The 230,686-nt window shown below is 57.0% G+C and carries 195 protein-coding genes, 2 tRNA genes and 1 pseudogene (1 of these 198 cut by a window edge); 98 read left to right on the top strand and 100 right to left on the bottom strand.

The annotated features are described in order from the left end of the window. Positions 1–5,378 carry the 3' portion of a non-ribosomal peptide synthetase gene (locus VO84_RS20130; protein WP_058189575.1) on the top strand. The gene continues 586 nt to the left of window position 1, outside the view, so 5,378 of the gene's 5,964 nt are visible here — the last part of the coding sequence; the start codon falls outside the window, past its left edge; the stop codon is at positions 5,376–5,378. Between the two features lie 461 nt (positions 5,379–5,839). Here the strand turns inward: VO84_RS20130 and VO84_RS20125 are convergent. Beyond that, positions 5,840–5,916 (bottom strand) — tRNA-Val (locus VO84_RS20125). Between the two features lie 83 nt (positions 5,917–5,999). On the opposite strand from VO84_RS20125, the gene VO84_RS20120 reads away from it, so the two are divergent. After that, a complete protein-coding gene (locus VO84_RS20120) occupies positions 6,000–6,860 on the top strand; it encodes a ChbG/HpnK family deacetylase (RefSeq protein WP_058189574.1) in 861 nt (286 codons plus the stop codon). Positions 6,861–6,929: 69 nt separating this feature from the next. Further along, complete coding sequence (bshA, locus tag VO84_RS20115; protein ID WP_058189573.1) at positions 6,930–8,075, top strand: N-acetyl-alpha-D-glucosaminyl L-malate synthase BshA; 1,146 nt, start codon at positions 6,930–6,932, stop codon at positions 8,073–8,075. 3 nt (positions 8,076–8,078) lie between these two features. Here the strand turns inward: bshA and VO84_RS20110 are convergent, their stop codons facing one another. Both VO84_RS20110 and VO84_RS20105 read right to left on the bottom strand, forming a co-directional pair. Beyond that, the gene (locus tag VO84_RS20110) at positions 8,079–8,609 is read right to left on the bottom strand and encodes a 3-hydroxyacyl-CoA dehydrogenase NAD-binding domain-containing protein (RefSeq protein WP_058189572.1); all 531 of its coding nucleotides are present in this window, start codon (positions 8,607–8,609) and stop codon (positions 8,079–8,081) included. Beyond that, positions 8,610–8,792, bottom strand: coding sequence for a hypothetical protein (locus VO84_RS20105; RefSeq protein ID WP_058189571.1), 183 nt, complete (start codon positions 8,790–8,792; stop codon positions 8,610–8,612). Between the two features lie 83 nt (positions 8,793–8,875). On the opposite strand from VO84_RS20105, the gene VO84_RS20100 reads away from it, so the two are divergent. Both VO84_RS20100 and VO84_RS20095 read left to right on the top strand, forming a co-directional pair. Further along, the gene (locus tag VO84_RS20100) at positions 8,876–9,274 is read left to right on the top strand and encodes a nuclear transport factor 2 family protein (RefSeq protein WP_058189570.1); all 399 of its coding nucleotides are present in this window, start codon (positions 8,876–8,878) and stop codon (positions 9,272–9,274) included. A 68-nt stretch (positions 9,275–9,342) separates the two neighbouring features. Continuing rightward, positions 9,343–10,092, top strand: a complete 750-nt coding sequence (locus VO84_RS20095; RefSeq protein WP_058189569.1) for a class I SAM-dependent methyltransferase — start codon at positions 9,343–9,345, stop codon at positions 10,090–10,092. On the opposite strand, the gene VO84_RS20090 is transcribed toward VO84_RS20095, so the two are convergent. Further along, positions 10,089–10,445 (bottom strand): sulfite exporter TauE/SafE family protein, encoded by a 357-nt coding sequence (locus VO84_RS20090; protein ID WP_231738108.1) that lies wholly within the window; start codon positions 10,443–10,445, stop codon positions 10,089–10,091. The two genes, VO84_RS20095 and VO84_RS20090, sit on opposite strands and share 4 nt — an antisense overlap. A 577-nt stretch (positions 10,446–11,022) precedes the next feature. Between VO84_RS20090 and VO84_RS22670 the strand changes: the two genes are divergently transcribed. The 3 genes from VO84_RS22670 (at position 11,023) to VO84_RS20080 (ending at position 13,045) form a co-directional block, all read left to right on the top strand. Further along, positions 11,023–11,086, top strand: a tRNA-OTHER gene (locus tag VO84_RS22670). 97 nt (positions 11,087–11,183) lie between these two features. Further along, on the top strand, positions 11,184–11,528 hold the full coding sequence (locus VO84_RS22665; protein ID WP_157440026.1) for a hypothetical protein: 345 nt from the start codon (positions 11,184–11,186) through the stop codon (positions 11,526–11,528). Positions 11,529–11,689: 161 nt separating this feature from the next. After that, entirely contained in the window at positions 11,690–13,045 is a 1,356-nt protein-coding gene (locus tag VO84_RS20080; RefSeq protein ID WP_058189567.1) for a TROVE domain-containing protein, read from the top strand. Between the two features lie 87 nt (positions 13,046–13,132). Here the strand turns inward: VO84_RS20080 and VO84_RS20075 are convergent, their stop codons facing one another. Continuing rightward, positions 13,133–13,879 carry an aquaporin gene (locus tag VO84_RS20075; RefSeq protein ID WP_082662226.1) on the bottom strand — a complete coding sequence of 249 codons (747 nt, stop codon included), beginning with the start codon at positions 13,877–13,879 and terminating at the stop codon, positions 13,133–13,135. A 267-nt stretch (positions 13,880–14,146) separates the two neighbouring features. On the opposite strand from VO84_RS20075, the gene opgC reads away from it, so the two are divergent. The 4 genes from opgC to pstS all read left to right on the top strand — a co-directional run bounded on the left by opgC (position 14,147) and on the right by pstS (position 18,757). Then, entirely contained in the window at positions 14,147–15,340 is a 1,194-nt protein-coding gene (gene opgC, locus VO84_RS20070) for an OpgC domain-containing protein (RefSeq protein ID WP_058189566.1), read from the top strand. A gap of 147 nt (positions 15,341–15,487) precedes the next feature. Next, a complete protein-coding gene (locus VO84_RS20065) occupies positions 15,488–16,183 on the top strand; it encodes a winged helix-turn-helix domain-containing protein (protein ID WP_058189565.1) in 696 nt (231 codons plus the stop codon). A 35-nt stretch (positions 16,184–16,218) separates the two neighbouring features. Next, positions 16,219–17,631, top strand: coding sequence for a HAMP domain-containing sensor histidine kinase (locus VO84_RS20060; RefSeq protein ID WP_058189564.1), 1,413 nt, complete (start codon positions 16,219–16,221; stop codon positions 17,629–17,631). A gap of 124 nt (positions 17,632–17,755) precedes the next feature. After that, on the top strand, positions 17,756–18,757 hold the full coding sequence (gene pstS, locus VO84_RS20055) for a phosphate ABC transporter substrate-binding protein PstS (RefSeq protein WP_058189563.1): 1,002 nt from the start codon (positions 17,756–17,758) through the stop codon (positions 18,755–18,757). A 49-nt stretch (positions 18,758–18,806) separates the two neighbouring features. On the opposite strand, the gene VO84_RS20050 is transcribed toward pstS, so the two are convergent. The 3 genes from VO84_RS20050 to cyaY form a co-directional block, all read right to left on the bottom strand. Next, positions 18,807–19,514, bottom strand: coding sequence for a hypothetical protein (locus VO84_RS20050; RefSeq protein WP_058189562.1), 708 nt, complete (start codon positions 19,512–19,514; stop codon positions 18,807–18,809). Between the two features lie 10 nt (positions 19,515–19,524). After that, positions 19,525–20,316, bottom strand: a complete 792-nt coding sequence (locus VO84_RS20045) for a hypothetical protein (protein ID WP_058189561.1) — start codon at positions 20,314–20,316, stop codon at positions 19,525–19,527. Between the two features lie 139 nt (positions 20,317–20,455). Beyond that, positions 20,456–20,779: an iron donor protein CyaY gene (gene cyaY, locus VO84_RS20040; protein WP_058189560.1), complete on the bottom strand. Its 324-nt coding sequence runs from the start codon at positions 20,777–20,779 to the stop codon at positions 20,456–20,458. A 191-nt stretch (positions 20,780–20,970) separates the two neighbouring features. On the opposite strand from cyaY, the gene VO84_RS20035 reads away from it, so the two are divergent. Then, a complete protein-coding gene (locus VO84_RS20035) occupies positions 20,971–21,864 on the top strand; it encodes a hypothetical protein (RefSeq protein ID WP_058189559.1) in 894 nt (297 codons plus the stop codon). 25 nt (positions 21,865–21,889) lie between these two features. Here VO84_RS20035 and VO84_RS20030 read toward each other — a convergent pair whose 3' ends face one another. Next, on the bottom strand, positions 21,890–22,111 hold the full coding sequence (locus VO84_RS20030; RefSeq protein WP_058189558.1) for an exodeoxyribonuclease VII small subunit: 222 nt from the start codon (positions 22,109–22,111) through the stop codon (positions 21,890–21,892). Positions 22,112–22,180: 69 nt separating this feature from the next. Continuing rightward, positions 22,181–22,693 (bottom strand): GNAT family N-acetyltransferase, encoded by a 513-nt coding sequence (locus VO84_RS20025; protein ID WP_058189910.1) that lies wholly within the window; start codon positions 22,691–22,693, stop codon positions 22,181–22,183. Between the two features lie 68 nt (positions 22,694–22,761). Between VO84_RS20025 and VO84_RS20020 the strand changes: the two genes are divergently transcribed. Further along, positions 22,762–24,180: a Gfo/Idh/MocA family protein gene (locus VO84_RS20020; RefSeq protein WP_058189557.1), complete on the top strand. Its 1,419-nt coding sequence runs from the start codon at positions 22,762–22,764 to the stop codon at positions 24,178–24,180. A gap of 1 nt (position 24,181) precedes the next feature. On the opposite strand, the gene VO84_RS20015 is transcribed toward VO84_RS20020, so the two are convergent. The 3 genes from VO84_RS20015 to VO84_RS20005 all read right to left on the bottom strand — a co-directional run bounded on the left by VO84_RS20015 (position 24,182) and on the right by VO84_RS20005 (position 26,513). Beyond that, a complete protein-coding gene (locus VO84_RS20015) occupies positions 24,182–24,901 on the bottom strand; it encodes a hypothetical protein (protein WP_058189556.1) in 720 nt (239 codons plus the stop codon). A 285-nt stretch (positions 24,902–25,186) separates the two neighbouring features. After that, positions 25,187–25,621 (bottom strand): hypothetical protein, encoded by a 435-nt coding sequence (locus VO84_RS20010; protein WP_157440025.1) that lies wholly within the window; start codon positions 25,619–25,621, stop codon positions 25,187–25,189. Positions 25,622–25,949: 328 nt separating this feature from the next. Continuing rightward, positions 25,950–26,513 carry a TetR/AcrR family transcriptional regulator gene (locus tag VO84_RS20005; protein ID WP_058189554.1) on the bottom strand — a complete coding sequence of 188 codons (564 nt, stop codon included), beginning with the start codon at positions 26,511–26,513 and terminating at the stop codon, positions 25,950–25,952. Positions 26,514–26,689: 176 nt separating this feature from the next. On the opposite strand from VO84_RS20005, the gene VO84_RS20000 reads away from it, so the two are divergent. Further along, positions 26,690–27,589 carry an alpha/beta fold hydrolase gene (locus VO84_RS20000; protein ID WP_058189553.1) on the top strand — a complete coding sequence of 300 codons (900 nt, stop codon included), beginning with the start codon at positions 26,690–26,692 and terminating at the stop codon, positions 27,587–27,589. A 53-nt stretch (positions 27,590–27,642) separates the two neighbouring features. Next, positions 27,643–28,248, top strand: a complete 606-nt coding sequence (locus VO84_RS19995) for a pyridoxamine 5'-phosphate oxidase family protein (RefSeq protein WP_058189552.1) — start codon at positions 27,643–27,645, stop codon at positions 28,246–28,248. Positions 28,249–28,415: 167 nt separating this feature from the next. On the opposite strand, the gene VO84_RS19990 is transcribed toward VO84_RS19995, so the two are convergent. After that, positions 28,416–28,853, bottom strand: coding sequence for a MarR family winged helix-turn-helix transcriptional regulator (locus tag VO84_RS19990; RefSeq protein WP_058189551.1), 438 nt, complete (start codon positions 28,851–28,853; stop codon positions 28,416–28,418). 63 nt (positions 28,854–28,916) lie between these two features. Here VO84_RS19990 and VO84_RS19985 point away from each other — a divergent pair, with 63 nt between their 5' ends. After that, positions 28,917–29,831: a class I SAM-dependent methyltransferase gene (locus tag VO84_RS19985; RefSeq protein WP_058189550.1), complete on the top strand. Its 915-nt coding sequence runs from the start codon at positions 28,917–28,919 to the stop codon at positions 29,829–29,831. Positions 29,832–29,852: 21 nt separating this feature from the next. On the opposite strand, the gene VO84_RS19980 is transcribed toward VO84_RS19985, so the two are convergent. Further along, positions 29,853–31,532 (bottom strand): tetratricopeptide repeat protein, encoded by a 1,680-nt coding sequence (locus VO84_RS19980; protein ID WP_058189549.1) that lies wholly within the window; start codon positions 31,530–31,532, stop codon positions 29,853–29,855. A gap of 266 nt (positions 31,533–31,798) precedes the next feature. Here VO84_RS19980 and VO84_RS19975 point away from each other — a divergent pair, with 266 nt between their 5' ends. After that, positions 31,799–32,059: a hypothetical protein gene (locus tag VO84_RS19975; RefSeq protein ID WP_058189548.1), complete on the top strand. Its 261-nt coding sequence runs from the start codon at positions 31,799–31,801 to the stop codon at positions 32,057–32,059. On the opposite strand, the gene VO84_RS19970 is transcribed toward VO84_RS19975, so the two are convergent. From VO84_RS19970 to VO84_RS19950, 5 genes are all read right to left on the bottom strand, one after another. Continuing rightward, positions 32,032–33,555, bottom strand: a complete 1,524-nt coding sequence (locus VO84_RS19970; protein ID WP_058189547.1) for a ricin-type beta-trefoil lectin domain protein — start codon at positions 33,553–33,555, stop codon at positions 32,032–32,034. The genes VO84_RS19975 and VO84_RS19970 overlap by 28 nt on opposite strands. Positions 33,556–33,963: 408 nt before the next feature. Continuing rightward, entirely contained in the window at positions 33,964–35,760 is a 1,797-nt protein-coding gene (locus VO84_RS19965) for a tetratricopeptide repeat protein (RefSeq protein ID WP_197414138.1), read from the bottom strand. A gap of 195 nt (positions 35,761–35,955) precedes the next feature. Beyond that, entirely contained in the window at positions 35,956–37,830 is a 1,875-nt protein-coding gene (locus VO84_RS19960) for a bifunctional homocysteine S-methyltransferase/methylenetetrahydrofolate reductase (RefSeq protein ID WP_058189545.1), read from the bottom strand. A 178-nt stretch (positions 37,831–38,008) separates the two neighbouring features. Continuing rightward, a complete protein-coding gene (locus VO84_RS19955; protein WP_157440024.1) occupies positions 38,009–40,075 on the bottom strand; it encodes an SEL1-like repeat protein in 2,067 nt (688 codons plus the stop codon). A gap of 459 nt (positions 40,076–40,534) precedes the next feature. Further along, on the bottom strand, positions 40,535–41,752 hold the full coding sequence (locus VO84_RS19950) for a potassium channel family protein (protein ID WP_058189543.1): 1,218 nt from the start codon (positions 41,750–41,752) through the stop codon (positions 40,535–40,537). Between the two features lie 342 nt (positions 41,753–42,094). On the opposite strand from VO84_RS19950, the gene VO84_RS19945 reads away from it, so the two are divergent. Beyond that, complete coding sequence (locus tag VO84_RS19945; protein WP_058189542.1) at positions 42,095–43,648, top strand: hypothetical protein; 1,554 nt, start codon at positions 42,095–42,097, stop codon at positions 43,646–43,648. Positions 43,649–43,751: 103 nt separating this feature from the next. Further along, positions 43,752–44,474 carry a bacillithiol biosynthesis deacetylase BshB1 gene (gene bshB1, locus VO84_RS19940; protein ID WP_231738106.1) on the top strand — a complete coding sequence of 241 codons (723 nt, stop codon included), beginning with the start codon at positions 43,752–43,754 and terminating at the stop codon, positions 44,472–44,474. A gap of 282 nt (positions 44,475–44,756) precedes the next feature. Here bshB1 and VO84_RS19935 read toward each other — a convergent pair whose 3' ends face one another. From VO84_RS19935 to VO84_RS19895, 9 genes are all read right to left on the bottom strand, one after another. After that, positions 44,757–45,869 carry an ABC transporter permease gene (locus VO84_RS19935; protein WP_058189541.1) on the bottom strand — a complete coding sequence of 371 codons (1,113 nt, stop codon included), beginning with the start codon at positions 45,867–45,869 and terminating at the stop codon, positions 44,757–44,759. A gap of 2 nt (positions 45,870–45,871) precedes the next feature. Continuing rightward, on the bottom strand, positions 45,872–46,915 hold the full coding sequence (locus tag VO84_RS19930; RefSeq protein ID WP_058189540.1) for an ATP-binding cassette domain-containing protein: 1,044 nt from the start codon (positions 46,913–46,915) through the stop codon (positions 45,872–45,874). Further along, positions 46,915–47,982, bottom strand: a complete 1,068-nt coding sequence (locus VO84_RS19925) for an HlyD family secretion protein (RefSeq protein ID WP_157440023.1) — start codon at positions 47,980–47,982, stop codon at positions 46,915–46,917. Before VO84_RS19925 ends, VO84_RS19930 begins: the two co-directional genes overlap by 1 nt. A 12-nt stretch (positions 47,983–47,994) precedes the next feature. Then, positions 47,995–48,729, bottom strand: a complete 735-nt coding sequence (locus VO84_RS19920) for a TetR/AcrR family transcriptional regulator (RefSeq protein ID WP_058189538.1) — start codon at positions 48,727–48,729, stop codon at positions 47,995–47,997. Between the two features lie 132 nt (positions 48,730–48,861). Continuing rightward, positions 48,862–49,149, bottom strand: coding sequence for a hypothetical protein (locus VO84_RS19915; RefSeq protein ID WP_058189537.1), 288 nt, complete (start codon positions 49,147–49,149; stop codon positions 48,862–48,864). A gap of 139 nt (positions 49,150–49,288) precedes the next feature. Further along, positions 49,289–50,251: a UDP-3-O-(3-hydroxymyristoyl)glucosamine N-acyltransferase gene (lpxD, locus tag VO84_RS19910; RefSeq protein WP_058189536.1), complete on the bottom strand. Its 963-nt coding sequence runs from the start codon at positions 50,249–50,251 to the stop codon at positions 49,289–49,291. Between the two features lie 22 nt (positions 50,252–50,273). Continuing rightward, positions 50,274–50,687: a PIN domain-containing protein gene (locus tag VO84_RS19905; protein ID WP_058189535.1), complete on the bottom strand. Its 414-nt coding sequence runs from the start codon at positions 50,685–50,687 to the stop codon at positions 50,274–50,276. Positions 50,688–50,689: 2 nt separating this feature from the next. Next, on the bottom strand, positions 50,690–50,965 hold the full coding sequence (locus VO84_RS19900; protein ID WP_058189534.1) for a hypothetical protein: 276 nt from the start codon (positions 50,963–50,965) through the stop codon (positions 50,690–50,692). A gap of 32 nt (positions 50,966–50,997) precedes the next feature. Beyond that, a complete protein-coding gene (locus VO84_RS19895; protein ID WP_058189533.1) occupies positions 50,998–51,897 on the bottom strand; it encodes a lysophospholipid acyltransferase family protein in 900 nt (299 codons plus the stop codon). A 94-nt stretch (positions 51,898–51,991) separates the two neighbouring features. Between VO84_RS19895 and VO84_RS19890 the strand changes: the two genes are divergently transcribed. Then, on the top strand, positions 51,992–52,900 hold the full coding sequence (locus VO84_RS19890) for an NADP-dependent oxidoreductase (protein WP_058189532.1): 909 nt from the start codon (positions 51,992–51,994) through the stop codon (positions 52,898–52,900). 94 nt (positions 52,901–52,994) lie between these two features. Beyond that, positions 52,995–54,362 carry a DUF3863 domain-containing protein gene (locus tag VO84_RS19885; RefSeq protein ID WP_058189531.1) on the top strand — a complete coding sequence of 456 codons (1,368 nt, stop codon included), beginning with the start codon at positions 52,995–52,997 and terminating at the stop codon, positions 54,360–54,362. A gap of 29 nt (positions 54,363–54,391) precedes the next feature. On the opposite strand, the gene VO84_RS19880 is transcribed toward VO84_RS19885, so the two are convergent. From VO84_RS19880 to dcd, 4 genes are all read right to left on the bottom strand, one after another. Continuing rightward, complete coding sequence (locus VO84_RS19880; protein ID WP_058189530.1) at positions 54,392–54,922, bottom strand: DUF1003 domain-containing protein; 531 nt, start codon at positions 54,920–54,922, stop codon at positions 54,392–54,394. 154 nt (positions 54,923–55,076) lie between these two features. Then, positions 55,077–55,766 carry a lipid-binding SYLF domain-containing protein gene (locus VO84_RS19875; RefSeq protein ID WP_058189529.1) on the bottom strand — a complete coding sequence of 230 codons (690 nt, stop codon included), beginning with the start codon at positions 55,764–55,766 and terminating at the stop codon, positions 55,077–55,079. 499 nt (positions 55,767–56,265) lie between these two features. Next, a complete protein-coding gene (locus tag VO84_RS19870) occupies positions 56,266–56,982 on the bottom strand; it encodes a response regulator transcription factor (protein WP_058189528.1) in 717 nt (238 codons plus the stop codon). A gap of 117 nt (positions 56,983–57,099) precedes the next feature. Further along, positions 57,100–57,654, bottom strand: coding sequence for a dCTP deaminase (dcd, locus tag VO84_RS19865; RefSeq protein ID WP_058189527.1), 555 nt, complete (start codon positions 57,652–57,654; stop codon positions 57,100–57,102). Positions 57,655–57,970: 316 nt separating this feature from the next. Between dcd and VO84_RS19860 the strand changes: the two genes are divergently transcribed. From VO84_RS19860 to VO84_RS19850, 3 genes are all read left to right on the top strand, one after another. Continuing rightward, positions 57,971–58,303 carry a DMT family protein gene (locus VO84_RS19860; protein ID WP_058189526.1) on the top strand — a complete coding sequence of 111 codons (333 nt, stop codon included), beginning with the start codon at positions 57,971–57,973 and terminating at the stop codon, positions 58,301–58,303. 126 nt (positions 58,304–58,429) lie between these two features. Then, positions 58,430–58,723 carry an HU family DNA-binding protein gene (locus VO84_RS19855; RefSeq protein ID WP_058189525.1) on the top strand — a complete coding sequence of 98 codons (294 nt, stop codon included), beginning with the start codon at positions 58,430–58,432 and terminating at the stop codon, positions 58,721–58,723. 97 nt (positions 58,724–58,820) lie between these two features. Beyond that, complete coding sequence (locus VO84_RS19850; protein WP_058189524.1) at positions 58,821–59,099, top strand: ribbon-helix-helix domain-containing protein; 279 nt, start codon at positions 58,821–58,823, stop codon at positions 59,097–59,099. Positions 59,100–59,204: 105 nt separating this feature from the next. On the opposite strand, the gene priA is transcribed toward VO84_RS19850, so the two are convergent. Next, positions 59,205–61,724 carry a replication restart helicase PriA gene (gene priA / locus VO84_RS19845; protein WP_058189523.1) on the bottom strand — a complete coding sequence of 840 codons (2,520 nt, stop codon included), beginning with the start codon at positions 61,722–61,724 and terminating at the stop codon, positions 59,205–59,207. An 84-nt stretch (positions 61,725–61,808) separates the two neighbouring features. Here priA and VO84_RS19840 point away from each other — a divergent pair, with 84 nt between their 5' ends. The 7 genes from VO84_RS19840 to VO84_RS19815 all read left to right on the top strand — a co-directional run bounded on the left by VO84_RS19840 (position 61,809) and on the right by VO84_RS19815 (position 67,294). Then, positions 61,809–62,558 carry an ROK family protein gene (locus tag VO84_RS19840; protein ID WP_058189522.1) on the top strand — a complete coding sequence of 250 codons (750 nt, stop codon included), beginning with the start codon at positions 61,809–61,811 and terminating at the stop codon, positions 62,556–62,558. A gap of 94 nt (positions 62,559–62,652) precedes the next feature. Continuing rightward, positions 62,653–63,942 carry an energy transducer TonB gene (locus tag VO84_RS19835; RefSeq protein ID WP_058189521.1) on the top strand — a complete coding sequence of 430 codons (1,290 nt, stop codon included), beginning with the start codon at positions 62,653–62,655 and terminating at the stop codon, positions 63,940–63,942. Between the two features lie 19 nt (positions 63,943–63,961). Beyond that, on the top strand, positions 63,962–64,855 hold the full coding sequence (locus VO84_RS19830) for an HAD-IIB family hydrolase (RefSeq protein ID WP_058189520.1): 894 nt from the start codon (positions 63,962–63,964) through the stop codon (positions 64,853–64,855). Next, a complete protein-coding gene (locus VO84_RS19825; RefSeq protein ID WP_058189519.1) occupies positions 64,852–65,532 on the top strand; it encodes a lytic transglycosylase domain-containing protein in 681 nt (226 codons plus the stop codon). The genes VO84_RS19830 and VO84_RS19825 overlap by 4 nt, the downstream gene beginning before the upstream one ends. A gap of 50 nt (positions 65,533–65,582) precedes the next feature. Further along, a complete protein-coding gene (locus VO84_RS19820; protein ID WP_058189518.1) occupies positions 65,583–65,855 on the top strand; it encodes a CopG family ribbon-helix-helix protein in 273 nt (90 codons plus the stop codon). Continuing rightward, entirely contained in the window at positions 65,852–66,127 is a 276-nt protein-coding gene (locus VO84_RS23415) for a type II toxin-antitoxin system RelE/ParE family toxin (protein ID WP_082662224.1), read from the top strand. Before VO84_RS19820 ends, VO84_RS23415 begins: the two co-directional genes overlap by 4 nt. A gap of 18 nt (positions 66,128–66,145) precedes the next feature. Further along, a complete protein-coding gene (locus VO84_RS19815; protein ID WP_058189517.1) occupies positions 66,146–67,294 on the top strand; it encodes a CPBP family intramembrane glutamic endopeptidase in 1,149 nt (382 codons plus the stop codon). 3 nt (positions 67,295–67,297) lie between these two features. Here VO84_RS19815 and VO84_RS19810 read toward each other — a convergent pair whose 3' ends face one another. From VO84_RS19810 to VO84_RS19795, 4 genes are all read right to left on the bottom strand, one after another. Next, positions 67,298–68,215, bottom strand: a complete 918-nt coding sequence (locus VO84_RS19810) for a DUF5996 family protein (RefSeq protein WP_058189516.1) — start codon at positions 68,213–68,215, stop codon at positions 67,298–67,300. A gap of 201 nt (positions 68,216–68,416) precedes the next feature. Continuing rightward, complete coding sequence (gene murC / locus VO84_RS19805) at positions 68,417–69,784, bottom strand: UDP-N-acetylmuramate--L-alanine ligase (protein WP_058189515.1); 1,368 nt, start codon at positions 69,782–69,784, stop codon at positions 68,417–68,419. Between the two features lie 33 nt (positions 69,785–69,817). After that, positions 69,818–70,546 carry an RES family NAD+ phosphorylase gene (locus tag VO84_RS19800; RefSeq protein WP_082662223.1) on the bottom strand — a complete coding sequence of 243 codons (729 nt, stop codon included), beginning with the start codon at positions 70,544–70,546 and terminating at the stop codon, positions 69,818–69,820. Beyond that, positions 70,547–70,981 (bottom strand): Y4oB family protein, encoded by a 435-nt coding sequence (locus VO84_RS19795; RefSeq protein WP_058189514.1) that lies wholly within the window; start codon positions 70,979–70,981, stop codon positions 70,547–70,549. A 218-nt stretch (positions 70,982–71,199) separates the two neighbouring features. Between VO84_RS19795 and VO84_RS19790 the strand changes: the two genes are divergently transcribed. Both VO84_RS19790 and VO84_RS19785 read left to right on the top strand, forming a co-directional pair. Then, positions 71,200–71,451, top strand: a complete 252-nt coding sequence (locus VO84_RS19790; RefSeq protein ID WP_058189513.1) for a hypothetical protein — start codon at positions 71,200–71,202, stop codon at positions 71,449–71,451. Between the two features lie 241 nt (positions 71,452–71,692). Continuing rightward, a complete protein-coding gene (locus tag VO84_RS19785; protein ID WP_058189512.1) occupies positions 71,693–72,250 on the top strand; it encodes a hypothetical protein in 558 nt (185 codons plus the stop codon). A 70-nt stretch (positions 72,251–72,320) separates the two neighbouring features. Here VO84_RS19785 and murG read toward each other — a convergent pair whose 3' ends face one another. From murG to VO84_RS23205, 14 genes are all read right to left on the bottom strand, one after another. Further along, positions 72,321–73,418: an undecaprenyldiphospho-muramoylpentapeptide beta-N-acetylglucosaminyltransferase gene (murG, locus tag VO84_RS19780; protein WP_331458455.1), complete on the bottom strand. Its 1,098-nt coding sequence runs from the start codon at positions 73,416–73,418 to the stop codon at positions 72,321–72,323. Between the two features lie 41 nt (positions 73,419–73,459). Then, positions 73,460–74,554, bottom strand: a complete 1,095-nt coding sequence (gene ftsW / locus VO84_RS19775; protein WP_058189511.1) for a putative lipid II flippase FtsW — start codon at positions 74,552–74,554, stop codon at positions 73,460–73,462. A 24-nt stretch (positions 74,555–74,578) separates the two neighbouring features. Further along, positions 74,579–75,973 (bottom strand): UDP-N-acetylmuramoyl-L-alanine--D-glutamate ligase, encoded by a 1,395-nt coding sequence (murD, locus tag VO84_RS19770; protein WP_058189510.1) that lies wholly within the window; start codon positions 75,971–75,973, stop codon positions 74,579–74,581. A gap of 83 nt (positions 75,974–76,056) precedes the next feature. Continuing rightward, entirely contained in the window at positions 76,057–77,190 is a 1,134-nt protein-coding gene (mraY, locus tag VO84_RS19765; protein ID WP_058189509.1) for a phospho-N-acetylmuramoyl-pentapeptide-transferase, read from the bottom strand. 42 nt (positions 77,191–77,232) lie between these two features. Then, positions 77,233–78,153, bottom strand: a complete 921-nt coding sequence (gene bla / locus VO84_RS19760) for a subclass B3 metallo-beta-lactamase (protein ID WP_058189508.1) — start codon at positions 78,151–78,153, stop codon at positions 77,233–77,235. Between the two features lie 7 nt (positions 78,154–78,160). Further along, positions 78,161–79,576, bottom strand: coding sequence for a UDP-N-acetylmuramoyl-tripeptide--D-alanyl-D-alanine ligase (locus VO84_RS19755; RefSeq protein WP_058189507.1), 1,416 nt, complete (start codon positions 79,574–79,576; stop codon positions 78,161–78,163). Beyond that, positions 79,573–81,093 (bottom strand): UDP-N-acetylmuramoyl-L-alanyl-D-glutamate--2,6-diaminopimelate ligase, encoded by a 1,521-nt coding sequence (locus VO84_RS19750; RefSeq protein ID WP_058189506.1) that lies wholly within the window; start codon positions 81,091–81,093, stop codon positions 79,573–79,575. Before VO84_RS19750 ends, VO84_RS19755 begins: the two co-directional genes overlap by 4 nt. Before the next feature lie 21 nt (positions 81,094–81,114). Next, entirely contained in the window at positions 81,115–83,415 is a 2,301-nt protein-coding gene (locus tag VO84_RS19745; protein WP_331458454.1) for a penicillin-binding protein, read from the bottom strand. Positions 83,416–83,445: 30 nt separating this feature from the next. Further along, a complete protein-coding gene (locus VO84_RS19740) occupies positions 83,446–83,970 on the bottom strand; it encodes an FtsB/FtsL family cell division protein (RefSeq protein ID WP_058189505.1) in 525 nt (174 codons plus the stop codon). Positions 83,971–83,973: 3 nt separating this feature from the next. Continuing rightward, entirely contained in the window at positions 83,974–84,900 is a 927-nt protein-coding gene (gene rsmH / locus VO84_RS19735) for a 16S rRNA (cytosine(1402)-N(4))-methyltransferase RsmH (protein WP_058189906.1), read from the bottom strand. A gap of 27 nt (positions 84,901–84,927) precedes the next feature. Next, positions 84,928–85,380 (bottom strand): division/cell wall cluster transcriptional repressor MraZ, encoded by a 453-nt coding sequence (locus VO84_RS19730; RefSeq protein ID WP_082662222.1) that lies wholly within the window; start codon positions 85,378–85,380, stop codon positions 84,928–84,930. 398 nt (positions 85,381–85,778) lie between these two features. Further along, positions 85,779–86,297, bottom strand: a complete 519-nt coding sequence (locus VO84_RS19725; protein WP_082662221.1) for a DUF2127 domain-containing protein — start codon at positions 86,295–86,297, stop codon at positions 85,779–85,781. A gap of 46 nt (positions 86,298–86,343) precedes the next feature. Then, positions 86,344–87,789 carry an amidohydrolase family protein gene (locus tag VO84_RS19720; RefSeq protein ID WP_058189503.1) on the bottom strand — a complete coding sequence of 482 codons (1,446 nt, stop codon included), beginning with the start codon at positions 87,787–87,789 and terminating at the stop codon, positions 86,344–86,346. Further along, positions 87,779–89,197, bottom strand: coding sequence for an ArnT family glycosyltransferase (locus VO84_RS23205; protein ID WP_058189502.1), 1,419 nt, complete (start codon positions 89,195–89,197; stop codon positions 87,779–87,781). The genes VO84_RS19720 and VO84_RS23205 overlap by 11 nt, the downstream gene beginning before the upstream one ends. Before the next feature lie 1,036 nt (positions 89,198–90,233). On the opposite strand from VO84_RS23205, the gene VO84_RS19710 reads away from it, so the two are divergent. Together VO84_RS19710 and VO84_RS19705 are read left to right on the top strand one after the other, a co-directional pair. Continuing rightward, positions 90,234–92,570: a hypothetical protein gene (locus tag VO84_RS19710; RefSeq protein ID WP_058189501.1), complete on the top strand. Its 2,337-nt coding sequence runs from the start codon at positions 90,234–90,236 to the stop codon at positions 92,568–92,570. A 350-nt stretch (positions 92,571–92,920) separates the two neighbouring features. Then, positions 92,921–93,373, top strand: a complete 453-nt coding sequence (locus VO84_RS19705) for a hypothetical protein (protein ID WP_058189500.1) — start codon at positions 92,921–92,923, stop codon at positions 93,371–93,373. Positions 93,374–93,433: 60 nt separating this feature from the next. Here the strand turns inward: VO84_RS19705 and VO84_RS19700 are convergent, their stop codons facing one another. Beyond that, positions 93,434–95,365, bottom strand: coding sequence for a GGDEF domain-containing protein (locus VO84_RS19700; protein ID WP_058189499.1), 1,932 nt, complete (start codon positions 95,363–95,365; stop codon positions 93,434–93,436). Between the two features lie 163 nt (positions 95,366–95,528). Further along, positions 95,529–97,463, bottom strand: a complete 1,935-nt coding sequence (gene dxs, locus VO84_RS19695) for a 1-deoxy-D-xylulose-5-phosphate synthase (protein WP_058189498.1) — start codon at positions 97,461–97,463, stop codon at positions 95,529–95,531. 250 nt (positions 97,464–97,713) lie between these two features. Here dxs and VO84_RS19690 point away from each other — a divergent pair, with 250 nt between their 5' ends. The 3 genes from VO84_RS19690 to VO84_RS19680 all read left to right on the top strand — a co-directional run bounded on the left by VO84_RS19690 (position 97,714) and on the right by VO84_RS19680 (position 101,458). Further along, entirely contained in the window at positions 97,714–98,256 is a 543-nt protein-coding gene (locus tag VO84_RS19690) for a YybH family protein (RefSeq protein WP_197414137.1), read from the top strand. A 419-nt stretch (positions 98,257–98,675) separates the two neighbouring features. Next, a complete protein-coding gene (locus tag VO84_RS19685) occupies positions 98,676–100,574 on the top strand; it encodes an APC family permease (RefSeq protein WP_058189496.1) in 1,899 nt (632 codons plus the stop codon). 290 nt (positions 100,575–100,864) lie between these two features. After that, the gene (locus VO84_RS19680) at positions 100,865–101,458 is read left to right on the top strand and encodes a hypothetical protein (RefSeq protein ID WP_058189495.1); all 594 of its coding nucleotides are present in this window, start codon (positions 100,865–100,867) and stop codon (positions 101,456–101,458) included. A gap of 102 nt (positions 101,459–101,560) precedes the next feature. On the opposite strand, the gene VO84_RS19675 is transcribed toward VO84_RS19680, so the two are convergent. Then, positions 101,561–103,444, bottom strand: a complete 1,884-nt coding sequence (locus VO84_RS19675; protein WP_058189494.1) for a tetratricopeptide repeat protein — start codon at positions 103,442–103,444, stop codon at positions 101,561–101,563. 100 nt (positions 103,445–103,544) lie between these two features. Beyond that, a complete protein-coding gene (locus VO84_RS19670) occupies positions 103,545–104,066 on the bottom strand; it encodes a dihydrofolate reductase family protein (protein WP_058189493.1) in 522 nt (173 codons plus the stop codon). A 134-nt stretch (positions 104,067–104,200) separates the two neighbouring features. On the opposite strand from VO84_RS19670, the gene VO84_RS19665 reads away from it, so the two are divergent. Beyond that, positions 104,201–104,671 carry a hypothetical protein gene (locus tag VO84_RS19665; RefSeq protein ID WP_058189492.1) on the top strand — a complete coding sequence of 157 codons (471 nt, stop codon included), beginning with the start codon at positions 104,201–104,203 and terminating at the stop codon, positions 104,669–104,671. A 68-nt stretch (positions 104,672–104,739) separates the two neighbouring features. On the opposite strand, the gene acs is transcribed toward VO84_RS19665, so the two are convergent. Continuing rightward, complete coding sequence (gene acs, locus VO84_RS19660; protein WP_058189491.1) at positions 104,740–106,725, bottom strand: acetate--CoA ligase; 1,986 nt, start codon at positions 106,723–106,725, stop codon at positions 104,740–104,742. A gap of 272 nt (positions 106,726–106,997) precedes the next feature. On the opposite strand from acs, the gene VO84_RS19650 reads away from it, so the two are divergent. The 3 genes from VO84_RS19650 to VO84_RS19640 all read left to right on the top strand — a co-directional run bounded on the left by VO84_RS19650 (position 106,998) and on the right by VO84_RS19640 (position 109,513). Further along, positions 106,998–108,602 carry an esterase/lipase family protein gene (locus tag VO84_RS19650; RefSeq protein WP_058189489.1) on the top strand — a complete coding sequence of 535 codons (1,605 nt, stop codon included), beginning with the start codon at positions 106,998–107,000 and terminating at the stop codon, positions 108,600–108,602. Positions 108,603–108,679: 77 nt separating this feature from the next. Beyond that, positions 108,680–109,021, top strand: coding sequence for a VOC family protein (locus VO84_RS19645; RefSeq protein ID WP_058189905.1), 342 nt, complete (start codon positions 108,680–108,682; stop codon positions 109,019–109,021). Between the two features lie 54 nt (positions 109,022–109,075). Further along, the gene (locus tag VO84_RS19640) at positions 109,076–109,513 is read left to right on the top strand and encodes a phage tail protein (RefSeq protein WP_058189488.1); all 438 of its coding nucleotides are present in this window, start codon (positions 109,076–109,078) and stop codon (positions 109,511–109,513) included. Between the two features lie 32 nt (positions 109,514–109,545). Here the strand turns inward: VO84_RS19640 and VO84_RS19635 are convergent, their stop codons facing one another. From VO84_RS19635 to galE, 3 genes are all read right to left on the bottom strand, one after another. Then, positions 109,546–111,036 (bottom strand): MFS transporter, encoded by a 1,491-nt coding sequence (locus tag VO84_RS19635; protein WP_231738103.1) that lies wholly within the window; start codon positions 111,034–111,036, stop codon positions 109,546–109,548. 150 nt (positions 111,037–111,186) lie between these two features. Continuing rightward, on the bottom strand, positions 111,187–111,537 hold the full coding sequence (locus tag VO84_RS19630) for a type II toxin-antitoxin system HicB family antitoxin (RefSeq protein ID WP_058189487.1): 351 nt from the start codon (positions 111,535–111,537) through the stop codon (positions 111,187–111,189). An 84-nt stretch (positions 111,538–111,621) separates the two neighbouring features. Further along, on the bottom strand, positions 111,622–112,632 hold the full coding sequence (gene galE, locus VO84_RS19625; RefSeq protein WP_058189486.1) for a UDP-glucose 4-epimerase GalE: 1,011 nt from the start codon (positions 112,630–112,632) through the stop codon (positions 111,622–111,624). Positions 112,633–113,285: 653 nt separating this feature from the next. Between galE and VO84_RS19620 the strand changes: the two genes are divergently transcribed. The 3 genes from VO84_RS19620 (at position 113,286) to VO84_RS19610 (ending at position 116,997) form a co-directional block, all read left to right on the top strand. Beyond that, positions 113,286–114,341, top strand: a complete 1,056-nt coding sequence (locus VO84_RS19620; protein WP_058189485.1) for an energy transducer TonB — start codon at positions 113,286–113,288, stop codon at positions 114,339–114,341. A gap of 87 nt (positions 114,342–114,428) precedes the next feature. After that, complete coding sequence (locus VO84_RS19615; RefSeq protein WP_058189484.1) at positions 114,429–116,267, top strand: M48 family metalloprotease; 1,839 nt, start codon at positions 114,429–114,431, stop codon at positions 116,265–116,267. A gap of 130 nt (positions 116,268–116,397) precedes the next feature. Further along, on the top strand, positions 116,398–116,997 hold the full coding sequence (locus VO84_RS19610) for an outer membrane beta-barrel protein (RefSeq protein WP_058189483.1): 600 nt from the start codon (positions 116,398–116,400) through the stop codon (positions 116,995–116,997). Between the two features lie 70 nt (positions 116,998–117,067). Here VO84_RS19610 and VO84_RS19605 read toward each other — a convergent pair whose 3' ends face one another. After that, positions 117,068–118,102 (bottom strand): metallophosphoesterase, encoded by a 1,035-nt coding sequence (locus VO84_RS19605; RefSeq protein WP_058189482.1) that lies wholly within the window; start codon positions 118,100–118,102, stop codon positions 117,068–117,070. A gap of 85 nt (positions 118,103–118,187) precedes the next feature. Here VO84_RS19605 and VO84_RS19600 point away from each other — a divergent pair, with 85 nt between their 5' ends. Continuing rightward, entirely contained in the window at positions 118,188–118,592 is a 405-nt protein-coding gene (locus tag VO84_RS19600) for a DUF1801 domain-containing protein (protein WP_231738102.1), read from the top strand. A gap of 38 nt (positions 118,593–118,630) precedes the next feature. Here VO84_RS19600 and VO84_RS19595 read toward each other — a convergent pair whose 3' ends face one another. From VO84_RS19595 to tilS, 4 genes are all read right to left on the bottom strand, one after another. Beyond that, on the bottom strand, positions 118,631–119,245 hold the full coding sequence (locus tag VO84_RS19595; RefSeq protein ID WP_157440021.1) for a hypothetical protein: 615 nt from the start codon (positions 119,243–119,245) through the stop codon (positions 118,631–118,633). A gap of 264 nt (positions 119,246–119,509) precedes the next feature. Then, on the bottom strand, positions 119,510–123,292 hold the full coding sequence (locus VO84_RS19590; RefSeq protein WP_058189480.1) for a TonB-dependent receptor: 3,783 nt from the start codon (positions 123,290–123,292) through the stop codon (positions 119,510–119,512). A gap of 216 nt (positions 123,293–123,508) precedes the next feature. Continuing rightward, positions 123,509–125,431 carry an ATP-dependent zinc metalloprotease FtsH gene (ftsH, locus tag VO84_RS19585; protein WP_058189479.1) on the bottom strand — a complete coding sequence of 641 codons (1,923 nt, stop codon included), beginning with the start codon at positions 125,429–125,431 and terminating at the stop codon, positions 123,509–123,511. Positions 125,432–125,637: 206 nt separating this feature from the next. Beyond that, positions 125,638–127,029, bottom strand: a complete 1,392-nt coding sequence (gene tilS, locus VO84_RS19580; protein ID WP_058189478.1) for a tRNA lysidine(34) synthetase TilS — start codon at positions 127,027–127,029, stop codon at positions 125,638–125,640. Between the two features lie 47 nt (positions 127,030–127,076). On the opposite strand from tilS, the gene VO84_RS19575 reads away from it, so the two are divergent. The 6 genes from VO84_RS19575 to VO84_RS19550 all read left to right on the top strand — a co-directional run bounded on the left by VO84_RS19575 (position 127,077) and on the right by VO84_RS19550 (position 132,537). After that, positions 127,077–127,541: a GNAT family N-acetyltransferase gene (locus tag VO84_RS19575; protein ID WP_058189477.1), complete on the top strand. Its 465-nt coding sequence runs from the start codon at positions 127,077–127,079 to the stop codon at positions 127,539–127,541. A gap of 62 nt (positions 127,542–127,603) precedes the next feature. Next, complete coding sequence (gene ispD / locus VO84_RS19570) at positions 127,604–128,323, top strand: 2-C-methyl-D-erythritol 4-phosphate cytidylyltransferase (RefSeq protein ID WP_058189476.1); 720 nt, start codon at positions 127,604–127,606, stop codon at positions 128,321–128,323. A 61-nt stretch (positions 128,324–128,384) separates the two neighbouring features. After that, complete coding sequence (gene ispF, locus VO84_RS19565; protein WP_058189475.1) at positions 128,385–129,002, top strand: 2-C-methyl-D-erythritol 2,4-cyclodiphosphate synthase; 618 nt, start codon at positions 128,385–128,387, stop codon at positions 129,000–129,002. Positions 129,003–129,044: 42 nt separating this feature from the next. Continuing rightward, on the top strand, positions 129,045–129,290 hold the full coding sequence (locus tag VO84_RS19560; RefSeq protein ID WP_058189474.1) for a hypothetical protein: 246 nt from the start codon (positions 129,045–129,047) through the stop codon (positions 129,288–129,290). A gap of 31 nt (positions 129,291–129,321) precedes the next feature. Continuing rightward, positions 129,322–130,779 (top strand): glutamate--tRNA ligase, encoded by a 1,458-nt coding sequence (gene gltX / locus VO84_RS19555; RefSeq protein ID WP_058189473.1) that lies wholly within the window; start codon positions 129,322–129,324, stop codon positions 130,777–130,779. 96 nt (positions 130,780–130,875) lie between these two features. Then, complete coding sequence (locus VO84_RS19550) at positions 130,876–132,537, top strand: glycoside hydrolase family 32 protein (protein WP_197414136.1); 1,662 nt, start codon at positions 130,876–130,878, stop codon at positions 132,535–132,537. Between the two features lie 27 nt (positions 132,538–132,564). On the opposite strand, the gene VO84_RS19545 is transcribed toward VO84_RS19550, so the two are convergent. Next, complete coding sequence (locus VO84_RS19545) at positions 132,565–133,080, bottom strand: protein-disulfide reductase DsbD domain-containing protein (RefSeq protein WP_058189471.1); 516 nt, start codon at positions 133,078–133,080, stop codon at positions 132,565–132,567. After that, positions 133,080–133,727, bottom strand: coding sequence for a TlpA disulfide reductase family protein (locus VO84_RS19540; protein WP_058189470.1), 648 nt, complete (start codon positions 133,725–133,727; stop codon positions 133,080–133,082). The genes VO84_RS19545 and VO84_RS19540 overlap by 1 nt, the downstream gene beginning before the upstream one ends. A gap of 78 nt (positions 133,728–133,805) precedes the next feature. Between VO84_RS19540 and VO84_RS19535 the strand changes: the two genes are divergently transcribed. Then, positions 133,806–134,813: a KpsF/GutQ family sugar-phosphate isomerase gene (locus VO84_RS19535; RefSeq protein WP_157440020.1), complete on the top strand. Its 1,008-nt coding sequence runs from the start codon at positions 133,806–133,808 to the stop codon at positions 134,811–134,813. A 9-nt stretch (positions 134,814–134,822) separates the two neighbouring features. Here VO84_RS19535 and VO84_RS19530 read toward each other — a convergent pair whose 3' ends face one another. Then, on the bottom strand, positions 134,823–135,248 hold the full coding sequence (locus VO84_RS19530; protein ID WP_058189469.1) for a DUF3592 domain-containing protein: 426 nt from the start codon (positions 135,246–135,248) through the stop codon (positions 134,823–134,825). 229 nt (positions 135,249–135,477) lie between these two features. Between VO84_RS19530 and VO84_RS19525 the strand changes: the two genes are divergently transcribed. After that, entirely contained in the window at positions 135,478–137,283 is a 1,806-nt protein-coding gene (locus VO84_RS19525) for a proline--tRNA ligase (RefSeq protein ID WP_058189468.1), read from the top strand. Positions 137,284–137,366: 83 nt separating this feature from the next. Then, complete coding sequence (locus tag VO84_RS19520) at positions 137,367–139,748, top strand: transglycosylase domain-containing protein (RefSeq protein ID WP_058189467.1); 2,382 nt, start codon at positions 137,367–137,369, stop codon at positions 139,746–139,748. Between the two features lie 20 nt (positions 139,749–139,768). On the opposite strand, the gene VO84_RS19515 is transcribed toward VO84_RS19520, so the two are convergent. The 3 genes from VO84_RS19515 to VO84_RS19505 form a co-directional block, all read right to left on the bottom strand. Further along, positions 139,769–144,454 (bottom strand): DNA glycosylase AlkZ-like family protein, encoded by a 4,686-nt coding sequence (locus VO84_RS19515; protein ID WP_058189466.1) that lies wholly within the window; start codon positions 144,452–144,454, stop codon positions 139,769–139,771. Positions 144,455–144,523: 69 nt separating this feature from the next. Continuing rightward, positions 144,524–145,072, bottom strand: coding sequence for an adenine phosphoribosyltransferase (locus VO84_RS19510; protein WP_058189465.1), 549 nt, complete (start codon positions 145,070–145,072; stop codon positions 144,524–144,526). A gap of 89 nt (positions 145,073–145,161) precedes the next feature. Continuing rightward, positions 145,162–145,443, bottom strand: coding sequence for an acylphosphatase (locus VO84_RS19505; protein WP_058189464.1), 282 nt, complete (start codon positions 145,441–145,443; stop codon positions 145,162–145,164). 113 nt (positions 145,444–145,556) lie between these two features. Between VO84_RS19505 and VO84_RS19500 the strand changes: the two genes are divergently transcribed. The 5 genes from VO84_RS19500 to VO84_RS19480 are packed head-to-tail and all read left to right on the top strand — an operon-like array spanning position 145,557 to position 148,899. After that, the gene (locus tag VO84_RS19500; protein ID WP_058189463.1) at positions 145,557–146,171 is read left to right on the top strand and encodes a hypothetical protein; all 615 of its coding nucleotides are present in this window, start codon (positions 145,557–145,559) and stop codon (positions 146,169–146,171) included. Continuing rightward, positions 146,161–146,559 carry a transcriptional regulator gene (locus VO84_RS19495; protein WP_157440019.1) on the top strand — a complete coding sequence of 133 codons (399 nt, stop codon included), beginning with the start codon at positions 146,161–146,163 and terminating at the stop codon, positions 146,557–146,559. Before VO84_RS19500 ends, VO84_RS19495 begins: the two co-directional genes overlap by 11 nt. 51 nt (positions 146,560–146,610) lie before the next feature. After that, positions 146,611–147,306 carry an inner membrane CreD family protein gene (locus VO84_RS19490; RefSeq protein WP_082662219.1) on the top strand — a complete coding sequence of 232 codons (696 nt, stop codon included), beginning with the start codon at positions 146,611–146,613 and terminating at the stop codon, positions 147,304–147,306. 26 nt (positions 147,307–147,332) lie between these two features. Next, positions 147,333–147,911: an anthranilate synthase component II gene (locus tag VO84_RS19485; RefSeq protein WP_058189462.1), complete on the top strand. Its 579-nt coding sequence runs from the start codon at positions 147,333–147,335 to the stop codon at positions 147,909–147,911. 7 nt (positions 147,912–147,918) lie between these two features. Next, on the top strand, positions 147,919–148,899 hold the full coding sequence (locus VO84_RS19480) for a hypothetical protein (RefSeq protein WP_197414135.1): 981 nt from the start codon (positions 147,919–147,921) through the stop codon (positions 148,897–148,899). Positions 148,900–148,921: 22 nt separating this feature from the next. Here VO84_RS19480 and VO84_RS19475 read toward each other — a convergent pair whose 3' ends face one another. Continuing rightward, the gene (locus VO84_RS19475) at positions 148,922–149,320 is read right to left on the bottom strand and encodes a hypothetical protein (RefSeq protein WP_058189460.1); all 399 of its coding nucleotides are present in this window, start codon (positions 149,318–149,320) and stop codon (positions 148,922–148,924) included. 678 nt (positions 149,321–149,998) lie between these two features. On the opposite strand from VO84_RS19475, the gene greB reads away from it, so the two are divergent. The 4 genes from greB (at position 149,999) to VO84_RS19455 (ending at position 157,558) form a co-directional block, all read left to right on the top strand. Then, a complete protein-coding gene (greB, locus tag VO84_RS19470; protein ID WP_231738099.1) occupies positions 149,999–150,556 on the top strand; it encodes a transcription elongation factor GreB in 558 nt (185 codons plus the stop codon). 296 nt (positions 150,557–150,852) lie between these two features. Beyond that, the gene (locus VO84_RS19465; protein ID WP_058189458.1) at positions 150,853–152,214 is read left to right on the top strand and encodes a diguanylate cyclase; all 1,362 of its coding nucleotides are present in this window, start codon (positions 150,853–150,855) and stop codon (positions 152,212–152,214) included. 512 nt (positions 152,215–152,726) lie between these two features. Continuing rightward, on the top strand, positions 152,727–155,765 hold the full coding sequence (locus VO84_RS19460) for a glycosyl hydrolase 115 family protein (RefSeq protein ID WP_058189457.1): 3,039 nt from the start codon (positions 152,727–152,729) through the stop codon (positions 155,763–155,765). Positions 155,766–156,010: 245 nt separating this feature from the next. Further along, positions 156,011–157,558, top strand: a complete 1,548-nt coding sequence (locus tag VO84_RS19455; protein ID WP_231738097.1) for a Gfo/Idh/MocA family protein — start codon at positions 156,011–156,013, stop codon at positions 157,556–157,558. 60 nt (positions 157,559–157,618) lie between these two features. Here the strand turns inward: VO84_RS19455 and VO84_RS19450 are convergent, their stop codons facing one another. Continuing rightward, the gene (locus tag VO84_RS19450) at positions 157,619–158,644 is read right to left on the bottom strand and encodes a sugar phosphate isomerase/epimerase family protein (protein ID WP_058189455.1); all 1,026 of its coding nucleotides are present in this window, start codon (positions 158,642–158,644) and stop codon (positions 157,619–157,621) included. A 115-nt stretch (positions 158,645–158,759) separates the two neighbouring features. Next, entirely contained in the window at positions 158,760–160,259 is a 1,500-nt protein-coding gene (gene trpE, locus VO84_RS19445; RefSeq protein WP_058189454.1) for an anthranilate synthase component I, read from the bottom strand. 496 nt (positions 160,260–160,755) lie between these two features. On the opposite strand from trpE, the gene VO84_RS19440 reads away from it, so the two are divergent. Both VO84_RS19440 and pgsA read left to right on the top strand, forming a co-directional pair. Further along, on the top strand, positions 160,756–162,033 hold the full coding sequence (locus VO84_RS19440; RefSeq protein ID WP_058189453.1) for a Glu/Leu/Phe/Val family dehydrogenase: 1,278 nt from the start codon (positions 160,756–160,758) through the stop codon (positions 162,031–162,033). 149 nt (positions 162,034–162,182) lie between these two features. Beyond that, the gene (gene pgsA, locus VO84_RS19435; protein ID WP_058189452.1) at positions 162,183–162,830 is read left to right on the top strand and encodes a CDP-diacylglycerol--glycerol-3-phosphate 3-phosphatidyltransferase; all 648 of its coding nucleotides are present in this window, start codon (positions 162,183–162,185) and stop codon (positions 162,828–162,830) included. A gap of 98 nt (positions 162,831–162,928) precedes the next feature. On the opposite strand, the gene VO84_RS19430 is transcribed toward pgsA, so the two are convergent. Next, positions 162,929–163,792 carry a GvpL/GvpF family gas vesicle protein gene (locus VO84_RS19430; protein WP_331458453.1) on the bottom strand — a complete coding sequence of 288 codons (864 nt, stop codon included), beginning with the start codon at positions 163,790–163,792 and terminating at the stop codon, positions 162,929–162,931. Between the two features lie 470 nt (positions 163,793–164,262). Here VO84_RS19430 and VO84_RS19425 point away from each other — a divergent pair, with 470 nt between their 5' ends. After that, positions 164,263–165,186, top strand: coding sequence for a S1/P1 nuclease (locus tag VO84_RS19425; protein WP_058189451.1), 924 nt, complete (start codon positions 164,263–164,265; stop codon positions 165,184–165,186). Positions 165,187–165,222: 36 nt separating this feature from the next. Continuing rightward, a complete protein-coding gene (locus VO84_RS19420; RefSeq protein WP_058189450.1) occupies positions 165,223–166,167 on the top strand; it encodes an aldo/keto reductase in 945 nt (314 codons plus the stop codon). A gap of 57 nt (positions 166,168–166,224) precedes the next feature. Here the strand turns inward: VO84_RS19420 and VO84_RS19415 are convergent, their stop codons facing one another. The 4 genes from VO84_RS19415 to VO84_RS19400 form a co-directional block, all read right to left on the bottom strand. Further along, positions 166,225–166,737: a DUF2062 domain-containing protein gene (locus VO84_RS19415; protein ID WP_082662217.1), complete on the bottom strand. Its 513-nt coding sequence runs from the start codon at positions 166,735–166,737 to the stop codon at positions 166,225–166,227. A 101-nt stretch (positions 166,738–166,838) separates the two neighbouring features. Continuing rightward, entirely contained in the window at positions 166,839–167,510 is a 672-nt protein-coding gene (locus VO84_RS19410) for a uridine kinase family protein (RefSeq protein WP_058189448.1), read from the bottom strand. Next, entirely contained in the window at positions 167,507–168,388 is an 882-nt protein-coding gene (locus VO84_RS19405; protein ID WP_058189447.1) for a purine-nucleoside phosphorylase, read from the bottom strand. Before VO84_RS19405 ends, VO84_RS19410 begins: the two co-directional genes overlap by 4 nt. Positions 168,389–168,477: 89 nt before the next feature. Continuing rightward, complete coding sequence (locus tag VO84_RS19400; protein ID WP_197414134.1) at positions 168,478–169,386, bottom strand: hypothetical protein; 909 nt, start codon at positions 169,384–169,386, stop codon at positions 168,478–168,480. Between the two features lie 55 nt (positions 169,387–169,441). Here VO84_RS19400 and VO84_RS19395 point away from each other — a divergent pair, with 55 nt between their 5' ends. Both VO84_RS19395 and VO84_RS19390 read left to right on the top strand, forming a co-directional pair. Next, a complete protein-coding gene (locus tag VO84_RS19395; RefSeq protein ID WP_058189445.1) occupies positions 169,442–169,729 on the top strand; it encodes a PQ-loop domain-containing transporter in 288 nt (95 codons plus the stop codon). A 3-nt stretch (positions 169,730–169,732) separates the two neighbouring features. Further along, positions 169,733–169,999 carry a DUF2277 domain-containing protein gene (locus VO84_RS19390; RefSeq protein WP_058189444.1) on the top strand — a complete coding sequence of 89 codons (267 nt, stop codon included), beginning with the start codon at positions 169,733–169,735 and terminating at the stop codon, positions 169,997–169,999. Between the two features lie 35 nt (positions 170,000–170,034). Here VO84_RS19390 and VO84_RS23410 read toward each other — a convergent pair whose 3' ends face one another. The 3 genes and pseudogenes from VO84_RS23410 to VO84_RS19380 form a co-directional block, all read right to left on the bottom strand. Continuing rightward, a complete protein-coding gene (locus VO84_RS23410; RefSeq protein WP_157440018.1) occupies positions 170,035–170,433 on the bottom strand; it encodes a DUF4238 domain-containing protein in 399 nt (132 codons plus the stop codon). Positions 170,434–170,684: 251 nt separating this feature from the next. Continuing rightward, positions 170,685–171,041: pseudogene (locus VO84_RS23405) on the bottom strand (DUF4238 domain-containing protein); the annotation flags it as partial. 36 nt (positions 171,042–171,077) lie between these two features. Further along, entirely contained in the window at positions 171,078–172,331 is a 1,254-nt protein-coding gene (locus VO84_RS19380) for a NupC/NupG family nucleoside CNT transporter (RefSeq protein WP_058189899.1), read from the bottom strand. Positions 172,332–172,489: 158 nt separating this feature from the next. Here VO84_RS19380 and VO84_RS19375 point away from each other — a divergent pair, with 158 nt between their 5' ends. Then, positions 172,490–172,930, top strand: coding sequence for a pyridoxamine 5'-phosphate oxidase family protein (locus VO84_RS19375; protein ID WP_197414133.1), 441 nt, complete (start codon positions 172,490–172,492; stop codon positions 172,928–172,930). A 1-nt stretch (position 172,931) separates the two neighbouring features. On the opposite strand, the gene VO84_RS19370 is transcribed toward VO84_RS19375, so the two are convergent. Together VO84_RS19370 and cdd are read right to left on the bottom strand one after the other, a co-directional pair. Continuing rightward, positions 172,932–174,317, bottom strand: coding sequence for a thymidine phosphorylase (locus VO84_RS19370; RefSeq protein WP_058189441.1), 1,386 nt, complete (start codon positions 174,315–174,317; stop codon positions 172,932–172,934). A gap of 12 nt (positions 174,318–174,329) precedes the next feature. Continuing rightward, positions 174,330–174,758 carry a cytidine deaminase gene (cdd, locus tag VO84_RS19365; protein ID WP_058189440.1) on the bottom strand — a complete coding sequence of 143 codons (429 nt, stop codon included), beginning with the start codon at positions 174,756–174,758 and terminating at the stop codon, positions 174,330–174,332. Positions 174,759–175,045: 287 nt separating this feature from the next. On the opposite strand from cdd, the gene VO84_RS19360 reads away from it, so the two are divergent. Genes VO84_RS19360 through VO84_RS19340 form a run of 5 tightly spaced genes read left to right on the top strand, consistent with a single transcriptional unit; the run spans position 175,046 to position 180,144 of the window. Then, entirely contained in the window at positions 175,046–177,298 is a 2,253-nt protein-coding gene (locus tag VO84_RS19360; protein ID WP_058189439.1) for a chemotaxis protein CheA, read from the top strand. Then, entirely contained in the window at positions 177,295–177,780 is a 486-nt protein-coding gene (locus VO84_RS19355; RefSeq protein ID WP_058189438.1) for a chemotaxis protein CheW, read from the top strand. The genes VO84_RS19360 and VO84_RS19355 overlap by 4 nt, the downstream gene beginning before the upstream one ends. A gap of 25 nt (positions 177,781–177,805) precedes the next feature. After that, complete coding sequence (locus tag VO84_RS19350) at positions 177,806–178,174, top strand: response regulator (protein ID WP_058189437.1); 369 nt, start codon at positions 177,806–177,808, stop codon at positions 178,172–178,174. 3 nt (positions 178,175–178,177) lie between these two features. Continuing rightward, positions 178,178–179,317 (top strand): protein-glutamate methylesterase/protein-glutamine glutaminase, encoded by a 1,140-nt coding sequence (locus VO84_RS19345; protein WP_058189436.1) that lies wholly within the window; start codon positions 178,178–178,180, stop codon positions 179,315–179,317. Positions 179,318–179,319: 2 nt separating this feature from the next. Beyond that, positions 179,320–180,144: a CheR family methyltransferase gene (locus tag VO84_RS19340; RefSeq protein WP_058189435.1), complete on the top strand. Its 825-nt coding sequence runs from the start codon at positions 179,320–179,322 to the stop codon at positions 180,142–180,144. 10 nt (positions 180,145–180,154) lie between these two features. Here VO84_RS19340 and VO84_RS19335 read toward each other — a convergent pair whose 3' ends face one another. The 4 genes from VO84_RS19335 to VO84_RS19320 form a co-directional block, all read right to left on the bottom strand. After that, on the bottom strand, positions 180,155–180,484 hold the full coding sequence (locus tag VO84_RS19335) for a TfoX/Sxy family protein (RefSeq protein ID WP_058189434.1): 330 nt from the start codon (positions 180,482–180,484) through the stop codon (positions 180,155–180,157). A gap of 12 nt (positions 180,485–180,496) precedes the next feature. Further along, positions 180,497–183,148: an AMP-binding protein gene (locus VO84_RS19330; protein ID WP_058189433.1), complete on the bottom strand. Its 2,652-nt coding sequence runs from the start codon at positions 183,146–183,148 to the stop codon at positions 180,497–180,499. 72 nt (positions 183,149–183,220) lie between these two features. Beyond that, positions 183,221–184,003, bottom strand: coding sequence for a response regulator transcription factor (locus VO84_RS19325; RefSeq protein ID WP_082662216.1), 783 nt, complete (start codon positions 184,001–184,003; stop codon positions 183,221–183,223). Beyond that, positions 184,000–185,238, bottom strand: coding sequence for a sensor histidine kinase (locus VO84_RS19320; RefSeq protein WP_197414131.1), 1,239 nt, complete (start codon positions 185,236–185,238; stop codon positions 184,000–184,002). The genes VO84_RS19325 and VO84_RS19320 overlap by 4 nt, the downstream gene beginning before the upstream one ends. Positions 185,239–185,748: 510 nt before the next feature. On the opposite strand from VO84_RS19320, the gene VO84_RS19315 reads away from it, so the two are divergent. After that, on the top strand, positions 185,749–187,179 hold the full coding sequence (locus VO84_RS19315; protein WP_058189431.1) for a glutamine synthetase family protein: 1,431 nt from the start codon (positions 185,749–185,751) through the stop codon (positions 187,177–187,179). 71 nt (positions 187,180–187,250) lie between these two features. Here the strand turns inward: VO84_RS19315 and VO84_RS19310 are convergent, their stop codons facing one another. Both VO84_RS19310 and VO84_RS19305 read right to left on the bottom strand, forming a co-directional pair. After that, on the bottom strand, positions 187,251–189,074 hold the full coding sequence (locus VO84_RS19310; protein ID WP_058189430.1) for a hypothetical protein: 1,824 nt from the start codon (positions 189,072–189,074) through the stop codon (positions 187,251–187,253). Between the two features lie 469 nt (positions 189,075–189,543). Further along, positions 189,544–190,956 carry a glutamate decarboxylase gene (locus tag VO84_RS19305; RefSeq protein ID WP_082662214.1) on the bottom strand — a complete coding sequence of 471 codons (1,413 nt, stop codon included), beginning with the start codon at positions 190,954–190,956 and terminating at the stop codon, positions 189,544–189,546. Positions 190,957–191,189: 233 nt separating this feature from the next. Here VO84_RS19305 and VO84_RS19300 point away from each other — a divergent pair, with 233 nt between their 5' ends. From VO84_RS19300 to VO84_RS19285, 4 genes are all read left to right on the top strand, one after another. Continuing rightward, the gene (locus VO84_RS19300; protein ID WP_058189429.1) at positions 191,190–192,560 is read left to right on the top strand and encodes a DUF3300 domain-containing protein; all 1,371 of its coding nucleotides are present in this window, start codon (positions 191,190–191,192) and stop codon (positions 192,558–192,560) included. Positions 192,561–192,640: 80 nt separating this feature from the next. Continuing rightward, a complete protein-coding gene (locus VO84_RS19295) occupies positions 192,641–193,606 on the top strand; it encodes a DUF2950 family protein (RefSeq protein ID WP_058189428.1) in 966 nt (321 codons plus the stop codon). A gap of 41 nt (positions 193,607–193,647) precedes the next feature. Further along, positions 193,648–194,826 (top strand): serine hydrolase domain-containing protein, encoded by a 1,179-nt coding sequence (locus VO84_RS19290; RefSeq protein ID WP_058189427.1) that lies wholly within the window; start codon positions 193,648–193,650, stop codon positions 194,824–194,826. 48 nt (positions 194,827–194,874) lie between these two features. After that, the gene (locus tag VO84_RS19285) at positions 194,875–195,258 is read left to right on the top strand and encodes a hypothetical protein (protein ID WP_058189426.1); all 384 of its coding nucleotides are present in this window, start codon (positions 194,875–194,877) and stop codon (positions 195,256–195,258) included. 159 nt (positions 195,259–195,417) lie between these two features. On the opposite strand, the gene VO84_RS19280 is transcribed toward VO84_RS19285, so the two are convergent. Further along, positions 195,418–195,798 (bottom strand): response regulator transcription factor, encoded by a 381-nt coding sequence (locus VO84_RS19280; RefSeq protein WP_058189425.1) that lies wholly within the window; start codon positions 195,796–195,798, stop codon positions 195,418–195,420. A 385-nt stretch (positions 195,799–196,183) separates the two neighbouring features. Here VO84_RS19280 and VO84_RS19275 point away from each other — a divergent pair, with 385 nt between their 5' ends. The 8 genes from VO84_RS19275 to VO84_RS19240 all read left to right on the top strand — a co-directional run bounded on the left by VO84_RS19275 (position 196,184) and on the right by VO84_RS19240 (position 207,827). Further along, positions 196,184–199,033, top strand: coding sequence for a sensor histidine kinase (locus VO84_RS19275; RefSeq protein ID WP_197414130.1), 2,850 nt, complete (start codon positions 196,184–196,186; stop codon positions 199,031–199,033). Between the two features lie 66 nt (positions 199,034–199,099). Beyond that, the gene (locus VO84_RS19270; RefSeq protein WP_231738096.1) at positions 199,100–200,179 is read left to right on the top strand and encodes a hypothetical protein; all 1,080 of its coding nucleotides are present in this window, start codon (positions 199,100–199,102) and stop codon (positions 200,177–200,179) included. 71 nt (positions 200,180–200,250) lie between these two features. Continuing rightward, the gene (locus VO84_RS19265) at positions 200,251–200,907 is read left to right on the top strand and encodes a response regulator (RefSeq protein WP_058189423.1); all 657 of its coding nucleotides are present in this window, start codon (positions 200,251–200,253) and stop codon (positions 200,905–200,907) included. A gap of 242 nt (positions 200,908–201,149) precedes the next feature. After that, on the top strand, positions 201,150–201,653 hold the full coding sequence (locus VO84_RS19260) for a hypothetical protein (RefSeq protein ID WP_157440015.1): 504 nt from the start codon (positions 201,150–201,152) through the stop codon (positions 201,651–201,653). Beyond that, on the top strand, positions 201,650–203,785 hold the full coding sequence (locus tag VO84_RS19255; protein WP_058189421.1) for a beta strand repeat-containing protein: 2,136 nt from the start codon (positions 201,650–201,652) through the stop codon (positions 203,783–203,785). The genes VO84_RS19260 and VO84_RS19255 overlap by 4 nt, the downstream gene beginning before the upstream one ends. Positions 203,786–203,923: 138 nt before the next feature. Continuing rightward, entirely contained in the window at positions 203,924–204,190 is a 267-nt protein-coding gene (locus VO84_RS19250; RefSeq protein WP_082662212.1) for a helix-turn-helix domain-containing protein, read from the top strand. 45 nt (positions 204,191–204,235) lie between these two features. Next, positions 204,236–205,975 (top strand): S1 RNA-binding domain-containing protein, encoded by a 1,740-nt coding sequence (locus tag VO84_RS19245; RefSeq protein WP_058189419.1) that lies wholly within the window; start codon positions 204,236–204,238, stop codon positions 205,973–205,975. Between the two features lie 466 nt (positions 205,976–206,441). Then, the gene (locus VO84_RS19240; protein WP_197414129.1) at positions 206,442–207,827 is read left to right on the top strand and encodes a sugar porter family MFS transporter; all 1,386 of its coding nucleotides are present in this window, start codon (positions 206,442–206,444) and stop codon (positions 207,825–207,827) included. Positions 207,828–207,840: 13 nt separating this feature from the next. Here the strand turns inward: VO84_RS19240 and VO84_RS19235 are convergent, their stop codons facing one another. Continuing rightward, positions 207,841–208,674, bottom strand: a complete 834-nt coding sequence (locus VO84_RS19235) for a hypothetical protein (protein ID WP_157440014.1) — start codon at positions 208,672–208,674, stop codon at positions 207,841–207,843. A gap of 258 nt (positions 208,675–208,932) precedes the next feature. Here VO84_RS19235 and VO84_RS19230 point away from each other — a divergent pair, with 258 nt between their 5' ends. After that, entirely contained in the window at positions 208,933–211,059 is a 2,127-nt protein-coding gene (locus VO84_RS19230) for a LamG-like jellyroll fold domain-containing protein (RefSeq protein WP_197414128.1), read from the top strand. Here VO84_RS19230 and VO84_RS19225 read toward each other — a convergent pair. Both VO84_RS19225 and VO84_RS19220 read right to left on the bottom strand, forming a co-directional pair. Further along, complete coding sequence (locus VO84_RS19225; protein ID WP_082662210.1) at positions 211,056–212,543, bottom strand: family 43 glycosylhydrolase; 1,488 nt, start codon at positions 212,541–212,543, stop codon at positions 211,056–211,058. The two genes, VO84_RS19230 and VO84_RS19225, sit on opposite strands and share 4 nt — an antisense overlap. Before the next feature lie 45 nt (positions 212,544–212,588). Continuing rightward, positions 212,589–213,461 (bottom strand): amidohydrolase family protein, encoded by an 873-nt coding sequence (locus tag VO84_RS19220; protein WP_058189415.1) that lies wholly within the window; start codon positions 213,459–213,461, stop codon positions 212,589–212,591. Between the two features lie 207 nt (positions 213,462–213,668). Between VO84_RS19220 and xylA the strand changes: the two genes are divergently transcribed. Further along, positions 213,669–214,997 (top strand): xylose isomerase, encoded by a 1,329-nt coding sequence (gene xylA, locus VO84_RS19215; protein WP_058189414.1) that lies wholly within the window; start codon positions 213,669–213,671, stop codon positions 214,995–214,997. A gap of 51 nt (positions 214,998–215,048) precedes the next feature. Here xylA and VO84_RS19210 read toward each other — a convergent pair whose 3' ends face one another. The 5 genes from VO84_RS19210 to VO84_RS19190 all read right to left on the bottom strand — a co-directional run bounded on the left by VO84_RS19210 (position 215,049) and on the right by VO84_RS19190 (position 221,197). Next, positions 215,049–215,909 (bottom strand): inositol oxygenase, encoded by an 861-nt coding sequence (locus tag VO84_RS19210; protein WP_231738094.1) that lies wholly within the window; start codon positions 215,907–215,909, stop codon positions 215,049–215,051. A 118-nt stretch (positions 215,910–216,027) separates the two neighbouring features. Continuing rightward, positions 216,028–217,311 carry a DMT family transporter gene (locus VO84_RS19205; RefSeq protein WP_058189413.1) on the bottom strand — a complete coding sequence of 428 codons (1,284 nt, stop codon included), beginning with the start codon at positions 217,309–217,311 and terminating at the stop codon, positions 216,028–216,030. 326 nt (positions 217,312–217,637) lie between these two features. Next, positions 217,638–218,570, bottom strand: a complete 933-nt coding sequence (locus tag VO84_RS19200; protein WP_058189412.1) for an aldo/keto reductase — start codon at positions 218,568–218,570, stop codon at positions 217,638–217,640. 6 nt (positions 218,571–218,576) lie between these two features. Continuing rightward, positions 218,577–220,205: a sodium:solute symporter gene (locus tag VO84_RS19195; protein WP_058189411.1), complete on the bottom strand. Its 1,629-nt coding sequence runs from the start codon at positions 220,203–220,205 to the stop codon at positions 218,577–218,579. Then, positions 220,202–221,197 (bottom strand): zinc-binding alcohol dehydrogenase family protein, encoded by a 996-nt coding sequence (locus VO84_RS19190; protein WP_082662209.1) that lies wholly within the window; start codon positions 221,195–221,197, stop codon positions 220,202–220,204. The genes VO84_RS19195 and VO84_RS19190 overlap by 4 nt, the downstream gene beginning before the upstream one ends. 186 nt (positions 221,198–221,383) lie before the next feature. Between VO84_RS19190 and VO84_RS19175 the strand changes: the two genes are divergently transcribed. Beyond that, positions 221,384–222,106, top strand: coding sequence for a FadR/GntR family transcriptional regulator (locus tag VO84_RS19175; RefSeq protein ID WP_082662208.1), 723 nt, complete (start codon positions 221,384–221,386; stop codon positions 222,104–222,106). 3 nt (positions 222,107–222,109) lie between these two features. Here the strand turns inward: VO84_RS19175 and VO84_RS19170 are convergent, their stop codons facing one another. Beyond that, entirely contained in the window at positions 222,110–222,988 is an 879-nt protein-coding gene (locus VO84_RS19170; protein ID WP_058189406.1) for a helix-turn-helix transcriptional regulator, read from the bottom strand. Positions 222,989–223,108: 120 nt separating this feature from the next. Here VO84_RS19170 and VO84_RS19165 point away from each other — a divergent pair, with 120 nt between their 5' ends. The 5 genes from VO84_RS19165 to alsS all read left to right on the top strand — a co-directional run. After that, entirely contained in the window at positions 223,109–224,485 is a 1,377-nt protein-coding gene (locus VO84_RS19165; RefSeq protein ID WP_058189405.1) for a sugar porter family MFS transporter, read from the top strand. 144 nt (positions 224,486–224,629) lie between these two features. Next, complete coding sequence (nqrF, locus tag VO84_RS19160; RefSeq protein ID WP_058189404.1) at positions 224,630–226,909, top strand: NADH:ubiquinone reductase (Na(+)-transporting) subunit F; 2,280 nt, start codon at positions 224,630–224,632, stop codon at positions 226,907–226,909. Between the two features lie 390 nt (positions 226,910–227,299). Then, positions 227,300–228,100, top strand: a complete 801-nt coding sequence (locus tag VO84_RS19155) for an acetoacetate decarboxylase family protein (protein ID WP_058189403.1) — start codon at positions 227,300–227,302, stop codon at positions 228,098–228,100. A 206-nt stretch (positions 228,101–228,306) separates the two neighbouring features. Beyond that, on the top strand, positions 228,307–229,086 hold the full coding sequence (budA, locus tag VO84_RS19150; protein WP_058189402.1) for an acetolactate decarboxylase: 780 nt from the start codon (positions 228,307–228,309) through the stop codon (positions 229,084–229,086). Then, positions 228,989–230,686, top strand: a 1,698-nt coding sequence (gene alsS, locus VO84_RS19145) for an acetolactate synthase AlsS (protein WP_331458452.1), incomplete at its 3' end; no start/stop codon positions are given. The genes budA and alsS, both read left to right, overlap by 98 nt.

Here is a 230,686-nt window from a genome sequence, read left to right as displayed (position 1 = left end):
ACTCGATCATGGGGCACCAACTTTCTGCGGCTGACCGCTCTCTCCTTGTTCTGCCGCTTTATCACATCAATGCGGAATGTGTGACTCTGGTTCCAACTCTTCTGAGTGGCGGCTCCGTCGTGATTGCTCATCGGTTTGCAGTCAACCGCTTCTGGGACTGGATCGATGATTTCCGCATCACATGGTCTGCCCTGGTTCCCACCATTATTTCCGAATTAGTCAATTGGGACGACCCCGGGAAGGACCGCCGCCAGGCCGCATTTCAACGCATCCGGTTTTTTCGCTCCTCTTCTGCGCCTCTGTCTCCGTCACTGCAACAGCAGTTTCTCGATAAGTTCAATCTGCCACTGATCCAGGCAATGGGGTCCACCGAAGGTGGCAATGTTTTTTCGAATCCAGTACCTCCTGCTAAGAACAAGCTCGGATCACCCGGCCTGCCCTGGGGTTTTGAGACTCGCATCATCGATCGTGAGGGCATCGACGTGCCCCAGGGCGACCCCGGTGAAGTGCTCCTTCGCAGTCCGGCCCTGATGAAGTGCTATTACAAAGATCCTGAGGGCACAGCTGCCGTAGTCGACAGCGAAGGATGGTTGCATACAGGCGATCTCGCTCGGCAGGATGAAGACGGCTATTTCTTTGTTGTTGGTCGATCCAAGGAACTCATCATCAAAGGCGGCGTCAACATTGCACCCCGGCAGATTGACGAAGTTCTTGAATCCCACCCGGCAATCCTTGAGGCTGCGGCGGTCGGCATCCCAGACCGGTACTTTGGGGAGGAAGCTGTCGCATTTGCGGTTCTCCGCGATGGATCAACCGCTGATGAGCGCGAGTTGCTCACATTCTGTGAAACTCGTCTCGGACACTTCAAGACTCCCGCACGAATCTACTTTCTGAAGGAATTGCCGAAAGGACCCTCAGGAAAAGTACAGCGCCTTCGTCTTCTCGATCCGGAAATTCTGGCCACTGTCGCAGTCGCCACCTCAGCTGAAACAACCTCGCTTAATGACAGCAGCCTACCTGGAGATGAATCAAATGCATCCGCTGCGGCAGCCGTTGAGCAGATCATCGCAGCCGCGTGGGCTGAAGTTCTCAACGTGCCGACGGTCGACACAGAAGCAAACTTTTTCGCTCTGGGCGGCCACTCCCTGCTTGCCATTCAATGCATCTCGAAGCTCCGCACAAAGTTGCCCGTCGTCCTGACGCTCGCTGATTTCTTTGAAAACTGCACGGTGGCGGAGCAGGCTCGCCTCGTTCGGCAAAAGCTTCATGGTGCAAATGTCAAATCGGATGAGCCGGGAGCCGAGTCGTCGAACTGGGAAGAAAGTTTTCTCAGGCAATATGTTCCGCCGGCTCAGGAGTCCATCCCACATCTCAATTCCACGCTTCCTCATCCGCTCAGTCCTCTTCAGCAGCGACTCTGGTTTATGGAGAAGCTCAACCCGGATGTACCGGTTTACAACGAGTCAGAGGCTGTTCTCCTCACGGGAAACCTGAATGTCATCGCTCTGAAAAATGCCTTCAATGTCATCGTTGCGCGGCATGAGGCACTCCGCTCTACGATCGATGCAGTCGACGGAGTGCCCCACGCCGTCATTCATCAGAGCTGGCCGCCGCAATTCAGAGAATTTGACCTGAGCGAGCTTGCTCCCGCCAAACGCCAGTCTGAGCTTGATCGTCTGCTTATCGACGAACCGCGCATACCCTATAGCCTGGAAACCGTACCCGGCATTCGCGTCGCTCTTGTCCGCCTCAGTGAACACGAGCACGCTCTCATCCTGTGCATGCACCACATCATCTGCGACTGGGCCTCTGAAGGCATCCTCTGGCGCGAGTTGTCAGTGCTGTATCGCTCGTACATCAATGGAGAACAGGCAGACCTTCCAGCGCTTCCCATCACGCACCGGGATTATTCAGTCTGGAACGAGAAGCGCTTCGAGGAAACGGACTTTTCTGAAGACCTGGCCTTTTGGGAAGAGAACCTCAAAGGCGTTCCCGCACTCCTTGAGGTACCTGCTGACCGGCCTCGTCCAGCAATGGCGTCTTATCAAGGCAAGCGTGTGCGCAGAAAGCTCAGCCCGGAGCTGACAGAAGCACTGCGCGGAATCAGCCGGCGTGAAAAGACAAGCCTCTTCACGATTTTTACGGCAGCGCTCGATACGGTGCTGTATCGCTACACGGGCACCGACGATATTCTGATCGGCCTTCCTATCGGTGACCGGGATCTGCCCGAGCTGCAATCTATTATCGGGTTTCTGTTACACACTCACGTGCTGCGCACAACGCTCTCAGGAGATATCCCCTTCCGGGATCTTCTCAGCCGTGTGCAAAAAGGAGTGCTGGATCTCTACGCGCACCGCGCCGTTCCATTCGATCATGTCGTGCGCAAACTTCAGCCGGAGCGCAATCAGAGCTACTCGCCTCTCTTTCAGGTCATGCTGAACTGGCGCGACCGCGATCAGCAGCTTACCTTTATCGGCCTTGAAGGGCTGGCCATCGAATCTTTGATGGCGACTGCCGATACATGCAAGTTCGATCTCTACTTTTTCGTTACCGATGGCGGTGAGGAAGTCTGGCTGGAACTGGAATACAACACCGACATCTTCGATCAGGACCGGATCTCCCGCCTGTTGGGTCACTATCAGACTGTCCTTGAATCGGTCGTCATTGATCCCGGTATAACGGTCGGAAAGATTCCTTTGCTCACCGCCGGAGAATACGAACAAACCGTCGTCGACTGGAACCGTACTCAGATTGACTTTCACGAAGAAGAATCTCTGGATCGGCTCATCGATCAGCAAATCAGGCGTGTGCCTGAAAAAATCGCGGTTTCCTATGGAGACGAACAGCTTTCATATCGTAAGCTCGATAACCGCATTAATCAGCTCGCAAGCCACCTTCAACAGCTTGGCGTGAAACGAAATGATCTTGTAGCGATCAGCGTGGAGCGTTCGATCGACATGATCGTCGGCCTGCTCGGAATCATGCGTGCCGGCGCCGCATATCTGCCTCTCGATCCCACCTTTCCGCCGGAACGCCTCGCATTCATGCTGCAGGATGCGCAACCATCCGTCTTGCTGACGCAGGAAAAACTGCGCACGCTGCTTCCCCGTTCTCAAGCTCAAGTGGTTGCGCTCGACGCATTGTCGCTATCTGCAGATACCGTACCCAGCGTTGCCGCCGAGCACGGGCCTGAAGACTTGGCCTATGTGCTGTATACCTCCGGTTCCACTGGTACTCCCAAGGGAGTGCAGATCCAGCATCGCGCCCTCGTAAATTTCATGCTTTCCATGCAGCGCGAGCCTGGAATCACAGCCGACGATACTCTCCTGGCGATTACCACCTTGTCCTTTGACATCGCGGGCCTCGAGCTCTACCTGCCTCTCACAGTCGGCGCGCATCTGGTCATCGCACCAAATGAAGTCACACGCGATGGACAACAACTTTTGGCGCTCATGGAAAGCACGGAAACAACCATGATGCAGGCTACGCCGGCCACCTGGCGTATGCTCCTCAATACCGAATGGTACGGCGCCCCGAATCTAACAATCCTCTGCGGCGGCGAGTCCTGGAGTTCTGAGCTTGCCAGCCAGTTGCTGCCGCGGTGCAAGTCGCTGTGGAACATGTACGGGCCCACGGAGACAACAATCTGGTCGGCAACATCTCAAGTACAGGCATTAGGGGTTGTTCGTATAGGACAGCCTATCGCGAACACGTCCCTCTATGTTCTCGACCATTGCAATCAACCGGCTGCTGTCGGCGTCCCCGGAGAACTTCACATCGGCGGCCGCGGACTAGCCCTCGGATATCTTGGTCGTGCTGAACTGACCAGCCAGCGCTTCATCCCGAACAGCTTTTCTAAGCAGGACGAAAAGATATACAAGACCGGCGATCTTGTTCGCCGCTTTTCAGACGGTTCAATCGAATTCCTGGGCCGCCTCGATCACCAGATCAAACTTCGAGGCTTCAGAATTGAGCTTGGAGAGATTGAAGCCGTGCTCGGTGCCCAGCCCGGCATTAGTCAATGCGTTATCACCCTTCAGGAACTCGATTCTGGCGAGCAGCGCCTCGTTGCCCACATCGTGCCTGACGACCCCGGCAATCTTCCAAGCCTGGATGAGCTGTCGAACACGCTCAAGCTGCAGTTGCCCGCCTACATGATCCCCAGCACATTCTCCATTCTGGAGAGGATGCCGCTGACTGCGAACGGCAAAGTCGATCGCAAGGCGTTGTTAGCTCCTGTGGTAGAGACTCTTGCCGCGGAAGGCTACGAAGCTCCGCAAGGCGAAATGGAGATGGCGATAGCTTCCATCCTGGCTGAGGTGCTTCAACTGGAGCGGGTTGGACGAAAGGATAACTTCTTCAGTCTGGGCGGCCATTCCCTGCTTGTTCTCAAGGTGGTTCAGAAGATCAATAAACGGTTTGAGGTCGATCTGCGGGTCGCCGAATTCTTTCAGAACCCAACAATTCCAGGCGTGATGGAAGCGCTCAAGACGCGGGTCAAGCAAAAATCCCGGCTGATCAACCTGCGCCCGGCTCATTCCACAGGGCAGATATTCTTTATGGACGCTGCTGTTGGACTATGCCGGCTTGCGGAAGCATTCGACCCTGGGCCGGCAGTGTTTGCAACGGATATCCAGCTGGATCAGGCTATCGTCAATGCTTCGGTCGAAAATCGCGTAAAGGATCTTCCGAGCATGGAAGAATTTGCGCAGCCATGTGTAAATCTCATTCTTCAGGAACAACCCAGCGGCCCCTGTGTCCTGGTCGGACATTCATTCGGCGGCCTTCTCGCTTTTGAGGTTGCACGGCAACTTCGCTTAGCCGGAAGAAAGGTCGATGCAGTTGTAATCCTCGATACAACGGCCCCATTGTCCATTGCATATCGCCTGAAGAATCTGACTTTTTCACGGGTTAAGTCAGCAATTAAGTGGCGTATCACAAGCGCGGTGAGCCTGGTCTCCTCGAAGCTTGGAAGTGGTTCAAATGCCAATGCACCGGAACTTCCGGATGCTGTTAAAGAGGAGATTGGACATTATCAAGGCGCGCTAGTCGATTTGCCGTGGGATGTTCGTCAAAAAATTAACTGGACCGCCCGTGACCGGTATCAATGCCGCCCCGGTGCAGGAAGAGGAATTCTGGTTCGTGCCAGGGAATTGCGTCCAACTCTGCATTTCCAGAATATGGGATGGGATGGGATGTTCAGAGATGGGCTGCAGGTCGTTGACGCTGACGGAGATCACATGTCCTTGCTGGCGGAAGAAAACGTCCATGGTCTTGCAAAGGCCATTCAGAATTACCTTTCCCCGCTCATGACATTCAAGGCAATGGAAACAGCCGCTCGAGTTGAGCAAAAGGTTCCATCGCTGCGCCCTCAATGAAGCATGTCAAGTCCCTTTCAGGAAAATATTTTCTAATCCGCTGATTCTAAAGGCTAAAAAACTTCGCGCAATTTGCACATTATTTCGCGGAATCTGCCATACTCATAATCAGCAGAGGAATGTGACGGCCAGAATCCACCTTGGATTCTGGCCGTCGTGTTTATGGGAGGGGAGGGGACCCCTCCCCCACCCCTTTTCACTGGCACAGTGAACCTGATTGCCGAGGATACCCATGGCTTCTAAGCTTAGTATCTATAAACGCTGATCCTGGTCTCTAGTTCCTGGCCTCTAAGCTTCTCGGCAACTGTACAAGCTGCACAGTTGCCAAATGAAGATCGTATAAAGATTTCAATAGAAACTGTATAGATGTCCACAAACGCCACAAAATAAATAACTTCAATTTCGCCTCTGCACAGGATAACTCGCAGCAATATGCGCAACTACTGCAAAAATGGAGGGATTGGTGGGCGGTCAGGGATTCGAACCCCGGACCCCTTGCTTGTAAGGCAAGTGCTCTAACCGGCTGAGCTAACCGCCCATGAGCGGGTGGAAAGGCCGTCAGATTGCATCCAAACAGCCTTCAACCATGATACCAGCGATCACCTTGGTAGACTCACACAGATGAGTAAGTTGATCGTGAACGCGGATGACTTCGGTCTGACAAGCGGCGTCAACCGCGCTATTCTTGAGTTGCACCAGGCGGGCGTACTGACCAGCACGACGCTTATGGCGAAAGCAATGGCAACAGATGAAGCTGTCGCAATCGCAAACAGCACTCCAACGCTGGGCGTAGGATGCCATGTAGTGCTGGTGGATGGCGATCCCGTGCTACCCGCAGCGCAATTGCCCACGCTAACCGATCCGCGAACAGGGAGATTTTACCCTACCCTGGGCACGTTTCTGCGCGGGGTGGCGACGCGCAGAATCTATATGGACGAAGTCAAGGCCGAGGCGACTGCGCAGATTGCGTTGCTGCAGGAACGCGGGGTGCAGCTCACCCATGTGGACACGCACAAGCATACGCACATGATTCCCCGCGTACTGTGCCCTGTAATCCATGCGGCAAAAGCGTGCGGGATTCTCAAGGTGCGGAATCCATTTGAGCTGGCGTGGTCGATCAATGCCACTCCGAATGCGCCTTTTATCAGGCGTGCGCAGGTGCAGTTGCTGAAGCTGTTTGCCTCCCACTTTCATCGATTTGTTGCAGAGTCGGGCTTTACCACAACAGCGGGCGCGCTGGGAGTCCTGGCAACGGGTACGCTCGATGCTGCAACAGTTCGCTCGTTTGCAGCGGCGATTCCAGCAGCGAACGATGCAATATACGAACTCGTTACGCATCCGGGCTATAACGATTCCGATCTGGCGCGAGCCAACACGAGATTGCTGGCCTCGCGCGAAACAGAGCGTGAAGCTCTGGCCGCACTGAACGAATTGGCGCAACTCGAATTGATCTCATTTGCGGCACTCGCGCACAATGTATAGGGCTTCTGCATCTTTGCGCGGACCGATCGCGTCCAATCTCTTGTCAGCTTTCAAAGAAAGTTAAACCGAATGCGCATCGGCATTACCTGCTATCCCACGTATGGCGGCTCAGGAGTTGTGGCCACAGAGCTCGGCATTGAGCTGGCAGCAATGGGCCATGAAATTCACTTCATCTCTTACTCGCAACCCTTTCGGCTCACAGGGCGTAACAGCGGCATTTTTTACCATGAGGTGCCGGTTTCAAACTATCCGCTCTTTGAGTTTCCGCCCTACGATCTTGCGCTGGCCTCGCGCATGGCAGAAGTAGCAGAGTATTACGCGTTGGATCTGTTGCATGTGCACTATGCGATTCCGCACTCTGTAAGTGCTCTGCTGGCGCGACAAATGCTCAACAGCCGTGGACGCAGGCTGCCATTTGTGACCACCTTGCATGGCACGGATATCACGCTGGTAGGGCTGGATCGCGGTTATCTGCCGATTACACGCTACGCAATTGACGAGAGCGATGGCGTGACCAGCATTTCCGCATATCTGAAAGAAAAAACACTTGCAGATTTTGGCGTGAAGCGCCCGATTTCAGTAATCCCGAATTTTGTGAACTGCAATTTGTATGTCCCTATCACTGACCTCGACCAAAGAACAAAAGCGCGAAGCGCATTTGCAGAGCCGAATGAATTTCTGTTGATGCACCTGTCTAATTTCCGACCTGTCAAGCGCGTAGTAGATGTGGTGAAGGTTTTTGCGGATGTAGCACGCGAGTTTCCTGCACGGCTAATGCTTGTTGGCGATGGGCCGGACCGCTCTGCCGCGGAATGGCTGGCGCACGACCTCAAGATCCAGAACAAAATTCACTTTCTGGGCAAGCAGGAACGCGTACACGCACTGCTGCCACTAGCCGATCTGATGCTGATGCCAAGCGAAATGGAGTCATTTGGGCTGGCTGCGCTGGAAGCAATGGCGTGTAAGGTGCCGGCCATTGCCACGCGTGTGGGCGGCGTAACGGAGCTGGTTGAAGATGGCGTGAACGGGATGCTCTTCGATGTGGGCGATGTGGATGGGATGGCGGCAGGTGCAATTGCGCTGCTGAGCGATCCGGAGCGACATCAAGCCATGCGCGATGCGGCCCGGCGCACTGCACAGACGGGTTTCTGCTCGACGCTGGTGGTCCCGCAGTATGTGAAGTTTTACGAAGAAATTCTTGCAGGGACGAAGTAGCTTCTAGGAGGAAGTTACCTCCACCTGCGGAGTGAAGCCAAGGTGCTGCCAGAACTCAGCGACTAACGTAGAGACTTCCGGAAGTGTTGTTGGCGTTGTGCGAATCGTAATTACAGCGCTCCCGTTTTCGGAGCCAGGCCCGGATAGCGTACGAGGATCCACTGCTATCGCCACACATCGCTCAGGGCGATAGGTGCAAGACGCCAGGTCGACAATCGATTGGTGCAAAGTGGGCGTGGCAATGATCATCTTTGGCGGAGCCATGCGATCGAGGAGCCACAAGATTTCAAGCTTCGATTCCAGCTCGTCAGGCACGCAATCAATGGCCAGATCAGCATCACGCACGGCATCTTCGACAGCAGAGACGAGCTCGACCGAAAGCTGGTCTGTACTCATCTCAGCTGCGGCCTTTGAGGCGATAGCCAGCTTAGCTGGCATCACGTCCTCCAGCAATACGCGATAGCCGGCACGGGCGGCTGAAAGAGCGAGCCATCGCCCCAGCGGCCCGGCTCCAATAATGGCGACGGTGATCAATTATTCGGCTTCGAGTGCCTGGGCCACATCGTTCGCACTGGGCTTAGACGCACGCAGGTGGCTGTAAACGCGAGCCCGCTCTTCCGGCGAGAGCGTCGGAATGAAGGCGAGCACGCGGCGCAGCGTAACGGAAACATCGTCAATATAGTTCATCAACCGAATAGCTTCTCCGGAAAGCGGCATGGAAATATCCTCTCAATAAAAACTTTTCTTGCCTTATTGTAGGCGGCCCAGCTGGGTGGCACAAAGGGGGATACAATCGCCTCATGAATGTGTCACTCGTTGCCGTCGCCACCTCGTTTGTACGCGCAATCGGACGCCAGGATGCGGACGCGCTGGCGGAGTTGATGACGGCGGACCATCGTTTCATCGATTCGCTGGGCAACATGGTAGAAGGCCGCGAGAAGATGCGCGCTGGATGGATCAGCTATTTTCGCATGGTTCCTGATTACACCCTGGCAGTCGACGAAACCTACTCAGAAGGACCAGTAGTTCTGCTACTGGGCATGGCACAGGGAACCTATGCATCAGATGGAACGCTAAAACAGCGGGACCGCTGGCAGACTCCCGTTGTAATTCGCGCTTTTGTACAGGACGGTAAAGTGGCCGAGTGGCGGGTGTATGCGGACAACGAGCCTCTTCGCCAGCTCATGAGCAAGTCATAAGACTGCCTTATAGAAGTGCAAAACAGAATCACTTTGCCGAATGAACAGGCAAGCGCGAAACTCTAACCATGACACAGAACTGGAATGCAGAGCAGTACGGAAAAGTCGGCGCGTTTGTGCATCAGCTTGCGGGTGGAGTGGTGGAGTGGCTCGCCCCGCAGCCGGGCGAACAGATTCTGGATCTTGGCTGCGGCGATGGACAGCTGACGGCACGTCTGGCAGCTACAGGAGCAATTGTCACCGGAGTAGACGCCTCAGCAGATATGGTAGCTGCCGCAAAATCGCGTGGAATCGACGCGGTTACAGGTAGCGCTGACCATCTCCCGTTCCGGGATGCAAATTTCGATGCTGTTTTCTCAAACGCTGTGCTGCATTGGGTGCGCAATCATGAAGCGATGCTGACTGAGGTACGCCGTGTGCTGCGGCCCGGAGGACGTTTTGTTGCAGAGATGGGCGGCCACGGGAATGTCGCGGCTATCCTTACGGCGTTGGTGGCCACGCTGGCGCGGCATGATTATGCCGATGTGGAAGATGGCGTGAACTACTACCCGACGCCGGAAAGTTATCGACGGCGACTCGAACGGCATGGATTTAAGGTAGAGCGCATTGAGCTGATTCCGCGCCCTACGCTGCTAGGTGAAGGCGGCATGCAGGCGTGGCTGCGAACCTTCCGCTCCGGAGTATTAACCGCACTGCCGGAAAATCTGCGGGAGACTGTTGTTGCGGAAACCTGCGCTTTGCTCACGCCCGCTCTGCGCGATGAAGACGACAACTGGACGGCGGATTACGTGCGGCTGCGATTTATTGCTCAGGCTTAGCGTGTAAACCACATTCGCGCGCCAACCAGCACCAGCGTAACGGCAAAGATGCGACGCAGCCAAAGATCGGAAATGTGCTGTGCTCCTAGTGCGCCGAAGTATCCGCCCACTACAAATCCGAGCGCCAAGAGCAACGCAATGCGAAGATCGGCATTTCCCTTACGGTAGTACTCATAGAACGCAAGAACGCCAACAGGGGCTAACAGCGCGCCGAGCGAGGTGCCCTGTGCACGAATCTGGCTCATGCCGAAAAATGCGATAAGCGCGGGGACAAAAAGAATTCCGCCGCCGATGCCGACCACGCCGGAGACCGCTCCGACTATTACGCCTATTACGATTGCAAGCCAGGCCACGCTGCAGTCCTCCTTTGTAAAACTCGATATCAGCATACAGGCTAGTGACGGAGCTGGCTTCGGCGATGAGTGAGAGTGCATTCAGACTTAGAAAGCTATCCGGGAAGTTATATGGACTTAAGAAATAAACAACTAAAATCAGCACGAATGGACTTGCATCTTTTCTCAACCTATGGCAAAGTTATTTCTGCGTAGGAGAAAGCCCGATGATTCAAGTCACGAACAATTCGTTGGACTGGCTGGCACAGCTTGAAACAGGCTGCGTCGGTTTCCGGGCTTCGTTTGGATCCTTCCTCTAAGCCGCAAGCATTCTGATTTCTACGCAACTTGCTTGCATTTTCTCTGAGTTTGAACCAAATGTGTCAGTGCAATCGCTGAGTAGCGTGCGCTTATGGCGTTCAGCCCGAGTGGCGTAGAAGTCAGGTACATCGACTCGACAATCGACCAAAGCCCTGTCTTCGGTTGTTCCCTCGGACGACTTTTTTGTGGTCCAGATAACATTCCGGCGATGCGAAACATAGCTTCGCATCGCACAGGATTACTTTGTTTTCACTGACAACTAACTTACCGGCCGGTGGCGCAGGTTACGGATACTTCGCATGACAAGCGGGTGGTCGCAGGTTCGAATCCTGCCTTGTGTGCAAGCACAAGTAGCTCAGTGGTAGAGCACCTCATGTTCCGCAACCGACAATTCCCCGGCCGAGGCATTCCGGTTCATCCGGATTAGAAAGCATTGCCATGAGCAACACGAGTGTTAAGAACGGCACACCGGTGGGCAACGCACATCTCTGTAAGGGATGCGAGCATGGCCAGTACACCACCGGTTACCGGGAGTCGGATGTATTGGTCATTTGCACCAATTCGAGCCCTTCGCGTGTGGTCCCCTTCGTCGTCCATGAGTGCACAGATTATTGGGACAAGCACAGGCCGAGTTGGGAACAGATGGACAAGTTGGCATTGAGCTTCAGTGAAGATGCGCGCCGCAAGCCGACGCCCGGCTTCAGAGGAAGTGGATTTGCGCGTGTCATCGTAACTCCTGCAGAGGAGCCAGAGGACGAACTTGAAGAGGTTGCACGCAAATAGCTGCCGGTGGCGCAGGGTACGGATACTTCAGTCGGTAGAGCGCCGCTTATCAGCGGAAGTCGCAGGTTCGAATCCTGCCGCTGGGCTTCGGTCCAGCGTAGCTTGCCGCACCCGATTTTCCCCGGCAGATGTTTTGAATTTCATGAAAGGAGGCAGGAACAATGCGATTGAATATTTTGAAATTGGGGCACGTTTCTGCACCTCACACGTATGAGGGCGCACCTGCCCGACTGGTGACGGCGGAGCAGGCGCTACGGCGTTCGGTGCTCTCTTGCATGCTGTGGGAGGATGAGTTCTACGAGGATGGCGTGCAGATTGCAGGCCGCATTCGCGAGCTTGTGCCTCGTGTGCAGGCTCAGCAGGTCGCCGCGCTAGCAGTGGAAGCACGCGAGCAGATGAAGCTGCGCCACGTGCCGCTGTTGCTGGTGCGCGAGATGGCTCGCCATACCTCGCATCGCGCACTTGTTGCGGAGACCCTGGAGCGGGTAATTCAGCGGGCCGACGAGCTGGCCGAATTCACGGCCATTTATTGGTCTGGTGGAAAGCAGCCGCTTTCCGCGCAGGTCAAGAAGGGGCTCGCTCGCGCCTTCGGCAAGTTCGACGAGTACGCGCTGGCAAAGTATGATCGCGCTGGAGCGGTTCGTCTGCGGGATGTGCTCTTTCTCTGCCACGCGCGGCCTGCGAATGCAGAGCAGGAGTCGCTGTGGAAGCGGCTCGCCGCAAATGCGCTTACTGCGCCCAACACGTGGGAGGTTGCGCTCTCTGCAGCAGGACGCGGCGAGGGCGATAGCAAGCGTGAGACCTGGGAGCGGCTGCTCACCGGGCGCAAGCTTGGCGCGCTCGCTCTTCTGCGGAATCTCCGCAACATGCGCGAGGCTGGAGTGGATGAGGCTCTGGTGCTTGCAGCGCTGGCAGGGATGAGGGCGGAACGGGTTCTGCCCTTTCGCTTTCTATCTGCTGCGCGTCACGCTCCACAGTGGGAAGACGGGCTGGAGAATGCCATGTTCCGCTCTCTGGAGGATCGTGGCGGAGGGCTTGCGGGGCATACCTTGCTGCTGGTGGACGTATCCGGTTCGATGGATGCTGGCCTTTCCAGGCAGTCGGAGATGCGCCGTGCCGATGCTGCGTACGGGCTGGCGATTCTGCTGCGCGAGATCGCGGAGAAGATTACGATCTACACCTTCTCCGAGGACGCGAAGCTGATTCCCTCACGGCGCGGAATGGCCTTGCGGGATGCGCTCGACGGAAGCCAGCCGCATATGGGCACGTATCTCGGACGCGCGCTGAACAAGGCGATGGACGAGAGCCGTACCAGCTATGACCGTGTGGTGGTCATCACGGATGAGCAGACGCACGATCATGTGCCCGGTCCCAGCGGCAGAGGGTACGTGATCAATGTGGCCAGCTACCGGAATGGCGTTGGCTATGGCGAGTGGACACATATCGACGGCTGGAGTGAGGCAGTACTGGACTACATTGCCGCGCTTGAATCCGGCGAAACTGCCGTCATGCACTGAGTGAGAACGAAAACAACAAACAAGAACCCCGGCAGGCATAACGCTTGCCGGGGTTTGTTGTGTGACACATATGCATGCGAAGGATGCTTATGCTTCTGCCTGAAACGGGGAGGGTGCAGAGGTCGTAACTGAACTCAGAACCGGAATCTCAGTCTCAGCATCAAGCAACCTTATACGAAAGAGCAAACCGGCGAGGAGCGCGCCGAGGAATGGCGCTGCAAAGAAAAGCCAGACCTGGTTGAGCGCCTGTCCTCCAACAAAGAGCGCGGGGCCTAAGCTGCGCGCGGGGTTCACGCTGACGCCGGTAATGCGAATACCGAAGATGTGGATGACGACAAGGGTGATGCCGATGACCAGGCCTGCGAATCCTGCCGGAGCAGCCTTTTGCGTGGAACCGAGAATGGTAATGAGAAAGATAAAGGTAGCCACAAACTCAAACACGAAGGCCGCGCCTACACCATAGCCGGCCTGATAGCCAGGGCCCCAACCATCCTGCCCCAGGCCGCTTGTTGCAATGCTGTAACCGCTGAGCAGCCCGGTAGCGATAATCGAAACCACCCACGCTCCCAGGATGCCACCGAGGAATTGGCCGACCCAGTAACCCAGTAAATCCTTCAATCCCATGCGCCCGGCGGTAAAGACGCCGAGGCTTACGGCAGGGTTAATATGGCAGCCCGAGACGGGTCCAATACCATATGCTGCCGCGATCAGCCCAAAGCCAAAGGCGAATGCGATTCCTAAGACTCCTACCTTATCGCCTGCCACAACGGCCGTTCCGCAGCCAAAAAGCACCAGAATGAACGTACCTATCAGCTCTGCAAGATACTTTTTCACAATAACTCCTCCTCTTTTGTTGTGTTCATAAGGGCCATACAGACCTGACTGGCTGGTCCAACTTCGTGCGAGGCATTGCCAGTGAGATCAGAGGGCTGGCAACCGGTAAGCGTGGTATGGAGACGCAGTGTTGCAGAGCAAACGGCGCAAGTCAACAAAAAAGTAAAGCTACAGTTTCTATCTGTCGGTTTACATGTGCTGTGGAGACAACTCGTGCTTCGCGCGGACGTCTAAACAGATGAAGGACTTTACCTTGCAGGATGAGTGATGCAGCTACCTAAGCTCGAACGCCGTCCTGAACTCGATGCGTTACGCGGGCTGTTTCTTGTCTGGATGACGGTGACGCATCTGCCTACGCGATACAGCGATTTCGTCAACCAGCCGATTGGGTTTATCTCCTCTGCGGAGGGGTTTGTTTTCATCTCCGCTCTTCTGGTAGGGCGGTTATACATGCGGGATTTGCAGCTGAATCCCGCCAACGTGCGCACGCGGCTGTGGAAACGTTCGCTGAAAATCTATGGCTATCACTTATTAATGTTGGCATTTGCCTTCACGGTGATCGCGGAGATTGCGATTCACACTCACAAGGCGGCTTTGCTCAACCTGCTGGACTTCTACCTGGCCCATCCTCTGGTTGCCATCGCCGGCTCCGTGTTGCTGTTGTACTGCCCGCCGCTGCTGGACATTTTGCCAATGTATGTGACCTTCCTGTTTGTTACACCGCTGGCGTTGAGCGCGGCGGCACGGATTGGTTGGAGGTGGGTTCTCGCCGGTAGCGCAGCAGTGTGGATACTGGCTCAGTTCGGTCTACGCGACCTGGTCCATAACTGGATCGTATACGTGACGCACCTGCAGATTCCGCTGCAAGAGACTGGCGCATTCAACCTCTTTGCCTGGCAAGCGGTGTGGATTGTCGGTCTGTGGCTTGGCGCGCAATCCGCTATGAAAACGACTCCGCTCTTCAAGATTCCCGGCTGGGCGGCCACGATGGCCGGTGCGGTTTGTCTCTTCTTTATTGGAGTTCGTTTCCAGTGGCTGGGGCCGCATCTGACGTCCCAGGCGCTGGGCGTGAAACTGGACAAGTGGCAGATTGGCCCTCTACGCGTATTGAACCTGGTCGCATTTACGGTGCTGGTCTACTGGGCGCGAAAATTTCTATTGAAAATAGTATCGATCGAACCATTTCTAACGCTCGGCAAGGCTTCTCTGCGCGTCTTCTGCGCGCATATTGTTTTTGTCTTTGCGGGGTTGACCATGCTCTACGGCGACTTGAATGCCGATGGCCTCGATCAACTCCACGGCACCCCGGCAATATTGCTGCTTACGGCAACCTTCGTTTCTCTTATCTGGCTGGCTTCGAAGGAAGTACAGAACAAGCGCGCGGAGAAGCAGAGAGTGGCCAAGGAAGCCAAGGCGCTGGAAATAGAAAAACAGCTGGATCTGGCAAAAACCGGGACTTAAGCCAGATTTAGTGCCTCAGCGAAACCCGCCTTCCAGGCCAAATTCATCATACGTTTGCAATTTATTTGCCTCAATGCAGTAACCTGTTCACAATTCCGTGCGGTCTCGGCACCCAAATTGAACGGCCGCCGGCTGAGGATAATCCGGTTGAGTCAATCCGTATTTGTGCTGGAAGACGATGCAGATATTTCCCGCCTGGTGCAGCATCACCTTGAAACAGCGGGATTTGCCGTACGCCCCTATCTGACCCCCACCAACTTAATCCCTGACGCGGAGCGGCAGCCGCCCGCGCTATTTCTTCTGGACATTATGGTGCCCGGCGGCGATGGACTGGACGTGTGCCGGCGGCTGCGCAGCAACCAGGCGCTCTCCACCATTCCCATCATCTTTCTGACGGCGCGCGCGGCGGAAAACGATCGCGTGCTCGGGCTTGAACTGGGCGCGGATGACTACATTACCAAGCCGTTTGCAACGCGTGAGCTGGTGGCCCGAGTGAAAGCGGTTCTGCGGCGCTTTGAGCGGCCCACTTCTCCGTCGGTCATTCAGTTTGAGGAGGTCGTGATCGACGCCAATGCGATGCAGTTGACGGTTCGCGGCCAACTCACCACAACCACGGCCACTGAATTCCGTCTGCTCGACTACCTAGCGCGGCATCCAGGCCGTGTGTACAGCCGCGATCACCTGCTGGATGCGGTATGGGGTGATGCGCGTTTTGTGACTCCGCGGTCGGTGGATGTGTACGTGCGCCGCATTCGTGAAAAAATCGAAGTAGATCCGGAGAATCCGCGCTATTTGAAAACTGTGCGCGGAGCCGGATACCGCTTCGAGATCCCGAAAGAGTAGAGCATCTCGACCAAGAGCGACAGGAGCCGAGCCGATTGACCCGCAAAGTCTTTACCAAACTGCTGGGACTCTTTGCCCTGTTGCTGATCTTCCATACAGCGGTCATGGAGCTTGTCTTTCGGCAGATGCTTCCTGCGGGGCCGGTGGATACGTTCCATCGGCTTACCCGCGAAGCGCTTTGGAGCGGCCTGATTGCGCTGGCTGCTGCATTGCCGGTGGCGGCATGGGTAGCCTTTGGCATCACCGGGCGGTTGCGGCAGGTGGTGGAATTCGCTCATAGGATTGCCGCAGGCGACCTGACTGCGCGCCTGCGGACAGAGGATGATGAGCTTTCCTCCATGGAAGCTGCGCTGAACCAGACCGCGGAACAGCTCGGACAGAGCTTTGCAGAGATTGAAGACCGGCGCCAGGAGCTGGCGACCATGCTGAATTCCATGCAAGAAGCCGTGGTCGCAGTAACGACGGAGGGCCAGGTTCGCTGGTCGAATTCCGTAATGCAGCGCATTGCCGGCACCCAGATTCGCGTGGGCCGCTCGCTGGTGCACTCTGTACGCGACCCCGATCTGCTGGCCTGCGTGAAAGGCGCGCTTGAAACCGGCGAGGTCATGAGCGGACGGTCCAGCTCACTCAAACCCGGACGCATCTTTGAGATTAACGCCGCTCCGCTGCCCTCCGGTGGCGCGATTGCCGTGCTGCATGATGTGACGCGCGTTGAAGCAGCCGAGCGTTCGCGTCGCGATTTTATTGCCAATGTGAGCCATGAACTGCGGACGCCACTCACCTCCATTCAGGGTTACGTTGAGACACTGATCGAGGCTCCGATGGCTAGTCCGGAGACGGCGCGTGAGTTTCTCTCCGTGATTCAAAAGAATGCACGCCGCATGAGCCGACTGACGGAAGACCTTTTGGCGTTGGCCGGCGTAGAAAGTCCGGACTATAAGCTGACCCGTCAGCCGATGCGCGCGAATGCACTCGTGGCGGATGCCTTGGAGTCTCTAGGCGGTCTGATTGTGGACTCAGGCGTAGAACTGGAGAGCGCCGGCGCACCAAATGATCTGGTTCAGGTGGATCCTGACGCGATGAATCAGGTCTTTGGCAACCTAATTGAGAATGCGCTTAAGTATGGTGGGACGGGCCAGAAGATCCGTGTTGGCGCAAAGAAGATGGACACGGATGTTGAATTTTTCGTGCAGGATTTCGGACCCGGCATTGCCTCGGAACACCTGGACCGAATCTTTGAGCGCTTTTACCGGGTAGATAAAGCACGCTCGCGAGAATCGGGCGGCACGGGGCTTGGCCTGGCGATTGTGGCGCAGATTGTGCGAGCGCACGGCGGGCGCATCTGGGCGGAGAGCGAACTGGGGTCGGGTGCGACGTTCTGGTTTGCACTCCCCGTTGTCAGCTCGGCGGCATCCCTGGATACGGCATCCAAGGCAGCAAGCGCTTGATTAAGTACCTATTTTTCGAATGGCATTCAACTCCCCGTAACAATATCCTTAGAAAATCTATATGAAGTTGAGAGCGTTTCAGGAAGAATCTACTTTGAACGCTGGATCTGCAAGGGAGAGCAAGATGAAGAAGACTGGTATTGCCGTTGGTTTGTTGATGTTGGCGATGGGCGCAGCCCACGCGCAGAAGGTTACGGGAGCGGGCGCATCCTTCCCTCTACCCATTTATTCCAAATGGTTTTCTGAGTACAGCACGGCGCATCCCGGCGTGGAAGTGAACTACCAGTCGATCGGTTCCGGCGGCGGCATCACGCAGGTTACGCAGGGCAAGGTAGACTTTGGCGCTTCTGACATGCCGATGACCGATGCGCAGCTTTCCTCCTCGTCGATCAAGCTGGTGCACATTCCCACGGTGCTGGGTGCCGTGGTGCCTGTCTTCAACGTGCCGGGCGTGACTAACCTCAAGTTCTCCGGTGATGTGCTGGCCGACATTTACCTGAATAAGATCACCAACTGGAACGATTCGCGGATCGCCAAGGACAATCCGGGCGTATCACTGCCGGACAAGAAGATCATCGTGGTGCACCGCTCAGACGGCTCCGGCACGAGCTTCATTTTCACCGACTACCTGAGCAAGGTAAGCAGCGATTGGAAGGGCGGCCCGGGCTCCGGAACGTCTCCCAACTGGCCCACCGGAGTGGGTGGCAAGGGCAATGAGGGCGTGGCCGGGTTGGTGCGCCAGATGGGCGGAGCCATCGGCTACGTGGAACTGATTTACGCTCTGCAGAACAAGATCAGCTTTGGCGAAGTGAAAAACGCCTCGGGCAATTTTGTGCGCGGCTCAATTGAAGGCGTGACGGCCGCGGCTGCCAGTGTGAAGGCCATGCCGGCCGACTACCGCGTGTCCATCACCAACGCTCCAGGCGCGGATGCCTACCCGATCTCGAGCTTCACTTATCTGCTTATTCCTGTGAAATCAGTGGATCCAGCCAAGGGCAAGGTACTCAAGGATATGTTGAGCTGGATCGTGAAGTCCGGTGAGAGCGAGGCTTCGGGACTCTCCTACGCTCCGCTGCCTTCGAGCGTTGCAGAAAAGGTACTCCAGACGATCTATTCGCTCCAGTAGGACTGAGCGAAGTGGAAAGGATGAGGCCCTGCATTGCGCCGGGCCTCGTTTATTTCAGCATGGGCTTGATCAACGCGTCCCGGTCTGCAACAGAAACGGGCAGGGTAAAGTTCGCGTCGCCCTGCATTCTCTTCAGATAGAACAAGGCATAATCGCACAGCCGGAACTGGTAGCGCATGTACACCATGTAGGCCTTGCTTCCGTAAACAGGCGCGGGACGAGTTTCTGAAAGCATCCGCCGGAGATTGGGATAGGCGCTCTGGCCGGATTCAAGCAGAGCGTTTGACGCATCTTCGAGATAGAAGTTCGGTATGCCCCACATGTTGAATGTCTTCGATTGCTCAAGAGCATCGGTGAGGACGTTCGATCGCACTGCTGCCGGTATCTGCATGTAGGACTTCTCATCCAGCTTTTTCAGAAGCAGGAGCGGCAGAATGGCGTCGCCGTTTTTCTTCTCGTTGACAATGGAGGCAAGCGCCTTTGAATCGACATCCTTTCGCGTGACCAGTTCGCGATAGGCAAGGGAGTTGAATGGCTCCCGTTTGCGCGCGCTTTGCTCCTGGAGTTTACCGATGAGCGCAGCATTATCCATTGCATGGTAGGTCTGCGCGGTCTGGGCAGCCTGCTTTTCCTGTTGATCGAGCTGTGTCTTCAACTGCGTCTGCTCAGGAGTTTCCTCGCGCTTTGCCTTACTGCATCCCGCAGCGCAGAGACAGGCAAGGATCGAAATCATTCCGATTGCTGTTTGCGGTTTCACGAGTACCTCCTTATAGATCCGATAATGTGGGGAACGGGAAGGCGTGGGGTTCCGATATCTGACCGGTGGAACCTCCGCCGACAGGACCGGAGGTCGGCGCCCATTTGTTCCAGGCTGCCACAGCGCTTTGGAATTCAGTGTCCAGATCCTTCCAAGCAGGCGCGATAATGAACTTCTGGCCGACGCCATTGCTGTCGACGACCCAGCTCCAGAAGTAATAGCCGAGGATGCGGTTATCGCAGCCGCCCTGCCTGTCGCTATTGACGCAAACAGCGACATCTACGGCATAAAAGATTGTGCTCGGCCCCCATCCTCCAGGAGCGTCGTTTAAGGTGTTGGGTGTGCCGTTGCTGCCGACGACGTTATAGGTAGGGTCGAAGGTCCCGTCATTGTTCTGGCCATAGTAGCCTGATGCCCAGCCGATCAGAGGCTGCTGATCGATCATCCATCCATTCGCATCGGACCACTCGGTCGACTCGCCTTCACCCGCGAGGAACATCTGCTCGTCTACGTCATAGACGCGCACCATCTGGATCATGGCGTCAGTGGTGCATTGGCACTGCTTTCCGCAGTTTGCCGGGTTAAAGACAAACGAACTGCTCAAGGGGAAAGAATCTTTGGGCGATGCCGAAGTGTTGGGCGTGCCGGTAAATGTCCAGTTCCCGCACTCCAGAGTCGGCTGGCAGGCGGTGAGACAACCGGAGACGAGGCAGGCAAGCACTGCGAGACCGGCGAGCTTTAAAAGAAGCGGCCGGGGAGTCGATGTGGTCGCCAAGGTTCGATGCCGAATATTCGCTGGCATATCAACCCTCCAATTCGTTGGTCCATGTTTGTGTATGGACTAACTTCTGGATGGTGGCTGCGGATTCAGAATCGTTTCAGGAAGGTTACGAGCACGCGCGAGATGCGGACACGACTTAGTCAAGCGTGGCCAGACCTGCTCAGCCTGCGTGATACTCCCCAATCAGGCGATCGAGCAGAGGGATCAGCAGCTCACCTGTGCGAGGCAGAACGAATGCGGCGGAATCCGGGTTCCAGTCGAGCTTGAAGCTGGTGGAGAGCGCCGAAATCCACACCTGGCGCACCGGGGTGTTCGGTGTGATCACAAACTTGCCGCTTGCCTCTTCAAAGACGACATTTAGTACGCCGTTCTGCTCTTCGACCTCAAAGCCAGCAGCGTCGTCTTCTTCCTTTACGATCAAATGCTTTTTGAGAGCATCAATGGCGGTCTCGGCTGCGCGGCGAAATTCCTGTTCGTCCATCATGGAGCCAGTGTACAGGGCGAAAGGCAGGTGTTGATTAATCTGGTTCGCGTTTCTTCGGGAATTGCGGGGTTTGCGGGAGGTTTCATGGAAATTTCACTCGCCCCTTGTCAACCCTTTATCTGCATCCGCCGATACTGGCGCTGTAGACGAAATCCTCATCTAACCAATCTGACGGAGCCAGAGGAGGCCAGATGCAAGCCCAGATGCGCCAGTTCCCCACACGCGTGTTCTGCATCCTGACCGTAGCTCTCACCGCTGCAACGGGTGCAGCGCAGCAACCTCAATCCCCGGCACAATCTGAACCGCCAGTCACGCTGGTGCGCGAAGTGGTTTACAACGAGATGCACGATCATGAGCGGCACGGCTGGTGGCGCTACTGGATTGAAAAGCATGCGCCGAAGGAGACCTTACTGGAGGAGCAGGTGGAGACCTCCGACGGTCCGTTGACACGCGTGCAGCAGTTGAACGGACATCCGCTGGATGCGAAGGACCAGCAGCGGGAGGAGGCACGGCTGCAAACGCTGCTGAACTCCCCCTCGGAGCAGGCCAGCCTGAAACAAGCTTATATCGACGACGAAAAGCGGATTGGGCGCATTGTGGCGCTGCTTCCGGATGCGTTTCTCTATGAGGATAAAGGCGAGGAGAATGGCCTGCGGCATCTGCACTTCCGGCCTAACCCGAATTATCCGGCGCACTCGATTGAAGCGCGTATTTTTCATGCCATGAGCGGCGATCTTTGGATAGATGCGCGGATGAAGCGGATGGCAGGACTCAATGGACAGCTGATGGAGAATGTCGACTTTGGCTTTGGCATTCTGGGGCGGCTCTACAAGGGCGGATCGTTTGAACTACGGCGAACCCAGGTGAGCCAGACAGACTGGAAAACGGAGCACCTGGAAGTGCATATGAACGGACGCGCCATGCTGTTTAAAACTATTGCGCGAGAGACCAGCGAGGTGCGGGGCGGCTTCATCGCAGTGCCTGCTGCGATGAACCTGTCGCAGGGAATGCACCTGTTGAACGAAACCAACAGCGCAACATCGGCCAGCCGTTCGATAGCTGCGGCGGTTTTTGTGAAGCCCTGAAGGATTCGGAAGTGCTGGCCGGAAGCTACTTGTCCGTGGGAAAAGGCTCGGTTTTCAGCGAGCCGTCGCGCTGCCTGGTAAGCGTTTGTACCTTGCTTTCGGCCTCATCCAATTCCTTCTTGCATGTTGCGGAGAGGTCGACCCCCTGCTCGAAGAGTTTCAGCGAGTCTTCGAGCGGAAGGTCGCCTTTTTCCAGTTGTTCGACGATGGTTTCGAGCTTCTTGAGCGACTCTTCAAAGGTGGGCATGAGGGCTTGCTCCGCAATCGGTTCTCTTTATTGTAGGTCAGGCATTAAGCGTGCTCGTGACTCCTGCTTTTACTTTGCATCCAGTCTTCTGCGATAGCGAAAGTCCTGCACCATAACACCAAACATGGTTTCGCTTTTGTGCTTGCCATCCGCTGCCCATCCATCGATCTCGTAGAAGCGCGCGGCGCGCGTGTTCCCTTTGAGAAGCCAGAGGCAGGCATATTGAAATCCACGCTGCACAAGACGGTCTCGCGCAGCGACGATTAACGCTGCGCCAGTTCCGTGGCCCCATTGTTCGGGATCGACATGTAAAGCGCATAGTTCACCGTGGTCCGGAAGATCCTCATCGCGGGACGGCATCGTTGTGGCGAAGCCAAGGATCAGCGGGCCCTCGACAGCCACAATCGTGTAGGGCTTGCCCGGGTCCTGGTGTGTGAAATCGTAACTGTGCGCGCGGTCTTCCGGACGGAGTTGATCCAGATAATCCTGCGGCAGCAACGACCTGTAAGCGGCCTGCCAGGAGCGGACATGCACGCAGGCGATAGCCATTGCATCCGCGGGTTCTGCGGGGCGAAGAAGCATGACAGAGTATGGCATAAGGACGGGGCAAAATGTAGCGTGCTAGACTTGCGTCGACTTCGGAGATACTGATGCGAACCCCTCATACTGATTCCCTGTTTTCCCGTCGCAGCTTTGTGAAATCGGCCGGTGCCGCGGCAATGATCGCTTCCAGTCCGCTTGCGCGCGCGAGTCGCGTAGCGGCATCAGACCGCATTACCGTTGGAGTGATTGGCTGGGGAATGCAAGGGCCGAACAATACCAAGGGCTTTCTGGCGCAGGCTGACTGCCAGGTTGTGGCGGCGTGTGAGATTGATCCGAAGAAGATGGATGCCGCCGTGGGCACCATCAACGAGCACTACGGCAATACGGATTGCAAGCGATACCGCGATTTTAGAGAGATGATTGCGCGCGATGATATTGACGCGATCATGATTGCCATTCCGGACCAGTGGCACGCGTTTGTGGCTACGGAAGCAGCGAAGCGGAAGAAGGACATCTATGGCGAAAAGCCTCTGGCGAAGACGATCGCGGAGCAGCAGGCGATTGTTCGCGCGGTGCAGCAGAACAAGGTCATCTGGCAGACGGGGTCGTGGCAACGCTCGGTGCCGAGCTTTCACAGGGCGGCGGAGATTGTTCGCAATGGGCTGATTGGAAATGTGACGCACGTGGAGGTTGGTCTGCCGGGTGGGCATCATGATTTTCCGGGAACGCTGCCTGTGCTGGACAAGCGCCTTGCGAGCCTTGGGCCGAAGCCGCCTGCTCCGACAGAAATTGTGCCGGGGACGCCGGCGTGGGATCTGGCGGTTACGCCGCCGCCTGAGGGATTTGATTACGAGACGTGGATTGGCCCATCGAAGATGGAGCCGTATATCGATGTGCGCGTGTATCAGAACTGGCGGTGGAACTACAACACCGGCGGCGGGCAGCTAATGGACTGGATTGGACATCATGGTGACATTGCGCACTGGGGGCTTGGGTTCGATGTGACCGGGCCATCAGAGGTGCAGGCTTTTGGCGAGGCTCCGCCGGTGAATGCTGTCTGGAATACGGCTACGAAGTACACGGTGAATTGCCTGTATCGCAAGGACGTGACGGGTTATGCGAATGACGTGCATCTGACGATTGCAGGAGGCTCGGGCGCGATTCCGATGGGGACCAAGTGGATTGGTCCTGATGGTTGGGTATGGGTGGATCGCAGCGGGATCGATGCATCGAATCCTGAGTGGCTTAAGGGTGATTCCCTTCCCGACAATTTGCGCAAGGTGCGGCTGTATGAATCGACGCAGCACCAGCGGAACTTTCTGGACTGCGTGAAGTCGCGCAAGCCGACGATTACGCCGGTGGAGGTGGGACATCATTCGACGATTCCCGGCCATCTGGGACTGATCTCGATGCTGGTGGGCCGCAAGCTGCAATGGAATGTGACCCAAGAGCAGATTCTCAACGATCCTGAGGCGACTGCGCTGCTTTCACGGCCTTATCGCGGGCCCTGGAAGCTGAACGCATAATTCAGTTGTGGAAGATCTTCCAGACGGTGAGGATGTCTGTACCCTGCCCGAGCCCGAGCCTGGTATGCCTCTGTGCGTAGACGCGCCAATGTGTTCCAGTGCGGACACCCACGATGGTCACATCATTCGCATTCGCGGTATATCCGCTATGCGCGCCAAAAACTGTGCCCAGCCCGTGATGCAAAGCTCCATTGGCTCCTTGAAAATCTCCCTGAACGCTTTCATACAGCCCTGTACCGATAATGTCCTGCTCAAGCTGATCGCCTGTGTTTCCGCCGGTCGGCATCAGATGTGCCATTAAGACACTGTTCTGAAACGTATCGCAGAAGAACGAACATCCGTTGAGCATCGTGGTGACCATGATGTCAGCTCCCATTGAGGTGCTGACCTGCAAAGGCACCACGGCGCCCATATTGAACGGTATTGCCATCTGCGTCACTGCTATATGCCACACGGGAACCTGAATACTGTTCCCTATCAGAGATGGTTGATTGGGTGTAAACAGAAAGTTTTTTCTCTGGTGCATCCTGAACGTGCCTTGAACGGGAGAGCGGTCGTGCACAGTCTGTTGATTCTGATCCGTGAATCCGGTTCCGCCAAACCAGAATGTATGCTGGCTTGAGTTGATCGCGCCCATCGTTTCGCACTTCAGATAGTAGGTTCGGAGGAAATCTCTCGGATCTGAGCGGAGCTTGATCAGTGCCTCTTGAGGAGTCGGCATATTCACCCTCTCGGTTCACAAAAATCTGATCTCCTACAGTATCTCTGCAATCTTCGCGAGTCCAGATTACAAAGGTCCAATCTCTAACCTGTGCCCGCCAGCAATCTCTGTAACGGAGAGCCTCCCATTTTCCTCGGCAGCCTGGAAACCAAGAGGTTACCGCGCCTGGCGTTATCATTTTTTAAATGTGCTACTTGCAGTGAATTCTGCTATTTACCTTTTAAATAACAGAACAGGGTTACCAAATAAATAAAAAAATATGCACATTTGGCTGCAAGTGATTGATCAGGCAGCGGGTTGCGACGGAATTTGGGGGTGCCCCGATGTGTTCGCCTTTTCTGCGCCTTTGCCCCGACGGCCCCGATGCGCGGCGAGTGCGATTCTGGCTCCGGCGAGTAGCCTGGCACCATCTTTGTGGTTGATAGCATCGACGGTCATACCGTGAAGGACGCAAGCGATGTAGTCCTTGATGCCCTGGCGGGTGCTGATGTCGGGCATGGCATAGCGGTAGGCGGCAGATGCGGCGTTTCGCGTGTCGTAGTCTTCGCCGGCTTTGGCGAGTAGATCGGCCAGCCTATTGGCGTCCATGGCCGGGTTGTCGGGCGAGGGCAGGCGGAGCGATTTTGCGATATCGAGGAAGATGCGGTTGCGGGCGTCGCAGCAGCGCTGCACGACGGCAGACAGAGGCTCGTGCATGCACGGAGTCTTGTACATACTCATGGTGGTTTTCCTTGTTTATGAAGTTGTGTTGGGAGGCTTGGCGCGACTTTCCGGTTCGCAGAAAAACCGCTCTATATCTATTGTCCACAAATGGGGATAATTCTACGCAAAACGCGCGAGGTTTTTTGTTCTTTAGAATCAGCTATTTATAAGATATTTTTCGGGAAAGGGCTTGACAAGATTTCCACAGGGGGTGCAGCTGCCCTTCATGAATCGCTCAATGAGATCCGGTTTCCGGGTTGGTGATCAACCGACATTATTCAACTCAAGCGCGTTTCCCGGTACCTATTCACTTACTCTCAATCGCTTCTTCCATTGCTCCTCAGCATTATGCAACGGTCAGGAAGTCTGGCAATTGCTTCAGTGTTCTTTCGAAGGAGGCGCTTTCTCCAAGTACTCGAGAGATAACGAGAGCCCCTTCAATTCTCGCGATTGCTTCTTCGGCACGTATACGAGCATGTGCAACTGTCAGACCACCCTCCCTCGCGACCGCCGTAAAGGCGTCAAGCCACGCGTGGAGTGTTCCGCGCAATACCTCCTTCACCTCTTTGGAGGCTCCTGGGATCGACATCACGTCCAAGGTGCAGGATTTTTTGCCGCCAGCATAAAACTCACGCAACTGCTCGCACGCAAGCTGCACGCGTCTACGTGGAGACGTGCCAGCCGCACAGAGTGGCTTGAAGACGTGCTCGCGGATTATGGAGTCGACAGCACGCACCGTAGCCAGTGCGATCTCATCCTTCCCTCCCGGGAAACGATAGTACAGGCTCGCCTTTTCCAGTCCCATGGAATCCGCCAGCTGCTTCAGGCTCACACCATCGAAGCCGTATGTGCGAAAGAGGTCGAGCGCCCTCGTCATCATCTCTTCATCGCTAATCGTCTTGTGCGCCATGGTGCTCCTAGCTTTTTATACATGCCGAACCTTCGGTAGGGATACTTTTTCATAACAGAAAATGGAATCCATGAATCCTTACCGTTCGTTCGGTATCTATCTAACCAGAGGCGTTCGGTTTCAGTTATCGCTGACGGCCAAACGATTCACAAATCGCATCAGAGGGAGATTTGAACATGCCAACCATATTGGAAGTTCCCAAGGACTACCCTGTTCACTACTCAACTGCAAAGATCGGCAACCTGGACGTCTTCTATCGTGACGCAGGCCCGAAGGACGCTCCGGTCCTTCTCCTGCTGCATGGATTCCCGACTTCCTCCAACATGTTTCGCAACCTGATTTCTCGGCTCGCTGGTGCGTTTCGTGTTGTTGCGCCCGACTACCCTGGCTTTGGACTAACAACGATGCCTGATCACAAAGAGTTCTCGTACACCTTTGAGAACCTGATGAACGTTGTGGATGGTCTGGTCCAACATCTCGACCTGAAGCAGTATTCGATGTATGTGATGGACTATGGTGCGCCGATTGGGTATCGTCTTGCTCTCCGTCACCCCGAACGCGTTCAGGCTCTCATCATTCAGAACGGCAACGCGTATGACGAGGGGCTTCTGGAGTTCTGGGACCCTATCAAGAAATATTGGAACGAACCAACTCCCGAGAATCGTGAAGCAATTCGATTCCTGGTGGACCCTAAGTCTACGAGATGGCAGTACGAGAATGGTGCGAACGATACCAGCCTTCTGGATCCGACCACATGGATGTTGGACCAACTCGGCCTGGATCGACCCGGCAATGACGAGATTCAGCTCGATTTGTTTTATGACTACCGCACCAATGTGCCTCTCTATCCGGCTTTTCAGGAGTTCTTCCGCAAGTTGCAACCTCCCACACTCATTGTCTGGGGGAAGAATGATTTCATTTTCCCGGCTGCGGGTGCTCCACCGTACAGCCGCGATTTGAAGAATATCGAGACACACATGCTCGATACAGGGCATTTTGCCCTGGAGACACACTGTGACGAAATCGCAAGCCGTATTCACGGATTTCTGAACAAGAACGGCATCGCTCGCGACTAATTCACGCAACGGTGGGGCGGGACTCCAGAGTACCCGCCTCACAGGAGAAAGATATGGCTCATACTTTTGGCTCGCTCGCGTTCACTACGGTAGTGAAGGAGCTACAAGAGCGCTATGGAAGCAGGCGGCAATATGAACGGCTTGCGGCACAGGGCGCGTCGTATCAGGGACTGGGTCCTGACGAACGAGAATTCATAGGCGAACGTGACAGCTTTTATATGGCAAGCATCGGTAGTACTGGTTGGCCGTATGTGCAGCATCGAGGCGGACCGAAAGGATTTCTGAAGGTTCTGGACAACCAGACAATCGCGTTCGGAGATTATCGTGGGAATAAGCAGTACATCAGTACGGGAAATCTCCTGACGGACGACCGTGTCGCACTGATTCTCGTTGACTATCCACGCCAGGCACGCCTGAAGATACTAGGGCACGCAAAGATCACGGAGAGGGCTGAGGCCAGAAATCTTCTTGAGGTGGTTCGGGATGAGGAGAATATCTTCGTGGAACGCGTATACGTGATCCATGTCGATGCGTTTGACTGGAATTGTCAGCAACACATTACTCCACGATTTACCGTGGATGAGATTCGCACGATCCTGGCCCCGTTCGAGGAACGTCTTCAAACCTTAGAAGCTGAGAATGCTCGTCTCCGCACGTAGCTAGTATCGAAACGTTCGAAGACGGAGCGTCTCGTCAGTGATTGGCCAGATGACGGGAAGCTGTTACTTGGAGCTAATCTCGCTTGTATTCAGGCTCGATGAGTAATAGTGGTTGGAAAGCGTGGCTGAAACATTGGGACCCGTTGGTTGCGAAACGGACGGCGCTCCTACTCCTCTACTTCGCCAAGAAGATTGCTTACACGGACGATGGTATCTATCTGTTGCTGCGTGAGTCGCGACAAGAGGTTTCGTCGAACTGAGTCCGCGTGTATGGGGCGGGCAGCGTCCAGCTTTTCTCTACCGACTTTGGTAAGGACGATGAGGACCGTTTTTCCGTCTATACGGCGGCGCTCAATCAGCGAGCGTTCCTGCATTCGCGTGAGCTGATGCGAGAGGCGACTCTTATCCCAGTTCAACATGCCGGCCAGTGCTTGTTGCCGCATCTCACCCTTGCCTGCGAGGCGAAACAGGACACCGAATTCAGGACCAGAGAGCCCGGTGGCCTGGGTGATGTCGCGCCCGACGCGGCCGAGCACATCTTCATGCATGAGCCTGAAGGCATGCCAGATGCGAAACTCCTGCGGGGATAACTGTTTTGCCGTCATGTCTGTGCCAAGACTATCAATCTCAGGTTGACATGACAACTATTCCTGTTTAAGGTGGTTGATATGTCAACCATGGCCGCCTGCATTCCGCATGAGGATGAAGTCCAATGCTGCAACGATCTGCACGCGTTGCTGTGCGCTCTGGAGGCTGATTCTTCCCTGTTTTTGCCCACCCGACTGCGAGAGCGCCTGGTTGCGCTGGACGACGTTGATGCCGGATTTGGAGGCTTCGATTCCGAGGATTCCGCTGGATGTACGGATTCACGAGTGCATCAGCGCGCGAAGGCGCTCAGGATACGGCTCGAAGCCGCAAACATGGAACTCTACCAGTCGGTGCGCTCCGATATTGTTCGCGGCGATCAACCGCGCGCGCTTCTTCCGTGGCTCGGGGGTTCGGCGAGCGGTAGCGAACCGGGAAGCCCGTTGCCCGGCCTGGGCTTTGACTACAGGGACGAACTGGTGAGCGGAGTTCTTCAACTGCCTGAACCAGATGAGACAGACCGGCAAACGTCAGCGGAGATGGTTCCCTACCAGCCAACGCCGGTGCGCCATATCCTCGACCTGATTGCAGCGGTTGCGGAAGAGGATGTCTTTGTCGATCTCGGCTCGGGACTGGGGCATGTGCCGATCCTGGTGTCGATGATGACCGGAGCGCAGAGCCTTGGTGTTGAGGTGCAGGCGGCTTATGTCGCCAGTGCTCAAAAGTGCGCTGAAAGCCTTCGCCTGAGCCGCGTGCAATTCATTGCGCAGGACGCGCGCGATGCTGATCTTTCGCGCGGCACCATCTTTTATCTGTATTCGCCTTTCAAAGGCTCGATATTGGCTGATGTATTGAGCGCGCTGCGAAGGGAGAGTATGAGCAGGCCTATCAAGATTTGCTCACTCGGTCCATGCACCCGGAGAGTTTCAAACGAGAGATGGCTGAAGGCGAGCGCGTTGTCTGATGCGGGGCGCATTCGCGTCTTTGAGTCTCTGTGAGCATATTGTGTGCCAGTGCGCTTATCGAAGATACATGGCTGCGGAGCGTGCTTCGAGTGCTTCTGCTTCTGCTTCTGCCGGGCGATTCAGCTTGCGCAACAGGGCGGCATAGTTCATCAGAGTTTGGGCCGCTTGAGGATTCCGGGAACGGTTGGTCTTTTCCCATGCGTTGAGGGAGCGGATGTAAAGCGCTTCGGACTGATCGTACTTTTCCTCGTCTCGAAGCATGGTGGCGTAGTTGTTTAGCAGCTCAGCGATTTTGGGATTCCCGGGAGGCATCTTCAAATCGCTGACTGCCTGCAGGGACTGCTCAAAGACGGGCGCGGCCGCTGTTGTATCACCCTTTTCGCGATAGATTTCCGCGAGCTCGATCTGGCTGAGCCAGGGAAAGATGGATGGGCTGCCCGAAGTCGCGTTCTGCTTTTCAAACTTTGAATCTGCGATCTGCCGGCCGACGGTTTCCGATTGGCGAATGGTGGCCAGCGCATCGTCGTAGCGATGATCGTTGCGATAGATGCGGGCAAACTCGATGAGGTCTTGGTCCAGATTCATGTTTGCGAGTTCAGACTTTTGCGTTGAGGCGGCTTTCTTTTCTTCCGCAGTGATGATCTGTTTGTACATGGCCTCAGCCTCAGGGTATTTGCCTGCGCCAGCGTAGGCTCTTGCCAGATCTTTATAGCAACGGAAGACTTCTGCCTGGTCTGGCCGACGGACCGGGATGCCGGTCGACGGCATCATTCCCTGCGTAAGAATCAAGAGGGGAAGTTGTGGAACCATGATCGCGTAGTTCACGCCTGTCTCCAGATTTTTGCGCCTGCGGACCGAGGGTGAATCGGGAGCATTGATCTTTTCGGTGATCTCAAGCCTGCGCTGCAGGAGCGGCAATGCAGCTTCGTACTTCCCTTCACTGGCATAGAGGCCGGAGAGCTGGTCGAGGTCAATGGCGACGACGAAACTCTCAGGGCCGGAGTTTTTTTCGTCCATCTTGATGATGCGGGTCAGCAGCGGCTCAGCTTGCAGGGATCGATCGGTGCGCTGATAGAGAGATGCCATATCTCTGAGTGCGAATTTCAAATCCTGATCGGATGCGCCGAGAGATTCTCTGAGCTCCAGAATTGCGCTGCGGATATGTTCCTGGCCTGTGATGTTGGACTCGTGCACGCGCAGGCTGCTCGCCGTTTCGTCCATGTCTTTCAGAACTGAGGGGTCGATTGGTTTGGCGGCCTTCTTCAGAATGGCTAACGAACGACTCCAGAGCGGGGCGGCTTGATCGGGTTGATTGCGGAGTTCATAGCTGAGGGACTGGCTGATTAACGCGTAGGCCAGGCGGGGGTCTTCGGGGCCTACTGCTGCTTCCGTTAAAACGGCTTGTTGCTGCAAGGCGTCTTCTGCTTGGGCAGACTTCGATTCCCTGCTGTATACCTCTGCGAGTTTGCCGAGGGTTTGTGCCGTGCGCAGATCAGGCGCTGGAAATGACTGAGCTTGAACGACGGCGGCTTGAAATTCCTTTTCTGCCTTTGCGTTGTTGAGGGATTGCAGGGCCTTCTCGCCGGCCTTCATGTGGGCGTCCCAGTCAGCTGCTTGAGGCCATACGCTGATCGGCGTGAGAGCCAGGAAGAGGATGAAAGCGAGTTTGAAGGGGAGTTTCGAGGCTGAGGTGCGAGTCGTCCAAATTCGAGTCGTCAGAATGCGAGTCTTCAAGGGGATACTTCCTCTCCGCAATGAGACATTTGCAATGAATTGATCCGGAGCGCGAGCCTACAGCACACCATCCAGAAATTCGGCCTAAGGCTAACCCCTTGACTGAAGAGGCTAGCCCTCTTGTATGTGCGTGTCAAAGGCAAATCGCTTCCGGCGCTACTGAATGCGCCGTGTTGCGGGGTGTTGTTGTGAATGAAGTACAGAAGTGATATTTTTCCGGGCGTTGGTTCATACCGAAAATTTCACGGCATAGACGGAGTAGCGAAATGTCTCAGACTTACACTTATGGGAATACAGTGCTGTCACTGTGGCAGGCTTCTGTTGCGGAAGTGCAGCGGCGGCATGTGAGCGTTCAGAGCCGGATGGCTCCGGCGACCAGCCAGAGAGTGGCTATTGCGGCACAGCCTGCGCCGGCTGATCTGATGGCGCCGGTCGGCGGGAGTGCTGTCCCACCCATGCGCGATAAGGTCGCGCATGGGTGGGGCACCCGGCAAACGCTTTATCGCGTGGAGTACCAGCGAACGTAGTCGACCCGCATCGGCCCGGGGTTGGTTAGATTGGCGGTCGATCCACCGAGGGTACCGCCGATGGCTTCATTCAAGAGGATGAAAATCGGTTGATTGAATGCCCACACATCTCCTGAGGGAAGGCTGGCGGGAGTGGTGGTGAAGAATGGCTTGGTTGGGTCGTCCACATAGAACTGGATCTTGTCTGGCGACCAGATGATTCCATAGACGTGGAAGGCTGTGTTGACTGCCTCTCCGGTGGGAAACAGGAAGCGGTTCGAAAGTCCGTCTCCGCCGGTAAGTTCTGTGTGGATTGTGGAGTTTTCGCCTGTGTCTCCGGCTCCGTTGAAGACCTGCGGCGACCAGTCTTCCAGAATGTCTATTTCTCCGGTAGTTGGCCAGGGAACACCACTGTTACTGTTGTTGCCGAGCGCCCAGAAGGCGGGCCATATTCCCTGATTGGTGAGATCAGGCAGTTCGATTCTGGCCTCAAGAATGCCGTATTGGAAGGTCTGCCCTCCATCGGTATTCAGGCGAGCGGATATCCACGTTCCATTTACATTTCTGGGCTGGATGACGAGATGGCCGTTGCCATCGATGTAGACCGGAGCGGTGGAAGTACTGAACTTTGTGGGACACTGGCTCGGATTTCCTTCGACTCCTGGAGGTCCGCAATACACCTCAGCTTCGTTGTTTCCCCAGCCGTTGTTGTTTCCGAGGTCGAAGTTCCAGGCATCCGTGGATGGCGGACGTGCCGGACCCTCGAACTCCTGGCACCAGGTGGGTCTGTAGCTGACTCCTGCAACCGTCATGTCGCCAATCCCGTTGCAGGGGCTGGCGGCAAGGCCGCCTTTGCCGGTGTTGCTGCTGTTGGTTTCCACAGCCAGCGACCATAGCTGGCTGCTGGAGCCGGTGCATGTATCCACCACGACAGCGCTGCCTACGGCTCTTCCGCTCGCGGTAAGGCAAAGATTGGTGCTGTTGGCGACCTGGAATTCGTAGAATTTCCCGATGAGTATCGGATCCCAAGCCTGTTCGGGAGTGCCCGCGCAGGCATCCAGACCCACTGGCGCACCGCTGGTGCTTCCCGAGACGGTCATGCAATTGGGACCAAGTGCAGCGAAGTTATAAAAACCGGACGGCGACACACCGGTATTGTTCAATGACCACATCTGCGCGCCGGTACTGTTCGAAGTGTAGATATCGAGCGGATTCCCTGCTCCGGTGCCTGCGCCTGAGTCATCGAGGACCAAGGTTGGTGCGTTCTGCGGGCTCAGAGTGAAGCCGCCAATGCTGATGGGGGCGCTGCCGGCCTCACCGGTTCGGTCGACGTTGGCGCAATCGGCAGTTACGGAACATATTTGACGGTGAATTGCTGCGCCTGGGAAGCCGTCGTGGTTTCCCAAAGCTGAGTTTTGCGCCAGAAGCGAGCAGCTACCTGAAAAAAGCGCTCCGGCCATCAGACAATACCCAAGCCTGCCCTTGAGCGCGGCTTGTGCTTTGCGTTTCAAAATCATAGTGATTTCCTTCCTTGGGGATGTGTTTAACGCAATCTGAGCAGGCGAGCTTTGAAAAAGTCGATTTCAAGAATGTTTGATTTTGGGGTGCGATTTGTTTTGCCAGAATTCTTCGCAGCCTCGCGGATCGGTTGAAGAAGGGCCGCTCTCTTCCGGTCAGAACCTCAACTGCTTCGTCGAGGTTGATCACTCGGTGGAGTTGCTGCGGTCGCGTAACGGCATATGCAGCATGAATGGGCCACGCCATAACTGGCCGCCTTTCTAACATGGCCTTGAAATGGTTGGCAAATGAAATTTTGGGGCGATGATTTTGGAACCAAGAGCATCTACGAAAATCCCACTGGTCGCTGTTCACCGTCGTAAAATCTGTGTCTCCGAAAATCTGTGTCTCCGAGATGGCTGACTTTTCTAAAAAGAAGGTGCGGGGAGGCCAAGTTCAGCAAATTCGTTTGCGACGTCAGGATCGATTGCCTTTGCTGCGCCAATATCTCGCTGTGATGCGGCTCGATCGCCATTTTTGAATTCAGCGAGTCCGCGGCCGTACAAGGAGCTTTCGATTCTGGGATTGATGGCTAGGGCTGCGTTGTAGTCCGCGATGGCAGCGTCCATCTTATTCATCTTCAGATACACGGTTCCTCGATCATCCAGCGCCAGAGGGTTATTTTTTTGCATCTGAAGAGCGAGGTTGCAATCGTCCAATGCGCCTTCCAAATCTCCAAGTACAACGCGCAGTGCACAGCGGCTGATTCGAGGTGCGATTTTATCCGGCCTGAGTGCAAGCGCACGATCAAAATCAGGCGCAGCGCTTTGGTACTGCTTTTGGAACACGTATGCCATGCCTCGATTGTTGTAGGCGAGCTCATCCTTCGGCCTCAACTTGATTGCTTCATCAAAATCCTGAACGGCGCGGTGATAATTTTCCTGATGGGCGTATGTGATGCCTCGGTTGTTGAGTGAGCAAGTGTTTGCTTCCTTCAGGCGGATGGCCTCATCGAAGTCCTGAATGGCCTGATCGAATTTATGTTTGCGATCATAAGCAAGGCCGCGATTGTTGAATGCAGGCTCATACTCCGGCTTCAAACTGATCGCCTGACTGTAGTCCTGAATCGCCAGATCATACTGACGCTTTTCGCGGTATGCGTTTCCGCGGTCGTAAAATGCGAATGCATCGTCGGGCTTGATACGGAGTGCGAGATCAAACTTCTGGATTGCGCGATCATAGGCTCCGCTATCACTGTATGTGTTACCGAGATTGACGAGAGCGTTTTCGTAGGTTGGGTCAATTTTGACTGCGTCCTCATAATCCTGCTCAGCCAGTTCGTTTTCGCCCTTCATTTCATACGCGATTCCGCGATCAAAATGCGCGAGCTGAGAATCCGGCTGCAACTCCAGCGCATTGCTGTAGTCCTGAATGGCCAAGTCATACTGACTTTTGGATTGATACGCGCGACCGCGGTTAATCAGAGGAAGCTCGCTCTTAGGTGCGAGTCGGATGGCTTCTTTGAAATCCTTGACGGCGCGGTCGTAGTCGCCGCTTGCTGCGAATGTAAAGCCGCGATTGTTCCAAGCCGACGCAAACCCGGGATTAAGGCGGATGGCTTCATCGAAGTCCTGGATTGCGGAGTCGAGCTCACTGCTGGATGGGTCCAAGTCTGTGCCTGAGGAAGGCGGTGGCTCGTGTTTCTGATCCGAGGCTGCGTCTTCGATGCCAGCCTCTCGAATGGCGGGCGCAGCCGCACCTTTTGCGTTGTAGGCGATTCCATGCTCGCTCACGGCATCTTCATCCGATTTGAGCTGCACGGATTGATTGAGGCTTTGCTTTGCATGACTGTGCCGGGCGAGGCACAGTTTGGCTACGCCACGGTCATAGAATGCGACTGCGTTGCCCGGCTCAAGCCGAATTGCTTCGTTGTAATCCTGGATCGCGCGGCTGCAATCATCCTTTAGTTGATATTCGATACCGCGGTTTACAAAGACTGTGGCCAGTCGCGCTCCGCTCTCGTGGCCGGACTCAATAACTTCAGTACAGGTTTGGATCGCCTGCTCGCCTTTCGCCTCCTGACAATCCTTCCAGGCATCATTTGCCGTTTGTGCTGCAAGTGCGGATGTGAGGAAAGTGATGGCTGCAAATATCTGGAGAAGCCGCGCATTGACGTGTTTCAACGAAATTGAGTCCGGGGCAAGAAGGGGCTTGGGTCGATCCACGGGCATTCCTCCATCGGCAATCTTAATCTTGTAGTGGGTAAGTGAGAACGATGCTACACGAACGGGGTTACCCCATGATCTGCGGCTTTTAGAGCCGGGAAAATAATAGCAAGGCGGCCGCAGATCCTTCACTTCGCCTGCAGAAGACGGCTACGTTCAGGATGACAACACTTGTGGGAGATTGGGCGGGAGAGACTAGGCCTGGGCAACCTGAGCGGGGACGCCTGTGCCGGTGAGGACTTCGGCGGCGGCGGCGTAGCGGCCTTCGGGGACGGTGACTTGCACGCCCTGCACGTATGGGCGGACTGCGGCGAGCATCTCCTGCGCGATGAGGATGCCTTCTTTGCCGGCGGCTTCCGGTGTGTCGGCCTGGGCCATGCGGAGCATCATCTCTTCCGGCATGGAGACGCGGAGATCGTTCTTGAGGAACTCGGCGTTGCGGAGGCTGGTGAGCGGAAGAATGCCGGCGATGACGGGAATGCGATAGCCCTCGATGCTGGCGAGAAAATCTTCAAGCAGGCGGAGGTCGAAGACCGGCTGGGTGATGACGAACTCCGCGCCTGCTTCGACTTTGTATTTGAAGCGGCGGAGCTCGTGCTCCATGTCCGGCGCGCCGGGATGGGCGGAGACGCCGATGGCGAAGTTGGTGCTTGCACCGATAGCGTTCGATCCGACGTCGAGGCCGTGGTTGAGACGGCGGGCCATGTTGACGAGGCCGATGGAATCGACGTCGTAGACGGCGGTGGCGTCCTGATATGTGCCCTGACGCGGCGGGTCGCCGGTGAGGCAGAGGATGTTGCGCAGGCCGATGGAAGATGCGCCGAGCAGATCGGACTGAATGCGAAGGACGTTGCGGTCGCGGCAGGTGTAGTGCAGTACGGTTTCAGTGGCGGTGTGCTGCTGAATCTGGATGCAGAGGGTCTGGGCGCTGATGCGGGCTGAGGCGCTGGGCGAATCCGGCACATTGATGGCGTGAACGCCGTGGAGCGCGAGCATCCGTGCACCATCGATTTCCTTGGAGCAATCAATGCCGCGCGGCGGAACAATCTCCGCCATGTTGACGAAGGTTCCCTGTGCGAGCAGAGCGCCTATGCGGGAACGCTCGGCGAGTGGAACGGGCGGCGTTTCACGCACGATCTCTACGACTGCATCGCCGTGCGCTATCTGCTCCTGCGCGTCGAGCGCGCGGACAGCGGTACGCATAATGCGGATGTGGTGCGGAGTGGTGCCACAGCAGCCGCCTACGATTTGCGCTCCGGCAATGATGGCCTTGCGGGCGAAGCTGGCCATGTATTCCGGCGAAATGAGGTAGATGTTGCGGCCTTCAATGGCGCGCGGCATACCGGCGTTGGGCATGGCGGCAAGCGGCAGCGTTGTGGCGGCACGCATTTTTTCAATTGCGGTAAGGACGCTGGCCGGGCCGGTGGAGCAGTTGACGCCGACGGCGTCTGCGCCCCATTCGGTGAGCAATGCTGCTGCATGCGCGGCGGAGGAGCCGTCGAGGCAATTGCTCTCGTCGTCTACCGTGACCATGGCGATAACGGGAAGTCCGGGTGCGGCCTCATGGGCGGCGAGAAGCGCTTCGCGAGCCTCATTGAGGGCGGGCATGGTTTCGATGGTGAGCATGTCGACTCCGGCGGCGGCCAAAGCGCGGATCTGCTCGATAAATGCAAGACGCGCTTCATCCAGACCGGTTTTGCCGAGAGGCTCAAGACGGACGCCGAGCGGGCCGATGGTTCCTGAGACCCAGGCTGTGCCGGCCTGGCGGGCGAAGAGGCGCTCCACTGCCTGACGGGCGATGCGGACGCCGGCGGCGTTGATTTCTGCCACTTTTCCAGCGAGGCCGTACTTGCCGAGGCGGAAGCGGTTTGCGCCGAAGGTGTTGGTTTCTAGAATTTCCGCGCCTGCTTGCAGGTACTCCTCATGCACGGCCAGGATGAGGGATGGATCGGTGAGATTCAGCTCGTCGAAGCAACGGCTGATGAGCACGCCGCGGCTGTTCAGCACTGTGCCCATTGCGCCATCGGCCACTACCGGTCGGGTTCCGAAGATTTCAGCGAAGGAGGGCATGCACTTTCATGCTACCGCATGTGCTGCGGACGTGGGGGGAAGGTGGGAGAGGCAGGACCGATGGGAGTGCTTCCAACCCCGGTCCCCAAAGCGAGGGACCGGGGGAACCCGTGGTGCGGGTTGAGATCGGAGGTGGGGATCGGGGCCACCCGCCATCTTTCGATACCAAGCAAGCGGATCATTGCTTGCCGCTTACATCGACCATATTGTTCACATCAATGTTCGTAGGCTTACACTTTCCCGACGCAACAGCCTCGTCATGCGTTTTTTTCTTACGCATCGAGTCTCGATAGGCATCTTCCGTTGAGGTGAGCATTTGAACATCATCGCAAGCAGGATCTCTTGCCATTTCATTCATGAATAGATTTAGCGCGCCGGTCATGAAGCTATGGAAAAACTCCATATCCCGTTCCTGAGCTTGCTCCTGGCGTTTCTGGGCCTCCAGCACTCGATCCATGGCGGCCTTTAATTGCTGTGATTTGGTGCGCCACATTTGCGCCTTCGCCGGATCGGCGGCAACCCCGTCGCCTTTTTCGTACATCGTCGACAGTATCTGGGCGCCATAGTAGTCTCCAGAGTCTGCGCCCTTCTCAAGCCATTGGAGGGCTTCTGGATCGTTTCTGCGAACACCCAGGCCCTGATGCAGAAAATTCCCATATTCGCTCATGGACCGCGCCGAGCCCCCCACGGCCGCGGCATGATACCAACATGCCGCTGTTGTGTCGTCGGACCATTGCTGGTCGATTTGCGCTCGCTGCGTTGCCCAGGCCGGTTGGACACCGAATCGATTGCTCTCATCGCAGGGAACATCGTGTGGGTTGAGCCCGGAGGAGCGTTGAAATATCTTTCCTTCGAGCTCAAAATGATCCGGGTCGATGAGTATGAAATCCTCAGGCGGCCCCCACTGCGCTTGCGATAGCGGAGGGAGCTTACCTAAGTCGGAACCCTGATAGCGCTGAGCCTTACCGGTAAAAGTGACTGGATTGTAGTCGACACGCATGAAATACCCGAGATGTGTCGAAGGGGCGTTGATTTCGACCTTGTAAGCAACGAGATGATTGTCTGCCTGGGCGATTTGAAGGGTTGTGGCATGAAACCTTTGCTCAAAGTAAGCTTGCCAAAGACCTTTTAAGTTGAGGTAAGTGCCATTTGACGGTGATTTCCACGCGCCTGGATTGTTGACATCGTACCCGGCCTCAACCACATCCCGCTTCGCGAGCGCCCCTTCTGTATCGCCGAACTCTTCCTGGCGACTGTACCACTGATATGCCGCCTCAATATCGATGGGGCCATCAGCGCCGGTCTCATACAGGTTGCCGAGCGATCCCATAGCGGCTGAGTTGCCCTCCTCTGCAGCGGCCTCAAACAGTTTCTTGGCGGCAGGGATATTTTTTCTGATTTGAGTTCCCGCAGCATACAGGTTGGCGAGCGTCATCATTGCCAAAGGTTCACCCTGTTCAGCACCCCTGGCCATCATTCTTGCGGCCTCAGCGGGATTGGTCATCGTCTTATTGCCGACGATCATGATGGCTGCGTCGATACTTCCCTTTGCAACTGCCTTCTCGTAAAGCCTGTACGCCGCGGCATCATCTTCCTTGACGCACCACCCATTGTCATAGGCTCGGGCCAGATCGTATGTACCTGCGGGATCCCCGGAATCGTCGCCAAGATGAAACCTGCGCAAAGCTTCCGTACAATCTTTCGGCTCATGTCTGCCCGCAAAATAGTAGAAGCCCAGCCTCGATTGCGCATGAATGTTTCCGGCCCTGGCGGCTTTGTCGTAGAGAGGAAATGCGGCATCAAACGAGTGTTCAGTTGCATAAAACAGATCCGCTTGTTTGACCATGGTAGCGATGTCTTGCGCGGTAAGGGGCGACTTGTCCTGAGTGGCGAGGCCACCGGTCGGGTCCCAGGTGAGAGTGAATTTGCCATAGACCGTATTGCCGGTATGGCCATGGTAGACCAACTGTCCACCGACCACTCCGGCGTTGTCGGATGCGATTCCGCCGGTCAGGTCTACGGTGTCTCCGCTGATGTCTGTCCGATGGATCTTTACGGAAAAACGGCCGAATTCAAGAATCTTGTATGTCGAAGTTACAGTCGCGCCCGGAACATCTTCACGCACGCCGTCATAATGGTCTCCAACATGCGTCAATTGGAAGCAATACAAGGCGCAAAACCTCATGGTGTGCGGCAATTGTGGAACCGCAGGCGGCGGGAGTTTTGGCGGTGCAATCTGCTGCAAGTCGTAGTATGTGAAGGTTGGAACGCCGCCTACGGGTATTTTTATTCTAGAAGCAGATGTGATTTGAGTTGGAACGGCTGCAGCGTGTGCTGAAGATACGCTTGACGCCGGAGCGGCTTGCGGGTAGCTGGCGGGAAGACATACGAATGTCAGAAGAATGGTGAGCGTAGCATTTCGCTGAATCACTCATAACCTCACAGTAGCATTCGATTTTGAAGGGCCCGAATTCGGCGATCAGTTTAGCATCCGCTGAGATTTGCCGTCCGCTGAAATCTTGGCGACGGGTTCCGAAGATTTCAGCAAAGGAGAACGGTCATTTTCATGCTATCGCATGGACGGGCAGCTTGCTTATCCGAGCACTTTTACTGTGGTAACAGGCTAAATTTGCAGACGGAGCTTATGGTTGGTCTACCTTTCTCCAACGAGATCACCGCGCCCTGTTCGATCGCTTCACGAGGATCAGAAGGGGTGGTTTTCTTCGTCGCTGAGCTGGGAGGCTGTAGAACGTAGACTGACGTGAACTTTGAGCCGATCTGCGGCGGCATTCGGTGAGCGAAGTCCGGCAACGGTTTTCCAACCATCCGGTTTCTTATTTGGATCGGGCGGCGGAGGCGTCCACTGCGGCAGATCAAGATGAAGATAGTCTGCAAGGGACTGGGCATGGGGCTCGTAGAGCTTTCGTATTGCCGAGAGGCGGGAACGAGTGTCTGCACTGCTGCAGAGTGAAAAACCGGATTCACCCAGGAGCTGACAGAGTTCGCCAAACTCCTGGTCGCTTAACCGGGAAGCCGGGTTCTCGCGGTACTTCTGCTCCTTCGTCTCGCGGTGAAAAACGTGCCCCAGATCAACGAGCACGTGCCGGGCAACTGCGAATGTCAGCTGCGCCTGCCGAGTGCTGGGTCCCTCCACCGTGGTAATGAGCAATGAGCAGGTGTCGAGAATGGCTGTAATGGCTGAAAGCCAGCTCTGGTTGTCATGCTGAGAACGGTAATAGCAGAGGATGGGATAGGAGATATGAGTTTCAAGCATGCCAGCGGCCCAACGCTCCCACTCGCTCAACAGCGCAGATAGAGCTTCGTGGCCGCCGCTGAAGTTATGCCGTGTGAGCAACTCGCCGGCGGTTGGAGGCGAACCGGCACGTGCGTCGAGTAGAGCCACTGATATCTCGCGATTGGAAAAGGCGTTATACAGAACCGGAACGTAGCCGATCACGAGCGCCACGAACCCGAGGCCGGTTCCGGCTTCCATCACAATGAGGGAGCGAGCAATGTTGCCGTTTGGCTGGACGTCTCCAAGACCTAGCGTGAAGAGAGTTGTGCCACTGACATAAAGGCAGCTGTGCAGGAGATCCAACCAAGAGCGAGGGTGCGTAGGATCCACCAGGGACGCTTTTAGTCCCATAAAGATGAGCCCATAGGCCAGAACTATCAGCAGGGCCCAGCAGATGAAGAGGAGAAGCAGGGCGAGCGGGCCATAAATGCTGTAAAACTGTTCGCGGCTGCGTCGCGCGGGTAACCTGCCGGCAAGAAGGGTCCACGGATACCAGGTGACAAGGAAGAAGAGACGTGTAATGCGCAACCGTCCCACTGGCCGACGCGGCAGAATAATGGTCTGGAAGGCATCCAACAAGACAAAGAGGAGAAGGAAGCTGCCGGCCAATAGCGCTGTTACATGCATATAGTTCACTTTAACGGGTTGCGGCGGACTCGGCAGAACAAGGGTTATCAGTGAGGTCTGCGCCTGCAGGGTGGTCCCGGTCTTCAGAAAGCTGGTTCTGCCACTGGCTCCTTACGGCAACCTGCTCAGACGGGGACCTGGAGCACCTGTTGTGCCTGCCGGCAGGCAATTGTTGGTGGGTTGCTTTGTTATACTTCGGGAGTCAAAAGCAATATCGGAGTAGTGGCGAAACCGGGCATTTGACAGAGTTTTTACGCGGTTGCGCGGGTTGCCGGCATTCCGTCACAAGCTTATTTATCTTGCGGTTGCGTGAGGCTACCGCTTTCGGTCGAGGGAAGAATTTTGAAGAAGAGCAGTTTTTGGATTAGCGCCGCCGCGGCGCTTGGCCTGGCGGTTGCGTTGGCGGGGTGTGGGACGACCACTTATTTTGCAGGCCGTTCGCTTCCGCCCAGCGGGCTGAAGTTTCGCGTGATGGTTGCCATTCAAAATCCGTCGGCGCTGAGCCAGGGAACCCTGCAGGTTCTCGACGCCTATTACGATACACGCTTTAAACACACTGGCCAGACCGTCACATTTTCCATCTCCGGCTATTCCGGCGCGCTGCCTACCACCATCCAGAACATGCCTGAAGAACAGCTCGGCGCGGTGTATGGATACGGCGACGGCAGCTTTGTTTACATCAACTATCAGAAAGAAGCCACCAGCGGATCGCAGGCCGGGCTGCCCGCCAAGTCCGCAGGCGTGTTTGTTACGCGGAGCCAGAGTTATATCTTTGCCGCGACCGAGGCAAGCAGCCAGGCCACCGTCATTGACCGCACGGTGAGCTCTGCCGGCGCAGTGTATTCCCTGAATCTTCCCGGTGTGTATCACGTCAGCACGAATGCCGGCGGATCGTTGGCGCTGTACTTTGTGCGCAACTCTAATTACGCCTACTACCCCATTAAGCTGACCCCCTCGCAGACGCTGGCTTATTCGGGCGGGACGTCCACGTGGCCCAAGGCAGCCGTGGACTGCGAGCCGCAGAATCAGCCGGCATGGTGCCTTTACCAGGCACAGAGCCCGGATCACGTAGACGCGACCGGAACTCCTTACGGCGCTCCACTTAGTTTTGATCGCCCCGTCAAGGCATTGTTTTCGAACGACGGCAGCACGGCCTATGTGCTGAGCTGCGGACCTGAGTGCGGTGGTACCACCTCGGCTGTTTCTCTGCTGCCCACTGGCGGGTTCATCTTCCTGCCCAACCAGAGTTCCGGCCAACTGCCCACGAATACGGCCCTGCACACACTTTGCGGCTCAGGAGCTAACCTGACGGCGTGTTCGATTGCGGTGCCGGGCGGTGCAAACAACGCGCTCATCGACTCGACGACGATGTATGTCATCGGCCAGTGCCTGGCGTCGACTTCGGTCTCAAGCGGCGCGCCGGCGTGTGCGGGATCAGGCGCCTCCAGCGGACTGTTTACCGGGCAGCTTACGACTCTTAATCTTGCTCCCGGCTCTGGGGCCACGGTTGCAACTACCTCGACGGCATCGATCAGCGACGGCGCGGCAGGCGGGCCTACGCGCATGATTGAGGCGGACGAGAACACGCTCTGGATTGCGGAAACGAAGTGCACCAACGGCGCACGCTTTGCAGACGGGCTCGCCTATGGCTGCCTGACGATGTACAACGAATCGACCGGCGCGGTGACACTGTTGCCTTACCTGGGTGATGCGACGGGCATTGCCGCGGTGACCGGGCTGAACAAGGTCTACACTGCGGTTGGCGGCCAGGTACACATCTACACGACTGCTGCCGTCCCCGTGGAGCTTAACAATTTTTACGTCTCGGTGACCGGAACGGCCTACGATGTGGCGTACATGGATGGGCTGAGCGACGCGAATAATACTGTGTATTAATGCGGCTTTTAGCTGCTGGCTCTTAGCTTTTAGCTCAATGTGCGGAGACGCGCTGTAGGCTAAAGGCTAAGAGTTTTTCTTTTTGTGGAGCATGGTTGCTGTTATGAGTGGGGATTCCATCGCTGACATTCTTGCGATTGCTGCGCACCGCGATGATGTGGAGCAGACTTGCGGCGGAACGCTGTTGCGGGCCGGCTCTCGCGGGTTGCGAACGGCGATTCTGGACCTGACGCAGGGTGAGGCTGGAACACGCGGCACCGCCGAGGATCGCGCGAAGGAAGCCGGCGATGCGGCGAAGATTCTTGGGGTGAGATGGCGCGAGGCGCTGGATCTGCGGGATGGTGCGATTGCGAATACGCTCGAAAACCGGTTGAAGATTGTGCGGGTGTTGCGCGAGGTTCGGCCGCGCGTAGTAATACTTCCCTACTGGCAGGCGCGGCATCCGGATCATGCTATTGTGGCTTCGCTTGGATACGAAGCTTGTTTTCTTTCGGGGCTTGCGAAGATCGATACGGGGACTGCGCCGCATCGGCCATTCAAGATTGTTTATGCGAGTCTTTATGCGGATGTGCGGCCTAGCTTCATCGTGGACATTACGCCATTTATTGAGCAGCGACATGCGGCTCTGATGGCCTATCGGTCGCAGTATGCGAATCAGTCTGCTGGCAATGCGCTGTTTGTGCCGGAAGAGGAAATTCGCGAGCGGACTTTTGCTGAGGCTCGGCATTACGGGCTGCTGGCCGGGGTGAAGTACGGCGAGCCGTTTGTGCAGAAGGAAGTGGGACTGGTGGATGATCTTACGATATTGCCGGTGCAGTCTATCTAAAAAGCAGTGTTTAGTTTTTAGTGGTTGGTGGCTAGCTTGCTGAGGTATCCCACCCTGGTGCAAAAACCGTCTTTCGTGAGATGTCCTGAGCATCCGGTTTTGTTTTTAGCGGGTTCGCCGCGCTTCTCGCGTTAGCGAGTTAGCAAGTTGGCGGGAAGTGCCGGGTTGTAGATGATTGCCATATATTGAATAGAGTGGTAAACGCAGCGAGGCGGTCGATCCTCCCACAAGGAACCGACCGCCTCGTTTGCTTTCCGGAGGCTTACCATCGCCCGGAAAACTCTATAGCGTACGCTTGAACAACGGTGTTGCGATGAGCAGTGTGCCGAAGCCAAAGACAAAGAGATAGAGAAGATCCCACTGGATGGAAACGAATCCGCCATCCTTGAGCAGGATTGATTTCAATCCGTGCACTGCATAGGTGAATGGATCGACGACTGCGATGCACTGCAGCCACTTGGGAAATGCAGAGACTGGTGAGATTGCGCCTGAGGGGAAGAAGAGCAGCGTGTTGAGCACGCCGAACATGGCGCGTGGAACCAGCGGGTCATCGACGCGCACCATCATCAGGAACATCATTCCGTTGAAGGCGATGGATGTTCCGAGGATGAGAAGAAGCAGGTAGAGGTCCGCAAGCGGGTTGAAGATGATGCCGAGTCCCGCCATCAGCGAGCCGATGGCCGTCAGACAAATGCCGGCCAGGACTGCCTTGATGGCTCCGGCGAAGTTGAGGCCCATGACGAGTTCTAGCTTGCTGATGGGGGTTACGAGGTAGCCTTCGTGTACGCCGCGGGCCTTGTCATCGATGTACAACATGCCGCCGCCGATCATGACGGAGATGTACATGGCCAGCGTGATGGAGCCGGCTAGCAGGTACTTCATGTACTCGACGTAGGGATAGAGCTCTACGATTTGGAGCGCAACCTGCTTGACCACTCGGTCTGGAATCACGGGCTGATTCAGCGCATCGACCAGCGACTGCATCTCGCCCTCCAGGGCGCCGCTCATGACCTGGTCTGAGTTATCGACGACTAGCGCGATGCGCGGTGCATCATTTGCGTAGACGCGGCGGGAGTATTGCGGTGGAATGATGACCGCTGCGTCGACTTTGCCGGTGCGCACGTCTTCGCGGGCTGTGTATTCGTCGGTGTATGGAATGGTGGTGAAGGTGGCGATGTTGACTGCTACCGAATCGAAGGCCTCATGCACCTTGACTGCCTGCGGGCCGCGATCCTGGTCCACTACTGCGATCTTTGCGCCCTGGATGTGTCCGCCGTAGGCGTGGCCCAGGACTAAGAGCTGCACGAGAGGCAGCATCATAGACATGATCATGAGCATGGGCGAGCGGAAGAACTTGCGCATTTCGCGTTCGACGATGGCAAGGAAACGATTCATGGCTACATCTCTCCTTTCCTTGGCATGCTGAAGACATGTTTAACCTGCTCGTCGCGGAGTTGGCGGCCTGTGTAGTGAACAAAGACGTCATCGAGCGAAGTGTTCTGCACGCTGAGACTGGTGAGTTGCTCGCCCAGCCTGCTGGCCATCTCTACGAGCTGCGTTGTGGTCTGCGATCCGTTGCTGGTGAGCACGCGATAGACACCTGCGGATTGTGATTGCACGTCGGTCACGCTGGCCAGCGCGCGCAGCCGTTCCATCCATTGATCGTCTTCGCGGTTGAATCGAACTTCGACAACATCTGAGCCAGGGACGCTTTGCTTGAGCCCAACAGGCGTATCCAGAGCTACGAGAGTACCGTGGTCGACGATGGCGATACGGTCACAGAGACGGTCAGCTTCTTCCATGTAGTGCGTGGTCAGCAGCATTGTCAGGTTGCGTGTTTTCTTGAGATTATTCAGCATCTCCCACACGGCTATGCGGCTTACCGGATCGAGGCCCGTTGTGGGTTCATCGAGAAAGAAGATTTGCGGATTGTGGACGAGACCGCGAGCAATTTCAAGGCGACGGCGCATGCCTCCCGAGAGCGTCTTGGTCTGTGCGCCGCGCCATTTGGTGAGGTCCACTGCTTCAAGGACCTCAGCGATATTCTTCTCGCGAATGGCCCTGGGCACCGAGTAGAGCTTGGCGTAGATGCTCAGGTTCTCTTCCACTGTGAGATCGATGTCACTGGTGAGTGCCTGAGGAATGACACCGATCAGATTGCGCACCGCGTTGGGTTCTTTCGATACGTCGCGCCCGCCAATGAGGGCACGGCCCGCCGTAATGGGAATGAGCGTAGTCATCATGCGGATGAGCGTGCTCTTGCCTGCGCCGTTGGGTCCGAGAAGGCCGAAGATCTCGCCGTCGGCTACCTCAAAGTCGACGCCTTTGACGGCTTCGAAGTCGCCGTAGCGCTTGACGATCTTCTCGACTTTGATGGCGGCGGTCTTGATGGCCGGGGTTGCGGCTCTTGGTGTTTTGGACTGATTCTGTGCGGTGTCCATCAGTGTTTCACCAGCTTCGCTTTCGGGATGTAGACTTCCGCCTGCATGCCGGGCACGAACTTCTCGCCGTCATTGGGGATGAGAAGCTTCAGCTTCACGGTGTGAATATCGCGCTTGCGGCCGCCGTTGATGTCGCGCTGCGTGGCGAAGTCCGCTTCGGCGGATTTCACGATGACTTTGCCCTGCACTTCCGCGCCGCTGGGCAAGACTACCTTGAGCATGTCGCCGAGTTGCACGGCGTCGGCCTGCGTCTCCGGCAGAGGAGCGTATACCCAGGTCTGCGAGAGATCCATGACGGTGACGATGGGCGTACCGGCTGCGACAACTTCACCCTGCCGCGCGGCCCATGCATTCACCTTGCCTGTGACGGGCGCGAAGACCTTGGCGTAACCCAGTTCTACATCGGCCTGTTTGGCCAGGGCTTCGGCATTTGCTACCTGCGCGCGGGTGGAGGCAACGGTCTTTTGCGCGGCAGAGGCTGATATCTCATGCGCACGAGCCTGGCGCAGCGCAGCCTGTGCCGCGACCAGATTGTGTTTCGCGGCATCCACCGCTGCCTGATCCGCCTGCAAGGCAGCGACAGCTTCGTCGCTGGCCTGTTTGCTCATGATTCCCTGTTTGGCCAGCTCAACGGTGCGCGGCGTATCGGCTTGCTGCCGAAGCAGGTTTGCCTGCGCCTGATCGAGCGCGGCCTGCGCGGAGAGCACCTGCGCTGCCGAGGTGCTGGTGGCGCTGGTGACTTCGCCGAGGGTCTGGCGCTGGGTATCGACGGTTTCATTCAGCTTTTGCTGCTGGCTGGTGACGGTTGCGGCGGCGGCACTGCGCGCTGCGGCCAGATCATCGCTCTCGATGACGGCGATCAACTGCCCGGCCTGCACACTCTCACCTTCCTGCACGGTAAGGGTCTGGATGCGCCCCGGAATCTTTGCGCTGACCAGAACTTCATTGGCGTCTACCGTGCCGATCAGGTGCAGATCGCCGGAGCTGCGCGCGGTGACCAGATACCAGATGAGCGACCCCACCAGCAGCAGACCTAGAATCATAAAAACTCGATTACGTGCACTCACTCTTTCCCTCCCCTAATCTCTTTCCATCCATGGATCAAACGGCTCGGCATCGGGCATGGGTGTGTCCGCAAAGACTCGCGCAGCTGCCTCGGCGCCCTTCTGCCGGTCCCGAAAAATTGCCTGTCCCAGAAAATCGAGCAGAGACTTTCGCCGCTCGGCCAGCGCATCGCGCGTCAGCATGTCTTTGCCCCCGACGAGCTTCCACATGGGCGCGCTGAGAAAGTAGAAGACATTGGCTCCAAGGCCGGCGAAGAGAATCTGCATCCAGTCGGCTTCGATCAGTTCGCCGCCTTGAATGCCTTCACGCGCCATGGACTCATACATGATGAGCATGGGCTCGAAGGCTTTCTTCGCGATGATCGGCAGTATGCCCTGATCGCCTTTGCGGATGCGCATCATCTCCTGCTGCATGAGGCTCTGAAACTCGGGCTGCGACCAGATGCGGTCAAAGTGATTCAGCGCCATGCGCAACATGCGCTCGCCGGGGGTGGCCTGGCGGGTGAATACGGCTAGCGTGGTGTCGCGCATGCGGGCTGCGATGGCTTCCACTGCCGCGAGATACATCTGGTCTTTGCCGGCGAAATAGTAGTAAAGCAATGCTTTGTTTACACCGGCGGCTTCTGCGATTCGCTCCGTGCGCGCGCCGGCAAGACCGTGTGCGGCAAATTCGCGGACTGCGGCGTCGAGAATACGGGTTCGCGTTTCAGCGGAGCGGTCAGAGGGCGCGTTATTGGGTTCAGGTGTCATTTTTTTAACTAACCGGTTAGTTTTACTAACTGGTTAGTAAGTTAACCCAGAACGGAATCGAGCGCAAGTGAGTTTTTGGAATTTTCTGTGGAATTTTTATCTTATTGATAAGGAATTGGTTACGAGAGTTAATCAGGCGAAAACGCTGATCGTATGCTGTTCTCCGGGTTCTTCCGGATCGTCCGTGCGAACAGATGGGGCTGCCTGGAGGGCTTCCAAGACGGGGTGATACTGCTGGTTCGGCTGGTCATTTTCGTCTTCGCTGCCGCCGGGGGTGTAAGTGGCGTCATCCTGCTCGGGGTGGTCTTGATTTTGCTGGCGGCGGAAGTCGATGGCCCGGGTGGTGGGAACGTCGGGCGGTGCGGCAGATGGCGCGGATACGCGGATCGGGATCAGGTTCGGGATGGGAGCAATTTCCATGGCTCCTCCTTTACTGGTTCAAATATCGCACTGCTTCAAATATCGACATCAGCGGAGGGGGCTTTAATCCTTTTTCTGCAATTTTGATGTGTTTTGCGACATGCATAGCTGCCAGAAGTGGAAAAGTGGGGAGAAATATCTATTCCGGGCGGGTGCGAGACTTGGCCTGCCGTGCGAGAATGGCCAGCTCGCGGAGGACCTGCTTGAGCGGGCGGGCCGGGGTTCCCCAGAGGACTGTGCCGGGCTTTAGGCCGTCATTCGTGACGGTTTTGCCGCTGAGGACACCGGCCTGGCCTCCAATAATGACGCCGGGGCCGACGTGGGCGTGATCGCCGATGCCGACCTGGCCGGCGATGATTGCGCCTTTGCCGACGGAGCTGGAACCGGAGATGCCGGTGAGCGCGGCGATGACGACGTCTTCGCCGATGTCGCAGTTGTGGCCGATGTGGACGAGGTTGTCGATCTTTGTGCCGCGGCGGATGCGGGTTTCGGCAAGTGCGCCGCGGTCGATGGTGGTGTTTGCGCCGATCTCGACGTCGTCTTCGAGGACGAGCGTGCCCTGCTGCGGGAATTGCGTGTAGGAGCCGGTTGCGGAGTCGCGGACGTAGCCGAAGCCGTCTGCGCCGAGGACTGCGCCGGCGTGGATGACGACGCGGTTGCCGAGTGTTGTGCCGGGATAAAGAACTACGCGCGGGTAAATGTGGCAGGCATCGCCGATGTGGACGTCTGCGCCGATTACGGCTCCGGCTTCAATGAGGACGTTGCGTCCGAGTTGCGCGGAGGGATCGACGACTGCGGATGGATGGATGCTGGTTGGGGCTGGAGCGGGCTTGAGCAGCTTTGCGGCGCGGGCGAACCACAGGCGGGGATTTGGGGATTCGATGATTCCCTTCTCGAAGGGATTGGAGATTGGTGTGTTGGGGCGGAGGACGACTGCGGCAGCGTTGCCGGTGAGGGCTTCTGCTGCGCTGTCTGCGTCCTCGGCGAAGACAAGATCGGTGGGACCGGCCTGTGGCGCGGAGTTGACGCCTTCGATGTGCGCGTCCGCATTGCCCTGTGTGAGCGAGCCGCCGAGTTCTTCGATTAGTTGGCCGAGTGTCATTGCGCTTCAGTCTATATTGCTTTCAGAAGGACACTATCGAAAGGTCCGGAATCAGCTGAAAATGGCGCATATTCTCGGTGGCAACTTTATATCCGAGCTCAAGCGCTGTGACACCAATCAGCAAATCTGAAAATGGGATACGAATGCCTCTTGCGGTGCGATCTCCATCCATCAGGCCGGCACGCAAGGCGATCTCTGCCGCGACCGGCTGTACGGGCAAAGCCAAGCTCAACTCATTTAGAAACTGGCGCCTAATAGTTGCTCTTTCGGGCGAGTTGGAGCGGGCAATCCCGTGAGCCAGTTCTGCGATGGTGATCACGGAAATTGCAAGCTGTTCCCCTGCCGCGAGCCGCGCCAGTTCCGCAAGAGCTTGATACGCATTCATGCCCTTTCGTTCTGCAGGGATAAGAATGCTGGAGTCGAGGACGAGCCCCACTGTTATTCAACCCATGCCGGAGGGTTGAGAGGCTCGCGATGTGCGGCAATTGCAGCTTCAACATCGGCGGCAAAGTCCTCGTCAATTGTTGCCGGTGAGTCCTTGGGAAGCAGGGCAAGACACTCCTCTACGGTGCGCCGCGGAGATGCAGGGGCATGGAGGACGGCAATTGGAGCGGAACCGGATTCGATGATGACCTCAGCACCGGAACGGACATGCGCCAGCACGGCCGCGAAATCGCGCGCTGCGTCGACATCCGAAATGTGTATCGTTGCCATTTGTTTGATGATACCGCGGTTTCGGTCAGGTCTCAGTAAATAGCAGGCTCGCCTGCGGGGCGGGTCTTCCAGCGGCGGTGAATCCAGAGCCACTGATCGGGATAACGGCGGATCCAGCTTTCGAGGACGGTGTTGCATTGCGCCGTTGCGGCAAGGATATCTGCTTCGGGGTCGTCTGTTTGCGTGAATTCGAGTTCGGGTCCGAAGTGGAGGACGTACTTTTGCTCTGCGGGCTCCCAGAGGCAGAAGCCGGGCAGAACGGCTGCGCCGGTTTTGAGTGCGACGCGGGCGAGGCCGGAGCCGGTGCAGGCTGCGAGGCTGAAGAAGGGCGCGAAGACGCCCTGTGGCGGGGTCATGTTGGTGTCCATGAGGATGCCGACTGAGTCGCCTTGATGCATGGCTTTGAGCAGGCCGCGGGCGAAGTCGTCCTTGTGGAGGACGCGGTTGCCGTGAAGGCAGCGGATATGGTTCACGTACTGGTCGAGGTATGTGTTGTCGAGGCGGCGGATGACCATGCCCATGGGGTGGCCCATGAGCGAGTGGTAGAAGCTGGAGAGCTCCCATGCGCCGAGATGGCCGGTGAGGATCAGCACGCCTTTGCCGCGCTTCATGGCTGCCTCGTAATGCTCGAGGCCATCGGTGCGGAGCCAGTTGCGAGTGTTCCGGGGTGTGTAGCGGCTCATCCGGCAGAACTCCACCATCTGCCAGCCGAGGTAGCGGAAGAGATTTTTCAGAATTGTTTCTTTTTCAGCAGGGGAAAGCTCAGGAAGTGCGAGCTGCAGATTTCGCTCGCCGACGCGGCGCAGGCGGCCGAGCAGATGATACGCGGCGGCGGTGTGGAGACCTACGAACCGGCGGGCCAGAGGACGGGGCAGCCAGCCGAGGAATTCAGCGAGCGCGACGACCAGCCAATACTGAAATCTTTGCTTCATGCGGGCAAAGAATCAGTGTAAAGGTTCGCAGCCACGCCACTATCGAATGCATCTAACCAGCGAGATTTGAGAGCGAAAGTTGCGAGGTGTGGTTATGAAAGCAGTTGTGCTGCATGAGTACGGTGGGCCCGATCAGTTGAAGTATGAGGATTGGGACGATCCCCAGGCGGTTGATGGGCAGATTCTTATCCAAGTCACTGCAGCGGGAATCAATCCCATCGATTGGAAGATTCGCAGCGGAGCGATGAAGGATTTCATGCCGCTGAAACCACCCGCAATCCTCGGTTACGACTACTCCGGCGTGGTTCGCTCGGTGGGCAAGGGCGTTGAGGGTTATGCGAAGGGCGACAAGGTCTTTGGCCGCGCTGGGCAGGCGTACGCTGAGTTCCTGCTGGCTGATCTGGCAGGCTTGTCGAAGCTTCCGGAAGGCCTTGACCCCGTCACAGCCGCAGCGCTCCCGGTGGTGCTCAACACGGGTGAGCAACTCATCGTTCAGGCGGGTAAGGTTCAGGCTGGCCAGACTGTGATCATTACCGGCGCACTGGGCAGCGTGGGCCGCACGGCCATCTGGGTGGCGAAGAAGCTTGGCGCGTATGTGATCGCCGGTGTGCGCGGCTCACAGAAGAAGGCGGCAGAGGAGCTTGGAGCAGATGCGCTTCTCGCGCTTGATAGCCGCGAAGAGATAGCCTCACTGGGTCTGGTGGATGTCGTCGCGGATACGATTGGCGGCAGCGTCAGCGACGCGCTTCTGGGTAAAGTGAAGTCGGGCGGAACCTATGCCTCGGTCGTAGGGCCTCCGCAGAATGCCAAACTTCACCCTGCTGTAAAGGTGGAGGCTTTTGGCTCTCATCCTGACGCGGCGAGCATGCGTGCGCTGGCCGAAGACCTGGTAAACGGCAAATTCAAGATCTCGGTCGATCGCACATTTTCGCTTGCGGATGCGGCGAAAGCACATGCTGAAGCAGAGAAGAGCGGCGTGGGCAAAGTTGTTCTGTTAGCGTGACCACTGCGGAGAAGCTCAAGGGCTGTGTCTGGACGCAAGGATCGCCCCAGGATCCTTGCGAACATCCACCTGCCGAGAAGAGAATCGCAGGTATATGAGTAGAGACTGGAACAGACGGCGCTTTCTTGGCGGGGCTGCGGGTGTATCGGCAACTTTGGCATTGGCCAGACCGGAACTCGGCCTCGCAGCCTTCGCTGAAAATTCTTCTCCCTTGCGCGGGAGGTTTCTGACGCATGTCTCCGTTGTACGTGTGAATCAGATCGAGGTAACTCCTACTCGTTCGATTGGTGAGGATGAGTCCGGGGACAATAGCACAGACCACATTCGCTCTCGACGCGAAGCGTTTGCAAGGGGCTGCCCGGACGGCAAGATGACGTGGGCGATCAGCTGGCTGGCTCTGAAAGATAGCCGCAAGGAGTACCAGGACGCGCGCCGTTTGCTGGCTTCGTATCACGATCGCTATGGCGACGAGATCACCTTTATTCCCGGTGGCTACTTTGCGCCGATGTATGACACGCGCGAGCGTATCCGGCAGACGATTCACGATGCGCTGGGGATGGTTTCAAACACGGTTGGCGGCGGGTACCGTCCGCAATGTCTTGTCGCCGGTTTCATGGATGCGGAGAACCAGCGCTTCCTTGCCACAGAGGAAGGCATTCATGTCTGCCAAGGCCAGATCTGGAGCCAGCACGGGATCGATAACGGCGATGGGGATGGAGGCATCTGCTATCCGTACTACCCAAGCCGCGAGCACTACCTGAAGCCCGCGCAAGGCCCGGCGGATTTTATCGACTGCGTGTGCCTGGATGGCTGGACCTGCGACTTTCTCTCCGCAAGGCGGGAGGGATTTCAGGGAGGGTTTAACAGCCGGCTGGGAGTTGGACCGATTGAATCCGTGGGCAATCTGGGCAAGGTTGTTGGCCGCAAAGAGATGATGGACACCACGGCGGTGCACTTCGATCGCGGCGTTGCTCTTAACAACTTTGGCTGGGTAACGGCGATATGGGAAGTATCGATTGGCCATGACGAGGACCTGACCTATTGGTTACAGGCAGTGCGCGACAGATGGCCGGATACACGAGTGATGACCGAAGGCGCGTTTGGTATGGAGTGGCGCAAGCATACGCCCAGTAATGCATCGCTCAACTACCGGTTTGACGCCAAGGGGACGGGAGCGCCCGGCTCTGAAGCGAACCTGGAAATTGAGTGGTACATGAACCGCGAGTTCCGCCTGGCGCTGTTGCGCGACTGGACGAAGAACAGCCCGCCGGTGGCCATTGACTTCACACGATATGACCTGAAGGCTGAAGAACCTCACGATTTGCAACGGGAGTGGAGCCTGATGAATGTGCTGAATCAGAAGGGCACACGGTCACAGGATAAGCCGACTCCGCTGCAACAGCTCAATGCCGATGTTCAGCAGCTGGTTTACATGCGTTATCCTCACTTGAAAATTGAATAGTATGAAAATCGGCGGCGATGGCGGACAGGTTATTTTTCCGGGAGTTTTTCTTCCAGCTCGCTGGCCAGCTTGTGTACGTCTGTCGTTTTGCTGAATGACTGAATCTCCTGTTTAGAGGAGTCCACGTTCATGCCCAGGTGCTGGCAGAGTTTCTGCAACATCTGAAGGATGGTGGTGAGCTCCTGCTCGGAAAGCATGCCGACCTGAAGATCGAGATGCGAGCGGCGTTCGGATTGGCGGGCCATTCGGCTTTGGCTGATGAGGACGAAGATGGTCAGGAACACACCTTCCAAAGAGATGACGAGCGCCAGAATGCCGAAGGGGAATGGATCAAATGCTTTGACTCCGGGGATCAGGTGGAGATTTACCAGGCCCCAGCCGCAGATCAGGATCAACTGAGCCAGCAGGAACCAGATATTCCCTACAGCTTTCGTAATTATGTCGCTAGCTCGCTCCGTGAGAGTACGGCGGCCAAGTGCGTCATGCTCCAGCTTGGCGATTGCGTCAATGTTGTATCCCGTGGGATTCGCGGTAGCGAGGCGCGGCGATGGATTTTCCATGAGTCAGCTCCAGGATCGGTTTGCAGGGATGGCGTTTTGCAGGGAAGCCGTTTGCGAGATTAAAAAATGAAGGACCAGAGGCACGCTCATCCTCGAGCATTCCTCTGGTCCTTTCGTTCTGCGTTCTGAGTTGTGTGCCTTCAGGGCTTAGTGCTTACTGGTTTTTGGCTTCGATGAAGTAATGCGCAACGGTCTGTACGAAGGCTACTGAGTCCTGCGGCACGGCGACGTTGCCCTTGAGGACGGTCTGGAAGGGATACTCCTGACCGTAGTACGTGTCGGTGTCGGTGTTGTTCTGGCTTATGGAGGTGCCATCAAGATCGATGCCGGCGAAGAGGCCCTTGGTGCGCGAGTAGGTCAGCAGCTCGGCGGACATCTTCCAGTCGGTGGAGGCTTCGCCGTTGCGGCCCACGGGGCCGGCGGCGGCGGAGGCATTTGCGCCAATCTTGAACTTATTCTTCAGAAGATCCTGAAAACCTTTTTCGTTTACGGCCACAAGGACGAGGTCCGTGGACTGACCGCCGATCTGAAGGCCCCATGAGCCGCCAGCGAGGCGGATGAAGACCGGAGCGCTCCAGCCGTGGCCGGTGCGGCAGGTAACGACGCCCTGGCCGTATTGCGCGCCGAAGACGAATGCACCCTTAATCATGCCGGGCACAACAGCGACGCATGTGGCCTGCTGCAGAATTCCCAACGGAATGCCTTTATCACCGGCGGTCATGATCTGGTCGAGGACGGCCTTGGCGGCGTCGACGCGGTCCTGGAGATCCTGGCGGGATGAGGCAGCATTCACCTGGCTTGCCATACAAATAGAGGCAGCAAGAATCATCAGTTTTTTCAGCATGAGAAAAATTACCTTCCTTTTTTCTTATCTATGGTCCGCAGCGCGCACAGTGCGTTCACTACGAACAGTTGCAATTTCTGCCATTCACTGCGGACAGTCTTACCTTACTAAGACGCGATACGGGAGCAATAGGAGGGCTGAGGAAACTGAAATGCAACGGATTGCAACAAAGGGGCGGCAAGAAGACTGCGGCGCCCGGGGACGAATGTATCGCATCCCGGACGCCGTAGATGAGAGAAAAGCATTGATTTAACAGGATATTTCAGGTGCTGAAGCATCCCGAAAGAGGTGGGGGAGGGCCACAACGAAGCGTATGAGGTGAAAAAGAGGCGTTCCCAATCATCATGCGAACATGGTGTCTGGGAACGCCTTTCCCCAGATCTGCGTTGTTTCTGAAACCATTGTGCAGCCATACATAAAAAGTAACAAGGTTACGGAAGTCCAATGGATTTTAGTAACCTATTACTCCGGGCTGGAGATGATATAGGGGATGCGCAGGCTATCGCGGATCAAGGCGTGAGGTGGGAACAAGCGAACGGTTGATGGCGCGCACGGAGAGATCGATGCGGTTTTCCGCGCCGGTTTTCTTCAACAGTTTGCCTACGTGAGCCTTTATGGTGCGCTCCTCAACGCCAAGCTGGGCGGCGATTTCGCGATTCGTGCGGGCGAGAAGAATGAGCTCGAGCACCTGCAGCTCCCGGGCGGAGAGGTGCAGAGATGAGGACTGCACCATGGCGCGAGGGATGCCGATGAGGCGGTCAATGAGCCGCGAAAGAAGGCGGCGCGGCGCCCAGATGGAACCGCTAACCACGACCTCTATGGCATAACGGACGGTTCCCGGAACGACAGAGGAATCAAGATAGGCACGTGCGCCGGCGATAATGCAGTCCAAGACCAGCTCTTCATCATTTTCCGGGCCGATGACGATCTGGCGTATATCGGGGCGCTCGCGCCGGACGTACTGCAGGGTCTCTACGCCCCCTGCCGCGCCATTCATATCGACGACGAGAAATTCGATGGATGGGTTGGACAGCAGTTCTGTGAGTGTGCCAGTGATGGGAGTGAGCGGCGGCTGGCCTGCTGTGGCTGGCTGGTCGAAGATGCTTCTGAGACCTTCGACGCGGATGGGTTCTCCGGTGAGAAGGCCGATGCGCACTGGAGGCGCGGCCTCATGCGAAGAGTCCTGTTTGCCGGGCGTTTTGCCGGACTTGGGCATTTGTCAATCTCCCGGAAATTCTATGCTGCGGTTAAGTAAAAGCGGGAAGACAGACGCTACGACCAGGGAAGAATAGAAAATGCATGCCGCCTGATGGGCGGTCTTTTTTCTGAAACTTCAGAGCTTGGGCAGGACGATTCCCTGCTGCTTTTGATACTTGCCTTTGCGATCGGCGTAGCTGACTTCGCAGGTCTCATCAGATTGGAAGAAGAGAATCTGGCAGAGACCCTCGTTGGCATAGATCCTGGCCGGGAGCGGCGTGGTGTTGGAGATTTCGAGGGTGACGAAGCCTTCCCACTCGGGCTCAAAGGGCGTGACGTTGACGATGATGCCGCAGCGGGCGTAGGTGGATTTGCCGACGCAGATGGTGAGCACGTCGCGCGGGATGCGGAAGTATTCGATGGAACGGGCGAGGGCGAAGGAGTTGGGCGGAACGATGACGGAATCGGCCTGGACGGAGACGAAGGAGCGCTCGTCGAAGGCTTTGGGATCGATGATGGCGGAGTTGACGTTGGTGAAGATCTTGAACTCGTCCGAGACACGGAGATCATAGCCGTAGGAGGAAAGGCCGTAGGAGATGACGCCTTCGCGGACCTGCTTTTCGCTGAAGGGCTCGATCATCTGGTGGTTGAGTGCCTGTTCCCGAATCCAACGGTCGCTCTTGATGGACATGCGTCTCCTATTGCGATTGCAGCCGCGGTGAGTATGCTCCGCGTGATGAGTGCCTGAAAGGCTCATCTTACGGGAGTGGGCGGGGGTGTGACAATTGTGCAAATGAGTGGGGAGAGGGTCAGTTTGAGCGGGGGCTAAAGCCCTAATTCGTTTTCGACGTCGATCCGGCCCGGCTAAAGCCGTGCCCTGACACAAAACAAATTCAAATTGACCCACTCCCAATACGTGGCGAAACTGCTTGCCGTTCTGGCTCTGATGGGCTGATCCTTCACGACTTGCGAAAACTGTGGGCGCTACAGGAGCATCTGTGTAGATTATGAAGACGATTTTGCTGCTGTTCTGCTCGAACATTTTTATGACGATGGCATGGTACGGGCATCTGAAGTACCGGAACACGCCGCTGATTCTGGCAATTCTGGCGAGCTGGGGGATTGCGCTGCTGGAGTACTGCTTTCAGGTTCCGGCGAACCGGTTTGGATATGGGCAGTTCACGGCGTTTCAGCTGAAGATCATCCAGGAAGTAATCACTCTGACGGTGTTTGTGGTGTTTGCGTGGCTGTATCTTGGCGAGCAGATGAAGTGGAATTATGCGGTCTCTTTCCTGTTTATTATGGGAGCCGTGGTGTTCGCGTTCTGGGGCAAGCTGTAGAGGCCGGTTGCGACGGCTGGAAAAATTTGTACCGCGCGGATGAAAATGCCCCATTCCACAAATGGCGCAAAACCTGTAGCATCACTCAGGTAGTGGTGATCAAACACACAGAGAGAGGGTTCTCCTTTGATCAAGCAGGACATCGTACATTACGTAATTGAGCGCACGGGCCTGCCGCGGACCAAGGCGGAGGCGGCTGTGGATACGGTCTTTGAGGGCCTGAAAGAGGCTCTGGCTGCCGGCGATCGGATTGAGCTGCGTGGCTTTGGGGTCTTCAGCGTGCGCGCGCGCAAAACCGGCATTGGCCGCAACCCGCGCACGGGCACCGAGGTGACGATTGCTCCGGGCAAGGCTGTTCGCTTCAAGCCCGGCAAGGATCTGCACGAGCTGAAGACCGAAGGCGCGAAGAAAGAATCGTAAAACATCCTTCCCGGATGGCGCTCGCATCTACCAGTCTGCAGGCACGGTACGTTGTGTCTGCTGCAAATTTCATCCCGAGATAGCTCAGGAGACTGGCATGGGCGCGATCGAACGCCTGACTGTAACGCTGCCCGCCGATATGGCCGGGCTGGTGAAGGACGCGGTGGATGAAGGAGATTATTCCTCCACCAGTGAAGTGATCCGAGAGGCGCTGCTCGACTGGAAGCTGAAACGCGAGTTGCGCCTAAATAAGTTGGCTGCGCTGAAGGCTGAGACCGAGAACGGCATGGCGGATGTCAAGGCGGGCAAGGTTTCCAAATTTAATCTCAATGAGATTGCTTCACTCGCAAAGAAGCTGCGTGCAGATCCCATGTAGGCATTCTCGATAAATCCCGCTGATCTGTAGAAAATTTCATCTGATACCGGTGCGGGCTTGACGGCTATTGCCGAAGACGGCGGATTTACGCTGTAACTTCCTGGCCTACATCAGGCGCTGGGCGTCGACGTCCACGGTCACGCCGCGGCGGGGAACGCCTGCCGTGTCGGCATTGGCGAGCATACCGCGCAGAGCAGCGTTAAGCGCTTTGCGTGACGCTGCCTTGAGAATCAGATGAAAGCGATAGACGCCCTTAATGCGCGCTACGGGCGCGGTGCAGGGACCGAGCATGCGCACAGCTCCGTTGCTTTGGTTTTGGACGAAATACTTGCCGAGGATAGAGGACCAGCCTGCGGCTTCTTCGAGCTTTTCTGATTGCACCAACACATTGGCTAACACGCCGAAGGGTGGATAGTGCATCCAGCGGCGGTACTTCTCTTCTTTTTGGACGAAGGCGTAGTAGTCGTGGGTGGACGCGGCGACGATGGCGTAGTGATCGGGGTAGTAGGTCTGGACGACGACGCGGCCGGGAAGCTCGCCGCGGCCAGCGCGGCCTGAGACCTGCGTCATGAGCTGAAAGACGCGCTCGGCGGCACGGAAATCCGGCATAGAGAGCGAGTGATCGCAGCCGACGACGCCGACAAGCGTGACGCCATGAATGTCATGCCCTTTGGCGATCATCTGCGTGCCGACGAGCAGGTTGATTTCGCCGGAGTGAAGGCGAGCCAGGAGCCGCTCGAGATCGTGGCGACCGCGAACGGTGTCACGGTCCATGCGGCCGATGCGCGCGCTGGGGAAGATCTCGGATAAACGCTCTTCTCCCTGCTGCGAACCTGCGCCGAGATAGTAGAGGTGTTCTGAATCACACTTCGGGCAGCGCGGCGGAACGGTACGGCGATAACCGCAGTAGTGGCATTCGAGACGCTGACCTTCGCGGGCGAGACCGTCTTCCGAGGGCGGCTTGTGATGCGTGAGCGCGATGGCGCAGTTCTGGCATTCGAGCTTGGTTCCGCAGGCGCGGCAGAGCGCGGCGAAGGAATAGCCGCGGCGGTTGAGAAGGATGATTGCCTGCTCGCCGCGATCGATAGCAGCCTGCGTCTGCTCAATGAGAGCGCGGGAGAACAACTGCTCGGCACCGGTCTCCTTGAATTCGTTGCGCATGTCGATGAGCTCAACCTGCGGCAATGGGCGGTGGTTCACGCGCTCCTTCATCTCGATGCGCGTGTACTTGCCGGCGGCGGAGTTTTGCCAGGTTTCAAGCGAGGGAGTGGCGGAGCCGAGCACGACGACGGCTCCGGCGTTGCGCGCGCGGACCACGGCCACATCGCGGGCGTTGTAGCGCGGTGTTTCTTCCTGCTTATAGCTCTGGTCGTGTTCCTCGTCGACGAGAATAAGGCCGAGATTTGGAGCGGGTGCGAAGATGGCGGAACGGGTGCCGACGATGATGGGCGCGTCGCCCGAGCGGATGCGGCGCCACTGCTCGCTGCGCTCCTCCGGCGTTAGCGCGGAATGCAACAGTGCGACTTTTTCTCCGAAGGCTGCGTCCATCAGGCCGGCCATTTGCGGCGTGAGACCGATCTCGGGAACGAGCAGGATTGCGGACTGGCCGCGATCAAGCGCGCGCTGCATGGCAGCGAGATAAACGGCTGTCTTACCCGAACCAGTCACTCCAAAAAGCAAAAAAGCGTGAAATGCCCCGAGTGAGGAGGCGATGGCGGCGAGCGCTTCCGTTTGCGGCTCGTTTAGCCGGATCGGTCCGCCGGAGCTTTCGATTCCGCCGAGGCGAAAGGCCCTGGGGCGCTCTTCGATTTTCACGAGGCCGCGGCGGACCAGCGTTTGCAGCGTGGAGGGGGGCAGTCCTTTGGCGCGCAGGGCGGCCAGGTGTATTTCTCCGCCGCAGGCTGCGAGCTCTGCCAGAATTGCCTGCTGTTTCTGCGTGAGTGAGGGCAGGCGGGTCTCGGGAATGAGAACTGCGACTCGCTCCATGCGACGGGCGTCGCGCTCGACGGCGCTGGTTTCGCGGGCTATCCACTTTTTGCGCAGCATGGCGGCGAGAACGGATTGCGAGGCGGCTGTAGCGGTGCGCAGAGTGGAGACCTTGACCGGCTCGCCGGAGGATAACTTGTCGAGTACGCGACGCTGGAGTTCGGCGGAGTCTGTCTCCTTGGTACCGATGCGCGGCCTGGGCAGTTTTTTCTGTGCGGAGCGCTCGAATGCGGGATCGCCATCGGAAAGTTTGGCGAGAATATCGCGGCCAAGGTCCGTAATCCGGTAGTAGACGGTGCGGCGAACCTCGGCGACGAGAGGGAGCATTCCACGGAGCACCTCTCCTATTGGAGCGAGATAGTAGCTTGCGATCCATTCGGCGAGAACGAGGAGGTCTTCGCTCAGGAGCGGGCCGTCGTCTTGATCGAGAACGGCTTCAAGCGGGCGGATTTCGTAGTCGGCATCGGCGGGCTTTGCGCCGACGCTCAGCACAATGCCGATGAGTTTCTCATTGCGAAAGGGCGCGATGACGCGGGAACCACGGACGGGATGCTGAGCCGGACTGGCATCGGGGCGCACGGCATAGGTAAAGGTGCGGTCCAGCGGAACGGGCAGCGCGACTTCGCAGAATTCGGACATGGAGGTAAAGAATCAGTGTAGGCGATGGGCTGGCTTGAATTTCATGCTCCCTAATCCCTACCCCGCGCCTTTACAATTCTCCCGATGACGAATGCAACTTCCACTGCAACAACGAAAAAGTCGGCCAAGGCTACTGACAACGCTGTCACTCTTGCGCTTGATATCGGCGGATCTGGCCTGAAGGCCATGCTGGTTGATTTTGAAGGCAAGCCTGTGAGCGATCGGGAGCGCGTTCCGACGCCGGAGTCTCCCAAGCCCACGCTGGTTCTGGACGAACTGGACAAGCTGGCGGCTGCGTTGCCGGATTTTGACCGCGTGTCGGTTGGCTTTCCGGGAGTGATCAAGCGCGGCGTGACGTATACCGCCGCTAACCTGGATCCGGAATGGGCGGAGTATCCGCTGCAGGCTGTGCTGGAAAAACGCTGGAAGAAGCCTGTGCGCGTGGCTAATGATGCGGCGGTGCAGGGATATGGCGCTATCCGCGGCCTGGGTGTGGAGCTGGTGCTGACATTGGGGACGGGGATGGGATCGGCGCTGTTTACCAACGGACGGCTCTGTCCGGGCCTGGAGCTTGGCCATCATCCGTGGAAAAAGGCCACTTACGAGGATTACCTGGGACGCCGGGGACTGGACAAAGACGGCAAGAAGAAGTGGAACAAGTATCTGCAGGAAGCCATTGAGCAGACGGCGAAGACCTTCAACTGGGACCATCTCTACGTTGGCGGCGGGAACACCAAGAAGATTGACTTCGACCTGCCGAAGAACTCGACGATTGTTTCCAACGAAGCCGGCCTGCTGGGCGGCGTGGCGCTTTGGAAGGATGAAGTGCTGTAGGAATGAAACACGGGGAGCAGCCGCACAAAATAGGCTGTTCGCGCGTATTGCGTTCGTGTAAGATGGCCTCGCCAAAGCCCCGGCGCAAATTACGATGCGATTCCTGATTCGCCCTGCACGCCTTTCGCAAGCTGCTCTGCTTCTTCTGCTCACTGCCGCGCTGTTGCCTTCTGCCTCGGCACAGAATGAGCCGCAGCCGGCATCCCAAACTACGTCTGACCAGAAGCCATCGCAGCCCGCGCCCGGACTTAAGGCGCCAGCGGACCGCGACCGGCTGAATGCGCTGGCGCACAAGCTGCTAACTGCGGCGCTCAAAAAAAATGCGCTCGATGGCGACGGAGTGAAGCCGTGGCATATGAAGATTGGATACTCATTGGTCTCCTCTTACAAACAATGGGACAGGCGCCTTTCGGCAGGTGGAGGTCGCATGGCGAGGGGGGACGGAACCTTAACCGCGTCGGGCGGCGGATCAGCCGATATGCTGAACGGAACGGTGGAGGAGTGGCATGCGGGACGCTATCAGTGGAGCCGGATTTACTCCAGCCAGACAGAAACATGGAACGGAACGCTGTGGCGCGTCTCACACATTGAGCATTATGAGCTCAAACCGAAGAACATGGACTTTGCCGCCGATCTGCTGAATCTGCGTGTCGCGCGGCCCGCTATCGATCCGATGTATCTGGCTTCCCTAGCTCCGCCCGAGGCCATGCTTGCGATAAGCCGCATTTCGCCAGGAGACGGACAGAATTTCAATTGCATATCGGTCACCAATCCCAACGCGCTCGGGTCGAACGGGGTAGCAGCGTGGAGTATGCCCACAATGTGCTTTGATACCGACCTGCGGCTGCGGCTTATTTCATCCAGCGATACGGCTATCCAGTTTATGGATTTTCAGCCCTTTCAGGACAGGTCTGTAGCGCGTACGGTGCGAGTGCTGGTGAATGGGCAGTTCAACTCCGAAATGAAGGTGACGCTGTTGGAGGATTTTGACCCCGCAACCAATGGCGCCTTCCTGAAACCTCCGGCGAAGGCCGTTCTACAGCCGTACACGCTTGAAGACGGCGATCCGCCACTGATGAGTGTCTACGAGCAGGGCACAACGATTCCATTGCTGGGAGATGGAACACCGTTTCGCGGCACTGTTACTGTGGCTGCAATTGTTCGCAAGGACGGCAGCGTGAAGACGTTAACACCGGCTGCCGGACCGTTACAGCCGGTGCAGGATGCTGTCTGCATTGCCGTGAGCAAGTGGAAATACAAGCCGTATCTCATTGACGGGCAGCCGGTAGAAGTACGGGTGAATATTTCCTATCTGGTTGACGGCAAGCCGTTTGTACCTTCCTACCAACGGCCGGGCCATATGCAGGGAACCTATACACCGTAAGGCATGTTTAACTGGAGGTATGCATCCTCCTGTGCGCCTGGTGGCCATCGATGTGGACGGCACACTCCTGCCGACTTCTGCCCAACAATTGAGCGGGCGGACGGCGCGGGCGCTTCGAGCCGCGCAGAAGGCCGGAATTACCGTGGCGATTGCGACAGGCAGGCGACAGGCGTATGTCGCGCCGCTGCTGGGCAACCTCGATCTGCGAGCGGATATGCCGCTGATTACGTCCAATGGTGCAGTTACCCGTACGCTTGCGGGCGAGCCGATGGACCGCTGCCATCTGGATGCTGCTGTGGCGCGTGAGCTGTGCGGGTTGCTGCGGCCCTTTGGCGCAGTGGTGTTTACCTTCGATCAGAATGGACCGGGAGAGCTGGTGCTCGAGAATATTCAGCAGGCACATGACCGCATTGCACTGTGGGTGGATGCGAACCGCGCATCGATACGCGAGGTGCGACCGCTTGAAGATGCGTTTGGCGATGGCGATGATCCGATCCAGGGAATGGTATGCGGCACGGTGGATGAGATGAAGCGGGCAGAAATCGCGTTGCGGCAGAGCCCACTGTTTGCAAGCTGCGAATGTGCAAGGACAGAGTACCCGGCGCGGAATCTGTCGATTCTGGACCTTTTGCCGCTGGGAGTCTCGAAGGGCTGGGCGCTGGAGCAGCTTGCGACGCGGCTGGGCGTGGGGCGTCTGGAAACGATGGCCATTGGCGACAACTGGAACGATGTGGAGATGCTGGAGTGGGCCGGACAGAGCGTGGTAATGGGAAATGCCTCTGCCGAGCTGCGCACCATGGCCAAGTTGCGCGGATGGAAGCAGGCTCCCCCAAATGATGAGGACGGCGTGGCGGTGATTCTGGAGCGCGAGCTGGAACGGCAGGCAGCGCAGCAGATGCAGGAGGCTCGATGAAAGCGCGGATGCTGGCGATTGTGCTTGCGGGGCTGGCTGCCGGAGCGCATGCCGCGGAACGTGCCACGCTGGCCAATGGATTTGCGCTCGATTGCCACCATCATGCGGTAGTGGATGGGCGCATGAGACTCTACACGACTGCGGATGAGAGCAACTACATCGAGTTTGCTCCGGCGGAGGTTGCGGCGTTCGAGGCGGTTCCCGACCCGGTGGCTGTGCCGCAGCCTGCGGCATCTGAAACCAAGCCGTCGGGGCTTCTTCCACTGCTCTCTTCAGCGGGCCATGCGCACAACCTGGATGTGGAGCTTTTGGCCAGTGTGGTGAGGGCCGAGAGCGGCGGTAACCCACTCGCCAAAAGCCATGCCGGTGCGCAGGGGCTGATGCAGCTCATGCCGAAGACTGCAGCCGACCATGGCGTGACCAGCAGCTTTGAGCCGCAACAGAATGTGCGGGGCGGGGCGGCGTATCTAGACGAGCTGCTGACGCGCTATCACGAAGACCTGGCGCTGGCGCTGGCTGCTTACAACGCAGGCCCAGCGGCGGTGGATCGCTATCACGGCATTCCGCCGTACCACGAGACGCGGGCGTATGTGGCGCGCGTGATCCGGGAGTTCAACCGGCGGGTGATGGAGCGGGAGCGGGCGGCTCAGGCTTCTTCTCAGCGGGCTTCGGAATAGCGGATTTATGCACTTGTAATACAAGATAATACGTCATAATATTTCGTATTATGACTACCCACCGGACAATCAGCTTTCGCATTCCTGCAGAAAAAGTGGATGAACTCGACGCCCTGGCGAAGTCCATGGACCGCGACCGCAGTTATGTGTTGAATGAGGCGGTGGACAACTATCTCCAATATCAAAGAGATTGCGTGGCAAAGATCGAAGCGGGATTGCAAGCAATCGACCGTGGCGAGTTAATTGATCACGAGGATGTCATGAAGATGGCGAAGTCCTGGGGAACACGCCATCCTGAAGAGAGGCACCGCAAAACAGCGTGAAAACTCGTTGGTCACTTCCAGCGGTAAATGAGCTGAATCATATCTTCCAATACATTGCCTCCGACAATGAAGAAGCGGCACATCGAGTGATGGAGCGGATCGGGGTCACGATCGAACGCGCGTCAAGAATGCCGTACTCCGCACGAGCCGGGAGGCATCCAAGAATACGAGAATTAGTTGTTCCCGGAACACCGTATATTGTCGTATACGAAATTGCCAAAGACTCGATTTGCATCGCGACTATTCTGCGTGGCGCACAGAACCGGTCGTAACAGTACAAGGGAGCAATCATGGATTCCGAAATTCAGCCATTTGAGAATCAGCCGGTGACTGCCGATGCGGGATTGACGCAGCCAGGACCGGATTTGACGCCTGCGCCGCCGAGCACCCTGCACCGCATCTTTGTGGGGCCACAGGGGCTGCGCGCCGGATGGTCCGTGGCCATTTTCTTTGCGCTCTTCTTCCTAGCGCTGCTGGTGATCGCCGGGCTCGTATGGGTAGTCACCTTCCTGCTGCACCATAAACCGAGCACGGGCGCCGGAATGACGCCGATTGGCACAATCATCGGCGAAGGCTCTCTTCTGCTTGCCCTTATCTGCGCCGGCTTCCTTATTGCTCTGATGGAACGCCGCCGCATTCTTGACTACAACCTGAGGGGTACGGGGTCCGTTGCGCGCTTTGCCAGCGGCCTCGTGGCCGGCTTTGCTGCGCTCTCAGCGCTTGCGGGCGGGCTGTATCTGGGCGGATGGCTGCACTTTGGTCCAGTCGCGCTGACTGACGCTCAGATATTTCTGTATGCCGCTCTCTGGGCGGCGGGCCTTCTCTGTGTCGGTTTCACGGAAGAAGGCTTCTGCCGGTGTTATCTGCAATTCACCCTGACTCGCGGGATTAATTTCTGGTGGGCGCTGGGTGTGGTTGCCGTTTTATGCGGCATTCTTGCGCCGCAGTACAAGAACGAGAGCGCATGGGGAGTTTGGTTCTTTGCCGCGGCAGGTCTTTTGCCTTGTCTTGGCTTGTATCTGCGGAAAGCGCAGCATGGCTCGTTCTGGTATGCGGCGTGGGCGACTTCCACGTTCTTTGGTTTTATCCACACCGGCAACAACGGCGAGAACTGGATCGGTATCTTTGCCGCGGCTGCGATTGGTTTTGTCTTCTGTGTGAGCATATACGTGACGGGCTCGGCGTGGTGGGCGATTGGGTGCCATGCGGCGTGGGACTGGGCGGAGACTTTCTTCTATGGAACGGCTGACAGTGGCCAAGTTGCCAAAGGTCACTTTCTGACGAGCACGCCCTCCGGTCCTGTGCTGTGGTCCGGCGGAACGGATGGACCGGAGGGTAGCCTGCTGGTGCTGCCGGCGATTTTACTGATATTGGCGATTGTGCTGGTGCAGTATGGGCGCCCTGGAGCCACTCGTCACTCGGTCAATAGAGCGACATAATTGTTACTCAGGCCTGCCGGTCCCAACGAGATTGGACTCCCAGCCTGCGTGCTCTGCGCCAGCTTTGTAGGCGGACTCGAAAAACGCCAGAAGATCGCTGTCAGGGTTTTTCGATTTGCGCAGGTCCTCATAATCCAAAATGAACTCGCCCATGGAAGTGTCCCATCGTGCACGCGATGGACTGATGCCTGCGTTTTCGATTCCCCCGGGCTGCGGATAGGTGAAGGCATAAAACGCCGGCTTGGGATAAGCGGCGCTACCGGACCACCATCCCACCTCAACCATCTCCTCGGTCATCGCGTTACGTCGAATGTAGTCGGCCTTGGCGCCCGGTGAAGCAGGCTTGCCGTTGTAGCGCACATCCCGAATATCCATTGTTCCCCACATGAGGCCGATCGGTTGAGTCTTGCCTTTGAATCGTCCCTGGAAGATCTGCATGACGCGTTGCGTGCTCAAGAGGATTCGCCACCAGTCGTTGACCAGCGCAGCCTCGTACGGGCGTTGCTCTTTATCCTGATCGAACGGAATGGGACCAGGAACTTCCTGCGGCTTCAGGTTGATGGAAACCTTAACGTCCGCTTTACTGAGCAGCTCAAAGAGTTGCTCCACCAGCGTGGCGACAGACATGGGCCCTAATTTAAATTGCCCGGAGGCGCCCCAACTGGTCATGCACGCCACCTCGTGCGAGATCAGGTCCATCCTAACCTCATAAGCATTGCCCGCATACCAGATCGGCCCCGTCGTTAATCCTCGCGCATTAAGCCACAATGGCAGCTCAGCCCACTGAGATTGAAACGGCTCTTGCAACTTCAACTTGCCGATGGCTTGTAAGCCCATGTGGAGCAACTGCTGAGTCGCAGCAAAATCCGGATAGGAAAAAGCTGGCCAGGGATCGAGAAAGGCGGCGCTCAGAACTGACATATAAGTGTCCCCACGGACGGTTCAAACCGACTGCAATTATAAGGCTCCTCTCCGGTCGCGCCTACCTTCCGCAAGATTCAGTAGTGGGTCAGTTTGAACGCGGGGGCTAAAGCCCCAGTTCTTTTCGAGGCTGATTCGGCGCGACTAAAGTCGCGCCCTGATACAACGCCCATTGGGGTACAGTCCCTCTGGCGCAATTCATCAGCGCTCCTGCAGCGCTGCGACGATCTGCGGGGCGAGCTGGCTTACGCTGCCTGCGCCGAGGGTGAGGATGAGGTCGCCTTCGGATGCGGCTTTTGTTGCGGCTGCTAATGCTTCCGGAAAATCGGCTACGAATTTTGCTTTTGGCTTTGTGATTCGATGGGCGAGCCGCTCCGCTGTTACGCCGTGAATCGGCTCCTCACTGGCTGCGTAGATGGGCAGCACGAAGACGGAATCTGCGTCAGTAAATGCCTCTGCGAACTCGTCCATCAGGTCGCGGGTGCGCGTGTAGCGGTGCGGCTGAAAGACGACGTGAATTCGCTTGAAGCCGCATTGGCGCGCGGCTTCGAGTGTGGCGCGAATCTCGGTGGGGTGGTGGCCGTAGTCGTCCACCACGGTGACGCCGCGGGCTTCGCCGCGTTTTTGAAAGCGGCGGTCGACGCCGCGAAAGTTTCTCAACCCTTCGGCAATTTTGCCTGCCGGAATATCCAACTGATGACCGACAGAGACTGCGGCCGCTGCGTTGAGAACGTTGTGCCGTCCGGGCACATGCAGCTCAAAGGGGCCCATCAGAATTCCCTTTGCGGTTACCTGGAAGCGCGAGAGGCTGTTGCCATCACCGGGAAGCAGCTCAAGACGATAATCCGCTCCGTCGCTCATGCCATAGGTGAGTATGCGACGTTGCGCCAAATGCAGGATGGATGCTAGCAGTGGATTGTCTGCACACGCCGTCACTGCGCCGTAAAACGGAACTTTGTCCATGAAGGCGAGGAAGGCGCGCTCGACATCCTCCATGTCGGCGTAGGTGTCCATGTGCTCGCGATCGAGATTGGTGATGACGGCGAGAATGGGCGAGAGCTTGAGGAAGGAACGATCGCTCTCATCGGCCTCCACGACCATGTACTGCGTGGCTCCGAGACGGGCATTGGAACCGAGCGCATCGACCCGCCCGCCGACAACGATGGTGGGATCGAGTCCGCCAGCGGTAAGCACGCTGGACACCATCGAAGTCGTCGTGGTTTTGCCGTGCATGCCGGCGATGGCGATGCCGAACTTGAGGCGCATGAGCTCGGCGAGCATCTCAGCGCGCTGAATGACTGGGATTTTGCGGGCACGGGCTTCAAGGACTTCTGGATTGGATGGGCTGACGGCGGAACTGGTGACAACGACTGTGGCTCCGGCGATGTTGGCCGCGTTGTGGCCTTCATAGATGGTTGCGCCGAGGCCGGCGAGACGATCTGTTACGGCGGAGCGGCGGAGATCTGAGCCGGAGACTTTGAAACGCTGCGTGAGAAGGATCTCGGCGATGCCGCTCATGCCGATGCCACCGATGCCGATGAAGTGCGCGTGCTGCGATATAGCGAACATAGAAAGAACAGCGTAGCAGGACGGGCTGTGCTGTTACTTCCCTGCTACAGACTTCTCTATACGGAAGCCGGCTTTTGCTGGTTTCTCAATGCGGAAACCGGTCTTATGCGCAGCAACTGCAATTCTGTAACGCTTTCCTCGACGCGGATGAAAGATGAGTGCTGGACGGAAGCATGCGATGCATGTGCCGCCGCGATTTCTGACACTGGCGTACACGATACCCTGCGCGCCCTGATGGAGAAGCATCTCTGCCAGCGCCTGGCCTGGGGCGTAGCACTGCGGAACCGGCGAGGGCTCTAGGCAGATATTCTGTTCTGCTTCATTGAGTTGGTGGAATTCGCCGGAGAAATCGGCTAGAAAATCCTGATAGTCGTATACCTGCTCGCCGGAGAAGCGCGTCTCTTCGAGCAATCGGCGGCGGTGAAAGGCAACCTCAGCGCAGGAGGTTTCGAGCTCGACGCCTGCATACCATGCGCCGCGTTGCGAAGTGTTGAAGCGGCTGCCGTATGGGCCTGGGTGACAAAAAGCGGCGTTGACGATTTGCGCCTGAGGCACGCCGAAGAGGAGTTCGCCGGGGCCGATTGCGGGATTCCCTGCCCGTTCGGCCTGTGTGCGCTCGTTGGTGGCGGCATCGAGCTCGCTCAGGTCAGAGAGAACGTCCTTGGGAAGCGGAAGCGCTTCCAGCACGCTGCCGGTCTCGCTGTATTTTGCGGGAATGAGCCGGTGCGTGGCTTGCTGCTCGAATATAGCGGCGTAGGCCACCTACCGGCCTCCGCGCGCGGCGTCGAGAAGGCTGCGAATCTGCTGCAGACCGGGAATGCCTGTTTTTACTGCATATTCCAGCGGAGTGACGCCGCCAAAGAGAGGATTGTCATTGGGCCGCTTCATCCATTCATCTGCCAGGTCGTCGCTGAAGAGGATATGTAGCGCCTTGTAGATGCCGACGAGGTAGGAGATGCGCATCAGCTCATCCTGGCTGCGCGTGCCCGCGGCGGTCTTGTACTTGTGCAGGGTGGAGCGCGGAATGCCTCCGAGAAGAGCCCTGGCCTGCTCCACCTTAAGATCCCACTTCTCCGTAATGGCAAAGAAACCGTCGACGGCGGACTGACTCAATCGTTCGCGGGTTTCGATGCGGCTCAGGTCGGGGATTGTATCGAATTGATAGCCCGGCGCGGCGATTAAAGGATGTGTGGCCATTGCGTGCCCTCACTGCGTATTATCGTCTAAATGTGGACGATGTCAAGTCTACTTCTGGACATTTTATGCTATCCGTAGACACAAAGCCGCTGTGAAAGTTGCGCGCAACCTTCCTTCTAAACTGCTGTTTGAGTGGACATAACCGGCAGCGCCGGGCGGCAGTAGAGAAGCCCAGGAGATGCGGAAGCCGGACGGGTTTTCCCGTGGAGGATGCGGTCATGAAAATCTTTGGCAAAGAGGTTACGAAGAGCTTTGGCAAATGGGCGCTTGGCGCGGCTCTGGCCGCAGGGACGTTGGGAATGGGTACGGCGAAGGCAAATGCGGCCCAGGTTCGTGTGGGCATTGGTATTGGCGTGCCGGTGGCGGCTCCGGTGGCATATGCGCCTCCGTGCCCTGGACCGGGCTATGCCTGGGTGGCCGGTTACTGGAATCCCTATCGTGGCGGGCGTCGTGGCTTTTACCGCCGGTAAACCAGCCGGCTGATAGTTTCATCGCATCGGCCTCTCTCGTACGGGATTTGATTGGGAGAGGCCGATTTTTTGCTCGGGATACAGTGTGCGGATTAGCAGAAATCGGCGAATATTAGCGCAACTTAATTCCCTAACTGCTGTTCCAATAGATGTAAGCTGGCGGCGATGAGCGGCCGGCGGTGCTGAGCAAGCGGAGGGTAGCCTCCGAACCCAGATGAGGGCAGCACAGGGAGGTTTCAAAATGAAGAGTTTTCGCCTGGTTGTGCTGGCAGCTCTAATGACGGTTGGCCTGGCCGCAACGGCGACCAAGGCTGATGCGCAGGTGGGTGTGGGCGTGGGTATTGGTCCTGCGGTCGTGGATGCCCCGATGGTTTACGGGCCTCCGGCTTGCGACTACGGCTATTACGCCTATTACCCGTATGCCTGCGCGCCTTATGGGTATTACGGTTCTAACTGGTTCTCTGGCGGCCTCTTTATCGGCGTCGGCCCGTGGTACGGCTATGGCTGGGGCCGCGGATGGTATGGCTATCGCGGTGGGTGGGGCGGTTACAGGCCTGGCTGGGGTTACAGGGGTGGTTATGGCTATGGCGGACGTCCAGGATATGGATATGGCGGACGACCCGGCTATGGTGGTGGACGGCCCGGTTACGGCGGCTATGGCGGACGGCCAGGAGTTGGCGCTGCACCGCGTGGCGGATTCGCTGGCGGCGGTGGCCGAGTAGGCGGCGGATTTAGCGGCGGTCATGCTGGCGGCGGCGGATTTGGCGGCGGCGGCCATGGCGGCGGCGGACACCGCTAATCCTTAAAGATCAACGAGGTTAAAAGGCCCGTTCTGCTTCGGCAGACGGGCCTTTTATTGTGAACAAGGGTTACTGGATTGCGTGGGCCACATTGCCGAGGCTGGCCAGCCGGGCGGCAATGCGCTCGGCGGCGGCGGGATGGGCCTGCGTTCGCGCGGCCTGCCCCATGGCGGCGAGCCGCTCCGGCGATTGCAATAATCCGACGATCTTTTCGAGGAGCGACTCCGGCGCGTCAAGTTCCTGTTCCTGGAGCATGAGCGCGGCACCGGCCTGAACCATCGCTTCCGCGTTACGCTGCTGATGCTCGTCGGCGGCGGCGGCGAAAGGCACGAGCAGCGCCGGTTTGCAGGCGGCGGCGAGTTCAGCCACTGTGGAGGCTCCGCTGCGCGCCATAACGAGGTGAGCGGCAGCGAAGCGGGAAGGCATGTCATCGAGAAACGGCCTTACTGCCCAGCGTGCAGGATCCGCGCCAGAGGCCTGGTAAGCAGCTTCTGTGACAGCACCGTGGCGAACACCGCTCTGGTGCAAAATCGTCAGGCCGGGCACGGCATCGAGCAGCGCAGGAACAATTTTCGGCAAGGTTTCGTTGAAGAGCCGCGCGCCCTGCGATCCGCCGAAGATGAGCAGATGCTGCGGCGCGGGCGGAGGTGGTTGCAGGGCGAAGAACTCAGGCCGCACGGGAATGCCGGTGACTTCGACGTTCTGGAACCACTCTGCTGCCTGCGGAAAGTTGACAGCAGCGGCTTGCACACGCTTGCCTACGAGGCGATTGGCGAGGCCGGGCATAGCATTCGGCTCAAAGACCATGGTGGGAATCTTCATGCGGATTGCTGCCTGGGCGGCGGGACCAGAGGCGTAACCGCCTACGCCGAAGACTACGCTAGGCTGGAACTCGCGGATGAGCCGCTTGCACTCGCCGATGGACTTGGGAAGCTGCCAGAGAGTATGAATGCGCGTAGCAAGCGAGACATTATTGAGCGGTCCTACGTTGATGAGGCGCAGGCGGAATCCAGCGTCCGGCACGAGGCGGATTTCCATGCCGCGTGCCGTGCCGACGAAGAGAATCTCCGCTTGATAACGATCTACAAGCTCGCGGGCAACCGCGAGCGCAGGTATGATGTGACCTCCCGTACCACCGCCGGCAATCAGCACGCGCAGTTGTGACAAAATACAAGCCTCTCTGTGGAAATGCGCGGAACCGCGCAGCTCTAGTCTACCTTACGGGATATGTTGAGCAGGATGCCGATTCCGGCAAGAGTGAAGAACACGGAAGTACCACCGGATGAGATGAGCGGCAGCGGAATGCCTTTGGTGGGGACCAGCGAAAGAACCACGCTGATGTTGAAAAACGCCTGCAACAGAATGGCGACGGTGAGCCCGAAGGCCGCGAGGCGCGAGAAGGGATCCTGCACCTTGAAGGCGACGCGCAATCCGCGATAGGCGAAGACGACAAAGAGCAGCACGATGACGATGGCGCCTATGAAACCGAGTTCCTCGGCGATGTTGGCATAGATAAAATCAGTGGAGGCTTCCGGCAGATAGAAGAGCTTCTGCATGCCTTCCATGAAGCCACGGCCGGTGAGGCCACCGGCACCGACGGCGATGAGCGATTGATTGATGTGAAAGCCTGCGCCCTGCGGATCGGAGTCTGGATTGAGAAAGACGAGCATGCGCTGACGACGCCACGGAACCCAAAAGAGCAGCACGGCGAGCGGAGGAAGCGCGGCAGCAACGGCAAGGAAGAGATACTTCCACTCCATGCCGGCAATAATGAGCATCAGCGCGGTGACGCCGCCGAGGACGAGCGCGGTGCCGAGGTCGGGCTGCTTGACGATGAGCAGAATGAAGACCACCGGCATGATGGCGGCACGCAGCAGAGTGTTTTTCCAGTCGCGCATCTGGTCGAGCCGCGTGGCGAGAAACCATGCGAGGAAGAGAATCAGGACGGGCTTGGCAATCTCCGAGGGCTGGAAGGTGAAATGACCGCCAAAGACAATCCAGCGGTGGGTGTTATGCGAGGAATGCACGAAAAAGACCGCCACGAGCAGCAGCGTGGAGATGGAAAGCGCCGGGAAGATGAAGCGCGGAGAATTGTAGTGCGAGACATCGATGCGCATGAGCACAATCATTGCCACCACACCGGCAAGAGCCCAGCCTGCCTGACGGGCAACATCCATGTAAGGCGAGTTATATTGTGCTTGCGAGACGACGGCGGAGGCAGAGAAAACCATTGCCAGTCCGACAAGGACCAGCACAAGAGTGGTAAAGAAAATCCACTTGTCTACACCTACTCGCTTTGCCATGCGTCTACCCGTTTCACCCTGTACCTATGCGTTCTGTGAAACCTTCCAATCGCGGCCATCGTGCACGAGCTCCTTGAAGACACGACCGCGATGCTCGTAATTTTCAAACTGATCGAAACTGGAGCAGGCCGGGGCGAGCAGTACGATTTCACCAGACTGCGCATCAGAGGCAGCGGTCTGTACGGCGCGAGCCAGAGTCTCGCAGGAATGTATCGGCACGACACCACGCAGCTGTGACTCGATTTTCTGCGCCGCAGAACCGATGGTGTAGACAGCCCGGACGCGCTGGCGCAGAGCAGGAGCAAGCGCTGAGTAATCAGAGTTCTTGTCCTTGCCGCCGAGGATGAGATGAATGCCGCCGGGGAATGCGGTGATGGCCTTCATCGTGGCGTCAACGTTGGTGGCCTTGGAATCGTTGTAGAACTCGACGCCATTGATGGTGGCGACATATTCAAGGCGATGTTCAACGGCGTGAAAGCGCTCGACCGCGGCCCGGATGGACGCCGCGGGGACGCCTGCGAGGCGTGCAGCGCAGACGGCGGCGAGGACATTTTCGACATTGTGTGTGCCTTTGAGCGGGATGGCGGCAAGCGGCAAAATGGTCTCCGCAGGCGCACTCTCAGATACACGGAAGAGGACCGTACCGTTCTCTACCCATGCGCCCTGCCTGACTGTGCCTTCGATGGAGAAACAGTAGACCTGCGATGGAGCGCGCGAAGCGGACTCGGCGGTGCGGGAATTATCGGAGTTCAGAACAAGAAAGTCCTGTGCGGTCTGGCGGGCAAAGATGCGCTCCTTGGCGAGAGCGTAATTTTCGAAGGTGCCGTGGCGGTCGAGATGATCCGGCGTGATGTTGAGGATGACTGCAATGAAGGGATGAAATTCCTGCGTGCTTTCGAGCTGGAAGCTGGAAACCTCCAGAACCGACCAGGTGTCGGGCGTGCTTTCGTCGATCAGTGCAACGACGGGAACACCGATGTTGCCACCGACGAGCGTGGGCAGGCCGGAATCCTTCAGGATTTCGCCGACGAGGGTGGTGGTGGTGGTTTTGCCGTTGGAACCGGTGATGGCGAGGGTTTTGCCCTTGAGGAAGCGGGCGGCGAGCTCCAGCTCGCCGATGATGGGCAGACTGAAGCTGCGCGCCTGGACGAGCTCAGGGGTATCGAGCGGTACGCCGGGCGAGACGACGATGAGGTCCTGGCGACGGAACGTGAGCAGACCGTGGCCGCCAGCTTCGACGTTGATGCCCTGGTCCAGCAGCGCCGGGATGTCCTTAGCCAGGGCCTCCGCGCTGCGGACGTCAGAAACGGTCACGTGCGCGCCGCGGCGACGCAGAAACATTGCCGCAGCGAGACCGGATTTACCCAGCCCGACAACGAGCACTTTTTTGCCCCTGAGGTCGAATTCCTTGCCGTCCATGATGGGAGCTTTCTCCGTGAGCCGGAATTGTGCCGGCACGCGATGTTTCAATTTTGTACCTCGCCCGGCAGGGCGCGAAGCTGTTAACGCAATTTGAGCGTAGTGAGTGCAAACAATGCAAACACTAACGCGCCAATCCAGAAGCGCGCAATGACTTTTGACTCAGCCCAGCCGAGCTGCTCGAAGTGGTGATGAATGGGCGCCATTTTGAAGATGCGCTTTTTTCGGAGCTTGTAACTACCCACCTGAAGTATGACGGAAAGCGCTTCAATGATGAAGATTCCGCCAATAAAGGGTAGTAGCAACTCCTGGCGGATGCAGATGGCCACCGTGCCGATGGCGCCGCCGAGAGCGAGCGAGCCGACATCGCCCATGAAGACTTCCGCCGGATGGGCGTTATACCAGAGAAAGCCGATGGATGCGCCGACCATGGAGCCGCAGAAGATGGTGAGCTCACTGACAAGCGGCATGCGCTGGAGTTCGAGGTAATCGGCATAGACGACGTGGCCGCTGACGTATGTGAGGACTGTGAGCGCGCCGGCGGCGATGATAGTGCAGCCGATGGCCAGACCATCGAGGCCGTCCGTGAGATTCACGGCGTTGGACGAGCCGAGCAGCACGAAGACAACCCACGCGACAAAGGGAACGAAGGCAAGCAGCGCGAGGTGCGGTACATGATCGAACCAGTGAAGCATGAGGTCCGGACGCCAGCTTTTGAAAAATGGCACGGAAAGGGCGGTCGAAAACATACGGAATTGCTGGAGAACGATGAGCGAGGAGGCAACAAGGACTGCGGCAAGAGCCTGTCCGAAGAGCTTGGCGCTGGGGGTGAGGCCGAGGCTGCGGCGCTTGACAACCTTGATGTAGTCATCGGCGAAGCCGACGGCTCCAAAAGCGAGCGTGGCGAAGACGACGATCCAGATCAGGGGATCCGCAGGGTCGGCCCAGAGCAATGTGGGCAGCAGGATGGCGATGACGATCAGCAGGCCGCCCATGGTGGGCGTGCCGGATTTCTTCAGGTGCGACTGGGGCCCGTCATCGCGGACATACTGACCAATCTGAAACTCTCGTAGCTTGCTAATGACATATGGGCCGATGAAAAGCGTGATCAGCAGCGCCGTAAGCGAGGCGAAAACGGTGCGGAAGGTGACGTAACGAAAGATGCGAAACGGATGGAAGAACGGATAGAGCTTTTGATAGAGCAGCCAGTAAAGCAAGGTGCCTCCAAAGGGGGGCTGGAACGCGGATTTCAGTCGATTTTACAGGCCGGGATGCGCTCCGGGGCGAGTGTTCACGGGAGTTTTCTGTGCTGCGTACTGCTTTTGATACGCCGCTTCAAAGAGTTGTTTGCGATCGGCGACAAAGTCGGTGTAACCGGTGGGATCGATGAAAGCGTTTTTGTCGCCATGCTGCAGGCGATCGTACTTTTCCTTCAGATCGAAATAGCTGGAGTGCGCACCGAGGAAGATGTCGCAGGGGAGAGACTTGAGGACGACGAACTGATGGCGGTAGTCATCGGCGATGTGTGGGTAAGTTGGATTGTTGATGAGTTTGTAGCTTTCGAGGACGCTTGGGCTGCCGACGATGACAACGTGCAGAGTTTTGCCTGACTCGGGTTCGTTGAAGGTATAGGTGACTGTGCCGGGCGTGTGGCCCGCGGTAAGGTGCGCAACGAGTGTGGTGCCACCGAGGCTGATTTTGTCGCCGTCATGCAGGGTGCGGTCGACGTGCGTGGGCGGATACCACATGGATTTGTCGCTGCCGAATCGGAAATCGGTGTGGCCGCCTGATTCAATGGCGCGTACGTCGGCATCCATGACGAAATACTTTGCGTGAGTCTGGCGAATAATCTCCGCGCTGCCGGCGGCGTGGTCGGAGTGGGCGTGGCTGATGAGAAGGATTTTTATGTCGCTGAAGTGGAAGCCGAGTGCCTCTACGCTGTGCTTGATTTGCGCGGGCGAGGTGGTGAGGTTGCTGTTGATGAGGATGTTTCCCTGAGGAGTGACGATAAGGAATGCGGCGAGGTCTTCGCTGCCGACGTAGTAGAGATTGCCCGCGATACGAAAGGGTGGGAAGGGACGCGTCCATTCAGGTTGGACGGAGAATGCTTGAGCGTCTGCAAAGGCAGATGCGCAGAGGCACAGGAGTGCTGCGACGAATAAGGAACGGACGAAACGCATTGGGCTACTACTCCTGAGTCGGGCTCTGTGCTGGCGAAGATTGGAGGATTTCTATGGCGCGCTCGAGATGAACGCCGCGCGAACCTTTGATAAGAACTACATCGCCTGCTTGGAGATTTGCTTTGAGCCAGTTGCCGGCAGCTTCAGCATCCGGAAGAAAGGCGGCCGGAACGCCGGCGGTGGCTGCTGCTGTGACAAGATACTCGGCGTTTCCGCGCACGCCCACGACGAGATCAATGCCAGCTTCGGCTGCGGCCCTGCCGCAGGCGGCGTGCAGATCGGGGCCATGTGAACCCATTTCGAGCATTTCTCCGGCGACGAGGATGCGGCGTGTGGCGGGGCGGGCGGCGAGTGTGAGGATCATGGAGCGCAGTGCTTCGGGGTTCGAGTTGTAGCTGTCATTCAGGATGGTTGCGCCGCGGATGGCGAGAATTTCGCCGCGTTTGTCTCCGGCGCTGAGCGCGGATAGCGCGACGATGGCAGCCTCCAGGTCGACACCTGCTTCAAGAGCGACTGCGATGCCTGCCATGGCGTTGAGCGCGTTGTGCACGCCGAGAAGCTGGAGGGTGAGATTGGTTTCACGCTCACCAGCGCGAAGGTGAATGTGGACACCTTCGGCATCTTCAATAGCAGAGAGAATCTGCGGATTGGCGCACGGACCACGACCGTAGTAGACGACCTTGCCGGCGAAGTCGCGGCCAAACTGCGAGACATACGGATCGTCGCAGTTGAGGAAGGCAATGCCGTTTCCGGGCAATGACGCGACGAGCTCAAATTTGGCGCGGGCAATGCCAGCCTGACCGTCCGCAAAGTTTTCAATATGCGCGGTGCCGACATTTGTAACGACGCCCCAGTCAGGCACGGCGATGCGCGCAAGCGCTTCAATTTCGCCGGAGTGGTTCATGCCCATCTCAAGAACAGCGATTTCATGTTCCGGCTCGAGCTTGAGGAGTTGTAACGGCAGACCATAGTTGTTGTTGAGGTTGCCTTTCGATTTATGCACATGAAACTTTGCACTAAGCGCGGTGGCGACGGCTTCTTTGGTAGTGGTCTTGCCTGCTGAGCCGGTGACAGCGACGATTCGCTTGCCCCACTGACGGCGCACGTGCGTGGCGAGAGATTGCAATGCTGTGAGCGGATCTTCCGCGATGAGCAAGGGAATGGCGAGAGCAGCGTCCGGCAGCATGGCGACTTTGAGCCTTGAGACGACGGCAGCGACAGCGCCCCCCTCGATGGCTGCGGTGACGAAATCGTGTCCGTCAAAGCGATCACCGCGCACAGCAAAGAAAAGCTCACCTGGAGCGATGGTGCGGGAGTCAATGGAGTAGCCCTGCGCAATGAGTGCGCCTGCGTTGGAGATGGCGTATGGCGCTTCCAGCACTGCGCCTGCGCCGATTGCCGCCTCGGCCAAGTTGAGTTTCATTGTGTTTCTCCGTAACTCAAACCGTATCCCAGCTCAGCGAGAACTGAGCGGGCAACTTCGGCGTCATCGAAATGAATCGTGCGGTCGGCGAGAATTTGTTCCGTCTCATGGCCTTTGCCTGCGAGAAGAACAACATCGCCGGGTTTGGCGGCTTCAAGAGCGAGATGAATTGCAGCAGCGCGATCGGGTTCGATGATGTAAGGCGTACCCGTAGCCTTGAGAGCGGGCTCGATTTCGGCAAGGATTGCCAGCGGGTCCTCCGAACGCGGATTGTCGCTGGTGGCGGCGACAAAATCGCTTCCCTCACCCGCGGCGTGGCCCATCTTTGGGCGCTTGGTGCGGTCGCGGTCGCCGCCGCAGCCGAACATGGTAATGACGCGATGGCCGGTGGCGACGCCCTTGCGCGCAAGAGAGATGAGATTGCGGAGAGCGTCGTCGGTGTGGGCGTAATCGACGATGACGGAGAAAGGCTGGCCTGCGTGAACGGGCTGGAAGCGGCCGGGGACAGGTTTGAGAAGAGGAACGGATGCGATAAGTTGATCGAATGGGACTCCGCGTGCGTGGGCAGCAGAAAATGCCGCGAGAAGATTTAGGATGTTGACTTCGCCTGCGAGATGCGACTGAATGCTTGCGGAGCCGAATGGAGTTTCGAGCGCGATTTCAGCGCCTGACGGCGTGAGCTTGTAGCTGCAGGCGCGCCAGTCGCCCTGCGCGATACCGTAGGTGCGGACTTCGGCTCCGGCTTTGCTTGCGGCAATTGCAAGTTCTTCGGCGCGTGGGTCGTGCGCGTTGATGACGGCGACGCGCGGAGCCGGATAGCGCGTTCCATCAAAGAGCAGGCGCTTGGCAGCGAAGTATTTGTCCATGGTGCCGTGGTAGTCGAGATGGTCGCGCGTGAGATTAGTGAAGATGGCAACATCGAATGCGATACCGATGGCGCGGCCCTGGTCGAGTGCATGGCTCGACACTTCCGTGATGAGTTCGGTTGCGCCCTGCGCTGCGCCTTCGGCCATTAGTTCAAAGAGGTCACGGGATTCCGGCGTGGTGTGGACCGACGGGCGGATCTGGCCTGCGATGTGATATTCGATGGTGCCAACGAGAACTGTTTTGCACTGAACATGATTGAGCAGCGATTCCGTGAGAAAGGCTGTCGTGGTTTTGCCGTTGGTGCCGGTGATTCCGGTGGCTGCAAGCTTGCGCTCGGGATGATTGAAGAATGCGGCGGAGGCCTGCGCGAGAGCTCGGCGGCCGTGCGCGACTTCAAGAAGGGGAAGGCCAGCGTGGTAGACGAGAAGATGATCGAAGGTCGGGGATGAGTCCGTGATGATGCCGAGTGCGCCGGAGGCGATGGCTTTCTCGACAAAGCGATTGCCGTCTGTTGTGCCGCCGCGCATGGCGACAAAGACCGAGCCGGGGCGGACGCGGCGCGAGTCATACTCGATGCCGGTGATAGACGCATCCGATGCGCCTGCGAAGCCTTCAGAGGCTATTTCCGCGATGAGATTGTTCCAGTTCATGCTGTGCTCGATTGTAGAAGGTTACCTTGCGCAATGAACGACGATGCGCGTGCCGGGAGGGACCATGGTTCCTGCTGCGGGCGCTTGTTCGCGAACAGTTCCGCTGCCAATGACTTGCACTTCAAGGCCAGCATCGCCGACAGCGACGATGACCTGACGCATGGGAAGACCGATGAGCGAAGGCACCTTGAGAGTGTTCGCCGTGGGGATGATGACAGCAGCGGAGGATTGCGGCGGTTGTGCTGCGGCGGGCGACGATGCCGGAGTAGCAGCTGCAGTAGAGGAGTTTTGCACGGGTGCTGAGCTTACAGCAGCGGGCTGAGTTGGAGTGTTGGGTTGCGTGATTGCCTGCTGCGCGGGCTGCTGACGCAGCGGATCGTCGCTGGGCAAATCGTTTATCGCGGCGTAGAGGGCATTTACATCGGCGGAGTCGCCGTGGTCGTCTTCGGCCAAAGACTTTCCGGAAGCAGGGGGCGTTTTCTGTGCGTGCACCGGTTCATCGTGCTGCACGCCAAGGTATTCAAGAACCTGCTGGGCAACTTCCTGAAATACGGGCGCTGAGACCGCTGCCCCGTAGTACGAGCCGCCTGCTTTGGGATTATCCATGACGATGGCGACGGCGATGACGGGATTGTTGACCGGGGCGATGCCAGCGAAAGATGCGACGTGCATGGTCTTCGAATACTTGTGTGTGGCGGGGTCGATCTTTTGCGCGGTGCCGGTTTTGCCGCCGGCGGAGTAGCCATTGAGCTGCGCATCCTTGCCCGTGCCGTAGAGGATGACGCCTTCCATCATCTGGCGCATCTGCGCAGCGGCCATGGTGGAGATGACGCGATGCGCTCCAGTGGGAAGCGGATTGGGAAGCTGGCCGCCGGGCTTGAAGGGCGATGGCTGCAGCTGCGCCGCCGGCTGTGCTCCGGACTGAGGCGCGGACATGAGCACATGCGGCGGAAGATAGATGCCGCCATTGGCAATCGTGGACACCATGGAGACAAGCTGAACGGGCGTTACTGCGATTTCCTGTCCCATTGCTATGGAACCAATTGACGAGGGACCCCACTTGCTCACGGGACGCAGCAGGCCGCGTGTTTCGCCGGGAAGCTCTACACCGGAGCGCGAGCCGAAACCGAAGGAACGCACGTACTCGCTGTACCTGTCCTGACCAACCTTGAGCGCCATCTTGATTGCGCCCACGTCGCTGGAGATTTCGAGAGCCTTGTGCACTGGAATGACGCCGGGGTGTTCGCCCTGATTGTCGTGGATGACGCGCCCGGCAAGCGTGATCAAGCCGCCCTGGCAATCAACTGTGTCATCCGGCTTGGCAACACCTGCATCCATGGCGGCTGAGTAAGCGACGAGCTTGAAGGTGGAACCGGGCTCATAGACATCACTGACGGCGTGATCGCGTAGCAACGCAGGCGTGGTGCGGCGAAATTGATTGGGATTGAAGGTGGGCCGGATGGCAAGAGCGAGGATCTGGCCGGTGTGCACATCCTGAATCACGATCGTGCCATTGTCGGCGTGTGTGCGGTCCATGACGTGATCGAGCGCCTGCTCTGCCATGAACTGAATTTGCTCGTCGATGGAGAGCACGAGATTCTGGCCGGGCTGCGGCTCGCTCTCCGTGGAGCCGAGAATGTGGCGGCGTGCGTCCATGGCGGTGTACATGCGGCCCGGGACGCCGTGAAGCTGTGGCTCGAATTTCTGTTCGATGCCGCCGAGACCGGTGTCGTCGATACCAACGTAGCCGAGCACCTGCGCGGCGATTTCAGTGTTTGGATAGGAACGCTGAAATTCCTTCTGAAAATAAATGCCTTTGAGGTTGAGAGCCTTGATCTTTGCTGAAACGTCCGGCGAAACACGGCGGGCAATCCATGCGAAACCATTGTTTTTGGCAAGGCGCACGGCGATCTGGTCTTCGCTGGTGGGGACGTCAACGGGGTCCGTGTGGACGATGGAAGCCAGTGTGGAGGCCGCGGCCTTTTTGTTCTCTATCTCGGTGGGGACGGCGTAGATAGAATCCACCTGCACGGTCATGGCTAGCTCATGCAGGTTGCGGTCATAGAGGATGCCGCGGCGGGGAGCTACTTCAAAGGTGCGCTGCTGCTGCTTTTGTGCGCGGTCCAGGTAGTCGTGATGATGAACAATCTGCAGCCAGAAGAGGCGAATTGCGATGGAGCCAAGCCAGACGATGAAGAAGAGACAGACGAGCCAGAAGCGCGTACGCCGCAAGGGTACGGTGCGGGGAAGTCCCGAGTTGCGAGTTGAGTAGGAACTCGGGATCCGGTTAGGCATTGCTGCGGGCTGCATCGGCGGATTCACTCCAAGATCGAGTTTAGATGCAGAGGCCGCTTATTGTATGGGCGCGGCCTGCGGTGCGGCTGGAGGCGCGATCTGCGCGAGCGACGGTGCGGCGTTCGTGCTATCCAGAGCTGCATTTGGGTGCACAACCTGCCCGGGCTGCGGAGATGCGAGACCGTACTGGCGCGCCATGTTGTCGATGCGCGAGGGTTGTGTGAGCTGTGCTTCCGAAAGGCGGAGCTGGCGATTCTCTTCGCGGAGCTGATCGAGCTGCTGCTTTTCACTTTCCACGTGATAGGACTTCTCAATGGCGCTGAAGTGCTGAAGGCCATAGACCATGATGAGCGTAAAAAGCACGGTGACGGCGGCGGAGAAGACACGCATTTCGCGGACACGCACGGGATCGGATGCCTTGACGAGGCGCGTGTTATCAAAGTGCCGGGTGAAGTAGAACTCAGGCGTGCGCACTCCGCGACGGCGCGCGGGCTGGCTGGCCAGCACTTCTGTATTGCGCTCTGCAGCGCGTGACCGGATGCTGCGGCCGGTTTCAAAATAAGTTGTCGCTGCTGCCGCCATCTTCTACCTCCGTCTATTCGTGCGTACTGCTTTTTCTGCCGCTCTAAGCTTTGCGCTGCGTGAGCGCGGATTTCGTTCTGTTTCTTCTTCACTTGCCGTGGCCGGTTTCTTCGTTAACAGGTTCCAGATTTCCTTCTGCGCTCCATCGCGTAAACTGTCTTTGACGATGCGATCTTCCAATGAATGAAAACTTATGAGGGCAATTCTTCCGGAGGGCTTAAGCAACCTTGGCGCGGCCTCCATCAAGTCCCGTATTTCGTCCAGCTCGCGATTCACTACGATACGTATGGCCTGAAATGTGCGGGTTGCGGGGTGAATTTTGAATCTGTCCTGTTTCATCGCCGGGGCAGCCTGAGCAACAATTCGCGCCAATTGCGCTGTTGTTGTGACAGGCCGCCCGCGGACAATGGCTCTGGCGATTCTCCGCGACCTCCTTTCCTCTCCGTATTCGTAGATGAGGTTGGCAAGTTCGCCTTCGTTCTCCTCATTTACCACCTGCTCGGCGGTGAGCCCGCTACGCGTGTCCATACGCATATCTAACGGGCCGTCCGCCATAAAACTGAATCCCCTGGGCGCTTCATTCAACTGCATACTGCTTACGCCGAAGTCCGCCAGCAGGCCATCGAGCGATGCAGGCTCGACGTGCTGCTCAATCGAGCTGAAGGCTTCGCCGATGAGCGTGATCTGCGGGGCCTGATCGCCCAGTTCTGCGCAAACCTCGTCGAGCCGAGCTTTTGCCAGCGCGAGGGCTTCGGGGTCGCGGTCAAATGCAATCAGTCTGCCCTTGGGCCCGAGCCGCCGCGCTATTTCCGCGGAATGGCCTGCAAGCCCGAGCGTGCAGTCGACGATCGTGCTGCCGGGCTGCACCCTGAGGAATTCCAAAGTCTCTGTCAAAAGAACGGGCACATGGCGTACATTCGGGTTCGTCATGCGCTCCCCCCCTGAGGGGTTAAACATCTAGTCTTTGCGGCGGAGCAATTCCGCCATTGTGCGGCGATCGTCGGCGGTGAAGCTTTCCGCCTGGAGTGCCGCTTCAAACTTCTGGCGATTGTGGACCTCAATGTGGTCCCTCATGCCAATCACCGTAACTTCAACGTCGTCCAGACCCGCCGACTTGCGCAGCAACTGCGGAAGAACGATGCGAGACTGTGCGTCCAATTCCACTTGCTGACCCCAGTAGCTGGTGCGGGCCAGATATTTGCGGGCGGCTTCTTCAAACTCGCTCGAAGCGGCGAGCTGGTCTTCTCTCTTCTGCCACTCGGGCAGGGGCCATATCTGGGCGAAGTCGCCTTCAACACTGGTCACGTAAAACTCATTCACCTGCGCGGATTCCGCCAGCTGCTTGAAAGCAGAAGGAAGCTTGAGCCTTCCCTTCTCATCGATCTTGGCTGGATGATTTCCGCGAAACATTGCTTTACCTGCTGCCTGAGGCGATTTCGAGTGCCTCGCTGCCGAGATTGCTCAGAAAAGTGAGCATAATTGGTTCAATCGGCGTATCTTGTAACTGAAAATAGAATGTCTTGATCCACTACACTCCATTTAGCTCCACTGGAGTGATATTAGCTTAGATTCATGCTGCAGTGAAAGGAAAAATAGAGGGTTTTGGTTATCCTCCGGAGCGGATGTCAAGGGGAGGAACCAAGCATTACAGCTTGTACAAGTTGAAAATGGGAAACACCATATATAGTGTTTATCGGTTTGATTCTGCCAGTACAAAGTATGTGCGACAGGTGCTTGGCAAGGGTCGACGGTCAGTGTATAGCGAATAAAAAGCGAAATTAAGTTGCCAAAACAAATTCAAACTGCCATTACTTGCCGGATGTTGCGACGGTCAGTCTCTTTTTATGATGACGCTCAAAAACGATAACGATTAGATAGATAAGAACGACAACGTTGATAAGGAAGATGCCGACCCGCACCCAGGTGAAGCGATGCATGAGTTCGCGGATCTCGATGGGCAGAAAAGATGCGGTGATGGCGAGGGTGAGATATTCGGCCCATGCTTTTTCAAGATAGAGACCCACGCCTTCGACGATGCTGACTGCGGCATAACAAAAGGCGCCGAAGCCGATGCGGCGCAGGGCGGGATCGTCGAGGAGCGAGGCTTTGTCGAGGACAAAGTTGACGAAGCGACCTTCAGGATTGAAGCGCAGATCAGAGACGACGCTCGAGAGGACATCGCCGACATCTTTGCCGACGAGGTGCAGCGCGCCGACTCCTACCGCAGCGAAGACCAGAGCGATGAATAACTTATAGGCCGCAATTGTCACCAAGCCTCGGTCGTGACGCTTGCGGGTTCGCGCTATTTGCGTGGAAGAAGTAGTCATGAAGTCGGAGGTAAGGCTGGTTTCATTGTACGGGAAGCGGCAGAAATTATTTCTTCAGCGTCAGCAGAGCCTCGCGATCCAGTACGTTGCCGTCCACGATCAGGTTCGCGATGCGGCGAACATTCCAGGCGGTAGCGGACGGGTCGCCGTCGAGTACGATTATGTCGGCGCGGCGACCGGGAGCGATGAGGCCAAGCTCATTCCAGTTGAACTGCATTGCGTAATTGCTGGTGGCGGCGGCGAGGGCCTCGCGAGGGGTGAGGCCGAGACGAACGAGCATCTCAAGTTCCGTGTGCATGGAGATACCGGGGAAGGCTCCGGATACTGGAGCGCCGGAGGCGGCGAGATAGTGCGGATCAGCCGCAAAGAAAACCTCATTGATGCGCCAGAGACGCATGGCCGATTGATCTGCCTTTTTGCGCTGGCCTTCTTCCATCCATCGCTGTGACATGGCAGGCAGATGATGGGCCCAGTTGGAGATTGGATAATCCAGCTCCCCAGTCTCGCGGTTGGGCGGATTGAACATGCGCACGGGATCGAGAAGCGCCGCGGCCGGCTCATTCCACAGATTGCGATGATCGGGAAGCTGCTGGTAGTAGATGCTGAAGGTGGGCATGAGCGCGGCGTGATGCGCGGCGACAAATTTTGCGTAGGCGCGTACATGCGTGTCAGTGGGCGGCAGGCGTTCGGAGTAATCGAGCGCTGTGGTGGCGGCTGAGCCGAGAGGGTCGTCGACGAGCGGACGTTGCAGCTCGTCGGGTATGACTCCCAGCTCGTAGCGGCCCATGTGGAGAAGCGCGTCAACGCCGGCCTCAATGCCGACACGATAGGGCGTGGAGGCGAACTCGCCATAGGTGACAATGCCCATCTGATGCGCGCGAGCGACGACCAACTGTGTGTTAGCAGCGGTGAGATTGGGACCGAGCCAGAGAACGCGCGTGCCGAGCTTTGCAGTATCGGCGAGCTGTCGGAGCGTGTCCTGCGGGTCAAGCTCGGCGGGACGCGGGCCTTCGTGAAGTTTATCTTTCCATGCAGGCTGGGTGGCGAGCAGACTCCAGTCGTCAGCGATGCCGATGGAATCAAGTAGATAAATATGCGGTGAGGGATCAGCGTGCAGATCGACGTGCCCGCGGCGGTCATCGGAGCTGGCGACGACGGTGGTGACGCCCATGTAGAGATTGGCGTTGGCTTCGGCCTGACCGGCCATTCCGGCGAAACCATCGATGAGGCCGGGGATGATGAATTTCCCGGTGCAGTCGATGATGCGCGCGCCTTTCGGAACGACGACTGTGCTGCGCGGTCCCACATCGGTGATCTTGCCGTCGTGAATGATGACGACAGAATCATGCAGATCGTTTGCCGATTTACCCCAGTTAGTGAGATCGACGATTGTGCCGCCCGAAAGCACGAGCGGAGTGGACTGCGACCAGGAGAGAACGCCGCCGAGAACCAAAGCGAAGAACCAGGCTAAGAAAAGACGATCATGACGCATATAGATAAGTGCCTGAAGTGGATTGTCGCACGACAGGAAGGCGATTCCCCGCGAATGCAGCCGCTGCGGCGACGATGAAGATGGGAAACATCTGAATGGTGTAACGCGGTTCCGGGTTTTCCATCGTGCTTAACAAGAGGCAGCGCATGACGAGATAACCGCCCAGCATCCATGCCAAGGGTACGCGGCGGCGCAGGAAGCCCCATATTGCAGCCAAGACGTAGGCGAGATTGATGAGACCTAACGCGATGGCGGCAACGGTCTGGCCGGGATGGCGGTTCCAGGCCCACCAGTCGACTTCGAGGTCGAATTCGAGGGTGCGGGGACGAAGGAGCATATCGAAGACGCGGAGGATTGGAACGACTACTAAGCATTGGACGGGATGATTGTGAATTCGCTCCTGCGCAAGCAATTCGAAGCGGTTGTCGAGATCGGCGGATATGGAGTGGGTCTGGTTGTACTCGTTGATGAGGGCCTGTGTGCGCTGCTGCTGGGCGGGTGAGTCGAAGGCGCGGGCGGGGATGTCGTCCATGTCGATGGATTCGGAGCCCACGTTCCAGAAGACGTTGGCGGTGGTGACGAACTCGGTGGACCAGGTGCGCAGCCAGTCGTAGAAGCCCTTGTTGAAGCGCTCGCCGGGATCGTTGAGGTGACGCGGCGCGAGGGGCTGGAAGACGTGGAAGGTCTGCCAGTTGCGGAAGGTCCAGAGGGCGATGGGTGCGAGGGCTACGGTGGCGTAGATGAGTGAGGTGCTGATGGCGCGGCGGAGTGCTGCGCGACGCGTGGTGTACCAGAGTAGGCCGGCGGCGAGGGCGATGAATTGGAGGACTCCGTCGGGACGGAGAAGCATGGCGAAGGCGGAGGCGACGCCGGCGAGTAACAAGGACCAGATGCGGTTGGTTTCGTTTTCGGCTAGTGCGCGGCCGGTGGCGTAGATGCCTAGCGAGAGGGCGAAGACGGAGAAGGATTCGGTGAGGGCTATGCCTGCGAAGGCTGCGGTGAAGGGACAGAGCATGGCCAGGGCCAGGGCTATTTCGCCGGCGCGGGGGTTGAGGTAGCGGCGTGCGAACGATGCCAGGAGCAGGCCGGAGAGGATGTCGGTGATGGCTTGCGTGACTAGCAGGGCGGTTTGCCAGGTGGTGGGCCAGATGTGGGCGAAGGCCGATTCGAAGAGGCCGAGGACGATGGGATAACCGGGCAGGCGGAAGAGGGTTGGGGCGAGGTCGCCGGGTGTGCCCTGGCCGTAGGTGCCGTAATGCAGGAGATTGTGGCCGAGCGCGAGGTAGTCGGTGGTGTCGTCGTCCGATGGGCGGGGGAACCAGAGGAAGAGCAGGCGCAGGGCGAGGCCAATTGCGATCCACAGCCAGATTCGGCGGGATTGAGTCAGCCAGCGATCCGATCGGAGCATGATCTGGAGAATACAGGAGCAGGACAGACGCTCACAGAATCTGTGGGAAGAACCCACATCAGAAAATTATATCTTATTGATTTTATGAGGTTTAGCATCCACCGGGGAGTACAGAATTACAAATGTACAGATTCTGTACGGGGTAAAATTTTGCATTTTCCGTTTCTCTAATTCAAGTAAGATACTTATTTTCAAATAGATAGAGATTGTTTTCGGCGGAAAACAGGGTGCGAAAAGTGGGCCAAAACGTGGTGAAAATACATCTTTTGCGCGAGTTTTCAGCGCCGCCGTGGTACGTGATTCGTGAAAGTAGAAGGCCCGATTCCGTAGGAATCGGGCCTTCTTTCTCTGCTGATTATGAGTAAAGCACAAATGGGGTTAATTGCATGCAAAGTTTCTGGAGTGGGTGAGAGGTACGAAAGGACAGTGGACTTTGGTAATGGGTGGGGGACAAGGACTATGGGAACTGAGGGACTGAAGGACTGAAAGGCAAAAGCGGGTCCTTCACTCCGCCTGAAAAACGGCTACGGTCAGGATGTGACGGTCGTTTGTGGGAAAGGGATGGGAGTGCTATCCCAGGTCTCAAAATCGAGACCTGGGGCACCCAAATGTTGGGGTGGAATGAACGAAATGCAACGGCAAAGACAAATGCCCGGCCGGGCCTGAAGGCCCCTTTTCTGCGGTTGAGCGGCTCCGGGGCCTGAAGGCCCCGGCTCCCTCCGGTTGGATGACGGGGCGGCGTTTGTGGTATCCCAGGTCTCACAATCGAGACCTGGGGCACCCGAATGTTGGATGACGGTCGTTTGTGGGAGGGGATGGGAGTGCTATCCCGGCTGGCATTTCTGACAGTTTCGAATAGCGCTGTGCGCTGCGACATTCATTTGGAAATCGGTCTGACATGGCTGAACGTCGCCATGTTCCGACACGAGCAAATTTGCCTAAAAAGTGATCTCAGTTTGTGCCTGTAGATGGACTGTTTCAATGCTTTGCAACAGGAAGTGTTGTACAGGCGAAAAAGCAAGGATGGAGGTGGAAAATGTTTCTCGGCTTGTTTCAAAGGATGGTTGCATGTTTCTCCATGATGTCTCTCGTCGCTTCTCCGACGGTGGCGATGGGGCAGACGGCTCCTCAGGCAGCGGCCGCCTCTGCACCTGCGACTAAACCTGCACCTGCGCCGGACGCGACGGTCGATGCAGGATGGCCCCGTCGGATTGTAAAAAACGGCATCAATCTGGTCTATTACCAGCCCCAGGTCGATAGCTGGGACAACTATCGACTCGTCAAGGCGCGTATGGCATTTTCGTTGACGCCTTCCGGAAAAAGTCAGGTGCTTGGCGTGGTGTCTGTAGAGGCAGGAACGACCGTGGATCAGTCAAGCCGCACGGTTTATCTGCATGATCTGAAGTACACCAGTGTGCGTTTCTCATCCGTCTCTTCTGAAGGACAGGCACAGCTGGAGAAGGACTTTCGAGCAACCGCGCCTGCCGATGGAGAGCCGATCTCGCTGGACCGTCTTATAGCTGACGTGGACAAAGGCAAAGAGCAGGTCAGCGCGCCCACTCTCAAGAACGATCCTCCACAGATTTTCTATAGCGTATCTCCCGCCATTCTGCTGTTGGTCCAAGGCACGCCAGTGCTAAGCCCGATTGAGAAAACAGACCTGCAGTTTGTGGTGAACACGAACTGGGATCTCTTCTTTGAGAAGTCGAAGGGCGACTACTTCCTTCTGGCCGAAAACCAGTGGCTGACCTCTAAAAATCCTGCCGGTCCGTGGACAGCAACCAAGACGCTACCGAAGGATATGGCCAAACTTCCGGCGGGGCAAAATTTTGACGATGTGAAGCGGTATGTCCCTGCGCCAGCCACGGCAGTTGCAGCGCCGCATGTGTTCTACAGCCAGCAACCGGCGGAGTTACTGCTACTGCGAGGCGCGCCGGTTTACACGCGAGTGGCGGGAACACGTTTGCTGTATGTGAGCAATACGGACAACGACATCTTCCTCAACGATGCTTCCAAACAGTTCTACATTTTGTTGTCGGGCCGGTGGTTCAGCTCGTCTTCCATGCAGGGCCCGTGGACCTATGCGAGCGCTAACCTGCCGACGGACTTCACGAAGATTCCGGAAAGTTCAGCAAAGGCCAGAGTTCTTTCGTCCGTGCCGGGAACGGTGGAGGCATCTGACGCTGTGTTGCTGGCGCAGGTTCCAACGACCGTGGTGGTGAATCGCGCCGAGGCCGAAGCCAAGGCGAAGGTGACCTACGATGGGTCTCCAAAGTTCAGCCCCATTGAGAAGACGAAGCTGGAGTACGCAACGAACACTCAGGACAAAGTGATCAAGGATGGAGATATTTACTATCTCTGCTTCCAGGGGGTGTGGTTTATGTCCTCCGCGCCGAATGGTCCCTGGAAGACGGTCAGTTCCGTGCCACAGGAGATTTATTCGATACCGTCAAGCTCTCCGGTCTACAACGTAACGTATGTTACGCAAACGAACGCGACGGCGACGACTGTGGAAAGCAGCACAACCGCAGGTTATTTTGGCATGTTCATTGTGGGAGCGGCAGTGGGCGCGGCGATCGTATATGGCTCGGGATGGTATTACCCGCCCTATGTGTACTGGGGGCCGGGGGCATTCTATCCCGTCTATCGTCCGTGGCCCGCAACTTATGGCGCGGGCGTGGTCTACAACCCATGGAATGGGGGATGGGCGGCGGGACGCGGAGTGTATGGACCCTACGGCGCGGCGGGGTCGTCAGCCTGGTACAACCCGGCGACTGGAAGATATGGGCGCTCTGCAAGCGTGCAGGGATGGTATGGCGGACGTACGGTGGCCTCGGCGTATAACCCCTGGACGGGCGGATATGGAGCCACTTCACAGGGGCACAATGCCTATGCGCAGTGGGGAAGCTCAGTGGCGACGCGCAACGACAACACGATACAGACGGGACATGTGACGACGGCGAACGGAACCATAGCCGGATACAGAACTTCGAACGGACAACACGGTACGGTGTATCACGGCGACAACGGAACTGTGGTTCATGGAGCGAACAACTCCGTTTATGCGGGCAATGACGGAAATGTATACCGTCACGATGCCAATGGCGGATGGAGTCAGTACAGCAACGGGAACTGGAACACGGTGGACACCTCAGCTGCAAAGCAGAAGGTGGACGCAAACCATCCGAATGCTTCGACAGCGCGACAGAATGGTGCGGGTAAGACGTTGAGCGGAGCTACGAAAGCGGGCAGCGGAATCAATAGCGGCACTTTGCAGGGGCTTGATCGATCCAATTCGGCGAGAGAGCGAGGCCAGAGGGAGTCTGGGCGATTCCAGAATTTTCGTCGAGGCGGGGGAAGATTTCGCCGATAGGTTTTTCTCACAGCTGGGGGCGAGTGGAGCGAGCAAAAGCAAGAACAACCGCAGGTCCTTCGACTCTCCGGTCACGCGATGCGTGACCGGCTTCGCTCAGGATGACAGTTGTTTATGGGGAAACGCGCGGAAAAATATTCTCACCTATATGGCTTAATGCACGAATGCTAAAATTCGGCTGATCTTCAGCACCAAAATTATTGCGCCGCATTCCGTCGGCGAAGAATGCGCGCGATTCAGGGTCCGCTTCAACAGCGCTTGGAAGAAGTGTCTGAACAGCAAGTTCACCGTTTCGATAACCATGGCATCGAGTCGTCACAGATGGCGCTCGGGCCAAGAGGAGAATACTTATGAGCCAGGTCAAGATCGGTTGTGTTTACTGCCCACCTCCCCCTCAGGAGCATCCGTTTGGTGAGGGAAAGCACGACTGGAAGATGCATCCGTCGTGGACTGCGGGAGTGGACGCCCTGAATACTTACAGCGAATGGGTAAGCGCCGTTGTATTACCCATCGCCTTCCAGTGGATCGAGGAGCACAAGGAAGAGGTTTATAAGACGGTTCCGGACGAACTCCGAGATGATGTGGGCGTGGTGATTGCTGCCGCATTCAAGCTGATCCAGGAGCTCGAGGCGTACAAGAACGGTCTGGCGAAGAGGACGGATTACGAAGCGGCTGCAGCGAATGAACCGGAGGGCAGAGCGAAGATCAATCCGGTATGGACGGGCATCGCGAAGAAGATTCGCGCCTGCACGGAAGACGCATTTGAAGAGCAATCCGCGGTTCTGGGCGACCCGTCTGAATAGTACAGAGACACGGACAATCCTGCTGCCAGCGATCGAAACCAGACCGCTGGCAGCGGGAAACTAGCTTCGATGAAGCGGTGTATTCATTTCGATGGGAACGATGCAATTGCGTCCACTCTTTTTGGCCTGATAGAGAGCTGCATCGATGGTCCGGATTACGGTCTCCGTTTCATAGTGAGACGAAAAGGCCGAGGTTACACCGAAGCTAGCAGTTACCTGCAGGATGGTTTCGCCATCCACGACGCGCGCCGACTCCACCGCCTGACGGAGCTGTTCGGCACGGTGAAGTGCGTTCTCCATGCCGCAGTTGGAGAGGAGGATTAGAAACTCCTCGCCGCCGTACCGGCCCGCGTAATCATAGGGACGCAGATAGTGCGTGAAGATTGCGCCGATCTCCTTCAGGACAAGATCGCCTGCGAGGTGGCCGAAAGTATCGTTGATCTTCTTGAAATGGTCGACATCGACGAGGATGACGCTGAGCGGTGTTTTATCACGTGTGGAACGGCTGATCTCTTCGCCCAGGCGATCGACGATGGCGCGATGATTCCAGAGGCCGGTCAGACCATCGTGCTCGGCCTGATGACGCATGCGGTTGCTTTCGTGCAGCAGCTCCAGCTTCTCGAGTTCCAGCGCATCCTGCCGGCGCTGGTCCTCGCGGATGCTGTTATAGACCGCGTAGACAATAGCGATGAGGAGCAGCGATCCGGCGAGTGTGGAGAGGCTGATTCCATTGTCGTCAATGAAAAAAAGGGGCGAGTCGATTCTGGACGCGATAGGCCAGGCGGTAAATTGGCGGCCTTGTTTGACGACGTTGACGAAGACGATCATCATTCCGTCGAGAAAGGCGAGGATGGCTACCAGCCAGCGGGCCGGATTAAAATGCCTGCGATGAAAAAACGCATAGCCCACCAGGAACAGCGGAAAAGCTTCAAGCGCAACCGAGATGGCAGTTGATATCGCATCTGAGGTCTGGGCGAATCCAGTCCACTGGGGATTCCATGTGAGGACAACCAGGATTCCGTCCAAGACAGAGTTGACGAAGTACACGCAGGCGAGGGTGCGCGTGAGGCGGCAAATGGCGTGGTTCTCACGGAGAGGAAGAAGCCAGAGGAGGAGAAACCACAGCGATATATCCTGTACGGCGCCGACAAGCTGGTCTGCTCCCATGGCCAGACCATAACGCCATCCCATGTGTGCGTTGAGGAGCAGGACAGTTGCCGGTTGAGCAAGAGCAAAGCCCGCGGTCCAGAAGAGAATCCATCGGGCAGGAGCCCGCAACCAGAGAAGAAAACTAAGGAGAGCAATGACGGCGCAGAGAAGATTGGCGCCAAAGTGGAGTTGGCGGCTACGCAGCCACTGAAACTCATGTGCAGCCCTGGCAGTGGCAATTGCTTCAGAACTGCCCATGAGAGGAGCCGCTTCAAAACCGCCATTCTCGCCGGAATCGTCGGAGAGCAGCGGAGCCTTCCAGACGCGCACGGCGAGAAGACCGTGCTGAACCTGACTGTGCTGAACCGGGTCAAGGCCAAAGGTCTGCTCCGGCTGCGAAGTGTACCAGACAGCGCGGGGCGGCAGCTTGCCGTTGCGGCCGATGAGTGAGCCGTTCCAGTAGATTTCATAAGCATCGTCGATTCTGGGCACCAGGAGCGAGAACCGGGGCGGCACGCCGGGAGCCGGGGTGAAGGCGATGTAGCAGCGGTACCAGGCAAAACCTGTGAGACGGACATGGCCCTGAGCGCCCCAGGACTGGTTCGCAGTGAGTTGTTCCCAGGCAGAGCTGTCGAAGGCTGGATTGGCCCATGCGGGATCGTCACCGGGATGAAATTGCCAGGGGCCGCTGAGCGGGAAGGTTCCCTTGCCCAGCCCGTCAATGACGACGGGGGCAACCGGTGGGGACTTTGCGCCTGCCTGCTCCGCATGCAACCAATGGCAAGCAAAGGCAAGCAGAGCGATCGCAGCTATCCGGCGGAGGGGGAAACCGCATGGGGGCATACTACTCAGCATACAAATTGATCATCGGCTGGACACAGAAATTTTAGATGGGTTGGGATGGAAGAGGCAAAAGACAACAGCAAAAACAACCGCAGTTCCTTCGACTCGTTTGGCCGCACAGCAGCCAAACTTCGCTCAGGATGACATACCATTTTCGGCGGAGTCAGCTTGCCACAAGGGTGCGGCGTTTGCGGGAGGCGAGGAGCGGGACGAGCTGCGTCCAGGCTTCCTCCACGCTGACGCCGTATTTCTGGCGGAGGGCATCAACCTTGCCGTGCTCGATGAACTGGTCGGGCCAGCCGATGCGGACTACCGGGACACGGCAATCCATTTCTTCGAGGGCTTCCATGACGGCGGAGCCGAAGCCGCCGGTTTTGACGTGATCTTCAAAGGTGACGAATGCGGCGACGCGGTTGGCAAATTTTGCCAGCATCTCGCGGTCGAGGGGCTTGACGAAGCGAGGATTGATGAGCGCTGCGGAGAAGCCTTCGCGGCTGAGGCGCTGGGCGAGATCTTCGGCGAGCGGCATCATGTTGCCGAGGCCGAGAATAGCGACATCAGAGCCGTCGGAGAGGATCTGGGCTTTGCCGATGGGGAGCGGCTGGGGTGCGGGCTTGCGCTCGGCTGGACTCAACTGAGCTGTACTTGATTGGACTGGACTCGACTGGGCTGTGCGGGGTACGGCTCCGCGGGGGTAGCGGATGGCGGAGGGACCGGGGAGACTGAGCGAGGTCTTCATCATGTCAGCCAATTCGTCTTCATTGCCGGGGGCCATGATGGTCATGTTGGGGATGCTGCGCAGGTAGGCGATGTCGAAGAGGCCGTGATGCGTGGGGCCGTCGTCTCCGGAGAGACCGGCGCGGTCCATGCAGAAGAGGACGGGCAGCTCCTGCAAAGCGACGTCATGGACGATGGGATCGAAGGCGCGCTGGAGGAAGGTGGAGTAGATGGCGCAGACGGGGCGAAAGCCGCGCGTGGCCATGCCGGCGGCGAAGATGACCGCGTGCTCTTCCGCGATGCCGACGTCGAAGTAACGCTTGGGGTGGTGCGGGCGGAAGTGATCGAGGCCGGTGCCATTGGGCATGGCGGCGGTGATGGCGACGACGCGCGGGTCCTGATTGGCCAGCTGGACGAGGGTGTTGGCGAATGCCTCCGACCAGGTGAGCTCGCCGGGCTTGGTTGTGCCGGTTTCGGGATCATAGGGTCCGAGGCCGTGGAATTTCTTGGTGAGGTCCATGGCGGGCTGGAAGCCGCGGCCTTTTTGCGTGAGGATGTGAAGCAGGACGGGGCCTTGTGCGTTCTTGAGGAATTTGAAGGTTTCGACGAGCTGCGGGAGGTTGTGGCCGTCGATGGGGCCGTAATACGTGACGCCGAACTCCTCAAAGAGCACCGAGGGCCAGAGCATGCTTTTGGCTGCTTCTTCCGCGCGGCGCAGGACGTTGACGGCGGTTTTGCCGCCGAGCTTTTTCACGATGCGCTGGGCGGAGTTGTGCAGCTGCTGGTAGTGCTCGTTGGTGACGATCTTGTGCAAGTAGCGGGCGATGGCGCCGACGTTACGATCGATGGACCACTCGTTGTCATTGAGGACGATGATGAGGCGTTTGGTCTGCTCGTCGATGTTGTTGAGCGCTTCAAAGGAGATGCCGTTGGTGAAGGCCGCGTCTCCGGCAACGGCGACGACATACTCCTCGCCTCCGGCGAGATCGCGGGCTGCGGCCATGCCGAGCGCGGCGGAGAGAGCGGTGCCGGCGTGGCCTGCGCCGTAGGAATCGTGCTCGCTTTCTGTGCGGAGCATGAAACCGTTGAGGCCGGCGGGCTGGCGGATGGTGTCGAAGCGGTCGCGACGGCCGGTGAGGAGCTTGTGCGTGTAAGCCTGGTGGCTGACGTCAAAGACGAACTTGTCCTGCGGCGTGGAGAAGACGTAGTGCATGGCGAGGGTGAGCTCGACGACGCCGAGGTTGGGACCGAGATGACCGCCGGTTTTGGCCAGCGATTGGATGAGAAAGGCGCGAATCTCCTCTGCCAGGGTCTCCATCTGCGCGAAGCTCAAGAGTTTGAGGTCGGCTGGCGAGTGGATTGAGTCAAGCAGTGATTCCATGAAGTTCCTTAACGCCGGCGGATGGCATAGGTTGCAGAGAGGAATGCTTCCCTGCCCTTTTTTGCTGCGCCGTGGCCTATCTTTCAGTATATCAACGTGGAGATTTTGAAAAACGCCCCACCAGGGCTAAAGCCTTATGAAGTCTTTATGTCTTTTTTGCATGGCTGAAGCTATGCCCTGACGCAAAACCTCCGCAGCGATTAGACGCCTTTGCCGCTAGATTGGATTTAGGATGAGGGCGGAGAGGTCCATGAAAATGAGGCTGAGATTTCTGGGGGGACTGGTTCTGGCAACGGCAGGGCTGGGTTCGGCGTGGGGGCAGATGCTGACGCCGCAGGCGCCGGCGAGCACGATGAATCCGCTGGACCCGACGATGCGGCCGGGCAAGGCTGTGCTGCTGGACCTGGAGGCGAAGTTTGCCAAGGACGTGGCGGAGCGCGGGGGCGAGGCGTTTGCGACGTGGTTTGCCGAGGATGGGGTGTCGCTGAGCAATGGGGCGGCTCCTCTGATTGGGAAGGTGGCGATTGCGAAGTCGGCCAAGTGGGACCCGAAGACTTACCAGCTGACGTGGACGCCTACGGATGCGGCGATGGGGCCGAGCGGCGATATGGGGTATACGTGGGGGCATTATGAGGGCAAAGGCAAGGATGCGAATGGGAATCCGGTGCTGACTGCGGGGCGATATATGACGATCTGGCGCAAGGGGAGCGATGGGAGCTGGAAGGTGGTGCTGGATGCCGGGGCGAATGATGTGCCGGAGGGTGGGGATTGTTGTAAGTTGCCGGGGAGCTAGTGGTTGATGGTTCGTGATTCGATGGCAATGGATAGACGGTGAAATTGGCTGTTGTGGTATCCCAGGTCTCCAAACTGGAGACCCTTCGACTACGCTTAGGGCATGCTCTAGGGCACCCGATGCTTGTGGTGAAACGGACGAAGAACAACAGCAAGAACAACCGCAGGTCCTTCGACTTCGCAAGCCACGCTTTGCGTGGCCTGCTTCGCTCAGGATGACAAACCATATTTATCGCTCAGGATGACACTCATTGATTCGAGAGTCAGGGGATCAGTTGGGTATAGACGATAGTGGTTATCCTTGCTGATTCTTCATCGCGTGCTGGGAGATTCATTATGGATGCGCGTGAGAGAATTCGGGGACGGCGTGCGGGGTGTGTCGACCTAAACTTTAAGCGCCGCGGATAAGACTGAAAAACTATGTCGATCACCGGCAACGCACTGAATCTGCTGTTTGGCCGCCCGCTGGCTACGAGCGAAGAGCGCGCTGAATCGATTGGCCCGGCGGCGGGCATTCCGATCTTTGGCCTGGATGCACTGAGCTCGGCGGCTTATGGTCCTGAGGCGGCGCTGATGCTGCTGATTCCGCTGGGGCTGGGCGGCGTGCATTACATTGTGCCGATCAGTATGGCCATCATCATTCTGATGATCATCGTCTTCTTCAGCTACCGGCAGACGATCGAGGCGTATCCGAATGGGGGCGGTTCCTACACGGTGGCCTCAGAGAACCTGGGCCGGAAGGCGGGGCTGCTGGCGGCGGCGGCGCTGATGATCGATTACATCCTGACGGCAGCGGTGGGTATTTCGGCGGGCATTGGCGCGCTGGTTTCCGGCGTGCCGAGCCTGCAGCCTTACACGCTGGAGATGTGCCTGGGAGCGCTGCTGATCCTGACGATTGTGAATATGCGCGGCGTACACGATACGGGCCTGGTGTTCATGATTCCCACGCTGATGTTTACCGGCACGCTGCTGATTGTGATTGCGGTGGGCCTGGCGCGGGTGGTGGCTTCCGGCGGCCATCCACACCCGATGGCGCCGATGCCTGCGATCCCTCCGGCGACTGAAGCACTGAGCTTATGGCTGCTGCTGAAGGTGTTTTCTTCCGGCTGCGCGGCCATGACCGGCGTGGAGGCAGTGAGTAACGGCGTAATGGCGTTTCGCGAGCCGCGAGCGAAGAACGCGAAGATCACGCTGACGATCATCATTGCCTTGCTGGCCATTATGCTGGCCGGGATGGCATGGCTGTGCAACGCCTACGGCATTGCAGCGATGGACCCCGACAAGCCGGGTTATGAAAGCGTGCTTTCGATACTGACTCACGCGGTGATGGGCCATGGATGGTTCTACTATTTGACGATTGCCTCCGTGCTGCTTGCACTGACACTGTCGGCGAATACGGCGTTTGCGGATTTTCCGCGGCTGACGCGGGCGATTGCGCATAACGACTACATGCCGCATGTGTTTCTGCTGCGCGGGCGGCGGCTGTTGTACTCGTGGGGCATTTATGTCCTGGTGACGCTGACGGCGGTGCTGCTGATTATCTTTCGCGGCGTGACGGACCGGCTGATTCCGCTGTATGCGATTGGCGCGTTTCTGGCGTTTACGCTTTCACAGGCCGGGATGGTGGTGCACTGGTGGAAGCAGGACAGGACGAAGACGCGCGGTGTCGGGCTGAAGATGCTGGTGAACGGACTGGGCGCGTCTGCCACAGGCATTACAACGCTAGTGGTGCTGGTGGCGAAGTTCCTGGATGGTGCATGGATCACAGTGCTGCTGGTGGCGGGGCTGATCCTGATGATGAGGTCGGTTCGACGGCATTATGACATCGTGGATGAGGAGTCAGTGCTTGACCGTCCGTTTGCACGAGCGGAAAGAGGACATCCGATCATGATTGTGCCGGTAGATAAATGGAACCGGATTACGGAGAAGGCACTATCGTTTGCACTGGCGATGTCAGACGATATTCGCTGCGTGCATGTGCAGGTGGCGGACGAGCCGGATACGATCTGCTCGACGTGGGATGAATATGTAACGGCACCGCTGAAAGCCGAGGGCCGTGCGGTGCCGCAACTGAAGGTGATCAAGTCGCCCTACCGGACGATTCTGCAGCCGATTCTGGACTATATCCACGAGGTGGAGCGCGAGACGGAACACCAGAAGATCTGCGTGCTGGTTCCGGAGATGATGGTGAAGCACTGGTGGGAGGGATTGATGCACAACCATCGCGCCGGGCTGCTGAAGGTCCTGCTGCTGGTCAAGGGAAATCCGCGGACTTTTGTGATCAACATTCCGTGGTACCTGGATGTGCATTCTCGCTGAGGGCTGAGGCTGGCTTTCGTTTTGATGCGCGGGACGTCCCAAGACTGGGCCGGTTTCGGCTTCTATGGAAGCAGGCCAATCTGGATTCCGCATTCCCTCAGGGGCTAAAGCCCTGTATTTTGCGGGTGTAAATGTACGGGCTAAAGCCCGTACCCTTCAAACAAACCAATCCGCATTCCGGCTTCGTGGAAGCAGGGGTAACGGGATAGTCTATAGAGGTACCGGACCACGCCAATGGCAGCTGCTCCATCGGGAGCGGCGAGCGTGTGCCGATTGAGGAGAATTAGCCTTTGAAGAGCAAGTGGTTGATTTTGTTGTTGGCCGCGGGAATGCCGCTGGCCGCATTGGCCCAGATTGCACCGGATAAACCGGCCCCTGCGGCAAATCCCGATGCCGAACTGAAGTGGAAGGCATACGCAGGCGTAAGTTATACGAGCATTAACCAGGTAAACCAGTCGCGGTATGGGTTGATTGGCGCAGACTTTGGAGTGGTTCGCGATTTTGGCCGGTTCTTTGCCGTGGCGGCGGATGGTTCGTACTATCCGGGCTCGTATGCGTCAGGGAATCCTGGAGACCCGAAGGTGAGCATGGTTCTTGCCGGTCCTGAGGTGCATGGGCCGATTTTCGAGAAGTGGAGCCTGTTTGGACGCGTGCTGATTGGCGGCGCACATACGGGCGGCACGGGACAGACGCCGGATATTTCCTTTGCCGGCGGGGTGGGCGGCGGCCTGGAGTACCAGTGGAGTCACCGGATCTCATTCCAGCTTTACGGCGACAACATTGCATCGTCCTTTTCGCTGACCGATAACACGCCGGAACAGGGCAACTCACCGCATCGGCGATGGAATCCTCGGGCCGGGATCAACGTGGGTTACAGGTTTTAGAGATTCTGGAAATTTGGGTGAAACAAGATGCGGCCCGAGTCCTGACGGATTCGGGCCGTTTTGTCTTTACTCGGAGCCTGTTGGGCACACGCGCATCGATGGCTATTTGTGGAGTTCAATGGCGAGGACCTGGCCATCGACGGTTTTGTCTGTAGTTTCGGCGTATGAGATGCGCGCGGTGCGGCCTTCAAAGTCCTTGCAGGGATTCATGGAGCCGGTTGGGTTGAAGCCAGCGGCGCTGAGATCGATCTTTATGAAGTTGTTGTTGTAGAGGGTGACGGTCTGGGCCGGGGCTTTGAGCTGAAACTCGATGATGGTGGGATAGGAACACGTGACGGATTGGATGATGCCGGTGAGGGAGTGCTTTGGGCCTGAGGCCGCGTCAGGATGCTTTGGTGCAGCATCGGCTGCGACTTTTTGCACGATCCGGACGGTCTGAACTCCGGCTCCTGCGCCGGGAATGTCATCAAGCGTAACCACCTGTCCCTGCCCTTGCGGAGCCTGTGCGGCGTGGGCGCGAGCCTGCTGAATCTGAGTGACCTGAGAGATACGGCTCTGGACGAGATTCACCTCGCTGGGGGTTTTTGCGACTTTCACGGCAGTCTGGAGAGCGGAGAGAGCCTGATCGAAGCGGCCCAAGGTCATGAGCACGTTGATGGCGTTGAGGCGGTAGTACAAGTTGGATGGATCAAGTTTGACGGCCTGCAGGGAGAGCTGAAGTGCCTGATCGCGTTTATCAGGCTGCCGCTCATAGAGGCCGGCCAGGCGATCATAGGCGGGGGCAAATTTGGGATTAAGCTTGATGGCGGCCTGCAGGCTGGATTCGATGAGCGCGTCGTCGGCAGAGCTGCCGCCCTGCGACATGGCGGCGAAGTAGTAGTTGGCAAGATAGCTCTGGGAATCGAGCTTGACGGCTTGCGCGTACCACTTGCGAGCCTCTTCGTGATTATTAGCGCGCAGCTCAATATTGCCCATGGTTTCCATGGCCGCAACATTGTTGGGATCGGCCTTGAGGATGGAATCGATGACACTGCGGGCTTCCTGCTCGCGCTGGACATCGGCGAGAACATCAGCCCGGGCGGCATCGGCCTGAAACTGCGTGAGCGTGCGAACGGTGTAGGAGGACTCGTCTATGGGCGCGGCAGCGGAGTTGAGAACGAACTCTTTGTAGTTGCCGGCGTTGATGTAGGACTCAAGCGCAGACTGAAGCTGCTTGAGATTGCCGAAGATCTGTTCGGCGGCTGCGATGGAGTCTGTGTGATTGGCCACGAGATTGAGGTAGTCGAAGAGGCGGTGGGTTCCCTTCTCTTTATCTGTGATCTGAAAATAATGCGTGAGTGCCCAGGATTCCGCGTAAAAGATCGAGCCCTTTTCCTCTTCGTGATAGTAGGGTGAGCTGGCATCGATCTTGAGAAGAACGGGAAGCGGAATGAGCTTTTGCTGGCGCAGGTAGAGGATGTCGTCGGCGCTGGGCTTGCCGAGCTCGACGTTCTTGTCGTGGATGGTGGTGTTCTGAAAGAACTCGGCAATGCCTTCGTTGAACCAGAGGGGTATCCAGTCCGCGGCAGAGCGAAAGAGGAGGTGGGTGTATTCGTGGTAGACGGTGGCGAAGGGGTTTTCCTGTTCGGCGTCGAGGCGGAGAAGGATGTAGTTTTTGTCGGACGTGCTAAGGAAGTATCCGGCGAGGGAGAGCTGGCCTTTGGCGAGATAGGCCTGTGGCTCGAAGGACTGGAAGGTCTTTCCGTTTTTGGCGGCGAAGATGAGGATGGGCTCCGGCGGATCGACATTGAACTTTGGATAGAGGGTCGAAAAGACCCAGCGCATACGTTCGAACTGATCGAGCGTATGGCGGCCCTGCTTCTCTCCGGCGTTGGTGATAACCGTGAAATGCGGGCTACGAACTTCTACCCATTGGTCCGGCGCGGCAAAGGCCGGGACCGAGGCAAGGCCGAAGAGGAGAACAAGGCAAAACAGATGTGGGCGCATGAGCGCGGTCAGTGTAGCAAAGAGAGAGATCGGAAGGGCAGAAAAAACGTGAGCTGTGCTGGCTGTGAGAGGGTCTGCGTGCAGGATAGCGGTGAGTGCGTCAGCGGGCGATGGAATAGTAGAGGCGGAGGGTTCCGTTGGGTAGTGCGGAGGATTCCTCGAGGCGCATTGGGCAGCGGTTGCCTGCGGGGAGCAGCGGGGTTCCGGAGCCGAGTAGGATGGGGATGACGCTGAGCTCGACAGTATCGACGAGGCCGGCATCGAGCAGGGTGCGAAAGAGCGCGCCTCCGCCCATGAGCCAGATATCTTTTCCGGGTTGGGGGCCTGATTCGGCTTTGAGGGCGGCGACGGCCTCGGAGATTTTATCGCTGAGGATGGTTGCGCCGGGGTATTGCTTGAGGGTAGTGGAGACGACGACTATTTTCTTTCCCATCGCGTCAAGAGATGGGAAGCGCTTGATGGCGACTTCAAAGGTGCGGCGGCCCATGAGCAGGGTGTCAAATTCATTCCAGAGCGCGGCGAAGTCGAAGGATGGATCGGTGATGATCCAGTCGGATTCGCCGTTGGGTCCGGCGATAAAACCGTCGAGGCTTACGGCGACGCTGTAACGGAGCTGGCGCATGGAGGGTCAGTGTAGCAAAGGGTGGCCAAACGACTGCAAATTATGAAGATGAATCGTCCAACCAACCTTAAACCCATTCCGTACACCTAAGTAGAAGTTAGATGTGTAGATACATAAGGCTGGAGGATGTCTAAATGATCCGCTGGAAATCACTGATTTTTGTCGCTCTTACTTTTGTTCTGGTGAGCAGCTCGCCTAAAACTCCCGCAGCGCACGCAGCAGCAGCAGCACAGATTTCAGTTGGAATCGGCGTTGCGCCGGTATGCCCCTATGGGTATTTCGACTATGCGCCGTATGATTGCGCTCCGTATGGCTACTATGGGCCGGATTGGTTTACGGGGGGCGTGTTTATCGGCGCTGGTCCGTGGTTTCATGGGCCGCATGGATTTTACGGACACGTAGACAACCGCTATGATCCGCACCATGGCTATCACGGCCCGATGCCGGAACGTAATGCGCAGGCATTTACGCATTTCCAGGGCAATGAAGCTCGGGATGGACGTGGGAATGTAGGTCATGCGGGACATGAGCCTACCAACGAGCACAGCGCAGGATTTTCGCATGCAGGTGGCGGCGGACATCCCGGCGGCGGTCATCCCCGGTAAGCTGTTGATGGTAGAAAGCGAAAGGCCCACTCCGAGGAGTGGGCCTTTTTGTTGCTGATCGGAATAGCTCAGCCTTCTTCGGTTTCGCGGAGTTTGGCGATTACGGAGAAGTCTTCGAGGGTGGTGGTGTCGCCTTTGATTTCGCCGTGGGTGGCGAGCTCGCGGAGGAGGCGGCGCATGATTTTGCCGGAGCGGGTTTTGGGGAGTGCTTCGGTGAAGCGGATGTCGTCGGGACGGGCTAGTGAGCCGATCTCCTTGGAGACCCACTTCCGAAGCTCGTCTTTGAGTTCTTCTGAGGGCTTGTGGCCGGATTCGAGAGAGACGAAGGCAGAGATGGCCTGGCCTTTGAGATCGTCTGGACGGCCTACGACGGCTGCTTCTGCGACCTTGGGGTGGGCGACGAGGGCGGATTCGACTTCCATGGTGCCGAGGCGGTGGCCGGAGACATTGATGACGTCATCGACGCGGCCCATGAGCCAGAAGTAGCCATCTGCATCCTGACGCGCGCCGTCGCCGGTGAAGTAGCAGCCGGGGACATCGGACCAATAGGTCTTCTCATAACGCTCTGGATCGCCGTAAATGGTGCGGGCCATGGAGGGCCAGGGCTTGCGGATGACGAGCAGGCCGCCTGAGCCGGCGGGGACTTTTTCGAAATGACCTTCGGCGTCAGGCTTGGTGACGACTTCCGGCTGGATGCCGAAGAAGGGGCGCGTGGCGGAGCCGGGCTTGGTGGCGATGGCGCCGGGGATGGGCGAGATCATGATGGCGCCGGTTTCGGTTTGCCACCAGGTATCGACGATGGGGCAGCGATTGCGGCCGATCTTCTCGCGATACCACATCCAGGCTTCGGGATTGATGGGCTCACCTACTGTGCCGAGGAGGCGGAGGGAGCTGAGGTCATGCTTTTCTACATGCTCATTGCCCCACTTGATGAAGGCGCGGATGGCGGTGGGAGCGGTGTAGAAGATGGTGACCTTGTGGTCGTCGATGATCTTCCAGAAGCGGGAGAAGTCAGGGAAGTTGGGCGCACCCTCATACATGAGGACCGTTGCGCCGTTCTGGAGCGGGCCGTAGACGACGTACGAGTGGCCAGTGACCCAGCCGATGTCGGCGGTGCACCAATAGACGTCGTGGTCCTGAATGTCGAAGACGTATTTGGTGGTGATGTAGGTTCCGACGGCGTAACCGCCGGTGGTGTGGACGAGGCCCTTGGGTTTGCCGGTGGTGCCGGAGGTGTAGAGGATGTAGAGCGGGTCTTCGGAGTCGAGCGGTTCGGCGGGGCAGACGGAGGGTGCGTTAGCTACGAGCGAGTGCCACCACCAGTCGCGGCCGGTGACCATGTTGATGGGCGAGCCGGAGCGCTTGTAGACGACGACGTGCTGAACAGTGGGGCAAAGCTTGAGGGCTTCGTCTACGGTGGCTTTGAGCTTGATTTCCGTGCCGCGGCGGAAGGATGTGTCCTGGGTAAGGATGGCGACGCAGGAGGAATCGTTGACGCGATCGGCGATGGCTTGAGCGGCGAAGCCGCCGAAGATGACGGAGTGGACTGCGCCGATGCGGGCGCAGGCGAGCAGAGCGATGGCGAGCTCCGGCGTCATGCCCATGTAGACGGCGACGCGATCGCCTTTCCTGATACCCAGAGACTTTAGGGCGTTGGCGAATTTCTGGACTTCAGTGTGCAGCTCGGCGTATGTGAGGCGGCGGACTTCGCCGGGCTCGCCTTCCCAGAGGATGGCGGTCTTGCCGGCGCGAGTGCCGAGGGCGTGGCGATCGACGCAGTTGTAGCTCAGATTGATCTGGCCGCCGACGAACCACTTGGCCAAGGGAAGGTTCCAGTCGAGAACCTTGTCCCATTTTTTAAACCAGTGAAGATCATTGGCGACGTTGGCCCAGAAGGTTTCCGGATCTTCGATGGACTGCTTGTAGAGCTCTTCGTATTGCTCAAGGGACTGGATGTGGGCGTGGGCGCTGAACTCAGGCGAAGGCGGGAAAAGACGGTTTTCGCGAAGGGTGGATTCAAGGTCCTGGTTTGCAGCGGAGGGCGTGGAAGACATCGTTTGGTCCTTTTTATATGGGCAGCGGTACAGTGGATCGCAAGGTTTGGTTACGGCGCTGAAGCGCGAAAGATCTTGTGGGAAAACTTTATCGGGCTAGAGGTTGGATGGGCAAGGGCGCTTGGGATACGCGCCTGTGGCTTTCACGCCTATGGAGCGGATGTTCTTGACGAAACAAAGCCTGCTCCGGGCAGAATTCGCTTGCTTACCCAAGAGTTCGACGGTATGCTCGGTGACCGAATCTTCCGAATCCACTTTTGCTGGAGACATCGATGAGTCTTCTTGACGCGATCCGAGGCTGGTTCCACAAACCGCAGCCAGAGCCGCCTGCTGCTCCCACGTCCGCTTCAGCGGGCAAAACCGGCCCACCACCAGTCAACGCACAGACGACGACGCCATCCGACCAAAGATTCGTTTTGCTGATTCATGGCTACTCGGCGAGCGGCACGGATTTCCTGCCCTGGAAACAGGCCCTGGAGGCAGCGAATATTCCGGCGGCGATTGTTGACGTGGGCAATTACGTCACGCTGAACAATGAAGTGACCATCAAGGACCTGGGCGAAGCATTTGACCGCGCATTGCGGCTGAACAAGTTTCCGGGGACACCCAGAGGGGACAACTGGTCGTTTGATGCGATTGTCCATTCGACTGGAATGCTGGTATTACGCCAGTGGCTGACGAGTGACCCGCATCCCGGAGACCCGGTGCGAAGCCGCGTTCGCCGATTGAAGCATCTTGTGGGACTGGCTCCGGCGACTTTTGGATCACCGCAGGCGAAAAAGGGGCGCAGCTGGCTTGGCACTTTGGTCAAGGGGAACAAAAACCTGGGACCGGATTTCATGAATGCGGGCAACGAAGTTCTGGATGGCCTTGAGCTGGCGAGCGAATATACGTGGGATCTGGCTCACAAAGATATGATTTCCGCGACGCCGTTCTATGACAAGGGGGATACGACACCTTATGTTGCGATTTTCATTGGAAACGAGGCCTATGAAGGAATTGCCGCGGTTTCGAATTCGCCGGGAAGCGATGGGACGGTGCGATGGGCTGGATGCGCGCTGAACGCGCGTAAGGTGAGCCTGGATTTTCGCCGGTTTCCGAAACTTGATCCGAATGACCCAACGAAGCGATGTGACATTACGGACTGGTCAAGCAAGCGGCTGGCGGCTCCGATCATCGCGGTGGAGAAGAAGAATCATGGGACGATTATCTCGGCTCCAGATCCTGTGGTGGTGAGTCTGATCAAGGAATTCCTTACCCTGGCTGATGCGGCCGCTTATGACGATTGGGAAACGAAGGCGCTTGCAGCGGGAGCTGGTCCGCAGCGGGTAATGGATACGGCCGGCCACGACGATTCAGGTGGCGCGGGCTGGCAACAACTGGTGATTCGCATGGTGGACGAACGCGGGGACGGAGTTCCCGACTACAACTTTCAGCTTTTCTGCGGGGATGACCTTTCCCAATCAGACGACCCAGAGTTCGCTCCGGTGCGCCTGATTGCGGACACGTATTCGAGCGACTCGAGCTATCGCTGTTTTTATGTTCCGCTCACGGACGAGATGCTGAAACTGAACGCCAACGGAAAAAAGATGTGGGTTGAGCTGATTGCTTCTAGCGGCTCGGCGCTGATTGAGTACGAAGCTTATACGGGCGGCGAGAATGATCCGCCCCAACGATTGGCAATCGATGCGCACAGTGGAATTGACCAGAAGCCGGTCAAGATGGACATCACCGCACTTACGGAAGGATCGGGATCTTTGTTTTATCCCTACACCACGACATTGCTTGAGGTATTTGTGGAACGCGAGCCGATGCCGCTTGGCGCCGTCAGCAGTATATTCACCTTTCCACCCTATGCTCCAGAAGCTGAGTCATAACGAAAGGTTTGCGAGAACCGTTTCGAGCGATAGTATTTGCTGAGCTCATACACATGAAAAACAAGGAGGAAGAAGGAATGAGTCATCCGGTGGTGCATTTTGAGATTGGTTGCAAGGACAAGGCGACGACGAGCGCGTTTTATGAGGCGGCGTTCGGGTGGAAGATCGATGAGGGGCCGATGGGGATGATCGATACCGGCTCCGGCGAAGGAATTGCGGGGCATGTGGCGGCGCTGGGGCATGAGCCGCATCAGTTCACGCACTTTTATGTGCAGACGGATGATGTGGCGGCGCACCTGAAGAAGGTTGAAGAGCTGGGCGGGAAGACGATTGTGCCGCCGGTGCCGATTCCGACGGGGACGTTTGCATGGTTTGCGGACCTGGAGGGGAACGTTGTGGGGCTGTGGAAACCTAACTGAGGGAATAGGGATCATGGATCAGAAAGATAAAAGCCCTGAAAGGGAGGAGATGTTGTGCCGGATAGATCGACGCCGTACATCGAATATGCGTATGTGATTTACCGGATTCCTGCGCAAGGCGTGAAGACGCTGCTGGGCGGATTTACGGCAGCGGCGGGCCTGCCGGAGCTGCCGATCCGCAGATATGAGGGAACTGAGGAACTGGGGAGGGTGCAGGGGACGTACACCGCGAACGATGTGACGATGAAACGTGGGCTGGTCAATGCTACAGAGTTGTTGAACTGGATTGCACAGACACGCACCTCGGAGGCCTCAGCGGTTTCAGAGATGATCGTGACACTTCGTAACGAGACCGGGACGCCAATCATATCGTGGCAGCTGACGAATGCGCTGCCGCTTCGCTATACGGGTCCGCTGACAGACAATCAGGATGAGGCAGCGCTCGAAGAGCTTATTCTGAGCTGCCAGAGCATTCAGCGTTTGCTGCAGTAAGAGTGATATATGCTTCCCTTCCCTGCTCCGGATTATTTCTGTGGGGCTTCTTCCCAGATGAGGGTGTTGTGGGTTTCCTTGAGCCAGAAGACGCCACAGATAAAGCAGAGGGATGCGACGGCGATGGGATAGTAGAGGCCGGCGTAGATGTTGCCTGTTGAGGCGCAGACATAGAGTCCGATGAGCGGGAGCATGCCTCCGAAGACTCCGTTGCCGATGTGGTACGGGAGCGAGACCGACGAGTAGCGGACCTTTGCCGGGAAGGCCTCGACGAGGTACGCGGCGATAGGGCCGTAGATTCCACAGCCAAAGAGAACCTGTAGCCATATAAGAAAGATCAGCAGGGGCTTGTTGGCGGCGGTGGCGGCCTTTGCGGGAACGGCGCTGCCGGTAGCTGCATCGAGCGTCATGGGCGTGAGCTTAGGCGCGCTGGTGACCTTGTCGACGACAGAGGAGACACTGACGATGCCGTTGCCAGCGGCTGAGACCATGCCGTGATAAATGGGGATGTAACAGATGGCAGCGGCGAGGAGCGAGGCCATCATGAGCTTTTTGCGGCCCATGCGATCGGAGAGAGAACCGAAGACGGTGTAGAAAGGCATGGCACAGAGGAGCGCAATGCCGACGAGGATGTTGGCGTCTCTGGCGGGGACTTTCAGGATGGTCTGTAGATAGAAGAGCGCGTAGAACTGGCCGGTATACCAGACCACTCCCTGCCCCATCGTGGCTCCGAGGAGCGAGATGAGGATGCGCTTGAGGTTGGGCCATTGTGTGAGAGCGTCCGTAAGCGGCTTGGTTGAGTTCATTCCGCTGGATTTGAGCTGCTGGAAGATGGGCGACTCTTTCATGCGGATACGGATGGCGAGCGAGATGCCGACGAGGATGAGCGAGAGAAGGAATGGCAGACGCCAGCCCCAATCTTCGAAAGAAGCCTTGTTCATGGACTGCTGGGTGATGACGATGACGCCGAGTGAGATGAAGAGGCCGAGGGTGGCGGTGATCTGAATGAAGGAGGTGTAGAAGCCACGCTTGTTGTCCGGGACGTGCTCAGCAACGTAGACGGCGGCTCCGCCGTATTCTCCGCCGAGAGCCAAGCCCTGCAGGATGCGGATGAAGATCAACATGATCGGAGAGAACCAGCCGGCGGTCTTGAATGTTGGCAGCATGCCGATGGCGGCTGTGGAGAAGCCCATGATGGTAAGGGTGATGATGAAGGCGATTCGGCGGCCGGTGAGGTCGCCGATGCGGCCGAAGAAGAGCGCGCCAAAGGGGCGGACGAGGAAGCCGACAGCAAAAGTGGCGAGATAGGCGATGAGTTGGAAGACTTCATTGCCGGGGGGATAGAACTTGGAGGCGAGGACAGTGGTGAGCGAGCCGAAGATGAAGAAGTCATACCACTCGATCATGGTGCCGGTGGCCGAACCGATGATGACCTGGGGAATGGAGTATTGGGTTTTGGGAGCGGAGCCGGAGATGGCCATGCGTGCTGCTTCCTCAGATTGCACAATGCCGCGCTTGCTCAACGATGCTTTCAAGGCAGGTGTTGCGCAGAGACGTGGCGATGTGAGGATTCAATTCTGGCTGCCCACTTTGCGGGGCCGAGGGGATGGATGTCAAGTTAATTTCTGTGCCGGCTACGACCACTTAAATGCACGGTCCAATACGCCTGTTCTCTATCGATGTGCGTCTTCAACCGCCAAGAACGTCTCCAGAGCCTGCGAAATGACATTGTTCAGCTTCTGATGATGATCTTCGGCAAAGAGAGCCGCACGTTTGTGCAGGTCTGCTCCTACGCGTACGTTGAAACTACCTTTGAATGGCTGATCAGGAGTCTTTCCTTCGACCTCACATAAGGCGAGATACTCGTCGGTAGCTGCTTTGAAGTTCGCTTCGAGGCTGTCTACGTCGGACCCTTCATAGGTCACCATATCGCGGATTCCCAGCAGTGATCCATGCAGAATGCGATCTTCTGCGCTGTACTCTACGGAGCCGTCATAGCCCTTGTGACGCAGTGTTTGACTCATGGCAGCTTTCCTTCCTGACAGAGAAACTGAATGGTAGCTCGAATCTGATACGCCTTGAAAACCACAGACGGCCGCGAATCGTAATTATTTGGAGTAGCGAATCTGGTGCCAGATCCAGGCGGTGCGGAGGATTTCGTCGAGCTGAGAGTAGCGGGGCTTCCAGCCTAGTTCGCGGATGGCTTTCTCGGAGCTGGCTACGAGGACGGCGGGATCGCCGGAGCGGCGGGGATGGAGATGGGCGGGGATGGCGTGGCCTGTGACGCGGCGGGCGGATTCGATGACTTCTCGGACGGAGAAGCCCTGGCCATTGCCGAGGTTATAGATGAGGCGACCACCGAGGTCTGTCCGGTCGAGAGCGGCGAAGGCGAGCATGTGGGCGTCGGCGAGGTCGGAGACGTGGACGTAGTCACGGATGCAGGTGCCGTCGGGAGTGGGGTAATCGTCGCCATAGATGCTGATGGATTCGCGGCGGCCGAGGGCGACGTCGAGGATGATGGGGATGAGATGGGATTCGGGCTCGTGGGCTTCGCCACGCACGATGCCCTGGGAGGTTTCCGGCGCACCGGCGACGTTGAAGTAACGCAGGGAGGCGTAACGGAGGCCGTGGATCGAGTGAAACCAGCGCAGGATGTGTTCGACGAGGAGCTTGGATTCGCCATAAGCATTGGTGGGAGCGAGGCGGGCATCTTCGGGGATGGGAACGGCTTCGGGTTCGCCGTAGACAGCGGCGGTGGAAGAGAAGACGAGTTTGCCGACCTGTTGCGCGTGCATGGCTTCCAACAGGCTGAGCGTAGAGGCGGTGTTGTTGCGGAAGTAGATCTCAGGCTTCTTCATGGATTCGCCAGCCTCAATGAGGGCAGCGAAGTGCATGACGCCGTCGTACGAACGGCTGGCGGAGCGGGCTTCGGCGAAGATGCTTTCGAGCAGGGGCCTATCGGCTAAGTCGCCTTCTATCAATGGGACGCCGGCGGGGAGCATCTCGCGCTGGGCGTGGCAGAAGTTGTCGAAAATGACGGGTTCATGTCCGCGATCGAGAAGCAATCCGGCAACGGTACCACCCACGTATCCAGCTCCGCCAGTGACCAGTATCTTCACGATTTGTTTCCCTTTCCTGATCGTTTTTCGATTAAGCTGAGTCTATTACATAGAGTATGTGCTGCTGTTTTTGCGCAGGCGGCGAGTGCCGGATTGATGGTATGGGCGGTGTGAAAAGCCGCGGCGATTCATCTCCCGACGGAAATTTTGATGCTGAGAGAAAATGGCGCAGACGAATACATCCAAAGGTTGCATCTAAGTATCAGGAGGGCGTACGCGCTTCCAGACTTTCGGTGGAACACAGGTCATCAACATTCCTTACCATCAGGACTATCGAAAGTGACAAATAATGGTTACCATTGATGTATTGGTTGCTCTTTGGTTATTCCTAGTGGTTGATTAGAAAGACTGAGCGGATAGGAACGAAGTACAAGTTGTGCAGAAAGAAGCGCATAAACATCTTTTCCGCAACTGGTACGATTCCGCGCAGGCGAATTCAATAACGGATTTGTACGATAACGAGTAATTCGGGCCAGCTCGTCCGCCGTATCGTGACGGGCGATATAGGAAGAAGTAGCCGTAGATTCTTTAGAAACGCGGTTTTCGGGATAGATCCAGTCACGATGACGCCTGATACGACACTCAATGGAATGGCACGAGACAGGAACAGCGCCGTGAACCGTACGCAACCCAGGAACGAGGATAGAGCAAATATGCCCACGACTCCGCCCCCGATTCGAGCAAACTTTGGCCTTCTGCCTGAACCGAAGAGCAGCCCTACGACTTTTGTTACCAGCGCGGTAATCAATATGTTGATTCTGGCGCTGGCGATTTATATCGGAATGACGGCGAAGAAGGTGATAGAAAACCATAAATTCGAGCAGACTGAGCTGATCTTTCCAGTTGAGACTCCACCACCGCCGAAGATCAAGATTACTCCGCCGAAGCTTCCGCCGCCGCCGAAGCCGCCCGAGGCGAAGCTGGAACCTCCAAAGATTGCTTTACCGAAGCCGGTCCCTCAGCCTGAGGTGAAACCGCTGCATCTGGAAGAAAGGATCAAGACTCCGGAGATCAAGGCAGCCAAGCCGCAGGTGGTTCTTGCTCCGCAGCCAAAGGCCGCGCTGACAGCGGCCGCTCCGGCACAGGTGCAGCAGGCGAAGCCTTCTACAACGCCAGTACACCTGGGCGAGACCTTTGGCGTGACACCGAATCCGAATGCAACGAAGCCAGCCACGGTGGCCGCTGTCGGAAACCCCTATGGCGGGATGGAAGGCAAGGCGGTTGCACCGACGGGTGTTGTGGGCTCGACAGGAATCGGAAATGGAACCAAGTCCGGCTCTAATGCCGGCGTTCAGGGCCGTGTGGCTTCTGCCGGGCTGCCGGGTGGAACCGGAACAGGACCTGGCGGAAGCCAATATGGAACAGGCAAGGTGACTTCGGCGGGAATTCCTGCGGTGCAGAAGGCCGCAGTGGCGACGCCTGTCCCGACGGACACCGCGAAGTCAACTAATCTTGAGGTGTTGTCGAAGCCCCCATCGCGGTACACGGAGGAGGCTCGGGCTCTCAAGATTCAGGGCGATGTGGTGCTTCGTGTCACCTTCAGCGCCAATGGCCAGGTGGTCGTTCAGGGCGTGGTGCACGGCCTTGGACATGGACTGGATGAAGAGGCGCGCCGCGTGGCGCAGCAGATTCGTTTTCATCCGGCTACAAGAAACGGCCAAGCAGTGGATCTAACGACAAACATTACGATTACGTTCCAGTTGGCATAAGATCAAGGATGCAGGAATGGCGGGTCCGGCTGCAGTGGGCCCGCTGTCAAGATTTGATTCGCGAAGAACATACAATTAGGAGCTCACATGCGTTTAAGTAAGATTTCCCTCGCTGTTCTGCTGCTGGTGCCGGTGGCGATGCCGTTGTTGGCGAAAGAGCCAAAGTACGAGCAGGCGCACCAGTTGACGCCGGAGCAGGCAGCGCTTGTTCAGAGGGCTATTGCACGCGAAAAGATTTTGATCCAGAACATTCAGAAGCGGACTCCGCTGGTAGAAACCTATATTCAAGACACGAGGCCGGACCAGAAGCTATATCAGATTCCGGTGGCGGATACGTACATGCTGAGCCGCGTGGACTTCGGCAAGGGTTTCTTTGACAAGACCTACAATGGACGTTCGAATCCGGCGGACAAGAAGGGCTTCTTCAAGAGCTCACTGGCTTCGATTGCAGGGTTGAGCAAGGCGCTGGGACTGGATTCGAAGTTCACCTACAATCCGCTGGGCTTTACGCAGATGATGTTCCTGGACCCGTATGGGTTCGACCAGAACCGTTATGTGTTCAATTATGTGCGGCGCGAGTTCCTGGGCTCGGTGCGGACATGGGTCTTTGACGTTCATCCGAAGGAAGCCAAGACGGGCCTGTTCTATGGGCGCGTGTGGATCGAGGACCAGGACGCGAACATTGTGCGCTTCAACGGCACATTTACTCCGCCGAGCAACGAGGACTCTTCGAAGTACTACTTCCACTTCGACAGCTGGCGCATGAATGTGCAGCCGGATCTGTGGCTGCCCGTGGCGGTATACGTGGAGGAATCACAGCGGTCAGAGAGCTCGAAGAGCGTGGGCCTGAAGGCGCAGACGCATTTCTGGGGCTACTCCCTGCGGCTGCCGACGCGCGAGAGCGAGAATGTGAATATTTCCGTTCAGGACGCCGAGGACAAGAGCCAGGACTCGCAGGACGTGAGCCCGCTGCAAGCATCCCGGCAGTGGGTGACGCAGGCCGAGGATAACGTGATCGACCGCCTGGTGCAGGCAGGACTGGTGGCTCCGCTAACTCAGGATGGGTTCGAGCAAAAGGTTCTGGACCAGATTGTGACGAACCTGATTGTGCCGAACAACCTGGCGTTCACCTCTCCGGTACATTGCCGGGTTCTTTTGACGGACACGGTGGAAGCGACGACCGTGGGCAACACGATTCTGCTGAGCAAGGGACTGATCGACACGATGCCGCTGCATGAGGCGACGATTGCATCCGTGATTTCAGTGGAGCTGGCACACATTGCGCTGGGACACCACATCGATACACGGTATGCGTTTAATGACCGTCTGCTCTTCCCGGATGAATCGACCTTCCAGCGAATCAACATGTACCACACGGACCATGACAACGAAGAGGCAGTGAAGACAGCGATGACGTATCTTCAGGCTTCGATGTACAAGGACGAGATGCCGAAGGCTGGGTTGTACTGGTCACAGCTTGCGGATCGCGGCAAGGTGCTAAAAGCGCTGAATTCGGCGCGGCTTGGCGATTCCCTGCTCCGTCCGGATGGAACGCCATGGATGACGCAGTTGGCGCACTCGGCTCCGAAGATCAACTGGGACGATCTGACGCAGGTTCCGGCGCAGCCGCTGGGAAGCTGGCTGAAGACGGACCCGTGGGATGATCGGGTACACCAGCTGAATGCGAAGGTGTATGCACCGATGAATGCGCGCGACAAGATGCCGCTGGAGGTGACACCGCTCTACTTCCGGTTGCAGCGCTACAGCGCCACTGATACGGCTCAGCCAGGGACGGATCCGAATGGTGCTGCTCCTGCGCCGGCGCAAAATGCTCCAGTGCCTGCTCCGGGGCAGGCGGCACCGGCGGGTGGAGGCCAGCAACAGGCTGCGCCTACCGGTCCTGCTCCCGCACCGCAGGCTCAATAGCAAACTCGGCGCCATTTTGAGATGGCCGAGACCCAAAACGAGTCTCGGCCATTTTTATGTGTCAACTCTGTAACTTTGAAATCATTTCTTTCCCGTCTAAACCGATAGCTGCCTGGAGAATATAAGAGTGATGATGAAGACCTTTGCGTGGTTTCTATTGTGCCTGACAGCGTGCGCGGCGATTCCAGCCGGAGCGCAGGCTGTGGAGGCAGCTCGAGGACGGCAACTGACATTGACGGCGGGCGGCATGATTTCCGGCTTCAACCCGGACTACGCCGACCCCGCTTACGATGGGACGAACTTTCTCTTCGGGGGCGGCACTTATATCGATTTTCACCTCTCACACTGGGTGCAAATCGAAGCTGAAGGCCGTTGGCTGCGCATTCCGACCTCTATTGGCAGCGATGAAAGCCAGAGCAATTACCTGATTGGGCCTCGAGTGCCGATCAAGCGATTCGGGAAGTTCCAAACCTATGGGAAGGTGCTGATCGGAGAGGCAAAGATGACCTTCCCGCAAGGCGACAACTTCACCACGGGGCGCTTTACAGACCTGACGTTTGGCGGGACGCTTGATTACAGACTGAACCGGCGCTGGAGCATTCGCGCGGTCGACTTCGAGTACCAGGATTGGCCGAAGTTTATTCCGAAAGACCCTACAGTTCCTAACAGTCCATCGATTTCGCTACAGCCTTACGGCCTGAGCGTCGGTGTGGGGTACAGGGTTTTCTAGGAACTACATATCCGGGATTGAAAAGGCCGCTCGATTGAGCGGCCTTTTTATTTGTTATGCGGAGCGAAGTTTAGCTCAGTGCGATTTTGCCTGCGGGCGTTTTGGTGAAGGAGTGAAGGATGTGGCCATCGGTGTCGAGATGGCGGAGAGTGAGCTGATCGGCCGTGACGGAGAGATGGCTGAAGCCGTTGACCTTCTGGCCGTATGGGCCGCGATGGGCGGGATCAGTTTTTAAGTTATAGAGATCGGCTCCGCCGCCGCCGGAGAGAAAGAAACTGGTGGGGTGGTTTTCGAACTCAAGGTGCTGGAGATCGTGATCGTGGCCGGCGAGGTAGAGCGTGACGTTGTGCTTGCGGAAGAGCGGGTCCCAGTCGGCGATGAGAGTGGCGTGGTCACCGTGGGGGCCGTTGGAGTAGACGGGATGATGGGCGATGACGGCGAGGTAGGGAGTGGTGCGGGGGCGCGCTAGTTCCGTGGTGAGCCAGGCGAGCTGCTGGTCCTTCTCTTCGGGGGTCAGGGTGAAGTCGCGGCTTGGCTTGTCGGGATTGGGCGTTGAGGGCTTGCCGTGCGGCATGTTGCTGTCGAGCGCGATGAAGGTGATGAGCGGATTTTTGCGTGGAAATTCGAAGGAATACCAGCGGGCGGGCATGGTCCAGCGGGTGCCGGGTGTACGAGCGTAAGCGAGCTCAGATTCAACTTTGCTTTCAGGGAAACGCTGGTAGTCGTGGTTACCGAGGACAGCGTAGGCGGGACAGTTGTATACGTCCTTGGAGTACATATCCTCGAAATTTGTCTTCCAGCGGGTGGAGTTGACGCCGCCATCGAGCGCGCCGTACCAGTTGTCGCCGAGAAGAAAGAAAGCATCAGGATGGATGGCGTTTTTGCGAGCGTAGGCGGTCATGCCGGCGGCGACGCGAGTTTGCGCTGCGGCGTCGTCGTATCCCCAGTCGCCGATCATGAGGACTTCATGCGCGCCTGGGCTTGCGGCAGGGGCATGCCCGAATGCGAGGTCTGAGCCGAGTGCGGAGAGAGCGCTGAAGGCGAAGCTCTGGCGGAGAAAGCCGCGGCGAGAGATGGGGGACGAGAGGTGGTCTGCGAGGGCCATGGAGGAGTTATATCAAGAAGAGGTGAAGAGCGGGTTACAAGAGTTCGTGGTGCGGGTCTCGTAACATGGATTCGAGAATGGAGCGATGATGAAAACGGACTTGCTGCGATTCGATGGGACGGTTCAACGCGATCCCGCCATTGAGAGGTGGATGGAAAGGCATGAAGGCGAGTTGGGTGCTATGGCGCGTGAGTGGTTCGAGGTGATGCGAGCGTGCGGCGATGAGGTCCGTGAAGTGTTTCATGACGGCTGTGCGAACGCGTGCCTGGGAGATGTGCCCTTTGGCTATGTAAATGTGTTTACAGCCCACGTGAATGTGGGATTCTTTCAGGGCGCATCGCTGCCTGATCCGACTGCGTTGCTGCAAGGCAGCGGCAAGTTTATGCGGCATGTGAAGCTGAGGCCGGGAGTTGAGACAGATGAGGTGGCGCTCAGGCAACTCATTGAGGTGGCGTACGTGGATATCAAGACGCGGGTTGAGAATGGGTGATGAAGATGTTTTCGTTGCGGCGAAAACAATCCCGGTGTTTATTCGATCACTTTGAGGATTTTATTTAGCTCGTACTCCCGATCGGTTCCTCGCGGGAGTCTATTCCAAAACATACGCAGTCTTTCCTTTACCTCAAGCTGGATATTGGATGCCTTTGTAATTACATGGCTCAGGGCTTGAATGCCCCAATATTGGCCGAACGGAGTGTCCTCTCTCGTGGTGATTGTCTTGACAAGAATTCCGAGGTAATCCTGCGTTGGCCAAACGTAAATGTAAGCGTAGGCGTAGAGGCGTTTTCCGTCGCTTCCCGTTTCGAGAAGTTTGTACACGTCCAACGTTTTGAGGCGCTGTGCCAGTTCCATCATCTTTCTAACTACAGAGGTCATCTCCGCGGTTCTTGCGTTGCCAGACGGCTGGGTTGCGCGGATATTTTCGTACTCGTTCGCGAGATCGTCGATAGTTGCTTCATCTGAGGATGATTCGATGCCGGCAATTGCGGGGCTGGATGAAGAGACTCCGAAGGCTGATATCGCCAGGCCGGCCTGACGGGAGGCGCTGGCTGCTGCTCCCCTGGCTTCATCGACCTGTTTCTGCAGTTCCTGCAACTCGATCTTGACTCCGAGGAGCTCTACGGTTTTGATCAGAGGCTGCATCCAGGGAAGAGCGCAAAGCACCAGCAAAACGATGGTGATGGAATCTACTTTGACTTCCGGTTTCCACACATGAATCACGGCGAGAGTCACTGCGAAAATCGAAACAAGGATTCGGAGAGTGAGGTTGCTCTTCATATCAGGCTCGATTCCTATGCCGTTGGTGAATGAATGATACCCGATCGTTTGCGCGCAAGGGGTCGTGCCTGTCTGAAGATGAAAAGGCCGCTCGGGGTGAGCGGCCTTTGTTGGTGGTTGTCAGGCTGCTTAGAATTCAAAGCGGCCGGAGAATTGGGCGAGGCGCTTGTTGGTTAACAGATTAGAAGCCTGGCCAAAGTTGGTTGGATTGTCGAGCGTGGCGTCGATGGAGTGTGAGTCGAAGCGGACGCTATTGGTGATGTTGAACATTTCCCAGCGGATCTGTAACTTGTAGCGATCCGTGAATTTGAACTCCTTGTCGAGGCCGGCATCCCACGAGAAGTAGCCGTCGCCGCGGAGGGGGTTGCGCGTACCGGACTCGCCGGGCAGTGCGTGATCGAAAGCGCCGAAGACGGCGGACGGATTGGCAAAGCGCTGCGTGAGATGGCCCTTCTTGAGTGCGCTTGAAGGAATTTTGGAGGTCTGCTGTGCCCAACCTTCGATGTCCCAGTTGGTGGGGTAGTAGGCTCCGTTATCGACGGTGAGCGGGAAGCCGCTGGTCCAGCGGACGATGCCGGTGGTTTCCCAGCCGCCGAGGAAAAGGTCGGCGAGATGGCTCTCGTTGGCGAGGAAGCGCTTGCCGCGTCCCACGGGGAGGGACCAGATGTAGTTGCCGTTGATCTGGTGTGTTACGTCGTAGTCCGAGATTCCATAGAGCTGATTGGGGTTCCAGCTATTGATGATCTGGGCGTAGTTGGTGCCGCCTGAGGTATTGAGCCGTTCGGACTGCGAGGTGATGTCCATCGACTTTGAGTAGGTGTAGTTGAGGTCGGCTTCCAGGCCGCCGCCGAAGTGCTGGCGATAGACGGCCTCAAGGGCGTTGAAGTTGGAGTTGCCGATGGAGCGCCAGGCATACAGGGCCGAATATTGATCGTGATAGAAGCGGTACGACGGATAGGTCTGGTTTGGATTGACGCCGGCGCCGCTGAGCGAATCGGGCACGTCAAGCTCATAGAGCGCGTAGGTCTCGTTGTATATGTTCTGCTGGAAGAGCTGATAGACGTTTTGCGTGGCGGAGGATGGCCCTGCGCCATATCCGAGATCGACGCCATCGAGCGCGGCGAAGAGGTTCTCGAAATACGGCATTGGCTTGATGGAACTGACGGGCACTCCAGCGCGCGAGTACTGGGCAAGCTGGCGTGCGGCGGCGAAGTATGTAGTGCCGCTGCCGCTTAGGTTGATGGGCATGGCCACGTCTTCCTGCGAGAGGAGACGGTGGGCAAGGCGGGCGACATAGGAGACCTCAAACGAAGAGCCGTTATGGAGTTCGCGAGCAATCGAGAAATCAATGGAATGCGAGTAAGGGGTTTTGATATCGGAGTCGAGGCCCCAACTGATGGCGAACTGATCGGGCGATGGGGTAGCCGGGAAGCCACCTGGGGGCGCTGCGGGAAGCAGGCCGGCGGGGATGGTGTTGAGGCCGGTGAAGCGCGGCGCGGTGCCGATGTAGACCGAGCCGGGCGGGTTGGAAAGATCCGTTGAGAGGCCGTAAGAGCCGTTGTAATCGAAGGTGTTGACGGTGGCTGCGCCGAAGTGATCATAGACAAGCGAGTAGCCGCCGCGAATGCTGGTCTTGCTCTGACCGAAAAGCTTGTTCCACAGGCCGCCGGTGGGGTTGGGCGAGTAAGCGAATGCAACGCGCGGGCCGAGGTTAAACTTCTGCGGCGTCCAGAAGTCGGACCGGCCGTTGTAGCGACCGTTCAAGTCGAAGGATAATTCGCCGACGTTGTTTGCGGCTCCGCCCTGAGCTGCCTGCTGGGAGCTGCCGTTGTAATAGTTGGTGAGGGCATAAGGCTTGCATACGGAACCGGAGAACATGCAGGGTCCTACCTGGGTTCCGGATTTTTCAGCGGGAGCTTGCAGGTAGGAGTAGCGAAGGCCGTAGGTGAGGGTGAGATCCGGACGAGCCTTCCACGAGTCCTGGAAGTAGAACTCGCTTTCCTTCCAGCCGTAGTCACGCTTGACGGGCGCGCCTAGAGCGAGCGGAGTTCCCTGCTTGTCGTAGTTGTAGATGGCATCGCCTTCCGTAACGATGCCGGTAATGCCGAGCAGGGCGCTGTTGTACTCATTGCCATAGTTGGAAAAATCGACGGTGGGGTAGCCGTAAACAGGTGGATCGAAGGGACCGCCGCTGTTGGCGACGGTGGAACCGTTCGAGAGCCAGCCCTGGTTCATCTGGCCGTCGGGGAAAGAGTTGGCGTTGCTGACGCGGCGGTCGTCGATGAGGCGGAGATTGACGCCGAACTGGAAATTGTGAGTGCGCTTGATCCAGGAGACATCGTCCACGATGTTTTGCACCGGGATGATGTACGTGATGGTGCGCGTGGTGGCCACGGGCATGGAGACTGCTGCAAGATTGACGAAAGGCTCATTGGCAACGCCGGCATCGGCGACACCCTGGCGGGTGAAGCCATAACGGAAGTTGTTGATGAGGTTATTGGTGATGATGTAGGTGTAACCGGCAGCGAAGCCCTTGTTATTGGTCAGCGTGCTGCTGGACGCGGGCTGGCCGGGGAATACGGGCGCGGTGGGCTCGTTGTCGTTCTGCAGGTTGCCGCGCCAGAAGATGGAGTGTTTGCTGTTGATGTTCCAGTCGAGGCGTCCTATGTAGGTGTTATAGGAGCGTTGGAGGGTGTAGGGGAAGCGGTAGCCGATTGTGTTCAGGCCATCGCCCTGCGTGATGTCATTGCCGGTGGGATAGGCGTTGAAGATCTGCAGGATGGCCTGGTTTTCGCCGATGCCCTGCGGGTCCATACCCTTGATATCCTGCGGGGTTAACAGGTAGGTGGAATCGCCGCCGCCCTGGTTGACGTAGTAGTACTGCAGGTTGCCGGCGCGGAAGGCAGAGGTGGGCACAACTCCTGAGTTGCTGGAGCCTTCATCGTCGCGGCGGCCTTCGTAGTTGGCAAAGAAGAAGACCTTGTCGTGCAGGATGGGTCCGGAAATGGCCCCTCCAAAGACATTTCGAATAAGCTTGGGGGGTGTATTGGGCTCGCCGGCGATAACCTGCTGCTGCTTGATAAAGAAGTCGTTGGCTTCAAAGAGATTGGTGCGGTTGTATTCGTAGACAGCGCCGTGGAGCTGATTGCCACCGCCGCGGGTGACGAGGGCAACCTGCGCACCGGAGGAACGGCCCTCTGAGGCGTTGGGATTGCTGGTGGTGACGCGGAATTCAGCGACCGAATCCTGCGTAACGCGGAGGACACTGGTGAAGGCGTAACCGTTGTTGACATCGTTTACATCGACGCCATCCAGAGTGATGTTTGACTGGTCACTGCGGCCGCCATTGACTGCGCCGCTGCGCGAATCGCCGGAATTGTTGCCGACGGCGTTGGTACCGTTCTGGTCGTCCGTGCGGCCCATGTAAGTGACGCCGGGCTGAAGACTGAGCAGGTCAGGAACGTTGCGGCCTTCGATTGGAAGAGATGAGACCTGCTCGCTGTTAAAGGCATTGCCCATCGTCGCATCGGTGGTGTTGAGCACGGGCTGGATGTCACTGGTGACAGTCACCTGCGATGTAACGCTGGCTACAGTAAGAGAGATATTCACGGTGGCGGGCTGACTGACAAGCAGATCCATGCCCTTGCGCTCGGCGCCGGTGAAGCCAGCGGCGGCGGCGAGAAGATCGTAGCGGCCGGGAGGAAGCTGGGAGAACTGGAATTCACCGCTGCCGTTGGTGGTGTTGGTCCGGACGGCACCAGTGGTGGCGAGAGTGAGAGTGACGGTGGCTCCCGGGATGACTGCTCCCGTCTTATCTGTCACGCGGCCGCCGAGTGAGGTTGTGTTTTGCGCGTGGAGGGAGAGGGTGAAGCAGAGGCACAGCATGGCCCCGAGTAGAAAGAACTTCTTCATGGATGACCTCACAAAATAAATACGAGCCGGTTTTTTGTAGCCTGGTCTTGGCGCCGGCTAGAACGATGAATCAAAAATTACGATATTTTAGCATTGAAAAAACATTTTGCAGGGAGAAGTTCAGATAGGCAGGCAATTGCAGGCGGATTGATGGACAAAGCAATGAAAAGGCCGCTCGGAGAGAGCGGCCTTTGTGGTGTTGGACTTGGTTGGGGCTTATGCCGGAGAGGGTGAACCTTCGGGGAAGCTGGAACCACCGGAGCGGCCTTCCGGTTTGAAGACCTGCTGCGGTGTACCGGAGCCGCCATCCGAAGGCGCGGCAAGTGAGGAGCGTGCCGGAGGCAGTTCCTTACCTTCGATAAGCATCCTAACTTCTTCGGCGTCGATGGTTTCGCGCTCGAGCAGAGCGCTGGCCAGGCGATGCATGGCGTCCGCATTCTGTTCAACAAGTGCGTGGGCCGACTGGTAGGCTTCGTCGATGAGGCGGCGGACTTCGAGGTCGATCTGGCGAGCGGTTTCCTCAGAGAAGTCGCGGTGCTGAGCGATCTCACGGCCGAGGAAGATCTGCTCTTCCTTTTTGCCGAAGGTGAGCGGGCCAAGGCGGCTCATGCCGTACTCGCAGACCATGGCGCGCGCCATCTCGGTGGCCTTCTCGATATCATTACCAGCACCGGTGGACATCTGCTTGAGGAAGATTTCCTCGGCGACGCGGCCACCATAGAGCATGGCCAAGCGGGTTTCGAGGTACTCGCGGGTGTAGTTGTGGCGGTCATCCGGCAGATAGACAGTGACGCCGAGAGCCATGCCACGCGGGATGATGGTGACCTTGTGGATGGGGTCGGAGTCAGCGCGCAGGAAGGCAACGAGAGCGTGGCCTGCCTCGTGATAGGCGGTGACCTTCTTCTCTTCGTCCGTGAGCAGCATCGACTTGCGCTCGGCACCCATGAGGACCTTGTCCTTGGCGAGCTCGAAGTCGTACATGGTGACCTGTTTGCGGTTGAGGCGGGCTGCATTGAGCGCTGCTTCATTCACCATGTTGGCGAGATCGGCTCCGCTGAATCCTGGTGTGCCGCGGGCAAGAACGTTGAGGTTCACATCCTCAGCAACGGGCACCTTCTTGACATGCACCCGAAGGACTTCTTCGCGGCCACGAATGTCCGGCAGGCCCACCACGACGCGGCGGTCAAAGCGGCCGGGGCGAAGAAGCGCAGGGTCTAGCACGTCAGGGCGGTTGGTGGCGGCGACGAGGATGACACCGTCGTTGGATTCGAAGCCGTCCATTTCGACGAGGAGCTGGTTGAGGGTCTGCTCACGCTCGTCGTGTCCACCGCCAAGGCCAGCGCCGCGATGACGGCCGACCGCGTCGATTTCATCGATGAAAATGATGCAAGGAGCGTTCTTCTTACCTTGCTCGAAGAGATCGCGGACGCGGCTTGCACCGACGCCGACGAACATTTCGACGAAGTCAGAACCGGAGATGGAGAAGAACGGAACGTTGGCCTCACCGGCTACGGCGCGGGCGAGAAGGGTCTTGCCGGTTCCGGGAGGTCCGACGAGAAGAACGCCCTTGGGAATGCGGCCGCCAAGCTTCTGGAATCTCTGAGGCTCGCGGAGGTATTCGATGATTTCCTTGAGCTCTTCCTTGGCCTCATCGACACCGGCAACATCCTTGAAAGTGACCTTCTTCTGCTGCATGGAGAGCAGACGGGCGCGGCTCTTGCCGAAGCTGAGAGCCTTGTTTCCGCCGGACTGCATCTGGCGCATCATAAAGAAGTAGAAGGCACCAATGAGGACGAAGGGACCGATGTTAAGGAGCAGCTGGAGCGGGACGCTGCTGGACTCCGGCTTAATGGTGAGCTTGACGTTGGCGGCGACCATGGCACGCTTGAGGTCTTCGTAATTGGTGCCGACGTAGGTGTGGAACTGGTCCTTGGAACCCTTGAGATGGCCGCGGAGATCAGCGCCCTGGATGGCAGCGTCATCGACCTGGTTCTGCTGAACCTTACTGTAGAGGTCGGAATAGGTGATCTCATTGTCCTTGCTGCCGAGGCCGGTGCTACGGGAGACAACGCCGTATAGCAGCACGAGACAGATAAGGATGAAAATCCAGAACATGATTGTCTTGACAGTCGAATTCACCAGGACCCTCGTTTCCCGACAGGGGGAGAAAAAATCACACCAGCCGCCTGCATATTCCATATGACGCCGCAATGCCTTGTTGTGTCACAAGAAATTCGTATTCCTGTGAGAAGACAAGGCAGACGCTGCCTGGATAAGCAGTATTCCTGATTGTACTCCCAGGAGAAGGAAGGGAAAAGGGATCAAAGGTGTTATTCGGGAGGATACTATTCCGGAACCAGACGGATGGCGAGGACCTCAATGCCGGGGTGGGATTCGAGCTGGACCCCCTGCATCCAGAGGATTGTTCCCTGCCAGTCGAGGACGGGCCAGAAGGCGCGCTGGGGGCCTGAGACTTTCAGGCGTTCCAGCACTTCTTTCACCTTTTTTGGACCGGCGGAGTGACGAAGGGTGACGCGATCGCCGGGTTTCCAGGGGCGGAGGGTGGCCGGGGGCACGGAGTTGGTCGGTTTCGAGCCGGAAAGGCGAATTTCGAGGCGCAGGGCGTAGGCGGGGGCTTCGGCGACACCGGGGACGGGGACAGAGATGGGCTGGCGGGCTTCCGTGGCTTCGTCCGCGGTGGCCGGGGGATGGATGGAGAGGCGCAGCTCACGGTGGGAGCGCTCGGCGCGAAGGCCGGAGGCGAGTTCGGCTTTCTGGCCAGCCCGGCCGGTGAGGGCGAGGAAGCGGAGGGATTCGGTGGCCGGAAAATCGGGAGCGACGCCGAGTTGAGCCGCGACGTGGCGGAGAATTCGGCGCTGGAGAGCGACCGGCTGGGACGACAGAGCGGCGATATCGAGGGCGAGGCCATCGGCTCCGGGGCCGGAGTTGGCGCGGCCTCCGCCGCGGACGGGCCGACCGGGGAGGGTCAGTTGGGCGGCCAGGCGGGCGGTTTCGGCTGCCCAGAAGGCTTCTTCATCGCGGGCAAGCGTTGCCATGTGGGCGAGGTGACGGCGGAGCTGGGGATTGAAGGATTCGAGGGTGGGAAGAAGCTCGTGTCGGATGCGATTGCGGGTGTAGGCAGTGTCGGCGTTTGACGAGTCGGTGCGCCAGGGCTGATCGAGAGAGCGGAGATAGGCTTCGATTTCGGATCGGGTGACGGCAAGGATGGGACGTAAGATTTTTCCTTCGTTTTGGACGACGGGATGAATGCCGGATAAACCTTCCGTCCACGCGCCGCGTAGGAATTTGGCGAGAACGGTTTCGGCCTGGTCGTCGAGAGTGTGGGCCGTTGCAATTGCATTGAGTGATTCTTTGGATAAGAGTTCTGCAAAGAACCGGTAGCGGAGACGGCGGGCGGCTTCTTCGATGGATTCGGCCGGCTTTCCGGGACGCGCTGCGGCTTCTGCAGCAGTATCGACATGGTGAGGGTGGAATGGAAGCGCGAGTTGTTCGGCGAGGGAGCGGACGAATTCGAGGTCGGCGTCGGCCTCGGCTCCGCGTAAGCCGTGGTGAAGATGCGCGATGTGGAGGACGAGGCCCAGTTCCCTGCTCTGCTGATAGAGAACGCGGAGGAGGGCTACGGAGTCTGCTCCGCCGGAGACGCCGACGGCGAGGCGCAGGCCGGGGGTAAGGTGGGTGGTGTCGAGCGGGAGGACGGGATGTTGCGCGGAGGACACGAGACGATGATACGGCGTGGAAGCCAGCGTCTTCGTATACTGCGAGGATGGAAATTCGGATGGCGAATGCAGAAGATGCGCGATTGATTGCGGGACATCGCAGGGCGATGTTTGCCGCTATGGGTGCGGCGGATGAGGCGGATCTGGCGACAGTGGAGAGCGCTTCGATTCCGTGGACGGAGCGCATGATTCTGGAGAGCAGATACCTGGGCTGGATTACGAGTGATGGGAAACGGCCTGTAGCCTCGGCGGGAATGTTTCTGCTGGATTGGCCGCCACATCCGCTGGATCCGGAGGGGACTGTGCGCGGATATCTGCTGAATGTGTTTGTTGAACCTGCGCACAGGGAGCGCGGACTGGCGCGGGAGCTGGTGCAGATTTGTCTTGCTGAGGCGAAGCGGCGCGGGATTCGTGTGGTGACACTTCATGCTTCTGATGAAGGAAGGCCGCTGTATGAAACGCTGGGTTTTTCGATGACGAATGAGATGCGGTTGACACTGGCGAATGAATGAAGCTACAGCCTTTGCCGGAGGCGTGCTGTGTGAACCGCGAGTCCTGCTATACTCGGCGAGTTATGCAGGTATTTGTGATTCTTCCTGCTGCGGGACTGGGAACCCGGATGGCCGGGCCGCAGCCGAAACAATTTCTTTCGCTGGATGGATTGCCGATTCTGATTCATTCGCTGCGCGCCTTTGCGGCTGTGAAGCAGGTGACGGCGATCTATGTGGCTGTGCGCAAGACGGAGATTGAGCGCGTAGAGGCGCAAATTGCTGAGCATGGGGCCGGGTATGGCTTTGAAGGCCGCGTGCATGTGGTTGAGGGCGGCGACAACCGGCAGGAGAGCGTGGCGAATGCGCTTGCCGCCATTCCCGCTGCAGACGAGGACGTTGTGCTGGTACATGATGCGGTGCGTCCGCTGATTGACGCGGCAACGATTGAGCGCACAATTGATGCAGTAATGAAACACGGAGCGGCGATTGTGGGTTTGCCGGCTGTGGACACGATCAAGCAAGTGGAGCGGACGGCGCATGGAGCGCTGGTGACCGCGACGATTCCGCGGGAGTTTGTGGTTCTGGCGCAGACGCCGCAGGGATTTCGCTTTGGGCTGCTGCGGGCGGCTTTTGCCGAGGCAACAGAAGACGGCTTTGTGGGCACGGACGAGGCGAGCGTGGTGGAACGCGCGGGGCACGCGGTTGCAGTGGTTCCCGGATCGCCGGTTAACCTGAAGATTACGCAGCCGGGGGATCTGGAGCTGGCGGAGTTTTATTTACGTCAACGCCGCATTGCGGTGTAACTTCTTAGGCGCCCCGCGCTTCCACTTTTTGGACTAGCTCTTTCAGGAGAATGCGCTAACGATGGACACACGGATCGGATTTGGCTGGGACTCGCATGCATTCAAATCGGGTGTTCCTCTGCGTATTGGCGGCTTGACGCTGGAGCATTCGGAGGGACTGGCCGGGCATTCTGACGGCGATGTGCTGCTGCACGCGGTGACGGATGCGCTGCTGGGCGCGGTGGCCGCTGGTGATATCGGGAGCTTTTTCCCGCCGGGCGACGCGCGGTGGAAGGACGCGGACTCGGCGATCTTTCTACAGCTGGCTCTGGAGGAGCTATCGCACGCGGGCTACCGGATTGTGAATGTGGACATTACGCTGGTGCTGGCCGCGCCGAAGATTTCTCCGATTGCCGGAGATATGCGGGCGCGAGTAGCGGAGTTGCTGGACGTAGAGATGAACCAGGTGAGCATCAAGGCGAAAACGCCCGAGGGGATGGGCCTGGATCATGTGGCGCAATGTCATGCCGTGGCGCTGGTGGAGCGGGTCTCCGAGGGGGATGGCCTGCGGAGCATGAGCGCTGTCATTGAGAGCCAGAAGCAGCTTGAGGACGTTGTAGACGATCTGCTGGCGAGCGTGCATGGTGTGCAGAAAAAGCGGACGATAGAGCCGGTGTATGACACGGAGGATTTGACTTAAAGCTTAGCCTGGCTGCGCGAGGCCATTTTCAAGGAGGCATTTATGGGCGATTTCTTTCAGCCTTGGCATTTGATTTTGCTCCTCATTGTGTTCTCGTTCCTCATGGTTTTGTATGTTGTGCCGTTCTGGTTCATCTATAAGAAGGCCGGCTTTACCCCTGGCTTTGTGCGCTGTGCATTATTCCGTTCGGCACAATCATTTCGCTTTTTATACTCGCGTTTGCGGAATGGCCTTCGCAGCGACCTCCAATACGAGGCGGATATGTGCCACCGCAGCTGTAAAGCCTAAGCTGGTAGCATCGAAGAGGAAACTCTGACCGATGCCTGATTCGACTCCCTCACTGGAAAAACCTGTTCGCGTACGATTTGCGCCTTCTCCTACCGGCTATCTGCATGTCGGCGGGGCGCGCACCGCATTGTTTAACTGGCTCTTTGCCCGGCATACGGGCGGGACGCTGATTCTCCGCATAGAAGATACGGATTTTGAACGATCTAGTGAAGAGATGGTCGAGGGCATCCTGGTGGGGATGCGCTGGCTGGGGCTGAACTGGGACGAGGGTCCGTTCTATCAGTCGAAGCGGCTGGATTTGTACAAAGCCACGGCGCAGAAGATCATTGACGCAGGTCATGCGTATGCGTGTTTCTGCACGAAAGAAGAGCTGGAGCAGCGACGCGCGCAAGCGACGGCTGCGGGCAGGCCGCCGATGTATGACCGGCGGTGCCGCAAGATTGCCAAGGAAGAGGCGGAGCGGCGTGTGGCGGCGGGTGAGTCGGCGGCGATTCGGTTTGCGGTGCCGGAGGGTGGGTCTACAAGTTTCGATGATGCGGTCTTTGGCAAAGTGGAGTTTGCCAATGCCGAGATTGAAGACTTCGTGCTGCTGCGATCGGATGGAATCCCGACATACCACCTGAGCGTGGTGGCGGATGACATTGATATGCGGCTGACGCATATTATTCGCGGGGCGGATCATATTTCAAATACGCCGAAGCAGGTGCTGCAGTATCGCGCGCTGGGCGCGAAGCTGCCGGTGTTTGCGCATGTGCCGCTGATTCTGGGGCCGGACAAAACAAGGCTTTCAAAGCGGCATGGCGCGACGAGCGTGATCAGCTACAAGCAGTTGGGAATTGTGCCTGAGGCGTTCCGGAATTTTCTTTCTCTTCTTGGATGGACTCCTGGGAATGTCAAGGACGCGGACGGCAAGGATCGCGAGATCTTTTCGTCGGACGAATTGGTAAAGCTGTTTTCGCTGGGCGGCATTTCGAAGTCGAATGCAGTCTTTGATAACGACAAGCTGGCGTGGTTCAACACGGAGTACATTCGCGCGTATCCGGCGGAGCTGCTGATGCCGCTGATTGAAGAGGAATGGAAGCAGGCGGAGTTTACGCCGACGCGGAGTGAAACGGAGATTCATCAGGCGATTGAGCTACTGAAACCGCGGGCGCGGAACCTTAAAGATTTTGCGATTGCGTTTCGGGCGTATTTTTCGGATGAGTTTGAGATTGATCCAGCGGCTGCGGCGAAGTTTTTGACGAGCGATGTGCCGGTGCTGCTGAAGGAATTGAGCGCGAGGTATGCTGCGGTGACGGAGTTTACTGAGGCTTCAACCGAGGCTGTGCTGCGCGGTTTTGCCGAGGAAAAGGGCCTGAAGGCTGGCGTGCTAATCAATGGAGCGCGCGTGGTGCTGACCGGGCAGGGTGTGGCTCCGAGCTTGTTTGCTGTGATGATTGCGCTGGGGCAGCAGCGGGTGGTTGCGCGGCTGGCCGCAAAATTAGCATAACCCTTGATGGGCCAGGCTCCGCGCTCTCCAATTGACAAGGGCATGCGCCTGAATGCAGCGTGTACATTGGACACGATGTTTTTGGGAGTCAAAGATATGCCTGGAATGATCCGCAAGGTGAAGAACCTTTTGCGATGTGCGCTCTTTACAGGGCTTTTGGCAGCCGGATTGTGGAACCGGACGCTCATAGCCCAGGGACAGAGCAGCGAGACGCTGCACATTACGCACAGACTGCTGAATGTACCCATCAACCGCGGTGCGGAAGCGCGGCCTTTTCAAATTGCGCTGGATGGAAGAGTGGAACGCGAGTTTCCGCTGCAATTGGCCGACGAGAAAATCGACTACTGGGTTTCTATCGATGTGAGCGAGCTTAAAGGCCAGACGGTTACTCTTTCCGGGCCGGTGACGCAAGCCGTGTTGAAGCGGATTTACCAGGCAGACGAAGTGCATGATGCGGCACAGCTATACAAAGAGAGTGGCCGGCCGGCGTTCCATTTCACCGTGAAGAGCGGGTGGAACAACGACGCTAATGGGCCGATTTATTACAACGGGAAGTACCGGTTATTCTGGCAGTCGTTTCCGTATGGAACGAAGACTGACTTTGGATTTATGCAGTGGGACTATGCGGTGAGCAGCGACCTGGTGCACTGGCACGAGATGCCAACCGCGCTGCTGCCGGACAAACTCGGTGCGGTGTGGTCCGGAACAAGCTTGGTTGATCACGAGAATGTTGCGGGCTTTGGTAAGGATGCACTGGTGATTTTTTATACGGCCTTTGACCGCACAACACATAAGCAGGTGCAGTGTATTGCTTACAGTACGGACGGTGGCGCAAGCTTCCAACGTTATGTGGGGAACCCGGTGCTGGACACGGGTGCCGAGGTTGGCTCGAAGGATACGCGTGATCCCAAGGTCTTTTGGTATGAGCCCGGTAAGCACTGGGTGATGGTGCTGTTCGAGAAGGACGGGATGTCGTTCTTCCGCTCCATGGACCTGAAAAAATGGACACGGACCAGTCATGTGGCTGGATTTCATGAATGTCCCGATCTGTTTGAGCTTCCTGTTGATGGAAATTCAGAGCACAGGAAATGGGTTCTGCATGGGGCTTCAGCGAATTATATGATTGGCAGTTTTGACGGTGAGAAATTTACGCCTGAAACACCGATGCTGCGATATGCCGAGGGAAAGAACCAGCATGGAGATGACGTGCTGTATGCGGCGGAGTCATTTGTCAATATGCCGGACGGCAGGCGCGTGCAGATGGGCTGGGGACGGATAGATGCCCAAGATATGCCGTTTACGCAGATGATGCTTTTTCCGACTGAATTCCGGCTGGCGACGACAAGCGCAGGAGTGAGGCTGCTTGCTTCGCCTGTGAAGGAGATTGCGCTGCTGCATGGGGCGCAGCACCAATGGAAAGATGTGAGCGCGGATGCGGCAAACCGGCAGTTGGCGGCATTTGCACGCAAGCCACTTCATGTGAAGTTCAACGCGCAACTGAAAGAAGACGAGCCACTGAAGATTACGTATGGCGATCAGCTACTGACGACCATTGCGGCGAAAGATACGCGTGGGGGACAGGCGGCGGTGGAAGTATTGATCGACCGAGGAGTGGCAGAGGTGTTTGTCGATGGCGGCGAGCGCTATATTCTGGCGGATCTTTCAGCGAACACGGGAAGCCATGCATTGGGGCTGAGTGCAGGCAAATTAAAGCAGTTGGATGTGTATGAAATGAAGTCGATGTGGGAGAAGCAGTAGCGAAGCGTAGGCAGTGCGCGCCGTCTACTACTTACCGATCACATCGATAGCGACGGTTGCCGTTTTGGGCGGCATGCATTGCTGCTGGTCGCAGGCCTGATAGCGAAGCTTTGCTTCGACGAGGTGATCACCCGGAGCTGCGGTGATGCGGGCCTGGATGGCGAAGTCGCCTGTGTAGACGCTGAGTTTGCTTTGAGGCTCTGCGGGAAGCGTGAAGTCGGTTCCCTGCGGGTAAGTCGCGGCGTCCAGTTTGACGCCGGATTCCGCGGGAATGCTAAGCGCGGTTGGGATGAGAGATTCGTCTTTGGGTGAGTGCGAGTTAACGTGCAGGCCGGGTGCGACACGGAAGTGAAGCACAACCGCTGTGGACTTGCCTGCGTGAGCGGTAATCTGCTCAGGATAGAGGTACTGAACGGGTTCCTGCTTGAGTGGAAGGCGTTCAGGTTTGTCGAGCTGAACAGACTGGCTGGGGGATTGTGCCGCTGTGCCGAAGACGGCTGCGGTGCAAAGTACCCCAAGCCATGCGCGCCGTGTGAGCAACATTACTTCCCTGCCTGAGCTGTAGTGTCTGCGAGAGCCTTCTTAATCTTGCCTTCGATTTCGTCCTTGGAGACGATGCCGGTCTGCGTGGCGACGATGATGCCGTTGCGATCGACGTAGAAGGATGAGGGCATCGCGTCGAGGCCGCCGTAGTCCTTGCTGATGCTGTCACCATTGATGAGCACGGGATATTGCATGTGCATCTGCTGGGCGAACTTGCTGATGGCGGCTTTGTCCTTGGCCCAGGCATCCTTGTCGTCGTCGGTGAGGTTATCGGCTTCAGAGGAGATGCCGAGGATTTCGAAGCCTTTGGACGCGTATTGGTCGCGCAATTCGACGAGCCAGGGGGTTTCAAGCTTGCAGGGACCGCACCAGGTGGCCCAGAAGTTGATGAGCACGGCTTTACCCTTGTAGTCAGCGAGCGAGACTTTTTTGCCGTTGAGGTCCTGGAGGGTGAATTTGGGCGCGGGCTTGTTGAGCAGCGGCGAGGGCGGGCCGTCGTCGCCGCCGATGACGAGTTCGGGCGGCATGGTGGCGGCCATAACTTTATCCGCGGCCTGACGGCGGTACTCGAAGTTGGCCCAGCCTGCCCAGGCAAAGCCGGCGAAGACGAAGAGCGTGATGCCGAGGACGATTGTGTTGCGTTTCACTCGATTGAACCTCGCGGGGTTGATCCCTCTATTCCATTGTAAGGTGCGGGAGATTGGGAACGGTAGAATGGATAACCGATGCGACAAAAGAATGACAAGGATCGTGCGGACGAGCGAATGACACCTGCTGATCTGGTGCGGACGGAGGCGGCGGCGCTGACGGCGCTTGCGGAGCGCCTGGATGGGCTCATGGCTGAGCCGTTTTCACGGGCAGTGGAGCTGGTTTTGCGCTGCGGGACGGCGAATGGGCGTGTTGTGGTGACCGGCATGGGCAAGAGCGGGATTATTGCGCAGAAGATCGCGGCGACGCTCAGCTCGACGGGATCGCCGGCGCTGTTTCTACATCCGGCAGAGGCGGTGCATGGAGACCTGGGCGTTCTGATGGCGGGGGATGTGGTGATTGCGCTCTCCGCGAGCGGCGAGACAGAGGAGATTCTGCGGCTGCTGCCGGTGCTGAAGCGGAAAGGCGATGCGCTGGTGAGCTTTTGCTGCGATCTGGGCTCGACGCTGGCCGAGGCGAGCGATGTGGCGCTGGACTGTGGTGTGGAGCGCGAGGCATGTGGGATGAACCTGGCACCGACGGCCAGCACGACGGCAATGTTGGCGCTGGGAGACGCGCTGGCGATTGCGGTGAGCTTGCGGAAGGGATTCAAGCCGGAGGATTTTGCCGATCTGCATCCCGGCGGCAAGCTGGGCAAGAAGCTGGCAAAGGTTCGCGAGTTGATGCATGCGGGCGATGCGGTGCCGGTGGTGACGCCGGGGACGCCGATGACGGATGTGATTTACGAGATGTCATCGAAGAAGCTGGGGATTGCGACCGTGCAGGAGAATGGGAAGCTGCGGGGCGTGATCAGTGATGGCGATCTGCGACGGCTGCTGGAGCGCGAGGGCGGCGCGGCGCTGAGCAGGACGGCGGGCGAGGCGATGCATGAGCAACCGGCGACGATTGCGGCGGAGGAGCTGGCGGCGCGCGCGCTGGCGATTATGGAAGAGCGGAAGATTACTTCGCTGGTTGTGGTGGATGATGCTGGGCGTGTGGAAGGCGTGGTGCATCTGCATGATTTGTGGGGGATGGAGTTGATTTGACTTAGCTCGTCAAAAGCCCCGTTGGGGGACTAGAGACGCCATCATGTCTAAGTCCACATCGAGAATTACTGAGTGATCCGGATTCGCAGTTTCATAGTGAACTAGAACTTGCTTACCTTTAACTTCGCGAATGAACTCGTTGGCACTGTCTTCTGACGGGAAATAACGTAGGTAGGTCCCTGAACGATACTCGTCAACGAAATAGCTATAGGTAATCTCTGCAACAACATTTCGTCTACCTTCACGGCTAACTGTCGCGCTAAAAATCGTCGCTTCAGTAGTTGGCCAGCCCTCAAGTGCCTTTCGTTGCCGACGGGCTTGATATATCTTCTGGATAAAATAAGCTGCAACCGTTCCTGGGATAATCCCAAATATCTTCAGGAAGTTCACAACCCCCCAGAAAATCAGTGGCCAAGAAATGTGTTGCTGAATCATGAAATTGAGTATGCCACAGGTGGTTGGCAAGATTGACACACAGCCGCAACCGGCCTACGCTTGCAGTATGCGAATCGAGCTTACCCAAGCCGAGCTGATGGCGCGCCGCTCCTCCAAAGTGCGACCTCCCCGCCCTTGCGTCCTAGCCCAGTAGTGCCCAGTAAAATAATCCCTGACTCAGTTGTTTCTACGCGCCATTGAACTGGCGGGAAAGTTTGCGCGTTTTTCTATGCATCGTTGGTCGAAGCTTTTTATTCCTACTCTTCGCGAGGCCCCGGCGGATGCCGAAGTGGCCAGCCACAAATTTCTTCTGCGTGCGGGCTATATTAGGCAGCTTGGCGCGGGGATTTACAACTATCTCTTTCTCGGGCAGCGGTCGCTGAACAAGATCATCGCCATTGTTCGCGACGAGATGGACAAGATTGGTCAGGAGTTTCTGCTGCCGGGGATTCTGCCGAAGGACCCGTGGGTGGAGAGCGGACGCTGGACGGGCATGGGCGACAACATGTTCCGGCTGCAGGACCGCAAGGGCGCGGAGCTGTGCCTGGGCATGACGCACGAAGAGATCATGACGGGGATTGCACGAAATGAGCTGCGGAGCTATAAACAACTGCCGCAGATCTGGTACCAGATACAGACGAAGTATCGCGATGAGCCGCGGCCAAAGAGCGGATTGCTGCGTGTGCGGCAGTTCACGATGAAGGATTCGTATTCGTTTGACCTGAATGCGGCAGGGCTGGACACGAGCTATAAGCTGCACGATCAGGCATATCGCAATATCTTTACGCGGAGCGGACTCAAGTTTGTGGTCGTGGACGCGGATTCGGGCGCGATGGGCGGCTCGCAGTCGCAGGAGTTCATGGTGTACACGGATGCGGGCGAGGATTTGATTGTGAGCTGCCCGGTGTGCAGGTATGCGGCGAACCTGGAGAAGGCGACTTCGAAGCTTGAGCCGGTGACCGAGATGGAGCCGACGGGAGACGGTATGCCGGAGCTGGTGCATACGCCGGGTTGCGCGTCGATTGCGGATGTGGCGGCGTTTTTCAAGATTTCACCTGCTAGCGACATCAAGTGCGTGGCGTATATGGCGCTGAAGCATGGTGGGCCAGACTCGAAAAGCGGGAGCAAGCCGGACACATGGCATGGCGTGGCGACGTTTCTGCGGGGCGACCATCAGGTGAACGAAACGAAGCTGCTAGGTGCGATTGGCGCGGCAGAGCTGCGCACGATGCAGGCCGACGAGCTGGAAAAATATCTGCATGGACCGGCGGGGTACCTGGGGCCGGTGGGGTTACAGCATGATGCGAAGCCGCTGGGAGATGGACTGACAGTGATCGTGGATAAGTCACTTGAGGGCCGGAAGAACCTGGTGTGCGGTGCAAACAAGCTGGATTATCACCTGCGAAATGTGACGCCGGGGCGAGATTTTACGTGGACACTGAGCGCGGATATTCGCAGCGTGAACGAAGGTGAGGCTTGCCCCGTAGATGATTGTGACGGCAAGCTGGTTGTGGGCAAGGCCGTGGAGGTTGGACACATCTTCAAGCTGGGCGACAGATATACGGCATCGATGGGTGCGCGGGTGCTGGATGAGAACGGCAAGGAAGTGACGCCGATCATGGGCTGCTATGGCATTGGCATTGAGCGCATTCTGACGGCCGCGATTGAGCAGTCCAACGATGCAAATGGGTTCTGGCTGCCGAGCACGATTGCGCCGTTCCAGGTGGTGGTGACGGTAACCAACATTGGCGATGCGGCGTTGAAAGAGACAGGCGAGAAGCTGGCTGTTGCTCTTGAAGATGCCGGAATCGACGTGGTGCTGGATGACCGGGACGAGCGGGCGGGCGTCAAATTCAAAGATGCCGACCTCGTCGGGATTCCGTACCGCATTAACGTGGGCAAGAAGGCGGCGAGCGGGTTGGTGGAACTGGTGTCGCGCGCGAAGGCACAGAGCACGGATGTGGCGCTGGATGCGGTTGTGCACGAGGTGAAGGCGCGGATTCAGGAAGAACAGCTATTGCTGAAAGCTGATTAGCTGTCAGCTATCAGCTTTCAGTGGTATTCGAGTGGATTAGATTAGAACGGCGAAGAAGCCAGGAACAGTTTCAAGGAGTAGCGATGGCGTTGAAGGTGAAAATTAAATCGATAGCGGGCAAGGGCTCGCTGACATCGCTGCTCTTGCGCATCCTATTGATCTGCGTTGCAGTAGTCGCGATTGTGGTGCTGACCGTGGGCGGCATTGTTTATTTCAAATACGGCAGCATTGTGGATACACGCCTTAAGCAACCGCTATTTACCGATACGGCGAAGATTTTTGCGGCTCCGCGCGAGGTTCGCATAGGACAGAAGCTGAGCGTAAGGCTGATTGCCGATGAACTGCGGCAGGCGGGCTACGCGGAGCAAGGTGTGCAAAAGGATTCACCGCTGGGAATGTATCGCGAGTCGGGCCAATCGATCACGGTGTATCCGGGACCGCAGTCCTATCACGCGCCGGACAATGCAACGATTCATGTGAGCGGTGGCGTGGTGGAATCCATGACGGATGACCATGGAGAGCAGCTTAGTAGTTACGAGCTGGAACCACTACTGATCACGGGGTTGAGCGAGGACGCCAACCGCACGAAGCGCAGACTGATTACATACGATGAAATTCCGCAGAACCTGGTGCATGCCGTACTTGCGATTGAGGACCGGCGGTTCTTTGAGCACAGTGGCGTGAACTACATCAGTATGGCGGGATGGGCGTGGCACGATCTCGTCGGCGATCGAAAGCATCGCGGTGGGGCTTCCACAATCACGATGCAGTTGGCAAAGCTGCTGTTTGTAGCCGACACGGGGACGATCCGGTATAAGATCACGCAGATCATGGTGGCCTTTCACCTGGAGCACCACTTTACGAAGCAGCAGATTTTTGAAGCGTATGCGAACCAGATTAACCTGGGCCAGCGAGGCAGTTTTTCAATTGACGGCTTTGGCGAGGCGGCGCAATCGTATTTCGGCAAGGACCTGCAGCAACTGGATCTGGCGCAGAGCGCGATGCTGGCGGGCATAGTTCAGCGGCCGAACTACTTCAACCCCTGGCGTCATGCGGATCGGACGATTGAGCGACGCAACCTGGTGCTGGATTCCATGGTGGAAACCGGCTCGATTACGAAGGATGAGGCGGAGCGCGCGAAGGCAGAACCGCTCAAGCTGGCCACCGGCAGCGTGGATGCGAGCGAAGCGCCGTACTTTGTGGACCTGGTGCATGAGCAACTGTTGGACAAGCTAGGCGACCGTGGCGCGAATCTGAATGGGCTGCGGATTTATACGACGCTCGATCCGGACTTGCAGCGTGCAGCTACCACGGCTGTTGAGAGCACAGTTCACCAAGTGGATGAGCAGGTAGACAAGAAGCACTCGAGGGACAAGAAGGCAGGCATAGCGTATCCGTATCCGCAGGTGGCGCTGGTGGCGCTGAATCCGCATACCGGACAAGTACTGGCGATGGTTGGCGGCAGGAGTTATGGAACATCGCAGCTGAATCATGCGACGGCGAAGCGGCCAACCGGCTCGATCTTTAAGCCGTTTGTGTATGCAGATGCTTTTGCCACGGCAATCGAAGGCACGATGCTTCCAGGCCAGGACAGATTGTTTTCGCCGGTCACGATGCTGAGCGATACGCAGTCAACGTACAACGTGGGTGGACAAAGTTATACGCCGCGCAACTTCGAGGGCGAGTACTACGGCGAAATCACGGCACGCTTCGCGCTGATGCGGTCGGACAACAATGCGACGATCAGCCTGGCATCGATGGTGGGGTTTGACCGTGTGGCCGCATTGGCACGTGCGGCAGGCGTGAAGAGCGCGCGAGGAACGCCGTCGATGGCCATTGGCACCTACGATGCAACACCGCTTGACATGGCAGGAGCTTACACGACATTTGCGAACAAAGGACTGCACATTGACCCGTGGATGCTGGCCAGCGTACGGGCATCTTCCGGCGATGTGATTTCGGACTATACGCCGACTTCAAAACAGATTCTCGATCCGCGTGCGGCCTTCCTGATTACAAGCATGATGCAGGATGTGCTGCGCGGTAAGGGTACTGGCGCGGCCGTACGCAGCATGGGCTTCATTTCGCCTGCGGCAGGCAAGACCGGAACGGATCACGATGCCTGGTTTGCGGGATACACGAGCAATTTGCTCTGCATTGTCTGGGTAGGCAATGACGACTACACGGACATCAAGCTGCAAGGCGCGGAAGCTGCTGCGCCAATCTGGGCGGCCTTTATGAAAAAGGCTGTGCAGCTGCCGCAATACTCGGACACGAAAGAGTTTTCAGCACCGGATGGCGTGCAGATTGTGAGCCTGGATAAAACCACGAACCTGCTTGCCGATGAAACCTGCCCGGATGATTATTCGGCTGCGTTCCTGAATGGTACTGCGCCTACCGATACGTGCGATCATCCGCCGGATAAGCGAAATATTTTTCAGAAGATATTTGGGCTGGGAAAATAAGCCGAGAAATTGAGCAGCACCTATTGCAATTCGCCACGCTGAGTTTCCGGCTGCGTCGCAAGTAGCGGAATGCGGCGAAGATTCATTCCGAGCGGGCCAGGATGAAAGCCCGCATCCATAAGAAAATGCGCGAGCGGGTGAGCGGCGATGGGCACGCCGTTTACGGTCGAGATCAACATACCGAGACGCTCGCCGGCATGCAGGCGCTGCTGACCGCGGGCGAAGAGAAAGTGTGCCAGGCCCTCGGCTACGTGCGTGCGGTCCGGCTCGTGGGTGGGCAAAAAGACGAGCAGGTTAGGATTGTCGCGGCGGAGCCATGCGATGAGCTCGCCGTTGCGAAGAATGACTTCTGCGTAGGCAGCGCGGGTGAGGATGCGCGGAGCAGATTCGGCATCCTGCTGCGCGACAGACGGGGTGGGCCAAGGCAGAACTGAACCATAGGGGTTGGCGGGATCGGTGGCGGCGATGTGTACAAATTCCGCTTTGTCGGGATCGGCAACGCTACGGAGTCGACGCAGGAGATCAACTGCGGATGGAAGTGCGAATTGCGTTGCGCCGAGACCGGCTACAAAGTAGCCGCGACGGATGCGGCCGCTTTCTTCAAGAGCCTTGAGGACGTCATAGACGGCGCTGAAGCCACCGGGGATATTTTCCGCGGATGCGTGCTCACGCATGAGAACACCATAGCGATGGAGCAGTTGCAGAGCGAGCGCGTGGCTGCGTTCCGTGGCGGAGTGCTGTGTTGTTGTGCGTGCGACAAGCGACCAGCGGCCCTGCGCTTCCGGCGGCGTGATGCGACGGGAGCGAAATGCGACGCCGGTGTGCGTCACGCGATGCGGGCGGGCGGTTTCCGGCGGGGCGATGTAGGCGCGGAGGGCGTGCAGTGAATCGTTGGTGACGAGGCCACGCCAGACGAGGTTCCAGAGTGCATCAATGGAGTCACCGGGGAAGCCGGAGCCGACGGCCTGGTGTAGCGGCTCAAAGAAGCTGGCGCCTGAGGATTCGAGCGCCGCAAGGAGGCCTTCTTCGCGCGGGGTGAGTGGCACGGATTGTTGATGCGGCTGGGCAAGCAGAGATAACTTGTCGGCGAGATAAAGCGCGACTCGTCCGTCCCGCGAGCCGAGCGATTCAACACCGATCCAAACGACTTCTCCGGCGGCGATGAGCGTGTCGAGCTGAGACGGATCGTAGTTAGTGACGCGGGCAGGCAGGATGGAGGATTCGAGCAACGACGCGGGTAGCGGCGCGCCCTGGAGGCTTTCGACGGCATCGAGAAGCGCATCGAGATTGCGGCGTGTATGCGTGAAGCCCTGCCAATGCGTAAGAAAGCGGGCGAATGTTGGCTGCGAGACAGGTTCTACTTCTCTGCGGAGGCGCGCAAGGGATTTCTGTCGGATGTGACGAAGGATTTCGGCATCGCACCACTCGCGGTGAATGCCGGAAGGACGGAATTCGCCTTCGAGGATGCGGCCCTCCTGCGCGAGCTGACGGAAGACAGGTTCGATCTGAGCGGTGTCTAGACCGAAACGAGCGGCAGCTTCACCCGTGGTGAACGGGCCATGCGTGCGGGCGTAACGACGAAGGAGTTCGAGAAGTGGCTGCGCGACTGGAGCAAGAAGTGAAGCAGGAATGCCTTTGGGCAGGCGAATGCTTAATGCGTCGCGGTATCGTGCGGCATCTTCAACGGCGATGAGACGCTGCTGGCCAGCGATGGGCAGCTCGATGAGGCGGCGTGCGCGCTGAAGCTTGTCTATGTGATCCAGAAGTTCTGGCGTAGCTACGCGTTGTGCGAGCTCCTTACGAGAGAGATCGCCGAGCTTGAGCAGCAGGTCGTGAATGCCATCGGCGGAGCGGGCGCGAGTGGTTTCCGTAAGGCATTGAGCTGAGGATTCCACTTCACGGATTGCATCCGGATCCAGCAGCTCTCGCAGGTCGGCGTCACCGAGCAGATCGCGAAGTTGATCCTGATCGATGGTGAGAGCCTGGGCGCGGCGTTCGGCGAGAGGCGCGTCGAGATCGTACAGGAAATTGGCAACGTAACTGAAGAGAAGCGAAGAGGCAAAGGGTGAGGGCTTGGGCGTGTCAACGACGTGGACACGGGTATGGCGCTGCTCAATTGAACGAAGAGTTTCAAGAAGCGCGGGCATGTCAAAGACATCGCGAAGACACTCGCGATACGTTTCGAGCAGAATGGGAAACGATGGATAGCGCGAGGCAACACTGAGCAAATCAAAGGATCGCTTGCGAAGTTGCCATAGCGGCGAGCGGCGGTTAATGTGTTTGCGTGGGAGAAGCAGAGCGCGGCCGGCAGCCTCGCGGAATCGCCCGGCGAATAGCGCGGTTGCACCGAGCTGATTGAGTACAAGCTGCATTGCCTCAGCCGGTGGAACGAGGAACCAGTCAGCATCGGGCGGCTCATCCGTGTCTGGGAAGCGCAGAACGAAGCCGTCATCGCCCCACATAGTTTCGACATCGGTGCGACCGGCTGCGCGGATTCGTGCGGCAACCGCCATGGCCCAGGGGATGTGAATGCGGCGGCCAAAAGGTGTGAGGACGCAGACGCGCCAGTCACCGAGCTCGTCGCGGGTGCGTTCAATGACGATAGTGCGATCATCCGGGACGGCACCCGTGGCGGCGTGCTGATCGTTGAGGAAGGAGATGAGGTTTTCCGCAGCTACGGGATCGAGATCGTGTTCGGCCACGAGCCGCGTCATTGCGGCGGGATGTGGCATTTCACGCAGCTCGCGGATGAGCGCGCCGATGCGAAGACCGAATTCAAGCGGACGGCCAGCGCCGTCGCCCTTCCAGAAAGGCATTTTGCCGGGTTCGCCGGGAGCGGGTTCGACGAGGACGCGGTCGTGGGTGATCTCCGCTATGCGCCAGGTGGATGCGCCTAGGATGAAGGTCTCATTAGTATGCGTCTCGAAGACCATTTCTTCATCGAGCTCGCCGACTCGAATGGGCTTGCCCGTATTATGCGCGAGGAAGACGCCGTAGAGGCCGCGATCCGGAATGGTTCCGGCGTTGAGAATGGCGATGCTGGCTGAGCCTTCACGGGGGGTGAGCATGTTGTGAATGCGGTCCCACGTTATACGCGGGCGAAGATCGGCGAATTCGTCGGAGGGATAGCGGCCACTGAGAAGATCAAGTACGCCTTCAAACGAAGATCGAGTTAAACCGGCAAAGGGCGCGGCGCTACGGACGAGATTGTAAAGAGTGTCAACGCTGATTTCCGGTTCGGCTGGTTTCTGACCGCGCGCGCGAGGCTGGGCCAAGGCGGGAGGAGCGGCGACTGTGGCGACGATTTGTTGCGCGAGGACGTCAAGAGGATTGCGCGGGTAGCGGGTGGATTCGATGTGACCTTCATGCATGGCGCGCGTGACGGCGGCGCAGGCGACGAGATCGGCGCGGAACTTGGGAAAGAGGATGCCTTCACTGATGGCATCGACCTGATGGCCGGCGCGACCGATGCGCTGCATGCCACTGGCGACGGAGGGCGGAGATTCAATCTGGATGACGAGATCGACTGCGCCCATGTCGATGCCGAGCTCAAGTGTTGAGGTTGCGCAGAGGGCTTTGATCTGACCGGCCTTGAGCTGTTCTTCAATGATTGCGCGCTGATCGGAGGCGAGCGAGCCGTGATGCGCTCGGACGAGAGGCTCGCCGGCGAGATCATTGATTGCGCCAGCGAGACGCTCGGCTGTCTGGCGGCTGTTGACGAAGATTATGGTGGACTGGCGCGGGCGAATCAGCTCCAGCAGACGCGGATGGATTGCGTTCCAGATAGAGATGCGACGTGGGGGTCGGGGTTCAGTACCGTCTGCAACGATTTCTGTTTCCTTGAGACGCGCCATGTCTTCCACTGGAACTTCAATGCGAAGCTTGAGGCGCTTGGGTGCGCTGGCATTGACGATGGTGACGGGGCGATAGCGAAGTGTGATGGGATCGGAGGTCTCGGCGGACCAATCGGATTCTGTAAACGCGGATTCGCTGGGGATGGGCGTGGCTGTTTCGACGCCACCGAGAAAGCAGGCTACTTCTTCAAGCGGACGCTGTGTGGCGGAGAGACCGATGCGCTGGAGAGGCGTTTGGACGATAGCCTCAAGGCGCTCCAAAGAGAGAGCGAGATGTGCGCCGCGCTTGGTTGGGACGAGGGCGTGAATTTCGTCGATGATGACCGTGTCGATGGTTCGGAGTGCCTCTGCCGCCTGCGAAGTGAGCATGAGGTAGAGCGATTCAGGCGTGGTGATGAGAATTTCAGCAGGATGACGGCGGAATTTTGCGCGTTCGCTGGATGGAGTGTCTCCCGTGCGGACGGCGATGGATGGCTCATGGAATGGAATGCCGGCATTGCGTGCTGCTTCGGCGATTCCGGCAAGGGGCGTGCGGAGATTGCGCTCTACATCGACGGCGAGGGCTTTGAGGGGAGAGACATAAAGAATGCGAGTGCCTTCTGCGCGACTCTCCGGTTGCGGATGCAGCATGAGGCGGTCCAAGCACCAGAGAAAAGCAGTGAGGGTTTTGCCGCTGCCGGTGGGCGAGAGGATGAGGGCACTTTCGCCGCGCGCGATTACGGGCCAGCCGATGCGTTGTGGGGCGGTTGGCTGGCCGTAGGCGCGCTGGAACCACTCTGCGGTGATGGGATGGAAGCAGGCGAAAGGGTCCGTGCCAGGCTCTGCTGCGGGATTGCGCGGGCGGCGGGCCATGCCAGTTCAGGATACGCCTTGGCATCCTATCCCTTCGGCGACTCATACCGAAGGGACGGGCCATCCATACTATTCGTCGTAATGCAGGAGGCTGAAGACGTCGTGCCCCTGGAAGCGCTCGCGTCCCTTAAGAAAATCAAGTTCGACTGCAAAGGCAAGGCCGGCAATTTCGCCACCGAGCTGCTGCACTAGCTTGACGGTGGCCTCCATGGTGCCGCCGGTGGCGAGCAGATCATCGACGAGTACGACACGCTGGCCGCGCTCGATAGCGTCTAGATGGATTTCGAGCGAGTCCGTGCCATATTCGAGGTCGTACGTGACGCGGGCCACGGGAGCGGGAAGCTTGCGGGGCTTGCGGACGGGGACGAAGCCAGCGTTAAGCCGGTAGGCGAGTGCGGGCCCAAAGATGAATCCGCGGGCCTCAATGCCAAGAACGAGATCGATTTTGCGTTCAATATAATGCGCGGCCAGCGCGTCAATGAGCTGAGCGAAGCCGGTCTTGTCTTTGAGCAGCGTGGTGATGTCGTAAAAGAGAATGCCAGGCTTGGGAAAATCGGGGACAGTACGAACAAGAGCCTTGAGGGCTTCTACATTAATGGATTTCGATGTGTCGGACATGATGCGCCGGCGGCTCCTTGAGCGAGTGTGTGGAAGAGACCAATGGGATCGAGCCGACTTCCCTTTTGATTATAAAAGCTGGGACAGGGTTACCATGCGCCTTGAATGCGGAAGGCGTCGAGCGAGGCGGCTTCGCTCTCATCGAGCGTGTGCTCCAGAATATTGTCTACGCGACTGCCGCGCGAGCCGCGACGAAGACTGGCGCGCAGATCATTGAGATCTTCTGTCTCGCCGGCGACAACAACTTCCACATCACCCTCTTCTGTATTGCGGACCCAGCCGCGAAGATTCAGCTCGCTAGCCTCACGGTGAACAAACCAGCGAAAGCCAACGCCCTGTACGCGGCCACGGATAAGAAAATGAAGCACCATACAACGAGTTTGGCAGACGCGGAGGACGGAAGGCAAGAGCGAGACTATGTGACAAAAAGAACGCTTGACACAGATTCGCATTCGGGTTACTTTGCAATATAAAGTGAGTCTGCATGGATGATCTGAACAAAGCGCTTGCTGAGATTGGCAGTATTCGCAGGCAACTGGCCCGCAGCACAGAGTTTCGCGGGTATGGACCGGCAACTCTGGCGACAACTGCTGCGATTGCGCTGGCGGCGGCGTGCATACAAGCGCAGTGGGCTCCCGAGTCAGCGCATCATCTGGATCGCTATCTGAGCATCTGGCTTACGACGGCTGCGGTGTCTGCCGCGCTCATCGGCACGCAGATGATTACACGTGCGCAGCGAGTGCACTCCGGCATGGCAGATGAGATGATCCGGATCGCTGTGGAGCAGTTTCTGCCTTCGCTGGGCGCCGGCGTTCTACTGACTGTTGTGCTGGCGCGGTTCGTTCCCGGAGCGCTGTGGATGCTGCCCGGGCTGTGGCAGATCTGCTCTGGCATTGGCATCTTTTCTTCGTGCAGATTTTTGCCGCGGCCCATGCTGGCTGCGGGAGCGTGGTATCTACTCTGCGGTCTACTGTGCATTGCGCTGGGTGGGGAGCGCGCGTTGTCTCCGTGGGCTATGGGTATTCCCTACGGAGCGGGGCAACTGATTGTGGCCGGGGCACTGTTATTGAAAGCGCGAGAGGATGCGAATGAAGAATAAGCCAGTGCGCAAGACAGAACAAAAGAACGAAGCCCCCTTTGCCTATGAAGGGTTGGACCGCGTAATTCATGAGCGGGCGCGGCTTGGGATTCTGACTTCACTGATGACACATCCCAAGGGGCTTAGCTTTGGCGATCTGAAGCAGCTGTGTGCGCTGACGGACGGCAACCTGAGCCGGCACCTTAGCGTGCTGGAGGCGGAAGGCATTGTGGAGACGACGAAGGACGTGGAGCGGAACCGGCCGCTGACGTTGTGCCGCATCACTACGCCGGGGCGCAAGCGGTATGTGGAATATTTGACTACGTTGGAGCAGGTAGTGCGGGATGCGGCGGCAAGCAGCACTGAGCAGCAGGCGGGTATCCGCGACCTGATGCCGTCGAGGGCATAAAAAATTTGCAGGATTACTTTGCAATACAAAGTAACAACCAAAGGAGGCAGAATGGGCACAGTGATTGAAGATGCTTTGAATTTACAGTCCGCTTCGAAACAACGTTCCATGGGCATAAAACTGATTGTGATTTGCGTGCTAGCGCTGTTGATGAATATTCCGGGATTCTTTGTTCAGGGGCTTCTTGATGATCGCATCCACAACAATTCGCCGGTCATTCAACATCCTGATGGCAGCTCGACCTTTGCCACTGTTGACTATTACCAGTCTGTCGGCCGGTCGCTGAAATACATTCTGCTGTTCGAGGGCCTTGTGTTTCTTACTTACTTTACCTTTGAGGTGACAGGCCGAAAGCGGATGCATGCGGCGCAGTATGTCTTGGTCGGGGTGGCACAGGTCATTTTTTACCTGCTGTTACTGTCGCTAGCCGAAAAGATTGGGTTCGATTATGCCTTTCTTATTGCGGGTGGGGCTACGGTAATGCTGCTGTCTACTAATGCGGGCTGGATCTTTGCGAGTCGTATCCAGGGACTGAGGGCTTTCGCTATTTTCTCACCACTATATGGGCTGATTTATGTTCTTCTTCGGCTAAAGGACTATGCGTTGCTGGTTGGCTCTGTTGCCAGCTTTGCTGCTGTGGCCGCGGTGATGTACTTTACGCGGCGGATTGACTGGTATAGCTCGCTGCCGGTGCCGGATGGATCGACTGATACGGGGATGTCGCCTGTTCCGAAGAGCGCTTCATAGCGCCGCCGCGCGCTACACTGAAGGCAATGATCTTTGTGCTGGATAACTACGACTCGTTTACTTACAACCTTGTTCAGTACCTTGGCGAGCTGGGCGCGAAGGTGGAGGTTCGGCGGAACGACGAGCTGACTGTGGATGAGGTGGAAGCGCTCAAGCCCGAGCGCATTCTGCTCTCGCCGGGGCCGTGCACGCCGCGTGAGGCGGGGATCCTGGTGCCGCTGATCCAGCGCATGGCGGGTAGGGTTCCGATCTTTGGCGTTTGCCTGGGGCATCAGGCGATTGGTGAGGCGTTTGGCGGCGACGTGGTGCGGGCGCGCAAGCTGATGCACGGCAAGACGAGCGATGTGACGCACGACGGGCGTGGCATCTTTGCAGGACTGCCGACGCCGCTGACGTGCACTCGGTATCACTCGCTTGTGGTGGCGGAGGAGACACTGCCCGCAGAGCTCGAAGTGACGGCGCGGACGGGCGAAAGCAATGGAAACGGCACGGTCATTATGGGCTTGCGGCATCGGTCGCTGCCTGTCGAAGGCGTGCAGTTTCACCCGGAGAGCGTGCTGACCGAGGGCGGTCGCCAGATGATTCGCAATTTTCTGGGGATGTGAATCTCCAATGATGGCTAACCAAGCTATGTGCTATCCCAGGTCTCAAAAACGAGACCTGGGGCACCCGGCGTTCCTAGTGCTGCTTGCCTTTGGCTTGATTGGCGCGTGCGGGGCGCAGGAGGCGGCGAGCACCGCGCCGATTGCGATTGTCCCTGTTGATTCCTCTACCAATGTGACGGGGGCGCTGCAGATTACTGCGGGCAAGGCGTTGATTGGCGCGAGCGGGAGTGTGACCGCGGGCGCGAAGACGACGGAAGTGATTCTTCCGCATCGCGGGGTGCTGCGCGTATGCGCTTCTACAACGGTGAAGCTGACTTCTGACACCAGTGTGCCGACGGGCGAGACGCCGGGGCTGATGATGGGGCTCGACCGTGGGGCGCTGGAAGCGAGCTTTGCCACGGGACAGAATGCCGATGTGCTGCAGACGCCGGATTTTCGGATCCTGATCAGTGGGCCGGGTGCCGCGGAGGTCAAGGTTCGGCTGGGCGAGCATGGCGACACGTGCGTGGACAATGCCGGTGTGAGTGCGCCATACGTGCTGGTGAGCAGCGTCTTTGAGGGCGGTGCGTATCGTGTGCAGGCTGGTGAGAGAGTGATGTTTCAGCATGGCAGTGTGCATGAGGTTGTGACGGGCGAGAAGGAATCGTGCGGCTGTCCGCCTGCGGCGAATCCAGACGTGCAGCCTGGGACAAATGAGTTTCCGCTGGCGGCTAGCGAGGGGCTTAGCTCAATGCCGCCGCCGGTTGGCACCACTCCGCAGGGCGGGATGCAGAGCAAGGGCCCTGACGCGGCGACGGTGACGATGGAGCATAGTGCTGCGACGGTGACGCCGGAGCAGCAGGAGAAGGCTGAGCTGCCTCAGGCTGCACCAGCGCCTGCTGTGGTTCCGGATCAGACTCCGCCAGCGCCGCAGAAGCCTGCAAAGAAGTCGCGGGGATTCTCTGCGCGGGTATGGAACTTCTTCCGGCGGCTGTTTGGCGCGGAGTAGAGCCTATTCACGGCGGCTTGCGCTACTGGGCTTTTGATGGAGCCTGTACTTGTGTTGCGGGCTGTGGAGGCTGCGTGCCCTGCTGTTGGATCGATGCGGGCTGAGGCTGAGCCGGCGCCTGAGCAGGCTTTGCAAAGTAAAAGTTGACGATGATGGTCAGGATTCCAGCTACTTCCGCCACTGTGGCGCCACCGAGCCATTTGACGAAGGCAACGTCCAGCGTGAGCTGACCCGAGCCCCACAGGAGGATGATGGCGAAGGTGGTTGTGGTTGCCAGCACGAAGAGGCTTGTGAGCGTGATGGCAATGAAGACGCCAGGATCCGTAGCCTTCGTGGTCCACATGAAGATAAAGCCGTTGGCCGCGAGGATGATGAGCACAACGCCGATGAGGATGAAACCGAGCCAGTGGAGGAACTTCATTCAATACCCCCTGAAGTGTCTAAGAAAAAGCTTTTGAATTCAGGGAATGGTACTGCAAAGTACCGGAAAGACTGAAGAAAATTCTTGTCCCGGTTTAGTTTTGAGAGCGGAAGGGCGCAGGTTCGTGATTAGAATTGATTTCGTCTCACATTGAGAGACGCGTTCGATATGATACTTTTCTGGTAACTTATTTAGTTACTGATATATGCAGGGATTTTAGTCTAGCTTTACAGATTCTGTGAGGGGAGGGGATGGGGTATGAGTTCCCTTTACCTTCGCCCCCTGCTTATCGAGTGCTATGGCCGCGAGAATCGACAAAACACGAAGACCCGAATCCGGAAGCGGATTCAGGCCGTTGTTTTTTCCGCTGATTTTGAGTAGAGCATAAATGGGGGTAATTCTACGCAAAGTATTTGAAGGGAGAAGACGGTACGGAAGGACATTGGACTTTGGTAATGGGGAAAGACAGGGGCGATGAGGACTGAGGGACTAAAAAACAAAAGCAGGTCCGAAACTCCCGTCTCGCAATACGGATCACTTCTGATAAGCCTACTTCTCGTTACTAATTGGAAGTCATGCCCGGATTAGTATCGATAAACGCCGATAGCTCAAATCGCTCTAAGAGAGGGCCGCAGGATGCGAAAAGGGTTTACGAGAAGACCAAAAGTAGAGGAGCCCGTGGCGAACCACGGCAAAAACTACATCACTCCAGGCGGGATCGAACGCCTGAAAGATGAGCGCCATTTTTTGCTCACCAAGGATCGCCCGGCCGTGGTGGAGGTGGTGGCATGGGCTGCGGGCAATGGCGATCGCAGTGAAAACGCCGACTATCAGTACAGCAAGCGACGACTGCGGCAGATCGATGGACGGGTTCGCTTCCTGACAAAACGCATCGAAGCCGCAGAGGTGATAGATCCGGAAGCTCCGAGAACGGGGCAGCGGGAGACAAGGGCGTTCTTTGGAGCCACCGTGCGCTATGCGAATGCCGCGGGGGCAGAGCGGGTGGTGAGCATCGTCGGCACAGATGAAGTCAATCTCGACCGCAACCACATCAGTTGGGCCTCACCCCTGGGACGCGCATTGATGAGAGCGGCAGAAGACGATGAAGTGTTTCTTCATGCGCCAGGCGGCACTGAAACTCTGACCGTGCTGGAAGTGCGGTACGAGCGCATCTCCGTAGAACCGTTCCACGTACCATCTGGCGATCAAGTCTCGACAAAGGGACTTGATCGCTGACACTCAACGAGCGAAGCTATCGTCTCCTGAACGGTGAAAAAGTTGAGTGCTGATAAACGCGCTTCGCGGTAGCGCCCGCCCGGCCAGATCAACTTTCGATAAGGCGACATAATCGTTACTAATCCGATGTCATGAGTGAATGGTGATTTCGCACGAGCTGCACGAGCTGGCCCGGTTCACCTGAGGAACTCAACTCTACCGCCTTTTCCGAATCGCAGGAATAATTGTTCTTTTTAGACCATTTTTTGGCATACGGGTCAGCCGACACTGGATACTGGTGGAGTCAGGTGCTTTCAATGCAAACGCTAGCGATTCACTACACCGTCAGTCTGGTCATCGTTTCCGTCTTGATCTCAATCGGTGCGTCGTTCGCTGCATTGTCGTTGTCGGACCGAGTGAGGGCGGCAACAACTATTGGTCCTCGCCGTTTCTGGCTGACGAGCGGTTCCGTCGCGATGGGCGTCGGAATCTGGTCGATGCACTATCTCGGAATGCTGGCCGTGACGCTGCCTGTGCCCATTTTTTACTTCTGGCCGACCGTGCTGCTTTCAATGTTGCTTGCGATCGCGGCCTCCAGCGTTGCCCTGAGCGTTGTGAGCGGAGAGAGGCTTACGACGCGCCGCTTGCTGGGGGGCGGCTCGATGATGGGCGCGGGGATAGGGGCCATGCACTACACCGGCATGGCGGCGATGCGCTCCAACGCCATGGAGCACTACAATCCCTGGATTGTTGCTCTCTCCGTCATTGCCGCCGCCGGGTTCTCGTGGCTGGCTTTATGGATCGCGTTCGTCCCCCGCAGGAGTAAGCAAAACGAGACCAGAATGCGGATTGCAGCCAGCGTCGTAATGGGCCTGGGAATCGCTGCGATGCACTATATCGCCATGGTCGGGGTTCACTTCACCTTGACCACCATACAATTCTCGATGGCGGGAACAGTAAGGGTGGATCGACTGGGCCAGTCTGTTATCGCAGTCGTTACCGGGTTGATCCTCCTGGCGGCGTTTGGTACCGCAACTTTGGACAAGTGGAGGTTTCAGGACTTACAGAAGGCTCACAAAGAATTGATGCAGGCACAGGACGCTTTACTGGCAACCCAGGAGGAGCTTCGCGAGGCGAATGCCATGCTCAATGAGCTCTCCGTCCGCGACGGACTGACCGGGCTCTACAACCGGCGTCACTTCGACGCTGCGCTGGACGCAGAATTGCGCCGGGCAGCGCGGAATTTGAAACCGATTTCGTTATTGATGATTGATGTGGACTGCTTTAAAGCCCTCAACGACGGCTATGGACACCAGCGTGGAGACGACTGCTTGCGAAAAGTGGCGTGCGTGCTGGCCGAGCATCCGCGTCGAGGATACGACGTTGTAGCGCGATATGGGGGAGAGGAGTTTGTCTTTCTACTGCCCGATGCCGACTCCTACGCCGCACGAGCCGCTGCGGAGTCCATTCGCCATGCAGTGCAAGAGTTGAAGATCGAAAACTATGGCTCAACGGTAGGTAATGTAGTGACTGTGAGCATTGGTGTCTGCTGTGATCACCCGCACGTCTACGACGAGTCAGGGCAATTCATCCGCAAGGCGGATGCAGCACTCTACGCTGCGAAGCGCCTCGGCAGAAACCGCGTAGAAGTCGCAACTGAATTTCCAGTGCCGGCTTAGCTATCTGCTAGTGGGTCCACCGACGGCCAGAGAAGTTAGCTTTTCGATCAATTCAACTCCCGATTGGTGATGACAGGCGTGACTGTTGAAAAGTCTATTGGCAAAAATCCTCAGAAAATAGATCGCGTCAGGAGGCCGAACCAACGATTTGTTGAAGGTGTCTAGACATTTTCTATCCCCAAATTTGTACGGGTTTTCTGGGATTTTGAGTTTTTCAACTGCTCAGGCCAATGCGCTCGTTGAGAAGGTTTTCGGCAAAGATCAATCGATGGGTCTTGAGAAACGCGCTTCTCGGTAGCGCCCGCTCGGCCCAGATCAAGTTCTGATACGGCGACTTGGCGAGACTGAACCGCTCGCTTTCAAGCTTGATTTTCGTAACATCGAGAAGGCTGCCGGCGAGCTGTCGATGCTTTGGGATAGTTGCATATACTCCGTGTCATGACGCTTTTCGCGGAAATCGATCCTGGAGTCACCAAGGCCGCTGAGAAGTGGAATTCTGTTTGAGGTCGAAGATGCTTCCGTCTACTCTTTCCAACCGCGCAGCGAGGGCTGCCAGTTTTCTTGTGCTCGTCGTAGCCGCTTCCCTTCCAGGCGCGCAGCTTGCATGGGCTTTGGGCCAGGAGCAATACGTCCAATTCTCACCAGTTCGGGGCGGTTTCACGCTAGTCGACGCGAATACCACGGCGAAGATCTACGTCGATCCAAAAGATTGGCCGGGGGTTCTCCGAGCTGCGAACGACCTTTCCAATGACATCCGGGATGTGACTGGCAGGACGCCTAAGGTCATCTCCGGCGGCGAGCTTACAGGCCGCAACGTGATCATCATCGGCACTATCGGCAAGAGCGAGATCATCGACCGGTTGATTGCCGCGGGAAAAATCGACGTGTCCGCGACCAAGGGCAAATGGGAATCTTATTTTACGCAGGTGGTTCGCAATCCGCTGCCGGGGGTTGATTCGGCCCTGGTCATCTGCGGTTCCGACAAGCGCGGCACCATCTATGGCATTTATGACCTTTCGGAGGAGTCCGGCCAATCACCGTGGTATTACTGGGCCGATGTGCCTGCCAAAAAACATGCCGAGCTCTACATTAAAGCCGGCAAATTCTCCGTAGGCGAGCCTTCCGTTAAATATCGCGGCATCTTTTTCAACGACGAAGCACCATCCCTTTCCGGCTACATCCACGCCAAGTACGGTGATATCCCTCCAAACAATGACCCTTCGAAGGGGCCGATCATACCCGCCGGTGTTGCAAATTACGGTCACGAATTTTACTCGCATGTTTTTGAGCTGCTGCTTCGATGCAAGGGGAATTTCCTGTGGCCCGCCATGTGGAATAACGCGTTCAATGAAGATGACCCGGCGAACGCAGCCACTGCCGATATGTATGGAATCGTCATGGGCACCTCCCATCAGGAACCCATGCTTCGCGCTCAAAAAGAGTGGGACCGCTTGCCCCGCTCCGTGACCGGCGGACCGTGGAACTACGCCACACACCCTGACACTCTGGAAAAATTCTGGCGAGAAGGCCTCGTCCGCAACAAGGGTTTCGAAAGCATCCTCACGATAGGTCTTCGCGGCGAGAATGACTCCGAAATGGTTCGGGGCACGGATCAGGCTATCGACCTGCTGAACAAAATCATTCCCGCGCAACGCAAGATCATTGCAGAAACTGTGAATCCCGATCTCACTAAAGTTCCCCAGGTATGGGCGCTTTACAAGGAAGTGCAGAACTATTACGATACCGGCGGACTTCACCCTCCCGACGACGTGACCCTCCTCTGGGCTGAGGACAATAACGGGAACATTCGCCGTCTTCCCACCGAGGAAGAGCGCAAACGCTCCGGCGGTGCTGGTATTTACTATCACTTCGACTACCACGGGGGTCCCACCGACTACCGCTGGGTCAACACCAGCCCTATTCCCCGAATCTGGGATCAGATGTCCCTTGCCAAGGAATACGGCGCCGATCGCATCTGGGTGGTCAACGTTGGCAAGTTCAAGAACATCGAATTTGCGACCGATTACTGGCTGAACCTGGGTTGGAATTTCAACCGCTGGACGAACGACAGTATGCGCGAATACACGCGTCTTTGGGCTACGCGAGAATTTGGCCCCGAGTGTGCTGGCGAAATCGCCGACATCATGACCCTTTATACGAAGTACAACGGACGGCGCAAGCCTGAACGCCTGACCGCGAGTACCTATAGCGCTGTCGACTACAGCGAGGCAGAGAGAGTTGCGGCCGACTACAACGCGTTAGCCACCAGAGCAGAAGCAGTTTCGAAGCTGTTACCGAAGGAAGAGCAGGATGCGTTTTACGAACTGGTGCTCTTTCCGGTGACGGCTGGAGCCAACCTGAACGAGATGTACATGGCCGGCGCCAGGAATGCTCTTTACGCGCAGCAGGGCCGGGTCAGCGCCAACGACTTTGCTGACATGGCTCGCAGAGACTACGCCAGGGACGCCGAGTTGATGAAGTATTTCAACACCGCATTTGCCGGCGGCAAGTGGGATCATTTCCAGGATGACGTCCACATTGGGTACACCAGCTGGCCTGAACCGCGAACCCCCACCATGGATCAGATACATCTAACCGAGGTTCCTGCGACGAATCCTCCGACTCTGGGCGTCGCGGTAGAAAATTCCGCGGCAGCGTGGCCAGGCGGCGAGGGAGAGCCCTTGCTGCCGCGGTTCAACTCCATTGCGCAGCAACGACGTTTTATTGACGTGTTCAATCGGGGCAAGGGCACCGTTCAATACACCGTCACTCCCAGCGATTCGTGGATCATTGCGTCCGCGAGCAAAGGTTCTGTCGCCAAGGATGAACGCATCTGGATTAGCATCGATTGGTCGAAGGTTCCGAAAGGCGCGGTTTCGGGAAGCATCCGGATTGCTGGCGGAGACGAAACCGTCGTTGTGAAGGTGGATGCCGTTTCTGCTCCCGACATCACCCGCGGCACGCTGACCGGCTTCGTGGAAGACGACGGCTTAGTTTCGATCGAGCCTGAACACTACACGGGCAAGACGGATCAGGGCGAACTAAAGTGGATCCGAGTGCAGGACTACGGCCGCACCCTTTCTGCGATGCGCGTACAGGGACCCGTTAATTTTGGCCCTCTGGAGCCCGCCAAAGGTGCACCGCATCTCGAATACAAGACCTACTTCTTCACAGCAGGCGAGGCGAGCCTCTACAGCATTCTTGCGCCTAATCTCGCTTTCATTCCAGGCCGGGATTTGCATTTTGCCGTCTCCATCGACGATCAGAAGCCAATCATGGTGACAGGTGTGCCGACGACTGTAGTTGCCTCTGGCACGTCGTGGAACGGAAGCGACTGGGAAAAGAACGTCAAGGACGAGGCGCGCACCGTGTCGGCCAAAGTTCAGATCCCAACGGCTGGTTACCACACGCTCAAGGTATGGATGGTTGATCCTGGTATCACCGTTCAGAAAATCATCATCGACCTTGGCGGGCTTAAGCCGTCCTACCTCGGGCCTCCTGAAAGCTACAACTCGTTGAGCTCGTCACACGATAAAGCCAGCCAGAGATGACACCTGCCTTTGCGATAGCGCGAGCCTCCGGATGAATCCTCCTCAAAAGACGTCCCAATGGAGCCTTGTAAACAACCGCCGTGCAAGCTCCTTCGGTCTCATCCTTCCATTGGAGAAGACTGGCCATTGGAAAAAACTGGAAGACAGGAAATAGCCAAGGCGCGCATTGTGGGAATCTTGCTCCCCGGAGCGGCGGCGAGTGTGTATGCTAATTGCGTATAGAAACAATTCCCAAAATGCCCACAATGAAAACATCTGAAAATCCCTCGCTCCCTCGTGTCGACCGCCGTGAATTTATCAAAACGAGTTCTCTGGCCGCCGGTGCGCTGGCGTTCGGCGTGCCGGCGTTCTTGCGCGGCCAAAATCTCAACAGCAAGTTGAACATCGCCTGCATCGGAATCGGCGGTAAAGGCCGGAGCGACACCGATGCCTGCGCCGGCGAGAACATTGTCGCGTTGTGCGACGTGGATTCCGGTTCAGAGTCTTACCAGACTCAAACGGCAAAATATCCGAGCGCGAAGTTTTACAAAGATTTCCGCCAGATGCTGGACCAGATGGGCAATCAGATCGATGCGGTGACGGTCTCGATCCCGGATCATATGCACGCGATTGTGGCGTCGGCGGCCATGAAGAGGAACAAGGCGGTCTTTTGCCAGAAGCCGCTGACGCAGACCATCTATGAGGCGCGCTATTTGCGGAAAATGGCCAAGGAGAGAAAGCTCGTCACGCAGATGGGCAATCAGGGCAGCGCCGGCGACGGTTTGCGCCGCGCGGTGGAGACCATTCAAGACGGTCTCATCGGACAGGTGCATGAAGTTCATGTCTGGACAAACCGCCCGGTCTGGCTGCAGGCAATGGATCGTCCAACCGGAGAAGATCCGGTTCCTGCCACATTGGAGTGGGATGTCTGGATTGGAACGGCTCCCATGCGGCCGTATGTTGGCAGCCGTGATCCGAAAGATCGCAATGGAATTTACGAGCCGTTTAACTGGCGCGGCTGGCAGGATTTCGGCTGTGGCGCGCTGGGCGACATGGCGTGCCACACGGTCAACATGCCGTTTCGCGCTTTGAGTCTCGAGTCGCCAACGGTAGTTGAAGCGATGCCGTTCGGAAAGATGAACAAGGAATCGTATCCCGTAGGTTCCAAAATTCGCTTCGACTTTCCCAAACGCAAAGCGGAAATTCCCCTCGAACATCCGCATCTTTTCCACCACTACCGAAAGATCGAGCACGATGCGCTGACGCTGTGGTGGTACGACGGCGGCCAGCCTGACGCCACAGCCCGTGGCGGCCATGACCTGAGCAACAAGCCGCCTGTCGAGCTCACCGCTGACATCGTCGCGCTACTCGGCGAGGTTCCCGATAGCGGTTGTCTGCTGGTTGGCGACGGAGGCGCGGTCTTTTCACCTGACGATTATGGGACCAGTTTCTTCGTGAAGCTGAAGGGGGATGAAAAGTTCCTCCACTACACCAAGCACCCGGCTATGGCGCAATATCCTGAGCGCATTCCGCGCAACGTTTATGGCAAGGCTGGCGACGGCAAGCAATCCGGCGGTAGTGTTTTTGCCCATGCGCAGGAATGGCTCGTTGCCATCAAGCAAAACAAGCCGGAGATCTGCTACTCGCGTTTTGACGTTGCGGGCCGCCTCACGGAAACCATGCTGCTGGGCTGCGTGTCGTTGCGCGCGGGCCAGAAGATCGAGTGGGACGCACACAAGATGGTTGCGAAAAACTGTCCTGAGGCAACGCAATTCATACGGCGGCAAGACCGTTCCGGCTGGGCTCTTTCCTGATGTGTACATCCCGGCACAGCCGACTAAACGTCAGCCTGCCGGGATGCACTCTCACTGTGGTTATGCCTGGCGTCCAGGCAGATACTGTTCCAGAAAACGTCGCGCCAGGATAAATCCGTCTTTGCGCTGCTGCGGGAAATCGGCCAGGTCCCCGGTGTGCGGTGCATCCCAGAATTGGTCCTCATGCTCCACTGCGATGCCGCCGTTGAAGCGGACCTGCAGCAGGACCGTGAGGAATGCCGCCCAGTTGACAATCCCCTGTCCGGGGATCCGATAACGCCACCATCCCTGCCCGGCAATGCCCACCTGCTGCAGTATAGGCTGAGTGATCTCCGTATCCTTGGCATGCACCGCGAGAATACGGTCTTTGAACTGCCACGCCGCACTGATCGGGTCAATGTACTGCCGCACAAAATGCGAGGGATCGAATTCCAGTCCCAACCGCTTGCTTGGAACGCGGTCGAAAACGGCCTGCATCGCTGCCGGCGTGGTCGCGAAATTGACACCGGTTGGATAATTTTCCCATCCCATCCCGATGTTGAGCTTTTCGCATACAGGGAGATATTTTTCGTTGAAGACATCGGCAAAGGCGGCGGCCTGATCCTCCATCCGGACGCCCGGCTGCCCACCGCTGAAGGTGCCGACAAACTTGCAGCCCAGGCGATGGCCAAATTCCAGCGCGCGAATAAAATCGGCCTGCGCGGCCGCGCGCTTGCCCGCATCGGGATCCGTGTGGTTGGGTGCGAAGTACTCAATGCTGACAATGCGGATGCCCGCATTGCGCGCCGTTGCCAGAATCTGATCGATCGCGCTGTCGCTCAGGTTCGGATTGAAGGCCGTACCCGGCGTTACCACGACGCCTTCGTAACCGGCCTGCGCGGCAAAGGCGAGCTTCTGCGGCGAGTATGGCGTGATGATGGACAGCTTGGGATAGGGTGTATCCGGCGGCGTACCCGCAGGTGTCGCAGGCGCTTGCTCTGCCTGTATCGGGACAGCCGCTGTCCCCGCCAGGCCCAAAGCCGCCGCGGATGTGCCGCCTATTTTCAGTAAATCTCGCCGGTTCCAAAACGAGTTTTCGCTCTGCATAATCCTCCGTGATCCCAGCATAGCGCACACGCAGACTCTGATCGCCATGCCTGTACAAATGAGGCGCGGAGCATTCCGCGTAGCCGGAGTATTCTGGCCGTCGTGATGATTTGCTTTAGAGCTCTCGGGCGCGTTCTATGGCGCGGATGACGGCCTGGGATTTGTTGATGGACTCCTCATATTCGAGTTCGGGGACGGAGTCGGCTACTATGCCTGCGCCGGCCTGGATTGCTCCCTTGCCATCTTTCACGCTGAGGGAGCGGATGGCGATGCAGGAGTCGAGATTGCCGGAGAAGTCGGCATAGAGGACTGCGCCGCCGTAGACGCCGCGGCGGGCGGGTTCAAGCTCTTCGATGATTTCCATGGCGCGAACCTTGGGTGCGCCGGAGAGCGTGCCGGCTGGGAAACAGGCGCGGAGGGCGTCTACAGCGGTGAGGCCGGAGCGGAGTTTGCCCTCGATTTTACTGACGATGTGCATGACGTGCGAGTAGCGCTCGACGTACATAAGCTTGTCGACCTTGACGGAGCCGAAGTCTGAGACGCGGCCTACGTCATTGCGGCCGAGATCCACGAGCATGACGTGCTCGGCGCGCTCCTTTTCGTCGGCTAGCATCTCGCGGGCGAGAGCGTCGTCGGCCTCTTCCGTGACTCCGCGAGGGCGGGTGCCGGCGATGGGGCGGTACTCGATTTTGCCATTGTTGACCTTGACCAGCAGCTCCGGTGAAGAACCAGCGATCTCAAGCGCCTCGTTTCCCTCCAGTGCGAAACGCAGGAAGTAAAGATATGGGCTGGGGTTGACGGTGCGAAGTGCGCGGTAGACCTGAAAGGTGTCTATGCCGGGCTCGATATCGAAGCGCTGCGAGAGAACGGTCTGGAAGACGTCGCCAGCGGCGATGTACTCGCGGATCTTTTCGACGGCGGCGAGGAAGTCCTGCTTGCGGGTTCGGTGCTTGATTTTGAGTTTGCCGGAGTGTTTTGCGGCCTTGAGTTTGGGCAGCGGCTGGGCGAGACTTTTTTCCAGGCGCTTGAGACGCTTTACTGCCTTTTCGTAGGCATCAGCGGGGCTGGAAAGCGTTACGTCTGCCGTGATGACGAGCCAGATTTCTTTGCGGACGTGATCGAAGGCGAGGACTTCATCGAAAAAGAGCAGGCAGGCGTCGGGGACGCCTAACTCATCCTTGGCTTGATTTGGGAGGCGCTCGATGAGGCGGACGGCATCGTAGGCGAAGAAGCCGACGGCTCCAGCGGTGAAGGGCGGCAGGTCCTTGAGGCGGGCGGGTTTGTGGCCGCTGAGGGCGTCGCGGAGGACGGTGAAGACGTCGCCTTCCATGTGGGTGGTGCGTTTGCCTTCCGTAATAGCGATCTTGTTGCCGCGGGCGACGATGCGCTTGTATGGCGAGAGGCCGATGAAAGTGTAGCGGCCTACCTGCTCGCCGCCTTCGACGGATTCAAGCAGGAAGCACTCGGGCTGCTGCCAGGCGGCGCGCAGGAAGGCGGAGACGGGGGTTTCGAGGTCTGCGGTGAGACGGCGGCAGACGGGAACGAGGGTGTGCTCTTTGGCAAGAGCGACAAATTCCTTGCGGGAGGGTTGGACGGATGGGGTGGCTTGCTTCACGAAAGACAGTTTACAGGGGTCAGGTTACAGGTGACAGCGGATAGAAAGCTGAACTAACTGTTGTGCTATCCCAGGTCTCAAAATCGAGACCTGGGGCACCCGGCCCTTGTGGCAGGTCAGGGAACGATAAAAGCGGGTCGTTCGCTTTCCACCCCTGCAAGCAAAGATCGCTTGCCGGGGACCCCGGCCCTCCGCCTGAAATACGGCTATGGTCAGGATGACGGGCTTTTGTGGGATGTGAGTGGCTATGGTCGGGATGACACATATCTATCTATCGAGCTATTGAGAGGTGCCCAGGACGGTACGAATGGCTTGACTGTCCCATATCCGGGGACTAGACTCAGCAGGGTTTGGGCCGATTTGATTCAATAACACACCCAACGCCCCGTTTTGTGCGGGTGGTTACAAACGGTGAGAGCAGGAAAGATCCTGTTCTGGCTAACAAGCCTTGCTGCGACAGCAGGTTGCGGCTGGCGAAAGGATTTGACGAAGGATTATGGCAACTCTTACATCGACTGTGACTCTGGACCGGGAGATTAATCCCTGGGAAGCGCAGAATGCACGGTTTGAATTTGCGGCGCGCAAGCTGAACCTGGATGAGGGACTGTGGAAGGTTTTGAGCTCGCCGTCGCGCGAGGTGATTGTTCACTTTCCTGTAATGATGGACAACGGAAAGATTGATATGTTCACGGGCTACCGCGTGCAGCACTCGCAGGCGCGCGGGCCGGCGAAGGGCGGGATTCGCTACTCGCCGGATATAACGCTGGACGAGATTCGCGCGCTGGCAAGCTGGATGACGTGGAAATGCGCGGTGGTGAATATTCCGTTTGGTGGCGCGAAGGGCGGCGTGATCTGCGACCCGTCAAAGATGAGCCGCGGCGAACTGGAGCGCATGACGCGGCGATATACGTCAGAAATTATCGACTTCATCGGACCTGAAAAAGACGTGCCTGCGCCGGACATGAACACGAATGAGCAGACGATGGCGTGGATCATGGACACCTACTCGATGCACATGCGGCAGACGGTGACGAGCGTGGTGACGGGCAAGCCAATCAACATGGGCGGGAGCCGCGGACGCACGGAGGCGACTGGCCGAGGCGTGATGGTGGCGTGCAACGAGAGCCTGCGCTATTTGAATATGCAGCGTGAAGGCTGCCGCGTGATTGTGCAGGGCTTTGGCAATGTCGGGTCAAATGGCGCGCGGCTGCTGATGGAGAACGGATACAAGATCATCGGCATTGCGGAGAAGGATGGCGGCCTGTACAACCCGAACGGGATCGACATTCACCAGCTGACGGAGTTCAAGTACCGCAATGGCACGACGCTGGGCTTCAAGGGCGCAGAGGCGACGCCGAGCGATGAATTGATTACGCAGGAGTGCGAGATTCTGGTTCCGGCGGCGATGGAGAACGTGATTACGAGCCGCAATGCGGAGCAGCTGCGGGCGCGGATTATTGTGGAAGGCGCGAACGGACCGACGACGGCTGTGGCGGACGAGATTCTGGCGGACAAGCGAATCTTTGTGGTGCCGGATATTCTGGCCAACTCGGGCGGCGTGACGGCGAGCTACTTTGAGTGGGTGCAGGATCGGCAGGGCTACTTCTGGCCGGAGTCCCGGGTGAATGAGGAGCTTGAGACGATTCTGCGGGCCAGCTTTGAGGATGTGCTGCGTTATGCGGAGTCGCACAATGTGAATAACCGCATTGCGGCGTATATGCTGGCGATTGATCGCGTGGCGTTTACGATCCGGCAGAGAGGGATTTACGCCTGAAGTGGATGTAGAGATGGAAATAAGATGGGCAGCCCGCAAGGGCTGCCCGTTTTTCACCTGCACGGTAGGAGCATATAGTTGTAACTGTGGCCAGATGTAGCTTCAGCACGGCAATGGCCCAACTTCCGGCAATTTTTTAGAGAATTCGCGTGAATCTGCCTAATTCCATCACGATGAGCCGGATCGTCATGATCCCGCTGCTGCTGTGGATTCTTTCGAGCAAGTTTCCATGGCAGGGGCCGGAAGGCTGGCAGGAGCTTGCCGCCGCGGTACTGTTCATCCTGGCTTCGATTACCGACGGCGTGGATGGCTATCTGGCGCGGAAGCGCGGGCAGATTACAACGCTGGGAATGCTGCTGGATCCGCTGGCGGACAAGATCATGGTGACAGCGGCGCTGATTGCGCTGGTGGCCTACACGCCTCAGGTGGTGAAGGTTTGGATTGCGGTGGTGATCATCGGGCGCGAGTTTTTGATCTCGGGGCTGAGGTCGATTGCGGCGTCTGAAGGTTTCACGATTCAGGCGAGCGACCTGGGCAAGCTGAAGACGGTGCTTCAGATTGTCTCAGTGGTAGCGGCGATTCTCTCGCACCGCTGGTTTCAGTGGGAGCTGGGACTGATTGTTATTCCGGTGAAATGGACGGCAATTACCGGCATGTACTTTACCGTGGGCGTCTCGACGATTTCAGCGATTGATTATTTTGTGGGCTTCTGGAAACAGATCGATCGGGCATCGAAGAACCGGCGGAGCAGCTTTGTGCTTAGCCGGCAGAAGGATACGCAGAAGGCGGGAACATAGCCCGTTCCCACAGGGACCAGAGGAATTAGGAGCCAGGGATCTCAAATCAAAAGCCCTCGCGTTATGCGAGGGCTTTTGATTTGAGCTAGAAACTCGTTTTATGCCATTGCGGGAACGGGCTCGGCAGTTTTTGAGACGGGCATTGCTGCCGGTGCATGCGCAGGCGCGTGGTTTGCGCGAGTGAGCCGGTGGACGAAGTGATATGGAGGCCATGGACCGGAGATCTGCATCTGGCACTCCTTCATGGACGCGGCGGTGGTGGCGAACTTGTTCTGGTAGCGCTCGACGTACTTGCGTTCGATCAGGTGTGAGACGTCGAGGATCATTTTGCCGTTTTCCGTGAGGCGGCAGGTGACCTCTTCATCGAGCGGATTGAAGAGGCGACGCATCTGGAAGCTGACTGCACGGCCACGGGTCTGGCGCTCACGCTGGCGGGTGGCATTCTCGCGCAGGTTGGTGAGGTATTCGCGGCCAACTCCTTCGGTGGGAAGATTGCCGATGAGGGCTCCTGTACAGCAATCGTCGACGAGGATCTTGATGTGCATCTCGGTTTTACCGCGAACCTTATCAATATTCGTCTGAAACTGGCGCTGATTGGAGCGGATGGATTTGCGAAGGAGATCGTCGGACTCAAAAACGGTGCCAAATCGGAAAGGAAGAATAGTGGAATGCTGAAAACAGTCCGCGATCACTCTTGCATGATCGATTCCTGATCGCTGATTGAAGCTTTCTGCCGGATTATGCTCGCTGACGACGATTGCGAGATCACTTGCCGGGTAAAGGAAAACCTGATTGCCACTGACCCCGTGAACTTGTTCAAGAGGAACTGGTTTGCGATGCCTGGCCAACTCTGGAAATGCTTGCTTTTCACCTATGCAGTAGGCATACCACGCCATATAAGAAACACCCCCCGCGGCCATGGATTCCGCCGCGCTGATCTGAACTGCGGGAACAAACTGCACACAGCACACACTGCCGGGTCCAACTGAAAGATTTCTAGATTCCCGGTCGAAACTATGCGAATACTAGCCCTTCCGAAATACAACTTGCAATGTCCGTCTTAGCCCACTTTGGAATTGGTAGCGCAAAAGTGCAAAATTGTGTTGGTAATATAAAAATATAACTTCATCGAATGAAATATCTTGTATGAATCCGATCGAAATGACAATTGGTTGAACTTTTGTTGTGGAAATTTCAATGTTACTTTGGTTTGAAAGCTTCAGACAGACTGTCGGCTGGCAGTTCACCTGACTCGAATGTTCGCCCGCCGCGCGAGGCGTTCTGCTGGAGAAAATCAGGCAAGGCAAGGTTTAGAATCGCGAGATCACTGAGCCATAAAGGCGCAACTTACCCGTGCTACGCGCACTCATCCAGATGGCACGGTACAACCAATTTTTAAATAACTCTCCGTGCCGCCTCGTATACTTTCCCCATGTTGGCATTCCGCTCCGCTTCTTTCGTTGCGCTTCCTGCGCTTGCTGCGTTCACCCTTGCTCTTGTTGCGCCGCCTGCCGCCCATGCATGGGGCGATGAAGGCCATCGCATGGTGAATCGACTGGCCGCTTCTTCCCTGCCCTCCGACGTTCCGGAGTTTCTGCGCTCGAAGGAAGCTGTCTCGCTGATCGAATACCTCGGTCCGGAGCCGGATCGCTGGCGCTCGTCCGCAGAACCGGAGCTGAATAGCGCACAGGCACCGGAGCACTTCATCGACCTGGAGCCTGCGGACGCGCTTGGGCCGTTGCCGCATCGGCGCTTCGACTTTCTGGCCAAGGTGTATGCTGCCGGGCAGAATCCGAGCAGGATTGGATTGCAGCCGTGGGAAGCCACGGAGGTGTGGGAGAGACTGAAGGCGGCGCTGCGGACGTATCGCCAGCTTTCAGCAGAGCACAAGTCCACGCGCGAAGTGGAGCAATCCGTGCTGTTTTATGCCGGGTGGCTGGGACACTATGTGGGCGATGCCTCACAACCACTCCATACGACGATCCAGTACAACGGGTGGACGGGGCCGAACCCCAACGGCTATACAACCGATCATAAGATTCATTGGCAGTTTGAAGGTGATTTCGTGAAGGCCAATGAGCAGGAACTGGATGCCGGTGCAAAATCAAAACTTACTGCGGCCCATGTGATTGATGGCGATATCTTTGACCAGTATGTGGCCTATATCCGCCATTCGGCGACGTACGTGGAGAAGGTATACCAGTTAGAAAAGGCGGGTGGATTTACCGGAACAGGCAGCGCGGAATCGCGCGACTTTACCGCTGAGCGCCTGGCGGCGGGAGCAAGCATGCTGCGAGATATGATCTACACGGCATGGGTGGACAGTGCGCAGCCAGTGCCGAAGCCTAATTATTGACCTGCCTGCAGAGTACAAAATAATGAGGGCATCCCAATGACTCAATCTACCGATCTTCGTTTGACGAGAATGCCGCTCAGCAACGGGCGGGGCGAGATGCCTGCGCTCGGATTCGGCACCTTGATTCCCGATCCAGCCTTGACGATAAGCGCGACCAAAGATGCGCTGGAAGCCGGATTTCGGCACTTCGATTGTGCGGAGCGATACCGGAACGAGCGCGAGGTTGGCGAGGCTTTGCAGGCGGGACTTGCCGCTGGAGGCATTGCACGTGAGGAGATCTTTGTTACCACAAAGCTGTGGAACTCCAATCATCGGCCGGATCGTGTAGAACCTGCCTTTGCGGCGAGTTTGGAAAGGCTGAGGCTAAGCTACCTGGATCTCTACCTCATCCACACTCCGTTTGCATTTCAAGCGGGAGATGAGCAGGATCCGCGGGATCAAAACGGAGACATTCTTTACGACCTAGAAACTACGCTGCTCGATACGTGGAAGGGGATGGAAAGCCTTGTGGACCACGGCAGATGCGGGGCCATAGGACTGTCTGACATTACCCTGGACAAACTGTTGCCTCTCTACGAATCCTCACGAATCAAGCCGGCGGCGGTCCAGGTGGAATCTCATCCGTATCTGCCGGAGACGGAGCTTGTAGATTTCTGCAAAGAGAAAGGCATTGTGTTTCTGGCTTTTGCGCCTCTGGGACATGGCATGAAGCCGGGGCCGCTCGAAGATCCGGTCATTTTGGCAGTTGCGGCACGCATTGGAAAGACACCGGCGCAGGTGCTGCTGGCATGGGCGGTGCAGCGCGGCACCGCTGTGCTGACTACGGCTAAAACCTCAGCACGGGCGCGAGAGAATTTTGATATCGCGACTCTGCCGGAAGACGCGTTTGACGAGATCAATCGCATTGAGACGAGGCAGAGACTGAATGACGTGGTGAAGACTGGAGTTCCGGGTTTCATTCCACGCGTTAAACCGGCATAACAGCTAGCCAGCACCTGGAGCAGTTCGTTGAAGAGGAAGATTTGCTGACGATTCTCTCTACTCGGCAGTCTGTGGCGCGCACAGCGCTGGAACGCGGCGCAACACGCTGGTAAGCGCTACGGTGAGCAGCAGAACTACGGGAATGGCGACAAGAAGCCAAGCCAGAAGTGCTTCGCCGGCAAGAAAGCCGAGCTGCCTGAGCAATTGACCGGAGGAATGCCGGAATAACTCCAGCGGTGAGTGCGTCAGTACCTGCAGGTCGATTGCACGGTGTGCTGCGAATGGAGCAATCCAAACGCTAATCCAGACGCCGAGCCGGGCCAGAGGCACGATGAGCGCCAACTGGAAGGGCATGGCGATATAGTTGGCCGCCTGCATGACGGGAAGATTGAGCCGGAAGAGCAGAGCGACCATGGCGCATAGGGCCGTGGGAATTCCGATGACGGGAATGCAACCCAGTGCGAAACCCAACGCAAGCGTGAGGGCGAGCCGGCGGGGACTGATTCCCTGCCGCATGATCCGCTCTATTTGCGTCTTGAGGGTGCTCCAATTGGGTATGAATATGCGCATCGCTGTTTAGAACGTAGTGATTTTCTGATGAATTACGCCTCAAGGCGCAGTGAATCTTTCGTGACCGGAATCAAGATGGGAACACGGCGCCTGCGTCTAGTTCAGACCGGAAAAGCGAAGAGACCACGCTGACGCAATGAAGAGACCACCTGCTCGACTTTGAAATCAAGGTCTTCAGTGCCGTCAAGAATGAGATGCGCGTGAGATGCAGAGGGGTGCACCCAGGCTAGAGCCGCGGGATGGACGGTCTCCGCGTATTGGCGGCGAACGGAGTCCTCGGTGCGGCCGCGCTCGAGGATGTCGCGGCGGAGGCGGCGCTCGAAGCAGAGATTTTCTGCAGCTTCCACGTATACGCGCAGGTGGTAGAGCGGCAGGAGATCGGGGTAGACGAGAGCGAAGAGGCCTTCCACGATGAGCAGCGGAGCGGGGTGGATGGTTTCTGTGCGGTCGAGAACGCGGGTGTGCGTGGCGAAGTCGTAGAGCGGCCGCTCGATGGTTTCTCCGCGGGCTAACGCTGCGACATGCGCGGCGAGGAGTGGGCTTTCGATGAGCGCGGGATCGTCGAAGTTTTGATGAGCGCGTTCTGCCGGGGGCAGGTGGGCGAGGTCGAGATAGTAGTTATCCAGCGGGAAATGGATGCCGTTGAAGGCGCGGGCGAGCTCACGGGCAAGGGTGGTTTTGCCGGAGCCAGAGAAGCCGGCGATGCCGAGAACGACTGGCCGGACGGCGGGCTTGAGCGAGGATGGGTCGGATTGAGGTGCGGGCTGGCTCACTGTTTCGAAGAGATTCCTGTGGCGATGGTGGGGACGAGACGCTTGAGGAGGCCGGCGAGGCGGTGTTGTACGCGGCGGCCGGCTTCGAAGACTTCTTCATGACTGAGCTGGGCTGCGCCCAGGCCGGCGGCGAGATTGGTGACGCAGGAGATGCCGAGAACTTCGATACCCATGTGGCGGGCAACGATGGTCTCAGGCACGGTGGACATGCCGACGAGCGTGGCCCCGAGGGTGCGGAAGGCGCGGATTTCCGCGGGGGTCTCAAAGCTGGGGCCGGGCGTGGCGAGATAGATGCCTTCTTCTAGGGTCCAGCCTTCCTGTTGGGCTGCTTGTTGCGCGAGGGTGCGGAGCGGTTTCGAGTAGGCCTCGGTCATGTCAAAGAAGCGCAAGCCGGATTTGGGGGTGATGGCGAAGCGCGGCTCATTGGGTCCGGTGAGCGGGTTGAAGCCGAGAGCGTTGATGTGATCTGAAAGCGCGACTAGCTGGCCGATGCTGAGGCCGGGGGCGATGCCGCCTGCGGCGTTGGTGAGCACGACGGTGCGGATGCCAGCGAGGCCGAGGACGCGCATGGGGAAGGTCACCTGGAGCGGGGTGTAGCCCTCGTAAAAATGGACGCGGCCCTGCATGACGATGACGGGGGTGCCGCTGAGCTTGCCGGCCACGATGCGGCCTGAGTGGCCTTCGACTGTGGACTGCGGGAAGTGCGGGATTTCACCGTAGGGGATCAAGATGGGGTTCTCGACGGAGTCTGCGACTGCGCCGAGGCCGGAGCCGAGGACGATGGCCACGCTTGGGGCCAGACTCGGCTTTGGGGCGCCGAGTTTGGATTGCAGATATGCTGCGGCTTCTGAGACTTGATCGAAGTAAACAGAACTCATTGTGAATACTTTAATCGTTTGGCCGGGAGAGAGCGATTGTGGACGAGTGGAGCCGAGAGCTGGGCGGGGGAAATTGGAGACCGCGGGCGCTATTGCGAGCCGGGGTGGGAGCCTTGCGAGGACGTCGAGCGATTGGCAGGTACAGTAGCTTTGGCAACGCGGACGTTTTCGTCCGTGCGGCGCGGGCTGCGCGGCTCTTTCGCTCCGCAGGCTACTGGGGCGTTGGCCATTTGCTTGGCGAAGACGCGGTAACTGTGAGTGCCTGGGCGCAGGGTGGACCAGTAGCTCTTTGGAGTAAGCAGGGGCTCGTGGAGATCGACGAGCTGGTTTTTCATGATTCGAATGCCACAAAGAAGATTGTTCCTGGGCTGCAGGATGGTCTTGCCGGCGTCGTGCGCCGCGAGAGGCTTGTCGTGATTCCAATCGAAATCGCACCCATAGCGCTCGGAGTCTTCATAGGTGAGCTGAAGGAGACCTTCACTACGGACCATGCGGTGGCTGACCTTGTCGGGCACGGCTACAGCAGGATCGGTATGGCGAACGTTTGTGGTGGGCTTGAGGCCGGCCTCTGCACCGGAGAGGGCCTGGAAGAGATATGCCCAGAAGGCGCGCTTGTCGACGTCAGGCAGCGAGGAAAAACGTGGGCAATAGGCTCCTACGGCTTTGCCAAGACTGGGAGAGAGCATCTCCGGGGGAAGATTTTCCTCAATGAGGACGTCCCACTGGGGGTTCCAGTTGCCGGTTTCGTTCAGAGTGTCTTTTTGCTCGGCGATGGGAGTGGGTGGAGCGGGCTTGATTCCCTTTGCCGGCACGGGTCCTGGCGGCACGGGTACAGGCGGCTTCGCGACGGCGTCTTTTTTGCCGGGGGCGCCGGGCTGCGATTCCTGCGCGGAATTCTGCGCGTAAAATGCGGGAGTTGCGGATAGCATCGCGGCTATTGCCAATGGAATCACCGCGTAATACGACATGCGACACACCAGTACATGGATGCGCCGCATTTTGATTAGTTGGTTCTGATGGTGGGATTATTGAGGAAGAGAGCGAGAGTGACGAGTGCGAGAGATCATCACGGTGATTTTTGGGCTGGGGTTGGTGTGCAATGCGCTGCTGTTTGTGCCGCAGGTGATTGCGGTGTGGCGCAAGAAGACCGATGAGGGCGTTTCGCTGATTACGTTTGGCGGCTTTAGTCTGCTGCAAGTGATTGGTATTGTGCATGGGGTTTTCGAGCATGATTGGTCGCTGATTCTGGGGATGAGTGCGAGTTTGCTAAGCTGCGGGACGGTGACGCTGCTGACGGCTTTTTATCGGATGAAGCGGATGCAACGCGAAGGGAGGGCATGAAGGATGTGCAGGAATATCAAGATGCTGTTCAACTTTGATCCGCCGGTGACGGAGTGTGAGATTCGCGCGGCTTCTGTGCAGTTTGTGCGGAAGATCAGTGGGTTTGCTAAGCCTTCGAAGGCGAATGAGACTGCGTTTGATGCTGCGGTGAGTGAGATTGCTGCGGCTTCGGCAAGGCTGCTTGGGGCGATGGAGACGAATGCGCCGCATCGGAATCGGGAAGAAGAGATGGCTAAGGCTAAGGCGCGGGGTGAAGCGAGATTTGGATGAACGCGACCTCAATTCGAAATACGAGGAGGCTCAAGCTACCGCCCGTTACCCATTAGGATGTCATAAATTGTGTTTTCATAATTTCGATGAAACACAGTAAATGCATTTTCACCAATCCTGACAGTTGAAATATGCTGTTGAACAATCACATCTAATTCTTGACTGAACTGATTTGCGAAACAGGCATTATATGCAAAAGAAGCTTCTGCAATATTGATTTCAGTTACCGTCGGGCTTGCAATTCTACGCGTGCGATCAACGTTGGAAAGGATATGCAAGCAAGTAGCTGGCGATATTGGCAAAAATACCTCAACGTTGGTCGTGTGAAATCCAACCCCATACGCCAGCTCTCCAGACTCCAATCTGTTCCAAGTGATAACTGGTGTGTCTGAAAGCAAAAATGTCTCATCCGGTTCTGAGGATAAAGACGCCATTCTCCCCTGAACAATACTTCATCAAAACCAGCAATCGCCCGCAATGTTCCTTGTGCGTACCACATTTGCGCTTCTCTGCCAGACGTATTTGCAACTACAAATTCCCGTGCTCTAATCCCTACGTCTTCTCTTGTTATTAGCCGACCAAACCTCAATCCCTTAAAGAAAGCGTCGATATTCCAGTGAGCAGCGACAGTCTCAAGCTGGATTTCATTTGAAAGAAAGTGATTTAACGCGTTATTCCTGATTTCTAGTAGATGCTGCGTGGCATTGCGCCTAGCTATAGAACGATTAAATAGAAGAGTCACATACCTAGTCATTTTTCGCTTTTGCTCATCGTTCATTGCAAATAATGGATCACAAAAATTCGCAATGAACTGATTGACAGGATCTTCTATTTCATATGCGAGCCGTCGCTCGATAGTAGCCTCTATTGCCGCATCTTCTGGATCAGCGAAATGGCCATCAATCCTTGTTGCCGTATCTGGCGAAGCCTTAGAGTAGGGTGCTCTGTCCTTCTCATATCTCCACAAGCGGTCCGATCTCGTAGACGCTTCAAGATAAGCGAATTGCCGAAGGAGCCGCTTCGGAACGGTATGGGATTTCATCGCTCCCTCAAACTCTTATCTCTCGCTCAATTCGAGCTACCCCAGAAACATTCCTGCGATTGAGGCGCTGATTAAGTTGGCCATGGTGCCGGCCAGCATGGCGCGGATGCCGAGTTTGGCGAGGTCGTTACGGCGTTCGGGAACCAACGCGCCGATGCCGCCGATCTGCATGCCGATGGAGCCTAGATTTGCGAAGCCGCAGAGCGCGAAGGTGGCGATGGTGAAGGCGCGAGGCGAAAGTGTGGCTCTTTCTGTACCGAGCTGGATGTAGGCGATGACTTCATTGAGCGCCATGCGCGTGCCGAGGAGATTGCCGATGGCGAGGCAGTCATGCCAGGGCACTCCGATGAGCCAGGCGACGGGGGCGAAGACGAAGCCGAGGATCTGGCCGAGCGAGGATGGGAACCAGCCGATGTGCGTGTGGACCCATGCGAGCAGCATGTCGAGCAGGGCGACGAGCGCGAGGAAGCTGATGAGCATGATGGCCACGTTCAGGGCGAGCTTGCCTCCGTCTATGGTTCCGCGCGCGATGGCTCCGATGAGGTTCTCGTCCTTGTGCTGCTCGTCTTTGGGGATGACGACTTTGCCTTCCGTGGCGGGCTTTTCGGTTTCCGGGACGAGCATCTTGGCCATGAGGATGGTTCCGGGCGAGGTCATGATGACGGCGGAGAGAAGATGACGGGCCTCGACGCCTTGCGAGATATACATGGCCATGATGCCGCCGGAGACGTGCGCCATGCCGCTGGTCATGATGGTCATGAGCTCAGAGCGCGTGGCCTTGGAGAGAAACGGGCGGATGGTGAGCGGAGCTTCGGTCTGGCCCATGAAGATAGAGGCGGCCACGTTCATGCTTTCCGCGCCAGAGATGCGCATGGTTTTGAGCATGATCCAGGCGAGCGCGCGGATAATGATCTGCATGACGCCAATGTGATAGAGAACCGCGAAGAAGGCGGAGATGAAGATGATGGTGGGTAGGACCTGGAAGGCGAAGATGGATCCCGATGCAGGCGCGATGAGCTTACCGAAGGCTCCGGCGTTGGGAAGACCGAGCTCACCGAAGAGGATGCGCGTTCCTGCGGTGGTGGCGGAGAGCATGCTGTTGACCACGCCACCGGCCCAGGTCATGAACTGCTGGCCGAAACTGAACTTGAGCACGAAGAAGGCGAAGAGCACTTGCAGGCCCAGGCCCCAGATTACGGTGCGCCAGCGAATCCTGCTGCGGTTGGTGGAACCAAGCCAAGCCGCGATTAATACGGCCAGAATCCCCAGAATGCCTGTAAATCGATCCAAACTCGTTTTCTCCTGAACCGCGCCCGTGAGCCGGACGCTGAACAACACAAGAAAGGCTTTCCGATTACCTTACAGCATAGCGATGGATTTGCCCCCTGCGATTTGCATGGAGGCGAGAGAAGACTAGAGTAAAGTCATGATTTATTGCGGAGCGGCAGATGAACCGAAGAGACCTTTACTCCTTTATGGCGCAATTCCGTCTGGGAGTGTTGTCGAGCATATCCTCGGCAGGCGCGCCGCAATCGGCTCTGATGGGCATTGCAGTCACTCCTGATCTGGAGATTGTTTTCGACACGCTTCAGTCCTCACGCAAATATGCAAACCTGTCCGCGAGGCCCGCGTGTTCCTTTGTTGTGGGGTGGAGCGGCGAACAGACGGTGCAGTTTGAGGGAATCGCCGCGGAAGTGACGGGCAGCGAACGACAGCGTTATCTGGAAACATACTTTACTGTCTGGCCGGAGGGACGGGCACATCTGGAATGGCCTCAGATCGCCTACATTGCAGTGCGGCCCCTGTGGATACGGTACAGCGATTATGAGCAGAGACCGCCGTTGATTGCGGAGTTCACATTTCCGATGGAAGAGCGGGCGGGCGGTTAATTTACGTACCGCTGCCGACTGCGATGAGACGAGCCTGGGCATTTTCTGCGGTAAAGATGCGGCTCACGAGCTGCGGCGTTGCGGGCGGCAGCTCGTGTGAGAAGTGTATTGCGGATCGGAGTAATGCTTCGGCTTCCGCCAGGTGCGCCCGGCTTGTGCCATAGAGAGTAGCGAACGGCTGGCCTTTTTCGATGTGCGCGCAGCGTTTGGCGTGGAATTCGATGCCTGCGTTTGGATCGACCGGTTCGCCTGCTTTCTCTCGGCCTGCGCCGGTGCGCTGCACGGCCCAGCCGATTGCGGTGGTGTCCATCTCTGCGATGTAGCCGGAGTCCCAAGCTGCGAGGACTGTGGTTGCGGCGGGTTTGTGCGAGGCTTTGAGATCGTTGAAGACGCTAAGGTCGCCGCCTTGCGCTTCGATCATTTTGAGAAATGCGGTCAGCGCGGAACCTTTCGCGAGAGCGCGCTCGGCGGATCGGTAGCCAGCTTCTGCGGAGGGAGCGTGGCCACCGAGATGGATCATCCATCCGGCGAGAATGAGTGAAAGCTCGCGCAGGTCTTCGCTAGCTGAGGGCCGTTCCCCGCGCAGGAGTGTAATGCACTCGGCGATCTCGATCCAGTTTCCGGCGGTGTAACCGAGGGGCTGACCCATATCGGTGAGCAGCGCCACGGTGCGCGTGCCGGCGGCTTCTGCTGTGGCGACCATGAGTGCGGCGAGGAACTCTGCGTCCTTGTAGTTGCGGAGGAATGCGCCGGAACCGGTTTTGACATCGAGCACGAGTGCGTCCAGGCCTGCGGCGAGCTTCTTGCTGAGAATTGAGGCGCAGATGAGGCCGGCGTTTTCGACTGTGGCGGTGCGGTCTCGCAGGGCGTAGAGAACGCGGTCGGCGGGAACGAGCTTTGGTGTCTGGCTGACGATGGATGCGCCGCATTTGCGGAGGACAGATTCGAATTCGGCGAGCGAGAGCGCTGTACGGAAGCCGGGAATGGATTCCAATTTATCCAGCGTGCCACCGGTGTGGCCGAGAGCGCGGCCACTGATCATGGGAACGGCTACGCCGCAGGCCGCAGCGAGGGGCGCGACGAGGAAGCTGGTCTTGTCGCCTACGCCGCCGGTGGAGTGCTTATCGACTGCAACCTTACCGAGGCTGTGCGGGTCGAACTTCTCTCCGGAGTCGCGCATAGCAAGGGTGAGGGCGCGCACCTCATCCAGCCCAAGGCCGCGCAGCCAAACGGCCATGAGCCAGGCGGTAAGTTGCTCCTGTGGAATGGATCCGGTTGCTGCTCCTGTAACGAGAAATTGGATCTCGCGCGCAGTGAGTGTTTCGCCATCTCGCTTCTTGCGGATGAGATCGACTGCGTGGAGGGGAGTTTCGGTGCTACTACTCATTGGAACCGTGCCTCACTTCAATTTCATATCAAAACAGTTGGGCAGCAGCTCAGAGAACGTCATGGTGCGCGGGCCGTTGATGGATGGGAAGACGACGGACGTATCGGGTTCGGCAAACTCAGCGAGCATCTGGCGACAGGCGCCGCAAGGAGGACTGGGGGCATCGTTGAGATTCGCGACGGCGACGGCTTTGATCCGAATTGCGGGGCCGAACTCTGCGATGGCGCGCACGAGTGCTGAGCGCTCCGCGCAGAAGGTGAGGCCGTAGCTGACGTTCTCGACGTTTGTGCCGGTGGCTATGGAGCCGTTTGAGAGCAGCAGTGCTGCTCCAACTTTGAAATTCGAGTAGGGCGAGTAGGAATTTTGCGCCACCCGGCGCGCAGCCTTCATCAGCAGTTCCAGCTCTGCTCCCATTGCTTGTGTGTTCTCCGCACTCATCATGAGAATTTGAGGCTAGCACAATGGGCGGTTCAAATTAGGGTTCTCCAATCTACATAACATCTCAGTCTGAAGAAACTACCTCAGGGGCTAAAGCCCAGAAGTTTTTGGAGTTCTTTTCGGCACGGCTAAAGCCGTGCCCTTTCAAAGCAATTACAAATTGAGACGTTACCCCAATTTGCGCCTTCTGCCCTTTCTTACATCGTGACTTGTCTGCGCTCAAGTTGTCCCGCAAGTCTACCGATATACGGCAATAGGCCCACCGTTGCGCAAAGGCAGAAAACTAGATCATGGATGAGTTGACGCGGGAGTTTCTGATCGAAAGCCAGGAGGGACTGGACCGCATGGAGCGGTGCCTGACCGAGCTGGAAAGCCGGCCAGACGATACGGCGTTGCTGGCGGACATCTTTCGCTCAGTGCACACGATTAAAGGCACGACGGGTTTTCTGGGATTTAAGCGGCTGGAGAAGCTGGCTCACGCCGGCGAGAATCTTCTGGGCCTGCTGCGTGATGGCAAACTGGTCGCGAAGCCGCACATTATTACAGGGCTGCTGGAGTTGTTGGATGGCCTGCGTTCGATTCTGAGCAATATTGAAGCTGATGGCGGCGAGGTCGATGTCGAGGATGCGGAATTAATTGCCCGGCTGGAAGAGTTGCAGGAGCCGGATGAAGAGCCGCAACCTGAAGAGCTCAGTGCTGCGTTGACCTCTACACAGGTGCAGAATCCACTTCTGATGGCTATGGCGCAGGAACAAAAGCAGGCGGTAGTACAGAAGAAGGCCACTGCTGAAGCTGTTGCCAGGCCGCGTCCCGTTCCGCAGGCAGCACCGGCAAGCGGCAGTGAACCTGCGAAGGGCGCTGCTGCGGTAACAACCGCAACATCTGCCGCGGAGAGCACGCTGCGTGTGGATGTGGCTCTGCTGAACAGGATGATGAACCTGGTGGGCGAGCTGGTGCTTACGCGCAACCAGGTGTTACAGGCCACGGCGGCCGATTCCAAGATGACTTTGCTTACGCGGCGGCTGGACATGGTGACGGCGGATCTGCGCGAGAGTGTAATGAAGGCGCGCATGCAGCCGGTGTCGAATATCTTCTCCAAGATGCCGCGCATTGTGCGCGATGTTTCACAGCTATTGGGCCGCAAGGTGCGCCTTGAAATGAATGGCCAGGAGACGGAGCTGGACAAGAGTCTGCTGGAGGCCATCAAGGATCCGCTGACACATGCCGTGCGGAACTCGCTTGACCATGGTATTGAGCCGCCGGAGGTTCGTGTGGCCGCGGGGAAGAATGCCGAGGGGACGCTGAAGCTGCGTGCTGGGCAGCAAGGCAGCCACGTGATTGTGGAAGTGAGCGATGATGGCGCCGGTATTTCGGCCGAGAAGGTTCGCAAGAAGGCTATTGAGCGCGGCCTGATCACTTTGGAGGCTGCAGCCCAACTTCCTGACCGTGAGTTGTTGAATCTGATTTTTCTGCCGGGCTTCTCCACTGCCACAGCAGTGACCAGCGTGAGTGGACGCGGCGTGGGCATGGACGTGGTGAAGACCAACGTGGAGAAGATTGGCGGCGAGGTGGAGATTGAATCGCGCCTGGGCAAAGGCACGACGCTGCGCCTGCGGATTCCGCTGACGCTGGCGATCATTCCCGCACTGATTGTTCGCAGCCTGGACAAGAGCTTTGCAGTACCGCAGGGGGCGCTGTCAGAGCTTGTGCATCTGAGCACCGAGCAGGCTGTGGAAGCGATTGAGTGGATTGAGAATGCGCCGCTGTACCGGCTGCGTGGGCAGCTTCTGCCGCTGGTCTTTCTGGATCGAATGCTGATGGCGGATACGCGTGGGCAATCGCGCGAAGTGGGCGATATTTTTGTCGCGGTTCTTGATGCTGATGGCCGCAGGTACGGTCTGGTGGTGGATGGGCTGGCCGATCCGGAAGAGATTGTGGTTAAGCCTCTGAGCCATGTGCTGAAAGACATTGGCCTCTATTCCGGCGCGACTGTGCTGGGCAATGGCGACCTGGCATTGATTCTGGATCCGGGTGCGATTGCAGCGAGGGCGGGCGTGGCCATGCGCGCTGAGGAGCAGATCAAGATGGGCGACGCGGTGGTGGAGGCCGAGGAGGCGCAAGGCAACGAGTATCTGCTGGTGGAAGTGGCAGGACGACGCGCGGCAGTGCGGCTTGCGGATGTGCTTCGGATTGAGCAGGTGTCGGCATCGCGAGTGGAATACATTGGCGTGCGGCCTGTGTTGCACTTCGACGGACAACTACTGGCCGTGGAAGATGCAGGGGGCATTTTGGCAGAGGCACGCGGCGAGATGCAGGTGATTGTTGTGGTCTGTCGCGAAGCTGGCCGCCAGATAGGCGTAGCTGTATCGCATGTGCTAGATGTGGCCGCGGGCAGCGACCTGATTGAGGCCGGCACGGCGCAGGCGGCAAGCGGCGTGACACTGCTCAAGGATCGCGTCACCGGCATTGTTGATCTGGGCAGCGTTTCAATGTTGCCTCTGCCTGAAGCTGCCTCCGAAGCCTGTGTGGAGAATGCACAATGAGCACAGCGGCAAACAGCCTTCGCTCCTGCAAGAAAGAGACCGCTGTCGAAATGGCCGAGGTCTGTTCGATTCATCTTGGCGACGGTCTTTATGGTCTTCCCATCTCGCACATTCTGGAGATTGTGGGAGATACCAAGCCTGAGACTGTGCCCCTGGCGCCAGCCTTTGTGGGCGGGCTGGTGCATTATCGCGGCGATGTGCTGACGACGGTGAATGCGCGGCAGCTTCTGGGCATGCCGCCGCTTGAAGGCAAGGTTCCTGATCTGCTGGTGGTGGAGAGCGCCAACGGCTGCTTCGGCTTGATCGTTGACTCGGTGCGCGAGGTACTTACTGTTTCGCAGGAAGACTTTGAGCCTAATCCATCCACGATTCACGAGCGATCCAAGGCCTTCTTTGCGGGCACATACAAGCTCAAAGACAGGCTGATGGTCATGCTGGACCCGGCACGCATTGACCCGCTTGAACTGGCCAGAGCAAACTGAGCCGCATTTACTGAACGGAGAGATTATGCGAGCGCTTATTGTCGACGACTCACGCTTTATCCGCAATCATCTGCGCGGCCTGCTTGCGCCACTTGGCATTGAGTGCGAGGAGGCTGCCAACGGCGCAGACGGACTGATGGCGCTTCGCGCATCTGCGCCATTCGAGCTGGCGCTGCTGGATTGGAATATGCCCATCATGAGCGGCCTGGAGATGCTGTGCCAGATGCGGGCTGAGGGGTATACCTCTGTGAAGGTCCTGATGGTGACCACGCGGTCTGAGAACGATAACATTTTGTGCGCACTGGACGCTGGTGCGGACGAGTACCTGATGAAGCCGTTTGAAGCTGAAGCGCTCTCCGGCAAACTGGCAATGATGGGCCTAGTGGGGGCGTAGCTGATGCTGGAGTTACAGTCTGAGGCGCGCGCAGCGTCCCGCATTCGTGTCCTTATAGTGGACGACTCCGCAGTGATGCGCAGTTTGCTCCGCTCGGTGGTCTCGACGGATTCCGCGCTGGAGGTGGCCGGAACGGCATCTGACGGGCTTTCCGCACTCAACGCGCTTTCTGTTGTGCGGCCCGATCTTGTTCTGCTGGATGTGGAGATGCCTGTAATGGATGGTCTTGCGACGCTCAAGCAGATGCGCGAGCGCGCTCCGCGGCTGCCTATCATCATGTGCAGCGCACTCACGCAGCGCGGCGCACAGGTGACCATTGAATCGCTTGCCAGCGGAGCGTCCGATTATGTGGCCAAGCCAACAGGACAAACCAGCCGAGAGGCGGCCACGCAGGCCCTGGCTGCAGAACTGATTCCGAAGATTCGCGCGCTCACGATGCGCCGCAGCTTGCCGTTTGCAACACGCAGGCAGAATCTCTCCCCTGCCACTGCTATGCCGCACCTTTCCGCGCGCCACGCGTACTCCCCCGCCCCGGCTGCAGTGGTGATTGGCGTTTCTACTGGCGGCCCAGCGGCGCTTGATGTGATTCTGCCTGCGCTGCCCGCGTCATTTCCACTGCCGGTGTTTGTGGTGCAGCACATGCCTGACCTTTTTACGCGGCAACTTGCGGAGCGGCTGAATACGCGCTGTGCTCCTGAGGTTTGCGAAGCAGCAGAGGGAATGGCTGTGCGCCCGGGGCGGATTTATATCGCCCGCGGCGACTGGCATATGAAGCTGGTGGCTGCACCGGGGCAGCCGCTGACGCTGCATCTGGATCAGGCGGCACTGGAGAATCACTGCCGGCCATCCGTCGATGTGCTCTTCCGGTCAGCCGCGCAGGTTTATGGCGGGAACCTGCTGGCTGTGATGCTCACAGGCATGGGCCATGACGGTTTGACCGGTACGCGTGCTCTCTATGATTTGGGCGCGACGATTCTTGCCCAGGACGAGGCCAGCAGCGCAGTGTGGGGTATGCCGGGAGCAATTGTTCACGAAAATCTGGCGCACACTGTGTTGCCTGTTCAACGAATGGCGGCGGAGATTCTGCGCCTGTGCGCTAAACCTGATAGCGAAGCGATGATGCTTCGGGAATCGGCGGTGTGAGGATGCAGGCCGATTTCAACTATCTGCGCGAGATGGTGAATTCTCTTTCGCACAATGTGCTTGATCCATCGCGCGATTATCTTTTTGAGACGCGATTGGCGCGGCTGCTACGGAATCGCGAGATGAGCCACATCGGAGAGCTGGTGGAACAGCTTCGCAGGCAGCGTGACGCGGCGCTGGAACGCGCCGTGGCCGAGGCCATGACGATCAATGAGACAAGCTTCTTTCGCGATGGAAGGCCTTTTGAGCTGCTCCGCAAGGAACTGCTGCCAGGCCTGATTGAAAAGCGCATGAGCACGCGCAAGCTGCGCCTCTGGTCCGCGGCCTGCTCCACCGGTCAGGAGGCATACTCACTGGCGATGCTGCTTCGTGAACATTTTCCGCTGCTTGCTACATGGGAGATTCGCATCGAGGGGACAGATTTCTCCGCGGAGATGGTTGCACGCGCGAGCGCGGGCCGCTATCACCGCATTGAGATCAACCGCGGGCTACCGGCGCGCTGCGTGGTCCGTTTCTTTGAGCATCAAGGAGAGGAATGGGCGATCAAGCCGGAGATTCGGCAGATGTGCAACTTTCGGCAAGCCGATCTCTGCCAGACTCCGCTGCCATTCGGCGAGCGATTCGATGTGATTTTCCTTCGTAACGTAATGCTTTACTTTTCAAATGAGTCACGCAAGAAGGTGCTGGCTGAAACTCAGAGGCTGCTTGCGTCGGATGGGGTACTTTTTCTTGGATTGAGCGAACAGCCTGCCGATATGTCGCTATGGAACCCCGTTTTGGCTGGGGGAACCTGCCACTTTACGCCGAAGGCGCGGTACAACAGTTAAAGACTGCCTCTTATTTTGCCGGCAAAGTCAGGACGAACTCAATTGCAGCGGCGATGAGCTTGCGACGCAGCGCATCGTCACTGCATGGGCCTATATCTACGCGCACCCACCCACGCATTCTCTTGTCTCGCATCCTCATGGGAATCACGCCGGATATCTTTAGCGCCCACGATTCATTGTCTTCGCCAACGCGCGCTAACATGCCGGTATCGCGCGCGCCAATCAGCAGCTTGCCATCGAGCAGCCAGGCCCATCCACCGAACATGGCCTTTTCCGATAGACCAAATTGGCCATTGAGATCTTCGGCGATGAGTGTTTCGAGGCCTTTATCGCGAGCCATTGCGCTGCCCCTTTACTGCGTTAGAAGCCGCTGTGTCTCAGCGTGCAAAAGCTCGGTGATCTGCGCCTCGGTGACATCGCGATCGAAGCGAATGGGTTCGCCGACGCGTATTTCGATTTTGCCGGAGCGAAACCAGCCGCGGCCTTTTTGTTTCAGATCGCCGAGACCGAGCAACGCTACTGGAAGGACGGGCACGCCGGACTGCTTTACCAGCAGTCCGATTCCCTGCCGGAATGGGGCCAGTTTGCCGGACTCCGAACGTGTGCCTTCCGGAAAGACAAGCACATTAAAGCCGCGGTCCAGCGCGTGGCCTGCATGGGTGAAGCTGCGCTGAAAGTCGCGCGTGCGTGGGAGCGGGAAGACGTTATAGAGCACCGTGGCGAGGAACCATGCGATGGGGCCGAAGGGCGAGAACTTGCCGTAACGCGGGCCGCGCTCGGGATTGCGGAAGTGGAGCATGTCGTCCAGCATTTCACCAGACATGGCCGTCGCGAGGTGTCGGCGCAGCTTACCGGGTAGCGCGTATTGCACGAGCGGCCCATCATACGCGGAGATGTGGTTGGCGATGATGAGCATTGGACCGGTGGTGTGGAGGGCGGCACGCAAATCAGCAGGCGCCGTTACGCGCGGAGCAGCAAGGAACCATGTCAGAGGCTGTGCAATCGCCTCCTGAAATACAACGCGCAGTGTTTGCACAGGCCAGATCCACGGCCAGAGTGAATACGTGTAATTACGCTGTGCGGCTGGGATCGGAGCGGCTGAAGTTTCGCTTGACAGTGAGGGCTGGCGAGTTTGCGAAGCGCTCGATGACGCGGAATCCGAGATTGATCCGACACCACCCGCCAGTGCGCGTAGCTCGCCCAGCGTGCGAATCTCTTCGAGAAAGCCGGACTCGGGCGGCATTCCCAGTTTCTGTTCAATTGCGGCGGCAAGCTGTACGCGACCCAGACTGTCGAGATGTAGGTCTTCATCGAGCCGCAGTTCGTCGCCCACGTTGTGCGGTGTCTCGCCGGTGATTCCAGCGATCAAGTGCAAGAGCCAATCCGATGAAGGCGCGAAAGCTGTCTCTGAACGAAGGCCGAGCCGAGCGGCTTCGACGCTATGAACCCATTCGGAGACTGCTTTGCGACGAACCTTTCCGGTTGTGGTGCGCGGCAGGTCCGGCTCTGGCCATAGCAGCCAGCGGCGCACGCGCTGGAAATCCGCCAGACGCGTGTTGGCCTGCTCGATTGCATCGGGAGCGCCTTCACTTGCACCGCGCATGGCGAGCACTGCGCATGGCTCAGGACCGGATGGGGTTTCGAGAGCTACGACCGCGCATGCCACCACGCCTGGCTGTTGCTCAATGATTGCTTCCAGATCTTCCGGGTGAATATTTACGCCCGATGCGGTGACGATGACTTCACTCTTGCGGCCGAGGAACTTCAGCTCACCTGTTTCCTGCGCTTCGGCGAGATCGCCCGTGGATAGCCATTCGTCCTGGCGCTGGTGCAACTCGCCTCCGGACCACGTTGCGCTTGAGATCATTGGGCCGCGTACGAGCACTTCGCCGTCGGCGCCGATTTTTACTTCGCGTCCGGGGAGTGGCTTACCGATGGTGCCCTTGGCCACGCGGAAGGGGTGGTTGAGCGTAATGAGCGCCGTGGTCTCCGTCATGCCGTAGCCCTGTACGAGTACGAACCCGAGCGCGTTCCAGAATTCTTCGACGCTGGGAGAAAGCGCGCCGCCGCCGGAGATGAGCGCCCAGAATTTGAACCCGAAGGCCCGATGTACTTTGCGAAACCACCACCAGCGCTTCCAGCCGAATTTGCCTGCGGGTTTGGCGCGGGATTCTGCAACACGCTTGGAGAGATTGGGAATGGAGGCTTCAAGATGTGTTTTGAGAAGCGCGAAGACGCGCGGAACAGCTGCAAGGACAGAGATACGTTCGCGCTGGATGGTCTCGATCAGACGGGGCGCGACGAGACGGCTTTCAAAGTGAACTTCAGCGCGGAAGATGGGTGGAATCCAGAGGCCCATGGTTTGCCCAAAGACATGGCTGAGCGGCAGCGTGTGCAGAAACCGCAGCGGATGCACATATTTTTCATAGCGCATATAACTCTGTGCGGCCTGCTCGATGGGACCTATGCTGGCAAGCACATTGCCGTGGGTGTGCACGATGCCTTTGGGGTCGCCGGTGGTGCCGGAGGTGAAGAGAATCTGCAGAGGCGTTTCGCGGTTGAGGCCTTGCACTGGGCCAAGTTCATTCTGCGGCAAAGCTGTGGGCCAGTTTTCAAAGGCAATGAGTGGGAAGTGATGATCCGCATCCGAGGGGAGTTGCTTCAACAGGTTTGCATCGCCCACGGCCACCCTGGGCTGCACGTCGGCAGCGATGCGGGCCGCGAATTCTGCGCTGCCGAAGGCATCAAGAGGCACTGCAAGCGCGCCGCGCAGAATGCAGCCGTGAAATGCGGCAACCCACTCGGCGGAGTTTTCACCCCAGATCAGAACGCGATCGCCGGGTGCGACATGATGTGCTTCCAGAAGAGCGGCGAAGCGCCCTGCAAGGTTTGCAATCTCGCCGTAGGTGGCCGCGCGGCGGCGATTGCCCTCCGTACGCACCACGGCAATCTCATGCCCGTAGCGGCGAAAATCTTCAACGAGTGTGGCAAGATGCTCGCGCATAGGGTTGCAGCATCATGTTAGCAGCGCGGCAGATGGGAGCCACGACACGATTGGGACAGTTTCAATTCTGACTCAGTCCTGAGCGGCTGCAGCGGGCACCACGCTGTCAGGCGAGCCGGGCTCGCGTGCCGCGTGCGCCTCTTCCAGCATCTGCTGATCGGCAAAGCGGTAGCCAACGTAAATATCGGTGAGCAGGTAGACGGGCCGCGCCGGATCATCCTCGATCTTCTTGCGAAGCTGGCGCACAAAGGTCCGCAAATACTCAACCTCTTCGCGACAATCCGCACCCCACACCGCGGTAAGCAGCCGGGCATACGTGACTACGCGACCGGCGCGGCTCATGAGGCAATGGAGGATGTCGAACTCCTTGCGCGTAAGGTGAATGGGCTGGCCGCGCCTTGTGACCAGGCGCCGAGGGGGATTCAACTTGATCTCGCCGATCTCAATCGGGGCATCGTCTGGCCGCTGCGGCTGCTGCACGCGGCGCACCGTGGCACGAATACGTGCCACCAGTTCGCGTACGCTGAAGGGCTTGGTGACGTAGTCATCTGCGCCGGCCTCAAGCGCATGCACCTTTTCGTCTTCGGTATCGCGAACGGTCAGCATCAGAATCGGTAGACGAGGCGAGGCTGCGCGAATCCGCCGCAACGTTTCCAGGCCGCCAATGCCGGGCATATTTACATCGAGCAGGACCACGTCATAGGGCTCGGCGCGCAGCATCTCCAGCGCAATCTCACCACGCGAGGCCTCGGCTACTTCAAATCCCAACTCCGACAACGGAGGCCTAAGGGCGCGGCGAATTGCCGGTTCGTCATCCACAATCAATACGCGCAGTGCTGTCTGCGTCTGGGTCATAAAGCCGAACTCCTCTTTTGGTTCGCGGCTGCAGGAGCCGCGTCTGTCTCATTTGCCGGTGCGAGCGGAATTGCGGCAAAGAAAGTAGTTCCTTCCTCTGCGCCGCTTGCTGCCCATACCGATCCGCCATGCGCCAGCGCAACGCGCTTGGCCACGGAAAGCCCAATGCCCGTGCCCGCCGCGTGCGCAACGCCGGAGGCCGAGCGGTAGAAACGATCGAAGATGCGCTCGCGATCTGACTGCGGAATGACCGGCCCGAAGTTCCGTACGGAGAAAATTACTTCATCGCCCGTGCGCTCGGCGCGCATCACAATCGGTGTGCCCAGGTCAGAGTATTTGCAGGCATTTTCCACATATTGCGCGAGCAGCAGGGATATCATCTGCCGATCGCAGCGCAGCGCCAGTTTTTCGTCCGGCGACTCCAGTTGCGTGTCGGCAGCGCGCTCGCCCAGCAGCGTGCATGCCTCTTCCAAGAGACTGGCCGCGGATACCGTGGAAATTTGCAGCTTAAAGGCTATCTGACTGGCCTCTCCGTCACTGCCTGCCAGCCGTGCTGTCTGGAGCAGGCGCGTGGTCAGGTCGCTGAGCAGTCGCGCCTGATCGTCAATCAGCTCCACGAGGTCAGCCTGCGCGGGACTAAGCTTTCTCTGCATCTCCTGCAGGCCGCTGGCAGCAGCGCGAATGGCGGTCAGTGGCGTTTTGTAGGCATGAGCAAGGCCGTCGAGTACTGCTGTCCGCAACTGTTCGGCCTCGCGTTCGGCCTCAATGCGGCTCTCATTCGCGGTTGCCCGGTAACGATCGAAGGTCATGGCCGCTATATCCCCAATGGCATCATTCACCAGCGGAGAAGTTTCGCCGCGCAGCACCAGGCTGCCGACGGGCACGGCCCCGAGGCGCAGAACGCGCCTGCTGATGCCGGTCGTCACATCGTCGGAGGTTGTCTCGAAGTGATACACATTCTGCGCGAGTTCTCCGGGATCTTTGCTCCACTCGCCGGCCTGATACACGGCATGCAGATCGCGGTCAAAGATAGCTACAGCTTCCAGCGCGAAGATTTCGTAGATAAGCTCAATGAGGCGCGGTCCAGGCTCAAGATGCAAATCAAGCTGCAGAGTACGCCGCGTGAGCTCGTGCAGGCTGCTCATCTCCCACTCCGCTGAACGCACATCCGTGGGGACTGGATCGGCCGCTTTGGGGTTCTGCCGTGGGGACGCTGCCGCGCGCAATCCGGCCACAATCCGCCGAATACTACCCTTAGCCTGTGCGCGTTTCTGGGCCCGGTTGGCCGGGTCGCGCATTGGTACGGGAAACCCTGACAAAACTGCCCCCTGAAACTCTCCCTGCAGAATTTGCTCTGCGCCGGGTAAAACGTTGTTTTAGTTATTTCAACTGGGCTAAGTTCGAAGTCTTTCCGGCAACAATCGATAAAGAAATAAATGGCTATTCCGTGGATTCTAACAGATTCCTTATCGCATCTTTACAGTAATGTGGCAATTCAACCTTCCTTTCTGATGCCGCCAGCATTGCATTTTTACGGCGCCGCCAAACTGCCACGGCGAGAATTCGTTGCTGGATGGCGTCCGATTTGCTTGCATCCTCCCCGTTTCTGGTTGCTATTCTGTTCTTGACAATCCTTAGATGCCCGGCGCTGCAGGAGAGCCTCTGCAAGTGTTTATGCGATCCTTATGAGCCGAACCCTAGACTGATCTGTTCGCAAACCTTTATTTCGCACCTGAAGGAGTTTCATGTCCATTGAGTACCGCAATTTTCTGGCGCTTCCGTATGACGAGCTGGAAGAACTGAACCTGGCAGCCAAGACCGACCGCATCAACCGCGTCCCTATTGACGAAATCCGCGATAAGCGTCTGAACTACCTGGCCGAAGAAAAGCGCATCAAGGCTGTAACGGTTCTCTTCTCCGACCTGGAAGGCCGGCTTCACCTGCTCGATTACGACAAGAAGTTCCTGCTGAACAGCTACGAGAACCTGACCTTTGACGGCTCATCTATTCGCGGTTTTACCGCGCAGAAGGAGAGCGATCTGCGGCTCGGCATTGACTGGAGCGCGTTTTACTGGGTTCCGGCGGATGTGTTCGGCACAGGCAAGGTGCTGGTCTTCGGCATTGTCATCGACAAGGATGGCACTCCCTACTCCGGCGATTTGCGCGGCGTTCTCAAGGCATACTCCGACAAGCTGTACGCCGAAAAGGGCTACACGTTGAATGCAGCGAACGAGATTGAAGGCTTCCTGTTCGCGGGCAAGGATGCGGAAAAGAACTTCCATCTCACCGGCAAGTTCGATTACGTAAACACTGGCGGTTACTACCACTCGCTTCCGCTTGATCCGCTGCGCCAGTTCATTGACACTGCAGCTGAAGTGCAGCGTGCCATGGGCTTCCAGAACGAGAAGGACCACCCGGAGGTTGCGCCCAGCCAGTTTGAGATTAACTATGGCTACGGCGAGGTTGTTGCCGCCGCGGACCAGATACAGCTCTACAAGCTGTTGACCCGCCAGATTGCTACCAACATGGGATACACGGCGAGCTTCCTGCCGAAGCCCGTCGTCGGAGTGAATGGCTCCGGCATGCACACGAATCTCTCGGTGTCACATAACAAGACCAACCTGATGTGGGATGCACACGGCCAGGAGAAGCTTTCGGAGTTCGGCTGGGATTTTATCGACCGTATTTTGTCGCGCGCGCTTGATATCTGCCTCATTCTGAACCCGAGCGTGAACGCCTATCGCCGCCTGGACCCGCACTTTGAGGCGCCGAACCAGATCAAGGCTTCAGCCACGGATCGCGGCTCCATGGTGCGCGTGCCCATTGGCAACTCGAAGTCGATGCGCGTGGAAGTTCGCTCGGTGGCTCCAGATGCGAACCCGTATCTCGCGCTCTACTCCATCTTCAAGACGGGCATTGACGGCACCAAGGCGGAGATCAAAAATCTGCGCCAGGCCAGCCGTTATCTGCCCGACAACGTTCAGCAGGCCATTGAGGATTTCAGGAAGTCAAAGTGGGTTGCAGAGATTCTGGGAGCGGATGTGCAGGGCCGCTTTGCGGAACTGAAGCAGGCTGCCGCGGATCGCTGCCCCAGGGCTCTCGGGACTTTCGTGAAGGGACCTGAGGTGCAGTATCACCATGAGGTATACAACCAGTCGCTTTGGAACTTGTTTTAGACTTCACTTTGCTCTCAAGAAAACCGGCGTGGCCCTTGTGGGCTGCGCCGGTTTTTTGTGCTGGGCATTCTTTATTGCGGCAGCCCTTGCATGACCCACTGACCATTGCCCTTTTTGGGATCACCATTGCTGTCGATATACGGTGACATCGTGCTGAGGTATACGTACATGTACTGCTGCCAGTAGATTTGCTTGATGGACCAACTCCCCGGGCCTGCAGGCGCGAGCGTGTAATCTGAGGGCTCTGAAGTGCCGAAGTCATAGAGCTTCACTGCTCCATCGGAAGCGCGGTAGCTTAGGAACAATCGTGGATTTTTGGCCAAGCGGAAATAGCTTTTCTCCTTCGGGCCGAGCACGATGAAATCCAAGGGTGCAATTCCGGATTTCAAATACACCCAGGCGTCGGCCTGGAGTCCGTCCGGCGCGACCATGTATTGCCCTGTTGAAACGCTCTGGATTTGTACTCGAGCGCCCGTGTCGGCGGGACGATTGGGAATCTGCCAATCCACCGGCGGTGTGTCGTAGCCCGACCCGCTGCGCCACTGCCAGGTGTAATACATGTGCAGTGAGGTATCGTAGAGGTCGTCGTAGCCCGGCCATGGAATGGCGTTATAGATACAAGTGCGCTGCTCCTTCTTGATATTGTTCATGTAGCCCACTTTGTCTGTAGTGCCGACATTCTTCTGCATGCACTGATCCACGCTTTGTCCTGTGCCTGTTTCGCCGGCCATGAGTACATAGCTTTCATTGCGGTTCGACGCCTTGTCATACCAGTGCGTCATTTCATTCTCGTCATAGCTGAGCCAGTTGTTTGCCAGGGTTTCGGCTTCGCTGGTAGCAATAGCCTGGCGCTGCTCCATGGGATAGCCCATGGTTCGTATGAAAGCCGCCCAGGCATCCTTGGTAGCTTCAGAAGCTACCAGCGGGTCCTTCTTCATATTGCTGGGCCTGTAGGCGTTCCAAGAGGAATCGATCCCTGTGCCGGGTTTCCAGATGACGTCTCCGCTGGTGTAGTTAAGGATTTTCGAAATGCTGTGCTCATGGACTTCAGAACCGGGCGCACACAGGTAGCTCTTGATGGAGCGCACCTTGGTGTAACTGTCAGTGTCCAGACGCACGACGTGCTCCGAGCTGAAGGAGTCCTCAAAGAGGTGCAGAGCGCGGCCAAAGAGAAAGAAGTTACGGTCAACATCCACTGAAATGGAACCTGCCGCGCCGCCGTCGTAAACGTTCATGATGGTGGGCGGAGCCATTGCCGCGTTGACAAAGTATTGAATAAATCTTCTTCTGCCCTCTTTCGCTGCATCGACGGAACCCTGGCCTCCTTGCGAATCATTCTTGCGCATGAAGTGGTCTTCCTGAAGTTCTTCCGCTTCCTGTGCTACCGCGGACCAGCAGTCCTTCAAGCCGATATATTTGGACGCGACGTTATAGCCGGCAATATCCACCCAGCGCTCGCCAACAATGGCAGCATAGATGGCTTTATAGCGGGACAGATATCGATCATCGTTGTAGATTTCCGATTTGATGCTCCTTACCACGTCCTGCGCGCCCAGAGTATTGAGACTAAGGTTCTTCGCTTTGCCCTGTGTCCATTTCTTGCGTGGGTCTTTGGGATCGGGCAGGTCGGGCATGCTGGCCGGGGTGTAGCCGAGCAGCTCCACCGCTGCCATGCGGGTCACCCACTCGTGCCCCATGGGAATGGTATTGCCAAAGCCAAGACTGACACCGCTCTGCGTGTAACCTGTCATGCCGCTGGTAGTGGCTTCAGCACCGGCGATGGCACTGGGATGATTACTGGGTGCGGGACGAGCACCGGCTTCAGATAAAGCACCGGCACCGGCGAGAGAGAGTACAACCGCAGCTGTGAGCATTGAAAAACTGACACGAAGCATGTGTAGTCCTCATTTCGGAATGGGAAGAGAAGCGACTTAACTCTATGGCGGCATTCCATGCACGCCATGCGATATGACAGCGCCCATGGCTGTCACGTAATCCATTCGAAACAAAGCCTGGAGAGGAGAAATTTGCGACAAACCACAAACTCCTTATGCATCCCCGAGAGGGCGCACAAAAAGCAGACATTACATAACCACATAGACATGCGGCTTTTATCTGCCGCGTAGGGCCGTGGGGAGGCCGCAAGGCGTGAGGAGAAAGGCAGGTAATTCTGCCTAAAGAGCACTGCTAGTAGATGGCCCGGGTGACTGACCGATTATAAAGTGGTGCACAGGATTGTCAATCTTCATTCGGCTTATCAGGCAAAACGCAGTGGTCCCAAAGATTTCTTAAGGTCAAACCCATCGGCGCGACCGAGGCCGCGCCGATGGGTTTTATGACTCCAGAAAAAACGAGTGCCGATCCTTAGTGATGAAACCCCGCTCCATTCTCTGACGCTTTAAAGCCGGGCTGCGCGGCGAACCAGTGGAGATGGCGTTCGATATCGCGTATGAGCATGGCTGCCAAATCATGCGTGAAGCCGTTGCGGATGACTGCGCGCTGCACTGTTACGTACTCGCGATTGGCCGGTAGTCGATAGCTGGGAACCTGCCAACCGCGGTCGCGCAGACGGTCTGACAGATCGTAGAGAGACCAGTTCGTTGGTTCCTTCAGCTTCCATGCAACGACAGGCAGGTCATGCCCTGTAGAAAGAACATCAAATGGTCCGAGTTTGCCGATCTTATGCGCGAGCTCCGCTGCTACTTCGCGGCAGGCCTCATGAACGGCGCGATATCCGGCGCGCCCGAGGCGAATGAGGTTGTAATACTGAGCGACGATCTGGCTCGCGGGCCGTGAAAAATTGATGGCCAGCGTCGGCATGGATCCGCCGAGATAATCCACATTGAAGATCAGTTCGGGGTGCAGGTCTTCTTTTGTACGCCAGATGATCCAGCCCACGCCGGGATAGACAAGCCCGTATTTATGTCCAGAGGTATTGATGGATTTGACGCGCGGCAGACGGAAATCCCATTGCAGCTCCGGCTGCAGAAATGGCGCCACGAAGCCGCCGCTTGCGCCGTCAACATGAATGGGAATGTCGAGGCCGGTGCTCTGCTGAAGCTGATCCAGGGCTTCGCTTAACGCGGGCACATCCTCGTAGTGGCCGGTGAAGGTGCTGCCGAGTACGGAGACTACGCCGATTGTGTTCTCATCGCAGACGGCAGCAGCTTTTTTAGGGTTTGTTACCACTTCGCCGTGTTCGAGCGGCACTTCGCGCGGCTCTACATCCCAGTAGCGCGCAAACTTGTGCCAGCAGACCTGCGTGTTCGACCCCATGACGATGTTCGGTTTGTCTGTTGGCTTGCCCAGCTTGCGCATCTTCTCTCGCCAGGCCCACTTGAGCGCCAGGCCGCCGAGCATGCATGCTTCGCTTGAGCCGATGGTGGATGTGCCGATGGTGTGGCGCGGATCGGGCGCATTCCAGAGATCGGACAGCATGTGTACGCAGCGCATTTCCAGTTCCGCAGTTTGCGGATACTCATCCTTGTCGATCATGTTCTTGTCGAATGTCTCCGACATCAGCTTGTGTGCTTCCGGCTCCATCCACGTGCTGCAGAAGGTGGCCAGATTGAAGCGCGAGCTGCCGTCCATGATGAGCTCGTCGTGGATCAGGTGGTAAGCCGTGCTCGGCGCCATGCCGTGCTCCGGAATGGCATGCAGCGGAGCGGGCCCGAGCAGCGCATGGCGCGCATACATGGGACGAATCGAATCAAGGTTGTGGTGATTTCGCGCGGGATGGGTTGGGGATTGAGGGACAACTTCCGGCTCTGTGGACATGTGCAACCTCCAGGAAGACTCATCCTATCGGCAAGACCTCGTCTTACGCTTCAATACTTTGCGAATCTTGCAAGACTGGAAGGCTACACCTGTGTGGTACTACACGGGTCACTGTGTAGCGTCCTCTATTTGTTGCGAGATGGAACTCACATACTCTCGTGTCATGGACGCACTCATGGATGCAAAAGAGTGGTCCGTAACCCTGGAATCACAAGGGTTAAACGGGAGAAACCATGATGAGCAACGGAAACAAATTGTCTTTCGCGCATGCGTCGCGCTCGAGCCTGATCACTCTTCTTGCCCTGACGGGCATAGCGCAGGTAGCAGTGTCTCAAGCGAGTTCAGGCGCGCCTTCGGCGACATCGACGGCCTCTTCCATGCCTGCAATGGCGCCGCTGAGCGCAGACAAGCTTGACGCCCTGGTTGCTCCTATCGCTCTTTATCCCGATTCACTGGTAGCTCAGATTCTGGCGGCGGCGACTAACCCGGAAGATGTGGCCACGGCCGAGCAGTGGCTGAAGCAGAACAACGGCCTGAGCGGATCAATGCTTGTGTCAGCTATCGACGAGCAGCCCTGGGATCCGAGCGTCAAAGCTCTCACACAGTTCCCCGCCCTGCTGGCGAACCTCGATAGTAATCTGCCGTGGACGTCGAGCCTGGGAGAAGCCTTCAGCCATCAGCAGGCGGATGTGATGAGCGCGGTGCAGAGAATGCGCGCCCGGGCAAAGGCTGCAGGAACTCTCACTTCCACATCCCAGGTAAAGGTAGTGCAGCAGAATCCCTCAACAATTGTGATTCAACCTGCGAGCTCACAGACCATCTACGTGCCGCAATATAACCCGGCCCTGGTGTATGGAACGCCCATCGTGGTGCCGTATTACACCCCGCCGGTGGTTGTGGCCTCGCCTGTTCTAGCCTGGGGCCAAGGAATCACCGTGAATGTTGGATGGGGCGGCGGCTGGGGTGGTTGGGGCGCGTGGAACTGCAACTGGGGTGGCGGCGGTGTGTTCTACAACAACAACGTCTGGATCAATAACAACACTTATAACAACTATCACCCGTGGGGACCTGGGTGGGGACCCCATGGTGGACCTTATGGCCCGAATGGACCTAATGGGCCTGGTGGCGGTGGTTACCATCCGATCGGGCCGATTGGACCTGGAGGTGGTGGATACCACCCGGTTGGTCCTAATGGCGGCGGTGGACAACCGTATGGTCCCGGTGGTGGTGGGTATCATCCGTCTGGTCCCGGCGGAGGCGGATACCGGCCTTCCGGGCCCGCTGGTGGCGGCCAGCCGGGTGGAGGAAGCAATAGCTTTCACCCTGGTGGTGGCTACCCACCTCAAGGCGGTTCTGCAAATGGCGGTCGCTCAGGTGGTTTTCAGCCTCAAGGCGGCGGCTTCAACGGGGGCCGTAACTCGAATGGGTTCGGCGGAGGCGGTCAACGTTCCTATATGAGCGGCAATGGGATGAATGATCGAGCTGCCGGTATGAGAGGCCGTTCCAGCATGGGCGGCGGTGGCTGGGGCGGAGGACGCGGATTTGGTGGCGGCGGGCGTGGTTTCGGTGGTGGCGGACGCGGCTTTGGCGGCGGCAGGCGTTAAGCCATCCGGCAGCGACGAAACAAATATTGCAAGGCTATCTCGCGCAAATAATCGGCGCGAATTCAGATGGAGTTAAGGAAATGAAACTGAAATCACAACGGACACTGAACTGGATTCTATGCATTGCGATGGCCGTGCCCTTGTTTGAGGTAGGTCTGATGCTGGGTTGCCGCAGTAAGCATTCCGAAGGCAAAGCGGCCCAGGCCAGCTCTTTTGCTACGCCGGAGGAGGCAGGCACAGCGCTCGCCAAAGCGGCACAGGGTAATGATGATGCTGAACTGCTGCGCGTGCTGGGGCCGGATTCGAAACAGATTCTCAGCTCCGGAGATGCCATGGAGGATCAGGGCGCGCTGGCCGACTTCGCGGCAAAGTACAAGAAGATGAATCGCTGGGCAACGATGACCGATGGCAGCGAAATTCTTTTCACCGGAGCGGACAACTATCCTTTCCCGATTCCGCTTGTGAGTGATGGCCGCGGAGGGTGGCGCTTCGACACGGAAAAAGGAAAGGATGAGATCCTTGCGCGGCGCATTGGCGAGAACGAACTACTCGGCATCGACGCAGCCTATGCAATGGCTGGAGCGGAAGAGCTTTATCGCCGGCAGTCGCACGACGGCAACCCAGCGGGGCAATATACGACGCAGGTTTTGAGCACGCCCGGCAAGCAGAACGGCCTCTACTGGGAAGTACCCACTGACAAGCCCTCAAGCCCCCTCGGCCGTCTGAATGAATTTGCCAAGGACGTCATTGCTTCCACACCCCAAGGCGCTGCGCCGATTTTCGATGGCTATGAATTGCGCATTTTTACAGTGGCGTCGAATAAAACGCAGAGCAGCAATCAGAGCAAAGCTGAAATGAAGAAAGCGAACAGCGAATTTGTTGTAGTCGCAACTCCGGTGGAGTATGACAATTCCGGCATTATGACCTTCATCGCCGGGAAAGATGGCGTGGTCTACCAGAAAGACCTGGGGAAGGACACGAGAGAGATCGCTGCTTCCATAAGCAATTACAAGCCTGGCACTGGCTGGACGCGAGCTGATCAGTAAAAGACATTGAGTTGCAATGCAAAGGCAGATAGGAACGAGTCATGATGAATCGACGTACAGCAATTAAAGAAATCTTCGGCGCAAGCATTGCGCTGTCTCTTGCGCCGCGGCTACATGCGCTGGCTGGAGTGGGTACGGGACAGAACGGACGCCCCAATCAGGAAGCGCACAAGGCAATGGTGGGGATTGGACAGCAGTTTATGCAGCAGTACTTCGCACCGGCCATGTCTGTTGCCATTGTGCGCAACAGCCGCTTTGTATGGGAGCGTCCGTTCGGCATGGCATTTCCGAAGGATTTTGAGGCGACCAATAGCGCGACGCTTTTTCGCATCGGCACTGCATCCATGCCGATTACGTCTGTAGCTATCTTTACCTTGATTGAAAAGGGCAAGATGAGCCTTGCTGACAAGGTGTTTGGATCGAATGGAATTCTTGGCGATGCTTACAGCAAGAAAGGGTACAAGCAGTATGTCACGGACATTACCGTTGACCATTTGCTGACTCATACCTGCGGAGGATGGCCAAGCGATGCAACCGATCCGATGATGCACAACAATGGCTGGGATGCTGAGAAGCTGATCTCCTCTACGATCGAGGATTCTGCTCTGACTTCACCTCCAGGTACAAAATGGGCATATTCCAACTTTGGGTATTACCTTCTTGGCCGCATCATCGAGAAGGTCTCCGGAATGTCGTACCAGGATTACGTGAAGCAGACGGTGCTGGCTCCTTGCGGTATTACCGCGATGCACATTGCCGGCAATTCACTGCATGATCGCGATCCCAATGAAGCCGAGTACCTGGGCCAGTTTAATGAGAAGCCATACAGCATCAACGTGAGCCGGATGGACTCCGCGGCGGGATGGATTGCGTCTCCGTCTGATATGGCACGCTTTCTCACGCATGTGGCAGGCACGTCTACGATTCCGAGCTTGCTGAGGCCTGAGACCATCATGCTGATGACGACACCGTGCGCGGCGTATCCGCAAAACTCGCCTGCAAGATATGCACGAGGCTGGATGGTTGCCGAGAACGGCAAGGGGCTGTGGTTTCACTACGGCACGCTGCCAGGTTCGACTTCCGTCATTGTCAGAAGGCCAGATAACATGTGCTGGTCAGCAATCACGAGTACCCGCAGCCTGCCGGCAGACACCATGAACAGCGCTCTGGACAAGATGGTCTGGGACATGGTTTCCCAGATGCCGGAGTGGAATTCGTAAACCGCAGCGCCATTGCGGCGCGGCTCAAAATTTAGAAAGGAATTTATCATGACACCCGTACATCGCAAGTCTCTTCAACTTTTTCTACTCTCATTACTCGCTTGCGTGAGCATCTCAGCGCAGCAGGAAATGGCAAACCAGGCTCCCGACAACGTTGCGGGGAAATGGGTCGTCTCTACGCTGGGCGAAACTGGCATAGTCCATACCGATCACCTCACTATCAAGCAGGAGGGCAACGTGCTGACTGGCAAATTCAAAGGGCCGAATCAGTCCGGCTCCATCAACGGGGGCATTAACGTGCATCATATCGAGATTCGAAGTAACACGAATCATCCGGTGGTGTTCCGCGGCCGCGTGGACGGCGACACAATCACTGGAAAGGTTCACGTGATGGGCAGAGAAGGAGAATTTCGCGCAGTGCGAGAACCTTAACTGCTTCATGCATCGGCAACAAAAATAATCGCCGCATCCTGGGATGCGGCGATTATTTTTCGCTATGCAAGATGCTGAGCTGATCTGCCTGACTGAGATTGCCCCAATATATATCTTTCTTTAGCCGTTTAAACCTCTTGTGGAATTTAAGGTCCGAGCCTAGCTCAGACCTTCGTCTCGCGCGCAAGCGGCAACGATCTCAGACAGGTTGGCGAGCTCTTCTTTCAGTACATAATTGCATGCGCCGGCCTTTGAGGCCGCTGCCCGCAGATCGTCGTCATCGTAGTCGGTGACCAATATAATTCGCGCGGTGGGATAGGAACTGCGGATCTGCCGGGTCGCGGTCAGCCCATCCATCTTGGTCATGCGAACGTCCATCAGAACAACGTCGGGCTGAAACGCCTGATAGCTACTCAAAGCATCACAGCCGTCGGCGCACTCCTGGATCTCACTTGCCATATCTGCCAGGGATCGCCGCAGCACCCGCCGAATTCCAGCATTGTCATCCACAATCAATATCTTCATTTCGTTCTTTTTCATCCGTCCCGGAATTTCCAGTTGAGTATTCGAGTAGTCTTATGCGCTGCGAAAAAACCTGAAATCCATCTCAAGGTTAACGAAATCAAGAGCCCGGGAAAATAGAGGATGCTACATACCGACCCATGTGGTACCACACGGGTCGGCGGCCAAGTCTCCTATAATCAAAGCCTCGCCAGTACCCGTGCTTCCTTGAATGCGATTGGCCCGAAGAATTCCCGATGATATGTTGGCTCATATGATTTCGGCCGGAAAACCAGATCGACTCTTTCGCCGGCGCGTCCGCAGGTTCTCCTGTGACTGGCTATGTGGTCTCTTGATCTGCCTGTTTTCGTTAGGCGCTCCTGCCGTAGCGCCCGCCGCGGAATACCACTTGAAAACCTGGACCGTGGAAAACGGTCTTCCGCAAAATGTCATTCGCGGTATTGGCCAAACTCCTGATGGTTACCTCTGGGTTGTCACGCTTGACGGCATGGCGCGCTTCGATGGCGTGCGATTTACTACCTTCAACAAGAGCAATACGACTGGCATTGTCTCTAACCGGTTCAGTGGAATGGTGCAGGACCGAAATGGCGACCTGTGGCTTAGCACGGAAAGCGGAGGACTGACTCGATATCACGGCGGCACATTCCGCTCGTTTGGGCCGGAAGATGGTATTCCGGCAGGCACTGTCCGCGGAATTGTCCGCGCCTCTGCTGGGGGAATATGGGTTTTGTCGGAAGAATCGATTCTGAGATTTAATCCACAGACTTCTGAATTTATGGATGTTACTCCAGAGAACGCTAAGATTCGTTATCAACCCTTGCAGTGGGACGGAGCTGGTTTCTGGGGCCAGGACAGTACTGGATTGCATCTTTTTATCGATGGGCAGTTCATCAGTTACTCATTGCCTGCGTGGCTTTCGGGCAAACCGCTCTGGGGCGTCGGCAGAGATCAGAGCGGTGTCATTTGGCTGGAAACTGCTGACGGCCGGCAAGGCGTCATTTCTCCTAGCACACAGACGATAAAACCAGTTGATGCCGGGCATCCTCAGATCACTTCTTACCTCGACTCGCATAGGCGGAGCTGGTCACAAAAAATCAGCCGCCGACTGTCACGTGAACTTGAAGTTGAGTCCCCCGGACATGTTGTAACTATTCCGTTCACCCGTTTTTTTGAAGATAAAGAAGGCAACATATGGATTGGTACCGAAGGCGACGGACTCTATCAGCTACAGGAAGAGACAATCACCGTTTATTCCAAAGCTCAGGGGCTAATTGACCAGGATGTTTATCCAATCTATCAAGACAAATCCGGGGCTATATGGATCGGTGCATGGCAGAAGGGGCTCAGTTCTTTTCGTGATGGGCGATTTACCAATTATTCGGTGGCTGAAGGATTGCCTGCTCCGTTGGTGAGCTCGCTGGGGGGAGATCGCGATGGCAATCTCTGGGTGGGTACACACGGCGGTTTCGCCGTCTTTCGCGATGGCAAGTTTCACAAACCAGATGTTTTTCTTCCGGAACATTCGGTGGTCCAGAGCATCCTGCAGGATCGCGGCGGCACGCTGTGGTTTGGCACCACGAACGGCCTTGTGGCATACAGAGGCGGCCCGAGCAGAACCATCACCGAACAAGATGGCCTGGCCAGCAACGATGTAAAGATCATCATCGAGGGCGCGTCAGGAGATTTGTGGATTGGAGGTTACGGAGGCCTTACGCGGCTTCATGGCAGCCAATTTACGCAATGGACCGAGCGCGACGGGTTGCCCAGCAACAGTATCCGGTCCTTATATGAGGACCCAGATGGTGTGCTCTGGATTGGCACTTACGATGGCGGTCTCGGCCGTTTGAAGAACGGAAAATTCACTCGCTACACGCAAAACAACGGTCTCTTCAACAACGGCGTGTTCCAGATTCTGGAAGACGGCCGGGGAAACCTTTGGATGAGCAGTAACAGAGGCATCTATCGCGTAAGCAAGCGCGACCTGAACGCCTTTGCAAATGGTGAGCGAACATCTATTACCTCAGTGGCATATGGCGAAGCGGATGGCATGCTGAATGAAGAATGCAACGGAGGGATGGGGCCTGCCGGCATTAAAACAAATGACGGCAAACTGTGGTTTCCCACACAGAATGGTGTTGCTGTAATCGATCCGAGTAGAGTATGGATCAATCGCCAATCGCCGCCAGTCATCATTGAGGCCGCTCTTATTGAGAGAGTTCCGGCCAATATTCAGAACGGCCTGCGCATACCACCGGGCAAAGAAAATCTTGAGATTGAATATACGGCTCTCAGCTTCGTCCGCTCGGAACAGATTCACTTTCGATACAGGCTTGACGGACTTGATTCCAATTGGATTGACGCCGGATCGCGGCGCACTGCTTATTACTCACATCTGCCGCCGGGGACATACACGTTTCACGTAATTGCCGATAACAGCGACGGCGTATGGAATGCCGGTGGCCAAAATTTGACGATCACGGTGCAGGCACCGTTTTACCGGACATGGTGGTTCATAACGATCGTTGTGCTGTTCATAGCTGCACTGATTGCGCTTGCGGTTTACTATCGCATATCGCAGCTTAAGCGCACACAGGCTCTGCAGAAAGCTTTCTCACAGCAGCTCATCGCTTCACAGGAAAGTGAGCGACAGCGCATTGCGTCCGAATTGCACGACAGCCTCGGACAGAGGTTGCTGGTGATCAACAACCTGCTGAAGTTAGTGCTGGGAAAACAAAATAAGGGTGTCGCCCCCAGCCAGGAAACGATGGAGGAGATCAGTGGGGAAACATCGCTCGCGATCCAGGAGACCCGCGAGATCTCTTACAACCTGCGGCCATTTCAGCTGGATCGACTTGGATTGACAAAAGCAATAGAAATTGTCGGGCGCACAGTCTCTTCGGCTTCGGGAATCCCCATCGAATGTGACCTCGATAATATTGACGACGCGCTGCCGGAGAATCTGCGCATTAATTTTTATCGAATTGTGCAGGAGTCTTTGAACAACGTTATGAAGCATTCACAAGCTACCGAGGTAAAGATTCGGGTAGTACGTGACGACGAGCGAATCGTTCTGACAGTTCGCGATAATGGCGTTGGCTTCATGCCGGCAAATCGCCCTTCAAAAGGCGGAAAGAGCGGGTTCGGATTGACCGGAATGGAAGAGCGCGCACATTCGCTTGGCGGAGCCTTCCGCTTTCGATCGGCCCCCATGCAAGGAACTACAATGACGGTCGAGATCCCGATTGATAAATGATGAAAAGGATTTTGCTTCAGGTGTATTGCTGTTGGAGCAAGTTCGGACGGACCAAGGAGGAAATCTATGAGGATCGGGATTCGCAATTCAAATATGCGGGTTTATTTCCCGATGATCGTAGGGCTGTTGCTGGCTGGCTGCCGATCACAGATCAAGCCAACGATTGCAATTACACAGGTGCCTACCGCAACTATCGGTGGCCCATCGCAAATGGAGCCAATTGCGGGAAGGGTTGCCAATGCTAAGGCTGGCGACCAGGTGGTCCTGTATGCGCGCAGCGGCGTGTGGTGGCTTCAGCCGCTCACGGATCAGCCATACACAAAGGTTCAAGCGGACTCGAGCTGGAAAAATCTCACGCACCTTGGCTCTGAATATGCCGCGCTGCTGGTTGAGCCCGGATACAAACCTGCCTCCAAGGCCATTACATTGCCCACCGAAGGAAATGGGGTTCTGGCGATTGCTGTCATGAAAGGCAATGCAACTGCGGCCGATGCTCCTCCAGGAATTCAATTCAGCGGTTATAACTGGATTGTCCAAACAGGAATGAGCGACCACGGCGGCCAGCCGTACGCCTATGATGCGGCAAATGCCTGGACTGACAATAAAGGCTATCTCCACCTTCGCATGGACTACCGCAATGGTCGCTGGGCTTGCTCTGAAGTCAGCCTACAGAAGAGCCTGGGATATGGCACCTACAAATTTGTAGTACAGGACGCCGCTCACCTGCGGCCATCTGCCGTGCTTGGCATGTTCACCTGGGATGACGCGCACTCGACAAATTTCCGCAATGAAGTGGATATTGAGCTGAGCAAGTGGGGAAAGGCAGACAATCCGAACGCGCAATTCGTTGTTCAGCCGTTCTACGGCCCGGATAATCTGGTCCGCTTCAGCGCTCCCGCCGGGGTTGAGATATACGTTTTTCAATGGGAACCAGGCAAAGCATCCTTCAGCGCGTTCGGCGGCGAGATGGCCGGTCAAGCAAAACCGATTTACGAACATATTTTTCAGCCCGGAGTACCAGCGCCGGCGAACGAAAAAGTGCACATGGATCTTTACGATTTTCATCATTCGGAGGCGCTGTCAGGCCAGCCCGAAGAGGCGATCATCGAGAGTTTTTCCTTTGTTCCAATGCCTAAATCGAACTGATTGCAGAAAGACTTTGTGATCTCCGGGAAAACGGAGAGATAATACAGTCAACTTTCCGTGAAGAGGCAACCATGGCGCCAGTCATCCGAGTCCTTATCGCCGACGATCACCCACTGATGCGGAAGGGCCTGCGTATGAGCATCGAAGAGGACGCAATGCTGGAGGTGGTTGGCGAAGCATCCGACGGGGAAATGGCATTGTCGCTTGTGGAAGAGCTCCATCCTAATGTTGCGCTACTCGATATCGAAATGCCGAAGCTCGATGGTCTGAAGGTTGCGCGGGAGATTTTCAAGCGCGGATTGAAGACTGAGGTGATTTTCCTTACGTTTCACGCAAGCAGGGACCTCTTTCAAGATGCGATTGACCTTGGAGGCAAGGGATACATTCTAAAAGACAGCGCTGTGCAAGAAATTGTAGCCGGCATTCATGCGGTGGCTTCCGGAAAGCCGTATCTCAGCTCGGCAATTACGATGGATATGCTGCATAAGCCTGTGGCTGCGGCACAAAAAACAAGCGCATTGGATGGAGTACACCTTACAGCGTCGGAGCGCCGCATTCTTCGATTAATCAGCACTGGCAAAACCAGCAAAGAGATTGGAGATGAGCTCTCCATTCACTATCGGACGGTGGAGAACCACCGAACCAACATCTGTCGCAAGCTTGAGCTTGATGGCGAAGGCGCAAATGCGCTCCTTCGATTCGCTCTGCAAAACAAGACCGCTCTTTAAATCCCATCGCAAACTTTCCTCTTGTTACGACCTGTGTGGAAGCACACGGGTCTTCGTGTAGCGTCCTCTATTTTGGTTTTCCTTGAGATTTCATATTCTTGGATCAAGGAGAACAGGCCAGCACACGGCACCTGCTCCTGAATTGCACAAAGTTTGTTGAACGAAGCGGCGGCGAGCAGATGCTCACCGGGCGATTGCCCCACCATGGCCAAATTATCGTTTTGAACCTACACGAGGACATTATGCATATGCCAAATTGCACCATCGCTGGACGGATCAGGAACAGAGGAATCGCGCTATATTTCTTCCTGGTTCCGGCCTGGCTGTTTATTCTCACTCTCACCATGAACGGGCAGACCGCATCGGTTCGGCCTGTTTCAGCTATATCAACCTACCAGTTTCCTCAGGTCACGATGACCGGGACTGTCCGGCAGTTAACGACCGAGCAGGCCACTGATACATCGGCTAGCAATCAGCTTGTTGTAGATGGTCCGCAAGGAACATTCACTGCAAACCTCGGCCCGAATATCAGCCGTGGCCTTCAGCAAAGCCTCTCTTCCGGCAAGTCCGTTCAGATATCGGGAACGATGCAGACAACGGGTGGCCAGGATTATTTGGTGGCCTATGTTCTCACCGTTGATGGCAACCAGATCACAATCCGCAACAAGAACGGTTTTCTTGCTCACACACCCTCGCACGCGCGCACTGCTTCAACAAGCGGCGCTCTCTATGGAGGCGCAAAGTGAAACTGCGTCATATTTCCAGTTTTCTTGCTACATTTGCGCTCGCAATCACGGTCGTCGGCTGCGGCGGCTCATCGTCTAATCCGCCGACCCCACCAGCGATTTCAGTGAGCATCAACCCTGCACCGCCGTCGTCGATCGATGCCGGAGCATCCACCAACGTGACAGCGGTCGTCAGCAATGACAGCGCCAACGCAGGCGTCAAATGGTCTGTTAGTTGTTCCCTCTCTACATGTGGCAGCCTTTCAACCACCAGCACCTCCAGCGGCACAGCAACCAAGTATTCCGCTCCCGCCTCGGTCTCCAGTCAGACCAGCGTGACGATCACTGCAACCTCAGCCTCGGACACTACCAAGTCCGCGTCAGCGAAAATTGCGATTTCACCTGCGAATACGCCCATCTCTGTAGCGCTTAGCACTCCACCCAGCTCAATTACTGTCGGCACGACTGCGTTATTGACGGCTAATGTGAGCAATGACGGCACGAATGCAGGTGTTACCTGGTCGGCGATATGCGGAAGCTCGCAGTGCGGCAGCTTCAATCCCACGTCAACGGCAAGCGGCGCGGCCACTACTTATACCGCTCCATCGGCTGTTCCGTCGCCAGCTACGGTGAACATCACCGCAACTTCCGCAAGCGATAAGACTAAGTCGGCTTCGGCAACGGTGACTATTACGGCTCCTCAACCGGTACTCGCGGACGGCAACTATGTATTCCATCTCGCCGGCCAGGACGTCTCCGGTTACTACTACGTAGCAGGTGTGTTCACAGTGTCGAACGGTTCTATCACAGCGGGCGAGCAGGACATGGTGGACGATAACTACTACTTCACCAACAGCCTCACTGCTTTCGGGTCGAGCCTGACCAAGGTAAATGGAAATATTCAGGTTGCTCTGAATACTGGAAACTCCAAACTCGGACAAAATGGTACTGAGACGATCCGCGGCACAGTTGTATCCGCAACACGTGTCTTGATCTCTGAGTTCGATACGTTCGCAAGCGCAACCGGATCTATCGATCAGCAGACCAGCACAGACGCACCTGCAAGCGGGTATGCCTTCAACGTTGGCGGATACGATGGAAACAATCCTCAATCCACATTTGGGATCGGCGGCATTCTCAACATCAGCGGTTCATCGATCCTGACCAGCGGCAGCGTGCTCGATTACAACGATGGCGGAAACCCTGCGCAGAACTATGGCTTCGCATCTGGCTCTGTCAGCGCACCTGACTCCTTTGGCCGCGTTGTCTTCACTCTGAACCCGAATTCGGCCTCCGGTCTTCCGCCCTTCGCACTGGCGGGATACATCGTTGGCTCGAACCAGATTCAATTAGTGGAAACAACGGATTCTCTGCAGGGAGATCTCGGCGGCACGGCTATTAGCCAGGGCAGCAATACTGGCAAGTTCAGCGCAGCTAGCATCGCAACAAATACCTATATCTTCGGTGCCAACGGTCAAGACGCTTTCAGCAACGTAAGCGCAGTGTTTCAAATGGCTGGCGCCTTTGTCTTCAACTCCGACAATACGGTATCCGGAATTGTCCCATTCAACGATCTAACCATTCATCCCGGTGCTCAGATCACATCTGGCAGTTACACCGTAGATGCAACAGGCCGCGTCACGATCAATGTGAACACGGACGTAAACGGCAACAACTTCCCTTTCGTCTTCCAGCTCTACCTGGATGGCAATGGAAACGCGCTGGAACTTGGCGTAGACCCAACGCAGGTTACGTGGGGCCAGGCTTATCTGCAGAACTCTCCTCCCAACGATGTGGAAGGCAACTATGCTCTCTCAGCGTATGGCTTTAACAATTCCAACCAACTTCCAGCTTTCGGTACGGTAGGCCCCGTGGCAGTGTCGTCTGACAACTTCTCGGGATATACCGACATGACTGTTCAGAATGCTGACAATTCAGCGTCCGTCGCAACCCCAAGCGTGACTCTCACAGGTACGGTAGACACCTCCAACGGGGGATTTGACCTCTATGGGCTCAACGCAACGTTGAATTCACAGACAAAATCCGGCCTGGGGTACTACCCAATAGACGGGCAGAGAGTTCTGGCAATCGAATTGGATGGCCAGCAGATGACCTTGATGATGCTGGAACAGATACAGCAACTACAACAATAGTCAGTCCACAACAGTCCGGCGATTGCAGAGCAATCGCCGGACAACAAACAAAGCAGCCACTGAGATGCTTCCCCTAACCCGGCGGCCTCTTAGCAATTAAATCCTGGATTAAAAGTGGGAAAAAGAGATCTGTCTCAAATGAACACAAAACCAATGTCCGCATGGAAAGCCAATTCGGCCAACGAATGGCTCACCGCAGCCGAGGCTGCCCAATATCTTAAAGTCAACTTGCTCACGTTGTTCCAATGGGTGCGCGAAAGGAAGATTCCGGCACATCAACTTTCCGGTGTTCGGCGCTGTGTCTGGAGATTTCTGCGGCCTGAGTTGGATGCCATGCTCAGTCCATCATCCCATGCCTCCCTGACAGGAGCCGCTAATAAAGGTACAGCGATGCGAGACGGTTAGCGAGACTCGCCGGACGAAGCCGTGAAACAATAAGCTGTATTCGCCATGAATCAAGACACATCTGAAAATCAGCCCATTCCTGAAATCAGCTCCGAACCCGTCGCCGACGCCGGTGCCGAATCCGTTGAAAACTTCGGCGACCTACTCGCTCAATTCGAGAAATCCCACGCACACCCTCCGCAAGCAGGACAACGACAGCTTGAAGGAACGGTGATCTCCGTCTCCGCGGACAAGGTCTTTCTCGACATCGGTTATAAGATCGAAGGCGTTCTTCCAAGTTCCGCCTTCGATCGCGACGCCGCGAATGTAGTGCCAGGCCAGACCTATCCCGTGTCCATCACCGGACGCAACGAGGAAGGCTATTACGATCTCTCGCGCTTTAAAGTTGCCCAGCCGAAAGACTGGTCTTCTCTTGAAGAAGCCTTTGCACAGAAGATTGCGGTTGTCGGTACGGTCACAGCAGTTGTGAAAGGCGGAGCCAGCGTCGATGTCGGCGTTCGCGCTTTTATGCCCGCCAGCCGCAGCGGAACCCACGATGCCACAGCACTGGAGGCCCTGGTCGGCCAGCAGATTACCTGTCGCATCACCAAACTCGACGTCGCCGATGAAAATGTTGTTGTCGACCGCCGTGTTGTGCTTGAAGAACAGACGCGCATGGAGGCTGAGGGTCGTTACGCCACGCTCAAAGAAGGCGATATGGTTACAGGCACAGTGCGTACCTTTATGCCCTACGGCGCATTTCTTGATCTAGGTGGCGTCGATGGCTTGCTACATGTCAGCGACATTGCCTGGACACGCATTACCAAGCCTGAAGATGTACTCGCTGTCGGACAGAAACTTGAAGTCAAAATTCTCAAGATCGATTTCGACACGAAAAAGATCTCGCTCGGCCTTAAGCAGCTTCAGTCCGAGCCGTGGCTCGACGTCCCTGAGCGCTATCAGCCTGGCCAACGCATCAGTGGTTCCGTTACGCGTGTCACTGACTTTGGCGCCTTTGTGGAGTTAGAGCCCGGCATTGAGGGTCTTATCCATGTTTCAGAGATGTCCTGGGGCAAAAAGGTTCGCGTTGCGAGCGATATTGTAAAACCGGGCGAACGCGTGGATGCTGTTATCCTTTCCATCAAGCCGCCTGAAAGTCCGCAGCAGGCTGGTCGCATCGCTCTCGGCCTAAAACAGACTCTTACAGACCCCTGGACGGAGTTTGCGCAGAAATTTCCTGTTGGCTCCCAGGTTCAGGGTCCTGTCACCAAGCTCATGGCGTTCGGCGCATTCGTGCAAATCGCAGAAGGCTTGGAAGGCCTTGTCCATATCAGCGAAATCGTTCCCGACCGCCGCCTCAACCATCCCTCGGAAGTGCTTCACACCGGCCAGACCGTGCAGGCGCAGATCCTCGCTCTCGATGCCGGTAAGCGCCAGATCAAGCTGAGCATGAAGCAACTCATCCCTACCGGTCTCGACGAGTATATTGCCGAGCACAAGGTAGGCGACAAAGTCTCTGGCCGCGTGGTTACTGAGTCTCCTGTCATCATCGAATTAGGCGAAGGCATCCGCGCTGCCTGCGGTATGTCAGCCACACCTTCTGCCCAAGCAGCCGACGCAGCTACGTCCACGACGCCTGCCAAAGCAGACCTGTCCTCTTTAAGCTCGATGCTGCAGGCCCGTTGGAAAGGCAATGCGCCCGCTGCCGCCACTCAACCAGAGCCGCTGCAGGCAGGCCAAATCCGCACCTTCAAAATCACCAGGCTCGATCCTGCAAGCAAATCCATTGAAGTCGAGCTCGCGTAGTCTATCCGGTCTTCCGCTCTGCTGAGCATTACGGAGCGGGAGGCAGCCTATTTGCCATCCCCCTAATTTTTTCTGATTTCTTGCCTTGCCTCGCCGTTCGCCCCCCAAAAAATACATTTCGTTAGATCAGGGAATCCTTTGAGGCTCTGTTGAACGAGGCGTCATTGTCAATCTGCCAGCCAATGACGACCTTTATTTGCTTCTTCATAAATTGGTCATCCTATTAAATATCGCATCTGACGAGAATTCTCTAAGAGCGCACTTAATCTTTCAGTGTTAGCGGTGAATTTCAAGCATTTATATCAGGAGATAAATCAATTAAAAGCAACAATTTCAATTATTAAAGCAACATTTACCACTCAAATCGTGAGCAGATTTTCTGCTTGACAATTGGATGAACCATTTTGCCTAATTTATATCATGTGATTCTTCTTTATGACACTTTTTTCTGATCTGAATTGAACTCATGATGAAATCCCGTACTCTCTGGTTTGCCGCTATGGTATCCGCGCTAGGCGGATTTTTGTTTGGCTACGATTGGGTAGTTATTGGCGGCGCAAAGCCGTTTTATGAAGCATATTTCGGGCTGGTAAGCCCGGCACAGGAAGCGTGGGCTATGAGTTGCGCGCTGGTGGGATGCCTGGCCGGTGCGATGGGCTCAGGCTTGCTAAGTGAACGCACAGGCAGAAGGGGTTCATTGCTGATTGCCGCCGTTGTTTTTGCCTTGTCGGCACTTGGTACAGGCATGGCACAGAACTTTATAGGTTTTGTGACATGGCGTATCGCGGGAGGAGTGGCAATCGGGCTGGCATCGGCGTTGTCGCCCATTTATATCGCGGAGATTGCTCCGGCGCGCATTCGCGGCAAACTGGTGTGCCTGAATGAACTGACGATTGTGATCGGCATATTGGCTGCGCAAACGGTGAATTGGTTGATTGCCAGACCTGTTCCTGTTGGTGCATCGCTTGCGGAGATTCAGACCTCGTGGAATGGCCAGGTGGCATGGAGGCACATGTTTGAGGCTGGCTTCTTCCCTGCCATGGTGTTTCTGGTGGGACTGCTGGCGATTCCGGAGAGCCCTCGATGGCTTGCGCTCAAGGGTAAACATCAGAGCGCACGGTCTGCGCTTGTGAGATTGGGAGGTGAAACGTACGCCACAGAGGTTGAGCGGGAGATCGAAGGCTCATTTTCAACCGAGTCGCGGATGGATGTTCGCATCGCATTGCGCCAGCCGCGAATGCGGCGTGTGTTGACAGTTGGAATTGTGCTGGCGGTTCTGCAGCAGTGGTGCGGCATCAACGTAATCTTCAATTACGCGCAGGAGGTTTTTAGCGCGGCTGGTTATCCACTTTCGGGCATCTTTCTTAATATTGTGATCACCGGCGTGACGATGTGCGTGTTCACATTTGTCGCGATTGCGACGGTGGAGAGACTGGGACGGCGAAAGCTGATGATTCTTGGCTGCGGAACGCTAGCCGTGTTGTACGCGATGCTGGGCGCGTTGTACCTAACGCATCAGCATGGATTGTTGTTGATGATTGCGGTAATTGCGGCGATTGCCACGTATGCGATGACTCTGGCTCCGATTACGTGGGTAGTGCTCTCGGAGATTTTTCCCACGGAAGTGCGAGGGGCTTTCATGGCAATCTGCACGGCAGCGCTGTGGCTGGCGTGTTTTCTATTGACGTATAGCTTTCCGCTCTTGAATACCGCACTCGGCACTGCGTATACCTTTTGGATCTATGCGCTGGTCTGCATACTGGGAATGATTTTTGTTATGAGACGGCTTCCCGAAACCAAAGAGCATAGTCTGGAATCCATCCAGGCTTTGTGGGGAGCTCACGAGCAGTAAGAGATACCGATGCCTATCGGGAATCAGAAAAGCAGCGGTTAGCAATTTCGCACAGAACAAGCGACTGCTGCCAGCGATCTGACTCTTCCCTGCCCTCGAACTCGCGTGCGTAATAGATATCGGCGGCAAGGAGTTCAACAGCGAAGCAGAAGAATGGAGCGGCGCTTTCGCGCTCAAGATAAGAATAGAAGACGCGTTTCCAGATGCGGCAGAAGTGCTGTACATACGGCAGCTGAAGTGCGGTTTCTAATGTGCCGATGTTGACCTGCATGGAGCCTGGATTGCCGATGCGGCCATGCATAAAGCAGACGCGGTCGATGACAGGCTGAATGAAGTCCAGCTTTTTATCGAAGTCGCCGTAGACCATTTCCAGGCCGGTGTACCAGTGTGAAAAATCGCCATTGAAGCGGAGACCCGGGAATCGCCGCACGAATTGAACTGTGCGCCACTGGTCCTGAAAGATAGTGGCGCGATGAGTTTCAACGTAGAGAGGGATAGCGAATTGCTCGGATGCGGCAAGCACGGCCTCGATTAAGGTGAAGGCCTCAAAATCATCTTCATAGCCCCATCCGACATGAAGAGTGAGAGCCTCGAGGTCATGAGTGCGCGCTTCTTCCGCAAGACGGAAGGCATCCTCGGGATGATTAACTCGGCCACTGCCACAGGTGCCGAGGCCGAGTGCACGGCATGATGCGAGTGCCTCCATGTCGAGAGGTCCGATAAATTGCACACCGTGGTAGCCGGCCATTTGGATCGCTGCCGGCCAGCCGTTATCAGGAGTGGGCAGGCCGCTATGGGAGAACCAGTTGTAGTAACAGCGTAGTTCGCGTGACGTGGTAGAGTGCATGATTTGGATCCTGTTGGCCTCTTCAGGTTATATTCAGAGCATGTTCTACGTTCAGCGGGGCAATGATTCCTGACCGCTAATGATAACGCTCACGGCGAGACCAGGCGCGCCCGAGTCAGGCTGTCCGCTTCCAATCCATACATTGTGCCGCCTTGCATGTCACAGCGGCAATGGCAAGATAGCGGAATAGTGAGAATGCAAACGCTCAAACATGCTTGACAAGTATCTCCGGGGAGTCTATTGGTTCAACCTATGGACATGGCGAGTTTACGGATGCGGCGTGCGTGTGTCAATCAGTTAAGACGGTGGTTTGCTGTAGTGGCGCTCGGGCTGACGGCGGGAGCAGGATCGCTCCCGGCGCAGACATTGCGGGAAGATTCAGTAGAAGCAAAATGGAATTTTCATATTGAAAATGGTGTGATCATCGAGACCGTGAGCGGAAGTCTCGCACAGGTGAAGGGAAACGTGTACGCTGCCAAAGGGCCGGCGGGCGATGCCGTGCAGATGGATGGCTATACGGCAAAGATTTCCAACGCTCCGATTGCTGTACTCAATAACCCTGAAGAGCTAGGCGTTTCGGCGTGGATTGAGTTGGACGCGTATCCGTGGAATCTGGCTCCGATTCTCGACCAGAAAACGCCGGACGGGGCGTTTTTCTTCGGACTGGACGCGGCGGGACATTTGGTCGTAAGGACCAAAGCGGCTTCTGGTACTGTAACGTCGGTACGAGTGGTTCCTCTTCGCAAGTGGATCCTGGTTACGCTTGGCATCAAAAATGGACAGGTGAGTTTTTCAGTAGATGGTTCAACCATTGCTACAGCTATGTCTACAACCGAGCCGGTAGCTACGAAGCCGGAGGCCCCCACGTCTGGAAATAATCTACTCATCGGACACGTGCGAACTGCATTGTTACCGGAACCGGCCGATCGAATTCATCCGGATTTTCCTATCGAATATTCCATAGAAGGCGCGTTGAGCGAACTGACTGTGTATCGTCATCCATTATCGGATGATGCAGTCTCGCACTTGTACCGTGCGGCATCCTCTGAACTATTGAAACCTTTTCCGTGGCCGGAATTGCCGCGATGGAAGGGGGGTACGGGAAGTTTTGGCGCGTTCTATACGACCCTGCATTTTGATCCGCTGTGGGACCGGACACGGCGCACGGCCGAAAATTCGGATGTTGTTGTGCGCTTTGATGACTCGCCGGCGCAACTCGTCTTCTGGCAGGGAACAAATTACGTTCCGGCGTGGGTGACAGAGAACAACAACTGGTATACCGATGAGTTCATGGAAATCTACGGACATCCACGCTGCCCTTATGGCGAGGACTGCGAGCCAATGTCAGATAAGCAGTCGCGATATTCCCATGTACGAATTTTAGAGAGCACGCCGGCGCGCACTGTTGTGCATTGGCGCTATGCACTTTCAGAGGTTGAGCAATATGCGATTGGCGATGCGCCTTCTCCTACGGAATGGGGCGACTGGGCGGATGAATACTGGACTGTCTATCCGGACCATATTGCAGTGCGCAAATCTGTTTTGTGGAGCGCGGTAGCTGAGCGCGAGAAGACAGAATTTCAGGAGTCCATTGTTATTATTCCGCCCGGCAAGACACCAGAGGATTGTCTCCATTTTGACGCGCTGACATTTGCGAATCTCCGCGGCGAAACGAAGACCTATGCCTGGCAGCCCAAAAGTGCTCCGGGATTGCAGATGCCAAAAGGACCGTCGAGTTTTCCTGAGCCAAAAGAAGCGGTCATTCAGCGGGTGAATCTCAAGTCTGAGTGGAAACCGTTCGAAGTAGTTTGGGGAGATGGCGTTTCTTCGGATGCATACAATGGCGAGGCCTCCATCTCCAGCTTTGAGTGGTGGAATCACTGGCCTGTGGCACAAATTCCATCGAGCGGGAGGCCCGCATTGGCGGCTGACCGCGCCGGGCATACATCGGTTTCCCATCTATATTGGCCGGCCTATCAGAAGACGAATACAACGCTGACCAAGTTGCTATTGACTGGATTGACAACTCAGTCGACTGAACGGCTCGTGCCGCTGGCGAAGTCGTGGCGCAGCCCGGCGCAGTTGCGCACGCAGGATGGACACATGCTGGTTTACGATGCGGCGCAGCGCGCGTATCTTGTGCCTGCGAACTTGCCGACACCTCTGCGTCTGACGATTGAAGGCAGCGCGGAGCATCCGATCTATCATCCTGCATTTGTGGTAGATGGCTGGGCAGGCGAAGCAAAGGTTACCGTACTGCAAGGAGCCGTGGCCGAAGGATCAGTCCGGCAAGGAGTGGTGGAAGATCTGAACGACAAACGCCTGATCGTTTATCTGCCTGTGACCGCGGAAAATACGATTGAGATTGAGATTGCCAAGCCCTAGCGTCGATCAAAGGCAAACCATGTGACATTGAAAAGCCGACGCTGAGCGGTATCAGATGATCCGCGGGCAACGAGGCATAGATCATGCATACCTGTTGCTTGGCGTGTCACAGGCGCGGAGAGAATCCGGTATGACGTGCGCCCGCCTGTGGGAGTTATGTCGATAGTAGAGACTAAAGGACCGGCAGGGTTATCCAGCCGGACTTCAAGCTTTCCATTGCCTAGGGTGCTATTTTCTGAACTGACTTCAACACGAAATTGCAATGCGCCGCTACCGAAGTCCATGTGATGAAAGCCCAGGTAGCCGCCGTCACCTAGCTTCATTTGATATTCGCCATGAAGACCCGGTTCGCCTTCCGCATTGACGCGCACATGGAACTCCGCAGCCTCGCGGCGAGGCGCGAAAGCGTCGAGCGTCAGGTGCGTCACGCCGGGTGTACCGGCTCCTTTGTCGCGGCCGGGATAGATGGCTCCGAGTGTACCGTCGGGGAGAATATTCAGTTCTGTAATGGCTACCTGGCGATGATGATCGTTTTCTCCGACCACATTTTCGTAAGGAACGTGATAGGCGAGATAAGACTTTCCTCGATACGAGCAGACACCTTGTTGAACTGATTCTTCCCCGTTTCCGGCAGGATAAACAAGGTGCTGAACGGGACCACTGAATGGCCCTAAGAGGCTGCTGGACATCGCGTAATTTACATAGGAGCCCTTAGCATCGCAGCCCGGCCCCTTATCGTCCTTATAGGCTACCCAGGTCAGATACCAGGTACCACTAGCGTGGAAGAGTACAGGGCTCTCAAAGTATTCGAGATTGCCGCAGGAGTCGGTTGTGGGAACAGCCAGCTTACGCGGCGCCTCGGCAAGCTGAGTCATGTCCGGTGTTAAACGGGCCAACATTACTTCGTGCTTCTCCGTGTCGCCTGAGCCCCAGATAAGGTAAGCTTTGCCATCGTCGTCTCGGACAATCGATGGACTTAGACCTTCCAGCGGCTTGCCGTCGGCCATCTTCATGGGCGCGTTGTAGACATCCTTGTAGGGGCCAAAGGGGCTCGCTGAAGTAAAGACACCTATATCGTAGGTGCCATAATTTTCTTCACTTGCAGAGTTCACGCGAAAGGGCGCGTAGGCATAAAAACCGGATATGCCAGGAATGCCAGCATCGCCATCCCACAAGGCGTCTCCGCCGTTCCAACTCACATCACGGCCAGTCAGGATTGAGCCATGATCGACCCAGTTGTCAAAGTCAGTGGTGGTCAGAGCATGATAGGCGTACATGCCTTTAAAGAATGCATTGGGAATTTCGAAGTTCACAGTGAAGGGGTCCTGCGTGGTGAACAGGTAGAACTGCCCATTCATCTCGCGGCAGGTGGGGTCAGAGTTGAAGAGATACCCGGGTGTGACGAGCTTTTGAGCCCAAGCATGCGTCGCAATCAGAATGCTAATTGCGACGGCAATCAAGGTTCGAAATACGCATCTCTTCATCTCAATATCCTTCTGGTGGCTTCCGTGTTCATCCAAAACAGATAGTTATAACTGGGGATCAAGTCCATAGATGCGGATGGCAGTATCTCTGCGGATTGCGTCAGCCTCAGCTTTGTTGAGATTGGAGAGCCACTGATCGACAATTTGTACCCACGTAGCGTAGCTGCTTGCAAGATTGAGAACGGGCCAGTCAGAGCCAAACATTATGCGCGATGGGCCAAAGGCCTCCAGGACGTGATCAAAATACGGTTTGAGCGTGTCCGAGTTCCAATTGTCCACGTTGGCTTCCGTTGCCATGCCGGATAATTTGCAGTAAACATGCGGCCGTTCAGCAAGGCGAGAGATGTTTATTCTCCAGGGATCAAGGGCGCCATCGCGAATGCGGGGCTTGGCAATATGATCGAGAATAAAAACTTGGTTCGGGTGCTGGTCGACGAAAGAAATAGTTTGTGGAAGGTGACGCTCAAAGATGAGCAGGTCATAGCGAAGCCCATAAGACATGAGCGCACGGATTCCCGCATTGAAATCCGGGCGAAGCATGTATTCGTCGTCTGCTTCGTCATGCAAAATGTGACGCACCCCTTTCAGCAGCGGATTGCTCTTCCATTTGTCGAGCCACTCTGTGACATTCGGATCGATCAGGGGCACCCAGCCAACGACCCCTTTAACCAATAGTGAACTTTGCGCAACTGTGAGTAACCACTCAGTCTCTTCCACCGACTGGCGCGCCTGCACGGCTACGGTTCCGGTTACTCCGGAAACATTTGCTTCGATAGCTAGATCATGGACGCTGAAGTCTCTTCGGATAGCCTGCATTTGCGCCGACATCCATGGATACTCCGCTTCCGAGTAGCGCCACAGATGATGGTGGGCATCGATCCATTGGGTTCTCGGATGTTGTAATTTTGGTTCATCCATAGTTCGAATGCAAGTATTGCAATGAATGAGAAGCAACGTCAATATCCGCGAATAATATTTCTGCGATATCCTGATTATCTCGTTATCCTTGGGATTGACACTCTTTGTTTTGGAACTATATAAGGGACCTCTATAATGGTTCATCCATTCTTCATTTCTATAAGATAGATAAAGCCTGTTTTTGACAAAACCTTTCAGGAGGATCCCATGCCTACATCCGCACCTTCGATCTTTAGCAGCTTTGACGTTGTTCATTATGAGGGACCGGATACTCAGAATTCGCTTGCCTACCGCTGGTACGACGCCGACCGAATAGTGCTTGGCAAGCCCCTTCAGGAGCATCTGCGACCTGCGATTGCATACTGGCACAGCCTCGCATTGACCGGCGCAGATCCATTTGGCTCGGCAACGATCGACAGGCCGTGGATGCGTGAGCAGGATGCGATGACGGGCGCACGGATGAAGGCCGATGCGGCATTCGACCTGTTTCGCGTGCTCGGCGTTCCTTTCTTCACATTTCACGACAGGGACATTACTCCAGAGGGCGCGGACCTGAATAGTGGTCTTAAAAACCTGCATGAGATGGCGGATTATCTCGAAGAGAAGATGCAGGGAGCATCAGTCGGCGTGTTGTGGGGAACTGCGAACACATTTGCGCATCCACGCTTTATGGCGGGAGCGGCGACAAATCCTGATCCTGAGGTCTTTGCCTTCAGCGCTACCACCGTGAAGCACTGCATGGATGTGACAAAGCAGCTGAATGGCCAGAATTACGTGCTCTGGGGCGGTCGCGAGGGGTATGACACGCTGTTGAACACAAGCCTGCGGCGAGAACTGGATCAGCTCGGACGCTTCCTCAATCTGGTTGTCGAGCACAAGCACAAGATCGGCTTCCGCGGTGCAATTTTGATGGAGCCCAAACCCAAAGAGCCCACCAAGCATCAGTATGACTTTGATGTAGCGACGGTCTACGCTTTTTTGCAGCACTATGGTCTGGAGCATGAGGTAAAGCTGAATATTGAAGCAAACCACGCGACATTAGCCGGGCATAGTTTTGAGCACGAAATTTCTATGGCTGCTACCTTTGGGCTACTTGGCTCGCTCGACATCAACCGCGGCGACTTGCTGCTGGGATGGGACACGGATCAGTTTCCTAACAATCTTCTGGATACAACACTGGCCATGTATGAGGTGATTCGCGGCGGCGGCCTAGGCACCGGCGGGCTGAATTTTGATGCGAAGATCCGAAGGCAGTCAATTGAGTCAGAGGATCTGATTCATGCCCATATTGGCGGAATCGACCTGTGCGCGCGTGCGTTCCTCAATGCGGCAAAGTTGGTAGAGGGCAAGCAGCTTCCGGAGGTGGTGGAGCAGCGTTATGCGAACTGGAATGAAGAGTATGCGCAGTCGATGCTTCGCGGAAACCTCAGCCTGGAGGCGATTGCCGCTGACGCAGAGAAAAAGAACTTGAATCCGAAGCCGCGTTCCGGCCGGCAGGAGTGGATTGAGAACCTGGTTACGCGGAGCCTTTTCTAAATAATCTGGAGGACAATTGAGCCCGGCAACAATTGCCAGGCTCAATTGTGCTCACCAGGCGATGGTTGCTGGAAAGAATTCGGCGAACAGGTCATCGTAGTAAGGCTTGAGTTCCTTCAGATTCGGCTTGACATGACCCTTGGAGTAAAGATCGTACTTATTGAACTCGTTTACCCATCGAAACATTTCGCGATCCTGCTCGTTCATCAGGTAGCTGTATGCTCCATGCTTGTGTGCAGGGTAGAACGAGTGATAGCGGAGCATGTAAAGCGCTTCCTGCGGAAGGTGGTTTTTCGTGGCCTCGTAGATATAGCCGTCATGTCCAAAAGACATGTGAACCTTGTCTAGTCCGCAGTTAGGCTCATAAACACCGTATTTCGTTGAGTAAACTGGATGATTCAGATCCGGATTGTTCTTGAAGTATTCGGGGAAGACAATGTCTTCAGAAAAAGCACAGCCCACGGGAAACGTATCGCCCACAACACCCCATTGTGGCTCGCCCCAGAGACATAGGACTTTGCCCAGATCATGAACAAAGCCAGTTAAAACAAACCAGCGGGGATGGCCGTCGGCGCGAATGGCCTCAGAAGTTTGCAACAAATGCTCGATTTGCGTGAGATCGGTGTCCGGATCGCTATCATCCACCAGGGTGTTAAGAAACTCCGCGGCTTCCCAGATGGACTTCTGCCCTTTGTTCAGGGAGAAGTACTCTTTTTCTTTGGCAATCACATAATCAAAGCTCTGGTTTTCGTGGTTTTGCAAATAAAAACGGGCGACGCCGGGATTTGCCTGCGCATCGTATTGCCGAAACTCTTCCTCAGACCTGCCTTGCTTGTAACGTCCTTTGAGAAACTCATCCCACTGTTCCATATCGGCGCCCAGCGGAGCGTCCTGTGTGTTGGCAAGTCTCATACGCCTCCTTCATCTCTGTTCCGTTATCGGTAAGTTTTCTACACGACTACTGCCACAATTTTCTTTGACGCGCTTTCTGGTGCATGGTATGTCCTTCCCTGCCGGAATGCTCGTTCCGCTAGTTGAAATTTGTGTCGCGTCGCAGCCGCCACGCTCCAACAATCAGAACGGCAAGAAGAGCCAATGTGAGGATGATAAGCCAGAAATGATTCATCGGGATAGCGGGCATGGAGGCTGTGCGTGCAAAGCATACGAAGAACGCGATGGCTGCAAGCATAATAAGCAGATCCCACCAACGCCTTCCTTTGCCGGGATGCTCAGGATCCATGCCGCTCATGGCGCGAAGGGTTTCAAGGTAGTCGAGGTTGTAGCGCGTGCATTCTCGCTGGATGACCTCATTGCGTGAAGTATTTTCGCGCGCGGAGGTAATAGCGGAGCCCAGCAGGATAGCGCCAAGAATCATGCCCAATGAGCCGCCGGTGACGAGAACCATCTGAGAAACAGTGGCATTGCGCAGCTCCTGAAAAACAAGGCCGGCCCATGCCAAACCCCACAACTGGTTGGTGTTGGTAAGCGGAATGCCGCGGCCAATGCCAAGATACTTAGCCGCAAATTGCTGAAAGAGGTCGCCGACCACCCAGACAAAACCGCCGAGGAACAACCAGAACAGAACGTGCTGCGCGCCTTGTAGCTCCGCCACGATCGCATGGGCGCCGCCGCCCAGAGTTATGGCGAGCGCGGCTACGGTTGCAAGCTCGCCGAGGGTAAAGGCGGTGACAAACGAAAGCGGATTCATGCCGCTTATATAAGCCTTCCGGTAAGGGATATACATAGTTCCCCAAAGCAGGCAAGCTCCGAGAGCTGCAACGATGCCTCGGACAGGGTCACCTCCCGTGATGCTGGGGTGGCGCATGCTGCTAAAGCCAAGCAGTGTGGCGGAGAGCACAATGGCAAGCGCCCCTAAGCTGACGCGGATACGCGTGCCAAGACTAGAGCCTTTGAGCTCGCCAAAAAAGACACATCCCCAGAGAAGACCTACCAACGCATTGGCATTCCAAAGTGGAAATGCCATGGCCAGGCCAACGTCTCGGATGGCGATGACGGTGAGTGTGTTGGCAACGGCCCAGAGACCTCCCGCTAATAGCGCCCAGACGATGAGATGACGGCGGCGGTCTAGGTCACGAAAGATGTAGCCGGTTCCTTTAAGCAGTGTCGGAAATGTCCAGCGCGCGACAAAGACTCCCATAACCATGCAGAGAGAGATGGCAAAGGGCGAAAGGCCAGTTACCACCAGTTTCGTTGGCGCCTCTGCGGCGCCGAGCCATGCGCCTGCAACAAGTGCGCAACAGATACCAAGCCAGTGCAGACGGCTCTCTTCAAGGGGCCCAGGAGTATGGCTCATAGCAAAGGAGCCTCCGTTCAACTCAAAACAATGAGTAGCAGGATGCCAAACAGAAGGATGGCAGCCGGGACGAGAAAGTGCGCATCGGAAACGATAGTCCAGAGGGCGTTGGAGTTATTGTGAATGGTCACAGGCGGTTTGTTTCTCTCATTTCGTTACAGGTAGCGGGAAAAACAGTATTCTTTTGCGGAATTGCTGTCAATTTATTTCGATTGGGCGTGTCGCACCGCACATCATGAGGAAGGATGTAGCGAAGAAAAATAGCAGTGGGAAAGGCCTGAGGCATTGAAGACTCCATATTGATTGATAAAAGCACTGATGCGGATTCAGTTGTTCTCTGGGCGGCCGGTACACCAGGTATGGTTATGAATTGGCTCCAAAATGCGCAGCGTGGCATGGAGCAGTTCAGCATCGATTGGACTCTCAACGGCTCGCACTGCAGCTTCAACCTGTCGCACATTTGTTATACCAATCAAGGTAGAGGCAATTCCGGGCTGTGCCGCTGCGAATTGAATGGCAAAAGCCGCAGGGTCTGCACCTTCCGAGCGCAGAAAGTGAACGGCGCGCGCACACGTTTCACGGACAGCGGGGGGAGCAGGATGCCAAAGGGGTAACTTGGCTTCTGTCAGCAGGCCTTGCGAAAGCGCTCCCGCACTGATGACACCGATACCGTTCCTGGTCCATTCCGGCAGCTGGTCCAGCAATGTGGTATCGTTCAGCGTGCAATGATTGTATGAAAGGACGCAGTCTACCCGAGAAGACCGGGTGAGCGTGAGCAAGGCCGCGAGAGGGTAGCCGGTAATGCCAACATATCGCGCTTTTCCGGCAGCGATGATGCAGTGTAGCTCGGGGATGGCCTGTTCGGCGATGGTGCAGAGGTCTCCGTACTCAACGTCATGCACGTGAAGCAGGTCGACATAATCCAGTCCAAGCCGTGCAAGGCTTTCATCGATGCTGCTACGTGCGCGCTCCAGGCTGAAATCGAAGAGATCATCGCCATACCGGCCAACCTTTGTGGACAGTAGAAAACGATCTCGTGAGACTCCTTTGAGAGCTTTCCCGAGCACACTTTCGGCACGGGTGTAACCGTAGAAAGGCGACACATCGATTAACGTGATGCCGCTTGCAAGGGCCGCATGGACGGCAGCAATGGCATCGGCCTCTTCGACCGGACCAAATACGCCACCGCCGAGAGAAGACGCTCCAAACCCAATGGCGGAAACCATGATTCCTGTAGACCCGAGGGGGTTTTTCTTCATGGTGCCTCAGTGGAAGATTGCGTACATGGTGACGAGGACAGCGAGAAGTACGGCAGCCATTAAACGAGGATCGCCGGCGCCGCTGAGCGGTTGGCGCGTGAGAACGGCGAAAGGATTCGGCCAGGTGAGTCCTTCAATAGCCTCGCGGCGTGGCGGCGGAGTTGCAAGGCTGACCGCAATGTAAAGCAGACTGCATAAGCAGAACATCCACCAGGCTTGCATAAGGAAACTGATGCCGAGCTCGTCGCTCAACAGGCGAGTATTACCAATGACCGGAAGATCGACCAAGAAAGCCGCAATCCCCATCGCCAACCCTCCAAGCAAAGTAGCAATCGATGCCTGGTATGTACCGCGCTTCCAGAAGACGCCGAAGAGAAAGACCGTTGTGATGGGAGGCGCCAGGTCTGACGCAATGATGTTGATTGCCGCAAATATACTGGAGAAACGCGCGCCCTGCGTTGACCACAAGATGGCTAGCACCATAACAATGGCAGAGCTGATGCGTCCCGCGCGCACCACTTGCGCGTCTGAGAGCGATGGCCGCAGGCGTTTGACGAGATCGACGGCTAGAAGAGTGCCAGAGCTGTTCATTGCAGCGGAAACGGCGCTCATCAGCGCCGCAAGCACAGCCGCACTGATGATGCCGCGAAGGCCTGCGGGGATGAGTTGCTCGATCAACACGGGCAAAGTGGCATTCGCATCTGCGCCAATGCGGTCCTTGAAGAGAACATAGGCAATGACCCCAGGAAGAATCAGCAGGAACATGGGCAGGAACTTCAGGTACCCGGCAAAGAGGGGACCGAGTTGCGCATCCCGCTCCGAACGAGCCCCCAGAACCCGCTGCACAATAGTTTGATCAGTGCACCAGTACCATATGCCGAGGATTGGATAGCCAAGGAAAACCGCGTACCAATTAAGTCCCACTTTGCTGTGAGTCTGCAGAACGTGTAGCTGGTTTGGCCGCGTTGCCGCGCGAAAGTCGGCGAGCGAATGGATTCCATGCGCTGGCAGTGCGCGGATGGCAAAGAACGTGATGAGGCAAATGCCAAAGAGTAGAACGCAGGTATTGAGTGTCTCAGTCATCACTACGGCTTTCAATCCGCCGGCAATGGTGTAGATGGAGATAACTACGGCGATCAATAGGACCGAAAGCTCGACCGGCAGGTTGAAGAACTGGTGAAAAACAACAGCGCCCGCATAAAGGCTCATGCCGATGTGGATAAAGAGCGCAGCAAGGATCGCCATAACAGCGAGAATGGAGCGCGAGGCCGGCGAATAGCGGCGTTCTAGAAACTCCGGAAGAGTTCCAATGCGGCTCCGAAAGTAAAAGGGAGCGAATGTCAGCGAGAGCAGGACTAATGTAAATGCCGCCATCCATTCAAAGTTGCCCCATACAAGACCGTCGGTATAACCGGAAGCGGTGAGGCCAACCAGATGAATGGTTGAAATATTTGAAGCAAAAAGCGCGGCGCCGACCACCGGCCACGTAAGACTTCTTCCAGCCAAAAAAAAGACCTGTCCCGTGATGTGCGAGCGCCTGGCTGACAACAATCCGACGGCCAGGATGAGTGCGATATAAGCAACGATAATAACCAGATCAAAGGGAGGAATGGTGGCAGACTGATAAGCCGTCATTTCTTTCCTTCCATCGCATTGCTTCCCAGCGACACAATGGCTTTGATGAGGCGGGGCCTGGCTGGCAATTCCGCAAACTCACTGGCAACGTCGGAGATGGTAAGCCGATCGGTGATCCACTCCTTCACGCTGATCTCTCCATTTTCCATCATGCGCAGGATGCGCGGGAATTGATGTGCGCTATTGCGGCTGGCCAACAGCGTGATCTCGCGCTTGTGAAAGAAGCTGTCGTCTAATATGACCGGATTGCTGGTAAGGCCGACAAAGACCAGCCTTCCGCCTGGCGCAACGTGATGCAGGCTTTCCGCCATGACCTTCGCGTTACCGGTCGCATCGAAAACAATATCTGCGCTCAGCTCTTCCGTAGAAGTAGCCACATCGAATCCCTGTTTTTGCGCAAACTCGCGTCGGTATTGATTTGGTTCAACCACAGTCACCCGGCAGCCAGCAGCACGAGCAAAGAGCGCCGTTCCCAAGCCAATCGGCCCCGCACCTATCACTAGTGTTGCCTCCCCTTCATGCGCTCCGCTACGCGCCACCGCGTGACTACCGATGCCCAGTGTTTCCACCAGCGCCAACTCATCCGGAGACAGCGTTGCAGAGCGGTGAAGAAGCCGGTAAGGAACCGCAAGAATCTCCTGCATACCGCCGTCACGATGAACACCGAGAACCTCAAGACGCTCACAGCAGTTAGGCCTGCCCATGCGGCATGTACTGCACTCACCGCAGTTTACATAGGGCTCAATGGCGCAGCGGTCGCCAATCTGGATGCTGAATTCGTTATCCTCGGCATGAATCACGGTTCCGGCGAGCTCGTGTCCAATGACGCGTGGATACACATAAGCTGGATGCCGTCCTGCAAAGGCATGAAAATCAGATCCGCACACGCCTATGCTATTGATTCGCACCAGGGCGCAGTCCGACGGGCAGGAAGGCGGATCTACATCGCGGGAGAGGAATTGCCCAGGAGCGGTGAGCACAAGCTGACGCATAGTGGCGATTGGTTCATCCTTTCTTCCAAGAAGAAAATTATGCCGCGACGGCACGAACAGCGTCAATAAGAATTCCTGTTTTAGCAAATTTTGTTCACTGAAATGATTATTGGTTGCCCAATTGTGAGCAAAACCGTTGGATAACCGTTCCATCCGGCGGCTCGCAGTGACATAATCGATTTCACAATGGCTAAGCCGCGCACCCCACGGAGTTCCTCGCCTGCGAGCAGTGTTACCACTTCATTGATTGCGGAGATCAAGAGCATGATTGCCAGCGGGGCGCTTGGCCCGGGCTCTCGGCTTCCGGCTGAGCGGGATATGGCAAAACAGTTTCACGTTAATCGCGCCTCTGTACGACAGGTTCTCAAGGTGCTGGAGATGATGGGGGTGCTGACGCAGCGTGTCGGCGACGGAACCTATCTCAGCATGAGCGCCGAAGCGATTCTGAACGAGCCGCTTGACTTCCTCGTTCTGCTGGATGATCTTTCCCACCACGAGCTTTTCGAAACAAGGCTCATTGTTGAGCCGGAACTCGCGGCTCGTGCTGCTGATCGCGCGACAGCGGAAGATCTCAATTCCCTGCGCGCTGCAGTTACCGCTATGCAGAATTCAGCCAGCACCGAGGAGCGTCTTGCGGCGGATATGGCTTTTCACGATGCCATTTTTCGCGCCAGCGGCAACCGTATCTGTCAACTCTTGTTCAAGCGGATTCATCGAACTGTGCTCACCAGCATGAGCCATCTGTCAAACCGCGTCGCGCTTGAGCAGCCGCTAGCCTTCCATAAGCGGATCTATACAGCGATTCGTGCACACGATGCTGAAGCGGCACGGCAGCTCATGCGCGAGCATATTCTGGATGCGCGCTCATTGCTTTCGCAAAGACCCGATACAAAAAACGCGCGCTTATAGACCTTAGTTCCACACCTGGCCGCGCCATACGGATGGGCTTTTTCCTGTCCGCTGCTTAAAGCGGCGTGACAGATGAAACTGATTTACAAATCCGGTACAGTTCGCGATTTCCGCAATGGAAAAGCCGGTATGGAGCAGCAGGTCAGAGGCCAGATCGAGGCGGGTGGCATAAAGCTGTTCCATCGGCGTAGGCCGATTAGCCAGCCTGCATAGCTTGAGTAAATGCTGCCGCGAGACTCCTGCTGCGCGCGCAATATCGTTGAGTTGCAGCGGGCACGCAGAAGATTCCGCGAGAAAACGGTCCATGCGCCATAATACGGTTTCGCCGGGATGTGAAGCCTTGCGGCGGTCGCGGACTGCCGAGGCAAATGTGCACAGGATGCTGATGCCCAGTGCTTCACAAGCCGCGTTGTGCAGTGAGTCCGCGGCTGAGGCGGACACAGCGTCGTGCCGCGCTATATCCAATAATGTGGCCATTCGACCGAGAAAAGGTAAAGGGCCGCCATGCAACTCGAACTGTTGCTGCAATTCAAAACTGAGCAGTGAGGGCTCTACTGCCACCCAGCTATGGCGTGTCTCCCGATGCGGCGCAAAGTGGAAGTGCTCCCGATGGCCAGGACGTAGAAGAATTCCGTGCCCTTCTGGAATCTCAATGACCTGGTTATCAAGGGTCAGCGTGAGAAAACCGGTATGAATGACCACAAGTTGGTAGTCGGTCTGACGTCGCGGCCCAAAGCTTCCACCCTTGGCGTAGAGAACATCGCCGATGACCACCCGGCCTCTCTGCAACCGGGCGTAGGTCTTAGTAAGACGTTGGGCCTCAATGGGAATTTCATCCATAAAATGATTCACCGTGGGCAAGAGGGCGACCTTTGAGTTCATTTGGGATATATATCTTGTCTCCTGAGCCATTGTCTATCGTCCATCGCGAAGCGCACACTCTTTCCATCGCGGATTGCGCGCAATTGTGGAAAGAAGTATCCATATTCAGGAAAGGGGGCGATGATGCCGGCTGCGAAGCAGATAGAAAGAATGGCGAAGCCGGCGCGTAGACAATTTGGGTTTCTACTGCTCATGACGGGCGTGGCCGCACTTGGCGGATTGCTTTTTGGATATGACACCGCCGTAATTTCCGGGGCAATCGGCCCGCTAGCCGCGCATTTTCACCTTGGCGCGGCTGCTACAGGATGGGCAGCCAGCTCTGCGCTGGCCGGTTGTGTTCTAGGCGCGGCAGGCGCTGGGTGGGGCTGCGATTTGTATGGTCGCCATCGCTTCCTCCTTCTGGCTGGCATCTGTTTTCTAGTTTCCGCTGCGGGAACGGCCATGGCCAATTCTCTCGGAACGCTGGTAGCTTTCCGCATCCTGGGAGGCATGGGTATTGGCGCAGCCTCTGTAGTTAGCCCGCTCTATATATCTGAGTCATCCCCGGCTCGCTGGCGAGGGCGGCTCGTAGCGGTAAATCAACTCGCCATCGTTTCAGGCATGTTGCTGATCTATCTGGTGAACTATCAGATTACGCATAACTGCGACGCGCAGTGGAATGAGACTACGGGATGGCGATGGATGTTTGCTTCAGGCATCCTCCCTTCTGCATTGTTAATGCTGCTTCTTTCTACAGTTCCAGAGACTGCGCGCTTTCTGCTGCTTAAAGGACGCAGCGCAGAGGCGGAAAAGGTAGCTGCGCTTACAGGCGCCGAGATGCTGAATGAAATTCACGCCGGTGAGCATAGCGCAGTGCCCATCCTGAATCGCAAAAGAATGTATGCGGTCGGCATTCTGCTGGCGGTGCTGCAACAGGTTACCGGAATCAACGTATTTCTCTACTACGCTCCGTCGATCTTTGCCCACGCCAGTCATTCGGGCGATGTGGCGCTTCAGCAGACAATTGCGGTAGGAGCGGTCAACGTAATTTTTACGATTATTGCAATGTTGTTGGTAGATCGCGCCGGGCGTAAGCCATTGCTTCTTGGCGGCTCAGCAGGAATGGCAGTATGCCTGGTTGCGATGGGATGGGCAATCATGCGCGGAAACAATTCCGCATGGCTGCTCTTTTTTGTGCTGGCCTACATCGCTTGTTTTGCATTGTCTGTAGGACCGGTTACGTGGATTTTGCTTGCGGAGCTATTTCCTTCCAAGAGCCGAGGAATGGCGATGGCCGTCAGCACTGCTGTACTATGGGCAGCAAATTTCGTGGTCTCGCAGACTTTTCCAATGTTGGACCAGAGCGCACGGCTGATTGCCCGGTTTAACCATGGTTTTCCTTTCTTTTTCTATGCTGGCTTTTGCCTTCTGGAAATATGGTTTGTCGCCGCTTTTGTCCCGGAAACGAAGAACAAGCGACTCGAAGAGATCGCACGTCAGTGGTCCGTCAAGGAGTGAGTGTGATCGACGGGATAGATTTTCTCAAGGGTGCAGGCGCGGCTCCCGAATGCTCCCGACTGTACATGCAGTCTGAATGTCCTGGAACCATGCGTAAGCAAGTGAGGAATCACTGGACCCGCTTTTCTTAAAGGAGTCTGTTCTATGTCTGTACCGGTTGAAACCGCAGAGGCAAAGACGTGCACACCGGATTACAGCCTGATCGGTGTTAATGCAAGGCTCGCTGTCGAACAGGGGCTCGCGGAGGCTGACTGGTACCAGTGCGATGTGCCGCGTGCAAGACTGCGCAGTTTGTTGGAACGACGTGACGGGCCTGCGATCCGCGACACGCTACTATGGCTTGCACTGATTGCCGGCAGCGGTATCGCCACATGGCGCTTGTGGGGAACGTGGTGGGCGGCTTTGCCTTATGTCTTCTATGCCGTGCTTTATGCCTCAACCTCTGATTCTCGTTGGCACGAGTCAGGCCACGGCACAGCTTTCAAGACGGATTGGATGAACAATGCGCTTTATGAGCTCGCCTCCTTCATGGTTATGCGCGAATCGGTCGTGTGGCGATGGAGTCACACGCGGCATCACAGCGATACGATCATTGTTGGGCGCGATCCAGAGATCGCCGTGCCACGGCCTCCCAGCCTTCTGCGCCTGATTGGCGCCTTCTTCAATCTGCCGGTATATCCCTCGTACTTTAGGCACATTGTGATTCATGCCTTTGGCAGAATGACTGCGGCAGAGAAAACCTACATCCCTGAAACCGAGTTTCGCAAGGTCTACCGCAGGGCGCGCGTATATCTGTCCATTTATGTGACAGTGATTGCGTTGGCGGCTAGTATGCAAAGCATTCTGCCCTTGATGCTGATTGGATTGACAAATCTCTTCGGCACGTGGCTCATGGTGGTCTATGGTCTTACCCAGCACGCCGGCCTGGCGGAAAACGTGCTCGACCATCGGCTGAATTGCAGAACCGTATATATGAACTCAATGCATCGCTTCCTCTACTGGAACATGAACTACCATGTCGAGCACCATATGTTCCCACTGGTTCCCTATCACGCGCTTCCTAAGCTGCATGAAGCAGTCAAAGACGATTGTCCTCCGCCATATCCCAGCCTGCTCGCGGCATGGCGCGAGATTGCTCCCGCAGTACTGCGGCAGGTGAAGGATCCCGCATATCACGTAAAGCGCAAACTGCCTGAGGCGCGTAAACGTGCAAATAAAAACATCTTCGTTTCAAAGCAGATTCCTGACGCAGACGGCTGGGTTCCAGTCTGCGATGCAAGCAGGCTTCCCTGTGCGGATGTGTTGCGCTTCGATCACGGCAAGAAAAGCTTTGCAATTTACCGTGACAACGCCAGTCGTCTTTATGCAACGGACGGCATATGCACGCACGGCAATGTGCATTTGAGTCAAGGTCTGGTGAAGGATGACATCATTGAATGCTCCAAACACAATGGCCGTTTCTATCTGGCAGATGGCTCACCGGCTCGCGCACCAGTTTGCCGCGGTCTCGCTACCTACCCAGTGCAAGAGCAAGAGGGGGTATTACAGATTAACGTTGCGAAGCCTGGTGGCGCCGGTGGACGCGCACCAAAAACATATCAGCTTCGTGTAGTTAGCAATCGGAATGTTGCCACCTTTATCAAAGAACTTGTTCTTGTATCGGAAACAAACGAAGAGATTGCCTTTTTTCCTGGCGATTATCTGCAAATTGATATTCCCGCGTACGACGAAATTCGCTTTCGTGACTTCGACATCCCCGCCCCATTCCGAAAGGTATGGGAGCAACAGCACGTCTTTGATCTGGTTGTGCGCAACGTTGATGGAGCCCGGCGTAACAATTACTCTCTGGCAAGCAATCGACACACAGAAGGAACTCTGCGCTTCAATGTACGGATTGCGACGACGCCGCCAGGACAGGACTGCCTTCCAGGCATTGGGTCGAGCTATATCTTCAGCCTCAAGCCTGGCGACACGGTGACAGCCGTAGGCCCGTCCGGCGATTTTCATATTAAGCCGACACAGAAAGAGATGGTTTACATAGGCGGTGGAGCAGGGATGGCGCCTCTGCGCGCCCATATCTCATATTTGCTCGAAACAGAACAAAGCGCCCGCCGCATCAGCTTTTGGTATGGCGCGCGCTCACGCCAGGAAATCTTCTACGCCGATTACTTCGAGCGTTTGGCTGAGCTACATCCTAACTTTCACTTCCATTTGGCTCTTTCCTCTCCTCTTTCCGAGGATGAATGGATAGGCCACACAGGATTTATTCACGACGTATTGTTTCAAAACTATCTACGCAGTCACTCTTCTCCACAGCAGGCCGAGTACTACCTGTGCGGACCGCCCATGATGATCAAGGCCTGTATTCGCACGCTGAGTGAGTTGGACATATCAGAGCGACAGATTGCCTTTGATGAATTTTAAGTGACTGCTGCACTATTGCATGCTGAAAGAAGGATGAGCATCTGTCTTTAATGTCGAGTAAGCCGATTAAACCTCGTTGCAGCATCGCGACCTCGCGTATTGCTCCGTGGTAACGAGGTCGGTAGCCGGATTCTAATTACACCTTCCCGGTAATATACCGGAGAATTTTTTCGTCATGCAATCCACTCTAAACATCAAGACGTTGATAGCTAGCAGAAACATGTAATGTTCTCAGCAAACACGCGACGATAATATTTGCGCTGTAAGGGGTGTCAGGTCGATCGATGTCTTTTAGTGAGCACTCTTCCCGGGTTGCCGCTGAGGGGCATAACGATCACGACGCATCCTTATAAGTACCGCGGTGCAATGGCAGCGCAGAGGAGAATATCGATGCTCAAAGGTTTCCACTATCCACTCACCCCGAAAGGAAAGTCGACGCTCAATCCGCCTCCGCCCTGGTACTATTCATCCGACTTCCTCAACATTGAGTTCTGGTCCGATCCTGCAGCAGTGGCAGCTTTGCTGCCTCCTGGGCTAGATCCCGATCCAGCGGGAAGCGGCCACGGCAATGCTCTTTTCTATGACTGGCAGTTCACCGGAGCCAATGAGGAGTATCTGGATCCGGCTCGTTATCAGTATCGTGAGTTCTTCCTTTTGCTCGATGCCCTGTTTGAAGGCAAGCCAGTATGCTATTGTCCGTATATCTTCGTCGACAACGACGCTGCGATCGCGCGAGGATGGACTCAAGGTTACCCCAAGCGCCTCGGCCAGGTCTTTCAGACTCGCTACTATGCTGCGACCGGTAAGGCAGGTCCCGCGCTAGCACCAGGATCAAAGTTCGCGGGCTCATTGACAGCAAGTGGCCGACGGCTGGCTCAAGGCCTGGTCACGCTGAAAAAGCCTATCACGGATCCCGCAGCCCTTAAGCAGCGTCCGGTTGTCAATTTGTTGCATACGCCGCGCCTGGCAGCAGGCAAACAGAGCAAACCGGCTGTTCACGAGCTCGTCGAAAACGCGCCGCATGATATCAAGATCGAGCAGGCGTGGATCGGTGACGGGCTTCTTACATTACCAGTTGTAGACGGAGAAGACGTCTCGGATCTCGCCCCCGTTCGTTGCGGCAAAGGGATTCGTGCCTCAATGGCGTATGTCGTTGATGATCTCAAGACATTGAAAGATCTAACAAAGTGAAGCTGGGGGCCAGCGTTCACAATGAATCTGACTCGGTCGTTATCAAGTCTTTTACTTGGATGGCTAAAAGCGAGCAGAACGAAATGTCAGATGGATGAGATGACAGCAGGAAATCCCAAGCTGAAATCCTCAATGACACGGAGCGGCACCTGAAGAGAATCGACTGCAACCTTCCTGACTCTCTCTATGAAGCTCTCATCGATCGAATGCAGACTGATAAGACCAGCTGCGATCACATCGTGTCGACCGCGTTGTCACAATGTCTCGGCAAACCACTTCACACGTTATTTCAAGTGTCTACGTCCGCGGCACTCGTTGAAGGCCTTTACCAGGGCGCGGTCAAAGTCGCTCGACTCCTGAGTCATGGCGATTTTGGGCTAGGTACATTCATAGATCTAGACGGTGAAATGGTCATCCTTGATGGAGTCTGTTACAAGGTTTCCTTCGATGGCACAGTCTCCCGCGTTGAAGGTGATCGCCTAATCCCATACGCCGTCATCACGCGTTTCAATGCCGAGTTTTCAGAGCATCATCCTAAATTGACAAATTTCTCTGAGTTAGTTGCAGCTTGCGATCAATTGAGAGAGTCAGAAAACGTGTTTTACGCATTTCGCGTTGACGGAACATTTTCTTTGATCAAGACACGAGTTATGAAGCCAGTCCCAGAGGGAACCGGGCTGAAAGCCGCTGCATCTGCGCAACAGGAATTTCTTTTCCAGCAGCGAGAGGGGACGCTGGTCGGACTTTGGTCGCCTGGGTTTGCAGGCTCGTTTAGTGTTCCCGGATACCACTTTCACTTCTTGTCCACAGACCGAAAAAGAGGAGGTCATGTTCTGGAACTGAGAGCGGATGATGTGACGATCGGGGGATGTGCGATGCACGAGATGCATGTCTCTTTGCCTGAGACCGAGGAATTTCTCAAAGCCGACCTCAGCCGGGATCCAAATAACGACTTGGCGAACGCGGAACGAAATCACGAAAGATAACGGGATTTGGGCTTCGAAAGGAATTATGAGTTCCAATACATCTAAGTCAGGTGCGCAAATTGTTGTGGAGTCGCTTGAACGACACCGAGTCACGCACGTATTCGGCATTCCCGGCGCAAAGATTGATAAGGTGTTCGATACTCTGAAGTTTTCTTCGATCGAAACAGTTGTGTGCCGCCACGAGCAGAACGCAGCTTTCATTGCCGGGGGAATAGGGCGACTGACGGGCAGGGCCGGAGTAGCAATCGCAACGTCAGGCCCTGGGGTCAGTAACCTCGCCACAGGGCTTGCCACCGCAAACAGCGAGGGAGATCCAGTGGTGGCTCTTGGTGGATCAGTCCCTACATCTCAGAGTCTCAAGCAGGTTCATCAGGCTCTGCAGGCCGTGTCGGTACTGAAGCCTGTGACAAAGTTTTGCGCGGAAGTTGGTTCATCTGAATCTATTGGCGAGGTCATAGCAAATGCTTTCCGGGCAGCGGAGTCAGATCGGCCAGGAGCAGCATATGTGAACTTGCCAAAAGACATTATGGAGAGAGAAGCAAAATGCGAAGCTCTCGATCTCAGTGCCAATCCCAAATTCGGACCCGGCAGTCACGAATCGCTCGTAGCTGCTGCCAAGATCATCAACGGTGCACAGCGTCCTGTGCTTTTGCTGGGCCTACTGGCCAGTAGACCGGAGAACGCTGAAGCCGTTCGGGCATTTCTTCGTAAAGCCGAGCTACCGATTGTTGGCACCTTCCAGGCAGCGGGAACGGTTTCGTCAGATCTCTTCAAGAACTTTGCAGGCCGGATCGGACAGTTGGATAATACTCCAGGCGATGAGCTTTTGAGTTCAGCGGACGTCATTATCACGGTAGGCTATGATCCTGTTGAGTACGACCCCTCGTTCTGGAATCATTCCCGGACCGCGCGGATCATTCATATCGATTCCACACGTGCGGATGCCGATAATTTCTATTCCCCAGCCGTCGAAGTCCTGGGAGACATTGCCGCCAGCGTGTCCGCCCTGGCCGCGCTTATCAATCCTCTCGTCCTAGCGCCGGACGTCGATCGCTTCCTATTGGCGCTTGCCTCGAAGAGGGCCCTGAGAGTTAAATACTCGGATCAATATACAGGGAATCCGATCCATCCCCTTAGACTCGTCGCGGAGCTTCAGAAGTGGCTTACAGATGATGTCACTTTGTGTCTCGATATGGGCTCATTCCATCTCTGGATCGCACACTTTCTTTTCAGCTTCCGGGCGCGCCAGATTCTGATCAGTAATGGCCAGCAGACGCTTGGTGTCGCGCTGCCTTGGGGAATCGCATCGTGCCTGGTAAGACCAAACGAAAAGACACTCTCAATCTCGGGTGATGGAGGGTTTCTGTTTTCCGCGATGGAGCTCGAAACTGCAGTGAGATTGAAGCTCAACCTCGTTCATATGGTTTGGATCGACGACACCTACGACATGGTGGCTGTTCAGGAACAGCCAAAGTACAAACGAACTTCAGGAATCAAGTTCGGGCCAGTTGACGTAGTGAAGTTGGTCTGCCCGGCTTGCTTTGTACCAGTGACTAAGAGACACACTGGAATGAGGAGAGCAAGATGGCACGAGGTAAGC

It is taken from the genome of Occallatibacter gabretensis, from assembly GCF_001449115.1.
Classification (GTDB): domain Bacteria; phylum Acidobacteriota; class Terriglobia; order Terriglobales; family Acidobacteriaceae; genus Telmatobacter; species Telmatobacter gabretensis.
Note: the sequence above shows the minus strand (reverse complement) of the source record. Positions and strands in the feature narration are given on the sequence as shown.

Bases quoted from the DNA above. Each gene is read 5' to 3' on its own strand.
- VO84_RS19340 (WP_058189435.1), top strand. From the start codon at position 179,320: ATGCAGGCCGATTTCAACTATCTGCGCGAGATGGTGAATTCTCTTTCG.
- ispF (WP_058189475.1), top strand. From the start codon at position 128,385: ATGGACACACGGATCGGATTTGGCTGGGACTCGCATGCATTCAAATCG.
- VO84_RS19270 (WP_231738096.1), top strand. From the start codon at position 199,100: ATGAGGATCGGGATTCGCAATTCAAATATGCGGGTTTATTTCCCGATG.
- VO84_RS19450 (WP_058189455.1), bottom strand. From the start codon at position 158,644: ATGCAGAGCGAAAACTCGTTTTGGAACCGGCGAGATTTACTGAAAATA.
- VO84_RS19690 (WP_197414137.1), top strand. From the start codon at position 97,714: ATGAAAATGAGGCTGAGATTTCTGGGGGGACTGGTTCTGGCAACGGCA.
- VO84_RS19525 (WP_058189468.1), top strand. From the start codon at position 135,478: ATGCATCGTTGGTCGAAGCTTTTTATTCCTACTCTTCGCGAGGCCCCG.
- VO84_RS19600 (WP_231738102.1), top strand. From the start codon at position 118,188: ATGATGAAAACGGACTTGCTGCGATTCGATGGGACGGTTCAACGCGAT.
- VO84_RS19560 (WP_058189474.1), top strand. From the start codon at position 129,045: ATGGGCGATTTCTTTCAGCCTTGGCATTTGATTTTGCTCCTCATTGTG.
- VO84_RS19915 (WP_058189537.1), bottom strand. From the start codon at position 49,149: ATGGAAATTGCTCCCATCCCGAACCTGATCCCGATCCGCGTATCCGCG.
- ispD (WP_058189476.1), top strand. From the start codon at position 127,604: ATGCAGGTATTTGTGATTCTTCCTGCTGCGGGACTGGGAACCCGGATG.
- acs (WP_058189491.1), bottom strand. From the start codon at position 106,725: ATGTCTTCCACGCCCTCCGCTGCAAACCAGGACCTTGAATCCACCCTT.
- VO84_RS19190 (WP_082662209.1), bottom strand. From the start codon at position 221,197: ATGCGTCAGCTTGTGCTCACCGCTCCTGGGCAATTCCTCTCCCGCGAT.
- murD (WP_058189510.1), bottom strand. From the start codon at position 75,973: ATGGACGGCAAGGAATTCGACCTCAGGGGCAAAAAAGTGCTCGTTGTC.
- VO84_RS19750 (WP_058189506.1), bottom strand. From the start codon at position 81,093: ATGAACTGGAACAATCTCATCGCGGAAATAGCCTCTGAAGGCTTCGCA.
- VO84_RS19280 (WP_058189425.1), bottom strand. From the start codon at position 195,798: ATGAAAAAGAACGAAATGAAGATATTGATTGTGGATGACAATGCTGGA.
- VO84_RS19420 (WP_058189450.1), top strand. From the start codon at position 165,223: ATGACTCAATCTACCGATCTTCGTTTGACGAGAATGCCGCTCAGCAAC.
- VO84_RS19375 (WP_197414133.1), top strand. From the start codon at position 172,490: ATGAACCGAAGAGACCTTTACTCCTTTATGGCGCAATTCCGTCTGGGA.
- VO84_RS19630 (WP_058189487.1), bottom strand. From the start codon at position 111,537: ATGAGTCAAACACTGCGTCACAAGGGCTATGACGGCTCCGTAGAGTAC.
- VO84_RS19390 (WP_058189444.1), top strand. From the start codon at position 169,733: ATGTGCAGGAATATCAAGATGCTGTTCAACTTTGATCCGCCGGTGACG.
- VO84_RS19645 (WP_058189905.1), top strand. From the start codon at position 108,680: ATGAGTCATCCGGTGGTGCATTTTGAGATTGGTTGCAAGGACAAGGCG.
- VO84_RS19530 (WP_058189469.1), bottom strand. From the start codon at position 135,248: ATGATTCAGCAACACATTTCTTGGCCACTGATTTTCTGGGGGGTTGTG.
- VO84_RS19620 (WP_058189485.1), top strand. From the start codon at position 113,286: ATGCCCACGACTCCGCCCCCGATTCGAGCAAACTTTGGCCTTCTGCCT.
- VO84_RS19335 (WP_058189434.1), bottom strand. From the start codon at position 180,484: ATGGCTCGCGATAAAGGCCTCGAAACACTCATCGCCGAAGATCTCAAT.
- VO84_RS19360 (WP_058189439.1), top strand. From the start codon at position 175,046: ATGGATGAGTTGACGCGGGAGTTTCTGATCGAAAGCCAGGAGGGACTG.
- VO84_RS19830 (WP_058189520.1), top strand. From the start codon at position 63,962: ATGCATCCTCCTGTGCGCCTGGTGGCCATCGATGTGGACGGCACACTC.
- VO84_RS19495 (WP_157440019.1), top strand. From the start codon at position 146,161: ATGAAGAATAAGCCAGTGCGCAAGACAGAACAAAAGAACGAAGCCCCC.
- VO84_RS19240 (WP_197414129.1), top strand. From the start codon at position 206,442: ATGATGAAATCCCGTACTCTCTGGTTTGCCGCTATGGTATCCGCGCTA.
- VO84_RS19990 (WP_058189551.1), bottom strand. From the start codon at position 28,853: ATGACGGCAAAACAGTTATCCCCGCAGGAGTTTCGCATCTGGCATGCC.
- VO84_RS19935 (WP_058189541.1), bottom strand. From the start codon at position 45,869: ATGAATCGTTTCCTTGCCATCGTCGAACGCGAAATGCGCAAGTTCTTC.
- VO84_RS19675 (WP_058189494.1), bottom strand. From the start codon at position 103,444: ATGCGCCCACATCTGTTTTGCCTTGTTCTCCTCTTCGGCCTTGCCTCG.
- cdd (WP_058189440.1), bottom strand. From the start codon at position 174,758: ATGATGAGTGCGGAGAACACACAAGCAATGGGAGCAGAGCTGGAACTG.
- VO84_RS19880 (WP_058189530.1), bottom strand. From the start codon at position 54,922: ATGGAAAATCCATCGCCGCGCCTCGCTACCGCGAATCCCACGGGATAC.
- VO84_RS19465 (WP_058189458.1), top strand. From the start codon at position 150,853: ATGCAAACGCTAGCGATTCACTACACCGTCAGTCTGGTCATCGTTTCC.
- VO84_RS19535 (WP_157440020.1), top strand. From the start codon at position 133,806: ATGCGACAAAAGAATGACAAGGATCGTGCGGACGAGCGAATGACACCT.
- VO84_RS19885 (WP_058189531.1), top strand. From the start codon at position 52,995: ATGAGTAGAGACTGGAACAGACGGCGCTTTCTTGGCGGGGCTGCGGGT.
- VO84_RS19305 (WP_082662214.1), bottom strand. From the start codon at position 190,956: ATGTCCACAGAGCCGGAAGTTGTCCCTCAATCCCCAACCCATCCCGCG.
- VO84_RS19665 (WP_058189492.1), top strand. From the start codon at position 104,201: ATGATCCGCTGGAAATCACTGATTTTTGTCGCTCTTACTTTTGTTCTG.
- VO84_RS19710 (WP_058189501.1), top strand. From the start codon at position 90,234: ATGTTTCTCGGCTTGTTTCAAAGGATGGTTGCATGTTTCTCCATGATG.
- ftsW (WP_058189511.1), bottom strand. From the start codon at position 74,554: ATGGCAAAGCGAGTAGGTGTAGACAAGTGGATTTTCTTTACCACTCTT.
- VO84_RS19295 (WP_058189428.1), top strand. From the start codon at position 192,641: ATGAAACTGAAATCACAACGGACACTGAACTGGATTCTATGCATTGCG.
- VO84_RS19700 (WP_058189499.1), bottom strand. From the start codon at position 95,365: ATGCCCCCATGCGGTTTCCCCCTCCGCCGGATAGCTGCGATCGCTCTG.
- VO84_RS19840 (WP_058189522.1), top strand. From the start codon at position 61,809: ATGACGAATGCAACTTCCACTGCAACAACGAAAAAGTCGGCCAAGGCT.
- VO84_RS19260 (WP_157440015.1), top strand. From the start codon at position 201,150: ATGCATATGCCAAATTGCACCATCGCTGGACGGATCAGGAACAGAGGA.
- VO84_RS19685 (WP_058189496.1), top strand. From the start codon at position 98,676: ATGTCGATCACCGGCAACGCACTGAATCTGCTGTTTGGCCGCCCGCTG.
- VO84_RS19195 (WP_058189411.1), bottom strand. From the start codon at position 220,205: ATGACGGCTTATCAGTCTGCCACCATTCCTCCCTTTGATCTGGTTATT.
- VO84_RS19995 (WP_058189552.1), top strand. From the start codon at position 27,643: ATGGCTCATACTTTTGGCTCGCTCGCGTTCACTACGGTAGTGAAGGAG.
- VO84_RS19970 (WP_058189547.1), bottom strand. From the start codon at position 33,555: ATGATTTTGAAACGCAAAGCACAAGCCGCGCTCAAGGGCAGGCTTGGG.
- VO84_RS19300 (WP_058189429.1), top strand. From the start codon at position 191,190: ATGATGAGCAACGGAAACAAATTGTCTTTCGCGCATGCGTCGCGCTCG.
- bla (WP_058189508.1), bottom strand. From the start codon at position 78,153: ATGCGTTTCGTCCGTTCCTTATTCGTCGCAGCACTCCTGTGCCTCTGC.
- VO84_RS19890 (WP_058189532.1), top strand. From the start codon at position 51,992: ATGAAAGCAGTTGTGCTGCATGAGTACGGTGGGCCCGATCAGTTGAAG.
- VO84_RS19210 (WP_231738094.1), bottom strand. From the start codon at position 215,909: ATGAGACTTGCCAACACACAGGACGCTCCGCTGGGCGCCGATATGGAA.
- VO84_RS19225 (WP_082662210.1), bottom strand. From the start codon at position 212,543: ATGAAGAGATGCGTATTTCGAACCTTGATTGCCGTCGCAATTAGCATT.
- VO84_RS19590 (WP_058189480.1), bottom strand. From the start codon at position 123,292: ATGAAGAAGTTCTTTCTACTCGGGGCCATGCTGTGCCTCTGCTTCACC.
- VO84_RS19355 (WP_058189438.1), top strand. From the start codon at position 177,295: ATGAGCACAGCGGCAAACAGCCTTCGCTCCTGCAAGAAAGAGACCGCT.
- VO84_RS19920 (WP_058189538.1), bottom strand. From the start codon at position 48,729: ATGACACCTGAACCCAATAACGCGCCCTCTGACCGCTCCGCTGAAACG.
- VO84_RS19460 (WP_058189457.1), top strand. From the start codon at position 152,727: ATGCTTCCGTCTACTCTTTCCAACCGCGCAGCGAGGGCTGCCAGTTTT.
- VO84_RS20120 (WP_058189574.1), top strand. From the start codon at position 6,000: ATGAGTAAGTTGATCGTGAACGCGGATGACTTCGGTCTGACAAGCGGC.
- xylA (WP_058189414.1), top strand. From the start codon at position 213,669: ATGCCTACATCCGCACCTTCGATCTTTAGCAGCTTTGACGTTGTTCAT.
- VO84_RS19315 (WP_058189431.1), top strand. From the start codon at position 185,749: ATGTCCATTGAGTACCGCAATTTTCTGGCGCTTCCGTATGACGAGCTG.
- VO84_RS19285 (WP_058189426.1), top strand. From the start codon at position 194,875: ATGACACCCGTACATCGCAAGTCTCTTCAACTTTTTCTACTCTCATTA.
- VO84_RS19485 (WP_058189462.1), top strand. From the start codon at position 147,333: ATGATCTTTGTGCTGGATAACTACGACTCGTTTACTTACAACCTTGTT.
- VO84_RS19975 (WP_058189548.1), top strand. From the start codon at position 31,799: ATGTCTCAGACTTACACTTATGGGAATACAGTGCTGTCACTGTGGCAG.
- VO84_RS23410 (WP_157440018.1), bottom strand. From the start codon at position 170,433: ATGGCGTCTTTATCCTCAGAACCGGATGAGACATTTTTGCTTTCAGAC.
- cyaY (WP_058189560.1), bottom strand. From the start codon at position 20,779: ATGATGGACGAACAGGAATTTCGCCGCGCAGCCGAGACCGCCATTGAT.
- VO84_RS19740 (WP_058189505.1), bottom strand. From the start codon at position 83,970: ATGGCGGCAGCAGCGACAACTTATTTTGAAACCGGCCGCAGCATCCGG.
- VO84_RS19810 (WP_058189516.1), bottom strand. From the start codon at position 68,215: ATGTCAGTTCTGAGCGCCGCCTTTCTCGATCCCTGGCCAGCTTTTTCC.
- VO84_RS19730 (WP_082662222.1), bottom strand. From the start codon at position 85,380: ATGTTTCGCGGAAATCATCCAGCCAAGATCGATGAGAAGGGAAGGCTC.
- VO84_RS20005 (WP_058189554.1), bottom strand. From the start codon at position 26,513: ATGGCGCACAAGACGATTAGCGATGAAGAGATGATGACGAGGGCGCTC.
- VO84_RS20080 (WP_058189567.1), top strand. From the start codon at position 11,690: ATGCGATTGAATATTTTGAAATTGGGGCACGTTTCTGCACCTCACACG.
- VO84_RS19930 (WP_058189540.1), bottom strand. From the start codon at position 46,915: ATGGACACCGCACAGAATCAGTCCAAAACACCAAGAGCCGCAACCCCG.
- VO84_RS19415 (WP_082662217.1), bottom strand. From the start codon at position 166,737: ATGCGCATATTCATACCCAATTGGAGCACCCTCAAGACGCAAATAGAG.
- VO84_RS19505 (WP_058189464.1), bottom strand. From the start codon at position 145,443: ATGGTGCTTCATTTTCTTATCCGTGGCCGCGTACAGGGCGTTGGCTTT.
- VO84_RS19950 (WP_058189543.1), bottom strand. From the start codon at position 41,752: ATGCATGTAACAGCGCTATTGGCCGGCAGCTTCCTTCTCCTCTTTGTC.
- lpxD (WP_058189536.1), bottom strand. From the start codon at position 50,251: ATGACACTCGGCCAACTAATCGAAGAACTCGGCGGCTCGCTCACACAG.
- VO84_RS19405 (WP_058189447.1), bottom strand. From the start codon at position 168,388: ATGAGTTCTGTTTACTTCGATCAAGTCTCAGAAGCCGCAGCATATCTG.
- VO84_RS19820 (WP_058189518.1), top strand. From the start codon at position 65,583: ATGACTACCCACCGGACAATCAGCTTTCGCATTCCTGCAGAAAAAGTG.
- VO84_RS19795 (WP_058189514.1), bottom strand. From the start codon at position 70,981: ATGGCCACACATCCTTTAATCGCCGCGCCGGGCTATCAATTCGATACA.
- VO84_RS19825 (WP_058189519.1), top strand. From the start codon at position 64,852: ATGAAAGCGCGGATGCTGGCGATTGTGCTTGCGGGGCTGGCTGCCGGA.
- VO84_RS19205 (WP_058189413.1), bottom strand. From the start codon at position 217,311: ATGAGCCATACTCCTGGGCCCCTTGAAGAGAGCCGTCTGCACTGGCTT.
- VO84_RS20020 (WP_058189557.1), top strand. From the start codon at position 22,762: ATGCGAACCCCTCATACTGATTCCCTGTTTTCCCGTCGCAGCTTTGTG.
- VO84_RS19155 (WP_058189403.1), top strand. From the start codon at position 227,300: ATGCTCAAAGGTTTCCACTATCCACTCACCCCGAAAGGAAAGTCGACG.
- VO84_RS19720 (WP_058189503.1), bottom strand. From the start codon at position 87,789: ATGCGTCATGATCGTCTTTTCTTAGCCTGGTTCTTCGCTTTGGTTCTC.
- VO84_RS19670 (WP_058189493.1), bottom strand. From the start codon at position 104,066: ATGCGCCAGCTCCGTTACAGCGTCGCCGTAAGCCTCGACGGTTTTATC.
- VO84_RS19835 (WP_058189521.1), top strand. From the start codon at position 62,653: ATGCGATTCCTGATTCGCCCTGCACGCCTTTCGCAAGCTGCTCTGCTT.
- VO84_RS20035 (WP_058189559.1), top strand. From the start codon at position 20,971: ATGCAAGCCCAGATGCGCCAGTTCCCCACACGCGTGTTCTGCATCCTG.
- VO84_RS19575 (WP_058189477.1), top strand. From the start codon at position 127,077: ATGGAAATTCGGATGGCGAATGCAGAAGATGCGCGATTGATTGCGGGA.
- VO84_RS19650 (WP_058189489.1), top strand. From the start codon at position 106,998: ATGAGTCTTCTTGACGCGATCCGAGGCTGGTTCCACAAACCGCAGCCA.
- VO84_RS19790 (WP_058189513.1), top strand. From the start codon at position 71,200: ATGAAAATCTTTGGCAAAGAGGTTACGAAGAGCTTTGGCAAATGGGCG.
- VO84_RS19245 (WP_058189419.1), top strand. From the start codon at position 204,236: ATGAATCAAGACACATCTGAAAATCAGCCCATTCCTGAAATCAGCTCC.
- VO84_RS19900 (WP_058189534.1), bottom strand. From the start codon at position 50,965: ATGGCAACGATACACATTTCGGATGTCGACGCAGCGCGCGATTTCGCG.
- VO84_RS19785 (WP_058189512.1), top strand. From the start codon at position 71,693: ATGAAGAGTTTTCGCCTGGTTGTGCTGGCAGCTCTAATGACGGTTGGC.
- VO84_RS20100 (WP_058189570.1), top strand. From the start codon at position 8,876: ATGAATGTGTCACTCGTTGCCGTCGCCACCTCGTTTGTACGCGCAATC.
- VO84_RS19290 (WP_058189427.1), top strand. From the start codon at position 193,648: ATGATGAATCGACGTACAGCAATTAAAGAAATCTTCGGCGCAAGCATT.
- VO84_RS19545 (WP_058189471.1), bottom strand. From the start codon at position 133,080: ATGTTGCTCACACGGCGCGCATGGCTTGGGGTACTTTGCACCGCAGCC.
- nqrF (WP_058189404.1), top strand. From the start codon at position 224,630: ATGTCTGTACCGGTTGAAACCGCAGAGGCAAAGACGTGCACACCGGAT.
- VO84_RS19425 (WP_058189451.1), top strand. From the start codon at position 164,263: ATGTTGGCATTCCGCTCCGCTTCTTTCGTTGCGCTTCCTGCGCTTGCT.
- VO84_RS19875 (WP_058189529.1), bottom strand. From the start codon at position 55,766: ATGCTGAAAAAACTGATGATTCTTGCTGCCTCTATTTGTATGGCAAGC.
- VO84_RS19475 (WP_058189460.1), bottom strand. From the start codon at position 149,320: ATGAAGTTCCTCCACTGGCTCGGTTTCATCCTCATCGGCGTTGTGCTC.
- VO84_RS19960 (WP_058189545.1), bottom strand. From the start codon at position 37,830: ATGCCCTCCTTCGCTGAAATCTTCGGAACCCGACCGGTAGTGGCCGAT.
- VO84_RS19235 (WP_157440014.1), bottom strand. From the start codon at position 208,674: ATGCACTCTACCACGTCACGCGAACTACGCTGTTACTACAACTGGTTC.
- VO84_RS19350 (WP_058189437.1), top strand. From the start codon at position 177,806: ATGCGAGCGCTTATTGTCGACGACTCACGCTTTATCCGCAATCATCTG.
- VO84_RS20015 (WP_058189556.1), bottom strand. From the start codon at position 24,901: ATGCCGACTCCTCAAGAGGCACTGATCAAGCTCCGCTCAGATCCGAGA.
- bshB1 (WP_231738106.1), top strand. From the start codon at position 43,752: ATGAGTGGGGATTCCATCGCTGACATTCTTGCGATTGCTGCGCACCGC.
- VO84_RS19440 (WP_058189453.1), top strand. From the start codon at position 160,756: ATGGCAACTCTTACATCGACTGTGACTCTGGACCGGGAGATTAATCCC.
- VO84_RS20000 (WP_058189553.1), top strand. From the start codon at position 26,690: ATGCCAACCATATTGGAAGTTCCCAAGGACTACCCTGTTCACTACTCA.
- VO84_RS19985 (WP_058189550.1), top strand. From the start codon at position 28,917: ATGTCAACCATGGCCGCCTGCATTCCGCATGAGGATGAAGTCCAATGC.
- VO84_RS19400 (WP_197414134.1), bottom strand. From the start codon at position 169,386: ATGCGGCGCATCCATGTACTGGTGTGTCGCATGTCGTATTACGCGGTG.
- VO84_RS19490 (WP_082662219.1), top strand. From the start codon at position 146,611: ATGGGCACAGTGATTGAAGATGCTTTGAATTTACAGTCCGCTTCGAAA.
- murC (WP_058189515.1), bottom strand. From the start codon at position 69,784: ATGTTCGCTATATCGCAGCACGCGCACTTCATCGGCATCGGTGGCATC.
- VO84_RS19265 (WP_058189423.1), top strand. From the start codon at position 200,251: ATGGCGCCAGTCATCCGAGTCCTTATCGCCGACGATCACCCACTGATG.
- VO84_RS19610 (WP_058189483.1), top strand. From the start codon at position 116,398: ATGATGAAGACCTTTGCGTGGTTTCTATTGTGCCTGACAGCGTGCGCG.
- VO84_RS19165 (WP_058189405.1), top strand. From the start codon at position 223,109: ATGATGCCGGCTGCGAAGCAGATAGAAAGAATGGCGAAGCCGGCGCGT.
- gltX (WP_058189473.1), top strand. From the start codon at position 129,322: ATGCCTGATTCGACTCCCTCACTGGAAAAACCTGTTCGCGTACGATTT.
- budA (WP_058189402.1), top strand. From the start codon at position 228,307: ATGCAGACTGATAAGACCAGCTGCGATCACATCGTGTCGACCGCGTTG.
- VO84_RS23205 (WP_058189502.1), bottom strand. From the start codon at position 89,197: ATGCTCCGATCGGATCGCTGGCTGACTCAATCCCGCCGAATCTGGCTG.
- VO84_RS19595 (WP_157440021.1), bottom strand. From the start codon at position 119,245: ATGCAGCCTCTGATCAAAACCGTAGAGCTCCTCGGAGTCAAGATCGAG.
- VO84_RS19250 (WP_082662212.1), top strand. From the start codon at position 203,924: ATGAACACAAAACCAATGTCCGCATGGAAAGCCAATTCGGCCAACGAA.
- VO84_RS19500 (WP_058189463.1), top strand. From the start codon at position 145,557: ATGGATGATCTGAACAAAGCGCTTGCTGAGATTGGCAGTATTCGCAGG.
- VO84_RS19175 (WP_082662208.1), top strand. From the start codon at position 221,384: ATGGCTAAGCCGCGCACCCCACGGAGTTCCTCGCCTGCGAGCAGTGTT.
- VO84_RS19455 (WP_231738097.1), top strand. From the start codon at position 156,011: ATGAAAACATCTGAAAATCCCTCGCTCCCTCGTGTCGACCGCCGTGAA.
- VO84_RS19170 (WP_058189406.1), bottom strand. From the start codon at position 222,988: ATGAACTCAAAGGTCGCCCTCTTGCCCACGGTGAATCATTTTATGGAT.
- VO84_RS19370 (WP_058189441.1), bottom strand. From the start codon at position 174,317: ATGAGTAGTAGCACCGAAACTCCCCTCCACGCAGTCGATCTCATCCGC.
- VO84_RS19705 (WP_058189500.1), top strand. From the start codon at position 92,921: ATGAGCCAGGTCAAGATCGGTTGTGTTTACTGCCCACCTCCCCCTCAG.
- VO84_RS20095 (WP_058189569.1), top strand. From the start codon at position 9,343: ATGACACAGAACTGGAATGCAGAGCAGTACGGAAAAGTCGGCGCGTTT.
- VO84_RS19815 (WP_058189517.1), top strand. From the start codon at position 66,146: ATGGATTCCGAAATTCAGCCATTTGAGAATCAGCCGGTGACTGCCGAT.
- VO84_RS19605 (WP_058189482.1), bottom strand. From the start codon at position 118,102: ATGGCCCTCGCAGACCACCTCTCGTCCCCCATCTCTCGCCGCGGCTTT.
- dxs (WP_058189498.1), bottom strand. From the start codon at position 97,463: ATGGAATCACTGCTTGACTCAATCCACTCGCCAGCCGACCTCAAACTC.
- VO84_RS19200 (WP_058189412.1), bottom strand. From the start codon at position 218,570: ATGAAGAAAAACCCCCTCGGGTCTACAGGAATCATGGTTTCCGCCATT.
- VO84_RS19310 (WP_058189430.1), bottom strand. From the start codon at position 189,074: ATGCTTCGTGTCAGTTTTTCAATGCTCACAGCTGCGGTTGTACTCTCT.
- priA (WP_058189523.1), bottom strand. From the start codon at position 61,724: ATGTCCGAATTCTGCGAAGTCGCGCTGCCCGTTCCGCTGGACCGCACC.
- VO84_RS19345 (WP_058189436.1), top strand. From the start codon at position 178,178: ATGCTGGAGTTACAGTCTGAGGCGCGCGCAGCGTCCCGCATTCGTGTC.
- VO84_RS19480 (WP_197414135.1), top strand. From the start codon at position 147,919: ATGATGGCTAACCAAGCTATGTGCTATCCCAGGTCTCAAAAACGAGAC.
- VO84_RS20105 (WP_058189571.1), bottom strand. From the start codon at position 8,792: ATGCCGCTTTCCGGAGAAGCTATTCGGTTGATGAACTATATTGACGAT.
- VO84_RS19895 (WP_058189533.1), bottom strand. From the start codon at position 51,897: ATGAAGCAAAGATTTCAGTATTGGCTGGTCGTCGCGCTCGCTGAATTC.
- VO84_RS19615 (WP_058189484.1), top strand. From the start codon at position 114,429: ATGCGTTTAAGTAAGATTTCCCTCGCTGTTCTGCTGCTGGTGCCGGTG.
- VO84_RS19725 (WP_082662221.1), bottom strand. From the start codon at position 86,297: ATGACTACTTCTTCCACGCAAATAGCGCGAACCCGCAAGCGTCACGAC.
- VO84_RS20045 (WP_058189561.1), bottom strand. From the start codon at position 20,316: ATGCCAGCGAATATTCGGCATCGAACCTTGGCGACCACATCGACTCCC.
- VO84_RS19510 (WP_058189465.1), bottom strand. From the start codon at position 145,072: ATGTCCGACACATCGAAATCCATTAATGTAGAAGCCCTCAAGGCTCTT.
- VO84_RS19860 (WP_058189526.1), top strand. From the start codon at position 57,971: ATGAAGACGATTTTGCTGCTGTTCTGCTCGAACATTTTTATGACGATG.
- VO84_RS19870 (WP_058189528.1), bottom strand. From the start codon at position 56,982: ATGCCCAAGTCCGGCAAAACGCCCGGCAAACAGGACTCTTCGCATGAG.
- VO84_RS19330 (WP_058189433.1), bottom strand. From the start codon at position 183,148: ATGCGCGAGCATCTTGCCACACTCGTTGAAGATTTTCGCCGCTACGGG.
- pstS (WP_058189563.1), top strand. From the start codon at position 17,756: ATGAAGAAGACTGGTATTGCCGTTGGTTTGTTGATGTTGGCGATGGGC.
- VO84_RS19520 (WP_058189467.1), top strand. From the start codon at position 137,367: ATGGCGTTGAAGGTGAAAATTAAATCGATAGCGGGCAAGGGCTCGCTG.
- VO84_RS19515 (WP_058189466.1), bottom strand. From the start codon at position 144,454: ATGGCCCGCCGCCCGCGCAATCCCGCAGCAGAGCCTGGCACGGACCCT.
- rsmH (WP_058189906.1), bottom strand. From the start codon at position 84,900: ATGACGAACCCGAATGTACGCCATGTGCCCGTTCTTTTGACAGAGACT.
- VO84_RS19220 (WP_058189415.1), bottom strand. From the start codon at position 213,461: ATGGATGAACCAAAATTACAACATCCGAGAACCCAATGGATCGATGCC.
- VO84_RS19230 (WP_197414128.1), top strand. From the start codon at position 208,933: ATGGCGAGTTTACGGATGCGGCGTGCGTGTGTCAATCAGTTAAGACGG.
- VO84_RS19850 (WP_058189524.1), top strand. From the start codon at position 58,821: ATGGGCGCGATCGAACGCCTGACTGTAACGCTGCCCGCCGATATGGCC.
- bshA (WP_058189573.1), top strand. From the start codon at position 6,930: ATGCGCATCGGCATTACCTGCTATCCCACGTATGGCGGCTCAGGAGTT.
- VO84_RS20025 (WP_058189910.1), bottom strand. From the start codon at position 22,693: ATGCTTCTTCGCCCCGCAGAACCCGCGGATGCAATGGCTATCGCCTGC.
- VO84_RS20030 (WP_058189558.1), bottom strand. From the start codon at position 22,111: ATGCCCACCTTTGAAGAGTCGCTCAAGAAGCTCGAAACCATCGTCGAA.
- VO84_RS19550 (WP_197414136.1), top strand. From the start codon at position 130,876: ATGCCTGGAATGATCCGCAAGGTGAAGAACCTTTTGCGATGTGCGCTC.
- opgC (WP_058189566.1), top strand. From the start codon at position 14,147: ATGCAGCTACCTAAGCTCGAACGCCGTCCTGAACTCGATGCGTTACGC.
- VO84_RS20010 (WP_157440025.1), bottom strand. From the start codon at position 25,621: ATGAGTATGTACAAGACTCCGTGCATGCACGAGCCTCTGTCTGCCGTC.
- dcd (WP_058189527.1), bottom strand. From the start codon at position 57,654: ATGTCCATCAAGAGCGACCGTTGGATTCGGGAACAGGCACTCAACCAC.
- VO84_RS19325 (WP_082662216.1), bottom strand. From the start codon at position 184,003: ATGACCCAGACGCAGACAGCACTGCGCGTATTGATTGTGGATGACGAA.
- VO84_RS19755 (WP_058189507.1), bottom strand. From the start codon at position 79,576: ATGAAACTCAACTTGGCCGAGGCGGCAATCGGCGCAGGCGCAGTGCTG.
- VO84_RS22665 (WP_157440026.1), top strand. From the start codon at position 11,184: ATGAGCAACACGAGTGTTAAGAACGGCACACCGGTGGGCAACGCACAT.